This window comes from Actinomadura madurae, assembly GCF_047130825.1.
In the GTDB taxonomy this organism is placed as follows: domain Bacteria; phylum Actinomycetota; class Actinomycetes; order Streptosporangiales; family Streptosporangiaceae; genus Spirillospora; species Spirillospora madurae.
In genome coordinates this window covers 8,538,406-8,761,985 of the sequence record NZ_CP083237.1, presented here as the reverse complement: position 1 = coordinate 8,761,985, position 223,580 = coordinate 8,538,406, and the positions used below count along the sequence as shown (strand labels likewise).

Sequence of the window (223,580 nt, the reverse complement as noted above, 5' to 3'; positions counted from 1 at the left end):
GAGCAGCTCGTCTACCTGGTCGACCACAAGCTCGCCCCGCTCGGCGTGACGACCTACAGCGACGGCACCCCGCCTCCCGTCGTCAAGGCCGACCCGTTCCTCGGGCTGAAGTTCAAGGTCGCCGTCTTCCCGGAGTCGGTCACCTGGTTCGTCGCCGGGCTGTTCGGCTGGCTGTTCAAGCCGCTGATCGTGGCCGTCGCGGTGGCCGGCGTCATCGCCGGCGAGGTGTGGGTGCTGACCACGCGGTCGATCGCCGAGGCGCTCCAGCAGACCCTGCTCGCCCCGGTGAGCATCCTGCTGATCATGGCGCTGGGGGTGCTGTCGTGCGCCTTCCACGAGGTCGGGCACGCGGCCGCCTGCCGCTACGGCGGCGTCCGCCCGGGGGTCATGGGGTGCGGCATCTACCTGGTGTGGCCCGCGTTCTACACCGACATCACCGAGTCGTACCGGCTCGGCCGCGCCGGACGGCTCCGCGCCGACCTGGCCGGCGTCTACTTCAACGGGCTCTTCGTCGCCGGGCTGATCCTGCTCTACCTGGCGACGGGGTACGAGCCGCTGCTCGTCGCCGTGCTCTACGTCAACATCGAGATCATCCAGCAGCTGCTGCCGACGCTGCGGTTCGACGGGTACTACATCATGTCGGACCTGATCGGCATCCCCGACCTGTTCAAGTACATCGGCCCCATCCTGCGCCGGACGCTCCTGCGCCGCCCGGCCGACGAGCGGCTCCGCGACCTCAAGCGCTGGCCGCAGGTCTTCGTCACGGCCTGGGTGCTGACCATCGTCCCGCTCCTGGCCGTCCAGATCGGCCTCATCGTCACGCAGATCCCGAACCTGGTGATGAAGGACTGGTGGATGATGCGCCGGCTCGCCGCCTCCGCGTCCGCCGGGGCGAGCCCGCTCGAACTGCTCACCTCCGGGCTCCAGATCCTGCTGCTGGCGCTCCCGCTGGCGGGCGTGCTGCTGATCCTCTACATGATGGCGAGCTGGCTGGTGCGGCGGGCCGTCCGCTTCGTCAACGCGCCCGTCCAGGAGACCGCCTCCCGGGCCTGAGCGGACCGCCGGGCGCGCACCGACCGGCCGGGAAATGCATTTTATACAATTTTGACGAAATGCTTGGGGCGGCCGGCCCGCGGGAATCCATTCCGGTGAGGAGAGAAAAGCGCTGACCGCGCCTCTCCTTTTTCCTGCAAAGGCCGGCCCATCCCCCGCCGGTGTTTCCGGAAGGCCCCGCATTGCTCCGCCGCAGTACCCCCGCCGTATGGCTGGGGGCCTTCGCCCTGCTCGCTCCCGGCGCCGTCGTGGATCGGTCCACGGCCTCCGCCGCGCCCCGCGCCGAGGTCGTCGCCGAGACGGCGGTCGCGCCCCGCACCGTGGACCTGACCATCGGGTCCCCCGCCATGGACCGCCGCGAGAAGGTCCGGCTCCTCCTGCCCCGCGGCTGGTCGAGGGACGCCGGACGCACCTGGCCCGTCCTGTGGCTGCTGCACGGCGGCGTCGACGACCACACCGCCTGGACGCGCGACACCGACGTCGCCGACCTCACCGCCCGGAGCGAGCTGATCGTCGTCATGCCGAACGGCGGCCGGTGCGGCAATTACTCCGACTGGTGGAACTACGGCCGCGGCGGATCCCCGCGTTGGGAGACGTTCCACATGACCGAGCTGCGGCACATTCTCGAACGGGACTACGGCGCCGGACGGGAACGCGCGGTCGCCGGCAATTCCATGGGCGGCCTCGGCGCCATGCTGTACGCGGCCCGCTTCCCAGGGATGTTCCGGGCCGCGGCGGCGTTCAGCGGGTACGTCGACACCCTGCACGGCCACGAGCCCGGCGACGGTTCGACCGGCTGGGGGCCGTCCTTCTCCTGCCCCGGCACCGACTGGCGGCGGGTGTGGGGCCACCCCGACCACCAGGCCGCGATCTGGCACGCGCACAACCCGGCCGACCTCGCGGGGCGGCTGCGCGGCGTCCGGCTGTGGGTGGCCAGCGGCAACGGGAAGGCCGGCTCCCTCGGCGGGATGCCGTTCACGGACCCGGTGGAGGCCGCCGCCCACGCCAACGCGCACGCGTTCGTGAAGCGGCTCCGCGACGAGGGCGTCCCGGTGACCACGCGCTTCTTCGACGGGCAGCACGACTGGCCGTACTGGCAGCGCGACCTGCACGAGGCGTACCCGGCGCTGATGAGGTCCCTCGGTCTCCCCGGCTGATCAGGTCGCGACCACGGGCGCGCCCGCGTCCTCGCGCCCGGACGTGCCGTGCCATTCGAGGACGAGGACGGTCGCGTCGTCGTCCAGGCGTCCGGCATGGTGCCTCAGGATGCTGTGGGTGAGGCGCCGGAGCGTCTCGGGGACGCCCAGCCCGCCGGCGTTGTGGCGGATGATGAAGTCGATGAACCGGGCGAGGCCGAACTCGTCCTTGTTCGGGTCGCGGGCCTCGACGATGCCGTCGGTGTAGAGCAGAACGCGGTCCCCCGGTTCGAGCTGCTCCTCGCAGACCTCGGCGCTCACCCCGAGATCGGTGCCGAGGGGGTGGCCCGGCTCGCAGCGCAGCGAGGTGACCCACCGGCCGCCCCGGATGATCACGGGCGCCGGGTGCCCGTGCAGGATCCACGAGAGCATGCCCGTCCGCAGGTCCAGGTCCGCCAGCGCCGCGGTCACGAACCGGCCGGAGGAGTCCTGTTCGAGCAGGATCTCCTCGATGGCGCGCCCGACGTCCCGCAGGGGCACGCCCTGCAGCCGGAGGTTGCGTCCCGCCGCCACCGCCAGGTTCGACGTCAGGCCGGACGCGGTGTCGTGGCCCATGGCGTCGAACACGCTGAGGTGCACGATGTCGCCGGCCAGGGCGTAGTCGAAGGCGTCGCCGCCGAGCTTGTAGGCCGGCTCCAGGGCGGCGCCGATCACCATCTGGTCGTTGGCGAAGCTCAGCGGCGCCATCATCCGCCACTGCATCTCGGCCGACACCGTCATCTCGCGGGTCCGGACCAGCCGGGCGTAGGTGTCGCTGTACGGCCCCTTGCTGACGATCATCAGGGCGACCAGGCCGGCGAGGTACTCGACGTCCTGCCGGGCCCGCTCGTCGTCCTGCGGCAGCGTGGCCCGCAGGACGCCGATGCGCTCGGTGCCGTCGAGGATCGGCGCCCAGTACCGGGCCGTCCCGTCCGGGAACGCCTGTCCCGCCACCGTCTGCACCGTCTGGAACGCCCGCCCCGCCACCGTCCTGTCGATCTGGAGGTCGGTCTCGGTACCGGCGTCCGGCCCCACGGCGGACGGCGTGCCGGGCAGCCGGCGCAGCACCGTCTGCTGGAGATCGACGACATAGATCTCCACGTCGTGCAGGCCCACCTTCGCGGCGTGCTCGGACACCGCGCCCGGTAGCTGCTCCATCGACATCAGATGGCTGGCCGCCAGCAACTCCCTCAGCATGGGCTCGCCGCCCCACATCCTCGCTCGCGGACGGTTCCGTATCCTGACCCTCTACCCACCTGCGGGTTTCCCATGTGGCCGCCGGTCCGAGGCGGGCCAGACGTAGGGCAGGTCGTCCGGCACGTCCGGGAAACGGGAGCGGTAGAAGACCGGATCCTTGCGGACGAGCGCCGAACGGTGGCTGCGGTGGAACGCCGGGTCGCCGAGCCAGGGAGGCAGGTCTCCCGCCACGGCGAGCCCGTCCTGGTCCCGCGGGCGCCGCACCCCCGTTCTCTCGGACAGGTCCGCCACCAGCGTCCCGGCGCAGGTGTCGCCGTGGCCGAGCCCGCACCAGCGGTCGCAGATCTCCAGGCCGTACCGGACGAGCGCCTCCTCGTAGCCCGTCCACATCCGCGCCGCCGGGTGGTGCCGCCAGCCGTACCCCGGCACCGTCAGCGCCCGCAGCACCTGGATGGTCTCGACGCGCTGCTTACCGAGCCTGCGCGGGTCGAGAACGTCCGCCGTGGCGGTGAAGTCCGCATACGGCAAGAAGGTCTGCATGACCGCCCCCTCGGTGCTCCAGCCCGCTACATACCCGCAGGTGAGCACCGGAACGTGCGGCGGCCGGCGACCGTCAGGACCGCGCCGGCGACGGGTTCTCGGGCAGCATCGCGACGATCTCGGGCTTCAGCATGGACCGGACGCCGGCGTAGGAGCCGCCGAAGCTCAGGTCGCCGCAGCCGTCGCTGCCACCGGCCAGGTAGGCGAGCTGGAACTCGGCGGGTGTGAAGAACGCGCTCAGGCGGGGCGGCGTGGGTTCGGGACCGCCCTCGGTCGGGGAGAACTCGGCGAGCTTGAACCGGCCGTCGGCAGAGCAGTCCGACCACTTGCGCTCGAACCTCTTGTACGAACGCTGCCGCACGAGCGACTGGAGCCGGGCGACGCCCGCGCCGGTCAGCGTCGCGGGCGTGAAGACGTCCCGGGCGGTGAGCCTGCGGCCGGTGCGCAGGTCCACGGTGACGACCTCGCCGCCGGGCGACCCGTCGGCCTGCAGGCAGTTGTCGGTGACCTGGAAGTAGCGTACGGAGACCAGCCGCGGCCCGCGCAGCCCGAGCCGGGCCTCGGTCCGTATCTTCACCGGGTTCCCCTTGCAGCCGAAGGTGGTCGAGATCCGCCGCGACATGGCGATGAGGCGGTCCAGCGGGCCGCGCAGCTCGGCGTTGATCCGGCGCTGCAGCGCGGCGTCCTTCAGGCCGCTGACCGTCGCGAACTGCGCGTTCTGGATCTGGATCTCCGGATTGCTGAGCGTGCGGTTGTCGGCGGCCATCCGGACGACCGCGACGGGCCGGGGCGGCGGCTCCTTGCGGTCCTGCACCGCGTACACGGCGCCGCCCGCCGTCGCGGTGACCACGGCGACGCCCGCGGCGGCCATCGTGCCCTTGCCGGCCGCGGTGGCGAGGAACCCCTTGCTCACGGCGGCCCCGGCGCCCGTCCCGCCGCCGGCCGTCCCGCCGGCTCCGGAGGCGGACGCCGCGCCCGCCGTGGTCGCGCCCGCCGTGGTGGCGGCGGCCCCCGGGGCGACGGCGAGCGCGCCCAGCGGGAACAGGGCGGCCAGGGCGACCGCGGCGGCGGCCAGGGAGCGGACGCCGCGCTGCTCCCAGTCGCTCCCGTACGCGGCGGCGGCGGTGTTCTCAAGCCAGGTCACGAACGCCGCGGCGCCGGGCGGCCGCTCCCCCGGGTTCTTGGCCAGCCCCTGCAGCACGAGGGGCCGCAGCGGGTCGGGGACGTCCTTCACGTCGACCGGCACGTTGAGGTGCTGGTTCATCAGCGCCGCCGGCTCGGACGCCACGAAGGGCCGGTGCCCGGTGACGCACTCCATGAACACGCACGTCGCGGCGTACACGTCGGTGGCGGGGGTGGCGGGGTCGCCGCGCCACTGCTCGGGCGCCATGTACACGGGCGTCCCCGAGCGCGAGCCCTCCCCGGCGAGGACGGCGACGCCGAAGTCGACCAGCTTGCTCAGGCCGTCGGACCGGACGACGACGTTGGCCGGCTTGTAGTCGCGGTGGACGACCCCGACGGCGTGGGCGGCCGCGAGCCCCAGCAGCGAGCCCTTCAGGACCAGCAGCGCCGCCTCCGGGGCCAGGGTCCCGTGCTCGCGCAGCACCTCCTTGAGGGACACGCCGTCGACCGCCTCCATCACGATCGCCGCGCCCTGGTCGCTCTCCACGAACTGGAAGAGGCGCGCCACGTACGGGCTGGTCAGCCGGCCGAGCATCTGCGCCTCGGCCCGCAGCGCGGTGATCGCCGCGGCGTCCCCCTCAGCGAGGTACTTGATGGCGACCGGCGTCCCGGACTCCGCGTGCCGGGCGAGGACGACCCGTCCCTGCGCCCCGCGTCCCAGTTCACGGTCCTCGGTGAACCCCGTCAGCCGCCAGTCCATCCCGTGCTCCGCCCTTCTTCGATCAAGCTCCACTGGACGGTGACGCCGCCACGTGCCGAAAGGTTCGCGGAAAGCCACGACGAGCGCCACCCCCGCCGGGCGCCGTCCGCCCGGAGGCGGGCGGTGAGATGGGACACACCTCCCCCGGACGGCGCGCGAGCCCGGGAACGGTCGAAGGCACAGGTCACGCCCCTCACTTATAGTTTTCTGACAAACCGCACCGGAAAAGCACAGCCATGAATTCACGGAAGGAATGTGCTAAAACGCGTCTGAGATCGGCCGACGCGGAAGGATCGTTCATGGGCGCAGCGGAGGCTCTCGGACGGGTGGTCGACACGGAGCGCTATCCGCTGGCCGCGCCGGGGAGCGCCGGGTGGGACGCGGTCGTTTCCCTGACCCGGAAGGACCTGGCGAAAACGGGGTGCTGCGTGCTGCCCGACTTCATTCGCCCGGCATTGCAGGACGCACTCCGCGCGGAATGCGCGGAGATCGCGCCGCGCGCGCATTACGACGTCGAAACGGTGAACGCCTACAACATCGACGTCGCCACCCCATTGCCGGAAGATCATCCCGGGCGTATCACCGTCGAGCGGGGCAACGCGTTCGTGGCCCGCGACCACATCCCCGGCGGCTTCATCGTCCACCGGCTCTATTCGAGCGAGCTCTTCCAGCGGTTCGTGGCGAGCTGCTTCGGACTGCCGCGGGTGCACGAGCTCGCCGACCCGCTGTCGGGGCTGTGCGTCAACGTGGTCAACCCGGGGATGGAGCATCCCTGGCATTTCGACACCAACGAGTTCACCGTCAGCCTGCTGACGCAGGAGCCGGAGGACGGGGGCGTCTTCGAGTACTGCCCGAACATCAGGTCGGCGGAGGCCGAGAACTTCGCCGACGTGCGCCGGGTGCTGACCGGGAACGGCGGCGACCTCGTCCGCGGCCTCACCCTCCGCCCCGGCGACCTGCAGCTGTTCAAGGGGCGGTACTCGCTGCACAGGGTCGGCAGGGTCCGGGGGAACACGGCGCGGCACACGGCGATCTTCGCCTACAGCGAGCGCCCGGGGGTGATCGGCAGCGTCGCGCGCACGAGGCAGCTCTTCGGCCGCGTCCTGCCCGAGCACCGGGCGGCGGCGGGCGGCGCCGTCCGGGTCGACCGGCTGCTCGACTAGGAGGGCGTGCGTGCGCACGGACACCACAGGGAAGATCTCGCTCGACCACATCTACACCCGGCCCGATCCCCGCGACTACTTCGGCACGCTGCGCGGACTCGAGTACGACATCCCGCAGCAGGCCAAACCGCACTTCCAGCGGCTCATCGGCGAAATCCGGGAGGCACGGGAGCTCCCGTCCGCGACCGTTCTGGACATCGGCTGCTCCTACGGCATCAACGCGGCCCTGGTGAAATACGACGTGACGATGGGTGAGCTGTACGATCGCTATGCCGGTCCCGACGCGGGCCGGCACACCCGCGGCACGCTGCTGGCCCGCGACCGGGAGCTGCTCCGTTCCCGGGAACAGGCCGACCGGCTGCGTTTCCTCGGGCTGGACGCCTCGGAGAACGCCCTTTCCTATGCCCTCGAAGCCGGTTTCCTCGACGGAGCGGTCCACGCCGATCTGGAGAACGGCGACCCGACCGAAGAGCAGCGCGCGCAGCTGGCCGGAACGGACCTGGTCATCTCGACGGGCTGCCTCGGCTACATCACCGAGCGCACCATTTCCCGCGTCATCGACGCCGACCCTGGCCGCCGGCCGTGGATGGCGCACTTCGTGCTGCGCATGTTCCCCTTCGACCCGGTCGCCGAGACCCTCGCCGCCGCGGGATACGAGACCGTCCGCGCTGACGGCGTGTTCCAGCAGCGGAAGTTCGCGACCCGGGAGGAGCAGGCGCTCGTCCTGGACCGCCTCTCGCACGTCGGCGTCGATCCGAGCGGCCTGGAGACCGAGGGCCGGCTCTACGCGCAGCTGTACATCTCCCGTCCGCCCGGCTGACGCCGCGCGGTCCACCCTGGAACAAGCCGCCCACCCTGGAACAAGCGGTCCACCTGGAACAACAAGAGGAACGCATTGAACGCCGGTGAAGAACTGTCGCCCCGCACCTTCGGCAACGAGGAGCGCCTGCCGCGGGTGCCGCTGCCCACGCTCGACGCGACATGCGAGCGGTTCATGGAGTGGTGCGGTCCGCTGCTGACCGACGACGAGCGGGCCCGGACGGAGTCCGCGCTGGCCTCGTTCGCACGCCCGGACGGGCCGGGCCGGGCGCTGCACGCGGCGCTCGAACGCTACGACGCGAGCGAGGGCGTGCACAGCTGGCTGGACACGTTCTGGCCGTACCGCTACCTGGGCCGCCGCGACCGGATCGCGTTGAACGCCAACTTCTTCTTCCTGTTCAAGGAGTCGCCCGAGGGGCAGGTCGAGCGGGCGGCCGGTCTCGTCGCCGGGGCGCTGGACTACAAGTTGCGGCTGGACGAGGAGGACGTCCCGCCGGTCGTCCAGCGCGGCCGCCCGCTGTCGATGGTGCAGAACAGGTTCCTGTTCTCCACCACGCGCATCCCCGGGGCCGAGCAGGACACCGTCCGCGCCCCCTACACCGACGAGTGGCCCGGCCCGTCCGGCGCCCGGCACATCGTGGTGTTCTTCCGCGGCACCATGGCCCGGATGGACGTGCTCGGCCCCGACGGGCGCCCGCACACGCTGGACGAGCTGACGGCGGGCCTCGCCGCCATCATGAAGGCGGAGGCCCCGCCGGAGCCGTCCGCCGGGCACCTCACCACCAAGGCCCGCGCCGAATGGGCGGCGAGCCGCGAGGCGCTCATCGCGCTCGGCAACGACGACGCGCTCGACACCGTCGAGACCGCGCTGTTCTGCGTCTGCCTGGAGGACTTCGCCCCCGCGAGCACCGTGGAGGCCTGCGACCACCTGCTCCACGGCGACAGCGGCAACCGCTGGTTCGACAAGGCCGTGTCCTTCGTCGTGTTCGGCGACGGCACCGCCGGGATCAACGTCGAGCACTGCGGCCTGGACGGCACCACGATCCTCAGCTTCGTCGACGCGCTGCTCGGCACGCCCGCCGAGGAGCTCTCCCGGCGGTCGGGCGCCAGGTCGCAGGGCCTGCCGGTCATCGAGCCGATCGAGTTCGTCCTCGACGACGTCCTGCGGCGCGACATCCAGGACGCCGCGGCCGCCTTCGCCGCCTACGGCGCCGCGACCGCCACGGCGACCGTGTCGTTCGACGACTTCGGAGCCGACCACGCCAAGCGGCTGAAGACGTCGCCGGACGCGTTCGTCCAGATGGCCTACCAGCTGGCCCACAAGCGCGCGAAGGGCCACGTCGGCGCCACCTACGAGTCGATCGCCACCCGCCAGTACCGGCACGGGCGCACCGAGGCGATGCGCGTCGTCACCCCCGAGGTGCTCCGCTTCACCGAGGTCATGGACGACCCGGCGGCCGGCGCCGCGCTCCGCCGGGACGCGTTCCGCGCCGCCGCCGGCGCCCACGTCCGCCGGGCCAAGGAGTGCCAGGCGGGGCAGGCGCCCGAGCAGCACCTCTGGGAGCTCCAGCTGATCCAGAAGCGGCGCGGCGCCGAGCTGGGCGTCACCGAGCCGCTGCCGCTGTTCGACTCGCCGGGGTGGCTGACGATGCGGGACGACTACCTGAGCACCAGCTCGGCGCCGTCGGTCAACATCCGGTACTTCGGCTTCGGCTCGACCAGCGAGCAGTGCATCGGCGTCGCCTACGTCCTGCTCCCGGACCGCTTCAACGTCTACCTGAGCACCCCGCGCCCGGTCGCGGCGGCGATGGAGGTGTTCGCGGAGAAGCTCCGCGAGGCCGTGGCCGAGCTGCGGGAGCTGCTCGCCTGATCACCGGCCGGGCCGCGCCGGCCGGTGCGCCCGCTCGATCGGGTACAGCCAGCGCCGGAGCGCCCGGCTCAGCGCCGGCATGATCACCAGGGTCAGCAGCGGGATCACGATGACGGGGAAGACCAGGGCCTTCAGCGGCAGCGGCCACGACGTCGCCGACGGTGTCACGAACGCCTGCAGCAGGAGGCTGAGCGGGTAGACCGCGCAGAACGTCACGACGATCATCTTCGCCTTGGACGGCGCCGGGACCGACTCGCCGGGCAGGTTGAACCATGTCTCCAGCCCGGTGGTGTCCTGCGTGTGCTCGTCGGCGACGTCGCGGACCCGGGCGATCCACTCCCTGCGCTCGCCGGAGCCCATCCAGCCGTCGAGGCTCGCCTGGTCGGCGAAGTTCACCACGGTGTAGTACCGGGGCCTCGACCCGTCGGCGCGCAGCCATGTCGCGCCCAGGTGCCCGGGGAACCGGGTCGCGACCGCGTGCAGCCCGTCGGCCCACTCCTCGAAGTCGCGCTCCCGGCCGGGCTTGACGTCCCAGGTGATCACGACCGTGACGGGCTCGGCCTCCGCTGTCCCCATACACGCACTCTCACCGCCGTGTGCCGTTCCATGCCGCCGGGCCCGCGGGGCGCCGGCCCGCGGCACGCCCCCGCGGTCCGCGGCCGGCGCGCCCCCGGCCGGTGCCCCGCCGCGGGCCGTGCCCCGTCAGGTGGTGGCGAGCGCCTCGGTGGGGCTGAGGCGGGACGCCCTGATCGCCGGGTACAGGCCGGCCATCGCGCCGATGAGCAGCGTCGCCGCCACACCGCCCGCCAGCGCCCACGCCGGGATGACGACCGGCCAGCCCTGGTAGAGGGCGTAGATGGCGGTGACGATCGTCCCGATGAGCGCGCCGCCGACGCCGCCGAGGGCCGACAGCAGCAGCGACTCGGCGAGGAACTGGGTGCGGATCTGGCCGCGCGTCGCGCCGAGGGAGCGGCGCAGCCCGATCTCCGACCGGCGCTCCAGCACCGAGATGACCATGGTGTTGGCCACCCCGACGCCGCCGACGAGCAGCGCGACCGCGCCGAGGCCGAGCAGCAGCCCGGTGAACGCCTCGCCGGCCGCCTTCTTGGCGGCCAGCGCGTCCGACGGGCGCGACACCTGCACCTCGTTCGGCGCCTCCGGGTTCGCGGTCGCGCCCAGCACGTCCCGGACGTCCTCGACGCTCGCGTCCTGCGACCGGGTGTAGATCGTCGTGGCGTGCCCGTCGAAGCCCAGCGCGGACCGGGCGGCGGGCCACCCGACCAGCGCGGCGGTGTCCAGCTCGGGGGCCAGCGGCGCCGCCTTCAGGATGCCGATGACGGTGAACTTCCGGCCGCCGATGAGCACCTGGACGTCCGGGGCCGCGTGGCCGATCCCGAGCCGTTCCGCGGCGGTCGACCCGAGCACCACCGCCGGGAAGCTGCCGGTCGCGGCGTTCAGCCAGACGCCGTTGCCGAGCTCGGCGCCCGTCGCGGCCCGCAGGTCGGTGCGGGCCGCGTAGGTGGCGATGCCCTTGGTCTCGCTCTCGGGCATCTTGCCGGTCCGGTAGACCTTCGCCTCGTTCATCAGGCCGATCGCCGACACCTGCCGGACCGGGGCGATCCGGGACACCATCGCCTCGGCTTCGAGGGGCAGCTGCGCCTCCTCGCCGGTCATGGTGCTGCCCGGCGACACGGTCAGCAGGTTCGTGCCGAGGGCGGCGAGCGCGCGGTCGAGGTCGGCGCGCGACGACGACGAGACGCCGACGACCGCGACCATCGCCGCGATGCCGATCGCGATGCCGAGCGCCGACAGGAACGCGCGCATCGGGCGGGTTCGCAGGCCGACCGCGCCGACCCGCACCACGTCCCCCGGCCACAGCCGCGCAGGTTGCAACGTCCCGGGCATCATCGCGCCGCCTCCGCGAACGCCTCGGCCCCGGAGTCGCCGGCCGCGGTGTCGTGGACGATGCGACCGTCGCGCATCCGGACCTGGCGCGGCAGTTCGGCCGCGATCTCCCGGTCGTGCGTGATGACCAGGACGGTGGTCCCGGCCGCGTGCAGCTCGCGGAGCAGCGCCATCACCCCGTCCCCCGACGCCGAGTCGAGCGCGCCCGTCGGCTCGTCCGCGAGGAGCAGCGCGGGCTCGCCCGCCACCGCCCGCGCGATCGCGACGCGCTGCCGCTCGCCGCCCGACAGCTCGTGCGGCTCGTGGTCCAGCCGGTGGCCGAGGCCGACCCGCTCCAGCGCCGCCGCGGCCCGCCGGCGCCGCGCCGCCGGGCGGAGCCCCGTGTACAGCAGGCCGTCCGCCACGTTGTCGATCGCCCGGGTGCCCGCGGCCAGGTGGAAGTGCTGGAAGACGAACCCGATGCCGCTCGCCCGGAGCGCCGACAGCTTCGCGTCCGGCAGCCGCCCCACTTCGTGCCCGGCGATGTGGACGCTGCCCGAGGTGGGGCGGTCCAGCGTGCCGAGGATGTTCAGCATGGTCGACTTCCCCGAGCCGGACGGGCCGACGATCGCGGCCATCTCGCCCGCGCCGATGTGCAGCGTCACGCCGTCGAGCGCGCGGACGCCGCCGGCGTACAGCTTGGTCACCTCCCGCAACGTGATCATTTCGGTACCCCCACCACAGTGCCCTCGGCGATCCCCGGCCCGGAGACCTCCACCTTCCCGTCCGCGAACAGGCCGGTCTCGACCGGGACGAAGGAGGACGTGCCGCCGTTGACGACCTCGACGCCGAACCCGCCCTCGCTCAGCGCCACCAGCGCGGCCACCGGCACGGTGAGCACGTCCTTGCGCTCGCCGGCGGTGAACGTGACGTCGACGGCGGCCAGCGCGTACCCGGCGGCGGCCTTCTTCGCCTTGCCGGAGTCGAGCCAGATGGTCACCTCCACCTTCGTCGTCGGGTCCTCGCCCTGCTCGCCCGGATCGATCACGGTGGTGACCTCGTCGATCTTCGCGGCGACCTCCTCGTTCTCCGGCAGCGTCACCTCGACGGCGGCGCCCTTCTTCGCCATCCGCTGGTCGGCGGTGTCCAGCTCGACGGTCACCGCCTTGGCGGTGCCGGTGTAGGTGAGCACCTTCTTGCCGGGCGCCGCGGGCTCGCCGGGGTTCGCCTGGACGCCGTCCACCCGGACGGCCCCGGACGCGTACGCGACGCGTCCGAGCTCCACGATCCCGGTCTCCTCCACTCCGATGTCGTCCTGCCATTCCTGGACGGCGGCGGCGGTCTCGGACGAGTACTCGTCGTCGACGGTGAACCCGTCGTAGCCGAGCGCGCTGAGGTTGGCCTCGAACCGCTTGACGTCCGAACCCTCGTCACCGGTCTTCAACGGGCGGTAGGAGGGCTTCGAGCCGTACATCAGCACGACCGGGTCGCCGTCCACCTCGTACAGCTCGTGGCCGCGGGTGATCTCGTCGCCGCTCGCGGGCAGCTTGGTCAGCGTGCCCTTCACCTGGCTCGTCGCGGTGTACACCGGGCCGTAGCCGAGCTGCCCCTCCTCGCTCAGGGTGTCGCGGAGCGTCTGCTTGGCCACCTTCGTGGTGTTCGGCGGCAGCGCGGACGCCGCCCCGCCGCCGGAGTCCCCGCCGGTCCCGAGCGCCGCGACGGTGGCGACGCCGCCGATCGCGACCAGAGCGCCGACGGCAAGGGCGATCTTCAGGCGCGGCCGGCCGCGCCGGCGGCGCGGCGGACGCCCCTCCTCCTTCGGCTGGGTGCGCTCCACGGTGGTCTCGCCCATCACTTCTGCTGTCCGCCCTGGAGGATCTTCTGGCAGGCCTGCTGCGCCTTCTCGAACGTGGCGTCGTCGTCGCCCTTCTTCCGCTGGATCCGGATGCCCGGCTCGTTCGGGTCGGGGTCCGGGAAGTCCTTCACGCCGTTCTCGCGCATGCACTCGGCGAACTCCTGGGCGCGCTGCTGCGCCTTCGGGTCCGGCGCCCCGGTCCGGTTCGCCTGCGGGCTGTACTGCCGGCACGCCTCCATGGCCTTCTTCATGGCCTCCTGCTTCTCCGGGCCGCCCTTGACCTTGAGCTGGACGCCCTCGTCGGGCTTCGGGTCCTCCATGTCCACGCCGTGGTCGCGCATGCACTGGGCGAACTTCAGGCCCATCTCCTCCTTGCTGAGCTGCTCGCCGCCGGCCGCGCCCTTCTTCGCGCCGCCCGCCGAGGCCACCTGCGAGCCGCCGTCGTCCCCGCCGCATCCGGTCAGGGTCAACGCCAGGGCCAGGGGCAGTATCGCCAGTACTCGCTTGCGCATCGGGTCTCCTCGTCTCCGCGGCCGAAGCGATTCCGGCCGTTGACGAGTGATGAAACCGGGCCGCGCGTTTCCCCCTCGTTTCCGCTTCCGGAACCCGTCCACTAACAGAAACGAAACAGCGCCTAGGGCACCATTCGGTCGGGACCGTCGAGGGAGGAACGGATGCGGGTGCTGGTGGTGGAGGACGAACGGCTGCTGGCCGACGCGATCGCCGAATGGCTGCGGGACGCGACGCACGCGGTCGATCTCGCCTACGACGGGGCGGCCGCCCTGGAACGCGTGGGCGTGAACGACTACGACGTGGTCGTCCTGGACCGCGACCTCCCCCTCGTCCACGGCGACGACGTCTGCCGGGAGATGGTGCGGAGCGAGACCACGGCGCGGGTCCTGATGCTCACCGCCGCGGCCGAGATCACCGACCGCGTCGACGGCCTCGGGCTCGGAGCCGACGACTACCTGACCAAGCCGTTCGCGTTCCCCGAGCTGGCCGCCCGCGTCCTCGCGCTCGGCCGCCGCGCCCGCCCCGCCGCGCCGCCCACGCTGCACCGCGCGGGCATCACCCTCGACCCGGCGCGCCGCGAGGTGTTCCGGGACGGCCGCTACGTCCCGCTCGCGCGCAAGGAGTTCGCCGTCCTCGCCGAGCTGCTCCGCGCCGACGGCGCCGTCGTGTCCGCCGAGCAGCTCCTGGAGAAGGTCTGGGACGAGCACGCCGACCCGTTCACCGGCGCCGTCCGGCTCACCGTCCTCAAGCTGCGCCGCAAGCTCGCCGACCCGCCCGTCGTCGAGACCGTCAAGGGAGCGGGGTACCGGATCCCATGAGGCTGTCGCTCCGCGCCCGGCTGACCATCACCTACGCCGGCCTGTTCCTCGTCGCCGGCGTGGTCCTGCTCGGCGCCACCTACGCCCTGTTCAACCAGCAGCTCTCCCGCTCGGGCACCACCAAGGTCGTCGCGACCCGGCTGAACCCCCGCCCCGCGCCCTCCGCCGTCCCGCAGAACACCCAGCCCGTGCAGCGGGAGGAGCCGTTCCCGGACGCCGAGCGGTGGATGAAGAAGCAGCACGACGAGCTGCGGGACGCCGCGGTCACGTCCCTGATCACGCAGGGCTCCATCGCCCTGCTGGTCGTCGGCGGCGCCGCCGCCGGCTTCGGCTGGCTCATCGCGGGCCGGGTCCTCACCCCGCTGCACCGCGTCACCGAGACCGCCCGCCGCATCGCCGGCTCCCCCGCCGCCGACCGCAGCCTGCACGAGCGCATCGCCCTTCCCGGCCCGCACGACGAGGTCAAGGAGCTCGCCGACACCTTCGACTCGATGATCGAACGCCTCGACCGGTCCTTCGACGGCCAGCGCCGCTTCGTCGCCAACGCCTCCCACGAGCTGCGCACCCCGCTCACCCTGGGCCGCGCCCTGGTCGAGGTCGCGATGCACCGCGACTCGGCGTCCCCGGACGTCCGGCAGCTCGGCGAGACCCTGCTGCAGATCAACATGCGCCACGAACGCCTCATCACCGGCCTCCTGCTGCTGGCCCGCTCCGAGAACGAGATCACCACCCGCGCCCCCGTCGACCTGGCGGACGTCGTCGGGCACGTCGCGTCCCAGACCGCCCTCGAAGCCAGGGACACCGGCATCACCGTCGAGACCAGCGCCGCCGAGGCCATGACCACCGGCGACGCCCTCCTGCTGGAACGCGTCGTGCAGAACCTCCTGGAGAACGGCCTGCGCCACAACACCGAAGCCGGGTGGGTCAGCGTCGCGTGCCGCACCGAGAACGGGCACGCCGTCCTGGAGGTGACCAACTCGGGCCCGCCCATCCCGCCCTACGAGATCCCGGCCCTCTTCGAACCGTTCCGCCGCATGGACTCCGACCGCATCGTCACCGCGAAGGGCGCCGGGCTGGGCCTCTCGATCGTCCACTCCATCGTCCGGGCCCACGACGGCACGGTGACCGCCGCCCCGCGCAAGACCGGCGGCCTCCACGTGACCGTCACCCTCCCGGGCGAAGAAGGGCGTCCACGAACGCGTTACGGAACTTCCCGCCGGGATCAAATTTCCTCGCCAGCCGAGCAAAATCATCGCCACGCTCGTAACCCGCTATGACCTCCTCCCCCGGCGTGGTGCTGAGCTTGCCCCAGTGCGGGCGCGCCCCCAGCGGAACGAGCCGCTCCTGAAGCTCCGCGACCACGGGCAGCACCCCCGCCGGGTCGTCGTGCCAGGTGAAGTGGAGCGTCACCGAGTCCCGCCCGTACGCCGGACTCAGCCAGAGATCGTCACCACGCACCGTCCGCACCTCAGAAATGTGCAGCACCGGTGCGACCGCATCCGCGATGTCCCGCACCGCCCCGAACGCCTCCGCCGCCGCGTCCCTGGGCAGGAACCACTCGGACTGGAGCTCCCGCCCGGCACTCGGCGTCACCTCCGGCCGGAAGTGCGGAAGGCGCTCATGCCACGGCCCCGGCACCCCCATCTGGACGGTGCACGCCGCCGGAACCATCCCCGGCACGGGATGCACCGGCTCCGAAGCCGCACTCCCACCCGCCCAAACAGGCGCCGGCACGTCCGTCCGGCACTTCAGCCAAACCCTCGCAACCCCACTCCGCCAGTCGGTGAACGCACTGACGCTATAGGCCGCCCCGAAGACCTCGTCGAACCCCGCCCCTAGCTCATCCAGCGGCACCTCGACCCGCACACGCTGCGCCACCTCGAACGCGGGCTCCACGTCCAACGTCACCCGCGTGACAACCCCCAGAGCCCCCAGCGCCACAACCACACCGGAGAACACGTCAGCCCCGCCCTCCCGGCGAAGTTCGACAAGGTCACCCTCCGGCCCGACGAGTTCGAGCGCGCTGACGGACGCGGACAGGCAGCGCAGGCCGTCCCCTGACCCATGGGTACCGGTGGCGCACGACCCGGCCACCGAGATGTGCGGCAGCGACGCCATGTTCGGCAGCGCGACCCCGTTCCGAGACAGCTCCGCGGCCACATCCGCGTACCGCATCCCGGCCGCCACGGTCACGCTGGACCGCCCCGAGTCGATCTCGACCATGGGCGGCAACCCGTCCAGCCGGACAAGCTCCCCATCGCTGTCCGCGACAAGACTGAACGAGTGCCCGCTCCCCAGCGCCCGCACCCGCCGCCCCCCGAGCAACGATCCGCCGCAACTCGTCCACAGACTCCGGCCGATGCACCCGCCCGGCCCCGAAAACAACGTTCCCCGCCCAGTTACGAAGCCGCCCCTCAACCACCCGCCCAAACCTCCAAGCACCAAACCACAACACCCCACCAACCGCCGCCAGCGTAACCCCGCAACCCCCCACGCCCCGCCGCCCAACTCCGCACCAGCAGCGCAGGCCCCATAACCGCTCGCCCCCCGCCCCCCTTGCAGCCTCCCGAAGCACTCCCCACCGCATCTCCACCCCAACGAGAGCAACCCCGCACACGAGGACACGATTCATGATGAAGAACGACCCGCACACCACAACGCTGCCCCAGACCCACACCAAGACCAGCACAGACGGCCGCACACCCCAACCCACCCGGCCCCAAGCGCGGCAAGCACCTCCACACAGCGCCCGGCCAACCAACATGCGCACGAGGACACGGGTTCAACTACAGCGCAAAGCGCACGCCACCACGCCCACCGGAAGACCAGCCCGAATGGCCACCCGCGCCTCGGCCCACCCGGCGGCTAACTCGGCCAGCGCCAGCACGCCGCACCCGGGAAGCTCGGCATCGCAGCCATGGACGCTGTTCATCGTGAAGCGCCGCGCGCACATCACCACGCTGACCAATCCGACCTGCGAAGACCGGCGCGAACGGCCGCGTACCTGGGCCCGCCCAGCGGCGCCCGCGGCCGACACCACCACGCCGCGCCCGGCCAACGCGGTGCCGCGCACGAGGACGCGGTGCATCATGCGGCCCAACGCGCGCATCACCGCGCTGACCGAGACCCCGGGAAGATCAGCGCGGACGGTCGGCCGCGCCTCGGCCCGCCCGGTTGAGGGTGCGGCCGGCGCGTCCGCGGCGCGGTCGGCGGTGAGTGGGTGGGCGCCGGGTCGGCGGTGGCTGGGCCGGGCGGGTCGGCGGCCGGGGTTCGCGGCGAGCCGCGCGTCGGCCGGCCTCGGGGGGCGGGTGGTGGTCTCACGCTCGGGCGGCGGCCGGGAGCCGCGTCGCCGAGCTTCGCGATCAGCGCGACTGAGGTTGGGAGGATTTGCAGCACGGCGGCGGGTTGTCGTGGAGCGCGACTTGTGGTTTCCGTGCTGGCCGAGTTCGGCGTGGACGTTGCGGGGGCGGCGGTGCTCGACCTGGTCGACCTGGTCGCACGGGGTACGCCACGAACGCCTCGACCCGGTCTCCTTCGCCGGGGGTGGGCTTATCAGTCGCCGTAGTACTCCTCCTCGGCGGTGGTCCACGGGTTTGTTCCTACGCCGCCTAGGAAGTCGTCGAACCTGCTGGCCGCCTTGTTCTCGGCGGCGCGGTCTTCGGGGGTCGGTTGGTACCAGCGTCGTCCGGTGCGGAGGGTTAGCAGGGCGGTCATGTAGGGGCTGATGTCCACCCGGTCCTGTTCGTATCGGGCGTTGCCGTCTGGGGTGCGGAGGAAATCGCCGGTGGCCAGCTGCGACGTCAGTTTGATGACCTTCTTGCCACCTATGCCTGCTCTGCCTACCAGCACGAGCTTGAGTCCGAAGGCGTATGCGAGCTGTGCGTACCAGCCGAGGTGCTCACCTTCGGTGAAGGTGCAATCCAGTGCTTGCCCGACCTGTGCGGCCACTTGTCCCGGGTGCTCATCGGTGTCTGCGCGTACGTCGAAGTGGATTATTTGTCTTTTCAAGTGACGCGGCTCCCTAGTGCTTGTGGATGATTTTGTTGCCTAAAACCAGGTCGCCCTTCACGTGGACGTCGCTGCTGAAGACGGTGGTGCCTTCGGGGTGGGGGTGAGGGGACCGGGCGGCCGGGGTGTTCGTGCCTGTCAGGTACATCCAGGCTTCGGTGGTGGTCTCCTTGACCGTGAGGGTGACGCGTTCGAAGGCGCGGGGGTCCAGTGGGCCCTTCAGGTGGGACACGAACGCGTCGTAGACGAACGGCGAGACGATGAAGCCCAGGTCGGCGCCGGTATCGGCCAGGGCGGTCTTGAGGACGGGGGCCTCCAGGAGGCGGGCCGTCTGGATGATGACCTGACCGTTGACGCCCTCGGCGTCGGGCGCGACGGGGCCGACGTGCAGGGCGACGCGGAGCTGGACGCGGACGGCGGCGCTCGCGCGGTGGTTGTGCCGGCGGAGCGCGAGGGCCAGGTGCCCGGCGAGCGGGTCGACCAGGGACGCGGTCGGGACGCGGGGCGAGACGATGACGAGGGCGCCGTCGCCGCGGTCCTCGCGGTAGAGGTCCGAGGGCGGGACGCCCGACGCGTCCAGCGCCTGGAGCAGGATGGTGTAGGTGACGTCGCGGACGACCTGGCGGTCGTCGTCGTCGCGGGACGGGTCGCCGAACCCGGCGATGTCGCAGAAGAGGACGGAGCAGTTCAGGCCCGCCCAGGTCGCGAGGGCGCCGGCGCGCTCCAAGGGTGCTTCCACGGAACGAGTGAACGCTTCGGGCGAGCGGATGTCCATGTCGTCCGACACAGTCACCGGGACCGCAGCTCGCGGGGGCTCACGCCGAAGCGGCGGCGGAAGGCGTGGCTGAGGGCGCTGGCGGAGGAGAAGCCGGTCGCGTGCGCGATGTCGGTGATGGTGACGTGCCGGTCGCGGGGGTTGCGCAGGCGGTCGCGGACGAGGCGGAGCCGCTCCTCGCGGATCAGCGCGCGCGGCGTGGTCCCGGCGCGCTGCAGGGCGAGCTGGATCTGGCGCAGCGACCAGCCGAGGTCCTGCGCCATCGCGGCGCCGGTGAGGCCGGGGTCGGTGGCGTGCTCGCGGACGTAGCGGCGCACGACCGCCTCCACCTCGGCGAGGTGGCCGGGCGCGGGCGGGTGCTCCTGCCCGGTGACGAGGAGGCAGAGCAGCTCGGTGATGCGCTCGCAGGCGGCGTCGAACTGCGGAGCGGTGAGCGCGCCGCGTTCGGCGCCGACCGCGCGGACCATGTCGGCGACGACGCGGCCGAGGCCGGTGGACAGGTCGAGGCCGGTCAGCGGCAGGGACGGGCCGGGCAGCCGGCCGTCCATCTCCTGCGCGGGGATGGTCATGACGAGCGCGCGGGCGGGCCGGGGCTGGACGACGCGGAACGGCGCCGCCGGTGCGATGAGTCCGCCGGTCCCGGGGCGCAGGCGCGCCTCGCGGCCGTCCTGCTCCATCAGCAGCTCGCCGTGCAGCGGCAGCAGGAAGCGGTAGCCGCGGTCGCGGTGGGCCTGCCCGGCGGTGCGGACGTAGTCGGCCCGGTCCGCGAGGTAGAGGACGAGCCGGTAGGCGGCGCCCTGCCGGACCGCCCCGCCGAGCACGTCGTCCACAGGTCCTCCGCCGATCCGTCCCGCGCCGCCGCCGGACGCGTCACCGGCCCGGACGTGAAGATCGCTTCGGCGTGAGAGTAGTACGGCCGCCACCCCTGAATCTGGAAATTCCACCGGAAAGTGACGCGTTTCAGACGGTACGTGATCATGCGATGCGCCCGGCGGCAACTTCTCTGCGCGCGAGCACAAGCGCGCACCCCAGGACCCGTCCTACGGTGCCGAAACTGCGGCGTATCCGCGCCGTCCGAAACCCCCACCAGCCAAGAGGCGGTCGACCGGGTGCCGTGAAACCGGCCGGTCCCCTCGCCCGGACCCCTGCACGAGGATCTGATGGAGCCCTTCCTCCTTGCTGCGGCGTTCGTCGTCGTGGCGGGCGCCGGCATCGCCGCCGCCGTCCTGCTCGTCCGCGAACGGCAGGCGGCGGCCGAGCTCCGCGAGCAGAACGCCGTCCTGGCCCGCGGCCTGGACCTGCGCGAGAAGGAGCTGCGGCACCTGGCGGACGTCCGGCTGCCCGAGCTCATGGAGTCCCTGCACAACCCGGGGCTGCACGTCGCCGGGCCGCTGCACGACCTCGGCCGCGAGGCCCCCGCCTACGGGCAGGCGCTGCAGACGGTGATCGACCTGTTCGCCGGGTCCGCCGCGCGCGTCCGGGAACGGGCCGACCTGTCGGCGAAGTCGACGCTGCGGGCGATGATGCGCGCCGTGCAGAGCCTCGCCAACGAGCAGCAGCTCGCCATCTCCCACATGCAGGAACGCCACGACGACCCGGACGTCCTCGAGGGCCTGCTCCGCATCGACCACATGAACGCCCAGCTCGGGCGGCGCGCCCAGGCCACCGCCGTGCTGTGCGGGTCGTGGCCCGGCCAGCAGCGCTCGGCGTCGTCGCTGACCGACGTGGTGCGCGGCGCGACCTCCCGCATCCGCGACTACCTGCGCGTCAACCTGCAGGGGCCGGTGAACTCCGCGGTGACCAGCCGGGCCGTGGAGCCGATCGTGCTGACGCTCGCCGAGCTGCTGGACAACGCGGCCCGGCACTCGCGGCCCGACACCACCGTCGAGGTCAACTTCCAGCCCACGCACAACGGCGTCGCGATCATGATCGACGACGCGGGCGTGGCGATGGACGCCGACGAGCTGCAGCGCGCCACCGAGCTGCTGTCCGGCGACGCGTCGGTCGACATCCACCGGCTCGGCGACCCGCCCCGCGTCGGGTTCGCGGTCGCGGGCGTCCTCGCCGCCCGGTACGGGTTCCGCGTGTCGGTCGACACGCGCTCGCCCTACGGCGGCGTGCGGGCGGTCGTGTTCGTGCCGTCCGCGCTGCTGGCCCCCGTCCAGGACCGGGCGCCGGAGCCGTCCGCCGCGTCCCTGCACGCGGAGGAGAAACCGCCCGGCACCGCGGCGGACGAGCCGGCCACGCCCGGCGGCCTGCCCAAGCGGAGCCGCGTCGCGGTCGCCGAACGGCCCGCCGTGCCCGCCGGCGAGGACGAGCCCGCCGGCCCGCCGGACACCGGAGAGCGGCCCCCCGCCAGGCCGGCCAGGGAGACCGCCGCGGGCCTCGGCGCCTGGCAGCGCGGGACCCGGTCCGGCCGTGCCGCCGCGTCGCCCGGCGCGGACGGCCCGAGCATCGAGAGCAAGGACCTGCGGCCATGAACGAGGGGTGGAACGGCGCGATGGACGACGGTACGAACCGGCTCGGCTGGATGCTGGACGACGCGCTGCGGATGCCGGAGACCCGCTACGCGATCCTGCTGTCGGCCGACGGGCTGCTCATGGCGCACTCCGAGCGGATCAGCCGGGACGAGGCGGAGCGGCAGGCCGCGGGGATGGCCGGGCTCCAGTCGCTCGCCCGCAGCACCGCCGAGTTCTGCGGGGATCCGGGCACCACGTGGCGGCAGACCGTGAACGAGTTCGACGACGGGTACGTGTTCCTCGTCGCCGCCGGTCCCGGCGCGTACCTGGCGGTGTCGGCGACGCAGCACGTGGACATGGAGACCGTGTCGTTCCGGCTCCAGGAACTGGTGCAGCGGCTGGGCAAGGAGATGACCAGTCCGCCTCGCCCCGGCGCGGGCCGTCCCGCATGACCCCCCGCAGGAACGAGCGCGCGCTCGTCCGCCCGCACGTCGTCACCGGCGGGCGGGCGCACCCCACCCGCAACGTGTTCGACCTCGTCACGCTCGTGATCGCCACCGGCGACCTGCCGCGCACCGGGCTGTCCCCCGAGAAGCTGCGGATCATCGAGCTGTGCCGGGGCGGGGCGCTGTCGGTGGTCGAGATCGCCGGGCATCTGCGCCTGCCCGTCGGGGTCACCAAGGTGCTGCTCTCCGACCTCGTCGACAGCGGGCACCTCACCACCCGGGCCACCCCGCCCACCGCCCAGCAGTCGAAGGCCCGGCTCCTTCAGGAGGTGCTCGATGGACTCCGCGCTCGCCTCTGACACGCCCTATCTGCGGGAGAGCGTCAGAACCGCCGTCAAGATCCTTATCGTGGGGCATTTCGCCGTCGGGAAGACCACCTACGTCGGGACGCTGTCGGAGATCCGCCCGCTGCGCACCGAGGAGCGGATGACGCAGGCCGGCGCCATGGTGGACGACCTCGCCGGCATCAAGGACAAGACGACCACGACGGTCGCGATGGACTTCGGCCGCCTCACCCTCAGCGACGACCTCGTCCTGTACCTGTTCGGGGCGCCGGGGCAGCAGCGCTTCACCCGGCTGTGGGACGACCTGGCGCGCGGCGCGCTCGGCGCGCTGATCCTGGTGGACACCGCACGGCTCAAGGAGTCGTTCGCCGTCATGGACATCGTGGAGAAGCAGGGCCTGCCGTACGCGGTCGCCGTCAACCGCTTCGAGGGCGCGCCGGTGTTCCCGGACGCCGAGGTGCGCGAGGCCCTCGACCTCGCGCCGGACACGCCGCTCGTCACCTGCGACGCCCGCGACCGCCGCTCCTCCACCGAGGCGCTGATCTCCCTCGTCGACCACCTGCTGACCCTCGGAAAGACCTCATGACCACGCAGCACACCGAAACCGAGCGCACCCCGATCTACGGGCCGGAGTTCGCCCGGGACCCCGCCGCGGCCTACGCCCGGATGCGCGCCGAGCACGGCGACCTCGCGCCCGTCGAGCTGTCGCCGGGCGTCCCGGCGACGCTCGTCCTCGGCTACGACGCCGCGCTGGAGATCCTGCGCGACCCCGGCACCTTCCCGCGCTGCAGCGAGGTGTGGGAGGAGGCCGTCGGCCCCGAGTGCCCGGTGCTGCCGATGATGATGACGCGGCCCAGCGCCCTGTTCACCAACGGCGCCGTGCACGCGCGGCTCCGGTCGGTGATCGTCGAGAGCCTGGAGCGGGTCGACCCGGTGTCGCTGCGCGGGTACGTCGCGAGCAACGCCGACTCCCTCATCGACCGGTTCGCGGCCGACGGCAAGGCCGACCTCATCGGGCAGTACGCCCGCGCCCTGCCGCTGCTGGTGTTCAACGAGATGTTCGGCTGCCCCGAGGACATCGGCGCCAAGCTCGTCCGGGGCATGAGCGCCATCTTCGACACCGTCTCCGCCGAGGAGGGCAACGCGCTGCTCATGGAGGCCACCGCCGAGCTCGTCGCGGCCAAGCGGCGGCGGCCGGGCGCGGACATGACGTCCTGGATGATGGCCCACCCCGCCGGCCTCGACGACACCGAGATGGCCCACCAGATCATCCTGCTGGTCGGGGCCGGCACGGAGCCGGAGCAGAACCTCATCGCCAACGGCATCGGGCTGCTGCTGTCCGACGACCGGTTCGGCGGCGACCTGTCCGGCGGCAGCCTGCCGGTCGAGGACGCGCTCGACGAGATCCTGTGGACCGACCCGCCGATGGCCAACTACGGGACGACGTTCCCCCGCCAGGACGTCGACTTCCACGGGCACCGGCTGCCCGCGCACCAGCCCGTGCTGGTCAGCTACGCCGCCGCGAACACCGACCCGTCACGGGCGACCGCCGACCGGAAGGGCAACCGCGCCCACCTGTCGTACGCCGGCGGGCCGCACAACTGCCCGGCCAAGAGCCACTCCCGGCTCATCGCGTCCGTCGCGATCGAGCAGCTCCTCGACCGCCTCCCGGACGTGGAGCTGGCCGTCCCGGCGGACCGGCTCGAATGGCGGCCCGGCCCGTTCCACCGCGCGATGACGGCCCTGCCCGTGGTCTTCCCCCCGGCCGGGCAGGACGCCTTCTGAGACGGGACCCCTTCTGAGACGGATGCCCGCCCGGCCTGACCGGGCGGGCGTCCGGTCAGGCTCCGGCCTTCGGCCCCCCGTCCGCGGTCGCGGCGCGGAGGGCGCCGACGACGGCGGTCAGCTGCGTGATGAGGCCGGCCACGCTGGTCTGGTCGGCGCCGTTGACGGTGACGGTGCGCAGCTCGTCCGGCTTGGGCAGCTTGGCCATGATCTCCGGCAGTGAGGCGATGAGCCGCGTCTGGACGGCCGCGGGCGAGCGGTCGTTCTCCAGCGCGGCGCGGGCGCCCTCCCGCTCCAGGTCGAGCAGCGCCTGCTCGTGCCGGGACCGGGCGCGCATGTCGGCGAGCGCCAGCTCGCCCTCGGCGCGGAGCCGGGCCAGGTCGTGGTCGCGCTCGATGCGCAGCCGCCCCGTCTCGGCCTCCTCCTCGTGCCGCTCGCGCTCCATCCGCAGCGCGTGCCGCGTCGTCTCGGTCTGCAGCTCGGCGACCTCGCGGGAGTCGTCGTGCTCGCGGCGGGTGCGGCGGAGCTTCTCGGCCGCCTCGGTGTCGAACAGCTGCGACTCGTTGCGGGCGCGCAGCTCGGCGATCTCCCGCTCGTGCTCCAGCCGCTGCGTCTCCTTGACCCGGGCGGCGGCCATCTCCCGCTGCGCGACCGCCTCCTCCGCCTCCAGCTCGGCGAGCCGCGCGATCTGCCCCTGCTCGGACCGGTACGGCTTCTGCAGGTTCTCCCAGAGCCGGGACGAGCTGACCACGGCCTCCTTGATCTGCACCGTGACGATGCGCAGCCCGAGGCCCTGGTCGCCGCTCTCCTCGCCCTCGGCGACCGCGCGGAGCCGGGCGGTCAGCTCCTCGATGATCGGCTGCTTGTCGCTGAGGACGTCCCGCACCCCCATCGTGGCGACCTTGTCCTTGATCGCCGCCTCGGCCTGCTCGCGGAGCTGGAGGTTCACCACCCGCATCGGGTCGTCGGAGTCGCCGAAGTCGAGCTTGCGGTACGCGGTGCCGAAGTCCTGGATGATCCACTGCACGTAGCCCTGGACGAGGACGCCCTGCAGCTCCCGGCAGATGCAGTACGCGTTGATCAGGATCGTCTGCGTCGCGCCCGGCACGACCAGGAACGAGTCGGTGGACGGGTTGAACCGGAACGACACCCCGAGCCCGATGTGCAGCGGCTCGGTCCGCCCGCGCCGGGTGTGCACGACGAACGCGTTCGGCGGGACGAGCACGTTCTTCCACCGCCAGAACCCGCTGATCCGCACGTCCACCGGGCCGGGCCCGGACCGGTCCGCGCCGGGCCCGGCGCCGAGGGCCCGTTCGCGCTTGGCCAGCGGGCCCGCCGGCGGGGCCGCGGCGGGCATCCCGGGCACGGCCGGAGGGGAGCGCCTGGCCCGCAGGTCGTCCTCCAGAACCGCCTGCTGCGCGACGACCTTCTCCAGATAGGTGTTTCCCTGGTCGGGGGCGCTCATCTCGCTCCTCGGGGCTCGGTTTGGCCGATACCTTAATGAACCCTTCACCCGCGTGTGTGCGTATTTCTGCGCGTGACGACACGTGAGGCGACCCCGGGGTCGGAGGCGGCTCGGGTGCCCCGGGCCGACGGGCCGATGCTCGTCATCGGCGCCGCGGCGATCGCGCTGGTCGTCCTCGCACTCGTGATCAGGCTGGGCGGCGCGCTGAGCGCCACCGCCGCGCCGGGACTGTCGCAGGCCGGGGCCCTGAGCAAGGTGGGCCTGTCGGTGGCCAAGCTCGGCGGCGACGTCGCCGCGGTCCTCACGGTCGGCTGGCTGCTCGTCGCCGCCGTGTTCGTCCCGGCGGCCTCCCCCGCCGGGCGCCGCTGCCTGCGCGCCGCGGCGCTGGCGGCGATGGCGTGGGCGGCGTGCACGCTGGCGCTGATCGTGTTCACCGTCCTGGACCTGTTCGGCATCGGCGTCACCGGGGTCACCGGCGACATGATGCGGACGCTCCTGCTCGATCTGCCGCAGGGGCGGGCGCTGCTGCTCGTCCTCGGCGCCGCGGTCGCGGTGGCGGTCGCGGCGAGCCTGCCCCGCGCCGCCGGCGGCGCCGGGTACCTGCTCGCGGGCGCGCTCGCCGGGCTCCTCCCGCCGCTGTTCACCGGGCACGCGGCGAGCGCCTCGAACCACGCGCTCGCCGTCTACAGCCTGGCCTTCCACGTGCTCGGCGTCTCGCTGTGGGTCGGCGGGCTGGTCGCGCTCGTCACCGCCGCGCCGCACGTCCGCGACCGGCTTCCCGAGATCGTCGGACGGTACAGCGGGCTGGCGCTCGCGTCGTTCGCCGTCGTCGGGCTCAGCGGCGCGGTGAACGCCTGGGTGCGGCTCGGCGGCCTCCACCTCGGGTCGAGGTACGGGGCGCTCGTCGTCGCGAAGTGCGCGGCGCTCGCCGCCCTCGGCGCGATGGGCTGGTGGCACCGCCGCGCCACCATCCCCGCCCTGCGGGACGGGACGGGCGCGCGGCCGTTCCTCCGCCTCGGCACGGTCGAGCTCCTCATCATGACGGCGACGATGGCGCTCGCCACCGGGCTGTCCCGCACGCCCCCGCCGGAGAATCCGCCGGACACCCTCGACGTCGTCGCGCTGAACCTCGGCTTCCCGCTGCCGGGCCCCGCCGGGCCGGGCCCCTACCTGCTCGACTGGTGGATCGACCCGCTGTTCTTCGTGCTGGTCCTGGCCGGGGCCGCCCTGTACGGGCTGGGCGTCGCGCGGGTACGTGACTGGCCGTGGTGGCGGAGCGCGTCGTGGGCCGCCGGCCTCCTGGTCGTGCTGCTCGCCACCGCGAGCGGGATCTCCCGGTACAGCATGGTCCTGTTCAGCGCGCACGCCCTCCAGCACGTCCTCGTCGGGGTGCTGGCACCGGTCCTGCTGCTCTACGGGGCGCCGCTCCGGCTGGCGCTCAGGGCGATGCGCGGGGAGGGGCGGTCGCTCCTCGCCGCCGCCGCTGAGAGCCGGGCGCTGGGACTGCTCGCCCATCCGGCCGTCTCGTCCCCGCTGCTCCTGCTCGCCCTCTACGCGTGGTACGTGTCACCGCTGTTCGCGCCGTCCCTCAGCAACCACGCCCTGCACTCGCTCGCGATGGCCGCCTTCCTCGTCATCGGCCTGGCGTACTTCCACGGGACGACGGGGACGCCGATGCCGTTCGCCGTCCTGCCGCTGCACGCCATCGCCGGGACCGCGCTGATGCGGAACGGGACCGTCCTCGGCGGCTGGTACGAGCACCTCGGCCGCCGCTGGGGGGCGTCGCCGCTGGACGACCAGCGCCTCGGCGCGCTGCTCCTGTGGACGCTCACCGCCGCGATCACCCTCGCGGTCGCGGCGGCGCACGAGGCCTACTGGCGCAGGCGGCGGTCCACGACCCGGCTGAGCGCCTCCACGACGGTCGGGTCGTACTCGGCGGCCGAGTCCAGCCGCAGCCGCTCCAGCACGGCGGCGCCCCGGTCGCGGTCGGAGGAGTCGCCGACCAGGTCGTCGTAGGCGTTGGCGACCTTGATGATGCGGCCGGCGAGCGGCGGCGGGATGGGCCGCTCCCCGGAGTCGCCGGACGGCTCGCGGCCCGTCCGGTAGGGGTGCGAGGACAGCTGGACGATGTGCGCGACGCGGTCCAGGACCCCGGTCTGCTTGATCACCTCGGCGCCCAGCTCGGCGATCCGGCGCTGCTCGGCGGGGGACGCCAGCACGGTCGCGCCGCCGGGGATCGGGTCGCCGAGCGAGAGCTGCCCGATGTCGTGCATCAGCGCCGCGTACTCCAGTTCGAGCAGCTCCTCCTCGGACATGCCGAGTTCGCGTCCCATCCGCACCGCGAGCCGGGACACGCGCCGCGAGTGCCCCGTCTCCACGTAGCCGCCGACCTCGGTGACGCGGGACAGCGCCCGGACGGTCTGCAGGTACGTGGCGCGGATGCCGGCGTACCGGCGGAACGCGAACTGCGTCACCAGGATCGGCACCGTGAAGATCAGCAGCGCGGCCTCGCCCATCGCGGTCGTGGCCACGGCGATCAGCACCGCGGTGGCGCTGGTCGCCGCGCACAGCGCCGCCTTGGCGTCGATCTCGTCCCGCAGCGCGATGCCGAACCGGGCCCGGACGGCCTCGGCCCGGATCATCGCGGCGATCAGCACGTCGGTGAAGCACGACAGGACCACCACGGCGCACATCACGGCCAGCAGCAGCGGCCAGGGCAGGCCGAGGTCGAGCAGCGGCCGGAAGCACAGCGCGACGACCGCGACGGTGAACAGCCGGCGCGCCATCGCGTCCGGCCGCGGGGTCCGGCCGACGGCGATGTGCGGCAGCGAGCCGATCAGCATGGCGACCGCGGTGACGGCGACCACCTGCAGCGCGGAGTGCTCGGCCGCGACCACGCCGAGCGGCGCGCCCGGCGGGGCGCCCTCGGGGCCGACGCCGACGAGCAGCGCGTAGCCGGTGGCGCCCGCGCCGGCGACGGGCGCGACCTCCCGGTTCCCGGGCATCACCATGCGGAACAGCTCGCCGAGCGCGATCAGCACGCCGAAGATGATCGCGATGTCGGGCTGCCGCAGGCCCGCGGCGGCGACCTGGGTGATCGCGATGATGACGAACAGCCCGGCCGTGGCGATCAGCAGCAGCTGGCCGGAGTCGATGGTCTGCCAGGCCGCCCGCTCGCGGGCGCGGGTCTGGCCGCTCATGGGCGTCCCGTCACCGGCGCACCTCGCCGCCGTCGGCGATCCGCAGGGGGGTGCTCGGGTCGTCGTGGTCCTGCTGGGTGGTCTCGACGACGTCGTCGTCCGGCAGGACGACCGGGTCGGGCGGCTCCCAGCCGTCGCGGTCGAGCGCCCGCAGGAACGCCTCGACCATCGCCGGGTCGAAGTGGTCGCCCATCCCCCGGCGCAGCTCCTGCACGGCCTCGTCGATGCTGCGGGCCGCCCGGTAGGAGCGGGTCGAGGTCATCGAGTCGAACGCGTCCGCGACGGAGATGACCCGGGCGAACTCCGGGATCTCGTCGCCGGCGAGGCCCATCGGGTAGCCGCGGCCGTTCATCTTCTCGTGGTGGTGCATGATGCCGGCGAGCGCCTCGTCCAGGAAGCCGATCTCCCGGACGATCTCCAGCCCGCGCATCGGGTGCAGCTGGATCGCGGCGAACTCCTCCTCGGTCATCGGCCCGTTCTTCTGCAGCACCTTCGTGGGGACGCCGAGCTTGCCGACGTCGTGCAGCATGCCCGCGTAGCGGATCGCCTCGACCCGGTCGGCGCGCATCCCGATCTCCTGCGCGATCATCACCGAGCCGCGGGACACGCGCTCGGAGTGGCCGCGGGTGTAGAAGTCCTTGGTCTCGACCGCCTGGCAGAGCGCGGCGAGGGTCGCGGCGTGCGCCTGCTGCTGCGCGTACGCCTGGTCCATGGCCCAGCGGGCGATGAACAGCGGGAGCAGGACGAGCACGGCGGCGAACGGCCCGACGCGCGGCCACAGTCCGGCGATCAGCAGCCCGACCATGCCGTAGCCGAGGCAGCCGACAGCGAGCTGGCCGCTCTCGTGCAGCAGCTCGCGCGGCGCGGCCTGCCGGCTGAGCAGCAGCACCCCGGCCATCAGCGCCAGGTTCACCAGGACGAAGGTGAACAGCGCGCCGAGGAAGGGCCCGATGACGTTCTCCACCCAGCGGGACTGCTCGGGGTGGAAGCGGTCGCCGCCGAGGAGCTCGAAGACCGTCCCGGCGATGAACCCGCTGAGCGCGAACTGGGCGCCGTTGAAGATCCGCTTGACGGGGGCGAAGAACCGCTGGCCCGTGACGACGGCGCACAGCCCGAGCAGCGCGGCGCCGACCGGGCCGAGCAGCACGACCGAGGCCAGGCTCGCGGCGAAGCTGAGCGACACCCTGGCCCGCGTGATGTTCAGCCGCGCGGGCGCCGAGTCGCAGACGAGGAACAGCAGGGCCAGGACGGCCAGCTGGCCCCAGTCGAGCTCCGCGAAGGACGACGTCGCGATGAGGCCCGCCGCCAGGGCGACCACACCACAGACGTACGCCCAGGCAGCGAGAGGTAGTCCACGCATTGCCGCCCCTCGTGGAGTGACGAATGGCGGGCGCCGCCGGGCTCAGACGTGCCTGCCGGCACCTAGACCCAGGACACGCCCCTGGTCATCATCAGCGACGACGCCGAGGCGCTCGGTCGCCGGTCGTTCCCCACCGGCATCACGCGCTTGAGCATGGCTCCTTGCCTCCCCCCGCCGAACCGGGCCGCCCGGCCGTGGCGGCCGGCCGCCGGGACCAGTGCGGTCCAGGTTTCCCGGGCGAGCACATACCCCCGAATTGACCGGTGCGCACATGCTCCCGTCGCTGATTTCGGCACAAGCCTAACGCGAACTGCCCAGGTCACACAGGCATGCGAGAAAATGTGAGCTAAGCGTGAACGAATCGTCACCTGTTGTGATCAATTGTCCCCTGCAGAATGGGCCCGCGGTGGCGGGCACAAACACTCTGCACAACCAGAATGCACGTGCATCCTGGAATGCTCCGCAATAACCCCAGGAAAGAGCCGCAAAAGGTCATCTCCGGGGATTAGTACAAGCGGACCATTGGACGCATCCCGGTCCGGGCGCGGTCAGCCGGAGGCCGCCGCGCCGCGCCCGCGCGCCCAGGCGACCGTCTCGGCGATGCCGTCCCGCAGGGCGACCTCCGGCTCCCAGCCGAGGACCTCACGCGTCTCGCGCGGGTCGACGGCGATCGCGGGCAGGTCGCCGAGCCGCGCCGGCGCGAACTCCGGGTCGTCCGGCGCGCCCGCCGCCTCGGCGACGAGCGCGTGCAGGTCGCGGTCGGTGGTCTGCACCCCGGTGCCCACGTTGAAGCGGCGCCCGCCGCCGGCGTCCCCCGCCGCGCGGGCGAACGCGTCCACGACGTCCAGCACGTAGACGTAGTCGCGCGTCTGGCCGCCGTCGCCGAACACCTTGGTCGGACGGCCGGACAGCAGCGCGTCCGTGAAGATCGAGATGACCCCGGCCTCGCCGTCGGGCGTCTGCCGCGGCCCGTAGACGTTCGCCAGCGTCAGGGTCGTGAAGTCGATGCCGTGCAGCCGCCGGTACATCCCGGCGTAGACCTCGCCGGAGACCTTCGAGGCCGCGTACGGGGAGGCGGGCCGCAGCTCGGCGTCCGCCGGGACGGGCAGCGCGTCCGGCACCCCGTAGACCGCGCAGCTGGAGGTGAAGACGACCTTGCGCCCGCCGGCCGCCCGCGCCGCCTCCAGCACGTTGGCCGTCCCGGTCACGTTGACGCGGGCGTCGGCCACGGGGTCGGCGACGCTGTGCCGGACGCTGACCTGCGCGGCGAGATGGCAGATCACCTCGGGGCGGCGGGCCGCCGCCCGCTCGGCGAGCGCCGGGTCGCCGACGTCCATCTCCCACATCTCGACGTCCGGGCGGACGTTCGCGCCCGTCGCCATGTTGTCCACGCCGACGACCTCGTGGCCGTCCGCGACGAGCCGGTCGACGAGATGGGATCCGATGAATCCGGCCGCGCCGGTGACGAGTGCGAGCACCCGAGCAAGATACCGGGGTTCAGGCGCTCTCGGTCGTGCCGGCGTCGGCGGAGGTCTTGATCTCGCCGCAGATCTCCTCGATGCGGCCGAGCACCTTCGCGCGCAGGTCCGTCGGGGCCTGCTCGGAGCCGCAGGACTTGTTCACGATCTTCTTGACGGCCTCTTCCAGCCCGTACTCGCGCAGGCAGGGGCCGCACTCGTCGAGGTGCTGGCGTACCTCGCCGCAGCCGCCCTGGTCGAGCTCGCCGTCGAGATAGGTGTAGACCCGGGCGAGGACCTCGTCGCATGGCGTCTCGTGATGGTTGCCGCAGCTCATGATGACCCCCTGCTCGCACGGGTGAGCCCGCGCTCTTCAGCGTAGTCCTCCAGCATGCCGCGCAACTGCCGCCGGCCGCGGTGCAAACGGGACATCACCGTGCCGATGGGCGTGCCCATGATCTCGGCGATCTCCTTGTACGCGAAGCCCTCCACGTCGGCGAGGTAGACGGCGATGCGGAACTCCTCCGGCAGGTCCTGCAGCGCCCGCTTGACGTCGGAGTCGGGGAGGTGCTCCAGCGCCTCGGCCTCCGCGGACTTCAGCCCGCTGGAGGTGTGCGACTCGGCGCGGGCGATCTGCCAGTCCTCGATGTCCTCGGTCGCGGCCTGCTGCGGCTGGCGCTGCTTCTTGCGGTAGGAGTTGATGAACGTGTTGGTCAGGATGCGGTAGAGCCACGCCTTGAGGTTGGTGCCTTCCTTGAACTGGTGGAAGGACGCGAACGCCTTGGCGAAGGTCTCCTGGACGAGGTCCTCTGCGTCCGCCGGGTTGCGCGTCATGCGCAGTGCGGCTGAGTACAGCTGGTCCAAGAAGGGGAGCACGTCGCGCTGGAAGCGCTCCTGGCGCTGCTCCACGGTCTCCGTGGTGCCCGGTACCTGAACCACCTCCTCGGCTGTGGCGCGCATGGCCGCGACTGGGCCGGCGGCGCCTTGTCCACCAGACGATATCGGTCCGCGCGGCCTGCTCACGCGGGCGGGCTCCCGCGCGGCCCCGCGGGACGCCGCCGTGCCGGCGCTCCGCTGCTGATCGGCGACGGCCGTCGTCATCGGGTTCGCACCTCCGTGTGCTGGGATGTGAGGCTCTTACCGGGCTTGTGAGACGGTGCAACACCGGAACGCCCGCGGCGATTCCCGGCCGCGGCCGGACGTATCGGGCAAAGACTCGTCCGCCCCGTCCTTCACTCAGGGTGATGGGGGCTGCAGACGGGGAAGAACTGACATAACGGAGAGAACAGGAGCAATTGGTGCACTCGGTGCCTTCGGCGCGATCGTCCGAGCCCACCATCGCGAGCCTGCGCGAGACGTCCGAAGGCGGCCCAGGAGACTCCCTGGCGCACTACTGGACGTTCTACAGGGCGGTGGCGGAGGCCCAGCTCATCCGGTGGCTGCCGCGCAGGCCGTCCCGCGTCCTGGACGTCTCGGGCGGCCACGGCCTCAGCGCGGCCCAGGCCGCCGCCGCCGGACACGCCGTCCTGGAGATCCGCGACCCCGAACGGCCCGGACGCCCGAGCCCCGCCCGCCCCGCCCATGGGGAACGCACCACCCCGCTCATCGGCGACTCCGGCACCCTCCCCTACCTCGCCGACGCCTCCCTCGACGCCGTCATCGCCGAGAACCGCGCGCTGTCCCGCCACCTCGCCACCGAGACCACCATCGCGGAGATCGCCCGCGTCCTGCGCCCCGGCGGACGCGTCCTGCTCTGCGTCGACTCCCTCACCCTCGGCATGGCGCTCCTGGCCGAGCGGAACTACTGGGCCCACCTATCGGACGTACCGAGCGCCGAAGTCGTCCTCGTCCCCTGGCCCGACGGCACGATCACCCGCTCCTTCTCCTCCCACCAGCTCCGCGAACTGCTCGCCGACGCCGGCCTGGAAGTCGAGTGGATCCGCCCCCGCACCGTGCTCTCCCCCTCAACGGTCGAACACGTCCTCACCGAATCCCCCCGCGCCCTCCCCCGCCTCGTCCGCACAGAACTCAGCGCCCAACAACCCGACGAATCCCTGGGCATCCACCTCCTGGCGAGCGCTGTGCTCACCCAGGGGTAGCGACCCCCCTGGAACCCCCCGTTACGAGCCGGTCGATCCTCACGCCACGGTGCGGGTGCGCCGTGACCGTGCGGGCTCGCGACGTGTCGCTGCGGTCGCCCGGCTCGACGGGCATGCGCCCTCCGCTCGCTGCACTCGCTCCACGCGCCTGCCCGTGATCCCGGCTGAGCTTCGAACCCAAGAGGGGTGGGGCGGGGGTACCCCCAAGAGGGGGCGGGTGCGGGAACCCCACCGGGGTCGGGTGGGGTTAGCGGCGGTCGTGTTTGGTCTGGCAGGGGATGCAGCGGGCGGCGTCCGGGCGGGCTTCCAGGCGGCCCTCGGGGACAGGGTGGCCGCAGCCGACGCACCGGCCGTAGGTGCCGGCGCCTATCCGGTCCAGGGCCGCGGCCACGCCGCCGCGGTGGCGTTGGAGCGACTCCAGCGCGGCCTCCACGCGGTGGTGGTCGGTGAGGCCGGACCCGGCGTCGGCGGCGGAATTGTCGCGCTCGGGGGCCTCCCCGCGCAGAATGGCGATGGAACGGTCCAGGTCTTCGAGCATGGCCTCAAGGCGGGCACGGGCGACGGCGGTGTCCACGGTGCTGCGAACTCCTCCCGGTGAGCCCCCGTGTCAGAACAAACTGTCGGAATGGTTGCCGGAACTATCCCCAGAATTCGCCGGTTCTATGAGTTCGGGTCCGTTGTTTCGCACGCTGTTGACGGCCTTTGACACCGGGTAGGCCTCCATTGTCCCGGCCATCGCCGGGACCAGCAGGCCGCGCACCTGCTCGGTCTCGGTGAGCGCGGGGTCCAGCCACGCGTCCCAGCGTTCCCGTTCGACGATCATCGGCATCCGGTCGTGGATCCGGCCGAGGTCGTCGGGCGCGTTGGTGGTGATCACGGTGCACGTCCACAGCCACTCGTCCTCGGGCGACTTCCACAGCTCGTAGAGCCCCGCCATGGCCATGACCGCGCCGTCGTTCGGGTGGATGAAGTAGGGCTGCTTCCGCGGCTTCTTCTTGGCCTTCTTCTCGCCCTCGGCCGGATCGCCCTGGTCCTGGAGCGTGTACCACTCGAAGTACCCGTCGGCGGGCAGCAGGCAGCGCCGCCTGGCGAACGCGCGGCGGAACGACGGCTTCTCGTGCACCGTCTCGAACCGCGCGTTGATCATCCGGGAGCCGATCGAGACGTCCTTGGCCCAGGACGGGACGAGGCCCCACCGGACCGTGCGGAGCTGGCGCACGGCGGGCGCCTCGTCGGGCTCGTCCCTGGGCCGCCGGTTCAGGACGACCGGGACCTGCTTGGTCGGAGCGACGTTGTAGTCGGGCTGGATGTCCCCGTCGACCGCGTCGAGCTGCACCTGGAACTCGTCCAGCAGCTCCTGACGCGCGCGGGTGGTGGCATAGCGTCCGCACATGGGTCCCATCCTGCCGCGCTTGAGGCGCGGCGCGCTGGGCATGAAGCGGGTCATGCGACCCTTCACGACCCTGGCCCGCCCGTTCGTGGCGGCGCCCTTCATCATGACCGGCCTGGAGGCCGTCCGGGATCCGCGGGAACGCGCCGAGCGGGTCGGACCCGCGGTCAAGCCGGTCACCGACCGGATCGACTGGCTGCCGAAGGACCCGGAGACCCTCGTCCGCATGCAGGGTGCGCTGAGCCTCGGCACCGGCGCTCTGCTGCTGACCGGCAGGTTCCGGCGGCTGACGACACTGCTGCTCGCGGCGCAGATGGTCCCGGCGCTCGCCACCGAGCACCGCTTCTGGACCGAGGAGGACCCCGAGCGCCGCGCCGGTGAACGCTCGCACCTGCTGAAGAACGCCGGCATGTTCGGCGCGCTGCTCATGGTGGCGACCGAGCCGCGCCGCAGGCCGCGCACGGCCGAACTGCGCCGCGCGGCCCGCGAGACGCAGATCAAGGGCGGCGCCGAGGCCAAGGCACTGCGCCGGGAGGCCGCCGCCACGCTGCGGGAGGCGCGCCGGGAGGCGGCCCGGCAGGTGCGCGCCGCCCGCGCCGAGGGCGCGCGGACGGCGGCCAGGCAGTCCGCGAAGGCGACGAAGCGCGCGAAGAGCGCCAAGGCCGGTGGGGCACTCCAGTTCGGCAAGGCGGCCGGTGCGCTGAAGGGCGCCAAGGCGGGCAGGTCCCGCAAGAAGGGCGGCGTGTTCAAGCTCGGGCGGGCGTCCAAGCCGGGGAAGGCGGCGCGGGCCGGGCAGGCCGTGAAGGCGGGCACGACGGCGCAGGCCGGCAAGGTACTGCACGCGGCGAAGCGCTGACTTCCCGAAGAGAACCTTAAAAGAGGCTCAAGAGGATTGAACCGCGGGCCGGGGTGGTTCCGTACTGCCTGGTGACCGCCCTTCGATTCCCCGACGGAGACGCCCCGGCCATGGCACTTCCCGGATCGACCGGTCGCCAGAGCGGCGGGTTGCGGAGCCTTCTCCGCCGCCCCGGCACGGCGCGGCCCGTCCAGCCCCATGACGCGCCCGTGCGCGACGAGGACATGGTGGCCGCGCTGTATCGCGAGTACCATCGGCCACTCCTCGCGTTCGTCCTGCGGCTGACCGGCGGTGACCGCCAGTGGGCCGAGGACGTGGTGCAGGAGACCATGATCCGGGCATGGCGCAGCGCGGACCGGCTCGACGACCGGACGTCCTCGCTGATGCCGTGGCTGGCCACGGTCTCCCGGCGTATCGTGATCGACAACCGGCGGCAGCGCGAGGTGAGGCCGCCGGAGGTCGGCGACGGCCCCCTGGAGAACCTGCCGATGGCGGACGAGATGGACGGCCTGCTGCGCAAGGTCGTCGTGACCGAGGCGCTCGAATCGCTGTCGCCGGCGCACCGGCAGGCGCTGACGGAGACGGTGCTGCGCGATCGGACGGTGAACCAGGCCGCCGAGTACCTCGGCATCCCGGTGGGGACGGTCAAGTCCCGCGTGTACTACGCCCTGCGCGCCCTGCGCGTCGCCTTGGAGGAGAGGGGGGTGACCTCATGAGTTCCCAGGTGGAGCACACCGACGTCGGCGCGTACGCGCTCGGCCTCCTCGAACCCGGCGACCGGCGGGCGTTCGAGGCGCACCTGCGCGGCTGCGGAGCGTGCCAGGCCGAGCTGAGGGCGCTGTCGGGGACGGCGGGCGCCCTCTTCGAGCTCGGCGGCGGGCCCGGCGCGGCCGGACCGGAGGCGGGTGAGGACGAGCCGTCCGCACCTCCGGCGCCGGTGATCGACATGATGCGCCGCAAGCGCCGGCACGACCGGCGACTGCGGCGCGGCGCGTACGTCATCGGCGCCGCCGCGGCGGGCGTGGCCCTGGCCGCCGGAGTCGGGCTCGGGACGGTGCTCGACGACGAGGGGACCCCCGCCAAGCAACCGCCCGTGCAGGCCCTCACCGGCGAGCGTTTCCAGGCGACGAACGCGGGCACGGGCGCGTCCGGCACCGTCGGCCTGGTCGACAAGGGGTGGGGGACGCAGGTCAGCCTGGAGCTGCGCGGCATCAAGGGGCCGCTGCGGTGCCACCTGGAGGCCGTGGCGCGGGACGGCGAGCGCAGCGTCGTCGCCGGCTGGCGCGTCCCGGACAAGGGGTACGGGGTGCCGGGGCAGCCGAAGCCGCTGACCATGCAGGGCGGGACGGGGCTGACCCGCCAGGAGATCAGCCGGTTCGAGGTCCGGCTCGACGGCGGCGGGACGCTGCTGACGATTCCGCTCTGACGGGTCCCGGCCCGATAGCCTGGGGGCATGTCCGCTCCGCACTGGTCCGCCCCGGTCGCCCGCGCCCCGGTGGACGCCACCGTGCCGCTGCCCGGCTCGAAGTCGATGACGAACCGGGCGCTCGTCCTCGCCGCGCTGGCCGAGGCGCCGGTCTGCGTCACCCGGCCGCTGCACAGCCGCGACACCGAGCTGATGGCGGACGCGCTCCGCGACCTCGGCACGAGCATCGGGGAGGACGCCGCCGACTGGCAGGTGATGCCGGAGCCGCTCAAGGGCCCGGCCCGCGTCGACGTCGGCCTCGCGGGGACGGTGATGAGGTTCCTGCCGCCGGTCGCCGCGCTGGCGAGCGGCGAGGTGTTCGTGGACGGCGACCCGCGCGCCCGCGAGCGGCCGATGGGCCCGATCGTCACGGCGCTGCGGGCCCTCGGCGCGGACATCGACGACGGCGGCCGGGGGGCGCTGCCGTTCACGGTCCGCGGGACGGGCTCGGTGGCCGGCGGGCGCGTGACGATCGACGCGTCGGCGTCGTCCCAGCTGGTGTCGGGGCTGCTGCTGGCCGCGCCGCGGTTCGCGAAGGGCGTGGAGGTCAGGCACGAGGGGCCGCCGGTGCCGTCCGCGCCGCACCTGGCGATGACCGTCCGGATGCTGCGGGACGCGGGCGCGGAGGTCGAGACCGAGCACGACGTCTGGCGGGTCGCGCCGGGCCCGCTGCGGGGCGGCGACCGGGTGATCGAGCCCGACCTGTCGAACGCGGCGCAGTTCCTCGGCGCCGCGCTGGTCACCGGCGGGCGCGTCACGGTGCCGGACTGGCCGGCGGACACGACGCAGCCCGGCGACGCGCTGCGCGGGCTGCTCGCCGCGATGGGCGCCGAGGTGACCCGCGGCCCGGACGGCCTGACCGTGCGCGGCCCCGGCGGTCTCGCCGGGCTGGACGCCGACCTGCACGAGGTCGGCGAGCTGACGCCGGTGCTCGCGGCCCTCTGCGCGCTCGCGGACTCGCCGTCCAGGCTCACCGGCATCGCCCACCTGCGCGGCCACGAGACCGACCGGCTCGCCGCGCTCGCCGCCGAGATCAACGGGCTGGGCGGCGACGTCGCCGAGCTGCCGGACGGCCTGGCGATCCGGCCGCGGCCACTGCGCGGCGGCGTGTTCCGCACCTACGACGACCACCGGATGGTGATGGCGGCGGCCGTTCTCGGACTGGCCGTTCCCGGCATCGAAGTGGAGAATCCGGGCACCGTGGGCAAGACTCTTCCGGACTTCACCCGGCAGTGGGCGTCCATGCTGGCGCCCGCCTGACAGCAGGGACCGGACCACTGGCACGACGAGCGCACGACTACGACGAGGACGACGTCCGGGTGCGGCCCGGCCGCCGCGGGTCGCGCCCGCGCACCCGCCGCCGCCCCGCGCACGAGGACGCCTCCCCCGGGTTCGTGACCGCGGTGGACCGGGGCCGGTACCGCTGCCTCGCCGACCCCGGCACCGACCGCGAGCGCGCCGTCACCGCGATGCGGGCCCGCGAGCTGGGCCGCAAGGGCGTCGTCGTGGGCGACCGCGTGGCGCTGGTCGGGGACGTCTCCGGCGACCAGGACACCCTGGCCCGGATCGTCCGGGTCGAGCCGCGCACGTCGGCGCTGCGCCGCACCGCCGACGACACCGACCCGTTCGAGCGGATCATCGTCGCGAACGCCGACCGGCTCGTCATCGTGACGGCGCTCGCCCATCCCGAGCCGCGCCCCCGGATGATCGACCGGCAGCTCGTCGCCGCCTACGACGCCGGGATGGACCCGCTGCTCTGCCTCACCAAGGCCGACCTCGCCGATCCGGACGGGCTGATCGCCGAGTACGCGCCGCTCGGCGTCCCGTACGTGGTGACGCGGCGCGGCGGCGACCTCGGCGGGCTGCGCGAGCACCTGTCCGGCCGGACGAGCGTCCTGGTCGGCCATTCGGGCGTCGGCAAGTCGACGCTGGTGAACGCGCTCGTCCCGGACGCCGAGCGGGCGGTCAGCCACGTCAACGCGGTCACCGGGCGCGGCCGGCACACCTCCTCGTCGGCGATCGCGCTGGAGCTGCCCGGCGGGGACGGCTGGATCATCGACACCCCCGGCGTGCGGAGCTTCGGCCTGGCGCACGTCGATCCGGAGCATGTGCTCAACGCGTTCGAGGACCTCGCCGAGGGCGCCGCCGAACGCTGCCCGCCGCACTGCGACCACCTCCAGGAGGACTGCGGCCTGGACGGCTGGGTCGAGGACGGCCACGCGTCCCGCGCCCGCCTCGACTCCCTCCGCCGGCTGCTGCTGGCCCTCGGGGGCGCCCTGTCCCCGGGGGACGAGCCCGTGGAACCCGAGTCGCGCCCCGGTCGGTCCTCGCGGCACGGTCCCGCCTGACCGTGCGGGGTGCCGCCATGCCGCTGCGGGCGCCCGGTTCGCGTCGGTAAGGTGCGCCTCATGCCGGGGACGATCGCAGGGCGTTACGAGCTCGTGGAGGTGCTGGGGCGCGGCGGGATGGGGGCCGTGTGGCGGGCGCTCGACCGCACGCTCGACCGCGAGGTGGCGATCAAGGAGATGTCGCCGCCGCAGGGCCTGGACGACGAGCAGGTCGAGCGCATCCACGCGCGGACGTTCCGGGAGGCGCGGTCGGCGGCGCGGCTCGACCATCCCCGCATCGTGACGGTCTACGACGTGGTCGAGGAGGACGGGCGGCCGTGGATCGTGATGCAGCTCGTCCGCGCGGAGGGGCTCGACAGGGCCATCGCGCGCGAGGGGCGGCTGCCGCCGGACCGGGTCGCGTCGATCGGGCTGGACCTGCTGGACGCGCTCGGCGCCGCGCACTCCGCCGGGGTGGTGCACCGGGACGTCAAGCCCGGCAACGTGCTGCTGCCGGACGGCCGGGCCGTCCTCACCGACTTCGGGATCGCGACGGTCGCGGGCGACGAGACGCTCACCCAGGCGGGCGCCATCGTCGGGTCGCCCGCGTATCTGGCACCCGAGCAGGCGCGGTACCAGAAGGCCACGCCGGCGTCCGACCTGTGGTCGCTGGGCGGCACCCTGTACGCGGCGGTGGAGGGCCGCCCCCCGTACCAGCGCCCGGACGTGTGGGGGGTGATGGCGGCCGTCCTCGCGGACGACCCCGACCCGCTCCAGCACGCCGGGCCGCTCACCCCGGTCCTGCACGGGCTGCTGCGCAAGGACGCCGGGCAGCGGATGGGGCCCGACGAGGCCGGCCGGCTGCTCCGCCAGATCGCGCAGGGCGGCCAGCGGTGGGCGCCCCCGCCGGCGGCTCCGTCGGCGGCTCCGTCCTCCGCGCCGCCGCATGACGTGACGTTGCAGTCTCCGGCCGCGCCCACCGTCGCGACGCCCGTGACTCCGCCGCGCCGCAAGCGGCGCGTGCCGTGGTGGCTGGTGGTGCCCGGGAGTATCTTCACGGCCGCGCTCGTCGCCGCCGTCCTCGCGATCGTGGTGTTCGTCGACAACGGGAGCGACGCGCCGAGCGGCGGCCAGTCGCCCTCGTCGCGCCCGCGGGCGTGGGTGCCCGGAGGGTACGAGCCGTACCGGGGGTCGGCCTTCGAGGCGGCCGTCCCCAAGGGCTGGAAGACGGAGCCGTCCGGTGACGACGTGACGTTCACCGATCCCGCCCGGGGCGTGCGGCGGGGGATCGGGGTCCAGCGCGTCGCGGCGGCCGGGTCGGGCGACCCCGGGGACGGCCTCGCCTCCGCGATCGACGACATGAAGAACGAGCCCGGTCAGTTCCCCGGCTTCAAGCAGGAGAGCTTCACCCGGAACATCCCCTACCAGGGCGGGCAGGCGGCCGAGGTCCAGTTCACCTTCACGAAGGGGGGCACGCCGGGACGCGCCCGGGTCCGCGCCTTCGAGTTCGGCGGCGGGTTCTACCAGGCCATCCTGATCACCGCGCAGAAGGACTGGCAGGCCGGCGTCGCGCACTTCGAGACGTTCCTCCGGACGTGGCGGGCGCCGTCCTGAAAAGGCGGACTTCCACACGCGTGCGAGTGATCGCCGCGACAATGGCGGCATGGAGCGGCGCGCGGTGCTCAAGGCGACCGTCCTCGGCACGCTGGCGGCCGCGGGATGCTCGGAGGAGAGACCGGCCTCGCGCGGGCGTCCGCCCTCGCCGTCCCGCGCCCGCCCGACCGGCCCGGCCGACTGGGGCGCGCTGGAGCGCGGTCTCGACGGGAAGCTGATCCGGCCGTCCGACGCCGCCTATCCGGAGGCCCGGCACCTCTACATCCCGCGCTTCGACCGGGTCCGCCCGGCGGGGATCGCCTACTGCGAGACCCCGCAGGACGTCTCGGAGTGCCTGGCGTTCGCGACGCTGAGGCGGATGCCGGTCGCGGTGCGCTGCGGCGGGCACAGCTACGCGGGCTGGTCGACGGGCTCGGGCCTCGTGATCGACGTGTCCCCCATGGACGGCGTGCGGCGCGACGGGGAGCACGCCGTCGTGGGCGCCGGCACCCGTCTGATCGACCTGTACGGCAGGCTCGCCGAGGACGGGGTGAGCGTCCCCTCGGGAAGCTGCCCGACCGTGGGCGTGGCGGGTCTGACGCTCGGCGGCGGGCTGGGCGTGACGTCCCGCGCGTACGGGCTGTCGTGCGACGTCCTGGAGTCGGTCCAGGTCGTCACGGCCGGCGGGCGCGTCCTGACCTGCGACCCGCACCAGAACGCGGACCTGTTCTGGGCGTGCCGGGGTGGAGGCGGCGGCAACTTCGGCGTCGCGGTGTCGTTCACCTTCCGGACGCACGAGACGAGCGACGTCACGCCGTTCAGCCTGCGCTGGCCGTGGTCGAAGGCCCCCGACGTGATCCGCGGCTGGCAGCGCTGGGCGCCCGCGGCCGACGCCGAGGTCTGGACGAGCCTGCACCTCGACACCGAACCCGACCAGGGCACCCCCACCGTCGAGGTCACCGGGCTGGCGCTCGCCGGCGCGGACGGCCACATGAGCCGGCTGACGGCCGCGACGGGGGCGGACCCGGTCTCGTCCACCGCCCAGAGCCGCCCCTACCTGGACGCGATGAAGTTCATGGGCGGCTGCGCGGGGCAGAGCACGGACCAGTGCCACGCGCAGGGCACGCTTCCCGGCCAGCGCGCCGAGGGCTCCTTCCCCCGGACCGACTACTCCGGGAAGTCGCACATCGCCTACAAGACCCTCACCGACGACGCGATCCGCGCCCTCACCAGCCGCTTCGAGGAGGGCAACGACGTCCGGAACAGGTCGGTGCTGATGGACGCGATGGGCGCCGCGATCACCCGCCTCTCGCCCGGCGCCACCGCCTTCCCGCACCGGAAGGCGCTCTTCTGCGTCCAGTACCTCGCGCCCGACGACGCGTGGCTGTCCGCCACCCATGGCGCCATGGAGCCCTACCTGGGCGGCGCCGCCTACGTGAACTACATCGACGCGGGACTCAAGGACTGGGCGAACGCCTACTACGGCCCCAACCTCGACCGTCTCAGGAAGGTAAAGGCGTCCCACGACCCCGGGCGGCTGTTCCGCTTCCCGCAGGCCGTCTAGCCCCGCGCCCTAGCCGTGCGCCCTAGCCCCGCGCCTCCTCGAACAGGCTGCGCGCCTTGGCCTCGGCCTCGTTCAGCGCCTGGACGTGCCGGGGCGCGAGCTCCTCCACGCAGCGGGTCATCTCCTCGGTGACCTGGCTGAACGCGCTCTCCTCCGCGCCCCGTAGCGCCGCCCGGACGGTCGCGGAGCGGGCGCCGAGCGCGGCCCACTCCAGCTCCAGCCGCGCGACGGCCTCGTCGAACGCCCGGGACGTCTCGGCTCCCGCGTCCTTCAGCTCGTCCGGGACCGGGCCGCGCCCGGTCTTGCGCGCGTGGCCGGACAGGGTCGAGATGCGGCTGGCCAGGGCCAGGCCCTCGCGCGCCAGCGGCAGCACGTCGTGGATCAGGTCGGTGACGGCCTTGGCCAGCTCCTCCACCCGCGTCAGCAGCTTCTGCGTCGCGGCCTCCAGGGCCGTGGAAGTGCGCTCGGCGACCCGCGCGGCGACCTCCTGCTGCTGCCGGGACAGGACCGGCACGATCTCGCGGTCGAGGACGCGCCGGAGTTCGCGCTCCTGCGGACCGCGCCCGCCGGGGCCCGCCTGCCCGGCCCATTCGGCCCAGACCCGTTCGATGCGCTCCTCCCCCGACGCGGCGATCTCGGAGGTGATCTCCTCCAGGGCCTCGCCGGCGCGCGCCTTCAGGCGCTCCACGCGCCCGTACAGCGCCTCGCGCTTGAACGGGTCGTTGAGCTCGTTGAGCTGCGCCTGCAGCCGGCGGGAGACGTCGATGGCGTGCTCGGCGAGGGGGACGAGGCGGTCGGCGAGCTCGTCGAGCGTCTCGGCCCGGCGCGGGTCGGTCAGCTCGGCCACCCACGCGGGAAGGTCGTGCGGCATGGCCCCATGCTGCCACCACACGGCCCGGGAAACCGGTGTTCGCGGCCCGGCGCGCCCCGGCGCGGGACCGAAAAGCCGGATCGGGCCGGGTAAGTGTGTCTGGACGCGCGGTGATCAGGGTAGCGTGGCACGCCGTGGCGGGCTATTCCGATGACCTGCGTCTCGCACATGTGCTGGCGGACGGGGCCGACGACATCACGACCAAGCGTTTCCGCGCCCTCGATCTCGCCATCGAGACCAAGCCGGACCTGACCCCGGTCAGCGACGCCGACCGCAGCGTCGAGGAGCAGATCCGCGGGACGCTGAAGCGGGCCCGGCCGCGGGACGCGGTGCTCGGCGAGGAGTACGGCAAGACCGGCTACGGCAACCGCTGCTGGATCATCGACCCGATCGACGCGACGAAGAACTTCGTCCGCGGCGTGCCGGTGTGGGCGACGCTGATCGCGCTGATGGAGAACGACGAGATCGTCGTCGGCGTGGTGTCGGCGCCCGCGCTGAACCGCCGCTGGTGGGGCGCCCGGGGCGGCGGCGCGTGGACCGGCCGCAGCCTGACCCGGGCGACCCGGATGACCGTGTCGTCCGTGACCGACCTGTCCGACGCCTCCCTGTCGTTCTCCAGCCTGAGCGGCTGGGAGGAGCAGGGCCGCCTCCCCCGCTTCCTCGACCTGACGCGGTCGGTGTGGCGGACGCGCGCGTTCGGCGACTTCTGGTCGCACATGATGGTCGCCGAGGGCGCCGTCGACATCTCCGCCGAGCCCGAGGTGTCGCTGTGGGACCTCGCCGCGCTCCAGGTCATCGTGGAGGAGGCCGGCGGGATGTTCACCGACCTGTCCGGCGTGCCCGGGCCGGACGGCGGCAGCGTCGTGTGCACGAACGGCAAGCTGCACGCCGACGTCCTGCGCACCCTGGGCGGCGGGCAGCTCTCGCTGCGCATCTGACCGCGGCGGACGGGGAATACCCTCCGCGAGGCCAGATCATCATGGCCTTCCGCCAGACTCGCGACATATCGTGGAACAGCGGTCGCGGGACGGCCGTTGACATGATGGGCGGCCCGTAAACGGAGGTACCAGATGTCGACCCAGACCAAGCTCGTGATCGGCGGCGTCGTCGTCGGCTTCCTCACCCTGTTCGTGTTCCCCTGGTGGCTCAGCGCGCTGATCATCCTCGGGGTCCTCGGCGCACCGGTCGTCGGGTACATGATGCTCGACCCGTCCCAGCGCAAGCGGGTCCGCGCGCAGGGCCGCAAGCGGCTGGGCAGCTGAGCGCCGCCGGAGACGCGTTCCGCCCCGCGGAGTGCCGCGGGGCGGAAGTCTCCGGCGTCTAGTCCCAGAGCTCGCGGTCCTCGGCGTGCGGATCGTGGACGACCTTGTCCGCCGGGTCGTCGAACGTCCGCACCGCCCGCGTGGACGGGTCGAACCGCTCCCAGCCGGGGTCGCCGCCGGCGGCGAAGTCCACCCACGCGCGGTGCATCCGGTCGGCGAGCGCCTGCGGCGGGTTCGGGCCGGTCATGGGCTCGCCCGCGGCGCCCAGGTTGTCGAAGACGAAGCCCAGCTCAAGCGCGTGGCAGGCGCCCAGGTCGTGGTTGGGCGACCGCCACGCGAACTCGTACATCCACGTCGCGCCGCCCGACAAGGCGTGCCCGGCGGCCGTGCGGTGGGCCGGGATGCGGAACTGGCTGTCGGTGGTGATCGTCGCCAGCAGCTCCCCGGGCGTCAGGTCCGGGTGGTGGTCGCGGTAGGCGGCGGGCAGGCCCCGGGGGATGCCCATGCCGGCCGTCGTGGCGGCGACCAGTTCCTCGGTGAGGCTCGGGGCGAGCCCGGTCGGCATCAGGAAGAACCGGAACTCCTCGGACGTGTAGCCGAGGAGCAGGTCCACGTCCCGCCCGGCGCCGGCGGCGATCGCGACCTCGGGGCGGCGGGCGAGCAGCTCGCCGTCCAGCACCGGCATCAGGGACATCCCGCCCGCGGCCGTGGTGGCGCCCCAGCGCCCGGGGTCGGGCACCATGGACACCTCGGCGGCGACGGCGCTCTGCACCGGGATGATCTCGGCCGGATCGAGCGCCGCGAACGCCTCGGCGGTCGGCTCGACGCCGAGCCGCGCGGCCATCTCCTTGGTGACGAGCAGGGCGTCCTCGGGGTCCTGGGCGATGTTGCCGGCGCCGCTCTGCGCGATCGCGCGGTGGAAGAGCCCGAGGTCGAGGGAGAGCAGGGTGGTGACGCTCATGGCGCCGGCCGACTCGCCGAAGACGGTGACCCGGGACGGGTCGCCGCCGAAGCCCGCGATGTTGTCGCGGACCCACTCCAGCGCGGCGATCTGGTCGAGCAGCCCCCGGTTGGACGGCGCCCCGGGCAGCTCGGCGAACCCCTCCACCCCGAGCCGGTAGTTGATCGTCACGCAGACGACGCCGTCGCGCGCGAAGGTGTGCCCGCTGTAGACGGGGATCGCGCCCGACCCGTTCCGGAAGGCGCCGCCGTGGATCCACACCATGACCGGCAGGCCCGAGCCTCCGGGCGTCCAGACGTTGAGGTTCAGGCAGTCGTCGCCCGGGATCACCGGCTCGTCCAGGAGCATGTCGAAAGGCCGCGGGTAGACGGGCTTGGGGACGGTCGGGCCGTACTCGACGGTGTCGCGGACGCCGTCCCACGGTTCGGGCGGGCGCGGCGGCCGGAAGCGGTCCGGCCCGAACGGGGGCGCGGCGTAGGGGATGCCGAGGAACGCGGTGACGCCGTCCCGAGCCGTGCCGCGCACCTTGCCCGAGGACGTCCGAACGACCGCCATCATGCCGCCGCCTCCCATTTTAGAACGATGTTCGATAAATTTGAGGGTACGGGACGGGCGGACGCGGCGGAACGGCCCGTCAGCCGTTGCCGGGACGCAGCATCCGGGTGAGGTAGTCGCGGGCGAACCGGCGGATCGCGTCCTCGCCGTCCAGCGCGAGACCGCCGCCCGGGACGAGCAGCAGCGAGACCGCGACCCGCAGCAGCACCTCGGCCACGGTGTCGTGGTCCTCGGCGTCGCCGGGGCGGGCGCGGCGCAGCCGGTCGGCGAGGATGTCGCGGGCGGCGAGCATCACCGCGCCGCCGTTCATGCTGAGCTGCGGCAGGAACGCCTCCGGCTCGCTCTCCAGGACGCGCGCCAGCAGCGGGTGCGCGCGGGCGCTGCGCAGCCCCACCACGAACCCCTCGACGACGGCGTCCTCTGGAGAGGGCAGGCCCTCCGTGGCCTCGGCGATCGCGGTGAGGAACCGGCGGCACTCGCGCAGGATCACGGCCTGGAGCAGCTGGTCCTTCCCGGCGAAGCGCCGGTAGATGGTGGTGCGCGCGACCCCGGCCCGTTTGGCGACGTCCTCCACGCTGACGCGGCGCAGCCCGTAGCTCTCGAACTCGGCGAGCGCGGCGTCCAGGATGCGCGCGTCGAGGCCGCCGGCGTCCGCCTCCGGCGCCGCCAGCCGCTCCCGCAGTGTCGCGTCCAAGGTCATAGCCGCACCCTAACCGGCTCGGGGCCCGGTCTCCGCCCACCGGGCGCTACACAGTTACAATAATCGTCGTTCTGTAGTTCTGTTGCATTCTCCCGGCGGTGCACATGACAGGCTTGTCTCCTGTGGGGGGACGACCCCCCACACCCCCCGGCGGCCCCCTCGGGCCCGGCTCGCTGACCTGGCGATACTTCGGCGACACCCGGATGCTGCTGGTCGGGCCGCGGGCTGCCGTCCTGCAGAACATGCTCCCCGAGCTGGGTCAGGGCGTCCTCGACCACTCGGTGTTCTTCAGCGAGACGTTCGCGCGGGTGAAGCGGTCCGCCGGGCCGATCCTGAACACCGTGTACGGCGGGGAGCGGTCCGCCGAGACGGGCCGGAAGGTGCGCGACTACCACCGCGACATCAAGGGGACGATGCCGGACGGCTCCCGCTACCACGCGCTCGATCCCGAGACCTACTACTGGGCGCACGCGACCTTCCTCGACACCATGCTGTACTGCGTCGAGACGTTCATCCGGCCGCTGACCGAGGCCGAGAAGCGCCGCGTCTACGAGGAGTCCAAGACCTGGTTCCGGATGTACGGGGTCAGCGACCGGGCCATGCCGGACGACCGGGAGGCGTTCCAGGCGTACTGGAAGCGGATGCTGGACGAGGTGATCGTCCCGCACCGGACCGCCCGGTACGGCGTCGGCTACGTCACCAAGGGCCTGCCCGCGCCGCCGAGGGTCCCGGCGCCGCTGTGGCGGGCGGTGTCGCCGCCGCTCGGCGCGGTGGCCCGGTTCATCACGGTCGGCGGGCTCCATCCGCGCATGCGGGAGCTGCTGGACCTGCCGTGGAGCACCGCCGACGAGCGCCGCTACCGGCGGTTCGCGGCGGCCGTCCGGGCGGGGAACCGGGTGTGGCCGCTGCTGCCCGAGGCCGTCCGCTACCTGCCGCAGGCCCGCCGCGCCTTCCGCCGGGCCCGCCGCGACCGCCGCGCCCGCTAGCGCTCCGCCCCGGGAGCCGATCGGATCCGGGCGTCGTAGGCCTTGCGGGCGCCGGGGTCGTACTCCAGGAAGATCGTGTCGAGGCCGAGGCGGCGGGAGATCGCCCGCCTGGCCCGGTCGGGGAGCAGCGCGCTCAGCCTGAGCTGCCGGCCGAGCTTCGCGGGGACGACGACCTGCGGGCGGGGGCGGGCGATCAGCCCGGCGACGGCGGCGGCGACGTCCTCGGGCTCGCAGTTGCGCTGCCCCTTCGGGCTGCGCGTCCCGGCGACCAGCTCGGTGTTGGTGAACGTGGGCAGGACGGCGCTGACGTGCACGCCCCGGTCCCGCACCTCCAGCCGGGTGGCCTCCGTGAACGCCAGGACGGCCGCCTTGCCGGCGTTGTAGAGCGCGAGGCCGGGGGTGAACATGACGCCGGCGACCGAGGCCATGTTGATGACGTGGCCCGAGCCGCGCGGCAGCATCCGGCCGAGGGCGAGCTTGGTGCCGAGCATCACGCCGTGCAGGTTGATGTCGACGCACCGGCGGGCGTCGGCGTCGCTCTCGCCCGTGACCGGCCCGATCGGCATGATCCCCGCATTGTTGATCAGGACGTCGGCGGGCCCGGCGGCCTCCTCGGCGGCGTCGAGGAACGCGGTGAACGACTCGCGGGACGTGACGTCCACGGTCAGCCCGGTGACGCCGAGCGACTCCGCGGCCTCCTTGACGGCGGTCCCGTCGATGTCGCCGATGACGACGGTGGCGCCCCTGGCCTTGAGGGCGCGGGCGGTGGCGAGGCCGATCCCGCGGGCGGCCCCGGTGATCACGACGACCTTGCTCATGCGGACTCCAGGCTCATCGGGACTCCAGGCGGTCGAGGCGGACGGGCAGCCCGTCCTTGGGCGAAGGGAGCGACGTGGTGTCAAGCGGCCACTCGTAGCGCGTGGGGACGCTCCAGCGGTACCTCCGCAGCACCTGGTGCATGATCGTCTTCACCTGCATCCCGGCGAAGTACAGCCCGATGCACTTGTGCGCGCCGCCGCCGAACGGCGCCCACGCGTACTTGTGCGCCTTGTCCTCGCGGCGTTCCGGGGAGAACCGGCCGGGGTCGAACCGGTCGGGGTCCGTCCACCACTCGGCCATGTGGTGGTTGCTGAGCATCGGCACGACGACGGTCGTGCCGGCGGGGACGTGGAAGCCGAGGATGGAGGTGTCCTTGACGACCTTGCGCGGCAGCGCCGGGACGGGCGTGACCATCCGCAGCGACTCCTTCATCACCATGTCGATGCCGGTGAAGGCGTCCAGGTCGTCGTAGCCGGGCGGGGCCGCGCCGAGCGCCAGCGACTCCTCGCGGAGGCGCTCCTGCCATTCGGGGTACTTGGCCAGGTAGTACGCCATCGTCGTCAGCGTGATGGTGGTGGTGTCGTGCGCGGCCATCAGCGCGAAGATCATGTGGTTGACGACGTCCTCGTCGGTGAACCGCTCGCCGTCGTCGGTCTCGGCCTGGCAGAGCGCCGCGAACAGGTCGTCTCCCCCGTCGCGGCGCTTGGCGGGCAGGTGCCGGCGGAAGAAGTCCTCCAGCACCCGCCGGGCCCGCAGGCCGCGGTGCCAGCGCAGCCCGGGGACGGCGAACCGGACGTAGGCGGTCCCCGCCCGGACGGCGTCGATGAACGCGCCGTTGACCCGTGCGCGTTCGGCGTCGTCCAGCTCGACGCCCATGAAGACGTCCGCGGCGAGGTCGAGGGTGAGCTTCTTGAAGTGGTCGTAGATCTTGAAGCCCTGGCCGGGCTCCCACGACTCGACGCCCGTGACGATGCCGGGCGCCATCGCGTCCATGTAGGCGCGCAGCCGGGGCCGGGTGAAGGCCTGCTGCATGATGCGCCGGTGGTGCAGGTGCTCCTCGAAGTCCAGCAGCATGATGCCGCGGTTGAAGAACGGGCCGATGAAGTAGCTCCACGCAGGCCCGTTGGCGAAGGCCTTGTCCCGGTTGACCAGGACGGTCTCGGCGGCCTCGGGGCCGTGCACGGTGACCGTCCGCTGGCCGAGCAGCCATCCCCACGCGACGGGGCCGTACTCGTCGTACCGCTTCCTGGCGATGCCGATGGGGTCGCGCATGACGGCGAGCGTGCTGCCGATGTACGGGACGCCGGGCACGCCGGGGACCGGTTTCAGGTCGCTGCCCTCCGGCGGCGGTGCGAGGACGCTGGCCATGGATCCCTCCGGACGCGTGCAACAAAAACGCAGATTCTGTTGCTTTGTTCTAACGTAGCGGACGCCGGTAAGTCCAGGCTTACGGCACGTGATCCGGGCGTCAGCGGGCCTCCCGGGCGGGCGGCGCCTTCAAGAGGCGCCGCCGGGCCGCCTCCGTCAGCGGCCGGTACGCGCCCGCCCTGTCGCGGTAGTAGGCGCGCCCGTCGCCCGCGGGCGGGACGCCCTCGTCGCGCAACGGCGCCGTCCGCAGCCGCCGTCCCGCCGTGACCGGCACCTCGTCCACGATCCGGACGATCGCGGGCCGCAGCGCCGGCTCCACCCGCAGCAGCGCCTCGGACAGGTCGAGCGGCCTCAGCTCGGCCGGGTCCCGCAGGCTGACGGCCGCCGCGGCCAGTTCCGCGTCCCCCACCGGGATCCCGTAGACCGCGACGGTGTCGATGCAGGGGATGTCGCCGAGCGCGTCCCGGATCGGGCCGGGCGGGACGATGCCGTCGGCCGTGCGGATCAGCTCCGTCTCCCGGCCGACCAGCCAGAAGTCGCCCGCGGCGTCCCGGCGGAACAGGTCCCCGGTGATCGTCCAGGCGTCCTCGGGCCGGAAGACGCCGCGCACGGGGCGCGCCGCCGAGCCGATGGCGGCGAGCCGGACGCGGGCGAGCAGCATGCCGATCTCGCCGGGCTCGCACTCGATCGCGAACCCGTCCGGCCCCTCGGCCAGGCGACCCTTCTCCAGGTCGTAGCGCGCCGGCCGCACCTCGGCGCTGCCCGGCAGCGGGCGTCCCAGCGAGCCGGGCTTCTTGCCGCTCAGGTTCACCAGGACGGACTCGCCCTCGGTCGAGGCGTAGAACTCCAGCACGCGCGCCGGGGCGAACCGCTCCTCGACGCGCCGCCAGAGGTTGCGCGGCATGCCGGAGCCGATGAACAGCCGGACGGCGTGGTGCCGCTCCGCCGGGTTGGGCGGCGCGTTCACGAGGTCGCCCAGCGAGGTCCAGGTGTAGGACGCGACGGTCACGCCGTAGCGGCGCGCCTCGTCCCAGAACGTCTCGGGATCGTAGGAGCTGGCGAGCGCGAGCCGGGCGCCGCCCGCGACGGCGCCGCCGAGGCTCATCAGCAGCGCGGACGGGTGCTGGAGCGGCGTGATGCTGTAGACGGTGTCGGACGGCGACAGCGCCGCCGACGACGCGGTCCCGAACGCCGACAGCGCCCACCGCCGGTTGGTGATCCGGCTGGCCCGCAGCTGCTCGCCGTCGCCCCGGAACACCACGAACGCCAGGTCGCCGGCCCGTCCGGGGTTCGGCCGGTACCAGCCGGGCGGCTCGACCCGCTCCGGGTCGATGGCCTCCATGTCCGTCAGCGGGCCGCGGTCGCCGCGCCCGGTGCCGCCGAGCAGGTACGCCTGGACGCCGTCCAGCTTCGCGGCCCGCGCGGCGTGCTCGGGGTCGGCGATCACCCGGGTCACCCGGCCGAGGCGCGCCTCCGCCGCCGGGTCGCCGTCGGGGCGCAGCAGCACCGCGACCGCGCCGAGCCGGCTGAGCGCGGCGACCAGCGCGAGCGCGGTGGGCCGGGTGCCCATCAGCACGCCGACCGGGTCGCCGCGCCGCACCCCGATGTGGATCAGCCCGCGGACGACGGCGTCGATGCGGTGCTTGGCCGCCGCGTGCGTGTACGGCCGTCCCCGGTAGAGGAAGAACACCTCGCCGGGCCTGCGGGCGGCCTGCTCGTCCAGCAGCAGTCCCATCGACATGCGGGTGTCGGACTGGATGCGCTCCAGGCGGGCGAGCCGCGGCAGGTTCTGCGCGGCCTCTCCGGAGAGCTGCCGTGTCCCATGCACCGCCCGGGACGCGGTCCGGTAGGCCGACCGGGCGGCGCTCGTCCCGATGCCGCCCGCGAGCTGGAGCGCGTACCCGGCGGGTCCGCCGGGCAGGCCGGCCGGTTCGGCCTCCTCATCGCCGGTGACGGGCGCGACGATCTCCGGCAGGTCGCCCTCGCCCTCGCGCCAGCGCGCCCACGCGGCGACGGCCGGCCACGTCCGCGCGATCGCGAGGCCGCCGACGACGAGCCCGAAGTGCCCGGCGCGCAGGGCCGCCTCGTACACCTGGGCGCGCGGCGCGGCCCGCCGGATGCCGCGCACCATCGGCGGCGGCGCGATCTCGTCGACCTCGCCGACGAACGTCAGGACGGGGCAGGTGATGTCGGCGAGCGTGACGAGCCGGTCGCCGATGACGAAGCCGCCGGTCAGCATCCGGTTGTGCTGGATGAACTGGCGGATGAACTCGGCGAGCGCCGGGCCGGGCCACGACACCCAGCCCTCCCGTTCCAGGAACCGCCGCTGCCGCTCGCGCTGCGCGAGCCGCTCCCGGTCGTGCAGCTGCAGGATGAAGTCGACGCGGGAGCGGACCGACTTGACCGGGCTGAGCAGCTGGAACCCGAGCCGCGTCACCCAGCCGGGCACGGCGAACCCGCCGAGCAGCCAGTCGGGGACGCGCTCCACGCCCTCGGAGGCGAGCCAGCCGGGCAGCCCGAACGGCAGGCCGACGCTCGTGTCGGCCGGGCTGCCGAACGTCACCACCGACGCGACGCCCTCGCTGCGCCGGTACGCGGCGGCCTGGTAGACGAACATGCCGCCCTGCGAGTACCCGGCGAGGTGGACGTCCCGCCCGGTGGCCTTGCGGATCCGGTCGATCGCGTCGCTGACGGCGAGGACGTGGTCGGTGACGGTGCGCTCCAGCCCGCCGGGCTCGCGCTCGGGCGCGCCGAAGTCCACCACCCACGGGTCGACGCCGCGGTCGCGCAGCACCTTCACCGCGCTGACCCGCGAGGAGATGTCGTACACCTCGGCGGTGATCATCAGCGGCGGGACGAGCAGCATCACGGGCCCGTCGCCGGACGGCGCGTCCGGGAAGTAGTGCCGCAGCCGGTACACCCGCTGCTCGGTCACCACCTCGCACGGGGAGGCGTCCTCCTCGGTGTCGAAGCCCCCGAACCGGGCGACCTCCAAGGCGTTCTGGGCGGTTGAGCCCAGGCGGGCACCTAGGCGGAACAGGGTTTTGGCAACAGGCATCGTCGACCTCTCGCAGCGTCAACGCCATGTTGTCCTGTTATCACTGGCTTTAGCAATTACGCCGGTGCGGTGCTCAGCCGACGACGCGTGCGCCGTCCATGTGGCCCGCCTGGAGGCGCTCCCACATGTAGCGGCGGCGGGGCTTGCCGCTGGACGTCCGCTGGATCAGCCCGGTGCCGACGACGATCGTCAGCTCGACGTCGTCGCCGACGCGGCGGCGCAGCGTCTCGCGGACGGCGGCGACCCACGACTCGTCCTGCGTCTCGGCGAACAGGGCGAGCCCCTTCCGCCCGGCGCCGGGGACGCCGACGACGACGATCCGGCCCTTCCCGAGTCCGCTCACCTCGGCGATCTTGGCTTCGAGGTCCTCGACGTACACCGAGCGGCCGCGCACCTTGATGCTGTCGCCCATCCGGCCGAGGACGAACAGCTGCCCCTCGTGGAAGAAGCCGGCGTCGCCGGTGTAGACCTTCCCGTCCATGAACCGCGTCGACTTGGCCTCGGCGCCGGCGAAGTACCCGGGGCAGGCGGAAGGACCGCCCACCACGATCTCGCCGAGGAGCCCGTCGGCGAGCTCGTCGCCGTCATCGTCCACGATGGTCACGGGCACGTCGTCCTCGGGCGTCCCGCACCCGACGATCCAGCCGGCCTTGGCGCCGAGCGACCGCGGCCCCAGCGTGTGCTGTTCGAGGATCCGGACCGGCTGCCCGAACGACAGCGTCTCCGGATCGGGGCGGACGGCCAGCGGGTCGCGCGGCGCGTTGTCCATGGTGACCAGCAGCGTGGTCTCGGCCATGCCGTAGGCGGGCTTGAACATCGTCCGGGAGAACCCGAACGGCTCGGTGAGCTGCGCGAACACCTCCAGGGCGTGCGGGTCGATGGGCTCGGCGCCGATCAGCGCCATCTTCCAGCCGGACACGTCGAGGCCCTCCAGCTGCTCCGGCTTGACCCGCCGCGCGCAGTACGCGTAGGCGAACGGCGGCGCGGCCGTGTGCGCGGCCTCGGCGAAGCAGCGGATCCACCGCGCGGGGTCGCGGATGAAGTGGTCGGGCCGCATCAGCTTGAGGGTGCCCTGCCGGGTGATCGGGGTGAGGAAGCAGCCGATCAGCCCCATGTCGTGGTAGAGCGGCAGCCAGGACGCCACGACGTCGCCGTCCTCGTACCCGGCCATCCGCCCGATCAGCTCGCTGTTGGCCTCCAGGTTCGCCCAGGTGACCATGACGCCGCGCGGCGCGCCGCTGGACCCGGACGTGAACTGCAGCAGCGCCAGCTCGCCGACCGGTCGCACCTCGGCCTCCTCGGCGGCCTGCCGGGGCCGCCACGGCTCGCCGTCCAGCCCCGCGTCGGCCATGGCCCGGCCCGCGTACTCCGCCAGGCCGTCGGACGCCACGACCAGCGCCGGGGACGCCTGCCGCAGGATCGCCGCGACGTGCGCGACGTAGTCGTCCCCGTCCTGGAACAGCGGCGGTGTGATCAAGCACACGGTCGCGCCCGCGGCCCAGACCGCGAAGTAGGTCTCGATGCAGGTGAAGTCCGTGGGCAGCACCAGGCACACCACGTCGCCCGGCCGGACGCCCTCCGCGATCAGCGCCCCGGCGGTGCGTCGCGCGCCGGAGGCCAGCTCACCGTAGTCGCGGTAGTCCCAGCCGCCGTCGTCGGCCGCCAGGTGGACGCCGCGTGAAGTGTTCGGCTTCTCCAGCCATCCGCGCAGCGCAGATGCCATCGTCTCCCCTTCGGCGTCGGTCCCGGTCACCCACGTGACTCGCCGGTAACTTCACCAGGGCGGCGCGTTCCCGTCAACCGTCGCGATCATCGAACGGACCGGCCGGTCATTCGGCGGGCGCGTCACGTCGTACCGTGACCGTCCGGACGAGCCGCCACCCGACCAGTGCCGCCCCCAGGAACACCGAGGCGACGATCACGAAGGCGGCGGCCGTCCCCTGGCCGGAGACGGCGCGCAGCGCCATTCCCACGGCCACGGTCGTCACCCAGACACCGACCCCCGAGGGCACCAGCGCCTCCGGCCCGCGCCAGACCCGCCACAGGACCCACCCGGCGGCGAGCCCGCCGAGAAACGGCCACGCGGTGCCCGCGAACCCCGCCAGGCTCGCGGCCTCATCATGCGAAGCCCGCCCGATCGCCACGAAGACCAGCACACAACAGACATCGACCAGGCCGGCCAGGGAGTTCCGCATGCTCCCAGGTTAAGGGCGGCGCGGACAGCGTGGGCTCGATCGCGGCCGGGCGCCGCACCCCCGCGAGCTGTGGGAGTGGCCGGTCACGCCGTCTCCAGCGCGGCGAGCAGCCGATCAGGCACCGGCAACGTCGCCAGCGGCACGTGCTGCTGGCCGCAGTGCAGGTCGCGGTCGAGCAGTCCCCCCGCCGGGACCTTGCGGGGAAACGAGATCTTCACGACGTTCAGCGACGGGATGCGGAACAGCAGCACATCGCCGGCGTCGACGTCGTACAGTTCGGCGATCACCGCCTCGTTGAGGAAGTCGGGGTCCGCGGCGATCGCGTACCCGGTCGCGTCGAGCATGAAGGCCTCGAACGTCGTCCAGAACGGCCCGGCGTTCTTCGACCGGATCTCGTGCGCGAAGTCGGACAGGACGGGTGCAGGAGTGGTCATGACGCTCCTTCAGGCGACAGTGCGGAACAGGGACGTGGAGTCGTCGACATCGACGACGTGGTTGAGCACGAACTCGTACGTCGCGCCCCGTTCCATCTCTGCCGGCGACGTCGCGAACGCGAAGCTCGGCAGGTACGACATGTCGGGCAATGGCAGGTGGAGCATCAGCGGGTTGGCGACCTTCGCGACCGCCGTTGCGGTGGCCTGGTCGGAGGCTCTCACGCGCAGCATCACGGCGACCTCGTGGGTGGCCGACCGCTCCGTCTCCAATGCCCCGAGTACCGCGTCGTGGCCGTAGAGGCGCAGGTCGAAGGCGTACTCGTCCGGCCGCAGACCGAGGGTCTCCTCGACACGTCCGGTCAGGATCCGCCGCATGAAGCCGGCCCACTCGTCGATGCGCGCCACGATCAGAGGGTCACGGATCGCGACGAACGAGATCGTCTCGTAGCCGGCCGGCCGGGCCCCTTCGAGCTTGATCGTGATCTGGTCGGCCACGTGGAACCGCGAACCTTCGACCCGGACGCGCCGGTCGTCGACGGGCACGTAGGTCGCCGCCGACACGTCGAGCGTGCCGCGCGGCTCTCGCAGCTCGAACGGATCGGCGGTCTCGTAGAGCATGTGCGCCGCGACCGACGTGGGTGTGCAGGCGTTGTCCTCGTCGAGCGGCTCGATCTCGAAGCCGTCTTCGTCGACCCAGGCGATCACCCCGCCCGACTTCGGGTTGGTGGTGCACTGCCCGCCGCACTCCACGATCTTGGCCGCGTGCCACGCCGGGCCGTCGGGCATGCCCCGCATGATCGGCACGCACGCCGCGACCGCGGTGTCGGTGGCCCGCCCGCCGAGCACCACCTGGGCGCCGGCCTCGAGCGCGGCCGCGAACGGTTCGTGACCCATGACCCCCACGATGTGGGAGCACGACTCCAGCGTCCCGGCGTCGAGATCGCCCAGGGGCGGCAACGGATGAATCCGCCCGGCGTCCAGCCGCTCCTTGAGCGTTGCGGCGGACTGCTCGCTGTAGATACGGGTGACCTTGAGCGACAGTCCCTCCTCCGCCATGACCTCGTCGACCATGCCGGCGACCCAGTCGACCCCCGAGTCGGTGCCCGAGGTCCCGCAGGACCCGATCAGCAGAGGGATGCCCGCCGCCGCCGACGCCCTCAGCAGAATGCGAAGGTCGCGGCGGACCGCCGCCGGCGCCGTCTTCGCCGTTCCGGATCCCAGGTAGTACGGGCCGGAGTCGGTGGAGCCGCCGTCGACCGTGATCACGTCGGCACCGAGGGCCAGGCCGCGCCGCACGGCCTCCTCGTGGATCCCCGCGCCGAGCATCCCGCTCGGTGTCAGCACGCCCACACGGGTCTCACGCATCGTCGTCCTCCACCTGGTCGAGTCGGTCGGCGGGCTCGAAGAGCCGCAGGTCGTCGGGCGCCAGCCCCACCGTGAGCTCGGCGGTGTCGACCGAGCGGGTCGTGGTGACGGTCAGCCGCGCCGCGCCCACCTGCAGCACGTAGCGGTAGTGATCACCGAGGTACGAAGAGCTCGTGACCTTGGCCGTGACCGAGTTCGGGCGGCCGGTCTCGCCTTCGCGCTGGATGTGCACCGCCTCGGGGCGGATGGTCAGGCTCACGCGACCCGTGCGGCGGCCCGCATAGGGAACACGCAGAGGGTCGGCGAGCCCGTCGAGACGGACCATCGCGTGGGTGCCGTCGGCCGTGACCACCGTCGCGTCGAGGATGTTGGCGGTGCCCACGAAGTCGGCCACGAACAGGTCGGCCGGGTTCTCGTACACCTCGCGGGGGGTACCGATCTGCCGGATGACCCCGTGCTCCATCACGACCACCTGGTCGCTCATCGACAGCGCCTCGTCCTGGTCGTGGGTCACGAACACGGTCGTGACGGCGACCCGCCGCTGCAACGACCGCAGCCAGTCACGGGAACGGTCGCGCAGCTTGGCGTCGAGGTTCGAGAACGGCTCGTCCAGCAGCAACATGTCCGGCGGGTGCGCCAGCGCGCGAGCCAGGGCGACCCTCTGCTGCTGGCCACCCGACAACTGGTGCGGGTAGCGATCGACCTGCCCCGCCAGCTCCACCAGGTCGAGCACCTCCATGACCCGTTCCTTGCGCTCGCGCCCCCTCACCTTGCGGAGCTTGAGCGGGTACGCGACGTTGTCGAACACCGTCATGTGAGGCCACACCGCGTAGGACTGGAACACGACGCCGCAGTTCCGTCGCTCCGGCGGGACATCGATCCGGTCGCCGTCGAACACCACGCGGCCACCGAAGCTGATCCGGCCGGAGTCCGGCCGGTGCAGGCCCGCGATCGACCACAGGGTCGTGGACTTGCCGCACCCGCTCGGTCCCAGCAGCGTGGTGATCTGGGCGTCCGGGACGGTCAGCGACATGTCGCGCAGGACCGCGTGGTCGCCGAACGACTTGTGCAGGTTCCGGATCTCGAGTTCAGGCACGGGGACGCACCCCGAACAGGCCGCGGCCGATGCCGAGGACGGCGAGCGTGATCACCATCTGGATGACTCCTAGCGCGGCGACACTGCCGCCGATGTTGGTCGCCGCGAGTTGCAGCATGGTCAGACCGAGCACGGGCGTGCCGTCGGTGACGAGGAAGACGGCCGGCTCGGCGTCGTTGAGCATCGCGACGAAGAGCAGGATGAAGCTGGCCGCCATCGCCGGCATGACGAGGCGCAGCACGATCGTGCGCATCGCGGTCCACCAGGTCGCACCCGAGGTCCGGGCCGCCAGGTCGAGATCCCGGCCGACGGCCGCGAGGGCCGGGTAGAACGCGCTGTAGCCGAGCGCGAGGCTGCGGACCGCGAACGCCAGGCCCATTCCCCACAGTGTGGAGCGGATCGAGCCGCTCGGATCGAGGATCACGAGCGACCAGAAGAAGGCCATGCCGGTCACGAGCCCGGGGATCATCCGGGGCCACATCATCGCCTGCTGCAGCGACCCGCGCAGCCGGAAGTCCGACCGGTGCGCGATGACCGAGAGCATGGCGATCGCGAGCGTGGTCAGCAGGCCGCCGACCGAGGCGATCAGCAGGCTGTTGACGAGGGCCTTGGTGAAGACCGGATTGGCGAAGACGTTCTCGAAGTTGATCGTCGACAGCGACTCCCACGGTGAGACGAACGGCGTGAACACGGTCGTGAACGCCGACATGACGACACCGGCCAGCGGGACGAGCACGAGCACCAGCAGAACGATCAGCATGCCCGCCGAAGCGAGCCACCGGACGGGGCCGAGTTCGAGCGCCCGGCTCCCCGTCGGCTTGCCCGTTACCGCGGCGAACCGCCCGACGTCTCCCACCAGCTTGTTGCGCAGCACGAGCAGGGCCGAGACGGTCACCAGCATCAGCACGGCGCCGGCCGAGACCAGTCCGTGCCGCGGCGGCGAGACGTTGGTCCAGTTGTTGTACAGGTACGTCGAGATCATGTCGATGTCGCTGGAGTAGCCGAGCACCAGCGGCAGGCCGAGGACCTCCAGGGCGATCGCGAACACCAGCAGCGTGGAGTTCAGGATCGCGGGACGCAGCAACCGCACACTCACCGTCGCGAGGACGCGAACCGGCCCGGCACCCGCCATGCGAGCCGCGTCCTCGAGCGCGGGGTCGATCGCGGCCAGGGTGTTGCGGCAGAACAGGAAGATGACCGGGGCCGCCACGCTGATGCCCACCAGCGCCATCCCGGGGATGCTGTACAGATCGATCGGCATGCCGAGGAAGGTGTTCGTCCGCAGCCACGTCGTGGCGAATCCGGCCTGCGACCACATCAGGCCCCAGCCGAGCACCAGCACGATGCCCGGCAGCATCACCGGCAGCAGGAAGATCGTCGCGAGGATCCCCCGGCCCGGCAGGTTGGTCCGGGTGAACAGCACCGCCGCCCCGACGCCGAGCACGACCGATCCGGCCGTCATGATCGTCGCGAAGACCACGCTGTTGGACACCGCGCTCCACCACGCGTCGTCGGTGAGCAGGTCGCGATAGTTCTGCAGCGTCGGCTCGCCACCGGACTCGTACAGCGGCGTCGTCCACAAGGAGGCAACGGCCACCGGCACGATCGGCCCGACGATCACTAGGACCGCGAGCGCCCAGATCACATAGTGGGACACGGTCGTGGAGTCGAGCCGTCGACGGCGGCGCCCGCGCGCCCCGCGCGCCCCCTCGACGGGGGGCCGCGCGGGCGTGGTGAGGCCGGTCATCGGCCGAAGACCTCATTCCACCGCTTGACGGTCGCGGCCTGGCCGGTCACGAACTCCGGGGCCCAGCCGTCGATGATCACGTTGTCCTTTCCGACGGCGTCCTCGATCGCGGCCAGGCCGTACGGGCACTTGACGCCGGCGCGGTACGGCGAGAAGCCGCCCTTGCAGGCCTCCTGCTGCCCCTCGACCGACAGGGCGTAGTTCAGGAACACCTTCGCCGCGTTGGGGTGCTGGGCCTTGGCCGTGATGCCGATCGCCCGCGGCACCAGCGGTGTGCCGTCGGTCAGGTAGGCGTAGTTGAGCACCTTCGCCGCGTCCCCGGTGATCAGCGGACGGACCGACCCGAGGACGAAGAAGGAGGCGCTGTACCCGCCCTGGAGCATCTTCTGCGCGATGTTGCCCGCACCGTTCTCCACGCCGGACGACGGTCCGAGTGCCTCCAGGTTCTTCCAGCCGTCCTCACCCGCGCGCTTGATGTACGACGCGGTCGCGTAGTAACCGATCGCATTGGTGATGTCGACGACACCGATCTTGCCCTTGAGCTTGGGCGCCATCTCGGCGAACTCGCCCATCGAGGTGGGCTGCTCGTCCTTCGGCAGGAGGGACTTGTTGAACAGCGCGACGACCGGGTCCTGCGACATCGCCACGACTCCCGGCGCCAACCGCGCGTGGGCGGGCAGGTTCGCGACGTTCGGGTCCTTGTAGTCGGTGATGTGGCCGTCGCCGGCGAACCTCGACATGACCGGTTGGTTCGACATCATCACCAGGTCCGCGGTGCGCGCACCGGTCGCCGCCTCGCTCTTGTAGCGCTCGACGATCTGGGTGTCCTCCAGGTCGAGGTTCTTGATCTGGATCTTCGGATACTTCTTCATGAACGCCGTGGCGAGCGGTTTCATGATTTCGGAGTTGGCGTTGGAGTACATCAGCACCGACCCCTCCTTCTCCGCCGCCGCGATGATGTCATCGCTGACCGGGGTGACCGCCGAAGCCTTACCGGGGTCGGCCGTGGACGTCGGCCCGGCCGCCGCGGGCTCGTCGGACGAGCCGCCGCAGGCTGCGAGGGTGAGGACGCTGAGCGCCGCGACGGCGGCGGACAGGCGCTGGGGAAACCGCATGAGAACTCCTTGCTTCGTGCTGTCGGGTGGGCTGTGGCGAGGTGATCCGGGGCTCATGCGACGGCCTGCGCCACGCGACCGGCCACTCGGCCGGAGAGGCGTCCCCCGGGGGAAGGTCCCTCAAGCGCGCTGTAAGTCCGTCATCCGCCGCTCCGGAACCCGCCGGCGGAGGTCGGGAGGGACGCGACGGCGGCTCCCTGCCCGGCCCCGGTGATCACCTCCGACAGCGCTGCCTGTGACGCGGTGCCGCGGAACCCGTCGACGATGACGACTCGCACGTCAGGCCGCCCGCCCGGGGCCGTTGACCTGGAAGGCCGGCCGCCCGGAGAGTGCCGCGACGAGTTCGGCGGCCCCTTCACGCCCGGCGGCTTCGCGAGCCTCGGCGGTCTGTCCCGCCATGTGCGAGTAGACGGTTATCCCCTCGACGCCCCTCAGGACGCTGTCCGCCGGGAGCGGCTCGACCTCGGTGACGTCGAGCGCGGCTCCGGCGATCATGCCTGAGCGGACCGCCGTCGCGAGCGCCTGCTCGTCGACCATCTGGCCCCGGGCGGTGTTGACCAGCAGAGCGTTCGGCTTCATCAGCCCGAGCGCCCGGTCGCCGATGAGCCCGCGCGTCGCGGGTGTCGAGGCGGCGTGGATCGACACGACGTCGGAGCGCCCGAGGAGGTCGTCGAGGGTGACGAACTCCACGTCGGGGAACCGCGAGCGCAGGTCCGCGCCGACGTTGGTGTGACTCAGCACGGTCATGCCGAACGCCCGTGCCAGCGGGACGACCGCCCGCGCGGAGGCCCCGAACCCGACCAGGCCGAGGGTGGATCCCCGCAGCTCGTGACCGTCCGTCCGGGGCCAGCGCCCTTCGGACACGCCGACCGCGAGGTCGACGAGGTGGCGCGACGCGTCGAGCATCAGGCCGATCGTGTACTCGGCGACCGCGTTGGCGTTGATCCCCGGCAGGTTGCTGACGCTGATGCCCAGGCGGGACGCGGCCTCGACGTCGACCGAGTCGTATCCGACACCGGTCCGGACGACGGCCTTCAGGGCCGGCGCCCGCTCCAGCACCTGGGCCGTCATGGGCTCGTTGGCGATCAAGGCCCCCTCGACCCCGTCGAGGAGGCGCACCAGCTCGTCCACGGAGCGGTGCCCCTCCAGAGGTTCGTGCACCGTCGTGTGCCCGTGGTCACGCAGGTACCCGTCCACCGCGTCGCCGGGCCGCAGGTAGTCGGTCGTGATCAGGATGCGGGCCATCGCCGGGTCCTCCGTGGTCGTCATGTGGCGGCAGCCACATAACGTAGGCGACGACGCAGGTCACGTTAACCGGGCTTCGCGAAAGGTCACCTTTCGCGCAGAGAAACTCGGCCCAGGCGGCGCGGAAGCTCTTCGGCCAGGTAATCGATCACCGCCGTGATCCGTACCGGCACGTGGTGGACGTCGGCATGCAATGCGTAGACGTCCGCACCCGGGGTCGGCACGTCCTCCAGCACACGGACCAGCGATCCCTCCGCCAGGAGGCTTGCGACCTGCCACATCGATCGCATGATGAGTCCTCGCCCCTCGATCGCCCACTGCGTCACGACGTCGCCGTCATTGCTCGACAACGAGCCGTCCACCCGCATGCGGAACTCGTCGGGTCCGTCGCCGAACCGCCAGAGCGCGTAGTCGCTGTAGTTCTCCCGCAGCACGATGCAGTTGTGGTCGACGAGCTCGTCGACCGACGACGGTCGTCCGTGCTCGGCCAGGTACCGCGGCGACGCGCAGACCACGCGGCGGTTCTCCGCCAGACGACGCATGCGCAGCGTCGAGTCGTGCGGTGCCCCGACGTGGATCGCCACGTCGAACTCACGACGGTGCGGGCTCAGCGGCAGGGGGGTCGTCGTCAGCTGGACGTCGAGCCGCGGGTGCAGAGCACCGAACTCGCCCAGCAGCGGGCCGATGTGCGCCCGCCCCAGACCGAGGGTCGACTCGACCACGAGCGAGCCCCGCAGCTCGGCCGACTGGCCCGTGATCTCGTCCTCAAGCGCCTGGACGTCGACCAGGATCGGGGTGATCCCCTTGGCCAGGACGGCTCCCTCAGGGGTGAGGACCAGCTTGCGGGTGCCGCGGTGGACCAGGTGCACGCCGAGCCGTCGCTCCATCGCTGCGAGGCGCTTGCTGACGACGGGCAACGAGCAGCCGAGCTCGCGCGACGCCGCCGTCAACGTCTCGCTCGCGGCGACCACCGCGAAGAACCGCAGCTCGTCGACCGATCCGGCGACATGGACCACGCCGCACCTCCACCTTTCTTGGGGCGAAAGCCTATCTTGCCGCGAATCGACTAGGCCCCCGGTGCGTCTCTCCGTACGGTGAGGCCGTTCCGGTCGGACCATCCGCTCCGGCCGCCCCGGTCAGCGAAGGTGGGCTACAGGTGACAGGCACATACCGCGTCGCGGTGATCCCCGGCGACGGCATCGGCGTCGAGGTCGTACCCGAGGGTCTGCGTGCCCTGCACCGGGCCGCCGATCTCTTCGGCTTCACGGTCGAGACCGAGACGTTCGGGTTCGCCAGCGCCGACTACTACCTCGCCCACAGCGACATGCTCCCCCCGGACTGGAAGGAGACGTTGAGCGGATTCGACGCCATCTTCTTCGGTGCCGTCGGCTGGCCTGACGTCGTGCCCGACCACGTCTCACTGTGGGGAAGCCTGCTGAAGTTCCGCCGCGAGTTCGACCAGTACATCAACCTTCGCCCGGTCCGCCTGCTCGAAGGCGTCGTCAGCCCGCTACGCGACCGCCTCCCGGCCGACATCGACTTCTACGTCGTGCGCGAGAACACCGAAGGCGAGTACTCCAGCATCGGCGGCCGCATCTTCGACGGCACCGATCGCGAGACCGTGCTCCAGGAGACCGTGATGACCCGCACCGGGGTGGACCGCGTGCTGCGGTACGCGTTCGACCTCGCCCGCCGTCGGGACAAGAAGCACCTGACGTGGGCGACCAAGAGCAACGGCATCTCGATCTCGATGCCGTACTGGGACGAGCGCGCCGAGGCGATGGCCGCCCAGTACCCCGACATCCGCGCGGACAAGTACCACATCGACATCCTGACCGCGAACTTCGTGCTCAAGCCCGACTTGTTCGACGTGGTGGTAGCCAGCAACCTGTTCGGCGACATCCTGTCGGACCTGGGCCCGGCCTGCGCCGGCACGATCGGCATAGCGCCGAGCGCCAACATCAATCCAGACAGGACGTTCCCCAGCCTGTTCGAGCCGGTCCACGGGTCCGCGCCGGACATCGCGGGCCAGGGCATCGCCAACCCGGTCGGCCAGATCTGGAGCGCCGCCATGATGCTCGACCACTTCGGCGAGCACCCGGCCGCGGAGTCGCTCGTCCGCGCCATGGAGTCGGCGCTCGTCGACGACACGGTGGCGAAGACTCCCGACCTCGGTGGCGACGCGACCACCGTCCAGCTCGGCCGCGCGATCACCGACCGCATCACGGCCCCGGCGGTCGTGGCGTGACCGCGGCGGCGGCACCTTCCCTCGATCCCGTCCGGCTGGAGGTGCAGTGGGACCGGCTGTCGGCGGCGACCGACGAGGCGGCGTACGCGATGCTGCGGTCGGCGTTCTCGACCATCATCCGCGAGTCGAACGACTACACCGTCGTCGTCATGGACCGGCGCGGCCGCACGATGGCCGAGACCCGGGCGGGCATCCCCGCCTTCGCGGGACTCGTCGGATCGTTGACCCGGTTGCTGCTCGAACGGATGCCCGCCGAGACCTGGCGGGACGGCGACTGCGTGATCACCAACGACCCGTGGATCGCGACCGGCCACCTGCCCGACGTCTCGATGATCGCGCCGTTGTTCCACCGCGGCCGGCTGGTCGGGTTCACCGGCAGCGCCGCCCATCTGCCCGACATCGGCGGCACCGGAGGCCTGAGCACCGACCTGATCGGCGAGGGCGTGCTCATCCCGCCGCTCCACCTCTACCGGGCCGGAGAGGTGCAGAGCGGGGTCAAGGACCTGCTGCTCGCCAACGTCAGAATGCCCGACCAGGTGTGGGGCGACCTGCAGGCCCAGGCGACGGCGCATGCCGTGTGCCGTCGTCGCGCGCTGGAGTTCCTGGAGGAGTTCGGCGAGCCCGACTTCGAGCGGTTCGCGGCCGCGGTGCACACGCTGACGGACGACGCCATGCGCGCCGCGGTGCGGGCGATCCCCGACGGCAGGTACACGTCGACGGTCGATGCCGACGGCCTGCCGGGCCGGCCGACGCACATCGCGTGTGCGGTGACCGTGGCCGGCGACTCGATCACGATCGACTACACCGGTACCTCGGCTCAGGTCGACTTCCCGACCAACTGCACGCTCAACTACACGCGCGCCTATTCGATGTACCCGCTGAAGCTGGTTCTCGATCCCGCCACCCGCACCAACCACGGCTCGTATCTGGCGATGTCGCTCGTCGCCCCGGAGGGCACGATCGTCAACCCGCGCTTTCCCGTCCCGGTGATCGCCCGGCATCTGACCGGGCACCTGCTGTCGTGCGCGATCTACCGCGCCCTGGCCCCCGTGCTGCCGGACCAGGTCATCGCCGACAGCGGCGGCGCACCGGCCCTTCGCGTCAGGTTCACCGGCCAGGACGACGACGGCCGCCCGTGGGCGCTGATGCTGTTCGCGAACGCCGGCATGGGCGCCTCGGCGCACACCGACGGCCTGTCGACCACGGCTTTCCCCACCAACTCCGGCACCGGGAGCATCGAGGCGATGGAGGCCGCGGCTCCCTTGCGGATCGTCCGCAAGGGGTTGCGCCGCGACTCCGGCGGTCCCGGGATGTACCGGGGCGGACTCGGGCAGGTGGTCGAGGTCGCCAACCCCACGTCACGTCCGGTGCAGGTCGGTCTGCTCGGCGACCGGCAGACCCAGGCGGCCCGCGGTGTGCTGGGCGGCGGTGATGGCGCGACCGCGTCCGCCGTGCTCGGCTCCGGCGAGATCGTGCCGTTGAAGACCGTGACGACGCTGCCGCCGGGCGAGAGCATCACGATCTCCTTCCCCGGGGGAGGCGGCTATGGCGACCCGGCGTTGCGCGACCCCGCGGCCCACGCGCATGACGTGGCGATGGGCTACGTCAGCGGGGTGAGCCGATGAGCACCCGCATCGGCGTGGACGTGGGCGGAACGTTCACCGACCTGTTCCTGCACGATCCCGACCGTGACATCACCTGGACCGGCAAGCTGCCCACCACTCCGCACGCGCCCCACGAGGCGATCGCCGAGGGCATCGCCCGGATCCTGCGCGAGACGGGAACGCGGCCCGAGGAGGTGACCGGCGTCGTGCACGGCACGACGCTGGTCACCAACACCGTGATCGAGCGAACCGGCGCCCGCGTGGGCTTCCTGACCACCCGCGGTTTCCGCGACGTGCTGGAGATGGGACAGGAGATCCGGTTCGACACGACAGACCTGTTCGCGCGGCCCGCGCTCCCGCTGGTCCCGCGCGATATGCGGCTCGAGATCGGCGGCCGGCTGGCGGCCGACGGCTCAGAGATAGAGCCGATCGACGACGCCGAGGTGCTGGCCCGGGCCAGGGAGCTGAACGATCTCGGCGCGGAGACGCTCGCCGTGTGCCTGATGCACGCCTACGTCGACCCCTCGCACGAACTGCGGGTCCGCGACCTGGTCACCAAGGTACTGCCGGACCTGCCGGTGACCCTGTCATCGGAGGTCGCGCCCGTCATGCGCGAGTACGAACGAGGCAACACCGCGTGCTTGAACGCGTACGTGCGGCCGCTGATGGCGGCCTACCTGGACGCCCTGCGGATCGAGCTCACGCGGATGGGCGTGACGGCACCGCTGCGCATCATGCTGTCGGGCGGTGGCATCACGACACTCGAACAGGCCAAGGCCTTCCCGATCAGGCTGCTGGAGTCGGGGCCCGCCGCGGGCGCGATCGCGGCCTCGGCCGTCGCCCGCGCGGTCGGCCTTGAGCGCGTCATCTCGTTCGACATGGGCGGAACGACGGCGAAGATGGCGGTGGTCCACGGCGGCAAGGCGCGGGTCAAGCACGAGTTCGAAGCGGGGCGGGTCGACAGGTTCAAGCCGGGGTCCGGCCTGCCGGTGCGGTTGACGGTCGTCGACATGATCGAGATCGGCTCCGGCGGCGGCTCCATCGCCCGGCGCGACCCGCTCGGCCTGCTGAAGGTCGGGCCCCGGAGCGCCGGTTCGGTCCCCGGTCCCGTCGCCTACGGTCGCGGCGGCACCGAAGCGACGGTCACCGATGCGGACACCCGTCTCGGGCTGCTCGACCCGGGCGGGTTCCTCGGCGGTGAGATGCAGCTCGACCTCGACGGCGTCGACGCGTGCCTGCGCGACGACCTGGGTGCCCGGCTCGGCCTGGACGCCGTCGCCACGGCCACGGGCATCGAGCGGGTCGTCACCGCGAGCATGGCGGCGGCGACCCGCATGCATCTCGCCGAGAAGGGGCTCGATCCGGGCGACCATGCTCTGATCGCCTTCGGCGGCGCGGGCCCGGTCCACGCGTACGCGCTCGCCAAGTCACTCAAGATCTCACAGCTGGTCGTCCCGATGCGAGCCGGAGTGATGTCCGCCTACGGCTTCCTCGTCGCCCCGCCGATGGTCAACGAGGTGCGCAGCCACCACGCGGCCCTGTCCGACGTCGACTGGGACCATGTCGGTGCGCTGTACGCCGAGATGGAGGATCAAGCCCGGCGCGTCCTGGAGCCGGACGCCGAGATCACGTTCGCCCGGACGGCCGACATGCGCTACGTCGGTCAGGGCTTCGAGATAGAGGTACCCGTCCCCGCATGGCACGTGCCATCGATCCAGCAGTCGTTCACCGGCACGTACGCCTCGATCTTCGGCCGCGTCGTCGAGAACGGCCAGGCAGAGGTGGTGCGCTGGCGGCTGACTGCGACATCGCCGAGCCACGACGTCCGTCTCGGAGCGGAGCCGTCCGGTGACGATCCCGTGCGTGGCACGCGAACCGTCCACCTGCCGGATCTCGGTGCGGTCGAAGCGACCGTCTACGACCGGTACGCGCTGACCCCGCGCACCGTGATCACAGGACCGGCCGTATTCGAGGAACGGGAGTCGTCGTGTGCCGTAGGCCCCGATGCCACGACGCGGGTGGACGACGACCTCACCCTGATCGTCACGCTGCCCTAGGCAAGGCCCGAGGGAGTCAGGGGGTTCAGGCGCGAAGCCCCAACGGGACCCAGGCAAAGCGAAGGGTCCGCGGGGAAGCCGCAAGCGGCGACCACACGGACCCCAGACCAGTAGCGGGGGGCAGGATTTGAACCTGCGACCTCTGGGTCAGGCGGCCGGGCGCAGCGCCCGCGCCATGACGGACGGGCGCATCAGCGCGGGCGGCGGGTCGAGCAGTCCGATGACGCGGAAGAACCGCTCGGCGACGTCGGCGTCCCGCGCGGCCGCCGCCTGGACGCGGTCGACGTAGGCGTTCATGACGCGGATCGCGGGGGTGCGCCGCCCCTCGACCTCCGGCATGGACAGGTCGGCGGCGACGGCCATGCGCCACGGGTCGTTCAGCGCCTTGCCGACGGCCCGGAAGTACCGCCTGGTCAGCCCGCGCGGTCCGTCCTCCAGGCAGCGGCGCAGCACCAGCGCCTCCAGGCAGGCCACGGTCATGCCCTGCGCGTAGATGGGGTTGAAGCTGCACAGGGCGTCCCCGACGGCGACCAGGCCGGCGGGCAGTCGCCGCACGCGTTCGTAGCGGTTGCGCAGGTCGGACGGGTACCGGTGCGCGGCGATCCCGCCGAGCGGCTCCGCGGCGCGGATCGCCTCGAACACCTCCGGCGGCGCGAGGGTCCGCACGAAGGCCAGGAAGCCCTCCTCGTCCGTGGGCGGCCGGTTCGCGCCGTCCAGCCCCGCGACGGTGAGCAGGTGCCGGTCGCCCTCGACGGCGACCATCGCCATGCCGCGCGGCCGGCCGGGCCGCGGGCCGACGACGACGGCCTTGCCCGCGGCGACGGTGTCCAGCGGGAGCCGGACGGGCCGGGTGGCGTAGGCGACCCCGACCTTGATCTCCTCCCGCGGGACGGGCCCGTGCCCGAGCCGCTCCAGCCAGTGCCGAGCGCGCCCGGCCCGTCCCATCGCGTCGACGACCAGGTCGGCGCGGATCTCCTCGGCGGCGGCGCCGGGCGTCCGCGGCATCACCTGGACGCCGGTGACGCGGCCCGGCGGCGCGGTGAGCAGCCCGACGACGTCGCGCCCCTCGGCGACCCGGACGCCGGGCAGCGCCTCGACCCGCTCGCGGACGACGCCCTCCAGCAGCGGCCGGCTCGCCTGGACCGCCCGCTCCGCGCCGGGGCGCCGGGTGAGGGCGTGCCCGCCGAGGGTGAAGCGGTGGTCGACGCCGGGGTCGGCGACGACGGCGCCGCGGCCGATGAGCTCCGCCTCGACGCCGGGCAGGAGGTCCTCCAGGACCCGCTGCCCGCGCGGCAGCAGGATGTGGGCGTGCCTGCCCTGCGGGACTCCCCTGCGGCAGGCTCCCGCCGCGCTCTGGTCGCGTTCCACCAGCGTGACCCGTTCATAGGCCCCGGCCAGGACGCGGGCCGCGAGCAGCCCCGCCATTCCGGCTCCGAGCACCACCGCGTGTTCTCCGATGCTTCGCATCTCGTGCCTCCCGTTGTCCGATGAGGCGACGATGCGGCGGCCCGCTGTTCACTCACCAGGCCGGCTGCTGTCCACCTGGTGGCCGGTTCCGTAGACCTCCCGCTCCCACAGGACCGCGACGATCCGTTCGACGGCCCGGTTGCGGTGCCTCCGGTAGGTGCTGAACGGCAGCCCGAGCATCTCGGCGGCCCGTTCCTGGGTGGCGGCCGGCCGCAGGAACGTGCGGTCGACGACCCGGTACAGCGACTCCTCCCGCGGATCCTCCCGCAGCACCCCGGCCGCCTCTTCGATCAGCCTCCGCAGCGACGCGGCGGGATCGTCGTCCGACCGGACGAGCCTCGACCGGGCCAGCGGGTTGTCCAGCAGCCGGTCGGGGCGGTGCAGGTCGCGGAGCGCGCCGCGGACGGCGTCGGCGAACTCCTGCTGCGACAGCACGAGTTCGGGCGCGGCGACCGTGGCGGCGGTGACGGGCGCGCCCAACTCCCGCTCGGCGGTGAGCGCGAGCCAGTCGTCGACGCCGAGCACGCGCCAGTCGTGCGCGTACACGTCGTAGAGCCGTCCGCCCACCCGGTAGGACGCCTCGGGCGCGTGGTGGAAGTCGAAGAAGGACAGCAGCGGGTCCCAGTAGTCCCGCTCGGACGGGACGGTGACGAGGTCCCACGCCTGGCCGGAGCGGGTGATGATCTCCTGCCCGTGCCAGAGCCGGATCATGGTCTCCGACCGGGAGGGCCGCTGCTCAGGCTCGGCGTCCACGAAGAACCGCCAGGCCAGCACGCCCTCTCCGGGCCGGGGCGGCGCGTGCCGGTGGACGTGGCCCCACATCGCCGCGGTCCCCGGGTCGGCCCGGAGGTCCTCCTCGTCGGCCTCGTGCAGGGCCAGGTAGGCGGCATACCCGAAGGCTTCGCCCGCCTCGTCGCGGAACACCCCGAACGCCCCCGGCTGCCGCTCGGCCCACCGCGCCGCGTACGCGGCCTGCTCCTCCCCCTGCTCCTTGCGGGTCATGGCGACGACGGTTCCGACGTCCCCCTCCCGGAGCCTGGAGACGGACACGTGCCCGAGCCCGGCGAGCCGCCAGTAGCCCAGGACGACCGGATGGTGGCGGCTGAGGAACATGATGTCGGCGACGGCCTGGTGCCGGACCTGCTCGTCGTCCCGGACCGTCCGCGCACGCTCGACGAAGCGGGCCCGCAGCCCCCGGTGCAGCTCCGCGTACCGTTCGGGATCGCGCCAGCGGAGGTCGGCGTCGAGGATGTCGCGGACGACGTCGTGAGGGAAGACCCCGAACTCGCGTTCCTCGACGAACGACAGGGTCCGCAGCCACCGGAACAGCGGCCCGGCGTCCTCACCCACCATCTCCCGCAGCAGATCCTCGGTGGTGAACCGGGCGTGCGCGCAGATCTGCAGCGCCTCCCGGTGCCGCGCTCCCGGCACGTCCTCGACCAGCCGCCCGAGCAGCGCGCGCACGACGTCCGGCACACCGCTCAGCGCCCCCGGCACGTCCTGCCGCCGCCGGATGAGGTCGACGAGCAGCGAGAGCGTGAGCGGATGCCCGTGCGCCAGCCGCAGGACGCGCTCGTGCAGCTCGGCGGGGACACCCTCGACCCGCAGGTAGGAGCGGGTGTCGTCGGGGCTGAGGTTGCGCAGCGACACGACCCGGAGCAGCTCGTGCCACCCCGCGTCGGCGACCCACCGGGCGGGCGGCGCGTCCCGTCCGGCGATGACGACGACGGTGTCGGCGGGCAGCCCCGGGATGAAGCGCTCCCGCACCCAGTCGTCCAGCGGGGCGAGCAGCTCGTAGGTGTCGATGAGGATCGCGTGCCGTTCCCGGGGCGCCTCGACGGCCCGTAGGAACGCCGCGGGCTCGGGCGTCAGGGTCCGCGCGTCCACCGTCACGGGCACGACACCGGCCTCCCGAGCGGCCTCCGCCATCTCCCCCAGCAGCGCGCTCTTCCCGACACCACCGGGCCCGTGCAGGAACAGGACGGAGAAGTCCCCGTCAGCGAGCGCCGTCCGGAACAGCTCGATCTCCCCGCCCCGCCCAACGAACCGCCGCCGCCGAGCCCGCCGAAGCCGATCCCCGACCGTCCGCTCCAATGGAATCTCCCAAAAGAACCCGATGCCCCAACGTAACCGGCAAGAGAACCCCCCACCACCCGAGGGCCAGGGGACGAAGCCCCGGCGGGGCCAGGGGACGAAGCCCCGGGGGGCCAGGGGCGAAGCCCGGGGGGACAGGGGGCTCCGGGGGATCGTCCCCCGGGCGAAATGCGAAGGGCCCGCGGGGAAGCCGCAAAGCGGCGACCACACGGACCCCAGGACCGGTAGCGGGGGCAGGATTTGAACCTGCGACCTCTGGGTTATGAGCCCAGCGAGCTACCGAACTGCTCCACCCCGCGGTGATGTCTTAACTGTATTGGGCGGGGGTGGCTTAGGCAAACCGGTTTCGGGCGGGGCGGCGTGGAGGGCCGCGGTGAGCATGGCGGTGAGGTCGGTGACGAAGGTGTCGTGGGTGAGGAGGGTGTGGTCGTGGCCGGTCGGGTCGATGCGTCCGGTGCGGTCGGCGAGGGCGGCGGTGAGGAAGGCGATGAAGAGGGAGATGCGTTCGAGGGCGAGGGGTTCGGGGAGGGTGGCGCGGCAGGCGGTTTCGAGGAGGTGGAGTTGTTCGCGGAGGGCGGTGCCTTCGATGAGGGGCGGGGTGCGGTGGTCGCGGATTCCGGCGCGTCCGGCGAGTTGTGCGGTGATGCGGAGGAAGTCGCGGCCGTGTTCGGTGCGGAGTTCGTCGGCGGTGGGGTGGACGATGGCGGCGACGATGGCGTGGAGGTCGCGGGTGTGGAGGCCGGGGAGGGTGGCGGCGCGGGCGGGTTCCATGCGGGTGATGCCGGCGTGGAGGATGGCGTCGAGGAGGCCGGCGCGGGAGCCGAAGTGGTAGGTGATGGCGGAGTCGTTGCCCTGTCCGGCTTGGGCGACGATGTCTCGGGTGCGGGCCGCGTCGATGCCGTGGGCGGCGAAGAGCCGGGCTCCGGCGCGGATGAGGGCGTCGCGGGTGGCTCTTGCGTCTTTCGGCATGCCGATGATACTAACGGAATGCGTTAATAACGCTTCCCGTTAGTACGGAGGCCGCGCCATGGCGGACGTCTACGACCCGTTCGATCCCGGCTTCCAGGCCGACCCGTATCCCGCGTACCGGCGGCTCCGGGACGACGACCCGGTCCATCACCACGACGATCCGCCGTTCTGGGCGTTGTCCCGGTTCGAGGACATCTGGGCGGCGACGCGAGACGCGGACGCGTTCTCGTCCGCGCAGGGTCTGACGTTCTATCCGGACGAGATCGGCACGCTGGGCCTCGCCCCCACGATCGTGATGCTGGATCCGCCGCGGCACACCGTCCTGCGGCGCCTGATCAGCCACGGTTTCACCCCGCGCCGGATCGCCGCCCTGGAGGACCTTCTCCGCGAGTTCGCCCGCTCCAGGATCAGGCTGATGGAGAGCAAGGCGGCCGAGGGCGATACCCCTGACCTGCACCGTGACTTCTCGTCGCCCGTCCCGACCTTCGCACTGGCCCACCTGCTGGGCGTCCCCGAGGCGGACCGCGCGCGATTCGATCCGTGGGTGAGCGCGCTGACGACCCTGCAGGACGACGGGTTCGGCCTCACGGCGCTGAGGGACGACGCGACGGCGGCCGTGGCGGAGATGTTCGCCTACTTCTCCGACGTGATCGCCGCGCGCCGCGCCGATCCGTCCGACGATCTGATCAGCGCGCTGACGACCGCGGAGGTGGACGGGGAGCGCCTGACCGACTGGGACGTCCTCGGGTTCTGCTTCGTCATGGTCGCGGGCGGCAACGACACGACCGGCAACCTGATCTCGCACGGCGTGGCGCTTCTCGACGGCGACCACGTCCAGCGCGAGCGGCTGGCGGCCGACCCGTCCCTGATCCCGAACGCGCTGGTGGAGTTCCTCCGCCTGGAGGCATCGGTGCAGGCGCTCGCCCGCACCACGACGCGTCCCGTGACGCTCCACGGCAGGGAGATCCCGGAGGGCGAGAAGGTGATGATGCTGTTCGGGTCGGCGAACAGGGACGAGCGCGAGTTCGGCCCGTCCGCCGGCGAGCTGGACATCACCCGGGAGATCCCGCGTCACCTGGGCTTCTCCAGCGGCGTGCACTTCTGCATCGGCTCGCACCTGGCGAAGCTCCAGGCCCGCGTCGCGCTCGAAGAACTGCTGGGCGCGCATCCGCGCGCGGGCGTCGACCTGGAGAACGCGCGGCGGATCTCCTCCCCCTTCACCCGCGGCTGGGTCTCGCTCCCGGCCACGGGCATCGGGGCTTGACGGGCGCCTACCCCATGTGGGGGTACCGGTAGTCGGTCGGCGGGACGAACGTCTCCTTGATCGAGCGCGGCGACGTCCAGCGGAGCAGGTTGAACACCGATCCGGCCTTGTCGTTGGTGCCGGACGCCCGCGCGCCGCCGAACGGCTGCTGCCCGACGACGGCGCCGGTGGGCTTGTCGTTGATGTAGAAGTTGCCGGCCGCGAATCGGAGCGCCTCGGCCGTGCGTGCGGCGGCGGCCCGGTCGGTGGCGATGACGGCGCCGGTCAGCGCGTACGCGGCGACGGACTCCATCTGCGCGAGCATCTCCTCGTACCGGTCGTCCTCGTAGACGTGCACGCCGAGGATGGGCCCGAAGTACTCGTCCCTGAACATCTCGTTCTCGGGGTCGCCGGAGACGAGCACGGTCGGCCGGACGAAGTATCCGACGGAGTCGTCGTAGGTCCCGCCCGCGACGACCTCGACGTCCGGGTCGGCGTGGGCCCGGTCGATCGCCGCCTTGCTCTTGGCGAACGCCCGCTCGTCGATCACGGCACCCATGAAGTTGGACAGGTCGGCGACGTCCCCCATGCTGAGCGCGTCGACCTCGGCAGCCAGTTCCTCCCTCAACCCACCGTCCCAGATGGACCGCGGGACGTAGGCCCGGGACGCGGCGGAGCACTTCTGCCCCTGGTATTCGAACGCGCCCCGCACGAGCGCGGTCTTGAGGACGGCCCGGTCCGCGGACGGGTGCGCGACGACGAAGTCCTTGCCGCCCGTCTCCCCCACGATCCGCGGGTAGCCCCGGAACTTCTCGATGTTGTTCCCGACCGTCTTCCACAGGTGCCGGAACGTCGCGGTGGAGCCCGTGAAGTGGATCCCCGCCAGATCGGGGTGCTGGAGCGCCACGTCCGACACCGCGAGCCCGTCACCGGTCACGAGGTTGATGACGCCGTCCGGCAGCCCGGCCTCCTCCAGCAGCCTCATCAGCAGGACGGCCGAGTAGGTCTGGGTGGGCGACGGCTTCCACACCACCACGTTGCCCATCAGCGCGGGCGCCGTCGGCAGGTTCCCGGCGATCGCGGTGAAGTTGAACGGGGTGATCGCGTAGACGAACCCCTCCAGCGGCCGGTGGTCGGACCGGTTCCAGACGCCGTCGCCGCTGATCGGCTGCTCGGCGAGGATCCGGCGGGCGAAGTGCACGTTGAACCGCCAGAAGTCGACCAGCTCGCACGGGCTGTCGATCTCCGCCTGCTGGACGGTCTTGGACTGCCCGAGCATCGTCGCGGCGAGCAGCGTCTCCCGCCACGGCCCGGCCAGCAGGTCGGCGGCCCGCAGGAAGATCGCGGCCCGGTCGTCGAACGACAGCGCCCGCCAGGCCGGTGCGGCCTGGAGCGCCGCGGCGATGGCGTCCCGCGCGTCGTCCCGCGTGGCGGTGCCGAACGTCCCGAGGACGGACGCGTGCCGGTGCGGCCGCACGACGGCGACCTTGGTCCCGCCGCCGAGCCGCCGCTCGCCCCCGATCGTCATGGGCAGGTCGATCGGCGCCTCGGCGGTCAGCTCGGCAAGCCGGGCCTCCAGCCGGGCCCGCTCGGCGCTGCCGGGCGCATATCCGCGCACCGGCTCGTTCACCGGCGTGGGCACGTTGGTCACGGCGTCCATGAAAGGAAACCCTCCTTAGCGGGAGACGAACGAACGGAGAAAGAAGGCGAGGTTGGCGGGCCGTTCGGCGAGCCGCCGCATGAAGTACCCGTACCAGTCGGCCCCGTACGGGACGTAGACGCGCATCCGGTGGTCCTGGGCCAGCCGCCGCTGCTCGGCGGCCCGGATCCCATAGAGCATCTGGAACTCGTAAGAAGAGGGCGACCTCCCGGCCGCGAGCACCTGGGCGATCTCGATGATCCGCGGGTCGTGGCTCCCGACCATCGGGTATCCGTTCCCCCGCATCAGAACCCGGAGCGCCCGCACGTAAGCGCGGTCGATCTCCCGCCGGCTCTGGAAGGCCACCGAGGAGGGCTCCGCGTAGGCGCCTTTCACGAGCCGCACACGCGAGCCCTCGCCCGCCAGTTCCCGCAGGTCCCCCTCGGTGCGCCGCAGCATCGCCTGGATGGCGACCCCCACCCACGGGAAGTCGCCGCGGAGCTTGCCGAGGATCTCCAGCGTCGAGTCGACGGTCGTGTGGTCCTCCATGTCCAGCGTGACGGTCATGCCGACACGTCCCGCCGCGGCGCAGATCTCCCGCGCGTGGTCGAGAGCGAGATCTCCCGGCAGCGCCTGCCCCAGCGCCGAGAGCTTCACCGACGCGTCCGCGCCCGCCGCGAGCCCCTGCTCCTCGAACGCCGAGAACAGCCGCAGGTAGGCGTCCCGCGTGGCAACGGCCTGGGCGGCCTCCCGGGTGTGCTCCCCCAGATGATCAAGGGTCACGGCGAGACCATCGCCCGAAAGCCCCCGCACCACCTCCAGCGCGGCGCCCAGATCATCGCCCGCGACGAACCGGTCGACGACCCCCCTGGTCAGGGGCACCGAGGTGACGAGATCGCGCATCCGCTCGCTGCGCGCCGCGACCAGAAGCACAGAACCGAGCATGAAGGCCTCCAACGCCGAGGAACACCTCGCACGTTAGGAGCAGCACCCCCAACCCCCTATAGTCAAATGCCACTTTCATCAGCCACCATCTTCATACAAACGTAAGAAGGAACCGATGGCACCCGACCTTCAGGAGATCGTGGAACAGGCGGCCGACCTCCTCCGCGCACCCGCGACCCTGGAGGACCGCGACTTCCACCTGGTCGCCTACGCCGCCCACGGCGACACGATCGACCCCGTCCGGACGGCCTCGATCCTGCACCGCCGCGCCACCGAGGCCGTCCGCGCCCGCTTCGAACGCCACGGCATCGCCCGCGCGACGGGCCCGGTCCGCATCCCGGCCGACACGTCCCTCGGCCAGCTCGGCCGCCTGTGCCTGCCCGCCCGCTGGAACAACGTCACCTACGGCTACCTCTGGCTCCTGGACGACGAGGAGCGCATCACCGGCGACCAGGCGGCGGAGGCCATGCCCCTCTGCGAGCGCGCCGGCCTCCTCATGGCCCGCCAGGTCCGGGAGCGCGACGACCTCGGCTACAAGGTGGCGGACCTGCTCTCCGCCCATGCCGACGTCCGCACCCAGGCGGCCGACGACCTCACCGACGCGAAGGCGGCGGACCCGCCCCTCACGGTGGCCGTCCTGCGAACCCCGAGCCCCGAGCCCCTCAACCCGTGGCTGCTCCCCCACTCGGTCCTGACCACGGTCTGGCAGCGCGACCACGTCCTGCTCATCCCGGCCTCGACGAACACCGCGACCACCCTCACCAGGGCCCGCCGCCTCCTGGAGGAGCGCCACGCCCCCGTCCAGGCGGGCCTGTACTCCCCCTGCCCCACCTTGGACGACGTCAACGAGGGCTGGCTCCGGGCCCGCGTGGCCGCCCGCACCGCCGCCCCGGGCGAGACCCGCGACTGGACGTCCCTAGGCGTCCTCCGCCTCCTCCGAACCGCAGGCGACGAGGCCCTGAGCCAAACCACCCAAACCGAAGGCACAAAACGCCTTCTCCACAACCAGGACCTCACCAAAACGGCCCGCACGTACCTGGACCTAGCAGGCAACGTCCAGCAAACAGCCACAGCCCTGAACATCCACCGCCAAACCCTCTACCACCGCCTACGCCGCATAGAAGCCCTGACGAGCCTCACCCTCACCAACGGCCAAGACCGCCTGACCCTCCACCTGGCCCTAACCCTCTCCCCCCACATCGACTGACCGGAAAGCACCAACGCCATAGATCAGGTCTCGGCAAGCCCCGCATGCCGCGTGCGGAGGTCGCGCTTGAGGATTTTGCCGCTGGGGTTCTTCGGGAGGGAGTCGGCGAGCACGACGTACTTGGGCCGCTTGTACGGCGCCAGCCGCTCGCGCGTGTGCGCGTGGACGTCATCAACGCTCAACAACACACCGGCCTTCGGGACGACCACGGCGGTGACGGCCTCGATCCAGTGCGGGTGGCTGATGCCGAAGACGGCGACCTCGGCCACGCCGTCCAGCTCATAGATAGCCTCTTCGACCTCGCGGCTGGCGACGTTCTCGCCACCGGTCTTGATCATGTCCTTCTTCCGGTCGACCACCGAAAGGTGGCCGTCCTCGGTCATGACGCCGAGGTCGCCGGAATGGAACCATCCGCCGCGGAACGCCTCGGCGGTCTTCTCCTCGTCGCGGTAGTACCCCAGGGCGGCGTGCGGGCTCCGGTGGACGATCTCGCCGACCTGACCCGCCGGAACGGGCTCGCCGGAGTCGTCCACGAGCATGGTCTCGACGTTGATCGCGGCGCGTCCCGCGCTGCCCGCCCGCTCCAGTTGCTCGTGCGGGCGCAGGATCGTCGCGAGCGGCGCCATCTCCGTCTGCCCGTAGAAGTTCCACAGCCGCACGTCCGGCAGGCGCCGCATCATCTCCCGCAGCACCTCGACGGGCATGGGCGAGGCCCCGTAGTACCCCTTCCGCAGGCTCGACAGATCCCGCTTGTCGAAGTCGGGATGCCGCAGCAGCGAGATCCAGACGGTGGGCGGGCAGAAGAGCTTGGTCACCTTCTCCCGCTCGATCGTCTCCAGCAGCACCGCGGGGTCGGGCCCGGGCAGGATGATGCTGGTCGCCCCCAGGTACACGTCGACCGAGAAGAAGCAGTCGAGCTGCGCGCAGTGGTACATCGGCAGGGTGTGCACCTCGATGTCGTCCGGGCTCATCTCCCCGTCGATCACGCAGCTCACGTACTGGCTGATCAGCGACCGGCTCGACAGCATCACGCCCTTGGGCCGCGACTCGGTGCCGGACGTGTACATGAGCCGCAGCGGATCATCGTCCCCGACGAGGACGTCCGGAGCCGCGTCAGCTCCTTCGGACCACCAGGCGTCAACGTCCTCCCACCCCCGAGCAGGTGCCGCCCCCGACAACGAGATCCATCCACGCGCACCACCTTCGATCCCCGCGATGGCCAGCGCCTTCTCCGCTGTCGAGGCGAGCGCGTCCTCCGCGACGATCCCGGACGCTCCGGAGTGCCCGAGGATGTAGGCGATCTCGTCGGCGTTCAGCATGAAGTTCACGGGGACGAGCACCACGCCGAGCCGGGCGGTGGCGAAGGTGAGCACCGCGTACTGCCAGCAGTTGTGGCCGAGCAGCGCGAGCCGGTCCCCTTTCCGCAGCCCCCGCGCCGCCAGCGCGTGCGCGGCCCGGTTCACGGCGACGTCGAACTCGGCGTAGGTGACCCGGAGGTCCCCGCTGACAACGGCCAACCTTCCCCGGATACCGCCGCGCCGTCCGATGCAGCAGATCCCCCACCGAGTGCTGCCGAGCACGCCCGACCGCGTCCGCCATAAAGACCCGCCTTCCCCACAAACCCCCAGGTGAGGGGCCAAGAGGGTTGATCCTAACCACACCCCCGACCTTCGAGACACCCCCGAAAAGGGGGACCCCGACCGGCGAGAGAAGGCGGCGAAGCCCCAAGGGGACAGGGGGCGGGCCCCCGGGGGGACAGGAGGCGAAGCCCCGGGGGGACAGGGGGCGGGGCCCCCGGGGGCGGGCGGGTGGGGGATGGCGGAGGCACAGGGGGCTCCGGGGGATCGTCCCCCGGGCGAAATGCGAAGGGCCCGCGGGGAAGCCGCAAAGCGGCGACCACACGGACCCCAGGACCAGTAGCGGGGGCAGGATTTGAACCTGCGACCTCTGGGTTATGAGCCCAGCGAGCTACCGAACTGCTCCACCCCGCGGTGATGGCTCAAGTCTATGGCATGGGGCGGAGTGGTCGGGACGGGTGCGGGTCATTTGGTGCAGGCGGGGACGGCGCCTTGGCCGGTGTTGAGGGCGTCGATGGCCTTGAGGGTGGTGTCGAGGGTGTCGGCGCGGACGAGGCGGAGGCCGTCGGGGCGGGCGTTCATGGCGTCGGCGCAGTTGTCCTTGGGGGTGAGGAAGACGGTGGCGCCGGCCTGGCGGGCGGCGATCATCTTCTGCTGGATGCCGCCGATGGGGCCGACCTGGCCTTCGGGGGTGATGGTTCCGGTGCCGGCGATGAAGGCGCCGCGGGTGAGGGGGCCTTCGGTGAGTTTGTCGACGATGGCGAGGGAGAACATGAGGCCGGCGGAGGGGCCGCCGATGTCGCCGATGCTGATGTCGATCTTGAAGGGGAACTTGTACTGGTCGGACAGGACGATGCCGACGACGGCGCGCTTGCCGGTGGGGTCGGCGGCGGTCTTGATGGTGGCCTTCTGCTCCGTGCCGGCGCGCTTGTAGGTGACCTGGACGCTGTCGCCGATCTTGTGCTTGGCCATGGCGCCGGTGATCTGGGAGACGCTGGTGACCTTGGCCCCGTCGAGTGCGGTGATCTCGTCGCCGGGTTTGAGGACGCCGTCGGCGGGGCGTCCCTTCTGGACGCCGTCGACGACGGCGCGGGTGGTGACGGGGATGCGGAGCTGGTGGAGGGCGGCGGCCTCGGCGCTCTGCTGGGAGTCCTGCATCGCCTGGGTGTTCTCCTGGTCGACCTGCTTGGGCGACTCGTCCTTGGGGAAGATCGTCTCTTCGGGGACGATGGCGGTGTCGCCGGCGATCCAGCCGCGGAGGGCGGTGAACAGGTCGATGCGGCCGCCGGGGCCGCCGCGGTAGGTGACGGTGGTGAAGTTGAGGTTCCCCTCGACCGGGTAGGTCCGCCGGCCTTCGATCCTGATGAGGGGCTGTCCCTTGTCGTCGGTGCCGAGGGTGTTGCGCGTCGGTCCGGGCATCAGCGCGACGTAGGGGACGCGCATGACGGAGCCGATGACGGCGAGGAGAAGGACGAGCACGCTCGCGACGCTGAGCGTGGTGGCACGACGAGACATGCCGGAAACTCTATGCGGTTCGGGCGCTCAGCAGGCTCCGACCCACTCGTCGCCGCCGTCGGCGAAGGTCTGGTGCTTCCAGATGGGGACGGTCGCCTTGAGGTCGTCGATGAGGCGCCGGCAGGCGGCGAACGCCTCGCCCCGGTGGGGGCAGGACGCGGCGACGACGACGGCGATGTCGCCGATGTCCAGGTCGCCGACGCGGTGGAGGGCGGCGAGCCCGAGGACGGGGAAGTCGGCGGCGACCTTCTCCATGACGGCGCGGAGTTCGCGTTCGACGGTGGGGTGGGCGCTGTAGGAAAGGGCGGTGACGGCGCGGGCGTGGTCGGTGTCGCGGACGGTGCCGACGAACACGGCGGTGCCGCCGGCGCCGGAGGCGCCGACGGCGGCGTAGACCTCGTCGACGGACAGCGGGGTGTCCCGGACGCCGATCAGCTTGATGACGTCTCCGCCGGTCTGCGGGGCGCTGTGGCTCACGTCCCGCAGGCTACCTCCCGGCGGGGCTACTCCTGCGGGTGCGTGCCGGGTTCGTCGGGTTCGAGGGTGGCGGCGAGGGCTTCGGCGAGGGCCGGGACGAGGTCGGGGCCGGTGAGGACCTCGTCGTCGGTGTCGTGGCGGCGGAGCCGGAGGGCGGAGTGCCGGGCGCCGCCGCGCAGGACGCCGACGACCATGCGCACGTCCTCGCGCCCGGGGTGGGACGCGGCGTAGGCGGCGGCCTCGTCCTCGTCCTCGGGGATCTCGTCCTCGGCGCCGGGCGGCAGGACGACGCGTTCCATGACGAGGGCGCAGCCTTCGACGGCGTCGGGCCAGGCGATGGTGGCGAGGGCGTCCTCGACGGTGTCCCGGTCGGGGAGGGCGGGTTGTTCGAGCGCGGCGAGCGTGTCAGCGTCGGGGTGCAGGCCGAGCTGGTCGGCGAGGTCGGGTTCGGCGCGGCGCAGTTCGGTGCTGCGGACGAGGGCGTAGAGGCGGGGGGCGGTGTCCCAGCCCTCCTGAGCCGAATGACGTTCCAGGTCCAGCACGACTTCTTCCAGAAGACTCACGGGCCCATCTTTCCCCCTTCCGGGCGGGAGGAATGCGGGAACCCCCGTGCCAGTCGGTAAGTTGCATCTACAGCACCGGCGGGCGGCCGGTGGGCGAGATCTCGATCGGAGGGGCCTCTTGACCTTCCGGACTCCCGGTTTCGGGCGCCGGCTCGGTTCCGGACGTACCCGGCTCGCGCTGCCGGTTCTGGTGGCGCTTGCCGTGCTGCTGGTCGCTTTCATGGTCCTCACGGCCATGTACACGGATCTGCTCTGGTATCGGTCGATCGGTTTCTCGTCGGTCTACACGACGCAGTTGCAGGCCAAACTCGTCCTCTTCTTCGGCGCCGGGCTGCTGATGACGGTGGTGGTGGGCGCGAACGTGCTGGTCGCGTACCGGCTGCGCCCGGCGTACCGGCCGCTGTCGGTCGAGCAGCAGGGCCTGGAGCGGTACCGGGCCGTGATCGATCCGCGGCGGCGCCTGATCTCGGGCGCGCTCCTCGGCCTGCTCGGGGTGCTGACCGGCTCGTCGGTGGCGGGCCAGTGGCCGGTGTGGCTGGCGTTCCTGAACCGGACGCCGTTCGGCGTGGAGGATCCGCAGTTCCACAAGGACGTGTCGTTCTACGTCTTCACGTACCCGTTCCTGCGCCTCGTCCTCGGGGTGGTCTTCGCGACGGTGATCTTGTCGATCATCGCCGCGGTGATGGTGCACTACCTGTACGGGGGGCTGCGGCTGCAGGGGCCGGGCGACAAGGCGAGCCCGCCCGCGCGGGCGCATCTGTCGGTGCTGTTCGGCGTGTTCATCCTGCTGAAGGCGGTCGCGTACTGGTTCGACCGGTACGGGCTGGTGCATTCCGAGCGGGGCGTGGCGACGGGCGCGGCCTACACCGACGTGAACGCGCTGCTGCCGGCGAAGACGATCCTGTTCGTGATCGCGCTGCTGTGCGCGGCGATGTTCTTCGGCAACCTGCTGCGGCGCGGCATGATGCTGCCCGGGGTCGGGTTCACGCTGCTGGTCCTGTCGGCGATCCTGCTGGGCGGGGTGTACCCGCTGCTGATCGAGCAGTTCCAGGTGAAGCCGGACCAGCTGGCCAAGGAGCGCCGGTACATCGAGCGGAACATCAAGTACACCCGGATGGCCTACGGGGTGGACGGGGCGCGGGTCGTCCCGTACGGGTCGCAGCCGGTGACCGACAAGACGAAGCTGCAGAAGGAGGCCGACAGCCTGGGCGGCGTGCGCGTCCTCGACCCGAACGTCGTGGGCGAGACGTTCCAGCAGCTGCAGCGGATCCGCCCGTTCTACCGGTTCCCCGACACGCTGGACGTGGACCGCTACCAGGTGGACGGCAAGCCGGTCGACACGGTGGTGGCGCTGCGCGAGCTGTCCGGTGCTCCGGCGGGGCAGCGCAGCTGGGTGAAGGACCACATGGTCTACACGCACGGCTACGGGTTCGTGTCCGCCTTCGGGGACCGGTTCGCGTCCCGGGAGCCGAGCTTCATCACGCGGGACATGCCCGCGTCCCCGAACCAGGGGATCAGGGTGGCGCAGCCGGAGATCTACTTCGGGGAGCGGTCGCCGCGGTACTCGGTGGTCGGCGGGCGCGGACAGCAGGAGCTGAACTACCCGGACAACAGCCAGTCGGGGCAGCAGAGCAACACCTATGACGGGCAGGGCGGCGTCCCCATCGACTCGTTCATGCACAAGCTGCTGTACTCGGCGAAGTTCGGGGACAAGAACCTGCTGCTGTCGGGGGCGATCAACAAGAACGCCAAGATCCTCTACGACCGGTCGCCGCGGGAGATGGTGCAGAAGGCCGCGCCGTGGCTGACGCTGGACGGCGACCCGTACCCGGCGGTGGTGAACGGCCGCATCCTGTGGATCGTGGACGGCTACACGACGTCCAACAGCTACCCGTACTCGGAGGAGATGAGCCTCGGCGAGGCCACCCGCGACACGATCACCGACACGCGGTCGGCGGTGGCGCGGCAGGCCGACGACCACATCAACTACCTGCGGAACTCGGTGAAGGCCACGGTGGACGCCTACGACGGCACCGTCCACCTGTACCAGTGGGACGAGAACGACCCGATCACCAAGACGTGGATGAAGGTGTTCGACGGGACGGTGCAGCCGCGCTCGTCGATCCCGCCGGAGCTGGAGTCGCACTTCCGCTACCCGCAGGACCAGTTCAAGGTGCAGCGGAAGATCCTCACGAAGTACCACGTGACGGACCCGTCGGCGTTCTACAACGGCGAGGGCTTCTGGGAGGTCCCGCAGGACCCGAGCGCCAAGGGCAAGCGGCAGCCGCCCTACTACCAGAGCCTCCGGATGCCGGGCCAGGACGCCGCGGCGTTCTCGCTGACGACGGTGTTCAACCCGCGGGGCAACCCCCAGCTGGCGGCCTTCATGGCGGTCGGGTCGACGCCGGGGAGCGACTACGGGCAGATCGAGATCCTGCAGATGCCGCGGAACGCGCAGCCGGCGGGCCCGGGGCAGGTGCAGAACTCGTTCGAGACGGACTCGAAGGTGAAGAACGACCTGTTCTACCTGAGACAGGGCGGGACGAAGACCGTCCCGGGCAACCTGCTGACGATCCCCTTCGGGGGGAGCCTGCTGTACGTCGAGCCGATGTACACGAAGGCGGCGGGCGGTTCCGAGCAGCAGCCGTACCCGATCCTCGGCAAGATCCTGGTGCGCTACGGGGAGAGCATCGCCGCGGCCGACACGCTGGAGGACGCGCTGAAGCAGGTCCTCGGCGGGGCGAGCGCGGCGCCGGCCAACCCGACGGCGCCGCCGTCCGGGCAGCAGCTGAGCGCGGAGGCGCAGAAGGCGATCGGCGATCTGCAGAAGGCCGTGACGGACTACGAGAACGCCCAGAAGAAGGGCGACTATCCCGGCATGGGCGACGCCTGGAAGCGGATCAAGGAGGCGCAGGCGGCGCTGGCGGCCGCGGGCAAGGCCGCGCCCAGCCCGTCGCCGAGCCCGTCCGGTTCGCCGTCCCCGTCGGGTTCGCCGTCCCCGTCAGGTTCGCCGAGCGCGACGCCGCCGTCGGACTGAGCGGGCAGGCCGGGCCCGACCGGCCCGGCCTACCGGCGGCGCTTGCGGGCGCGCCGGATCGCGGCGGCGGCGCCGATCGCGGCGACGGTCGCGCCCGCGGCGGTCGCCATGGTGGCCTCCTTGCCGCCGACGCGGCGCCCGACGACGGCGTGCCGTCCGGCGGTCTCCTCCATCACGGCGCGGAGCGCGGCGGCGTTGTCGTACATCGGCTTCCAGCCGGCGGCCCGCAGCCGCGCGCAGTCCACGGCCCACGGGTAGGCGACATAGTGCAGGTCGGTGGCGGGGGCGGGGGTCATGCCGAGCCGGTGCAGCCGCTGCGCCATCCCGAACGTCAGCGCCGCGGGCAGCTCGATGGGCCGTTTGCCGGTGATCTCGCCGACCTCCTCGGGGCCGAGCCAGCCCTCGCAACCGACCGCGACCGGCCCGGTCACCTCGCCGGTGACGACGACGTCGAGGGCGGACGCGAGGTCCTCGACGTGGCAGAACTGCCAGCCGGGCGTGCTGCCCTTGACCGACAGCAGCCGGGGCGACTCGAAGTGCCGGGTGATGACGGTGTCGACGCCGGGCCCGGCGAGCGCGGCGGGGCGCACGACGGTGACGTCCAGCCCCGGGTGGGTGAGCGGCGCGGCGGCGGCCAGCTCCTCGATCTCCAGGTGGTCGCCGGCGATGGAGGTGCTGGCCTCGGCGAGCAGCGGCGCGTCCTCGTCGAGCGGCACCTCGTTTGCGGGACCCGCCCCGTACACCATCGCGGAGGTCACGAGCACGACCCGGCGGACGCGGGCGGCGGCCGCGGCGGTGACGACGGTCTGCGCGCCGCGGACGTTGTGGGTGCGGCGCTCCTTGGGGTCCACGTCCGGAGAGTGCTCGATGTCGAGGTTGACGATCACGTCCACGTCGGAGAGCCGTCCCGACAGCAGCGGGTCGCGGATGTCGACGACACGCCATGTGACTCCGGGCACGTCGCCGCGGTGCCCGTCGATGGCGACGACCTTGCGGATCTCTTCCCGTTCGGCGAGCCGGGCGGCCAGCAGCCGCCCCGCGCCGGTGGCCGCGCCGGTGACGGCGACGACCGGGCCCTTGCTACGCCGAGGGCGAACCTTGCCCGTTGCCACGGAGGTGCCCCCTTCCTTGTGTACGCGACCTTGCCGGGACCGGCTAACGTTGCGGATATGAGCCCATCATGCATCCCAGGGGCAAACCGATGAGTGACACTCCGTTCGGCTTCAACCGTCCCGGCAACGGTGACGACGACGACCGGCCCCAGGATCCATTCAAGGGCATGGGCGGCGACATGGCGCAGTTCGCCGACATGCTGCACCGGTTCGCCGACATGATCGGCGCGCAGGGTGCGGGCGGCGCGGGTGGCGGCCCCCTGAACTGGGATCTGGCCAAGAACATCGCCCGGCACTCGGTGGTGGAGCAGGGCGACCCCTCGGTGGTGGACACCGAGCGCCGCCAGGTCGAGGAGGCGCTGCGCCTGGCCGAGCTGTGGCTGGACGAGCGCACGACGCTGCCGGCCGGCATCCGGACGCCGCAGGCGTGGAGCCGGTCGGAGTGGATCGAGCAGACGCTGCCGGTGTGGGCGAAGGTGTGCGACCCGATCGCGTCCCGCATGGTCGAGTCGATGGGCGGCGCGCTCGGCGGCGGCGAGATCCCCGCCGACGTGCAGGCGATGGCGGGCCCGCTGATCGGGATGGTCAAGCAGATGGCCGGGGCGATGGTCGGCGGCCAGGCCGGGCAGGCGCTCGGCGCGCTGGCCCGCGAGGTGACCGGCTCCGCCGACGTGGGGCTGCCGCTCGCGCCGGACGGCGTCGGCGCGCTGCTGCCCGCCGGCGTCGAGGCGTTCGGCGAGGGGCTGGAGGTCTCCGGCGACGAGGTGCGGCTGTACCTGGCGCTGCGCGAGGCGGCGCACCAGCGGCTGTTCGCCCACGTCCCGTGGCTGCGCTCGCACCTGCTGGGCGCGGTCGAGGAGTACGCGCGGGGCATCACCGTCGACCTGTCGGGCATCGAGCAGGCCGTCCAGGGGCTCGACCTCAGCAACCCGGAGGCGATCCAGGAGGCGCTCGGCGGCGAGATCCAGCTGCAGCCGGAGGAGACGCCGCGGCAGAAGGCGGCGCTGGCGCGCCTGGAGACCACGCTCGCGCTGGTCGAGGGCTGGGTCGACACGGTCGTGAACGAGGCCGCGGAGGGCCGGCTGCCCGGATCGGTGAAGCTGGCGGAGGCGGTGCGGCGGCGCCGCGCGACCGGCGGCCCGGCGGAGCGGACGTTCGCGACGCTGGTCGGCCTGGAGTTGCGGCCGCGCCGGCTGCGGGAGGCGGCGGCGCTGTGGCGGTCGCTGACCGAGGCGCGCGGCACCCAGGGCCGGGACGCGGTCTGGGACCATCCCGACCTGCTCCCGACGGCGTCCGACCTCGACGATCCCGAGGGGTTCGTCCACGGGCACGACGAGATCGAGGGCCTGTCGGACCTCGACCTGTCCAAGCTGACCAAGGAGCCGGGCGACGACGCGAAGCCCGCTGACGACGCCGAGCCGGCTGACGACGCGAAGCCTGACGACGGCGCCAAGCCCGACGACGACGCCGGGGGCCCGGACGGCGACGGCGGGCCGCGCGCATGAGCAGGTCCCGTCCGTCGCACGTGAACGGCTGCCGGTACGAGCCGGGCTCGTCCACGAACGTGATCAGGCGGCGGATCACGCGCGCGAGCCTGTGCTGGCAGCGGCCGATCGACCAGGAGCGCCGCCGCCGCCGTCCCGACAACTCCCGCTACCCGCGTATCGGCCGCGCATGAGGCGCGTGTCGCGGAGGGGCCGCAAGCGATCGGACGCGCGGCCGCCGGACCCGCAGCCTCCGGCCTCCGGGCTGCCCGGCGCCGGTTCGCCGGCCGCGGGCCCCGTCCGCCGCACTCCGGACGCGGAGCCGCCCGCGGCGGCGCCCGGTGCCCGGCGGCAACCGGGCGAGCCGTCCGCGGAGCCCGACGCGGGCGCCGTGCTCCGGTCGCCGGACGCGTCCGGCTCGTGGTCGCTGACGCCGGGGTTCCTGTACAGGGACGCCGTGCGGGTGCTGTCGTCCTGGGAGGCGCCGGACGACCCGCAGGAGCGGCTGCGGCTCCGGTTCCTGCGCCACCTGGAGGAGCATCCCGCGGACGGCCTGTGGCGCGAGTGCGCGGACGGGCACATCACGGCCAGCACCGCCGTCCTCGACGCGTCCCGCACCCGGGTGCTGCTGACCCTGCACTCGAAGGTCAGGGCGTGGCTCCAGCTCGGCGGGCACTGCGAGCCCGGCGACCTGTCGCTCGCGGGCGCGGCGCTGCGGGAGGCCACCGAGGAGTCCGGCATCCCGGGCCTGCGGCTCCTGCCCGAGCCCGTCCAGCTGGACCGGCACGAGGTGCGCTGCCATCCGCAGGGCACCTGGCACCTGGACGTCCAGTACGTCGCGGTCGCCCCGCCCGGGGCCCGGCACGCGCTGTCGGACGAGTCGGACGATCTTCGCTGGTTCCCGGTGGACGAGCTGCCCGAGTCCGCCGACGAGGCCGTCCGGCGGCTGGTGGCGAGAGCGGTGCCGCAGAGCGGCTGAGGCGTTCGCCCCGTCCGTCGAGGGCCGTCGTCAGCGGCCGAGCGGATGCCCTTCCAGGAGGGCGCGGGTGTTCTCCCACCCTTCCAGCCCGGGATCGAGAAGCCGCAGGTCGTCGAGGGTGCGGAGGCGATGCCAGGCGGGCCCCTGCGGCACCAGGCCGGGGCGGGGGGCGGCGGCGCGGAGCCGGGTGAGCGCGTCGGGGGTGTCGAGGTCGACGTCCCGCAGGGCGGTGGCCAGCCATCCGGGCAGCGGGAGGCGAGCGGCGAGGGCGACCAGGCCGTGTCCCCCCGGGAGGGCGCCTTCGGCCCGGCAGGCGGCGGCCGGGGCGGAGCCGAGCGCGCGGAAGAGCTTGCCGATCAGCAGCGGCGGCAGGTCGGGGGCGTCCGGCGCGACCAGCGCGGCGGCGCCGGCGCCGAGGGCGTGCAGGGCCGCGAACGCTCCGGCCGGGGAGGGCTCGCGGAGGATCGGCGTACCGGGCCAGGTGACCGCCTCGGCGTCCGGCTGGTCGGGCGGGTCCAGGACGAGGGCGGACGTCACCAGTTCGAGCCCGGCGACGACCTCGTAGGTGTCCTCCAGCAGCGCGAGCCGGAACTCCTCCGGGTCGATCCCGGGCGGCACCGGGCGGGCCCCTTCCGGGGCGGGCCGGGCGAACACCGCGGCGAAACGCGCCGTGGGGCCGGGGGCCTCGGTCACCCGGCGGCCTCGTGCGGGAACTCGTCGCCGGGGTGCAGGCCGTCGCCGTGGTGGATGCCGGTGACGTCGTCCTCGTGGCTGTCGGCTTCGAGGGGCAGGTGCGCGGCGGCGGCGACGCCCTCCAGGTAGCCGCGGGCGCGGTCGGCCTTCGGGTAGTTGCCGACCAGCTCCCAGAAGTCGGCGCCGTGCCCGGGGATGAGCAGGTGCGCCAGCTCGTGGACCAGGACGTAGTCGACGACCCAGCCGGGCATGCCGCGCAGCCGGGTGGACAGCCGGATGGTGCCGTCGTCGGGCGTGCACGATCCCCAGCGGGCGCGCTGGTTGGCGACCCAGCGGACGCTGACCGGGTCGGCGCGGCCGTCCAGGTAGCGGCGGGACAGCTCGCGGGCACGGGCCTCAAGGTCGGCGTCGGACGGCCGCCGGCGGCGTTCCCGCTCTTCCAGCCGGTTCAGGATGGTCGCGATCCACTGTTCCTCTTCGGCCTTGCTCAGCCTGGACGGAACCATCACCACCACCTTGTCACCGTCACGGTAGGCGGACACGGTTCGCCGCCGTCTGGCGCTGCGGCGGACCTCAACGTTTGGGGGCACGCCAGAACCGTACTCGAAAATTTGCGTCCTCCACAGGGGGTGTTTGACGTTACCGCAGGTCAACCCCTATGTTTTTGACAGTTCTTCGAGGGTTTCCACAAACCCGGCAGAGGACGTGATCGGCATGCCCGGCTTTAGTCGCCGGTGAAATTCGGGCTGCGCTTCTCGCGCTGCGCGGCGAGCCCCTCCAACATGTCCCGGGACGACATGGTGACCGGCTGCGCGAGCGACTCCCAGCGCAGCGCCGACTCCATGTCGGGGTGGCCGCCGTTCGACAGCGCGACCTTGGTGAGCCGGGTCGCGATCGGCGCCTGCCCGGCGATCCGCTCGGCGACGCCGATCGTCTCGGCGAGCACGCCGGCGCGCGGGAAGGCCCGGTTGACCAGGCCCTGCTCGGCCGCCTCGGCGCCGGTGAGGACGCGTCCGGCCAGCAGCATCTCGCGGGCCAGCGGCAGCCCGGCGACCTCGGGGAACAGCCAGGTCGCGGCCATGCCGGGGTGCAGGCCGAGCGCGGTGAACGGGGCGAGCAGCTTGGCGTCGTCCGCCGCGTACCGCAGGTCGCAGGCCAGCGCGAGGCACAGGCCGGCGCCGACGGCGTGCCCGTTGACGGCGGCGATCGTCGGAACCTCAAGGTCGCGGATCGCCAGCCACGTCCGGTAGAACCCCAGCATCCGGTCGCGCAGCGGCGGAACGGCGACGGCCCCGGTGTCGGCGAGCCAGGACAGGTCGCCCCCGGAGCTGAACGCGCTCCCCGCGCCGGTCACCACGACGCACCGCAGCCCGGTGTCGGCGCGCAACTCCGCGATGGTCCGCTTCCACGCGGCGGTCAGCTCGTCCGACATCGCGTTGCGGCGATCGGGATCGTTGAGCGTGAGGACGGCGACCCCGTCGGACCGGCGCTCGACCAGCAGCGCGTCGGCAGGCGTTTCGGACATGGCTGGCACCGTATCGTGCCCGCCCCGCCCCGCGCCGCCCGCCCCCGGCCGCGTGAGAAAGCGCACACTTACAGCGTTCGTCCAGGTCACAGCGGTTCGCACGGTTTGACAACGGCGATACTTGCGCTTGGTTGTGGCGTGAACGACAGTGCATCACCGACAATGGTCGGCGTGAGCGATCTTCCCCGCCGCGCGGTGACGCGGTCAGCAAAGCTGGCGTCCCTCCCCATCGGCTTCGCGGGGCGCACCGCCCTCGGCATGGGGAAGCGCACCTTCGGGCGATCGGCCGAGGCCGTGGCGATGGAGATCCAGACCCGGACCGCCGAGCAGCTGTTCACGGTGCTCGGCGAGCTCAAGGGCGGGGCGATGAAGCTCGGCCAGATGCTCTCGATCTTCGAGGCGGCGCTGCCGCCGGAGATCGCCGGGCCGTACCGCGCCACGCTGACCAGGCTGCAGGAGGCCGCTCCCCCGCTGCCCGCGGCGACCGTCCACACGGTGCTGGAGCGGTTCCTCGGCGAGGACTGGCGCGACTACTTCGAGTCGTTCGACGACCAGCCGGCCGCGGCGGCGTCCATCGGGCAGGTGCACCGCGCCGTCTGGCACGACGGCCGGGCCGTCGCGGTGAAGGTGCAGTACCCGGGCGCCGGCAAGGCGCTGATCAGCGACTTCAACCAGCTCGCCCGGCTCGGCCGGCTCTTCGGCGTGCTGATGCCCGGCCTGGACGTCAAGGCGATGCTCGCCGAACTCAAGGAGCGGGTGGCCGAGGAGCTCGACTACACGATCGAGGCCGAGTCCCAGAGGCTCTTCCGGGACGCCTACCTGGACGACCCCGACTTCTACGTCCCCGAGGTCATCGCGCAGTCCGGCGACATCCTGATCAGCGAGTGGATGGACGGCACCGCCCTCTCCAAGATCATCAGTGCGGGCGACCAGGAGACCCGCGACCACGCGGCCCTGCTGTACTGCCGGTTCCTGCTCTCCGGGCCGAAGCGCTCCGGGATGCTGCACGGCGACCCGCATCCCGGCAACTTCCGGCTGCTGGACGACGGCCGGCTCGGCGTCCTCGACTTCGGCGCCGTCGACCGCATCCCCGGCGGCTTCCAGCGGCGGCTCGGGCTGCTGCTGCGCATCGGCACGATGGCCGACATCGACGAGGTCGAGGAGGCCCTGCGCCGGGAGGACTTCATCCGTGAGGGCGTGCAGATCGACGCCGAGTCGCTGCAGGCGTTCCTCGCCCCGATCACCGAGCCGTTCATCAACGAGACCTTCAAGTTCAACCGGGAGTGGCTGCGCGACATGGCCGCGCGGGTCACCGACCTCCGCCCCTCCAACGTCGTCCGGCAGCTGAACCTGCCACCCGAGTACGTGATCATCCACCGCGTCCTGTCTGCGGGCACCGGCGTCCTGTGCCAGCTGGAATGCGAGATCCCCGCCCGCGCCGAGTCCCTGAAGTGGGTCCCGGGCTTCGCCGACGACGAAGACGGCGAACTGATAACCAGTTAGGCGGCCTCCGCTCGCTCCGCTCGCTACGTCCGCCGCAGGAAACCGCCTCTCACCGCAGCGCAGGCGCCCATCCCAGCACGCACACCGCAGGACACGCACCTCCCACGCGCACGCCGTAGCGCACGCGCCCGCCTCACCGCGCACGCCGCAGGACACGCGCCGCCCCGCCGCGCACGCTGTAGCGAGGCCCCGCGCACTGGTGGGGTGCGCGGGGCCTCGGCTTTCGCGCGACCGGTGAGTGGGCCACCGGACGCGCTCCATGTGCCCGCCGGGAGGCGTGCCGTCCGCCAAACCATCCAAGAAAGGACGGACGGCGGCCTGCGACCGGGCGGGCCGTCGGCTTCAGTGGCGGTGCCGCGGCGCCGGCACCTGCGCGTACGCCTCCCCCGTGGTCGGCGCGAGCAGGACGCGGGTCACGCGCGACGCCCTCGTGCGGGCCTGCCGGCGGGCCCGCCGCAGCGCGCGGACGCGGGCGGCCAGCTCGTCGGGCACGGTCGCCGGTATTCGCTCCCGGGACAGGTCCTGGCTGAGCAATGTCATCTCGTTCTCCCTGGCGGCCCGGAGGCGCGGTCCCCGCACGGGGGCCGCGCCTCCGGGGTCGGTCCGGTCGAGTGTCGTGGCGGGCATCAGGTGCCTCACACCGCCACTTCGTCCGGGCGCGGGTGCTTGCGCGGGCGGCCGCGCGGCCGCTTGCGCGGGACGATCACTCCGCGGACGAAGAGCTCGCCGCCCCAGACGCCCCAGGGCTCCTTGCGCTCGAGCGCGCCGGCGAGGCACTCCTTGCGGAGCGGGCACTCCAGGCACAGCGCCTTGGCGAGCTCGACGTCGGCGGGAGCCTCGGCGAAGAACAGCTCCGGGTCGGTCCGGCACGGAAGCGTGAGGTCCTCCTCGCTCACTGCGAGAGCCCCCTGCATCACAGTCACCCTTGTTCCTCTCGTTGGATCTCAACGGGCGTGTCGGTGGGTTGTCTGGGCAAAGAAGAAGGCCGCGGATCCGGTCTGGATCCGCGGCCTGGGGGCTTGCCGGTCGTCGTGCTAAACCGGTCGCCTCCAGGGGTACGGACCCGACACGCCACCCTTGGCGGTGACGCCCACGTGGGCCGTGGCCGGAGCCGGGACGCTCATGTCCTCGAGAAGGTGTTCGAAGACACTCCGCCCCAGGTCATCCTGGATTCGCTGCTCAAAGCGCTGCTCGCGCCAATTCGTGCCGCGCTGGTCACGCAGTCGCGTGCCGTACGCCGCGCCGTAGGCGGGCAGGCCGGGCTCCGAGACGCGCGTCATCAGGGCGCGGGAGATCGAGGCACCAGGGCATGCGGCGGTCCAGGAAGACCCGAGTTTCATCAACGTGTTGCTCACCGGACTGCACACCACCTCTCTGGTACCTCGGGCCGGGCCGGCGGATCCAAGATCCACACCGGTCGGCCGGTTGATTGCTCGCGACGAGCGTACGGGGATCCCGCGAAATCAACAAGATATTTTTGACCTGCGGTTTTGTGGGTCAGTTCACCCTCGTTCCGCAGAACCGGAGGCGCCCGCCGAGCGTCGAACCCTCCCGGGAGCCCCATATGGAGCGATCATCTCACGGGCGGGTGTCGGAGACCCGGATCAGGCCCTCCTGCATGACCGAGACGACCAGCTCCCCGGAGTGGGTGAACACCTGGCCGCGGGCGAGGCCCCGCGCGCCTCCGGCGAACGGCGTGTCCTGGTAGTACAGCAGCCAGTCGTCGGCGCGGAACGGCCGGTGGAACCACATGGCGTGGTCGAGGCTGGCCCCCATCGTCCGCTGGTCGCCCCAGGCCAGGCCGTGGTTGAGCAGGACGGTGTCGAGCAGCGTCATGTCCGAGGCGTAGGTCATGAGGCACACGTGCAGCAGCGGGTCGTCCGGCAGCTCGCCGTCCACCTTCAGCCACACCTTGGACTCGGGGGTGGCGAGGGACGGGTCCTTCGCCGCCTCCCACGTCAGCGGCGTCGCGTGCCGGATGTCGAACGGGCGGCGGTTGACGAACTCGCGGGCGCCGACCTCGCCGAACAGCGGGGTGAGGCGCGTCAGCCCGTCCGGCAGCGTCCCGGGCTCGGGCGCGTCCGGCATCGGCGCCTGGTGGGACGGCCCGTCCTCGGTGATCTGGAACGAGGCGGACAGCGTGAAGATCGCCTTGCCGTGCTGGACGGCGGTGACGCGGCGGGTGGTGAAGGACCGCCCGTCCCGGACCCGGTCGACGGTGTAGACGAGCGGGACCAGCGGGTCGCCGGGCCGGATGAAGTAGGCGTGCAGGGAGTGCACGGGCCGGTTCGCCGGGACGGTGCGCCCAGCGGCGACGAGCGCCTGCCCCGCCACCTGCCCGCCGAAGACGCGCTGCCGACGCTCCTCGGGGCTGCGGCCGCGGAAGATGTCGTTCTCGATCTGCTCCAGGTCGAGCAGGTCCAGCAGTTCCTTCAGCGATTGCTTCACGGCCGCCAGTCTTCCCTATCGCCTCCAGTGAGCCGGATCTCACCCCAGAACGCGCGAAACGGCGTCAATGGCCACAAAGGGTCAGAACGGCGTCGCCGTAGCGGTCGAGCTTGACCTTGCCCACGCCGGGGATGCGGGCCAGCTCGTCCATCGACTCGGGGCAGCGCTCGGCGATCGCCTGGAGCGTCGCGTCCGTGAAGACGACGTAGGCGGGGATCTTCTGGTCGGCGGAGACCTGGGCGCGCCAGTCCTTGAGGGCGAGGAGGAGTTCCTCGTTGAGCTCGGAGGGGCAGTCTTCGCAGCGGCCGAGCTTGCGTTCGACGGCGGCGGTGAGCGGCCGGCCGCACACCCGGCACGGTTGCGGCCCCTTGGTCGGACGCCGTTTCGACCGGTCGACGCGGGCGGGCACGTGCGTGGTGGTCTTGCCCGTGAGGCCGTCCAGGAACCGGGACGGGCGGCGCATCTGCGTGCCGCCGGGAGAGCGCGACAGCGCCCAGGACAGGTTGAGGTGCACGCGGGCGCGGGTCACACCTACATAGAGCAGACGCCGCTCCTCCTCGATCTGCTCGGGTGTCTTGGCGTAGACGATGGGCAGCGTGCCTTCGGCGAGCCCCACGAGGAACACCGCGTCCCATTCAAGGCCCTTGGCGGCGTGCAGGGACGCGAGCGTGACGCCCTCCAGGGGCGGCGCGTGCTGCGCGGCGGCGCGCTCCTCCAGTTCGCCGACGAAGTCGGGAAGGCCGGCCTTGGGGTTGTCCGCGGCCATGTCCTCGGCGAGCTGGGCCAGGGCCGCGAGGGACTCCCAGCGTGCGCGGGCCGCGCCCGCGCCCTCGGGCGGCCGGTCGGAGAACCCGGCCCCGGACAGGACGTGCCGGACGGTCTGGATCAGTCCCATGCCGTCGGTCTCGGCGTCGCCGCCCGCCCGCGCCGCGCCGCGCAGGCGCACCACGGCCTCGCGAACCTCGGGCCGCTCGAAGAACCGCTCCGCACCGCGCAGCACGTACGGGACGCCCACCGCGGCCAGCGCCGACTCGTACGTCTCGGACTGCGCGTTGATCCGGTACAGGACCGCGATCTCCCGCGCGGGGACGCCCTCCTCGATCAGCTTGCGGGCACGGCGCGCCGCGTCGTCGGCCTCGGCGACCTCGTCGTCGTACTCGTTGAACACCGGCTCGGGCCCGTTGTCGCGCTGGGCGCGCAGCTCCAGCCGGTGCCGGACGCCCTTCGCCTGCCCGATCACCCCGTTCGCCAGCCGGACGACCTGCGGCGTCGAGCGGTAGTCGCGGACGAGCCGGACGACCTTCGCGCCCGGGTGCTCGCGGGTGAAGTCGAGCAGGTGGGACGGGGACGCGCCGGTGAACGAGTAGATCGTCTGGTTGGGGTCGCCGACGACGCACAGGTCGTCGCGGTCGCCGAGCCAGGTGTCGAGCAGCATCTTCTGCAGCGGGTTGACGTCCTGGAACTCGTCCACGACGAAGTACCGGTACTGCTCGCGGACCTGCCCGGCGACCTCCCGGTGCTCGGTGAGGACGGCCGCGGTCAGCTCCAGCATCCCCTCGAAGTCGAGCAGGTTGCGCTCGCGCCTGAGCTGCTCGTACATGGCGTAGACCCGGGCGACGTCGACGACCTCGGCGGGCGGCCTGCGCCCCGCCTCGGCGACCGCGGCGGGGTAGTCCTCGGGGCGGTTCTGGGTGACCTTCGCCCATTCGATCTCGCTCGCGACGTCGCGCAGCTCCGTCCGCCCGAGGGAGAGCCGGCAGGCCCGCGCCGCGTCCGCGACGAGGCCGATCTTCGAGTCGATGATCTTCGGGGGCTCGCCGCCGACGACGCGCGGCCAGAAGTAGGTGAGCTGCCGCAGCGCCGCCGCGTGGAAGGTGCGGGCCTGCACGCCGGGCGCGCCGAGCTGCCGCAGCCGGCTGCGCAGCTCCCCGGCCGCGCGTGTGGTGAACGTCACGGCGAGCACCCGCTGCGGCGTCACGACACCGGTCAGGGTGGCGTAGGCGATCCGGTGGGTGATGGCCCTGGTCTTGCCCGTCCCGGCGCCCGCGAGCACGCACACCGGGCCCTTGACCGCTTCGGCGACCGCCCGCTGCTCGGGGTCGAGTCCCTCCAGCACCGACTCTGCTGACATCCCTCCATACTCGCAGCCCGCCCCACCCGTATCACCCGGCACGCCGCCTGTGGACAACCGCGGAATGCGCGCCCCTGGTTCACTGTTCATGCGAGGGCACGGATCGTCCGAACGAACGAGGGAGACGCGGAAGCGATGGCGACGCCGACGACCGACCAGCCCATGGGCGCGGCCGGCCAGCTCACCATGTACACGACGTCCTGGTGCGGATTCTGCCGCCGCCTGAAGAACCAGCTGGCCCGCGACGGGATCGAGATGGTCGAGATCGACATCGAGCGCGATCCGAAGGCCGCCGAGTTCGTGATGAGCGTCAACGGCGGAAACCAGACGGTTCCGACGATCGTCTTCCCCGACGGCACGGCCGCGACCAACCCCAGCGCCAAGGCGGTCAAGGTGAAGCTCGCCTCCCTCGCCTGACCTCGCGACGAGCCCGGCGTCCGCCGCGGACGCCGGGCTCGCGCATGTCAGAACGGCTGCATCTTCGGCAGGTCGCCGCCGTACCAGCGCATGATGAGCTGGGCGGCGATGGACAGCGGGCCCGGGGCGACGATCTCGCCGCCGTCGATGGCGGCGCGCAGCTCGTCGCGGGTGTACCAGGCGGCGTCCAGGATCTCCTCGGGGTCGGGACGCAGCGGGAGGCCGCCGTCCGTGCGGGCGGTGAAGCCGAGCATGAGGCTCTGCGGCAGCGGCCACGGCTGGCTCCCGAGGTAGCGGACGTCCCGGACGGGCAGCCCGACCTCCTCGTTCACCTCCCGCGCGACGGCCTGCTCCAGCGACTCGCCCGGTTCGACGAACCCGGCGAGGATCGAGCGGCGGTCGGCGGGCCACTGCGGGCCGCGGGCGAGCAGGATCCGGTCGGCCTCGTCCGTCACGAGCATGATCACCGCGGGGTCGACGCGCGGGAAGTGCTGCGACCCGTCCTCGGGGCAGACGCGCACGTGCCCGGCGGACGTCACCCGCGTCTCGGCGCCGCAGCGGGGGCAGTGCCGGTTGGTGCCGTGCCAGTGCTCCAACGCGACGGCGTGGGTGAGCAGCCCGGAGTCCTGGTCGCCGAGGAGGGCGCCGACGCGGCGCAGCCCGGCGGGCTCGGTCCCCTCGATGGCGGGCAGCGGGCCGGACACGCCGAAGTAGGCGGCGCCGCCGTCGTCCACGCCGAGGAGCCAGCGCTCCCCGTCCGGTGCCTGCTCCGGCGGGACGAGGACCAGCGCGGCGCTGGGCTCGTAGGTGACGAGCGACCGTCCGTCGTGGACGACCAGCACGCGCGTCTTCGGCTCGGCCCAGGCGTTCTCCAGCCACGCGTCGTCGCGGCGGTTGAGCGCGACGCGGTCGAGCGTCCCGCGCGCGAGCGCCAGCCACTCCAGTGGGGCGTTGGTCACGTGTGCTCCCTTCCAGGCGGTTTCAGCGCAGCGCGGCGGCGAGTTCTTCCCACAGGTACGCGGCTGCCTCGGCGCCCTTGAGGAGCAGCGGGATCTCGACCTTCTCGTTGGGGGCGTGGATGCGGTCGCCGTCCAGCCCGACCGCGACGAAGATCAGCGGGGCCTCCAGGATGTCGGCGAGGTCGGCCTCGGGGCCGCTGCCGCCTTCGCGGGTGAACAGCACCTCGGTGCCGAAGGCCCGTTCCATGGCGCGCCGCGCCGCCTTGACGCCGGGCGAGCCGATCGGGGAGAAGCAGGGGCGGACGCCGCCGCCGGGGATGCGGACCTCGGCCTCGACCCCGTGCGGGGTCCGTTCGGCGACCCACCTGCGGAACTGGTCCTGGACCGTGCCCGGGTCCTGCCCGGCGGCGAGCCGGAACGAGATCTTGGCGTGCGCCTCGCGGGGGACGATCGTCTTGCCGCCCGGCCCGGTGTGCCCGCCCCACATGCCGTTGATCTCGGCGGTCGGCCGCGCCCAGACGCGTTCGAGGGTCGTGTAGCCCTTCTCGCCGTGGGCGGCGCGGCTGTTGCCGGCGGTGCGCAGCCACTCGTCCTCGTCGAACGGGAGCCGCGCGAACAGCTCGCGCTCCTCGTCGGTCAGCGGGACGACGTCGTCGTAGAAGCCGGGGAGGGTGACGCGGCCGTCCGCGTCGTGCAGCGAGGCGAGCAGCTCGGCCATCGCGTGCAGCGGGTTGGGGACGGCGCCGCCGAACGAGCCGGAGTGCAGGTCGCCGTCCGGGCCGCGCAGGGTGACCTCGGCCTCGGTGAGGCCGCGCATGCCGGTGCACATGGACGGGACGTCCTCCGCCCACATCGTGGTGTCGCTGATGACGACGGCGTCGCACGCGAGCCGGTCGCGGTGGGTGCGGAGCAGGTCGGCGAAGTGCACCGACCCCGACTCCTCCTCGCCCTCGACCAGGAGCTTGACGGTGACCGGCGGGGCCTGCCGCCCGGACGCGGCCAGCAGCGCGCGGATGCCGAGGGTGTGGAAGAAGACCTGCCCCTTGTCGTCGGACGCGCCCCGCCCGATGAGCCGGTCGCCCTTCTCGACGGGCGTGAAGGGGTCGGTGTCCCATTCGTCCAGCGGCTCGACCGGCTGGACGTCGTGGTGGCCGTACACGACGACGGCGGGGGCGTCCGGGTCGTCGGCGGGCCATTCGGCGTAGACGGCGGGGTGCCCGCCGGTCTCCCAGACCTCGACGATCGGGAACCCCTGGTCGCGCAGGTACCGGGTCAGCCACTTCGCGGACCTGTGCACGTCGTCGGTGTGCGCGGGGTCACCCGAGACGGACGGGATCGCCAGCCACTCCTTGAGGTCGGCGACGAACCGGTCCCGGTCGGCCCGGATGTAGGCGGCTATGTCGTTCACCTGCATGCCCCTCCGTACGTTGTGATGACAGCGCATGCCGTGATGTCAGCGCATGTCGTAATGTCAGGCTGAGTCTCTTCCGTCCCGGCTTTCCGTCCGCCCCCCGCGTCACGGGATTCCCGAAGACAGGAAACTCACAGTAAGGGATCCCGTTGCCTGGTTCCTGGGAGTGGCTTTGATCCTCATCGACCCGCCCCTGTGGCCCGCCCGCGGCCGCGTGTGGTCCCACATGGTGAGCGACGTGTCGTACGAGGAGCTGCACGCGTTCGCGGCGGAGCTGGGGATGCCGGTGCGGGCGTTCGACCGCGACCATTACGACGTCCCGTCCGAGCTGTACGAGGCGGCGGTGCGTCAGGGGGCGGAGGCGGTGGGGTGCCAGGAGTTGCTCCTGCGGCTGACGAAGGCCGGTCTGCGTCGCCGCAAGGTTCGCCAGCCGCGGGTCTAAGCGCCGAGCAGCATCAGTTCCGTGCGGATGTTGGTGCGCGCCCGTTCCTCGAAGCGGTCGTGCGCGGCCGGCGTGTGGAAGAGCCTGGGCAGCGCGAGCAGCCCGTTGAGGACTTCGGCTCGTCCCGCCTTGAAGAGCTCGTCGGGGACGAACGCGTACTCCTCGCGTACCGCGGCGGCGTAGGCGGCGTACCTGTCGGGCTCGGCCCCGAGGATCGCGAGGTCGGCGTCGCAGAGGACCTGCCCGTCCGCGTCGTCCTCGTCCGGCGCGTGCGTGGTGGTCAGCTCGACGAGCCGGACGACCTGGTCCACGTCCCGCCGCCCGAGGTCGGTGTCGGCCAGCATGCGGGCCGCGAGGCGGGCGCTGCGCTCCTCGTTGTCGGCGCGCTCGGGGTCGTAGACGGCGTCGTGGAACCAGGCGGCGAGCCGGACGAGGTCGGGATCGGCCGCGTGCCCGGCCAGCTCGTCCACGAGGTCGAGGACGGCGGCGAGGTGCTCGCGGGTGTGGTACCGGCGGTGCGGCTCCCCGTAGCGCTCGTCCAGTTCCGTCCCGATATGTCTGGTGTGAGGTCCCGCCAGTGCGACCCACCGGTCGACAAGGTCCATGGCCCCATCGTGGCGGATCGCCGGGCGGCCGGGACACGCGATGTCACCGTTCTTGCGTGCGACCGGCCCCCCGGCCACTATGGTGATCACCGCGAGTTAGGCAAGGCTTACCTCACCACGAGGCCGTCGCGCTCGCGTCATCACCCACGGGCTTGCACACTCATTGGCGGATTGGAAAGGCCGGTCGTGGCCGCCTCTCTCTACCTGGTCGCCGGCAAGGCGACCGACTCGGTGACGCACGGGTTCCTGCCCGCCGCCGCGCGCCTCGGCCTCGATGTGACGCTTCTCACCGACCGGCCCGGCGCCCATCCGTTCGGCGGACCGGTCGTCGAGTGCGACGTCTCCGACTTCCGGGACATCATCGCCCGCATCGACGGGGAGCCCGCGGCCGTCTTCTCCAACAGCGACTTCCTCCAGGCGCCCGCCGCCCTGGCCGCCGCGTACTTCGGGCTGCCCGCCAAGGACTGGCGCGCCGCGACCCGCGCGAAGAACAAGGCACTCCTGCGGCGGCATCTCGCGTCCATCGACCCGGTCTTCTCCGCGGACGCCTTCCAGGTACCGGCCGACGCGCCCTTTCCGCTGGTGGTCAAGCCTCGGGAAGGGGTGGCCAGCGAGGACGTGTTCCTCGTCCAGGACGCAGGAGAACTCGCGGCGCGCGTGGAGGAGATCGCCGCGCGCCGGAGCGACCCCCTTGTCGCGGAGGAGTACCTGCCGGGGCACCTCCACACTCTGGAGACGCTCGGGGACGGGCGGGAACTACGCGTACTGGGGTCGTTCCGTACGACGCTCTCCCCGCCACCCTTCTTCGTCGAAGAGCGCCTTGAGTGGACGGCCCCTCCCCCGGAGACGCCACAGGTACTGCGCCAACTGGAAGCTCTGGGAATCGGGTTCGGGGCCTGTCACACCGAGTTCGTCGTGCACGAGGGCCGCGCCCGCATCATCGAGGTCAACTACAGGCTCATCGGGGACCACTGCGACTTCCTGCTGGCCGATCTCCTGGGCGTCCCGCTCTTCGAGCACATCCTTCAGGTCCACCTGGGCGCGAGGTTGCCGGGCCGCCGGGTTCCCCGGCCGAGGCACGCAATCGCGGAGCCGGTCATCGCGGACCGGTCGGGCACGCTCACCGCGGCGCCGGGGCCCCTGACCCTGGACGACGGCCCGGTGCGGCTCGCCTACCGTCCGCAGCGCGCGGTGGGCGACTCCGTCGCGGTGACCCGCACCAACCGCGACTACCTGGGCACGGTCCGCGCGATCGGTCCCGGACCGGACGAGGTCAACGCGGCCCTGGCGCGGTTCCGTGCATCGCACGACTGGACGATCGCGTGACCGCCGACGACGAAGACCTGCTCGCCACCCGTGTACTCGACGCGCTGCTACGGGAGGACTACGCGGGCCTGCGACGGTTCGTCCGGAACGGTGTGCTGGAGCTTCCCGGCCGCCGGGTGCGCTTGGTCGAGGCACGCCCCGCCTTCCTCTCCGACCTCGTCGTGGAGCCCGGGCAGGGCCTGACGCTCCGGGACGCCTTCCACGCCGTCCGCACGGTGGCCGACCCGCGCGACGACACGGCGGCCTTCGAACGCGAGTGCCTGGACGCTCTGGCGACCGCCAAGCTGCACGGCGACGCGCGTCCTGCCGTCCACCGGCGGCTCGGCCGCCTCCCGGACGAGCTGCGGACGGGTCCCGGCGCGTTCTACGAGACGCTGGCGGCCTACAACGACCACCCGGTACATCCGACAGGCCGGAGCCGCGCCGGGCTGTCCCTGGCCGATCTGAGCCGCTACGCACCCGAGTTCGCGCCGTCGTTCCCGCTGCGCTGGGCGGCGGTGCGGAACCCCGCCCTCGCCGGGACGCTTCCCGGCTGGTGGCCGGCCCCCGCCGACGTGGGCCTGACCTCGGCCGAGGCGCTCTTCCCCGTCCACCCGCTGGCGGCCCGGCAGGTGCGCGACCGGCCCGGCGCGGTTCTCGCGCCCGACGCGTTCCTCCAGGTCACGCCCACACTGTCCATGCGGACCGTGGCCGCGGCGCCGCTCGCCCACGTGAAGGCGCCGCTCCCGACCAGCACCCTCGGGCTCCGCAACACGCGCACCATCAAGCCCGGCACGCTGGCGGACGGCGCCCTGGTCGAACGCATCCTGCGCCAGGTGCTCCTCCACGAACCGGTGCTACCGGTCGTGCTCGCGGACGAGCAGACCTACGGCCACGCCGCCGATCCCCTTCTCGCCTATCTGGTGCGGCGCTTCCCACCCGATATCGCGCGCTCGCACATCGTCCCGGTGGCGGCGCTGCTCGCCGAAGCACCGGACGAGGGCCATGTGATCGAACGCTGGGACGTCGAAGCCCTGTTCGACGCCTACCTGGCGGCGCTGTTCTCCTGGAACGTCACGCTGTTCCGCTACGGCATCGCGCTGGAGGCGCATCAGCAGAACGTCGCCCTCGTCTTGGACGAGGCACCGCTCCGCCTCCTCGTCAAGGACAACGACGGCGCGCTGATCGACCCGTCCCGGCTCCGTGAACGTCTGGGGCCGCCGTCCCCCGGCACCGACCCCCGCGACCTGGTCGACCACCGCATGGCGACGTCGGATCCGGAGGCGCTCGCCCGCGTCTTCGTCACCATCACGCTGCACCTGTGCGCGGCCGCGCCCGCCCTGGGGCTGTCCAAGCTGGGCCTGCTCCCGTGGGGCACCGGCCTGCGGATGATCCGGGAGCGGCTCGACGAGGCGCTCGGGCGGGACGAGGCGTTCCTGCGCTCCCGCACGCTGGACGCCGACACGCTGCCGGGCAAGGCCATGGTCACCGCCGGAACCCTTGTCGACAAGGCGCGGACCGGCGCGGCGGACATCAACAAGCATTACGGCCCACCGGGGCCCAACTACCTACGGGACTCGACGTGCTGCTGACAGAACCGGTCCTCTCGGCTGACGACGCCACCGCGACCGCGCTCCTCAACTGCCTGGTCCGGGAGGTGTGCGCGCCCGAGCAGCAGGTCTGGCCGGACGGCGTGCACCCCGGCGGTGCTCACCTCCTCGTCCGGCTGCCCCGCGCCGGGGTCGTGCTGCGCATGGGCCTGGCCCGTCCCCCGGCCGGCGCCGCCTACCGGCTCGTTCCGCCGTACGAGGAGCGCCGGGGGGACGAATGGGCACCGGCGCCCTGGGACAGGCTGGCGAACCTGGTCGCCGGTGAACTGGAGCTCGCGACGGGCCGTCCGAACCCCGAGTTCCTCGCGCAGGCGGCCGACAGTCACAGAGCGCTCACCGCCATCATCGCCGCCCGTGGCGAGCCCTCGGGGGACGCCTACATCGACTCCGAGCAGTCCCTCGTCGCGGGGCATCGTTTCCACCCGTCCCCCAAGGCCCGGCAGGGGTCCCCGTCCGACTGGCTGCGCTACGCGCCGGAGACGCGGGCGCGTTTCCGTCCGCTCTGGCTGGCCGTCCCGGAACACCTCATCGCCGAAGAAGGCACACCGGAGGCCTTCGAAACCCTGGAGACCTACGGCCCTCCGGCGCCACCGGGCCGGCGGCTTCTCCCCGTCCATCCCTGGCAGTTCTCGCTGCTGGCGGGTAACCCCCTCCTGCAGAAGGCCCTGGCGGACGGCTTGCTGCTCAACCTCGGCCCATCGGACACCGAAGCGGTGCCCACATCGTCCGTCCGCACCGCGTACCTGCCGGACGCCGACGTGTTCTGCAAGTTCAGCCTGGACGTGCGCATCACCAACTGCGTCCGCAAGAACGCCTGGTACGAGCTGACCGGAGCGATCGCCCTCAACGACCTTCTGCCGCCCATTCTCGAAAAGCTGGACGCCACGTTCCTCGCAGAGCCCGCCTACCGCAGCATCGCTCTCCCGGACCGCCGCCTGTACGAGGGCCTCGGCGTGATCCTGCGCCAAGGCGTCAAGTCCCTCCCCGGAACGCCTTTACTGGCAGGCGCCCTGGCCGACCCGTACAACAGGTGGCTTGCAGATCTGCCCGTCCTTTCGACCCCGGACGGCGCCGAAGCCTGGTGGGACGCCTACGTCGCCCAGGTGGCACCACCCGTACTCGCCGCGTACCTCGACCACGGCGTTGTGCTGGAGCCGCACCTGCAGAACGTCCTCATCTGCGTCGACTCCACGGGTATGCCGGTCCATGCCGCGTTCCGAGACCTGGAGGGGACGAAACTGACCGCGGGGCGCTGGGACCTGACGCACCTCCCCTCCCGCGTGGCCGAAGGCCTTACCTACGAGCCCGACTGGGGCTGGAACCGCGTCGTCTATTGCCTCCTCGTCAACCATCTGACGGAGATGGCCGCCGCGGTGGCCGACCTTCACCCGTCCCTGGAACGAACCCTCTGGCGGACGGCCAGGAAGCATTTCCACGCCCACGACGACCACCCTCAGATAAGGGCCCTCCTCGCCGGAGTGCCGCTGCCCGCAAAGGCGAACCTTCGCGCCCGCTGGTCTCGCACTGCCGACCGCGGAGCGACCTATGTCCCCGTCCCCAACCCGCTGGCCGCACCTCGACCGCTATGAACACCGATTTCGCCCGGAACCTCGACGGTTATCCGGCCTATCTCTACAACCTGACCGGCTTGGAAACCCACGTCCGCGACATCCGCGCGAGCCTGCCGGGCACGGAACTCTTCTACGCCGCCAAGGCCAATCCGGACGCCGAGATCCTCCGCACGCTCGCCCCTCACGTCGACGGCATGGAAGTCTCCTCCGGAGGGGAACTGACCCACGTCCGGGAGACGGTGCCCGGCATATCCCTGGCCTTCGGCGGCCCAGGCAAGACAGACGAAGAGCTACATCTGGCCCGCACGTTCAAGGCGGACAGGATTCACGTGGAGAGCCCCACCGAGCTCGCCCGCTTGGCCGCCCAGGGGCCTGCCGACGTCCTTCTTCGCGCGAACCTCCCCGTGCACATTCCGAACGCCGTCCTCACCATGAGCGGCCCCTTCGGCATGGACGAGGACGCCCTCGACGACTGCGCCCGCCTTCTGGCCGAGAACCCCCACCTCAACCTTCGGGGCATCCACGCTCACCTGGCCTCCGGCCTGGACGCCCCTACCCTTCTCGATGTGGCCTACGAAATAGCCGAATGGGCGCTCCCCTGGCTGAAGGCCCGTGGAGTGGAGGAACCCGAACTCAACGTGGGCGGCGGTATGGGCGTCGACTACACGTCACCGGAAAGCCGCTTCGACTGGGGAACCTACGGAAACGGCCTGAGCACCATCCCGGCAAAAGTCCGCGTAGAGCCCGGCCGATCCATGACCGCCTATCACGGCTGGTACGTCACCGACGTCCTGGACGTGAAAACCACGCGAGGCGAGACCTACGTCATCCTCAGAGGCGGCACCCACCACCTGAGAACTCCGGCGGCGAAAGGCCATGACCATCCCTTCAAGGTCCTCACCGCGAACGGTCCGGAAAGCCCCGCCACCCTGGTCGGCCAGCTGTGCACGCCGAAGGACGTCTTCGCCCGCGACTGCCTGGTCCCGCCTTTGATCCCCGGCGACATCATCGCCTTCACCATGGCCGGCGCCTACGCGTGGAACATCTCCCACCACGATTTCCTCATGCACCCGAAACCGGCCTTCCACTACCTGCGCTGACCCGTCAGGCGCTTATGGGCGGGGGCTCCCGTACCAGCGCCACGACGTGAGGCGCGGACGGCCGGGAAGCTCTCCACGTCCCGTGGCCCAGAGCAGCGTCGGCCAGGGCTCGGTGTCGGTCGGCGCCTCCGGGAACAGGCGGCCCAGGACGCGTGCGCAGAGGTCGGCGGGCGGCTCCCAGAGCAGCCCGAGGCCGTCCGCCAAGTCGCAGGTGTGGACGACGGTCTCCAGGATCCCCATCGCCGCGAAGCCCTCGCCGTCCGCTGCGCCGAAGACGTGGTGGGCGCGGACGTCGGGAGCGACCGTCCGAACCATTGCGGAGAGCATCCCGCCGCACGCTTCCAGCACCTGGAGCAGGCCCGCGGGCCCCGCGTCCCGGTCGGCGTGGATCGCGTTCGCGGGACCGCCGGGCCGGCGGCTCTCCCAGACGAACGGCACCTCGCCGTCCATGGGCGGCGTGGACGGTGCCAGTTGCGCCGCGTAGGCGAAGAGATCGTCGCTGAGGTGCTCGACCGTCTCCCAGCACGTCCATTCGAGCGACCCGGCCTTGGCGTCCCAGGCGTCCGCGGGAGCCTCCCGCAACGCGGCGACGGCGAGCCTGACGGCCAGGTCGAGGTCATCGGCGGTCACCGCGGCGATCGAGTCGGGCATGGCACGACGTTACTCGACACGCCATGAGCGGCCCGGCGGCCTAGCGGCCCTTGGTCTACTGTCCGGGTGGATTCCAGCGACGCGATCCCTGACACAGGCCCCGGCGGCACGGTCATCCTGCTCAACGGCCCGTCCAGTTCCGGCAAGAGCAGCATCGCCCTGGAACTGCTCGACCTCCTCGACGGCAGCTGGTTCCACATGCCGATCGACGCCTTCCACGCGATGCGCAACGCGCGTCCCCTCGCCGGCGACGCCCTCCAGGCCGAGATCGACCGCACGGCGAAGGGCTTCCACCGCGCCGTCGCCGGGATGGCCGCGGCCGGGAACAACCTGGTCGCCGACTATCCGCTGAGCCGGCGCTGGCGGCTGCTCGACCTCCTCGACCTGCTCGTCCCCGACGACACCCTCCTGGTCGGCGTCCGCTGCCCCCTCCCGGTGCTGGAACGCCGCGAGGCCGAACGCGGCGACCGCGAGCCCGGCCTGGCGGCCCGGCAGTTCCCCGAGGTCCACTCCCACGAGCTGCACGACCTGGACGTCGACACGGACACTCTCAGCGCACGCCGATGCGCCGTCCAGATCCGCGAAGCACTGGAAGCCCGCCCCCGCCCGGCCGCCTTCACCACCCTCCGCGACACCCTTCTCCGCCCCTGAATCCCGGGACAGATATCTCGTCCTGACCCGGGTATGCCTGACTCGTCCACCCCTGCCCCCAGAATCCCGGACAGGAGATGCGTGCAGGTGCTTGACCGGGTGCGCCACGTCGTGAGCCTTGGTGTCAGAGCGACGCGTGCCGTGCGGGACGCCGGCGCGTTGCGGCCCGTCCGGCCCGACCGGGCCGTGCGGATGCTGTTCCCCTACGCGCGGTTCGGTCCGGTTCCGGCGACGATCGGGGCGTTGTCCGCGCTGCGCTTCCCCGATCGGACGGCCCTGATCGACGAACGCGGCGCGCTGTCCTGCGCGGACCTCGAAGGGCGGGCGTCGGCGCTGGCCACCGCCATGAAGAACCGCGTGGACGACGGCAAGGTCGGCGTTCTGTGCCGGAACCACCGCGGCTTCGTCGAGACGGTTCTCGCCGCGTCCCGCCTGGGCAACGACGTCGTGCTGCTGAACACCGACTTCTCCGGCACGCAACTCGGCCAGGTCGCCGAACGGGAAGGCATCGAGCTCCTCGTCCACGACGACGAGTTCGGCGCGGCCGTCGACGAATCGGGCTTCTCTGGAAAGAGGCTGCTCGCCTGGACGGAGGACGGCGACGGCGAGACGATCGACACGCTGGTCGCCACCACCGAACCCGAGACCATACGGCCGGAGCGAACCAGCCACATCGTCGTGATGACGTCGGGGACGACCGGCACGCCGAAGGGCGCCCGCCACGACCTGTCGCTCTCGTCGGTCCTGCCGGCGGCGCTCACCCATCTGATGCGGGTCCCGGTCCGGTCGGGGGCGCCGGTCGTCGTCGCGCCGCCGCTCTTCCACATCCTCGGCTTCGCCTACATGACGGTCGGGCTCGGGATGGGCATGCCGCTCGTCCTGTCCCGCCGCTTCGACGCGCGGGCAACGCTGGAGACCATCGCGGACTGCCGGGCGGAGGCGCTGGTCGCGGTCCCGGTCATGCTCCAGCGCGTCCTGGAGGTGGAGGGCGCGCCGCGGACTCCGTCCCTGCGAGCGGTCGTGTGCGGCGGCTCCGCGCTGCATCCGCACCTGTCGGACGCGTTCATGGACGCGTTCGGCGACGTGCTCGTCAACGTCTACGGCGCCACGGAGACCGGCTGGGCGACGATCGCGACCCCGCGGGATCTGCGGGAGGCCCCGGGCACGGTGGGCAGGCCGTCGCTCGGGATCACGATCAGGATCCTCGGCACGGACGGGCGGGAACTGCCCGCCGGCCAGACCGGCGAGATCCACACCGGCGGGGGCCTGCGGTTCGCCGGGTACACCGGGGGCGGCGGCGCGAGCGTGCGGGACGGCCTGACGAGCACCGGCGACCTCGGGCACGTCGACGAGGCGGGACGGCTGTTCATCGACGGCCGCGCCGACGACATGATCGTCTCGGGCGGGGAGAACGTGTTCCCCGGCGAGGTGGAAAGCCTGCTCGGCGAGCATCCGGACATCGCGGAGGCGTCGGTGGTCGGGGTGGACGACGAGCGGTTCGGCCAGCGGCTCGCCGCCTACGTCGTGCGCGCCGCGGACGCCGACCTCACCGAGGACGACGTCAGGGAATACGTGAAGAAGCACCTGGCCCGCTTCAAGGTGCCGCGGGACGTCCGGTTCGTCCGCGAACTCCCGCGCACCAGCACCGGCAAGGTCAAGAGCGCGGCCCTGACGGCCCGCTGAGGGCAGCGCCCGGGCCCAAGGCCGCGGGGCCCCGGGCGTGCCCGGCCCGGGGTCAGGCGGCGCCGCGGTTCTTGGCGGCCATGCAGATGCGGGCGAGGTCGTTGAGGGCGTCCGCGCGGCGCTCGTCCAGGCTCCGCCGGTCGCCGGGGCCCGCCTCCGCGAGCGTGTCGATGACCAGGGAGAACACGGGCCACTCGGCGGGCCCGATGGCGCCCTGGAAGTCGACGCCGTCCTCGAGGTCGTCCAGGTCGAGGTGGCGGGCGAAGGTGGCGAGGGCGGCCTCGGCCGCGACGACGCCGATGCGCATCGCCAGCGCGGCCGGCTCGCGATCGAGGGAGCGCACGTTACTAGAACCCATGTTCGACAACATAGAACACACGAGCGACACGCGTCGAACACTTGGTCGAAAACGTTACCCGGCGATCGCCTGCTGGAAGAGATACGAGTGCGTGAAGTGCAGGACGCCGTCGACGGAGCTCGGGCGCATGCCGGTGGCCGGCCCGCCCGCCAGCTCGTCCCGCAGCGCGTCCCTGATCTGCTCCGCGACGTCGGCCGGGGTGTGGGAGAACTCCAGCCACGGGTCGAGCGGGCGCGAGACGTCGAAGGTTTCCGCGCGCTTCACCTCGGCCCCCGCCGCCGTGAGGAGATCCGCGATCCGCGCCTCGGTGAGCGTCACCCCGTGGGAGGGGTCGCGGAGCCGCTCGACGCGGTCGAGGTCCCCCTCCAGGTCCGCCGGCCGGACGAGGTCGGCGATGATCAGCGCGGCGCCGGGCCGGCTGACGCGGACCATCTCCTTCACCACCGCCTCCGGGTCGGCGACCTGGTGGAGCGAGAAGCGGGTGACGACCAGCGTGAACGACCGGTCGAGGTAGGGCAGGGCGGTGGCGTCGCCGTGCGCGAAGGTGACGTTCATGAGGCCGGTGTGGTCGGCGGCCCGCTTCCCCTCGGCGAGCATCGCGGGCGTGAGGTCGAGCGCGGTGACGTGCCGGACGCGGCGGGCGATCGCGCGGGACACCAGCCCGGTGCCGGCCGCGACCTCCAGCACGACGTCGTCCTGGTCGATCTCGGGGTCCATGAAGCGCACGAGCCGGTCCAGATGGCGGGTGAACGCGACGTTCAGCTCCGGGTCGGCGAACCCCGCCGCCTGCTTGGAGAACTCCCGTACGACCTTCTCTTCATGGGTCACCGTCACGTCGCCTCCTCGGGATGGTTGCACGGATCATCCCCGAAACCACCCATTGTGAACAGGGGGCGGTGAGACTCCTCACGCGGCGGGGACGTCCTCCAGGAGAGCGGCGAGGCCGCGGGCGTCCAGCAGGTCCGCAGGCCGGACGGTCACGTTGGCGGCGACGTAGTGGAACGCCGCGCTGACCCGCGCGACGTCCACCCCGGCCAGCTCCGCCCAGGCCAGCCGGTAGGCGGCGAGCTGGACCGCGGCGAACCGGGCCTCGTCCCCGGACGGCGGCGCGCCGGTCTTCCAGTCGACCACCTCGTAGCCGCCGTCCCGGGACCGGAACACCGCGTCCATCCGGCCCCGGACCAGCCGGTCGCCGATGATCGTCTCGAACGGCACCTCGATGTCGAGCGGTTCCCGCGCCGCCCACTCCGACTCCTCGAAGCGGTCGCGCAGCCGCGCGAGGTGCGCGTCGTCGGCGGCGCCCTCGTCGGCCGCGCCGGGCAGCTCGTCGGGGTCGAGGAGGCGCTGCTGCCCCCAGCGGCTCTCCAGCCAGGCGTGGAACGCGGTGCCGCGGCGCGCGTACGGGGCGGGCGGGCGCGGCATGGGGCGGCGGATCTGGCGGGCCAGCGCGGCCGGGTCGCGGGCCAGCGACACCAGCGACGACACCGACAGGTGGGCGGGCAGCTCGACCAGGAGCCCGTCGCCGCCGCGCCCCCGGTCGCGTTCGGCGAGGAGCAGCTCGACGTCGCGCGCCCACGCGGTCATGCGCGCCCGGTCGGCGGCGGACAGCCCGGCGTCCCCCGCCCAGTGGCGCGTCCGCCCGGCGATCTCGTCCCCGACCATGCGAGCGGCCTCCACGACCGCCTCGTACCGGGCGCGGGCGGAGAGGTCGGACCGGCCGCGCTCGCCGGGGGCGACGGGCCACTGCGCCTCGTCGGGGTCGGCGAGCAGCGGGTTCTCGGCGCCCTCTTCCGGCGGCTCGGCCCACACCGGCACCGTCCCGGCCCCGGCGCCGCACACCGACCGCACCTCTTCCAGGAACGGCGACGGGCCGAGCGGGCGGCCGGACGCGCCCCACCAGTAGCCGGTGGTGATGAGCAGGCTGGAGGCGCGCGTGACCGCGACGTAGGCGAGCCGCCGCTCCTCCCGCAGGTCACGTTCGGAGCAGGCCTGGTCGAACGCGGCGAGGTCGTCCTTCTCCAGGCCGGTGAGCGCGGGCAGGTCGGCGCGGTCGCCGCGCAGCATGAACGGCAGGACGCGCGGGTTCGCCGTCCAGCGGGTCGCGTTCTGCGGCGGCGACGGGAAGATCGATCCCTTGGCCGGGCCGCCGTTCTTCTGCGGGACGAACGACAGGCCGGGCACGACGACCACCGGCCACTCCAGCCCCTTGGACGCGTGGACGGTGAGGAGCTTCACGCTGTTGGTCTCGCCGACCCGCCCGGCCTCCAGCCCGAACTCCTCGGTCTCGGCGGCCTTGAGGTAGGCGAGGAAGGCGCCGAGCGTCGGGTCCTCGGCGTCGCCGGCGAACGTGGCGGCGGCGTCGATGAAGGCGTCCAGGTCGGCGCGCGCGGTCACCGGGTCGAGCCCCGACCGGGCGGCGACCTCGATGTCGAGGCCGAGGGCGCGCTCCACCTCGCTGACGAGGTCGGGAAGCGGCAGGCCGACCTGGGAGCGCAGCGACCGCAGCTCGTCGCGGAGCCGCCGGAGCCGCCGGTACCCCTCCGGCGAGTACGCCTCCGGGTCGCCGAGGTCGTCGAGCGCGTCGACGAGGCTGCCGGTCTCCTGGTTCAGCTCGCTGACGAGCTGCCGGAGCGGATCCTCCCCGGCGGACTCCCCCGCGCCGCTTTCCCTCCGACCCGCGTCCCCCCGGTCGCCGGCGCCGAATTCCCCCGCAGCGCCGGACTCTTCCGCAGCGCGGGACTTCCCCGCGGCGCCAGGTTCACTCACGGCACCAGGTTCGCTCGCGGCGCCGGATTCGCTCACGGCGCCGGGCTCCCCCGCGGCGCCGGTTTTCCCCGCGGCGCCGGTTTTCCCCGCGGCGCCGGATCCACCCCCGGCACCAGAAACACCCCCGGCACCAGAAACACCCGCGGCACCGGGCTCCCCCGCGGCACCGGAACCACCCGCGGCGCCGGTTTTCTCCGCGGCGCCGGGTTCACCCGCGGTGCCGGAGTTGAGGGCGGGTGGGTTGGCTGGGGGTGGGGTGACGTCGCGGGCGGCCTCCTGGGCGAGCGCGCGGGCCCGGCGCCCGAGCGCGACGAGGTCGCGGGGGCCGAGGCGCCAGCGCGGGCCGGTGAGGAGGCGGGCGAGGGACGCGCCGGCGGTGGGGTCGTGGACGGCGCGCAGGGTGGCGACGACGTCCTGCACCTCCGGGACGGTGAGGAGCCCGCCGAGGCCGACCACCTCGACCGGGATCCCGCGCGCCTCCAGTGCCCGCCGGACCAGCGGGAACTGCGACCGCTTCCGGGCGAGCACGGCGACGTCGGAGTACTGGAGGGGCTCGGGCTGGGGCCCGCCGTCGGGCGCGGTGCCGGGGTCGGCGGCCATGAGGCCGGCGATGCGCGCGGCGATGCGGTCGGCCTCGTCCTCGACGGTGGGGAAGAGCGCGCACTCGACGCGTCCGCGCCCCTCGCGCCCGGCGCCGGGGACGAGGCGCGGGACGGCCTTCGTCTCGGCCCGCAGCTCCTCCTGGATCTTGGCCGCGGCCTCCAGGATCTGCTCCCCGTTCCGGAACGACCGGCTGAGCTGGACGACCGGCGCCGGCACCGGGCGCCCCCCGCCGACCGCCGGCCGCAGCGGGAAGTCGTGGGCGAACCGCAGCAGGTTCCCGGCGCTCGCGCCGCGCCACCCGTAGATCGACTGGCACGGGTCGCCGACCGCGGTCACCGGATGCCCGCCGGCGAACAGCGACCGCAGCAGGACGAGCTGCGCCTGGCTGGTGTCCTGGTACTCGTCGAGCAGGACGACGGAGAACCGGGACCGCTCGATCATCCCGACCTCGGGATGCCGGTGGGCGATGCGGGCGGCGAGGGCCATCTGGTCGCCGTGGTCGATGACCTCCCGGTCGGCCTTGGCGCGCGCGTACGCGTCGATCAGCGGCATGAGCTGCTCGCGGACGGCGTGCTTGGCGAGGATGTCGCGCTGCGCCTTGAGCGGCTTCCTCACGGCGGCGAACCGCTCGTCCAGCCAGGCCCCGACCCTGCGGACGTCCTCGGCCGTCCGCAGGTGCTCCGACAGGTCGCCGGCCAGTTCCATGACGGCCTTCGTGACCGTGTCGGGCTGCCAGTCGATGTGGTCCATGGGGCCGTTGTAGGCGTCGACGACCCGCGAGCAGATCTGCCAGGCGACGGCCGGCGAGATCAGCCGCATCGTCGGTTCGAGCGCCTCGCGCAGGGCGTGGTCGCCGAAGAGCCGCGCCGCGTACGAGTGGTACGTGGAGACCATCGGCTCGCCGTCGAACAGGGCCTCGCCGCCGAGGCGCTCCAGCTCGTCGCCCGGCAGGACCTCGCGCAGCGTGTCGAGGCGCTTGCGCACGCGCACGCCGAGCTCCGCCGCGGCCTTGCGGGTGAACGTCAGGCCGAGGACGCGCTCCGGGCGCACGAAGCCGTTCGCGACCAGCCACACGACCCGTGCGGCCATCGTCTCGCTCTTGCCCGACCCGGCACCGGCGATCACCGCCATCGGCGCCATGGGCGCCTCGATCACCCGGGCCTGCTCGTCCGTCGGCTCCGGGATCTCCAGCAGCCGGGCGAGCTCTCCCGGCGTGATCACCCCACTCCCCCCGAGCTAGTTCAGTCGCCGACCTGCCCGCCTTCGTCGTGCACGGGACAGCAGGAGCGTACGGGACAGGTGCGACACTTGTCGTTCGCCCGCGCCTGGAAGACGTCGCCGGCCATCCCGGTCGCGACGATCTCGATGAGCTTCTTCGGCCACTCGGGGTCGGCGTCCTCGGCGGGCGGCGGCTGCTCCTGCTCCCGCGCCTTCGCCGTGAACGCGGCCTTCCCGACCTGGACGAGCTTGGCGCCGCCCGGCTCGATCAGCCCGTGCCGCTCGAACGCGCCGAGCATCACCGCGTACTGGTACACGCCGAGCTGCGGATGCCGGGCGAGGTCGTCCTTCGGGACGGCGGTGGAGGACGTCTTGATGTCGATGATGACCGCGCGGCCCTGCTCGTCGCGTTCGGCGCGGTCGATGCGGCCCTTGATGACGACGCGGCCGAGGTCGACCTTGAACGACTCCTCCAGGGCGACGACCTCGTTGGGGTTGTCGCGGTGCCAGGCGAGGAACCTGTCGACCATCCGCGCGGCCTGGTCGCGCTGCTTGTCGGAGTACCAGGAGCTGCGGAACTCCAGGTCGTTCCAGATCTCGTCGAGCCGCTCGGCGACGTGGACCTCGTCGATGCCGTCGTCGGCGCCGGCCATCTCGGCGACCGCGTGGACGACCTTGCCCATCGTGCTGTACTCGTTCGGCCCGCCCTCCTGGGCGCCGACCGCGGAGGCGAGCAGCCAGCGCAGCCCGCACGTGGTGAACGCCTCGACCTGGGACGGCGAGATCGTGATGGGCTCGTCCTCGGCGAACGCGGGCCCCTCGTCGGACAGCGCGGTGATGGCGTACCAGTTCTCGGGTTTCGCGCCGCGCACGCCCGCGCGCGCCAGGCGGGCGAGGTGGGCGGCGGCGGCGCGGCGCAGCGGCTCGGGACGGGACGGGTCCGCGACCGCCGAACGCAGGTCGGCCACCAGCGCGGACAGGGACAGCCACCGGGTCTTCTCGTCCAGTTGCGACTGCTCGATCGCGCCCGGGAGCAGCTCGTTCAGGAACCGGGACGGCCGCTCCTCCGTGTCGTCGCCGCCGACCGCGGTCACGACGAGGCGCTTGCGCGCCCGCGTCACCGCCACGTAGAACAGGCGGCGTTCCTCGTCCAGCATCTTGGCGGCCAGGGAGGCGCCGGCCGCGGCGTCCCCGTCCGGTTCGGCCCCGGCCGCGTGCTCCATCAGCTCCTCGACGCCGAGCAGGGAGCCGCGCAGGCGCACGTCCGGCCAGACGCCCTCCTGGACGCCCGCGACGACGACCACGTCCCACTCCAGCCCCTTGGAGCGGTGCGCGGTGAGGATCCGGACGGCCTCGCCCGCGGGCGCCTGCTCGGCCAGCGTGTCGCCCGCGATCTCCTGCGCGGCGATGTTGTCGACGAACAGCTCGGGGCCCGCCTGGGGGAGCCGGTCGACGAACCGCGCGGCATGGTCGAACAGCGCGACGACGGCGTCGAGGTCGCGGTCGGCCGCCGCGCCTCGCGTCCCGCCCTTGACGCTCTGCTCCAGCAGCACGTCGCCCTGCCCGCTCTCCTGCCACACGGCCCACAGGACGTCCTCGGCGGTGCCGCCCTCGTGGACGCTGCGCCGCGCCACCTCGATCAGGTGCGCGATCCGCTCGGCCGGCGCGCGGACCCTCTCGTGGACGAGGATCAGCTCGCGCGGGTCGTTCACCGCCGCCACCAGGAGCTCGCCCAGGGGCCGCTGCCCGCCCGACAGCTCCTCCAGGTCGCGCAGGGCGCGCTTGAGGCGGCGCATGGCCAGCGCGTCGGCGCCGCCCAGCGGCCCCGTGAGCAGGTCTTCCGCGACGACCTCGTCCAGGAAGCCCTTCTTCAGCGCCGCGCGCAGCAGGACGAGGAACGGGCGGACGGCGGGCTCGGCGATCAGCGGGACCTCGTCGCCCGCGACGACGACCGGCACGCCCGCCTGGGCGAGGGCGCGGCGCAGCACCGGAACCTGCCGGACGGCGCTGCGCACGAGGACCGCCATGCGCGACCACGGCACGCCGTCGAGCAGGTGGGCCCGCCGCAGCTCGTCGGCGACCAGGGCGGACTCCTGGCTCTCGGAGTCGGCGATCACCGCGCGCACCTCGCCCTCGTCCAGGTTCTCCACGGGCCGCAGCGCGCGGTGCTCGGCGGCCCCGGCCGACCCGGCGGGCAGGCGGCGCGCGATCCGGCGCGACGCGGCGAGGATCTCGGGGCCCATCCGGCGGCACGTCCGGAGCGCGACCACGGGCGCGGGGTCGCCGTCCAGCGTCGGGAACCGGTTCGGGAACTCCTGGATGCCGCGCACGTCGGCGCCCCGGAACCCGTAGATGGACTGGTCCGGGTCGCCGACGACGACGAGGTCGCGCCCCTCCCCCGCCAGGTGGTGCAGCAGCGCCTCCTGCGCGGGGTCGGTGTCCTGGTACTCGTCCACGAAGACGACGTCGTAGGCGTCGCGTTCGCGGATCCGCACCTCCTCGTCCGCCAGCATGCCGGCGGCCATGTGGATCAGCTCGCCGTAGTCGTAGGTGGGGACGGGGTCGAGCAGGAAGCGGTCCACGTACCGCTCCATGAACCCGCCGATGGCGGCCCAGTCGTCACGGCCCCTCATCCGCCCGAGGGCAACGAGGTCTTCCGCGACGTACTGCCGCTCGACCGCGCGCAGGGTGAAGTCGCGCAGTTCCTCGGCGAACCCGCGCGTGGCCAGGGCCGCCCGGAGCCGCTCCGGCCAGTCGCGCGCGCCGTCCGCCAGCTCCCCCTCCAGCAGCCGCCGCACTTCGAGCAGCTGCTCCGGCCCGGACAGCAGGCGCGGTGCCGGCTCCTCGTGCAGCACCGCGTCCCGCCGGATCAGCGCGTAGGCGTAGCTGTGGAACGTGAGCGCGAGCGGCGTCCGCGTGGTCCGGTGGAGGCGGCCGGTGATGCGCTCCCGCAGCTCGCCCGCCGCCTTCCGGCTGAACGTCAGGACGAGGACGCGCTCCGGGTCGGCGCCGCGGTTCTCGATGCGGTCGACGACCGCCTCCACGATCGTCGTCGTCTTGCCCGTGCCCGGCCCCGCCAGCACCAGCATCGGCCCGCCGGCATGCTCGACCACCCGCCGCTGCTGCTCGTCGAGCACGGGCGGGACGGTCCGCGCGGGGCCCGCGCGGCGCACGAGACGGTAGGAGGCAGATGGCACAACAGTTCATTGGAACAGATCGCCGGGGCTGTTCTGACCACAACGCACGCATGTCGCGCAGGAGAAAACCAACGCCGCGGCGTCAGGTCGCGGGACCCGTCCACCGGGCGCGGCCCATGTCGACGCGGCGCCCGTCCGGGCGCAGGGGCGTCCCCTCGGCGCGGTAGTTCTCGCGGGCCTCGATCTCCAGGCCGCTCGGCGGGTTGCCGTCCGCCCGGATCACCCGCCACCACGGGACGGCGCCCCCGTACAGCGACATCACCCGCCCGACCTGCCGCGGCCCGCCCCGCCCCACCAGCTCGGCCACGTCGCCGTAGGACAGGACGCGGCCCGGCGGGATCCGCTCCACCGCGTCCAGCACGGCCTCGGCGTACTCGTCAGGTTCGGACCACATCCGATCATTCTCCCGAACCCGGCGCACCGCGCAGGTACACCGCGGCGCCCGCCGGCGGAGCCCACCCTGGGTCAGGACGGGGGGCCCGGCGGCCCGTCCGGCCGGGAGCCGCCCGCCAGGGGTCCGCCCATCGGCGGCCTGCCCGCGGGAGGCCCCGCCGGGTGCCCGCCCAGCGGCGGCCCGGCCGGGGCGGGAGCGCCCATCGGCGGCCCGCCGGGACCCGGTCCCGCCGGGTGCTTGGGGTGGCGGCGGCGGAACGTGATCGCGATCCCGGCCGCGGCGATCGTCCCGCCGATGCCGAGCAGCAGCAGCACGGTGATCACCGGGCGGACCCACATCGGCCGCTCGATGACCTCCACCGGGCCGGGGTCCTCCTCGCCGAACCGCTTCTCGGCGGGCTTGGCCTGCGCCGGGCCCGGCCGCGCCGAGGCCAGCGAGTCCGCCGCCGACAGCGCGCGGGCCGCGTGCACCTCGCCGAACCCGATCTCCGGGTCGTAGCCGCCCGAGGGGCCGCTCCGGGCGCTCTGCAGCAGCGCCTGCGACACCAGCGCGGGCGCCATCTTCGGGTGCTTCGAGCGGATCAGCGCGGCGACGCCGGAGACGAGCGCGCTGGAGTCGCTGGTGCCGCTGCTGACGAAGTACTGCCCGTTCGGGCCGGCGACGGGCAGGCCCGCGCCCGGCGCGGACAGCACCACCGAGTAGTTCCGGTTGGAGAACGACGCGCGGGTGTGGCCCGGCTCCGTCGCCGCCACCGCGATGACGCCCGGGTAGGACGCCGGGTAGGAGTACGGCGCGAACCCGTCGCCGTCCAGGGCGCCCGCGTCCTCGCCGTCGTTGCCGACCGCCGAGACCACCACGACGCCCTTGCCGATGGCGTAGCCGATGGCCGCGCGCTCCGCCGGCACCTCCTCGTTCTTGCCCAGCGAGAGGTTGATGACGTCGGCGCCGTGGTCGGCGGCGTAGCGGATGCCGCGGGCGACCGCCTCGTCGGCCTTCTCCGACGTCCGGTAGCGGATGTAGCTGGCGTCCTCCTTCTCGCCGATCGCGCGGATCGCGAGAATGCGGGCCTGCGGCGCCATCCCCATGACGCCGGAGCCGCCGCCGGGGCCGTGGCCCTGGCCGGCGATCAGCGAGGCCATCCCCGTGCCGTGCAGCCGCTTGGGCTGCGTCCCGGCGTCGACCTCGGCGAGCATGTTGGGGCCGGTGGTGACCTTGCCGCGCAGGTCCGCCTGCTCCGGGTCGACGCCGGAGTCGACGACCGCGACGGTCACGCCGGCGCCCCTGGTGACCTTCCAGGCGGCCTCCATGCCGAGGATGCCGAAGATCGGCTGCTGCCGGTCCCTGACCTCGTCGGCGTGCGCATGGACGGGCATGAGCCAGCTCCCGGCCAGCATCGCCGCGCCCACGCCCGCCGCCAGGCCGCGCCGCCGCGCCCGCTCCCCCGTCAGCATCGCCACTCCGGCTGGTCGCAGTCGGGCAGCGCCTTGGCCGCCATGGTCCGCGCGATGGCGTGGCCGATCTGCGGGGCCGGCGCGAACGGCTCGCCCGGCCGGCGCTTGGTGACGGCGGACGCGGGGCGCCCGTCGGCCTGGCCTGACGTCGTCAGCACCACGTACGGGCCGCCGCGGTCGATCGTGCGGTCCTGCCTGGCCTTGTCGGTGAACCGGGCGGACGCCGTGCCCGGGAAGGCGGCGGCGTGCAGCGCGGGCCGCACCGTGCCGGACCCGTCCGGGCCCTGCGAGCCGGGCAGTTCCTTGTACGCCTTGTCGGCCTTCCACACGTCGGGGAACGCCACCACGCCCACGGTGACGACGATGCCCTGGAGCTGGTCGACGTAGGTGGCGCGCAGGACGGCACGGCAGCCGTGCTTCCCGACCGTCCTCGCGATCTCCTCGTCGACCGCCTGGGCGCAGCCGGTGTCGGGGACGATGCCGGTCCTGGTGGCGTACTCGACGCGGTTGCCCGGCGGCCGGTAGCTGATCTTCTGCGGGAAGACGCGCCGCGCGGGCCAGGCCTGCCAGCGGCGCGCGACCTCCTTGTCGGCGGCGATGCGCAGCTCGGCGGCCGTGGGCTCGCGGTTGAGGGTCGTCCACGCGCCGGTGAGGGAGATCCCGGTGGTGACCAGGTAGCAGCAGCCGATGACCAGTGCCACGACCATCCACTGGCGCCCGGTCAGGCCCAGCACCATCGGCCGGCCGGCCGTGCCCGGCGGGCGCGGCGGCGGACCCATCGGCCGTGGCGGGCCGCCGTAGGGGCCGCCGTGGGGGCCGCCGTGGGGGCCGCCGTGGGGGCCGCCGTGCGGGCCGCCCGGCGGAGGGCCGGCGCCGGGCGCGCCCGGACCGCCGGGCGCGCCGGGATTCGCGGGCATGCCGGGCCGATGCGGGGGCCGCGGCGGGGGCGGCTGCTGAGAAGGGGGCAGGAATGCCACAACAGTCAAGATTAACGGCGCTTCGCGATATTCCGCCTGTCATCCAGGTAACGGCCCCGTCCGGCACGTCGTGACATGGGCTTTCCCGGCGGGGCGGGCGACCGGGAATGCGGCGGCACATGGCAGGGTTGTGCGGGTGAGGACGACGTAGTCCCGCCCTCCGTAACGCCAGCGTCAGCACAGGAGCATCCACCGTGTCGTTGCCACCTCTGGTCGAGCCCGCCCCGGAGCTCACCCGCGACGAGGTCAACCGCTACTCGCGGCACCTGATCATCCCCGACGTGGGCATGGCCGGGCAGAAGCGCCTCAAGAACGCCAAGGTCCTGGTCGTCGGCGCGGGCGGCCTCGGCTCCCCCGCCCTGCTCTACCTGGCCGCGGCCGGCGTGGGCACGCTCGGCGTCATCGACTTCGACGTCGTGGACGAGTCCAACCTGCAGCGCCAGATCATCCACCGGCAGTCCTCCCTCGGGAAGCCCAAGGTGGAGTCGGCCGCCGAGACCGTCCGCGAGATCAACCCGCTGATCGACGTGGTCGTGCACGACACCGCGCTCGACCGCGACAACATCATGGACATCTTCGCCGGCTACGACCTCATCGTGGACGGCACCGACAACTTCGCGACGCGCTACATGGTGAACGACGCGGCCGTGCTGCTCGGCAAGCCGTACGTGTGGGGGTCGATCTACCGGTTCGACGGGCAGGCGTCCGTCTTCTGGGCCGAGCACGGCCCCTGCTACCGCTGCCTCTACCCCGAGCCGCCGCCGCCCGGCATGGTGCCGTCCTGCGCGGAGGGCGGGGTGCTCGGCGTCCTGTGCGCGTCCATCGGCTCCATCCAGGTGAACGAGGCCATCAAGCTGCTGACCGGCATCGGCGAGCCGCTCGTCGGCCGCCTGATGATCTACGACGCGCTGGAGATGGCGTACCGGTCGGTCAAGGTCCGCAAGGACCCCGAGTGCCCGCTGTGCGGCAAGAACCCGACGCAGACCGAGCTGCTGGAGGACTACGAGGCCTTCTGCGGCGCGGTCTCCGAGGAGGCCAGCGAGGCGGCGAAGGACTCCACGATCTCCGTCCAGGACCTCAAGGGCATGCAGGACCGCGGCGACGACATCTTCCTCGTGGACGTCCGCGAGCCCAACGAGTACGAGATCGTCTCGATCCCGGGCGCGACGCTGATCCCGAAGGGCGAGTTCCTGAACGGCTCCGCGCTGGAGCGCCTCCCGCAGGACAAGAAGATCGTCCTGCACTGCAAGTCGGGCGTCCGCTCCGCCGAGGCGCTCGCCGTCGTGAAGAGCGCCGGCTTCGGCGACGCCGTCCACGTCGGCGGCGGCATCCTGGCGTGGGTCAACCAGATCGACCCCAGCCAGCCCAGCTACTGATCCCGCTCCACCTCCGAAGGGCCCCGGTCTCCGGGGCCCTTCGCCGTCCCGGTCACCGGCCGCGCAGGATCAGCCGGGCCAGGCGGCGGGGGCGCTTGCGGTGCCATTCCGCGCGCTCGTTGGACCGCGGGAACGGCTCGTCCGGCACGGGGACGCCGAGGAACGCGCACAGCGGCTTCCAGCCGTCGGCGACGTCGAAGACCAGGAGGCGCTCGGGCGGGAGCGCGTTCCGCACCTCGGCGATGTGCCGCTCGTAGACGCCGAGGACGTGGTCGCGGTCGCCGATGCGCCCGCCGAAGACGCGGTCGTGGACGGTCGCGCGAGCCATCCGCGGGTAGAGCGCGAAGTCCGGCGACCGCCGCGCCACCAGCCACCGGACGATCCGCCGGCGGAGGGGCAGGCGGCGCTCCTCCAGGGCGCGGGCGAAGATGGTCGTGCTGACGCTCTCGTACCAGCGCTCCGGGTCGCGGACGGTCAGGACCACCTTCGCCTCGGGATAGTGCTCGGCGAGTTCCCGCCAGTAGGACGCGGCGGGCCAGTCGAGCGCGGACTCGAAACCGGCGAACACCTCGTCCCAGCCGGTGGAGCGGCCCTCGCCGATGTCGAGCCACTGCCGGACGCGCCGCGGCTCGGCGATGACCACCGACATGTGGTAGCAGGGGCCGAGGCCGAGCTCCTCCAGCGCGGCCTTCAGCGAGGCCGTGCCCGTCCTGCCGAATCCCGCGCCGATCACCTTCATGGCGACTCCGTCCTCTGATCGGATTCTGATGCGCGCCGCCTACGTTCACGGGTGAACGCATTGTCCGCGGAACCGGGGAGCCGAGCAATGAGCCTTTTTCCGGGATCCCTTCTCGCCGCGCTGCGGGAGTCGCCGCGCACCCCGGCGTTCGAGCACGCCGGCCGGGTCGTCTCCCGGGGCGAGCTGCTGGGGCTCATCGGCACGGCGGCGGCCGGGCTGCGGGACGCGGGGTTCCGCCCGGGGACGGGCCTCGCCGTCCGCGCCGAGGTCTCGCCGGAGGCGTTCGCCGCGCAGATCGCCGCGCACGTGGTCGGCTGCCGGGTCGTCGGCGTGCGGCCCGGGTATCCGGCCGGGCAGCTCGCGCACGTGCTGGGCATGGGCGTGGACGCCGTCCTCGTGGACGCGCCGGGCGCGACGCCGGAGATGCTCGCGGCGGCCGGGACGCTCCGGGTCCTGCCGCTCGGGACCCTGCTGGACGGCCGGCGGCAGGCGCTCGACATCACGGCCCGCCCGGACGACGTGGCGCTGCTGGCGTTCACCAGCGGCAGCACCGGGCGGCCGAAGGGCTGCGCGATCACCTACCGGGCGCTGAGCGAGCACTGGGCGTGGCAGCCGCGCGCCTGGGGGCCGGTCGCGGCGGAGTTCGCCGCGGCGTTCGAGCGATACCTGCTGTTCGGCACGCTGGCCAGCATGGTCGTCTTCGAGTTCCTCGCGCCGTGCCTGCTCGGCGGCGGCACCGCGGTGATCCCCGAGGACGACGGCCGGCCCCTGTTCCCGTACGCGATCGAGCGGTACGAAATCACCGGCTCCATCGTGACCGTCCCGCGGCTCGGCCGGATGCTCGGCCTCCTGCGGGACGATCCGGGCGCGGCCCGGAGCCTGCGGGCGCTGATGGTGTCGGGGTCGCCGCTCGGGCCGCACCGGCTCGCGGAGGCCGTGGAGCGGCTCGGCCCGGTCGTCTACAACGGGTACGGGCAGACGGAGGCGGGTTCCATCTCGATGCTGACGCCCGCCGGCATCGCGGCGGGCGACCTGGCCTCGGTCGGCCGCCCGCATCCGGGCGTCGAGATCGACGTCGAGGCCGGGACGGGCGAGATCCTCGTGCGCAGCCCGTCCATGATGGCGGGCTACTGGGACGACCCCGGCGAGACACGGGACGTCCTGCGGGACGGCCGGCTGCGCACCCGCGACCTCGGCCGCCTGGACGAGCACGGCCGCCTGCACCTGTCGGGCCGCGCCCGCGACGTGATCATGGTGAACGCCATGGTGGTGTACGCCGGCCCGATCGAGCGGGTCCTGGCCGGGCATCCGGACGTCGCCGAGGCGTACGTGGCCGGCGCCCCCGACGAGGAGACGGGCGAGGCCGTGCACGCGTTCGTCGTCCCGGCGCACGGGCGCCGTCCGGGCGGCGGGGCGCTGCGCGACCTCGTCCGGGACGAGCTCGGCGCGGACAGCGTCCCGCGGACGATCACCGTCGTGCCCGCCGTCCCCACCTCCGCCGGGGGGAAGCCCGACAAGCGCGCCCTGTTGGACGGCCGCTTCTGATCAAGCTCTGAGATTCGCCGCGTTGACTGGGATTGACCGTTCAATCACCTCGTCGTGGCGGAGGGTGTCGTGCCGAACCGAGCTCTGGACTACCTGGTGATCGGCGCCGGGCCGGCGGGCCTGCAACTGGGCCAGCTGATGGCGAAGGCGGGGCGGAGGTACCTGATCCTGGAGGCCGGCCCCGCGCCGGGCATGTTCTTCAGGACGTTCCCCAGGCACCGCACGCTCATCTCCACCAACAAGAAGCACACCGGGACGGACGACCCGGAGCTCAACCTCCGGATGGACTGGAACTCGTTACTGTCCGACGACCCCGACCTGCTGTTCACCCGCTACAGCGACCGCTACTTCCCCGCCGCGGACGACCTGGTGCGGTACCTCGGCGACTTCGCCGAGCGCCACGAGCTGAACATCGCCTACGGCACCCGCGCCGTCCGGGTCGCCCGTGACGGCCACGGCCGCTTCCTGGTCACGGACGACCACGGGGAGACCCGCGCGGCGGAGCGGGTGGTCGTCGCGACCGGTTTCACCCGGCCGAACGTCCCGCCGATCCCGGGCGTGGAGACGGCCGAGCTCTACGGCGAGCACCCGACCGACCCGCGCGAGTACGTGGACAAGCGCGTCCTCATCATCGGCAAGGGGAACTCGGCGTTCGAGACGGCGGAGAACCTGACCGAGACGGCCGCGGTGATCCACGTCGCCGGGCCGCGCTCGCTCCGGCTGGCGTGGCGCACGCACTTCGTCGGGCACGTGCGCGCCGTCAACAACAACTTCCTCGACACCTACCAGCTCAAGTCGCAGAACGCGGTGCTGGACGGGGAGGTCCGGCGCATCGAGCGGCGCCCGGACGGGCGCTACCTGGTGACGGTCGCGTTCGTCCGCGCAGACGAGATCACCAAGGACATCCCCTACGACCGGGTGATCGTCTGCACGGGGTTCCGGCTGGACGCGTCGATCTTCGACGCGGGCTGCCGCCCGGAGCTGACGATCGCGGACCGGTTCCCCGCGCTGACCCCCGCCTACGAGTCGGTCAACGTGCCCGGCCTGTTCTTCGCCGGGACGCTGACGCAGTCGCGCGACTTCAAGCACGGCACGAGCGGCTTCATCCACGGGTTCCGGTACGGGGCGCGGGCGCTGCACCGCATCCTGGAGCACCGGTACCACGGCGCCGCGTGGCCCGGCCGCGCGCTCGCGGCGGACCCCGGGGAGCTGGCGGCGGCGGTGCTGGCCAGGGTGAACCGCAGCTCGGCGCTGTGGCAGCAGTTCGGCGTGCTCGCCGACGTGATCGTCCTGGACGGCGACGGCGGGGCCCGCTACCTGGAGGAGCTCCCGGCCGGCTTCCAGGAGCCGCCGGTCGCCGGCGCCGGGCCTGGCGGCCACTTCACCGTCACGCTCGACTACGGCCCCGGCCACGACGAGGCCGACCCGTTCGACGTCTCGGTCACGCGGATCGCGCAGAGCGACGCGGCGGGCGCGCACGAGGGCCACTACCTGCACCCGATCGTCCGGCACCACCTGGACGGCGAGGTCGCGGCCGTCCACCACGTCACCGAGAACCTGGAGAACGACTGGACCTCGGAGGAGGTCCACGCCGCGCCGCTGCGGGAGTTCTTCGCCCGGCGGACCGCCTCCGCGCCGGTGTGACGATGCGGTCACCGGCCACGCTGCGCGAGTTCGAGGCGGCGGCCCGCGAGCGCCTCGCCCCTGCGCACCGCGACTACTTCGCGGGCGGCGCGGGCGACGAGGCCGCCCTGCGCGCCAACGAGGCCGCGTTCGGACGTCTCTCGCTGGTCCCCCGCGTGTTCGCCGGGGTCGAGAAGCCCGAGCCGGGCGTCACGCTGCTCGGCGACCGCGCGTCGATGCCCGTCCTCATCGCGCCGACCGCGTTCCACCGGCTCGCCGCCCCCGAGGGCGAGCGGGCCACGGCGCGGGCGGCGGCCCGCGCCGAGACGATCATGATGGTGAGCATGGCCGCGACCGTCGCGGTCGGGGACGTCGCGGCGGCGGCGCCCGAGGCCCGGCTGTGGTTCCAGCTCTTCGTCCAGCCGGACATGGCCTTCACCGAGACGCTCGTGCGGCGGGCGGAGGCGGCCGGGTGCGGCGCGCTGGTCGTCACGGCCGACGCGCCGGTGCTCGCCCGCCGCCCGCGGGACGAGCGCAACGGCTTCCACGACCTGCCCCCGGGCCTGTGCTGCGAGAACATGCGGGACGGCGGGCGGGTGCGCCCGATCGAGTTCTCCCCCGCGGTCTCCTGGGAGCACCTCGACCGGCTCCGGGACATGACGTCCCTGCCGATCGTGCTGAAGGGCGTCCTGCATCCGGCGGACGCGCGCGAGGCCCTCGGGCACGGCGTGTCGGCGCTGATCGTCTCCAACCACGGCGGGCGGCAGCTCGACGCGGCCCCGGCCACCGTCGACGTCCTGCCGGACATCGTGGCCGCGGTCGGCGGGGCCGTGCCGGTCCTGCTGGACGGCGGGATCCGGCGCGGCACCGACGTGCTGAAGGCGCTCGCGCTCGGCGCCGCGGCGGTGGCGGTCGGCCGGCCCGTCGTGTGGGGCCTGGCCGTCGCCGGGGAGCAGGGCGCGTGCGACGTGCTCGGGCTGCTGCGCGCGGAGGTCGAGGAGGCGCTGGCGCTGTGCGGCGCGGCGTCCGTCCGCGACCTGCGACCGGACATGGTGCGGCGCGCATGGTGACGGCCCTGGCGATCTCCGCGGCGGCGCTCGCCCTGCTGGCGAGCCTGCCGTGGTGGCTGCCCGGCAGGATCGTGGCGCTGCGCGGGTGGGTGTTCGCCCGCGTCAACGGGGACGAGGGCATCGCCGTCCCGGGCGACCTGATCGGCGTCGAGCACTTCAGGGACGTCTACTCGCACCCGGCCGCCGGAGGCCGGAGCAGGGGCGCCGCCCTGTCGGACCTGTTCTGGTACTGGCTGTCGCCGGGCGCGCACGTCCACCAGGAACACCTGGAGGCCGGCGAGCGGTACGAGGAGGTCGCCCGCGCCACCCGTCGGTTCCTCGCCGTCCCCCGGGCGGAGGCCGAGGAGCTGACGCGCCGCTGCGCGGCCCGGGTCCTGGACGAGGAGGCCCCGCCGGGCGGCGGGGCGCGGACCGTCCGGCTGCGCGACCTGATGATGCCGGTCTGGGCCGAGTTCTACTACGAGCTGGTGTTCGGCGAGCCGTGCCCGCGGGCGGCGCGGGACCTGATCGTCGGCAACGCCGACGACGTCGTCACCGCGCTCAAGTGCTGCGGCCTCCGCCACATGGACCGGCGGCACCGCCTCACCCGCTACCTCGCCGGCCGGCTGGCCGACGTCCGGCACCCCCTCCCGGCCGGCCTGTCGGACGAGGAGCGCGCCTACTACCTCCAGGGGACGTTCTTCAACACGGCGGTCGTGCAGATGTCGGAGGCCGCGGCGCACCTGCTCATGGTCCTGGCGCGGCACCCGGACGCCGCCGCGACCGCGCTGGCCGGCGACGACCGCGCGCTCGACCGGGTGGTGCAGGAGACGTTCCGGCTCTACCCGCTGTTCGGCGTCGCGCACCGCATCACCACGGGCGCCATCGACGTGGCCGGGACGACGATCCCCGCCGGCTCGGTGCTGTGCTTCGGCTACCCCGAGTTCCACCGCGCCGGCTTCGACCATCCCGACCGCTTCGACCCGGACCGGTTCCGGGACGGCCCGGCGGCCAAGGACATGAACCACATCCCGTTCGGCGTCGCCGCCAACCGGCCCTGCCCGGCCTGGCGGCTCGCGCCCCTCACCCTGCGGGTCGCGGCGCGGGAGGTCCTGCGCCGCCACGCGCTCACCTCGTCCGCCTCGCACACCCGGTCCCTGCCCAACCGGGGGCCGTGCCTGCTCGTCCCCCGGGAGGCCCCGCCCCGGAGCCGCGCCGCCGCGCTGCTGCGGATGCGCGCCCGCGACCGCGCGGAGGACGTGGGACGCGGCCTCGTCCAGCTCGTCCTCGGCACCTACATGGTGTGTGACGCGCGCCGGCAGCGGCTGTGCGAACGCCACTTCGCCCGAGCGGAGGAAACCCATGCCCACGCTGGACCACATCGCCGCGGCCACTGAGGACCCGAACCTCCAGCTCACCCTCAAGGTGCTGCCCGCGCTCGTCGTCGTCCTGCTCGCCGCGGGAGTGTGCGGCCGTCTCGCGCTGATGGTGGGGCAGCCGCGCGTCCTCGGCGAGATGGTCGCCGGCGTCCTGCTCGGCCCGACGCTGTTCGGGCAGGTCTGGCCGGACGCCCAGGGGGCCGTGTTCCCCGCCGAGGTCAGGCCCGTCCTGTACGTGCTGAGCAACATCGGGCTGACGCTCTACATGTTCCTCGTCGGCGCGGGCCTGGACCACGGCGCGCGGACGCCGGGCGAGGGCCGCCGGGCGCCGCTGCTGGCGGCGTCGGGGATGCTGCCGTCGGTCCTCCTCGGGTTCGCGGCCGGCCTCGCGCTGTGGGGGACGCTGTCGCGGCCGGACGTCGGCCGGTGGGAGTTCGCCCTGTTCGTCGGCGGGGCGCTGTCGCTCACCGCGTTCCCGATGCTCGCCCGGATCCTGTACGAGCGGGGGCTGGAGAACTCGCCGCTCGGCCGGCTGTCGCTGCTGGCCGCGTCCATCGACGACGCGGCCGCGTGGTGCCTGCTCGCCGTCCTGTCCGCGCTCCACCTGGGCACGGGACTGGACGGCGCGCTGCGCACGATCGCGCTCGCGGGCCTGTTCGCGGCGGTGATGCTCCTGGTGGTGGGGCGGCTGCTGCGCCCCCTCGGCCGGGACGTCGTCCGGCGCGGCGGGTTCGGCGCCACCGCGACGTACGTGGTCGTCCTCGTGCCGCTCACGGCCGGGTACATCACCGACCTGATCGGCGTGTACTCCGTCTTCGGCGGGTTCGTCGCCGGGCTGGCCATGCCCCGGGACGCGAAGTTCCGGGAGGCGCTGCACGCGCGGATGATGGGCGTCGTCTCCACGCTGCTGCTGCCGGTGTTCTTCGCCTTCTCCGGCCTCAACACCGAGCTGGGCGGCCTGGCCGGCGGCACCCTGCTGCTCGCCTTCCTGGTGATCATGGCGGCGGGCTTCTGCGGGAAGTACTTCGGCTGCGCGCTGGCGATGCGCGGCCTCGGGTTCGGGTGGCGGGAGTCGTACGCGGTGGGCGCCCTGATGAACGCGCGCGGCCTGATGATCCTCATCTTCATCAACATCGGGCTGGCCCAGGGCATGATCACCCGGGAGCTGTTCGCCATGCTGGTGCTGGTCGCCGTGATCACCACCGCGAGCGCCGTGCCGCTCTACCGGCTGGCGCTGCCGGAGCGGCTGGAGCCCGACCGCGAGGCCGATCCCGAGCCCGTCCCGAACGCCGCCGCGTGACGGCCGCCGACGCCGGCGCCGAAACCCCTAGACGGGTCCCGGGCGCCACCGGTTCAAAGATCATGCATATCTGTCCACTATTGCCCGGATCTCTGGCCGCCCGGCGGCACCGGTGGGAGCGTGGGCCCGTGGCCGAGACAACGGGACCGGGCGACGCTCGCGCCCACCGGCTGCTGCTCGTCGAGGACGACCGCGAGCTCGCCCGGATGCTCGCCGGGCTGTTCGCCGAGGAGGGCTACGCGGTCGACCTCGCGGCGGAGGGCCAGCGCGGGCTGCACCTCGGGCTGCGCGGCGACTACGACGTGCTGATCATCGACCGCCGGCTGCCGGCGCTGGACGGCGTCGAGCTGCTCCGCCGGCTTCGCCGGCAGGCCGTCACGGTGCCCGCGCTGGTGCTCACCGCCGCCGGCACGGTCGCCGACCGGGTCGCCGGGCTCGACGCGGGCGCCGACGACTACCTCGTCAAGCCGTTCGAGGTGGACGAGCTGCTGGCCCGGGTGCGGGCGCTGCACCGCAGGCACCTCGACCTGGCCTGGGTGCTGCCGCTCGGCGCGGGACGGCTGGATCCGCGGTCGCGGCTCGTCCGGCTGCCGACGGGCGAGCACGTGGCGCTGTCCGGCCGGGAGGCGCGGCTGCTGATGGCGCTCGCGACCCGGCCCCGGCACGTGCACACCCGCGCCTCGCTGCTGCGGCGGGTGTTCGACGGGGCCCGGACGGAGTCGATCGTGGACACCTACGTCTACTACCTGCGCGCCAAGCTCGGGGCGGGCGTCGTCCGCACCGTGCGGGGCGTCGGGTACCGCGTGGGCGAGCTGTGACCGGGCTCGTGCGGGAGGCCGGCGCCCCGCGGGAGCCCGGCCCGGTGCCGGACGCGGAGCGGCTCATGCTCGCCCGCGCCCGGCGCCGCGTCACCGCCGAGGCCGCGGGGACCATCGCGGTGCTGGTCGGGGCCGCCGCCTGGGACGTGCGCCGCACGGCCGCGCCCGACTTGGACGCCGCCGCGCGCAGGCGGCTGCTGTGGACGTTCGCCGCCGCGGAGGCCGGCGGCGCGCTGGCCGCCCTGCTGATCGGCCGGGCCACCGCCCGCCGCGCGCTGGCGCCAGCGCACGCGGCGCTCGCCCGCCGGGAGCGGTTCGCGGCCGAGGTCACCCACGAGCTGCGCGCCCCGCTCGCCCGGCTGCACACCCGGGCGCAGCTCGCCGCCCGCCGGCTGCGGAACGGCACGGACGTCGCCGGGGAGATGGACCGGCTCGTCGCCGACACCGGGCGGCTCGGCGAGGTGGTGGACGACGTGCTGCGCTCGACCCGGCCCGGACGGCGCCCCACCGGGCCGGTCGACCTCGCCGGGCTGGCGGCGGAGCTGGCCGCGTCCGAGCGGGCCCGCGCGCGGGAGCGGGGCGTGGCGATCGAGGTGTCGCGGAAGGGCCGGCGGCATGTCGTCCAGGGCGCGGAGCCCGCGCTGCGGCGGGTGCTGTCGTCCCTCGTCGACAACGCGCTCGGCCACGCGGCGCCGGGCGGCCACGTGTGGGTGACGCTCGCCGGGACGGCGGCGGCGGTCGAGGTCAGCGTCCGCGACGACGGCCCGGGGCTCGATCCGGACGACGCCGGGCGGCTCTTCGGCCGGCACGGCGGGCTGGGTCTCGCGCTCGCCCGCGAGGTGGTGGACGGGCACGGCGGCACCCTCACCGCGGACGGCCGGCCGGGCGCCGGGGCGGTGTTCACCGTCCGGCTGCCCGCCGCCCCGGCTCACGTCGGGGGCGGCTTGTAGGTCAGGCCGATCTCGGGGCTGATCTCGGCGAGCATGCCCTCGAACATGGGCTCGGCGTCGTCCAGGGCGAACTCCAGATGCCCGAAGACCTCCAGGCTGACGCTCCCCTGAAGCCTGATCCAGCACTTGAGGAACTGCCGGATCACGCCGAGCGGCAGGTCCACGCCGAGGACGTCGTCGCGGTAGCGGCGGAGCTGGTCGCGCAGGGCGGGGTCGATCTCCTCGTCGGCCGGGACCGGGAACGGGCACTTGTTCCACAGCTCCAGGAACAGGGCCATGAACGTCCAGCCGAAGCGGCGGGCGCACTCCTCGGCGAAGTCGTCCTCCTCCGGATGGCCGGCGCCGCGCACGGGCGCCCCGAAGAGCAGCGCGTACTCGCGGGGATGAGCCAGGGACCAGGTGCGGAACCGGCGGGACACCGTCAGGACCTTGAGGCTCATGTCGTCGTGCGGCACCTTCTTCATCGCCGCGTGCAGCTCGCCGGTCAACTCGCTGAACAGGTCGCCGACCAGGTGCCGGAGCAGCTCGCCGTGGCTGCCGAAGTAGCGATAGAGGGCCGGCGCGGTCATGCCCATCTCGCGGGCGATGGCCCGCAGCGTCACCGCCTCGGCGCCCTCCTCGACGAGGATCCGCCGGGCGGTCTCGGAGATCTCCCTGACCGTCGCCGCGCGCATCCGGTCCCGTCGCGATTCCACTGGGCCGCCTCTTTCCCTGGTCCGCGGCCGCGTCCGGCCGCCTTCGCATGATTCCTCAGAAACACCCTTGACGGAAGCTAACACTGTATGCGAAGTTAACGTCGTTCGCAGTTTACAACGTTCACGAATATTAGTGGATGTAACACGGCAGGGGAACGGGTCATGTTCGAACGATGGGGAAGGTGGGTCCACCGGCGCCGCCGCTGGGTCCTCGCGGTCGCGGCGGCGGCCCTGGTGTTCGCGGGAGTGTGGGGGACGGGGGTCTTCGGCGCGCTGTCCTCGTCCGGCGGCTTCGACACGCCCGGCAGCGAGAGCGCGAAGGCGGCCCAGATCGCCGAACGCGACCTCGGCCGGGACGCGGCGGACGTCGTGATCCTCTACCAGGGGAAGACGACGGTGGACGACCCGGCGTACCGGGCCGCGGTCGAGAAGGCGCTCGCCGCCCTGCCGGCGGACAAGGTCGCCCGCGCCAGCACCTACTGGACGACCGGGGCGCCGCAGTTCGTCAGCGGCGACCGCACCGCCACCTACGCCGTCCTGCAGCTCGCCGGCCCCGACCCGGCCGCAAGGCAGGACTCCTACGACGCGGTCGAGGACGACCTGGACCGGGCCGGCGGCGGCCTGACCGCCAAGGTCGGCGGGGCGATCGGCACCGAGGTCGCGATCAACGAGCGCGTCTCGGCCGACATCGGCCGGGCCGAGGGCATGGCCATGCCGGTCCTGCTGGTGCTGCTGGTGCTGATCTTCGGCGGGCTGGTGTCGGCGAGCCTGCCGCTGCTGGTCGGCGGGCTGGCCATCCTCGGCTCGTTCACCGCCCTGCACGCGCTCACCTACGTGACGGACGTGTCGATCTTCGCGGTGAACATCACCACCTTCCTCGGCCTCGGCCTCGCGATCGACTACGGGCTGTTCATGGTGAGCCGGTTCCGCGAGGAGATCGACCGGGACGGCGCCACCGGCCCGGACGCGCTGGCCGCCACCATGGCCACCGCCGGGCGCACCGTCGCCGTCTCCGGCGTCACGGTCGCGGTGTCGCTGTCCGGGCTGCTGCTGTTCGACCAGAACTTCCTGGTCTCGATGGGCTACGGCGGCATCGCCACCGTGTTCGTCTGCATGCTCGGCGCGCTGACCGTCCTGCCCGCCCTGCTGGCCGTCCTCGGCCCGAAGGTGAACGCGCTGCCCGTGCGGCGCCGCCGCCGGGGAGCCGAGAGCCGGTTCGACGGCTGGTGGGGACGCGTCGCCCGCAGCGTGATGCGCCGCCCGGTGATCTACGTGGTCGCGACCGTCGCGCTGCTGCTCGCGCTCGGCGCCCCGTTCCTGCGCATCAACTGGGGCGGCGTGGACGCCAAGGTGCTGCCGGACGGCACCGAGGCGCGGGTCGTCTCCGAGACGCTGGAGACCGGCTTCGCCCGCAACTCCACCAGCCCGATCGAGGCCGTGGTGACCGGGACGTCCGACCAGGCGGCGATCCAGGCCTACGGCGCCCGCCTGGACGCGGTGCCCGGCGTCACCGGCGCGACGGTGACCGGCTCGGAGGGGACGACGACGCGGATCGCGCTGCGCTACGACGCCGACCCCAACTCCGGCGCCGCGCGCGACCTCGTCCGGCAGGTGCGGGAGGTGCCCCCGCCGGACGGCGCGCAGGCCCACGTCGGAGGCGTCACCGCGGACGTGGTCGACCAGCTCGACAGCCTCGGCTCGACGCTGCCGTGGCTCGCGGTGGTCGTCGGCGGCGCCACGTTCATCCTGCTCTTCCTGGCGTTCGGGTCGGTGCTGCTGCCGCTGAAGGCCATCGTGATGAACATGCTGTCGCTGTCGGCGACGTTCGGCGCGATCGTGCTGATCTTCCAGGACGGCCACCTGTCCGACGTCCTCGGCTTCACCGCCACCGGCTCGATCGCCCCCGCGATGCCGATCCTGATGCTGGCCATGCTGTTCGGGATCTCGATGGACTACGAGGTGTTCCTGCTGTCGCGGGTCCGCGAGCAGTACGACCTGACCGGGTCCAACACCACGGCCGTCGCGTCCGGGGTGCAGCGCACCGGCGCCATCATCACCAGCGCGGCGCTGCTGTTCATCGTCGTGATCGGCGCGTTCGCGACGTCCGGCATCACGTTCATCAAGATGACCGGCGTCGGGATGGCCATCGCGATCCTGATGGACGCGACGATCGTCCGGGCACTGCTCGTCCCGGCGACCATGCGGCTGCTCGGCCGCGCGAACTGGTGGGCGCCCGGCCCGCTCGCCCGCCTCTACGGCCGGTACGGGATCAAGGAGGGCGACTCCCCGGCCCCTGCCCGCTCACAGCTGGAGCCCGTGGGCTGACCTCCCGGGATACCCAGGCATTGGTGGCCGGCACGGAAAGTGCCGGCCACCAATGCGTCCAAACCGCTTGTGGTCCCCGTCACCCGGAGGAAGACTGAATCCCGTTCCACCGGCCGCGCCCTCGCGTGACGACTACCGCGACGGCCCCCGCCCGGCGGACCCCACACCACCCGCCATGGGATGTTCCTTGGAGGCACCATGTCCGCACAGGTGATCACCGATGCCGAGACGGCGCTCGGGCACCTGGAACGCCTGACCGACGTCCTGCGCGCCGACGGCTGGACCGTCGAGGTCGCCGCTCCCGAGGACCGCCGGCCCACGGCCATCGTCGTCAACCCGCGGATGCGGGCCCTGCACGAGCACGTCATCGCCGTCCGGGAAGAGTCCGGGGACGGCTGGGCCTACTTCTACGGCTGGGGCGAGAAGATCGCGCCGTGCACCGACCCGTTCGGGGCCGCCGCCGCGCTGGAACGCGTCCTCGCGTCCCGCGACAATTGACGGGGCGTCCCGCGACAACTGACAGGCGTCCCGTGACAACTGACGCCGCCCCCGCCCCGGCGGTGGGTCAGGCCGACTTGCGGCCGCGGGGCTTCGCCGGCTCCTTCTTCGTGCCGGACTTCGACGCCGGCTTGCGCGCCGCGGGCTTCTTCGCGGACGTCCCCTTGCCGGACGCCGCCTTGCCGTCCTTCTCGCCGCGGCTCTTCTTGGCCGCCTCGACGCTGGCGCGCAGCGCGCTGAGCAGGTCGGCGGCGGGCTCCTCCTCGCCCTCCTCGGCGGGCCGGGCGACCTCCTTGCCCTCGATCTTCGCGTCGATCACGGCCTGGAGGGCCTCCCGGTAGGCGTCCTTGTACTCCGACGGGTCGAACTCCCCCTCCATCGACTCGATCAGCGACGTCGCCATCGACAGCTCCTGCTTGCGGACCTCGATGTCCTCGTCCAGGAAGGGGAAGTCGGGCGCGCGGACCTCGTCCGGCCACAGCATGGTCTCCAGCACGAAGACGCCCTCGCGGACCCGCAGCGTGGCGAGCGACTCCCGCTGCCGCAGCGCGACCTTGACGATCGCGACCTGGCCGGAGCTCTCCAGCGCGTCCCGCAGCAGCACGTACGGCTTGGCGCCCTGCTGGTCCGGCTCCAGGTAGTACGACTTCGCGAAGTAGATCGGGTCGACCTCGTCGTCCTCCACGAACTGCAGGACGTCGATCCGGCGGCTCGACGACAGCGGCAGGTCGGCGAAGTCCTCGTCGGTGAGGATGACCATCTCGCCGCTCGGCAGCTCGTAGCCCTTGGCGATGTCGGAGTACGGGACCTCCTCGCCGTCGACCGTGCACACCCGCTTGTACTTGATGCGCCCCCCGTCCTCCCGGTGCACCTGGTGGAAGGCGACGTCCCGCTGCTCGGTCGCCGAATAGAGCTTCACCGGTATGGTCACCAGACCGAAGGAGATCGCGCCCTTCCAGATACTGCGCATGATCCGTCCTTACCCAGCACGTTCCCGCCCCTAGCGTCGCAACCCCGTTCGATTTGCGCCACAACGAGCCCTTGATCCTTTTCTGCGGGACGGGACCGGGTAAGACGCCGGTATGACCATGCCGTGGCCCGTTGAGCCGATGATGGCCTCCACCGGTGACCTCCCCTCCGACGGCGGGCGGTGGGGTCTGGAGTTGAAATGGGACGGCGTCCGCGTCCTGGCGCACGTGTCCGCCGACGGCGTCCGGGCCACCGGGCGGCGCGGGACGGAGGTGACCGGCCGCTACCCCGAGCTGTCCGCCCTCGCCGACCTGCTGCCGGACCACGACGTGGTGCTGGACGGCGAGGTCGTCGCCTTCGAGCAGGGACGGCCCAGCTTCGAGCGGCTGCAGCGCCGGATGCACGTGACCCGGCCCGACCCGCGGCTGATCCGCGAGGTGCCCGTCCGCTACGTGGTCTTCGACCTCCTGTACCTGGACGGCAACCTGCTGTTCGACGTGCCCTACGCCGACCGCCGCTCGCTTCTGGCCGCGCTCGACCTGGCCGGCAGCGGGCCGGTGGAGGTGCCCCCGTACCTGCACGGCGGCGACCGGACGCAGGTCGGCGAGCTGCTCGCCTTCACCCGCGAGCAGGAGCTGGAGGGCGTGCTCGCCAAGCGCCTCGACTCCCTGTACCGTCCGGGCCGCCGCGTCGACTTCTGGCGCAAGGTGAAGAACTTCATGACGCGTGAGGTCATCGTCTGCGGCTGGAAGCCCGGCAAGGGGCGGCGCGAAGGCGGCGTCGGCTCGCTGCTGCTCGGCGAGTACGACCTCAAGGGCCTGCTCGGCTTCGTCGGTCACGTCGGCACGGGCTTCACCGACCGCGCGCTGGACGAGCTGTACGAGACGCTGTGGCCGCTGCGCCGCCCGACCAGCCCCTACGACGAGCCCGTACCGCGCGAGTTCGCCAAGGACGCCCAATGGGTTGAACCGCACCTCGTCGGGGAGGTCGCGTACAGCGCCCGCACCAGGGACGGCCGCCTCCGCTTCCCGTCCTGGCGGGGCCTGCGTGACGACAAGGACCCCCTGGAGGTCACGAGTGAGCAGTAAGAGGACCGCCGTCGAGGTCGACGGGCGGCAGCTCTCCCTGTCCAACCTCGACAAGAACCTCTACCCCGAGTTCACCAAGGGCGAGGTCATCGACTACTACGTCCGGGTGGCGCCGGCGATGCTGCCGCACCTGAAGGACCGGGCCGCCACCCGGATCCGGTGGCCGGACGGCGTCGACGGCGGCAGGTTCTTCGAGAAGAACGCCCCCTCCCACACCCCGGACTGGGTGCGGACGGCCACGATCCCGACGCCCGGCAGCTCGACGGGCCGCGACACGCTCGACTTCGTCGTCGTCGACGACCTGCCCACGCTCGTGTGGTGCGCGAACCTCGCCGCGCTGGAGCTGCACGTCCCGCAGTGGAAGGTCGGCCCGCGCGGCAAGGTGCACGCCCCCGACCTCGTCGTCTTCGACCTGGACCCCGGCCCGCCCGCCACGATCGTGGAGGCCTGCGAGGTCGCCGGCCTGCTCCGGGACGTGCTCGCCGGGGACGGCCTGGACTCCTACCCGAAGACGAGCGGGAAGAAGGGCCTGCACCTCTACGTGCCGGTCGAGGAGCCCAAGGAGGCGGAGCGGACGTCGGAGTACGCCAAGGCCGCCGCGCAGCGGCTCGCCGAGGAGCATCCGAGGCTCGTCGTCGCGAAGATGGAGAAGCGGCTGCGCAAGGGCAAGGTCTTCGTCGACTGGAGCCAGAACAACCCGGCGAAGACGACCGTCGCCCCCTACTCGCTGCGCGCGGCGAGCCGCCCGTCGGTCTCCACGCCGATCACCTGGGACGAGCTGGAGTCGTGCGAGGACGCGGCCGACCTGGTGTTCGGTCCCGACGACGTCCTGTCCCGGCTGGAGAAGCACGGCGACCTCCTCGAACCGCTCCTGGAGGACCACCGGCCACTGCCCTGATCCGGGATTTCGCGTGCCCTATGTGTTCGAACCGGCACGCTCCGGGACCGGGATCCGCCACCATGGTCCGGGGACACCACGCGGGGCGGAAGGAAGAGCAGTTGTCGCAGAACCACCATTACGACGCCGTGGTGCTGGGCGGAGGGACCGCCGGAGAGCTGGTCGCGAGCGGTCTCGCGCGCGCGGGCCGGGACGTCGCGCTGGTCGAGAGCCGCCTCGTCGGCGGGGAGTCGCCGTACTTCGCGTGCGTCCCGTCCAAGTCGCTGCTGAAGTCGGCGCGGCGCGGCGAGACCTGGGAGATGGCCGTCGCCCGCCGGGACGTGCTGACCGGGCGCCGCCGCGACGACCCGGCCGTGGCGCGGATGGCCGAGGACGGCGTGACCGTGCTGCGCGGCCGGGGCCAGGTCCTCGAACCCGGCCGGGTCGAGGTGGAGGGGAGCGTGCACGGCTTCGGCGACCTCGTCGTCTGCACCGGCAGCGAGCCGGTGATCCCGCCCGTCGAGGGCCTCGCCGACGTGCCGCTGTGGACGAGCGGCGAGGCGCTGTCGGTCCCCGACCTCCCGCGCCGGCTGGTGATCCTCGGCGGCGGCCCGGTCGGCTGCGAGCTGGCGCAGGTGTACGCGGCGTTCGGGTCGCAGGTCGCGCTCGTCGAGGCGTCCGGCCGGCTGCTCACCGCGGAGGCGCCGTTCGCCGGGGAGGTGCTGGCCGACGCGCTGCGCCGGATGGGCGTCGACCTGCGCCTCGGCGCCGACATCGGCAACGTGGAGCGCAAGGACGTCGGGCTCCGGCTGTGGCTGTCGGACGGCGGGACGCTCGACGCCGACCGCATCCTCGTCGCCGCCGGCCGCCGCCCGCGCGTGGAGGGTCTCGGGCTGGAGAACCTCGGCGTCGCCATCACGCCCGGCGAGGGCGTCCCGGTGGACGAGACGTGCCAGGTGACGTCCGGCTCCGGGGGTCTGTGGGCGGCCGGCGACGTCACCGGCATCGCGCGCACCGCGCACGCCGCCCGCTACCAGGCGCAGGTGGCGCTGTCGAACCTGCTCGGGCACCGCCGCGAGGCCGACTACCGGGCGATCCCCCGCGTCGTCTACACCACCCCCACCGTCTACTCGGTGGGAATCTCTCCGAGGCAGGCGGACGAACTCGGCATAGACCTCCTCACCGCCGGGTACGACCTCGCCGCGACGGCACGGGCGGCGGTCGAGGCCGACGAGCGCGGCCGGGTCGAGCTGTACGCCGACCGCTCGCGCGGGCTGCTGGTCGGCGCCGCCGCGGCCGGACTCTACGCCGAGGAGTGGATGAGCGAGATCGCGCTGGCCATCCGCGCGGAGACGCCGCTGAGCCTGCTCGCCGACGTCGTACACGCGTTCCCGACGTACGGCGAGTCGGTCGAGGCGCCGCTGCGGGAGCTGGCCGGCCGGTTGTGAGCCACCGAGGAGGAGGCCCGATGAGCGAGATCGACGACCTGGAGCAGCCGCCCGACGAGGCGAACGAGGCCGACGCCTTCGAGCAGCGGGCGGTGCTGGACGAGGACGACCGCGCCGAACCCGGGCCGCTGCCCGCCGACGCGAACGAGGCCGACGCGGCGGAGCAGCGGCTCGAGGTGCGGCTGGACGAGGACGACTACCGGTGACCCGCGTCGGCCCGGGTCAGCGGCGGCACGGTACGCGCGGAGGGCCGGGGCGGCACCGTCCCGGGCCTCCGCGGGAATACACTGACCTGCGCGAAGGAACGACGGCGGGCTTCGCCCGTGACCAACGGAGTTACCCGCGCGTAGGATGTTGAGATTGTCTACCCGCGGCGGACGACCCCCGATCCGCCGCGATGATCGGTGATCGGAGAGTGTGGTGACCGCGACCCCGGACGCCCGCCCCCGTGGCACAAGGCTGCCGCGACTGGCGCGCCGCAAGCAGCTGCTCGGCGCGGCGCAGGAGGTGTTCGTCGCGCAGGGGTACCACGCTGCGGCGATGGATGAGATCGCCGAGCGTGCGGGCGTCAGCAAACCCGTGCTCTACCAGCACTTCCCGGGCAAGCTGGAGCTGTACCTGGCCCTGCTGGACGAGCACGCCGAGGCCCTGGTGAAGATCGTCCGTGAGGCGCTGGAGGCCACCACGGACAACAAGCTCCGCGTGCAGGCGAGCATGCAGGCGTTCTACGACTTCGTGGCCGGCGACGGCGAGGCGTACCGGCTGGTCTTCGAGTCCGACCTGCGCAACGTGGCGCCCGTCCGGGCCCGCGTCGACCGCGCCAACCAGCAGTGCGCCGAGATGATCGCCCAGGTCATCGCCGAGGACACCAACGCCCCGGCCGAGGAGGCGCACCTGCTCGGCATGGGCCTGGTCGGCATGGCCGAGGTCAGCGCGCGCTTCTGGCTGTCCCAGCACCGGGCGATCCCCAAGGACACCGCCGAGAAGATCATCGCCCGGCTGGCCTGGCGCGGGATCTCCGGCTTCCCCCGCACGTCCGACCAGGGCTGACCCGCCGCCCGCGCACCGCGCCCCGCGGGGCGCGGGCCTCCGCATGACCGCGGCCGCCGGGGTCCGCCCGCCCGCGCACGGGCGTTCACCCTCGGCACAACGGACCTGACGGCGCGTCCGGCGATCTCCGTGCGACCATCGGAGACGGGTCCGCCGGCGGTCGGCGGGACGTCCGGACGACGGGAGCATCGCGTGCAGGTTCGCATCGGGGTCCAGAACGTGCCCAAGGAACTCGTGGTCGACACCGCGCTGTCGGCCGACGAGGTGCAGGACGCGCTCCGGGAGGCTCTCTCCGGCCCGGACGGCGTGCTCGTGCTGAAGGACCGCCGCGCCGGGCGGATCGTCATCCCCGCCGGGCGGGTCGGCTACCTGGAGATCTCCGAAGACGAGCAGCGCAGCGTGGGTTTCGGCACCCAGTACACCTGACGCGTTGACCCGGTCTCGAACGGACTTGACCGGGATTTTGTTTCAATCCGGCATGACGGGCATACCGATCTGCGACCACGGGCCGCCCGGCCCACGGAAACAGAATGGATGATCGACATGCTCACGACGATCCTCTGGTTCATCGTCGTCGGTGCCGTGATCGGGGCCCTCGCCCGGCTGATCGTGCCGGGCCGCAACCCGATCGGCATCCTGCTGACGATCCTGGTCGGGATCGCCGGCTCCATCCTCGGCGGGGTCATCGCGGACGCGCTCGGCGCCGGCACGATCGTCGCGATCGTGTTCGCGGTGCTCATCGCCGCGGCCGGCGTCGCCGCGCTCACCACGCTGAACGACCGCGGCCGCGGCGGCCGGCGGTCCGGCTGGCGCACCCGCCGCCGCTCCTTCTGACCCAGGGGCACCCCGGCGCGGAAGCCCTCGCCCACCTGTGGGCGGGGGCTTTCGCGTGCCGGGACGGGCGGTCCGGACGCCGAGATGTGTCCGGATGTGGCCGCCCGGCCGGGCCGGCGGCCGGGGACCGGAGCCGCGCCGGGCCGCGGCGGATAAGCCCTGGCGGAACGGGGAGGGAATACACGAAACCGTGGAAACGTTAGGTGCAATGATCGGCTATTGGTGTATGCAATCAACGGTCGGTACACTGCGTGGCGGAGTGTGACCGCACGCAGCCACAGCGAGTGACTGCTCTCAACCCCTGACTGCGGTCGCCGAGACATTTTGATCAACGGCTGGTCCCTCCCGCGCGAGCGCGCGGCCACTGGAACGGCGGACACGCCAGCGATGGCGCAGTCCCGCCGGCGGGCCGCGCCGCACCCGGGAGCGGAGACCCCGCATATTGGAGGCTGAAAGCCCTGACTACCTTTCGTGAACTCGGGGTCGTCCCCGAGATAGCAGACGCCCTCGAAGCCGAAGGCATCGTGGAGGCGTTCCCCATCCAGGAGCTCGCCCTGCCGATCGCGCTCGGCGGGCACGACATCATCGGCCAGGCCCGCACGGGTACCGGCAAGACCCTCGCGTTCGGCGTCTCGCTGCTACAGCGCATCGAGCACGGCCGCCGCGAGCCGCAGGCGCTCGTGGTCGCGCCGACCCGCGAGCTGGCCCTCCAGGTCACCGACGACCTGCTCGTCGCCGGCGGCAAGCTCGGCACCCGCGTCCTGTCCGTCTACGGCGGGCGGGCGTACGAGCCGCAGATCGACGCGCTCCGCGAGGGCGTCGACGTCGTCGTCGGCACCCCGGGCCGGCTGCTCGACCTCGTCAAGCAGAAGCACCTCGACCTGTCCAAGATCGGCATCCTGGTGCTGGACGAGGCGGACCGCATGCTCGACCTCGGGTTCCTGCCCGACATCGAGCGGATCATCGAGCGGATCCCGGCCCGGCGCCAGACGATGCTGTTCTCGGCGACGATGCCGGGCGAGATCGTCTCGCTGTCGCGCCGGTACCTGACCCGCCCGACCAACGTCCGGGCCGAGTCGCACCAGGAGTCCGACGCGACGCCGCAGGTCGTCCAGCACGTCTTCCAGGCCCACCAGATGGACAAGCCGGAGATGCTGGCGCGCCTCCTGCAGGCGGAGGGCCGCGGGCTGACCATGGTCTTCTGCCAGACCAAGCGGGCCTGCGACCGGGTGGCCGCCGACCTCGCGCAGCGCGGCTTCGACGCCGCCGCCGTGCACGGCGACCTCGGGCAGAGCCAGCGGGAGCGGGCGCTGCGCGCGTTCCGCAACGGCAAGATCGGCGTGCTGGTGGCCACCGACGTGGCGGCCCGCGGCCTCGACGTCGACGACGTCACCCACGTCGTCAACTACGAGTGCCCCGACAGCGCCGACACCTACGTGCACCGCATCGGCCGGACGGCCCGCGCGGGCAAGAAGGGCGTCGCCGTCACGCTGGTCGACTGGTCCGACCTCACCCGGTGGAAGCTGATCAACGGCACGCTGGACCTGCCGTTCGCCGCCCCGGAGGAGACCTACTCCACGTCCCCGCACTTCTTCGCCGCGCTCGGCATCCCCGAGGGCACGAAGGGGACGCTGCCCACCGACAAGCGGCACGGCCGCGCCGGGCTGGACGCCGAGGAGCTGGAGGACATCGGCGAGACCGGCAAGGTCCGCAGCAACGTCCGCGAACCCGACCGCGACCGGGAACGTCCCCGGCCGCGCCGCCGCAAGCGCAGCCGGACCCGCACCCGCGCGGGCAAGCCGGTCGAGACGGCCGCCGCCGAGGGCGAGACCGCCGCCGACGGCACCGTCGTCGACGCGGTCGCCACCGAGCGCAAGCGCAGCCGCACCCGCCGCCGCACCCGCGCCGGCAAGTCGGCGGCGCCCGCCGCGGAGGCCGCCGAGGCGTCCCAGAGCGCCTGACCGGGCCTCCTGCCCGGGCCGGGCCTGACCCGACCGCGAACGAGCAGCCGCGAGACTCCCGCTCAGTCTCGCGGTTGCGGTGTTCTCTGGTCCCGCAGCCGCAGGGCGGTCCGCGGACGGTCGGTGATGAGCACGGCGACGCGGGGGTCGCGCAGGAAGCGCCTCATCACCGGCTCGGCGTTCACCGTCCAGATCATGGCCGGGATCCCGGCGCGACCGCACTGGCGCAGCACGCCCACGCGGGCGAGCCGGTGGTTCAGCGCGACCATGTCCGCGCCCGCCCGGCGGACCAGGCGCAGCGGCGCGAAGTCGTGCGCGGCGCCGCGCTCCCACAGGTTCCGCCCCACCGACAGGGCCGTCCGGACCCCGGGGAAGCTCTTCCTGATCTCCATCAGCGACGTCACCTCGCCGGTGGTCACCACGAAGTTCTCCGTCCCGAAGGCCTCCAGGGCGAGCGCCACGGTCTCGTGCTCGCAGCCGCGCTCCTTGAGGTCGAGATGCCCCCGCGCCCGGCCCGCGATGATCTTGATGGCGTCGCCGACCAGCGGCACGGGCCGGACCGCGAGCTCCTGCACCCGGTCGTAGGTGAGCCGGTTCAGCCGGATGCCGCCGACCTCGGCGTCGTGGTGGACGACCAGCCGGCCGTCGCCCGTCCGCCGGATGTCGATCTCGACGTACTCGGCACCGGACGCCGCGGCCTCGCCGAGACCCGTCAGGCCCGCCTCGTCACGGCGGTGCGCGGAGATGGCAGGCGTGGGTCGCACGCAGGTGACGCTACCACCGGAGATTTTTCACCGAAGCCCGCCCACGACCATTGACTATGGTGGACACCCGTGAGTACGCCCCGGTTCGTGAGCCTGCCCCCCGGTGTTCGCCGGACGACCGCCGAAACCTCCCGCGGCCCCTTCGCCGCCTTGGAGGCGCTCCCCGGCTCGGGCGTCGCCGAACGCTGGCCCGCCCTCCTCGTCCCGGGGCTGACGGGCAGCAAGGAGGACTTCCTCGCGGTCCTGCAGACGCTCGCCGCGTCCGGCCGCCGCGTCGTGGCGATCGACATGCGCGGCCAGTACGAGTCGATCGGGCCCGACGACGCGTCCGCCTACACCCGCGCGGCCCTCGGCGCCGACATCGCGGCCGTCCTGGAGGCCCTCGGCCCCGATCCGGTCCACCTGGTGGGCCACTCGTTCGGCGGGCTGGTATGCCGGGAGGCCGTCCTCGCCGGGGCGTCCCCCGCGTCGTTCACGCTGATGAGCTCGGGCCCGTCCGCCGTCTCCGGGCAGGCCGCCGCCAAGGCCCTCGCCCTGCGCGACGCCCTCCCCGACCTCGGCCTGGAGCAGATCTGGGCGCTCACCCTCGAACCCGGCTACGTGGGACGCGGCGTCCAGCGCGAGATCCTCGCCTTCCTCAAGGCCCGCACGCTCGGGAACTCCCCGAGGGGCCTCGCCGGCATGGCCCACGAGATCCTCACCGCCCCCGACCGCGTCGACGAGCTGGCCAAGCACTGCGCCGACACGGGCCTGCGCACCCTCGTCCTCTACGGGGAGGACGACGACGTCTGGGATCCGCGCGTGCAGGCGGCGATGGCGGAGCGGCTGAACACGTCCAAGGTCGTCATCCCCAGCGCCTCCCATTCCCCCGCCTGGGAGGCCCCCGAGACGACGGCCGCGGCCCTGCGGGACCTGTGGGCCGACATCGAGCGCACCCAGAAGTAGCCGCCGCGACCGCGCTTTGACCTGAAGTGCGGTTGAGGTCCTAGGGTCCTGCCCATGAGCGAGTTCCTGGTGACCGGAGCGACGGGACGCGTGGGACGGCATGTCGCCGCCTCCCTGGCGGGGGCGGGGCATGGCGTCCGGGCGCTGGTCCGCTCCGCCGGCGCCGCGCTGCCGGACGGGGTGGAGGCCGTCCAGGGCGATCTGACCTCCCCGGAGGCGGTCGAGCGCGCGGCCCAGGGCGTGGACGGCGTCTACCTGATGTGGCCCGGGCTGCCGGTCGACGCCCGCATCGTGGACGCTCTGGCGCGGCACGTCCGGCATGTGGTGTACCTGTCCACGGACGTGGCCGACCTCGCGGACGGGGAGACCGCCACGTCCTTCCACCAGGGGGTCGAGCGCCTGCTCAGGAAGTCGGGCCTGGACTGGACGTTCGTCCGGGCGATCGACTTCGCCGCGAACGCGCTCGCCTGGGCCGGGCAGATCCGGCAGGGCGTCGTCCGCTGGCCGTACGGGGACGCCGCCCGGTCGCTGATCCACGAGCGCGACATCGCCGACGTCGCCGTCCTCGCCCTGACCGCGCCGGGCCACCGCGGCTCCGCCTACGTGATCACCGGCCCGGAGGCGATCACCCACCGGGAGCAGGTCCGGGTCATCGGCGAGGTCATCGGGCGCGACGTGCGCTGGGAGGACCTGCCGCCGGACATCGCCCGCGAGCGGCTGACGGCCGCGTGGGGCGACGCGGCGTTCGTCCAGTCCCGGTTGCAGGCGTGGGAGCGGTTCGCCGAGGAGCCGGAGCGCGTCACCGACACCGTGGCACGGCTGCTCGGCCGCCCCGCCCGCACGTTCCGCCAGTGGGCCGAGGACCACGCCTCCGACTTCCGCTGACCTCCGGCGACCGCGCCGCCCGCGCGGGGCGGGCGGCGCGGTGACCGGTCAGGCGGCCTGGAAGTAGTGCCCCTTGTCGAGGTCGTCGAGGAGTCCGGGCTGGGTCGGCCGCCATCCGAGCAGCTCGCGGGTCAGCGTGCTCGACGCCGAGGCGTCCGCGCGGGCGAAGACGGCCATCCAGCCGAAGTGGCCCGCGGCGTCCTCGTCGGCGATGGAGGCCACCGGGACGCCGAGGTGGCGGCCGATCACCTCGGCGATCGAGCGGAACGGCACCCCCTCCTCGTCGTTCGCGTGCAGCGCCGACCCCGCCGGGGCCTGCTCCAGCGCCAGCCGGAACAGGTGCGCGGCGTCGATCACGTGCCCGGCGGGCCAGCGGTTGGCCCCGTCCCCGAGGTAGCCGGACAGGCCCTTCTCCCGGGCGATGCCGACCAGGGCCGCGACGAAGCCCTTGTCCCCGTCGCCGTGGACCGTCGGGGGCAGCCGGACGACGGACGAGCGGACGCCGCGTTCGGCGAGGGAGAGCGCCAGCCGGGCGGTGCCCTGCCGGGCTTGCGGACCTTCCAGCTCGGCGGGCACGCCGGAGCCTGGCAGCCCGTCCCGCTCGGTGGCGACGCGTCCGGAGACCACGCCGACCACCCCGGACGCGAGGACGAACGGCCGGCCGGAGCCCGCCAGCGCGTCCCCGAACGTCTCGACCGCGCGGCGGTCCGCGTCCACGGCCTCCTCGAACCGTCCCGCGAACATGATGTCGTGCTTGTAGGCCAGGTGGATGACGCCGTCGGCGTCGGCGGCGGCGCCGCCCAGGACGTCGAGGTCGTCGAGGGTGCCGCGAAGCACCTCGGCCCCGGCCGCGGCCAGGGCGGCGGCCGAGCCGTCCGAGCGCGCGAGCCCGATGACCTGGTGGCCGGCGCCGATGAGTTCGGGGACGACGGCCGAGCCGATCCAGCCGGACGCCCCGGTGACGAGAACGCGCATGGGAAACCTCCGAGAGCAGGCGATGTCAGTCAATGACATCACCATAGCACGACCGATGTCAGTGACTGTCATCGACTAGGATGACCGGGCATGGGGCGATGGGAGCCGAACGCGCGCGGCCGGCTCGAAGAGGCGGCACTCGACCTCTACGGCGAGCGCGGATTCGAGAAGACGACGGTGGCGGAGATCGCCGGCCGCGCCGGGCTCACCGAGCGCACGTTCTTCCGGTACTTCGCCGACAAGCGCGAGGTCCTGTTCGGGGGCTCGGCGCTGCTGGAGGATTCGATCACGACGGCGGTGACCGAGGCACCCGCCTCCGCGGCGCCGATCGACGCGACGGCCCGCGCCCTGGAGAGCATCGGCGCCTTCTTCGAGGGACGCCACGCCCACTCCCGGCGGCGCCAGGCCGTCATCGACGCGAACGCGGAACTGCGCGAGCGCGAGCTGATCAAACTGGCCGCCCTGGCCTCGGTGCTGGCCGCGGCCCTGCGCCGCCGCGGCGTCCCGGACCCGGCCGCGGCCCTGACCGCCGAGGCCGGCCTCGCCGTCTTCAAGGTCGCCTTCGAACGCTGGCTCGCCGACCCCGGCCGGGGCGACCTGCCCCACCACATCCGGGAGTCCCTGGACGAGCTCAAGGCCGTGACCGCGGGCGGATGACCCTCGGCGTCAGGCGTCCTTCGCGGACAGCCGCGCCCTCTCCGACTCGCGCCGGGTGAGCACCAGGGGGCCGTCCTCGGTGATCGCCACCGTGTGCTCGGAGTGGGCCGTGCGCGAGCCGTCGGCCGACCGGATGGTCCAGCCGTCGGGGTCGTAGACGATCCGGTCGGTCGTCCGGGCGAGCCAGGGTTCGAGGGCGAGGGTCAGGCCCGGCCGGAGCGTGAGGCCGCGCCCCGCCCGGCCCTTGTTCGACACGTGCGGCCCCTCGTGCATGGTGCGGCCGAGACCGTGGCCGCCGAACTCGTCGTTGACCTGGTAGCCGTGGCCGCGGGCCACCCCCTCGATCGCCGCCGAGATGTCGCCCAGGCGGTTCCCCGGGCGCGCCTTCTCGATCGCCGCCTCCAGCGCCTCCTCGGTGGCGCGGATGAGCCGCAGGTCCTCCTCGGCGGCGTTCCCGACGACGACCGTGCACGCCGAGTCGGCCACCCAGCCGTCGATGCCGAGCGCGAGGTCCGCGCTGAGGACGTCCCCGTCCCGCAGCACGTAGTCGTGGGGCAGGCCGTGCAGGACGGCGTCGTTGACCGACAGGCAGATGACGTTGCGGAACGGGCCGTTGCCGAAGGACGGCGCGTAGTCCCAGTAGCACGACTCGGCACCGCGACGCTTGATCATGGCGCGCGCGTGATGCTCCAGGTCCAGCAGGTTGACGCCCACCGCGGCGAGCCCGCAGACCTCGGAGAGCACCTCGGCGACGAAACGCCCGGCGACGTGCATCCGCTGGATCTCCGCGGGCGTCTTCAGTTCGATCACGAGTACCTCACGTACGAGTGCTGGTATTTCTATACCGTCACCCTAGTGCTTGACGGTATAGAAATACCAGCCCTACCCTGGGGCCATGGTCCGCCAACCGCTCACGCCCGAGCAGATCGAGGCCGGCAGGCGCCTCGGCGCCCTGCTGCGCCACGCGCGGGCGGACCGCGACCTGGCGGAGGTCGCGGGCGCGGCCGGCATCTCGCCGGAGACCCTGCGCAAGATCGAGACCGGCCGGCTGCCCTCCCCCGGGTTCGGCACGATCGTCCGCCTCGGCGAGGCGCTCGACGTGCCGGTGCAGGAACTGGCGGCCACCTGGCTCGGCAGCGACCTGCCCCTGGAAGCCCTCTCCTGACCGTCAGTTCACCAGCACGATCCTGCCCCTGGCGTGGCGGGTCTCGCTCAGTTCGTGCGCGGCCACGACCTCCTCCAGCGGGAACGCCGCCGCGACCGGGATCCGCAGCCGGCCCTTCCCGGCCAGCTCGACCGCGATCCCGAGACCGTGCAGCGCCTGCGGGTCGGCCGCGGCCCCGATCGCGTCGCCGGTCTCCTCGGCCGGTGCTCCGTGCGACATGTGCACGCCGAGGGACGCCGCGGAGAAGTCGGGCGCGATCGTCACCACCCGCGCCGGGTCCCCGGCGATCGCGATCAGGTCGGGCAGCGCCCCTCCGGCGCAGTCGAACACCGCGTCCACCCCCCGGGCCATCGCGCGGACCCGTTCGACCAGGCCCGACCCGTACGTCGTGGGCTCGGCACCGAGAGACCGCAGGAAGTCGTGGTTGCGCTCGCTCGCCGTCCCGATCACGGTGGCGCCGCGGGCGACCGCCATCTGCACGGCGACCGTCCCCACGGCACCGGCCGCGCCCTGCACCAGCACGGTGTGCCCGGCACCGACCCGGAGCCGGTCGAGGACGCGGGTGGACGTCTCGACCGAGCCCGCGGCACCGCCCGCCTCCTCCCAGCTCCACACGTCCGGCTTCGGCGCCCAGAAGACCAGGACCGCGTGGTCGGCGTTGGCGCCCCGCGCGGTCGTCGCGGTCACGCCGAACACCTCGTCACCGATCGCGACGCCGGTCACACCGTCGCCGACCTCGTCCACCACGCCCGCGGCGTCGAACCCCGTCCGGCACGGGAACGCCGTGGGCACGGCATCGCGCATCCGCCCGGAGCGGATCTGGACCTCACCCGGCGCTACCCCGGACGCCCTGACGGCGATGCGGACCTCCCCCGCCCCCGCATGCGGCGCCTCGACCTCGGCCACCCGCATGACGCCGGGCGGCCCGTACTCGGAAAACTGAACGGCTCTCATGCCGCCGGACCGTAACGGAACACCCCGTCCGTTTGACTAAAGTGAGAGCGGTGACGGCCCAAGTGAGTGAGCTGCGCTCGGACGCCCGAGACAACCGCGCCCGCATCCTCGCGGTCGCCCGCATGGCCTTCGCCACCGAGGGCCTCGACGTGCCGATCCGCGAGATCGCCCGGCGCGCGGACGTGGGCCCCGCGACCGTCTACCGGCACTTCCCGACCAAGGAAGCCCTGTTCACCGCCGCTTTCGCCGAGCAGATGGCCCTGTGCTCGGCGGTCGTCGAGGAGGGCCTGGCGGCGCCCGACCCCTGGCACGGCTTCTGCCTGGTCATCGACAGGCTCATGGAGATGCACGCCCTCGACCGGGGCTTCTCCCGCGCCTTCACCTCACGGTTCCCGAGAACGGTCGACTACTTCACGGCCGAACGCGACCGCGCGCTGAGCGCGATACTCGAACTCGTCCGGCGCGCCAAACGATCGGGCGCCCTCCGGCAGGACTTCGTCCTGGAGGACATCGTCCTCACCCTGATGGCGAACGAGGGCATCCGCGCCGACACCCCCGAGGCAAGGGTGGCGGCATCCCGCCGCCTGGCGGCCCTCATGCTCCAGTCGTTCCGCGCGAACCCCGCCCCGGCCCCGCTCCCCCCGCCGGCCCGCCTACCGCTCTCAGCCCGTTAACGAGAGGCCCGATCCGGACTCCCGGCAGTAGAGTGCCGCAATGGCATGCCGCATCACCGAGTTGATCCTTGACTGCCGGGACCCCGAAACCCTGGCGGACTTCTGGTGTCAGGTACTCGACTACGTCGTCCTGGAAACGGACGAGGACGGCGGCATCGAGATCGGCCCCGCCGGCAACGACCCGGCCGATCCCGGGCTCACCATCGTCCTCAGCCCCAGCACCGACCCCAGGCAGGCCAAGCTCCCCCTGCACTTCGACGTCAACGCGGTCGACCGCGACCAGGACGAGGAACTCCAGCGCCTCTTCGCCCTCGGCGCCCGCACGGCCGACGTGGGCCAAACCGGCGAGGAGCCCTGGCACGTCCTGGCCGACCCCGAAGGCAACGAGTTCTGTCTCCTCCGCAGAACCGTGAAACCGGCCCCCCACCAGACCGCGCCCTAAAGCCCCAGACCGGGATGGCCGGTTGTGCGTCCATGGCGGGGGCCGGGGCACCGTCCCGTATCGGTGCCCTCACCCCGTCGCCCGCTCAGGCGGTGAAGGTATGGCTCTTGCAGCTGCCCCGCTTATGCACCCACACCTTCATGTACACCTTCCGCCCGTCCTTGATCGACAGGTTCCGGAACTTGTACGCGTCGTCCTTGGTCAGCTTGAGGGTCTTCTTTTTCTTCCACTTGCTCCCGTACTTGACGTACAGGGTGCCGCCGACCGACGTCTTGGTCCCGTTGTAGACACCGAACTTCTCGCCCTTGGCCGCGAACCTCGCCTCGGCGAAGTTGCTGTCGCTGAACTTCCACCGTCTGCGGGTCCAGCCCGACGAGCCGCCGGGATCGCCGTCGTCGGTGTCCTTGTCCGCCTTGCAGTTCCAGCCGACCGGCGGCCGAGCAGCCGTCCCAGGCGCCGCCGAAGCCCCGGCACCTGTGGCCGGGGCCGCCTTGGCACCCGCGGCCTGCGCTGGCGTGATAGCGAATGCGGCCGTCGGCAAGGCCAGAACGCCCGCCACTCCTACGCTGGTCATCGCGGTCTTGGTCTTGAAGCTCATGCGCTCCCTTTCCGATGCGCGCCCCCGGAGCGTCCGGGGGTGAACTGCGAAGCTACGAAAAGGCGTTATCGATCCCCTATCCACCCGTTAAATCGGGTCTGGGCGGTGCCGGCCCGGAACGGAAACCGGCCGCGCCGCCGGCAGCCGTCAATGGTCGGCGCCGTGCACCGCGACGGGCGACGGGGCGGGAGCCGCGGCGCGGGTTCCGTCGTCGCGGGACGGGGACCGGAGGGGCGCGGGGCGACCGGTGCACGGAACCTCGAACCACACCCGCAGCCGACCGCCGTCGAGCTGCTCGAACCCTCAAGGACCGGGCCGGCATCGCCAGGCGGAGGCCGCTCATCGTCGCGCTTGTCGACCGTGCCCATGACCCCGCCCCAGCTTTCGATGCGGGATGGCTGGCCAGGTGAACCTGGGCGATCGGGAGGAGGATGCCACGCCGAGTCTTTGACCGACGGCTTCTCGACCCCGTCGTCGCCATTGCCGGGGTGGTCGACGCCCACGCGTGGTCAGCCCTTTCGATTGCCGGGCAGGACTGCGCCGGTGCCGTGAGCGGTGCCCAGTGTGGACGAAGCAGTTGTGACTCCGGGCACTCCACCTCCCGTCCGCCTTTCGCCTGCCGCGGACGAGGTATGTGTGGGGCTGGGTTTGCGCACGGCTGAGCCGCAGGTCGTGGAGGGTGGGCTGGTGCGTGGGGACTAGGGGGCGGGTTTCTCTGGTTCGGGTGCACCAGGGGAAGACGGGGGCTGGGGACGATGCCGCGGTGCGGGGGCGGGAGGGAGTGTTGGTGGCGCGCGAGATCCGCGCTTTTCCCTCGTGGTGTCTGGAGTGATCGACAGGTGGCGAAATATCTTTACCGGGTCGGGCGGTGGGCGTTCCGGCGGCGCAGGCTCGTGGGGGCTCTGTGGCTGGGCGCCCTGCTGCTGGCGGTGGTCGCCGCCGCCACGGCGCCGGCCGCGGAGGAAGAGGACCTCTCCATGCCCGGCACCGAATCGCAGCAGGCGTTCGACCTGCTGGACGAGCGGTTCCCGCAGAACAACGCCCAGGGTGCCGAGGCCCGGCTCGTGTTCCAGGCCCCGGACGGGCAGCGGGTGACGGCCGGGGAGAACAAGGCGATCGTCGGGAGCACGCTCGGCGCGCTGGACGGGGGCGATCAGGTCGCGTCGACCACCGACCCCTACAAGACCGGTGCGGTCAGCGAGGACGGCACCATCGCCTACTCCACGATCACCTACACCGTGGACGGCGTCGACCTGGCGGAGTCGACGAAGAGCGCATTGGAGGACGCCGCCGAGAAGGCCCGGGACGCGGGGCTGACCGTGGAGATCGGCGGTTCGGCCCTGGACTCGGAGGAGGCGCCGGGCGGGACGACGGAGATCATCGGCGTGGTGGTCGCGGCGGTGGTGCTGATCCTCGCCCTCGGGTCGCTGGTCGCGGCCGGGCTGTCGCTGCTGACCGCCTTCTGGGGCGTGGCCATCGCGTTCGGCGTGGTGTCCGCGCTGGCCGCTCCGCTGGGACTGACGTCCACCGTCGCGATCCTGGTGCTGATGCTGGGGCTGGCGGTCGGCATCGACTACGCGCTCTTCATCACCTCCCGGTTCCGCGACGAGCTCGCGCAGGGCACGGAGGCGGAGGAGGCCGCCGGCCGGGCGGTGGGCACGGCCGGGTCCGCCGTGGTGTTCGCCGGCGCGACCGTCTTCATCGCCCTGGTCGGGCTGGGGGTCGTCGGGATCCCCGAACTCACCAAGATGGGCGTGGGCGGTGCGGGGGCCGTGGCTCTCGCCGTCCTCGTCGCGCTGACCCTGGTCCCCGCGCTGTTCGGCTTCTTCCGCCGGCGGATCCTGCCCCGGGCCGCCCGCACGTCCGCCCCGCGGCCGGTCCGGGCCGGGCTCGGCACCCGGTGGGCGCGGTTCGTGCTGCGCCGGCCGCTGACCGTGCTGCTGGCCGCCGGGCTCGGTCTCGGCGCCGTCGCCGTGCCCGCGCTGAGCCTCGAACTCGGCCTGCCCGGGGACGAGTCCAAGTCGGTGGAGACCACCCAGCGCCGTGCCTACGACCTGCTGTCGGAAGGCTTCGGTCCCGGATTCAACGGCCCGCTCACCGTGGTCGTCGACATGGCGGACGCCGCGAACCCGCGCGCCGCCACCGACCTGGTCGCCCAGACCCTGCGGGACGTGGACGGGGTCGAGTCGGTCGGTGATCCAGTCCTGAGCGAGAAGAAGGACACGGCCATCCTCACCGCGGTTCCGCAGACGGCGCCGAACAGCGCCGAGACCAAGGACCTGGTTCAGGCGATCCGCGGTGCGGCCTCCGACGTGGAGGCCGACACGGGCGCCGTGGTCCTGGTGACCGGTACTACGGCGTTGAACATCGACATCTCCGAGGCGATGTCCGATGCCCTGATCCCCTATCTGATCGTGGTCATCGGCCTGGCGGTGCTGCTGCTGACGGTGGTCTTCCGCTCGATCCTGGTGCCGGTGAAGGCCGCGCTCGGCTTCCTGCTGTCGGTCGGGGCCGCCTTCGGCGTCGTCGTCGCCGTCTTCCAGTGGGGCTGGGCGGCGGAGCTGATCGGCATCGAGCAGACCGGGCCGGTCATGTCGCTGATGCCGATCCTGATCATCGGGATCGTCTTCGGCCTCGCCATGGACTACGAGGTCTTCCTCGTCAGCCGGATGCGGGAGGCCCACGTCCACGGCGCGTCCCCCGGGGAGGCGATCGTCAGCGGTTTCCGGCACAGCGGACGCGTGGTGGCCGCGGCGGCGATCATCATGACCAGCGTGTTCGCCGGGTTCATCGGGATGAACAACCCGACCATCCAGACGATGGGCGTCGGCCTGGCCTCCGCCGTCGCCTTCGACGCCTTCGTGGTCCGGATGGCGATCGCGCCCGCGGTCCTGGCCCTGCTCGGCCGCCGGGCCTGGTGGCTGCCCCGTACCCTGAACCGTGTGCTGCCGAATGTGGACATCGAAGGTGAGGCGCTGAGCCGGCATGCCCCGGCCTCCGCGACCCGGCCGGACGTGGTGGGGCCGCCGTCCCCCGTCGGCAGGCGCTGAGCCGGCCATGACGAACACGGGTGGCGGTGACCCGCGACCACGCGTCACGTGGGTGCGGGAGGGAGCGATCACGGCGACGGCGTTCGCGCTCTGCCTGCTCGGCGGCATCCTGCAGGTCGACGACGAGTCGGTGTCGCCGCCACCCGCCGCCGCCTACCTCGTCGCCGTGCTGTCCTGTGCCGTGCTGCCGGCGCGGCACAGGGCGCCGCTGGCCGTCATGGCGGCCACGACCGCGATCGGCATGCTGGTGCCGTCCCTGGGCCTCCTGCTGAGCCCGCTCATCGTGGCCCCCGCCGTGATCACCGCTTACACGCTCGCCGTGCGCACCGAACGGCGCCCGGCGAGCGCGGTGCTGCTCTCCTCCGCGGCGCTGCTGTTCGCCGCCAACCTCGTGTCCGCGTTCGGGAACCTCTCGTGGCAGGACGTGAGCAGGGCGGCGCTGGTGGCGGCGTTCCCGCTGGTGGCCGGAATCCTCGGCCACTCGACGCAGAACCGGCGGGCCTACCTGGCGGCCGTGGAGGAGCGGGCGCTGCGAGCCGAGCAGAGCCGGGACAGCGAGGCGCGCCGGAGGGTGGCCGAGGAACGGGTGCGCATCGCCCGGGAACTGCACGACCTCGTCGCCCATCAGATCACCCTGGCCAACGCGCAGGCCACGGTCGCCGCGCACTTCTTCGACGTCCGCCCGGAGCAGACCCGCGAGAGCCTGGACGAGCTCGTCGAGACGACCGGCCACGCGCTCGACGAACTGCGCGCCACGGTCGGGCTGCTGCGCCAGTCCGGGGACGCGGCCGGGCCCGACGAACCGGCGCCCGGACTGTCCCGGCTTCCCACGCTCCTCGAATCCTTCCGCCGCGCGGGTCTGGAGGTGTCGGTGCACCATGAGGGCACGGCGAGGCCGCTGCCTCCGGGGGTGGACCTCACCGCCTACCGCATCGTCCAGGAGGCCCTGACCAACGTGACCAAACACGCCGGTACCGGCAGCGCCCAGGTGCACCTCGCCTGGAACCGCGATCGCGTGACCATCACCGTCGCCGACGACGGAGGCGGCGCCCATGCGGCGCCGGCGGTGACCGCGGTGTCGGACCGTTCGCCCGGTTACGGTCTGATCGGGATGCGTGAACGTGCCACGGCGGTCGGTGGGCAGCTGTCCGCGGGCAGGCGCCCGGAGGGCGGCTTCCTCGTCTCCGCACAGCTGCCCCTCCCGCCCGCCAAGAACACGGCGCGAAGGACCGACGGACGAACGGACGGCGGAGAGGCCGGGGAGGCGCCGTGACGCGCCGGGTCCTGCTCGCCGACGATCAGGCCCTGCTGCGCGGCGCCTTCCGGTTGCTGCTCGACAGTGCCGACGACATCATCGTGGTCGGCGAGGCCGCCGACGGCCGGGAGGCGGTGCGGCTCACCCGGGAGCTGCGCCCGGACGTGGTGGTCATGGACATCCGCATGCCGGAGATGGACGGCATCACCGCGACGGCACGGATCTGCGCGGACCCGGAGCTGCGGGACAGCCGCGTCCTGATCCTCACCACGTACGAGACCGACGAGTACGTCGCCCAGGCGCTGCGCGCGGGCGCCGGCGGGTTCATCGGCAAGGGCATCGGGGCCGAGGACCTGGCGGACGCCGTGCGCACGATCGCCGACGGCGACACCCTCCTGTCCCCCGCCGCGACCCGCTCCCTCGTCGCCCGTTTCCTGGCCACGCCGGACGGCGTCCCGCACGACCCCGAACGGCTCGCCGTGCTCACCCCGCGCGAACGCGAGATGGTGGCCCTCGTCGCGACCGGCCTGTCCAACCAGGAGATCGCCGAGCGGATGTTCCTCAGCCCGTTCACCGTCCGCGCCCACGTCCAGCGCGCCATGACGAAGCTGGAGGCCCGCGACCGGGCGCAGCTCGTCGTCATCGCCTACCGGACGGGCCTCGTCCACGCCGCCCCCGACGGCGGCACCGGCCGCCTCCCCTAGCGGACGTCCGGCACCTTCACTCTGACGTGGGCATATGTCACGATTGATAGCGGAGTTGCCATCGGTGTGGCGGTGCGACGGGAACAGGGCTGGACGTCCGGCGCCGCCGTGCACCTCTCGCGGGGCCGGGTCCGGGCCGGCGAGGGGGGAACCATGCGCAAGACGGCCGACTGCAGGGACATGCCGAGCGAGTCGGGCTGCACGCTCACGATCAGCGGCGAGGAGGACGAGGTCGTCCGCGCCGCCGCCGAGCACGCGGTCTCGGTGCACGGGCACGCGGACACGCCGGAGCTGCGGGACGAGATCCGCGCCCACCTCAAGGACGAGCAGGCGATGGCCCAGGGGTGAGACACATGACCTTCGTTCAGATCATCGAGTACGAGACCGACCGCCAGGACGAGATGGACCCGCTGTTCGACCAGTGGGCCGCCGCGACCGAGGGCAAGCGCACGGCGACGCACGAGATGCACACCCGGGATCGCGACAACCCGGCCCACTTCGTGGACATCGTCGAGTTCCCCTCCTACGAGGAGGCGATGCGCAACAGCGACCTGCCCGAGACGCAGCGGCTCTCCGGGGAGATGCAGGCGCTGTGCACCGGCGGGCCGCGCTTCATGAACCTGGAGGTCGTGCGGGACGAACCGCTGTGACCAGGTAATCCGTCGGGAGCCGGGCGCCGGGTACGGCGCCCGGCTCCCCGAAGCGTCCGGGCCTCCTGTTCGGCGAGGCGGAACAGGAGGCCCGCGGCGATGAGTTCCGGGCGTCCCGGAGGTCGTAGTCAGCAGCACCCGACCAGACCGGGAGGTCCCATGACGTCTGTTTCGTCCCAGCCCATCGTCCGAAGCCTCCGGGTGCCCGACGGGCGCCTGCACTACGAGGTCCGCGGGCACGGGCCGCTCGTGGCGCTCGTCGGCGCCCCCATGGACGCCGCCGCGTTCGCACCGCTCGCCGACCTGCTCGCGGCCGGCCACACCGTCCTCACCACCGACCCGCGCGGCATCAACCGCAGCCCGCTCGACGACCCGGGGCGGGAGTCGACGCCGGAACTGCGCGCCGGCGACCTGTCCCGGCTGATCGACGAGCTGGACGCCGGTCCGGCCATCGTCCTCGGGTCGAGCGGCGGCGCGTGCACCGTGCTCGCGCTCGCGCAGGCCCACCCCGGGCAGATCCGCGCCGCCATCGCCCATGAGCCCCCGCTGCAGCGGCTGCTGGACGACCGGGACGAGCTCCACGCCGCGACCGAGGACATGATCGACACCTACCTCGCCGGCGACGTCATCGGCGCCTGGGGCAAGTTCATGGCCGCGGCCGGCATCGTGATGCCGCAGTGCGCCCTCGAGGAGATGTTCGGCGGCGACCGCGATCCGCGGGTGGTCGCCGACGAGCGCCGCTGGTTCACCCACGAGCTGCGGAAGACGTCCCGCTGGGAGCCCGACCTCGCGGCGCTCCGCGCGGCCGGGGACAGGATCGTGGTCGGCATCGGCCGGGACTCCGCCGGGCAGCTCTGCGACCGCGCCTCCCGGGTCCTCGCCGACGCCCTCGACCTGGAGCCGGTCCTCTTCCCCGGCGGTCACGTCGGCTTCGCCGACGACCCGGACACGTTCGCCGCCCACCTCCGCACGGTCATGGCCGGAATGCACTGACAGGGTGTCGCGTCCCGCGGAACCTGACGCAGGTGAACCGGCGTGCGTCAGGTTCCACGGGACGGATCTCGTCACGCTCCCCACGGCCCGTCAGGACACCGTCACGACGGGCCGGCCGCCCGCGGCCCTGACGGCCCGGCCGGCCAGCTTGTTGTAGGCGGCAAGCCTCTCAGGGTCTGCGATCGGAGACGGCGTCGAAGCCGGACGGCTTCGATCAACCGGCTGGGGCTGCCATCGGATCGGTCTCGGGTGAGCGTCGGCGGGCGAGGACGAGGCTGGTCATCGTCGTGATCGCCATCGCGGCGACGCCGATCAGCGCGGCGGTGGTGTAGGCGCCGTCGTCCGGGAAGAGGCGGCCGGTGTCGGTGCCGGCGGCCAGGGCCAGACCACCGATGGCGCTGCCCAGGGAGTACCCGACGCTGCGGACGACGTAGTTGAAGCTCATGGCGCTCGACGTCTCGCTCTTGGGCGTGACGGCCAGGATGACGCCGGGCATGGCGGCCGAGAAGCCGCCGACGCCGAAGCCCAGCACGCCCATGGCCACGAGCAGTTCGGCCAGGTTGGACCGGGCCGCCGCGAACAGGACGAACCCGCCGCCGACGATGGCGGCGCTGCCGGCCAGGAGCAGGGGGGCGTCGATCCGTTCACGGACCCGGGGCGTGAGCTTGCCGGCGACGAACCCCAGCACGGAGAACGGGATGAGGACCAGCCCCGCCACGAAGGTGGTCAGCCCGAAGCCGTAGCCGGCGCTGTGCGGCGTCTGCGCGTAGCGGGTGATGAGCGTGAGCAGGAGGTACATGCCGCTCCCGCCGACGAACATGGCGATGTTCGCCCCGGCGACCGCCGGGTGCCGTACCGCCCGGACGCCGACCAGAGGCGTCGTGCTGCGCAGCTCGGAGGCGGTCCAGACGCACAGCAGAAGCACGGCGGCGACGGCAAGGGTCACCGCCACGGCGAGGTGTCGGCTCCACAGGCTCGTCTCGCCGGCCAGGAACAGGACGAGGAGCAGTCCACCCGCCAGGACGAGCGCACCGGCCACGTTCACGTGAGCGGAGCGGCCCTCGGGAGCTGCGGGCATGGAGCGCCACGCGGTCACGAAGGCGAGGGCGGTGACGAGCAGGCCGAGGCCGTAGGCGGCCCGCAGCCCGCCGAACTCGGCGAGCAGCGCGGCCAGCGGGTAGCCGACGCCGGCTCCGATGATGGAGACCACCGAGATCAGGGCGATCGCGGCCGCGCCGCGCTCCTCGGGAAGATGGTCGCGGGCCACGCCCATCATCAGTGCCGTGAGACCGAGTCCGACGCCTTGGGCCGCTCTGCCCGCGAGCAGCCAGGCGAACGGCAGCGGCAGCACGGTGAGCGCGCTGCCGACGACGGCGATCGCCAGCGTGGCGAGAATCGTGGCCCGCCGGTGCGGACCGGCTCCGAGCCGGCCGAGGACGGGTGTGGCGACGGCACCGCTGAGCAGGGCGATGGTCAGCGTCCACTGCGCGCTGTCGAGGGAGACGTGGAACGTGGTCGCCACGCTGGTGATGAGCGGCGTCCCGAGGCTGGCGACCGCCGCCACGACCAGGGCGATGAACATCAGGGCGGGGACCAGCAGACGTGCCTCGGAACTGCTCATGGGCTGGTCATGCCCCTGGGCCGCGGTCACCGGTCCGGCTCCTCTCGGGCGTGGCTTTCGAGCTCCGCCAGATGCAGCAGCGCCGGAAGGGCTGCTGCCAAGGCCTCGACCTCGTCATCGGTGAGTTCGTCGATCAACCGCGCGTACGCGTCGACGCCCGCCTGGCGTCGCGTCCGGACGTACGACGCGCCGGCCTCGGTCAGGCACACCAGCGTGACCCGCTTGTCGGACGGATCGCCCTTCCGCTCGACCAGCCCGGATTCCTCCATCACCCGGACCAGGACGGTCATCGCGGGCTGCGTGACGCCCTCGGCCACCGCCAGGTCGGTGATCCGCCGCGGGCCGGTCTTGTCCAGGGTGGCCAAGGTGGCGGCGGACGTCAGGCTCATGTCGCGGGGAAGCCGTCTCACCGCCCTGGTGGCCAGACCATAGAGGGCTGCCCCGATGGCATCGGAAGCGCCGTGCGCGGCGTCTCGGCGACTCATGTCTGAAGCATAGCAGTTTTATATGAATCCTTTATGCATCTACCGCGACACAGAGAGGGGGCGGTGTCGCGGACGGCGCGGGGTAATGACACACTTACCTCAGTTTGTCTCACGGAGGTGTGTGCATGCCCGCGACCGTCCAGCCACCCGAGAGCGTCACGTGGCGCGTGCACCTCGACCGGTCCATGTGGGTCGGCGGGGTGCGCAGCCTCATGCTGCAGGCACTGCACCCCATGGCGATGTGGGGGGTCTGGCAGAACTCCAACTTCCGCGAGGACCCGTTCGGCCGCCTCCAGCGCACCTCCGACTTCGTCGGCCTCGGCACGTTCGGCAGCCCCGAGGAGGTCGAGAAGGCCGCCTTCCGGGTCCGGGAGATCCACCGAAGCCTGCGGATCCTCAACCACGACACCGGCAAGCGGGAGAGGCTCGACCAGCCCGAGCTGCTCCTGTGGGTGCACTGCGCCGAGGTGTACTCCTACCTGGAGGTGGCGCGCCGCGCCGGGCTCCCGCTGACCGACGCCATGGCCGACCGGTATCTGGACGAGCAGCGCGCGTCGGCGACGCTCGTCGGGCTGCACGCCGAGGACGTCCCCGGCAGCGTCGCCGAGATGGAGGCGTTCTTCGCCGAGATGCGCCCGCGGCTGAGGGTCACCGAGGAGGCGGCGGAGACCGTCCGGTTCCTGATGTGGCCCGCCATCCCGGAGAACCTCAAGTTCCTCGCGCCGGGCAAGCCGGGCTACTTCCCGTTCGGGGCGCTCTGCTACTACACGCTGCCCGACTGGGCGCGCGAGATGTACGGGGCGCTGCCCGAGATCCCGCGGCCCGCCGTGACCGCGGCGCTGAAGTCGTTCCGCCTCGCGATGAACTCGGTGCCGGAACGTCTGCACGACTACGCCTTCGCCAAGAACACCCGCGACATGCTCGAACGGACCCGGCGCCGGCTCGCGGCCGAAGGCTACGACCTCGGCAAGGGGCTGTACGGGCTGCGCGACCCGCGCCGCTGGCCCGGGGGGCGCGCCCTCGAACCGGCCTAGGAGACGTCCACGGGAAGCGCCGCCCACGGGTCCTTGCGCGGGGCGGCCTCCCGGCCCTCCGGGCAGTGGCGGGCGAAGTCGCACCACGAGCACAGGTTGCCCGGACGGGGCGGGAACAGCTCGTCGTACGGGCCGTGCTCGACCTCCCCCTCGCGCGGCCTCGGCACCCGGGCATTCCCCGCGTCCCCTGCGGGGGGACGACCCCCCACACCCCCCGGAAGAGCCTTGTACGCCTCGTCCGCCGTGGCGGCCTCCTCGGCGATCTGCTCCGCGCGGCGCATGTGCCGGGCCAGCGACTCGTCGGTGTGCTCCCACACCGCCACCTCGCCGGACGGCAGATGGTGCAGCTCGACGCGGTGGCACGGGCGGCGCAGGACGCGGGACGCCGCCACCGCGTAGATCGCCAGCGCCAGCGAACCGCGGGCGTCGTCGCTGGTGAGGATGTGCCGTCCCGTCTTGTAGTCGACGACGACGAGTTCGGAGCCGCGCGCGTCCAGCCGGTCGATGCGCCCGGACACCGCGATCCGGTCGGTGCGGGTCGCGACGGTGCGTTCGACGCCGAGCGGCTCGTCGTGGGGGTCGAGGCCGGCCGCGTACCGCTCGGTCATCTCGCGGGCGCGCTCGCGCCACTCGGCGGACTGCGCCTCGTCCCGGAAACCGTCCGTCAGCCAGCCCCGGACCAGCAGCGACCCGGCGGCCTCGGGCGTCCGTTCATGGACGGGCAACCGCCACCAGCCGGCCAGCGCGTTGTGCACGCTGGCGCCGACGCTGTTGTGCGCCCACGGCGGTCCCTTCGGCGGCATCGGACGGTCCAGATAGGTCATCCGGTACCGGCGCGGGCAGTCGAGCCACGTGTTCAACCGCGACGGCGTGCACGTGTACAGCCGCCGGGGCATCCCCTCGAACCCCAGCTGCTCCACCTGTTAGTCGTCCTGAGCGAGGCTGCCCCAGGTCTCCCAGCGGGCGTCCTCGTCGCCGACCGTGGTCTCCTCGCCCTGGGCGGGCAGGATCCGCAGGTCCTTGGGCAGCGGGGTCAGCAGAGCGCCGATCGAGTTGAGCTGCTTGCGCAGGTCCTCGTAGACCTGGCCGATCGAGCCGGGCCGGCCGCGGTGGAGGGTGTCGCCGGAGAACAGCAGGCCGAGCTGCTCGCTGATCACGCACACGCTGCCGGGGGTGTGGCCCGGGGTGTGCACGATCTCCAGCTGGGCGTCGGCGATCTCGAAGACGCCGCCGTCCTCCAGCCAGATGTCGGGTTCGAGGGAGCGCAGCGCCTTGGCGTCGTCCTCGTCCTCCTCCTCTTTGGCGAGGCGGCCGAAGTAGTCGCGCCACAGCAGCCGGTCGGCGCGGTGCAGCGCGATCGGCGCCCAGTTCTCCTCGTCCTCCTCGCCGGCGGCGGCGACCTCCAGGACGACGTTGAGACGGTGCTCGTTGCCGTCGGTCAGGAGCACGGCCATGACCTCGCGGTCGCCGACCTCCTTGAGGATGGCCTCGGCGTCGTACGCCGGGTCGATCACGATGACCTCGTCGTCGTCGCCGACGATGTAGGTGTTGTTCTCGACGTCGTACTCGGTGTCGTCGAGGGTCAGCGTCCCCGACGTCACCACCTGTTCGATGCGCGCGTCCACGCTTGGCACCCTACCGCGATTCGGCGCCCCCATCGGGCACTCGGAGATCACCGCCGGTGGCGGCGGCGAGCAGCGCCTCGAAGGCGTCCGGCGCGGTGGTCTCGGCGCCGAGCCGGTCGCCGGTCGGGGCGCCGTGGTCGTCGCTGGACCCGGTCACGGCGAGGCCCAGGCCGGCGGCCAGGTCGCGCAGCCGGGCGCGGTCCCCGGGGGCGTGCTCGGGGTGGTCGGCCTCGACGCCCGCGAGCCCCGCGGCGGCCAGTTTCCCGATCACCTCGTCCGGGACGACGTGGCCGCGCCGCGCCCGCGGATGCGCGAGGACGCACACGCCCCCGGCGGCCCGGACGAGCCCGACGGCCCGTTCCGGGTCGAGCGCGTACCGCTCGACGTAGGCGCGGCCGTCCTGCGCGATCCACCGGGACGTGAACGCCCGCTCCTCGGTCTCGATCGCCCCCGCCTCGACCATGGCCCGGGCGATGTGCGGGCGCCCGACCGCCTCGCCCTTGGCGAGCGCGCGGACCATGGCCCAGGTGACGTCCACGCCCAGGCCGCGGAGGCGGTCCACCATGCCCCGCGCCCTGATCACCCGGTCGTCGCGGATCCGCGTCAGCTCGGCGGCCAGCTCCGGCTCGTCCGGGTCGAACAGGTAGCCGAGAAGGTGCAGGCTGCGGCCGTCCTGGTTGCAGGACAGCTCGATGCCCGGGACGAGCGTCAGGCCGCCGGGCAGGGCGCGCGTCGCCTCGTCCCAGCCGGAGACGGTGTCGTGGTCGGTGAGCGCGAGAACGTCCAGGCCCTTCTCCCGCGCCCGCCGGACGACCTCGGCGGGCGGGCGCGTGCCGTCGGAGGCGTCGCTGTGGCTGTGCAGATCGATCCGCATGGGACCCATCCCACCAGGCCCGGTCACTCGTCGACGCGGGGGCTGTGGGCGCCGTAGGGGAGGTCGAGCTCCATCCCCGGCTCGCGCAGGTCGAGGAGCGTCTGGTGCTCCAGCATGAGGACCCCGGCGTCGGCGGGCCACAGCACCGCCCACAGCCAGTGGCCCATCGCCTCGCCGACGAAGACGGCGCGGTCGGGCCGGTCGCCGACCGCCCACATCGGCACCGAGTGGCCGCAGGTCGCCGCGGGCCCGCTGACGTCGAGCTTCACGTGCGGCGGCCCGCCGTTGAAGGCCTCGCCCGGGTCGCCGCCCTCCAGCCCCGCGTAGTGGGCGCCGAGCCCGATCCCGGGCTCCTCGGCGATCAGCACCATGTCGGCGGGGCCGCGCAGCAGCCCCGGCCCGGACACGGCGACCGCCGTCGCCCGCGCTCCCGACCGGTCGTCCCCGACCGTGGTGAACCCCGTGACGAGCCAGGCCGGCGGAAGGGGCCAGGGCGTCCAGACGGGGACCTTCGCGTCGCGCAGCACGGCCGCCAGCCCCTCGGGGCCGGGACGTCGCGACGGCTGCCTCGGCAGTACGGCGCCGTGCACGCCGCAGGTCCAGTCGCTGGACCAGAGACTCGGCGCGCTGAGAGGGCCCGCGCAGCGCGGGCAGGTGGGCTCGGCCCTCATGATTAACCACCCTGCGCGGCGACATCACGGCCCGTCAAGCGCGGGCCGGTCCCCGGCTGGAAAAGGGGCGGGAAAATAGGGCCATGCGGGTGCGTTGCGTGGGCGGGATCGTGCGGGACGGCGACGGGCGGCTGCTCCTGGTCCAGCGTGGCCGCCCGCCGGGCGTGGGCCAGTGGACCATCCCCGGCGGACGGGTCGAGCCGGGCGAGGACGATCATGCGGCGGTCGTCCGCGAGTTGCGGGAGGAGACGGGCCTGGACGTCGCCGTCGGCGCCCTGGCCGGCTCGGTGCAGCGCCCAGGGCCGGGCGGCGTCACCTATGACATCCACGACTACATGGCGACCGTCGTCGGCGGGACGCTCCGGGCCGGAGACGACGCGTCCGACGTGCGCTGGACGTCCGCGGACGACCTGCGCGACCTTCCGATCACCCCGGGGCTGCTCGACGCGCTCGCGCTCTGGGGCGTCCTATGACGCGTGCGCCGGTTCCGTGGCCGCCGTCACCGGAGGGTCGTCCGCGTCCGGGCCGCCCGTGACGGTCCGCACCTTCATCCGCCGAGCCAGCCACACGACGGCCGCCGCGAACAGGACCATCGGCACGATGTCCGCGACGACGACCTGCCAGGGGACGCTTCCCTGCTCGATGTCCAGCTCGCCGACCGCCGCCGGGAAGAGGAACGCCATCAGGTTGTTGAACACGTGCAGGGCGATGCCCGCCTCCAGGCCGCCCGTCCGCACCACGAGCCATGCCGCGATCGCGCCGAAGGCGAAGATGTCGAGGATGCCCCAGCCGGTGTAGCCGTGCCCGGCCGTGAACAGCGCCGAGCCGACGACGATCCCCGGCCACGGCGTGCGGAACACGGTGCTGAAGGCGCGTCCGGCTCGTCCGCGGGCGGTCTCCAGGGTGCAGGCGCCGACGGCCTGGAGCATCCAGCCGCGGAACGCGTACTCTTCCGCCGCCGCCTGGAACGGCACCAGCAGGACGATGACGATCGCCGGCCCGAGGAAGCGGCCCCACCCGACCCAGTGCTCGTCGCCGCCCGACTGGTCGTCGAGGCCGGTCGCGGCGATGATCGACGTCCCGTAGGACACGGCGCAGAACAGGATCGCGAGGCCGCAGCAGGCCAGCAGCCAGCGCCACCGCAGCCGCCCCGCGACCGACGACAGCGTGCCGGGCCGCCGCCGCTGGACGACCCAGGCCGCGGCCAGCGCCACCGGCAGGAACATGGCCAGCGCGCCCAGGTTGAACGCCAGGTCGGCGGTGTCGTTCTCGAAGACCGACTCGTTTCCGGACGGTTCCGGCGCGTCGCCGGTGACCGCCACGGTGACGATGATCCCGATGATCATCAGCCCGAGCGCCAGGGCCATCCCGACCGCGGCGATGCCCACGGTGCCGACCAGGGGGCGCCACCACCGGTGTACCTCGGTGCGCGCCATCCGGTGGAAGGGAACGCCCTCCGGCGTCTCGACCGTCCAGGGCCGCTTGACCGGCGGCATCCCGTACCCGCCGCCGTACGGCCCCGGCCCGTACTGCCCCGGCCCGTACTGCCCCGGCCCGTACTGGCCCTGCGTGTACTGGCCCTCCGTGTACTGGCCTTGGGCGTATTGGCCTTGGGCGTATTGGCCTTGGGCGTATTGGCCTTGGGCGTATTGGCCTGTCGCGTACTCACCTGTCGCGTACTGGCCCTGCGCGTACGGTGCCGGGCGGTACTCGCCCGTGCCGTAGGCGCCCGGCGGCTGGGCGGGGGCGCCCTGCCAGTACGGCGACCCGGCCGGATGCCCCTGGTCCTGCTCTGGCCCGTACGGCTGCCCGTACGGCTGCCCGTACGGCTGCCCGTACGGCTGCGGTGCGGCCTGGGGCCATGCCGAGTGGGACTGCTGGGGCGGCTGGGAGGCGGGCTCGGGACCTGCCGGCTGCGGATTCCCCTGCGTCTCGCGGTCGAGTTCGGGGTCCAGCGGGGCCCAGCCGTCGGCGTCCCCTGGTCGTGACACGTGAGACCCCTTCTGAAGACCGTCGCGTACGTGGGACGAATCGTACGGGGCGTTCAGTTCCCGGGCGGCTCGAAGCGCTTCGTGCGCGCCATCCCGGCCGCGCGGCCCTTCACCGCGACGACGAGGGCCATCTTGCGGGACGCCTCGTCGATCATCTCGTCGCCGAGCCGGGCGGCGCCGCGCCCCTCGCCGAGCGAGTGTTCGTAGGCGTCCAGGATCAGCTCGGCGCGGTCGTAGTCGTCCTGCGACGGCGAGAAGACGGCGTTGCCCGCCTCGATCTGGGACGGGTGCAGCACCCACTTGCCGTCGTAGCCGAGGGCGGCGGAGCGCCGCGCGGCCCGCGTGAACGCGTCCACGTCCCGGACGTTGAAGTAGGGCCCGTCGACGGCCTGGAGGCCGTGGGCGCGGGCGGCCATCAGGATGCGCATGAGGATGTAGTGGTAGGCGTCGCCCTCGGTGTAGCCGGGCGGCTGCTCGCCGACGACGAGCGTCCGCATGTTGATCGAGGCCATCAGGTCGCCGGGACCGAGGACGAGGGCCTCCAGCCGGGGCGAGGACGCCGCGATCGCGTCGACGTTGACCATGCCGCGGGCGTCCTCGATCTGCGCCTCGATGCCGATCCGGCCGGCGGGCAGGCCCGTCGCCCGCTCGATCTGGGTGAGGAGCCGGTCGAGCCACTGGACGTGGGCGGCGTCCGGCACCTTCGGCAGCATGATCGCGTCCAGGTTCGCGCCGGCGCCCTCCACGACCTCGATCACGTCCCGGTACGCCCAGGGGGTGTCGAGGTCGTTGACGCGCACCACCCGGGTCCGGCCCGCCCAGTCCCCCTCGTTCAGGGCGGCGACGACGGTCCCGCGGGCGTCCTCCTTCGCCGACGGCGCCACGGCGTCCTCCAGGTCGAGGAAGACCTCGTCGGCGGGGAGCCCCTGGGCCTTCTCGATGAAGCGGGGGTTGCTGCCCGGAACCGCGAGGGTGGTACGTCGAGAGCGCATGGCCCCGGATGCTATCGACGGATGTGAGACGCTTCTGAGCATGGGTCAGCTGAACAGGGCGCTGGTGGAGGAGGCGGCCAAGAAGTCGGGGCTGCTGTGGCTGGAACTGCCCGGCCTGCCGCAGCCGCGCGCCGCCTGGCACGTGTGGCACGACGGCTCGGCCTACGTCCTGACCGGCGGGGAGGGCGAGCAGCCGCTCCCGGGGCTGCCGGAGTCCGCGCAGGTGACGGTGATCCTGCGCAGCAAGGACAAGGGCGGGCGGCTGGTGTCCTTCGTCGCCGACGCCGAGCAGGTCGAGCCCGGATCCGAGCTGTGGGACGAGGTGGCGCCGATCCTGGCGAAGGCGCGCCTGAACGCCGCCGACCACGGGGGCCAGGCCGAGGCCTGGGCCACCGGGTCGTGGATCGTCCGGCTCACCCCGTCCGGCGAGACCGTGGAGGCGTCGGACGACTACGCCGCCGTCCGCCCGGCGCCGTCCCCGGCGACCACGGCCGGGCCGCCGCCGCGCATGTACGGCGGCAAGCGCCGCCGGGTCGACCGGTAGCCGCCCGGCCTCACATCGGGGGTCCGTCTCACATCGGGAGTTCGCGTCCGGCGGCGACGGACGCGAGCTTGTCGGGGTTGGCCACCATGTGGATGGCGGCGATGCGGCCGGTGCCGTCGAGGTCCACGGTGACCGTGCTGATCGGGCCGTCGGGACCGTCCACCACCAGGGCCGGCTCGCCGTTGATGTCGACGCGCCGGATCCGCATGTCCTCGGGTTCCACGCCCGCGTAGCGCTGGCCCGTGATCGCGGTGAGCCAGCGGCCGACCTTGGCGGCGCCGTTGATCGAGCGCAGTGCCGCGCGGACCTTGCCGCCGCCGTCCGTCCACAGCGCGACGTCGGGGGCGAGGACCTCCATCAGCCGGTTGATGTCGCCGCCGAGGACCGCGTCCAGGAACCGCTCGGTGGCCTCGCGCCTCTCGGCGCCGCCCGCCTCGAAGCGGGGCCGGCGCGCCTCCACGTGCTTGCGGGCGCGGGTGCCGAGCTGCCGCACGGACTGCTCCGACCGGTCCAGCGCCGTCGCGATCTCGGCGTACGGGTACCCGAACACCTCCTTGAGGACGAACACCGCCCGTTCGAGCGGGCTCAGCGTCTCCAGCACGACCAGCATCGCCATCGACACCGACTCCGACAGCTCGGCGTCCTCGGCGACGTCCGGGGAGGTCAGCATCGGCTCGGGCAGCCACGGCCCCACGTAGGTCTCGCGGCGCACCTGCGCCGAGCGGAGCCGGTCCAGCGCCACGTTGGTGGTGATCCGGACGAGGTAGGCCTTCGGGTCGGCGACCCCGGACCGGTCGGCGGCCGACCAGCGCAACCACGCGTCCTGCACGGCGTCCTCGGCGTCGGCCGCCGTGCCCAGCATCCGGTAGGCCACCGCGAACAGCAGGTTCCGGTGCCGCTCGAAGGGCTCCTCCAAGGCGTCGCTCACGGTCATCAACCCTTTCATCCCTCGCCGACCAGGACGGGACGGGGGCGCGGGATGTGACATACCCGTCCGGATCAGCCGGGAGATCATGGGTAGTGTCCAGGCCATGAGCGGAGCTCCGACACGGGTGTTCATCGCCCGGCTCGCGGGCATCGCGGTGTTCGACCCGGCCGGCGACCAGGTCGGCCGGGTCCGCGATGTCGTGGTCGCGCTGCGCCTGGCGCCGCGGCCCCCGCGGGTGCTCGGGCTGGTGGTGGAGGTCGCCTCCCGCCGCGCGGTGTTCCTGCCGATCACCCGGGTGACGGTGATCGAGGCGGACGCGGTCATCTTCGACGGGCGGCTGAACGTGCGCCGGTTCCAGAAGCGCGAGTCCGAGACGCTGGTCATCGCGGAGATGCTGGACCGGACCGTCCGGCTCCGCGACGGCGGCGAGCCGGTGTCGGTGGTGGACGTGGCGATGGAACCGACCCGGACCCGCGACTGGCACGTCACCAAGGTCGCCGTCCGCCGCCGCACCGGCCGCGGCCTGCGCAAGCGCGGCGAGAGCATGGTGGTGGACTGGGACGCCGCGGAGGGCTTCTCCGCCGTCGAGCACGGCCAGGGGGCGGCCGGGCTGATCGCCGCGTTCGAGCGGATGAAGCCCGCCGACCTCGCCAACATCGTGCACGAGCTGCCGGAGAAGCGCCGCGCCGAGGTCGCCGTGGCGCTGGACGACGAGCGGCTCGCCGACGTCCTGGAGGAGCTGCCCGAGGACGACCAGATCGAGATCCTCGGCAAGCTGGAGGTCGACCGGGCCGCCGACGTCCTGGAGGCGATGGGCCCCGACGACGCCGCCGACCTGCTCGGGGAGCTGCCGACCGAGCAGCGCGAACGGCTGCTGACGCTGATGGAGCCGCAGGAAGCGGCGCCGGTGCGGCGGCTGCTCACCTACGCCGACCACTCGGCGGGCGGGCTGATGACCACCGACCCGGTGATCGTCCCGCCGGACGCGACGGTCGCCGAGGCGCTCGCGCTGATCCGCAACCCCGACCTGAACCCGGCGCTGGCGGCGCAGGTGTACGTGTGCCGGCCGCCGACCGCGACGCCGACCGGCCGCTACCTCGGCACCGTGCACTTCCAGAAGCTGCTGCGGGAGCCGCCGCCGACGCTGGTCAGCGGCATCGTGGACGCCGAGCTCGACCCGCTGCGGCCGACCATGTCGCTGGAGTCCGTCGCGATGTTCCTGGCCACTTACAACCTGGTCGCGGGCGCCGTCGTGGACGAGAACGGGCACCTGCTCGGCTCGGTGACGATCGACGACGTGCTGGACCACCTGCTGCCCGAGGACTGGCGGGAGTCCGCGATGGACGCGAGCGCCGAGGGGTCCGCGGATCCCGAGGAAGAGGCTCTCCGGGGGACGACATGATGACCACACGCCAGATGACCGCACGCCTGGACCAGCCGAGGGAGCTCCGCCGGACGCTGCTGCCGCGCCCGCACTACGATCCCGAGTCGTTCGGCCGGCTCTCGGAGCGGATCGCGCGGTTCCTGGGAACGGCCAGGTTCCTCGTCTACATGACCGTGTTCGTCTCCGTGTGGATCGTGTGGAACCTGCTCGCGCCGTCCGCGCTGAAGTTCGACCCGTACCCGTTCATCTTCTTGACGCTGATGCTGTCGCTCCAGGCGTCCTACGCGGCCCCGCTGATCCTGCTGGCCCAGAACCGGCAGGACGACCGGGACCGCGTCCAGTACGAGCAGGACCGGGCCCGCAACGAGCGCACCATCGCCGACACCGAGTACCTGACGCGGGAGATCGCCGGGCTGCGGGTCGCGCTGAGCGAGGTCGTCACCCGCGACTTCCTGCGCTCGGAGCTCCAGCAGGTCCTCAAGGACCTGGACGCCAAGGAGCACGTCCGCTAGGCGGGGATCTCCTCGTCGGCGAGCTTGTCCAGGATGGCGCCGAGGGCGCGCAGGTCGGGCTCGTCCAGCCGGCTCAGCACGTGGTCGCGGACCCCCTGCCGGTAGGTGGGGGTGGCCTCGGCGAGCCGGTCCCGGCCGGCGGAGGTGAGGGCGGCGTACATGCCGCGGGCGTCGTACGGGCAGGGGCGCCTGTTCACCAGGCCGTCCCGCTGCATCCGGTCGACGAGCCTGGTCAGCCCGCTGCGCGACAGCAGGACGCGGTCGGCGAGGTCGTTCATCCGCAGCCGCCCTCCGGGCGCCTCGCCGAGGTGCATGAGCACCTCGTAGGAGCCGAGCGGCAGGTCGTGCCGGGCCAGCAGGTCGGCCTGGAGCCGGCGGGAGATCTGCGCCTCGGCTCGCAGCAGGGTCCGCCAGACGACCAGTTCGGCGGCGGTGAGGGTACCGCGTGTCACGGACCGATCGTACGGCCGGCGGCCCCGCCGCGCGATAGGTGTGACGAGCCGCACCCTGATTGGCAGGTATCGCCGTCGGGTCCATACCATGGGCGTATGGCCTCCCTGTTGACGACCGAGCGGGTGACCGCGGCCCTCGCCACGGTGAACGATCCTGAGATCCGCAAGCCGATCACCGAGCTCGACATGGTCAAGAGCGTCGACATCGACGCGGACGGCACCGTCCGCGTCGGCGTCTACCTGACCGTGGCCGGATGTCCGATGAAGGACACCATCACCAAGAACGTCACCGAGGCCGTCTCCAAGCTCGACGGTGTGTCCTCGGTGCGCGTCGAGCTGGACGTGATGAGCGAGGAGCAGCGCAAGGACCTGCAGACCAAGCTGCGCGGCGGGGAGCCCGCCAAGGAGATCCCCTTCGCCAGGCCGAACTCGCTGACCAAGGTGTACGCGGTGGCGAGCGGCAAGGGCGGCGTCGGCAAGTCGTCGGTGACGGTGAACATCGCCGCCGCGCTCGCCGCGCAGGGCCGCAAGGTCGGGGTGGTGGACGCCGACATCTACGGCCACTCGGTGCCGCGGATGCTGGGCGTGCGGAACCCGCCCACCAAGGTCGAAGACATGATCATGCCGCCGTCCGCGCACGACGTGAAGGTGATCTCGGTCGGCATGTTCACCGCCGGGAACCAGCCGGTCGTGTGGCGCGGGCCGATGCTGCACCGCGCGCTGCAGCAGTTCCTCTCGGACGTCTACTGGGGCGACCTCGACATCCTGCTGATGGACCTGCCGCCCGGCACCGGCGACATCGCGATCTCCGTCGCGCAGCTGCTGCCGTCCGCGGAGATCCTCGTCGTCACCACGCCGCAGCAGGCCGCCGCCGAGGTGGCCGAGCGGGCGGGCGCGATCGCCGCGCAGACCCACCAGCAGGTCGTCGGCGTGATCGAGAACATGTCGTACCTGACGTGCCCGCACTGCGGGGAGCGGCAGCACATCTTCGGCGAGGGCGGCGGCCAGACGGTCGCGGACGCGCTGACCAAGAGCCTCGGGACCCGCGTCCCGCTGCTCGGCCAGGTGGAGATCGACCCGCGCCTGCGCGAGGGCGGCGACAGCGGCACGCCCCTGGTCCTCGCCGACCCCGACGCCGGCGCCGCGAAGGAGCTCCGCACCATCGCCGACACCCTGGGCGGCCGCACCCGCGGCCTCGCCGGCATGTCCCTCGGCATCAGCCCCAAGCGCCGCTAGCAACCCATCGAAAAGCCCCCCGGCCGGACGTTCCGGCGGGGGGCTTTCGCATGGCGTCGGTCAGGTCGCCTCGTTGTCGAAGGGGGGCTTCTCGCCGTGGGGGAGGTCGCCGGCGGTGGTGGCGTAGGTGGGCTCGTCGTCGAAGAGGCCGGAGTCGCCCTTGGTCAGGTAGGTGTCGTCGTCCTCCAGGAGGTGCTTGCGGACGAACGTCTTCGGGTTGAGGTCGTTGATGTCGAAGTCCTTGAACTCCGGCCCGAGCCCTTCCTGCAGGTCGGCCTTGGCGCTGTTGGCCATCTCGCGGAACTGCCGCAGCATCCGGCCCGCCTGCCCGGCGACCTGGGGCAGCTTGTCCCCGAAGATGACCAGGGCGAGGACGACGAGCACCGCCATCTCACCGAGTCCGACGTCGAACAACCCGTCCTCCACAAGCCAAGGGGACCGGCCCTGCCGCGGGCCGGTCCCCCAAGCGTATCTCCAGCGCGAATGAACCAGAACTGGACGTTCCCGTCGGGTCAGTCGGAGCCCAGCGTCACCTCGACGTTGCTCTCCCTGCCCTCCCGCTGGTAGGTGATCTTGATGCGGTCGCCCGGGGCGCGGCTGCGGATCTGGGCGATCAGGTCGGTGGCGTCCTCGATCGGCTTGTCGTCGACCTTGGTGATCACGTCGCCGGGCTTGAGGCCGGCCTTGTCGGCCGGGCCGCCCTTGGTCACCGGATCCTGCCCGTTGACCGGCTGGGGCATGATCCGGGCGCCGCCCTCCTGGTAGCGCGGGTCGGGCAGCACGCCGAGCTTGGCCTGCTTGACGGTCCCCGTGCGGATGATCTCCTCGGCGACCCGCTTGCCCTGGTTGATCGGGATGGCGAAGCCGAGGCCGATGTTGCCGCTCTGCTGCTCGCCGCCGAGCGACTGGCCGCCGACGGTGAGGATCGCGGTGTTGATGCCGATCACGCGGCCCTTCGCGTCCACCAGCGGCCCGCCCGAGTTGCCCGGGTTGATCGCGGCGTCGGTCTGGATCGCGTTGAGGTAGGACGCGTCCGCGCCGCCCTCGCCCTGCGTCGGCACGGCCCGGTTCAGCGAGCTGACGATGCCGGTGGTGACCGAGCCCTGCAGGCCGAGCGGCGAGCCGATCGCGATCACCGGGTCGCCGACGGCGATGGCGCTGGAGTCGCCGACCGCCAGCGCGGGCAGCGAGTGCTGGCCCTCGGGCTTCAGCACGGCGACGTCCGAGCTCGGGTCGGCGCCCTTGACGGTGGCGGGCAGCGTCTTCTTGTCGTTGAAGACGATCTTGATCTGCCCGGACCCGCCGCCGGCGCCGGCGACGACGTGGTTGTTGGTGATGACGTAGCCGCCGTTGACGATGAAGCCGGTGCCGCCGATCTCGCCCTGGGCGGACTCCGTCCGGATCATCACGACGCTCGGCAGCACCCGCTGCGCGACGCCGGCGACGGAGTCCGGCGGGCGGCTCTGCACCTTGGTGTCGCCGCCGGTGCCGCCGCCGAGGCTGACCGAGCCGCCGTCGTCGTCATCGGTCGCGATCACGCCGATCCCGGCGCCGAGGGCGCCGGCCACCAGCGCCACGATCAGCGCGACCACGGCGAGCAGCCCGAGGCCCGGCCCGCCGCGCGACGACGGCGGGAGCGCCCCCGGGATCGGCGCCCAGTTGGGCCCGGTGCCGCCGGGCGGCACGCCGTAGCCGGCCATCGGCCGGGGACCGCCGGGCGGCGGTCCGGGCGGCGCGGGCGGCGGCGGGCCCATCGGCGGGCGGCCGGGCGCCGGCGGCGGCGGCCCCTGGTGGGACTGCTGCGGCCAGCCCCCGTACGGGCCGCCCTGCGCGGCGCGCGGGTCCTGGTTGTGCGGGACGAAGCCGGGCCGCGGACGGTCGTCGGGCATGTCCACCGGGGGCTTGTCGAGGTGGACGGGCGGTGGCGGCTGCGGCATGTCGCGCGGCGACGCGTCCTGCAGCGGCACCTCCTGCGGGCCCATGTCGGCGCGGGAGAGCACGTCCTCGCTGGTGTCGGGCGGGCCGCCGAGCGAGTCGGGCGGCGCGAACCCGCCGGCGACCAGCCGGTCCCCGTCCCCGGGCGCCTCCGGGCCGGGCTCCGGCGCCAGCTCGTCGGGACCGAGCTCGCCGGGCCCCGGCTCGTCCGGCTCGGGGTCGTCGGCCTCGTCCGCCGGCCCGGGCTCCGGGTCGTCGGCGGGCTGGTCCAGGGGGAGCTCCTGGTCGGTCACCGTCTCGGGAGGGGCCGCGGCCTCCCGCAGCTCAGGCTCCTGGCCGGGGACGACGTCGTCGTCCTCCGAAGGCGCCCTGACCGGGCCGCGGTTGTCTTCCGTCATCCCCATCTCTCCTACCGAGCATGGTCCTCGTCATCCGTGCTCATGCTGCCCTCCGAAGGATGTGGCGAGCGTAAACCACGTTCCCGCGGCGGAACGGCACGGCCGGATCCGGCCGTCGGGCAAGGCTACCGAGCCCCGAACGCGCCAGCGTACGGACAAGAGCCTCCATACCGCATATCGACCCGTCGAACCCCGACAGAAAGCACAACCATGACATTCCCCAGCCTTCAGTCGAACGGGTTCGCGCTGGACACCAGACGCCGGGCACCGCGCGACAGCCGCGTCCAGAACGGAGCCGGGTCGCGCGGCATGTGCGCCGCCACCACCGTCGCCGTGCTCTGCGGCGCGTCGGTGACGACCGTGTAGACGTAGCCGCCCCCGCCGGTCACCGCCCAGCGCCGCAGGGCCTCGCGGCGGAACACCGTCCGGCCGCGGCGGACGGTCCGCTGCCACCCCGCCATGCCGCGCTCGTCCACCGTGCCGCGCTGCACGAACACCGACACGGCGGCGAGGCCGTCGGAGTAGCTGAGGTGCACGGCGCCGCCGCCGCTCTCGCGGCGGGCGTCGTAGAGGGCGAGCCGGCCGGGCAGGTCGTCCGGGACGGGCCAGCCGCGGGCGCGGAGCACCGCCGGATCGAGCCGGTCGCTCCACCCGCGCGCGGCGTCGGCGGCGTCCACGGCGTCGCCCGCGCCGGATCCGGGGAACCGGGACAGGCCGCCGCGCCGCCCGCCGTGCGTGACCGGCTCCGCCGCCGGCACGCTGAAGCTGATCTCGGTGAAGCCGGTCATGACCACGGGGCGGCCGGTCGCGTCGATCAGCTCCCGGTGCAGCATCAGCCCGGTCTCGGAGTCGATCCAGAAGCGCCCGGCGGGGCTGCCGTCCGCGCGGCGCGCCTCCACGACGCGCGCGCGCCGGCCGCAGATCGACGCGTCCGCCGCGCGGACCACCGCGTAGTTGCGGGTCAGCAGCGCCAGCGTCGCGGGGGTGAATCCCGTGGTGTCCCCGGCGGCGGACTCGGGGCGGTAGCCCTCCCCGGCCGTCCCCGACCGGTACCTGATGCCCGCGCCCGGGATGTGCGAGACGGCGACGCGGGACGTCACGTCCCGGCCGCGGCCCCGGGTGGTGAGGAACCGCCGGCCCTCGTAGGGGACGCGGCGGGCGGCGTCGGCGGCGGCGCGCAGCAGGGCCACGGCCCCGGGATCGCTGCGGACGCGCCGGACCGCGCCGGGGTCGCCGGCGAGCGAGCCCACCAGGGCGAGGGCGGCCGCGAGCCCGCCGGCCAGAACAGCACCGCGCCGCCCGCAACGCTCCCGGCGCGGGCGGCGGCCGGTCACGAAGGGCGCACTCACGGCCCCGGTGAGACCTGGAGCTCGTTCGCCGGGTCGGTGAGCGGGTCGGTCACCGGGGCGTCACCGGACGTCAGCGCGTGCTCGACGGCGAACCGGTCGAACGCGGGGGTGACGGCGGGCGCGTCCTGGCGCCCGCCCGCGACGTAGGAGGCGGCGCCGAGGCCGAGGAACAGGGTGGCGGCGCCCACCACCAGGTAGCGGCGGGGATGGGCGTGCACGGCGGCGGCGCGTGCGGCCGGGCGGCCGTCGCGCGGCCGGGTGTCGCGCGGGCGTCCGGCGGACGGCCGCGCGGGACGGTTCGATGATCGCGACGCCCGGGACGGGTGCCGGGTCGCGGCGGCGGCCGGTGCGGCGGGCTCCGCCGTGGCGCCGCCCCCGGGCGGGGCGCCGGACTCGGGCAGCGAGCCCGGCAGGGAACGCAGCCGGCTCAGGAAGTCGCCGGTCGGGAGGTCGCCGGTGCCGTCCGACGGCGGCAGGTCCGACAGCCCGCGCAGCCGGCCCTTGAGCCTGCGCATGAGGTCGGCCTCGCGCCGGCAGCGGTCGCATCCCGCGAGGTGGGCGAGGGCGCGCTCGCGCTCATCGTCCCCCAGCTCACCGTCGACCAGAGCGGTCAGGCGCTCCCCCAGACAACTCACGCCGCCTCCGTCGGTTCCGTTCGGTCGGGCGCGCGGTTCCGCCCGCGCGCGGTAAGTACAGCTTTACACGCCCTCCGGCTGCGGCCGGACACCGCCCGCCGCGGGCGCCGGGCCGGCCTCGCCGTGGAGGGCCCCGCCGTCCTCGGCGAGGGCGGCCTGGTAGTCGTTGCGGGTCCCCGGCCGGCGCCGGGTGGGCGCACGGTGCTCCAGCGCCGCCCGCAGCTGCGCCCTCCCCCGGTGGATGCGGCTGCGCACGGTGCCGAGCTTGACGCCGAGCGTGGCCGAGATCTCCTCGTACGACAGGCCCTCGATGTCGCACAGCACGACGGCGGCGCGGTACTCGGGGGCCAGCGCGTCGAGCGCGGCCTGGACGTCGGCGTCGAAGTTGGTGTCGTCGAACGCCTGCGCCGGCGTCGGCTCGCGGCCCTGGAGACGCTCGGCGGCGTCGTCGGCCAGCCCCTCGAACCGGATCCGCTGGCGGCGCCGCGCCATGTCGAGGAACAGGTTGGTGGTGATCCGGTGCAGCCAGCCTTCGAACGTGCCCGGCGTGTAGTTCGAGAGCGAACGGAACACGCGGACGAAGACCTCCTGCGTGAGGTCCTCGGCGTCGTGCTGGTTGCCGGTCAGTCGGTAGGCGAGCCGGTAGACGCGGGCGGAGTGCTCGCGCACGACCTCGTCCCAGGACGGCGGCGCCCATTCGGCCTCGGGGGCGTTCTCGCGGGTGCGAGCGGCGCTCCCGACCCCCTGCCTGGGGCCGACCCCCACAGCGCTTCTGAAACTCAGTGCTGCGACTCCCATGGTGCCGGGCTGTTCCTCTCTCGTGAGCCAAGGATCTCGCCTTGGAACGGCACGGTCTCGCCTGGGCTGGGGCGGTGCTGAACCGGTTGTTTGCTTTCCGGACCGAATACGTGCTTGCGCTTGCGCTGGTTACAACGCGCTGAAACTCCAGTTGGTTCCCTGTCAGCGATAAGGTCTTTCCCAGCATGAGCCATGCGGGGGTCCCGCGAGGAGGCAGCCATCGACGCACGAGAGGCCACCCGGGCCTATGCGGAGGATTTCCTCCCCGAAGACGAGCCGCTCCTGAACGCCAGGCGCCGCGGCGAAGAGGTCGGCGCCATGCCGATCGGCCCGGCCGGGGGCGCGGCGCTGCGCTTCCTCGCGACGCTGATCGGCGCCCGGACCGTGGTCGAGGTCGGCTCCGGCTGCGGCGTGTCCGGCGTCTGGCTGATGCGCGGGATGCCGAAGGACGGCGTGCTGACCAGCGTCGACATCGAGCCGGAGAACCAGCGGCTGGCCAAGCAGGCCTACCGGGAGGCGGGCCTGTCCGGCTTCCGCGTCCGGATGATCAGCGGCCCGGCGCTGGAGGTGCTGCCGCGGCTCACCGACGGCGCCTACGACATGGTGTTCTGCGACGCGGCGAAGCGGGAGTACCCCGAGTACCTCGTGGACGCGCTGCGGCTGCTGCGTCCCGGCGGCGTGGTCGCGTTCGACAACGCCCTCTGGCACGACCGGGTCGCCGACTCCGTTCGGCGCGACCCCGAGACCGAGGCGATCCGCGAGGTGCACCGGATGATCCGCGACGACGACCGGCTCGTCTCGCTGCTGATCCCGGTCGGCGACGGCCTGCTCTGCGCCGTGAAGCGCGACTAGCCGATGAGCGTGGACGCCGGCGCCGCCGAGGCCGAGACCGGCGAGCCGTTCGCGGTGCGGAACCGGGTGACCTGGCGCGGCGCGGGGCAGCTGACCGCGTTCGCGATCCTGTTCCTCGCGTCGGCGGGGTTCGTCACGAGCGGGGTGGTCCGCGGCGCCGGGGTGGGCAGCGTGGCGTTCATGGTCCTCGGGGTGGCCGGGCTCGCCCTGTTCGGGGCGGGCCTGCTGGCGTCGGCCGGCGCGACGCTGGCCCGCCGTCCCGTCCTGGAGCTGGACGGCGACGGGGTGCGGCGGCCCGCGCGCTGGCCGCTGCCCCGCCGGTCCGGCCGGGCCCTGGCCTGGGACGAGGTGGCCGCGATCACGGCGCTGCGGCGCGGTGTCGGCGGCACCCGCCGCGGCGAGCAGGACTACCTGGTGTTCCTGCCGGCGCCGGAGCTGGCCGAGCTGGCCCGCACGTGGGAGCGGCCGCGGCTGGTGGCGCTCACGATGCGGGACGTGCCGGCGACCGCCGCGGCCGTCCCGTGGTGCTTCGCGGTGGAGCCGGGCTGGGACGCGACGCTCCCGGAGATCGTCAAGGAGGCCCGGCGGCGGCGCCGCGTCCCGGTGATCGACCGCCGGACGAAGTGACGGGCGCGGGGCCGGTCCGCGCGGTCAGGCCGTCAGCCAGTCGAGCAGGAGGCGGACGCCGAAGCCGGTCGCGCCGCGGGTGATCTCGGCGTCCTCGGACGTGGCGCGGCCGGGGCCCGCGATGTCCAGGTGCGCCCACGGCCGGTCGCCGGCGAACTCGCGCAGGAACAGCGCCGCGGTGATGGTGCCGGCGCCGTACCCGCCGCGCCCGATGTTGTTGATGTCGGCCACGTCGGAGTCGATCGCGGCGCGGTAGTCGGCCACGAGCGGGAGCCGCCACACCGGCTCGCCCGCCGCCGTCCCGGACCGGGTGAGCGCCTCGGCGAGGGCGTCGTCGCTCGCGAGCAGCGCCGCGTGCCGCAGCCCGAGCGCGACCTTCGCGGCGCCGGTCAGCGTGGCGATGTCCACGACCGCGTCGGGGTCGAGCCGGGCGGCGGCGTAGGCGAGCGCGTCGGCGAGGACGAGCCGCCCCTCGGCGTCGGTGTTCAGCACCTCCGACGTCGTCCCGCCGTAGTGGGTGATCACGTCGCCGGGGCGCATCGACGACCCGGACGGCATGTTCTCCGCCGCGGCGACCAGCCCGGTGACGCGGGCGCGCACGCCGAGGCCGCGCAGCGCGCTCATCACCGCGATGACCACGGCGCCGCCCGCCATGTCGGTCTTCATCGTCTTCATGTTGTCGTTCGGCTTCAGCGAGAGGCCGCCGCTGTCGAACGTGATGCCCTTGCCGACCAGCACCACATGCCGCTCGGCCGGCTCCTCGGGCTCGTACAGCAGCTCGATCAGCCGGGGCGGTCGGGATGAACCGCCCCCGACGGCCAGCAGGCCGCCGAACCCCTCGTCGAGCAGCTCCTTCTCGCCGCGCACCCGCACGGTGAGGCCGTTCTCGGCGGCGACCCGCTCGGCCTCCGCGGCGAGCCAGGACGGGTCCTTCTCGCGGGACGGGGTGTTGGCGAGGTCGCGGGCCAGCGCGGTGGCGCGCGCCCGCGCCGTGCCGAGCTCGATCGCCGGGGCATCGGCCTCGGGCCCCGCCTCGGTCAGCACGGCGAGGGTGCCGAGCGGGGCGCGGGAGGGAGGCGCACCGATCTTGAAACCGTAGGAGGCGAGCAGCGCGCCCTCGGTGAAGGCGGCCAGATCGCCGTCCGGGACGCCCGCGACGAGCCCGGTCCGCCCCCTGCCGCGGCGGGCCAGCGCGGCGCCGGCCTTGCGCAGGTCGGCCGGCGCCGCCTCGCCCACCCCGTACAGCAGCAGTTCCCGCAGCCGGTCGCCGATGCGGACCTGCGCGGCGGTGATCTCGCCGGGCTCGCCCTTCGCCCGGTGCAGCGCCAGCAGCTCGTCCAGCGTGAAGGGCAGCGACGCCGCCACCTCGGCGGCCGGCGCCACCGGCCCGGACCGGACCGGCACCGCCACGGCCTCGGCCCCGAGGTCGAGGGCCGTCTGCGACACGGTGCCACCGGCACCGTGCACGCGGGTCTCGATGGGCATGGCGGCAGATCCCCCCTGATCGTGACTGGTTACGGAACGGCAAGGGCCCCGGCGTTGCGCCGGGACCGTCACCGGTGAGCGGGAGTGGCGGGGGCGTTCAGCCCACGACCTCCTTGAGGGCCTCGCCGAGCTCCTTCGCCTCGTCCGCGGAGAGTTCGACCACGAGGCGGCCGCCGCCTTCGAGCGGGACCCGCATGACGATTCCGCGGCCCTCCTTGGTCACTTCGAGCGGACCGTCTCCCGTCCGCGGCTTCATAGCCGCCATGCGTGCATCCCCTTCCTGCGTAGGGCCGCGGCCTCGCACACCTCTGGCCGCGTGGCCGCGTGTCGCATCCGCGTCATCAGTAGTGGTCCATTATCTCGTCTTCCGAGCGCGAAGTGGTAACGATCAGCCTCCAGATCGGCAGCCGGGAGGCTTGCCCGCCCCGCACGGGTTCGCCGAAGGTTGCCTGGGAAGATCTACGCAGGACCGAGAGGACGACGATGTCTGAGACCGTGCTGTACGACGTGACCGGCGGTGTGGGGACGATCACACTGAACCGTCCCGACGGGATGAACTCGCTGACCGTCGAGATGAAGGAGGCGCTGCGCGCGGCGGTGGTGCGCGCCGCCGCCGACCCGGCCGTCCGCGCGGTGGTCCTCACCGGGGCCGGGCGGGCGTTCTGCGCCGGGCAGGACCTGCGGGAGCACGCCGACAACCTCGCCGCGGGCCGGGGCCTCGACGGCACGGTGCGCGAGCACTACAACCCGATCGTGCTGGCGATCACGGGCATGCGCAAGCCGGTGGTGGCGGCGGTGAACGGCGTCGCGGCGGGCGCGGGCGCGTCGCTGGCGTTCGCCTGCGACCTGATCGTCGCCTCCGACAAGGCCCGGTTCGCGACCGCGTTCACCGGCATCGGGCTGGCCCCCGACAGCGGCATGTCCTGGACGCTGCAGCGCCTGGTCGGCCGCGCCAAGGCCGCCGAGCTGCTGCTGCTCGGCGAGCCGGTCGGGGCACCGGAGGCCCTGGAGATGGGGCTGGTGACCCGGGTCGTCCCGGCGGACGAGCTGGCCCCGGCGTCGATGGAGCTGGCGCGGCGCCTCGCGTCCGGCCCGACGGTCTCCTACGGCGCGGTCAAGGCGGCGCTCGACCACGCCGCGACGCACGACCTGGCGTCCGCCCTCGAACGGGAGGCGGAGCTGCAGGACGAGTGCGAGAAGACCGCCGACCACCACAACGCGACGGAGGCGTTCCTGAAGAAGCAGCAGCCGGAGTTCGAGGGCCGCTGACCCGACCCGGAGGGTAGGGCGTCCCCCAGCATCAAGTGGGGAGTCCGCGTCACTGCGGGCGACGGGTGTGCGCCGGTTTCCTGGACGGCATGACACAGACGGCCACCCCACCCCCTGCCGGGCAGGTCCACGACCACGTCGCCGTCGCGCGCGACGTGGTGAAGTCGTACGGGACGGGCGACGGCGCGGTGACCGCGCTGCGCGGCGTCTCGGCCGCGTTCCCCCGGGGCCGGTTCACCGCGATCATGGGGCCGTCCGGGTCCGGGAAGTCGACGTTCCTGCACTGCATGGCCGGGCTCGACACCGTCACGTCCGGCTCCGTGCTGATCGGGGACGTGGACATCACCGGGCTGTCGCGGACCCGGCTGACCAAGCTGCGCCGCGACCGGCTCGGGTTCGTGTTCCAGTCGTTCAACCTGCTGCCGATGCTGACGGCGGAGGAGAACATCCGGCTGACCGGCCGGCTCGGGAACCGCCGCGCCGACCGGGCCTGGTTCGACACCATCGTGGACGCCCTCGGCCTGCGCGAGCGGCTGTCGCACCGCCCCAGCGAACTGTCGGGCGGCCAGCAGCAGCGGGTCGCGGTGGCACGCGCGCTGCTGACCCGGCCCGAGGTGCTGTTCGCCGACGAGCCGACCGGCAACCTCGACTCCCGCTCCGGCGCCGAGGTACTGGGATTCCTGCGCCGCGCCGTCGACGCCTACCGGCAGACCGTGATCATGGTGACGCACGACCCCGGCGCCGCCGCGCACGCCGACCGGGTGCTGTTCCTCGCCGACGGGACGATCGTGCACGAGCTGCTCTCCCCGACGAGCGACCAGGTCCACGCCGTGATGCGCCGGATGGAGGGCTGAGCGCCATGTGGCTGATCGCGCGCCGTTCCTTCGCCGAGGGCTGGATGCGGCTGGCCGCCACGATGCTGGCGGCCCTGTTCTCGATCGGGCTGATCTCGGGCTCGCTGCAGTTCGGGCTGCGGGCGCAGGAGGCGGTGTCGGGCAGCGACGCCAGCGAGTACTCCCGTGCGGACGTGCTCGTCCAGGGCGGCCAGGCCGACCCCGACGACCCGTACGCGACGCCGGACGGCCGGGTCGCGCTGGGCGAGGTCGCGGGACGTCCGGGAGTGGCCGCGGCGGCGGGCGACGCGATGGTCCCCGCCACCGCGTACGGCTCGGACCGCACGCCGATCGTGCCGCCCGCGGGGGCCGGGACGGCGCTGCGGCCGTGGACGTCCGACGGCCGCCTCAACCCCTACCGCCTGGAGTCGGGCCGCGCGCCCGCCGCCGACGGCGAGGTCGCCGTCACCCGGCACGTCGCCCGCGCGGGCGGGCTGGACGTCGGCGACCCGGTGAAGGTGATGCTCCCGCAGCGGACGCGGGACATGAGGGTCGTCGGGATCGTCACCGTGCAGGGGCGCAGCGCCGTGGCGAGCGGCGACCTGCTGCTGGCGCCGCCCGCGACCGTCCAGCGGGCGGCCGGGCTCCCCGCGGGCACCTGGCAGGCCGTCTGGGTGAAGGCGGCGGGCGGCGTGCCTCCCGCGAAGCTGCGCGGCGCCCTGGCCCGCGCCCTCGGCGCGGACGTCACCGTCCGGACGGCGGCGAGCGTCCGCGACGCCCAGTCGGCCGGCCTGCGGGACTCCGGCGCCTCGATCGGCGGCGCCATCGGCATGCTGTCGTCCGTCGCGGTGTTCGTCGGGCTGTTCGTCGTCGCCAACACGTTCGGCACGCTCGTCCGGCAGCGGACCCGGCGGCTCGCGCTGCTCAGCGCGATCGGGGCGACGCCCCGCCAGATCAGGCGGCTGATCCGGCTGGAGGCCCTCGCGCTCGGCGCCGTCGCGTCGGCCGGCGGCGTGCTGGCCGGCTACCCGGTGTCGGCCCTGCTCACCCGCCTGTTCGCCGAGGACGGCTTCGACATCTCCGCCGCCGACGCGCAGTACGGCTGGATCGCGCTCGCCGTGCCCGCCGCGGCGGGCATCCTCGTCACCCAGCTCGCCGCGCGGCGGGCCGCCCGCCGCGCCGCCCGGATCTCCCCCATGCAGGCGCTGCGCGCCGCCGGCACCGACTCGGCCGGCCGCCGCTGGCCCCGCCTCCTCGGCGCGTTCGCGGTGTTCGCCCTCGCCTGGGTGTTCTTCGGCTCGGTGTTCGCGATCCGCGCCGAGGAGCCGCCCGGCCCCGACCGCACCATCGGGACGTGCGTGCTGATCCTGATGGGCTGCATGACGACGGTGGCCGCGCTCGCCGTCCTCGCCCCGTTCTTCGTCGGCCCCCTCGGCGGCCTTGTCGGGCGCGTCGGGACGGCCGTCAGCGGCGAGGCCGGCCGGCTCGCCCGCGCCACGATCACCCGCAGCCCGCGCCGGGTGTCGTCGGCCGCGTCCTCGCTCATGCTGGGCGTGGCGCTGGTCGGCGCGACCGCCCTGATCGTCCTGTCGGTGGACGCGCGGTTCGCCGCCGTCGGGCCGGAGGTGATGCGGGCCGAGCACGCGGTCGCCGCGACCGGCGTGACCTCGAACGGCCCGGTCCCCCTCCCGCGCGACACGGCGGGCAGGGCGGCGGCCGTTCCCGGGGTGTCCGCGGCGGCGGCCCTCACGGTGTCGGACATCAAGCTCGTCTCCCCCGCACCCGAGCGGCCGTCGCCCGAGGAGGACCCCGTGCCGCTCTATCTCACCGTGACGGGCGCCGACCAGGACGCGCTGCCGTCCGTCCTCAAACTCGGTGGGCGGCTCCCCCGCCTCGGCGACGGCGAGATCGCCCTCACGTCCGCCGTCATGAAGGCGCAGAAGATCAAGAAGGGGCGGCGGATCGTCGTCCGCGGGGCCCGGGGCAGGGTCGCGCTGAGGGTGGCCGCCGCCTACCACGACCCGTCCCACCTGTTCGCCGACCAGGCCGTCGTCTCCGCGGCGACGATGGACCGCCTCGACCCGGACGCGTCCACGCGGGTCGTCCTGGTCCGCGGCGGCTCCGAGCAGGCCCTCTCCCGGGCGTTCGCGGACGTGCCCGGCGTGAGGGTGCTCGGCAAGGCCGCCTACGTGAAGTCGGCGGCCGACGCGATGCGGACGGGGATGCGCGTCATCTACGGCTTCATCGGCATGTCGCTCGTCCTCGCGCTGTTCGGCATGGCGACCACGGTCTCGATGAGCGTCGCCGAGCGGACCCGGGAGTTCGGGCTGCTCGGCGCGGTCGGCGCGACGGTGACGCAGATCCGCTCGATCGTCCGCTGGGAGGCGGCGACGGTGGTCCTGCTCGGCAGCCTCCTCGGCATCGGCACGGCCCTCGGCACCGTCCTGCTGATGCACCTGGCCACGGGCAGCTCGTTCCTCGCGCCGCACCCGCCGTGGTGGCTGTTCGTCGCGGTCGTCGGCGGTGCCGCCGCCGTCACCCTGGCGACGTCGGCCCTCCCGTCCCGCCGGGCCGCCGCCGTCCCTGTTCTCGAAGCCACCCGGGCCGAGTAGTCACCGGTAGGCGCGATGGCGGTGGCAGTCCTTGAGGTGGTCGTCGACGAGGCCGCAGGCCTGCATGAGGGCGTAGGCGGTGGTGGGTCCGACGAAGCGGAAGCCGTTCTTCTTCAGCTCCTTGGCGAGGGCCTTGGAGGCGTCGGTGTAGGCGGGGACGTCGGCCGTGTCGGTGTAGACCGGGGAGTCGTGGTCGGCGTACCGCCACGCCGTCGCGGCCAGGCCGCCGGGCAGGTCGAGGGCCGCGCGGGCGTTGGCGATCGCGGCGTCGATCTTGGCGCGGTTCCGGACGATCGACGCGTCGGCCATCAGCCGGGCGACGTCGTCCGGGCCGAACGCGGCGACCTTCTCCAGGTCGAAGCCGCGGAAGGCGGCCCGGAACCCCGCGCGCTTGCGCAGGATCGTCAGCCACGACAGGCCGGACTGGAACGCCTCCAGGCACAGCCGCTCGTACAGGCCCTGGTCGTCGCGGACGGGACGGCCCCACTCGTCGTCGTGGTAGGCGACATAGTCGGGCGCCGACAGCCCCCACGGGCAGCGGGCCAGCCCGTCCTCGCCGAGAATCGCGGTGCTCACCCCGCCGTTTCTACCTCATGCCTGCGACAGTGCGGCCCTACGCCTGCGACAGTGCGGCCCTACGCCTGCGCCAAGGCGGCGAGGCGCCGCAGCCCGAGGCCCATGAACGCCTTCACGGCCGGGCCGGCGACCAGCCAGCCGGCCCGGCCGAGGGGGCCGAGGGGCAGGTCGACGCGCTCCGCCCAGATGATCCGGCTGCCCGCCCCCTCGGGGACGACCTTGAACCAGGCCTCGCCGCGCACCACCCGGCCGGTGTGCCGGACGGCGACGCGCCGGCCCGGCCGCCAGTCGGTGATGACCATGGTGTCGAGGAAGCCGACCGGGCCGACGCCCGTCCACGCCCTCAGCTCGTCGCCGACCCGGTCGCCGCCCTCGGCGCGGGTGAACGGCATCCAGTCGGCGTGCCTCGGCCAGTCGGTGAGGACCTCGAAGACCCGGTCGGGCGGGGCCGCCGAGACGGCCTCCGCGTGGACGGCGACCTCGCTCACGCGTGCTCTTCCTTGGCGCCGTCCGGTTCCGCGGACTCCTTGCGGAGCGGCACCCCGTTGCCGGTGTCCTCGATGCCGTGCAGGGCCCCGATGGGAGTGGACGGCTCCGCCTCGCCCAGGCGGCGCCGGAGGTCGCGGAGCTGCCGCTCCAGTTCGGCGACGCGGGCGTCGCGCTCGTGCAGGGCCTCGGTGAGGCGCCCGACGGCCTCGTCGGTCACCTGCATCTGGTAGCCCCAGAAGGTCGCGGGGAACCGGAGCGGCGAGGACCTCGGCCCGACGACGGGCCGGCCCTCGGCGTCCACCCGGAGCGGCGGGTAGTCGGGATGGGTCTCGGCCAGCTCGCCGCCCCTGCCCATGGCGAGGGCGACGACGGCGCCCAGCACGGCCACGCCGGCCAGGACGAGAACCACGACCACGATCACGCTCCGATCTGACGGCACCCCATCTGGAGGACGAATCCCCGCCCCCGATCGTGCCACGCTTGGGGGCATGGGGTTGCAAGAGCGGAAGGTCCTCCCACCGGACGCGCCGGTTCCCGCCGGCGCCGCGGACGCCGGCACGGCGCCCCCGGCGGACCGCGTCGAACGGCTCGCGGGGTCGGGGGGCGCCGTGCTCGTCACCCTGGAGACGGACGCGCGGGAGCCCGATCCCGGGCTGCTCGCCGCGGCGTCCGTCTACGCGTGGCTCGGGGCGACGCTGTTCCGGGTGCCGGAGTCGCAGGCGGACGGGACGCGCCAGGTGCTCGACATGGTCGCGTCCATCCAGGGCACCCGCCCTCCCGCGGTCGCCCGCCGCGGCCTCGCCTAGCGGCCGGGTCAGCCGCGCAGGCGGTGCCAGGGCCCGGTGATCGCGAACGTCGCGCCCGGGTCCGACTGGCGGTTGGCGAACAGGATCCGCCCGTCCGGGGAGAACGTCACGCCGGTGAACTCGCTGCCGTTGAGGGCGTTGCGGGCCATCGCGAACGGCCGGTCCTTGCGGGTGGTGCCGACGAGGTACTGCTCGCCGTCGCCGTCCTCGGCCAGGATCACGCCGCCGCCGAACGGGGACACGGTGATGTTGTCGGGGCCGTCGAAGCGCCCGCCCGCCGCGAAGATCAGTTGCAGCTCGATCTCGTTCCGGTGCGGGTCGTAGGTCCAGACCTGCCCGGCGTGGTCGGCGGCGCCGCCGTCGGCGGTCTTGGAGAAGCTGCAGACGAAGTACGCCTTGCCGTGCCCCCACCAGGCGCCTTCGAGCTTCTGGCTCCGCGTGATCTTGTCGAACTGCTCGCGGACGGACGTCCGCTTCGCCGCCGGGTCCGGGACGTCCACCCACTGGGCGCGCAGCCGCGTCCCCGGCTCCTGGACGGCCGACAGGTCCGGCACGCCGCGCACGTACAGCGCCTCCAGCCTCCCGCCCGACCGGTAGGCGTGGTAGCCGCCGCGGTGGGCGCGCGGCCGGAACCGGTAGAGCAGCCCGAACGGCTTGGAGGCGTCCTCGGTCAGGTAGGCGGTGAGCGTGTGCGGGTCGACGGCGACGGCCTCGTGGGCGAACCGGCCGAGCCCCTTCAGCGGGACGGGCTCGGTGCGCCGGCCGCGCGGGTCGACCTCGAAGACCCAGCCGTGGCTCTTGGTCTCGCCGCCGAAGCCCTCGGTCTCCTCGCAGGTCAGCCAGGTGCCCCACGGTGTGCGGCCGCCCGCGCAGTTCACCGCGGTCCCGGCGAGGCTGACGTACTGCGACAGCAGGTTGCCGCGGCTGTCGACCTCCAGGGTGGTGGTGCCGCCGTTGGCCGCCGGGTCGTAGGTCAGCTCGGGGGGCGCCACGGCGCGGGTGCCGTTGTCGCTCTGCTCGTGGTTGCGCACCAGGCGGGTCCGGCCGTGCCCGCTTCCGGGGAACGTGGCCATCCCGTCGTGGTGCCCGGGGACGACGACGCCGTCGGAGATGGGGTCGCCTTCGACCGACAGCGTCTTGTAGGAGAAGCCTTTGGGCAGGTCGAGGACGCCCTTGGGGTCGGGGATCAGCGGACCGTAGCCGTAGGCCTCCCCGGTCTCCGCGCCCGCGGAGGTCTGGAAGATTCCGTCCAGGCTTCCGGCGAGGGCGATGGACAGGGCGCCGGCCGCGCCGCCCTTGACGACTCCGCGACGGGTCACGGACATGGGCACTCCTTCACGTGAGGGGATCACGCGGGAGCCTGGTCGCCGCCCCTGAACCGGCGGTGAACGATCATCGTCCGGAGGGCAAACCCCCAGGACAATCTTGCCTTTCCGGGCACGGCGGCTCCGGTCAGCGGGTGCCCGCGCCCTTCAGGTCCGCGATCTCGGCGAGGACGGAGCCACCGAGATCGAACCCGCCCACGCACGCCAGGTATCCGGGGGCGTCCCAGTCGTCGCCGCCGGGCTCGCCGCCGATCGGCACGTACGTCCCGCCGGCCTGCCTGACCAGCAGCAGGCCCGCGGCGATGTCGTAGGCGTTGATGGAGGAGTCGTAGGCGACGTCCGCCCAGCCTGCGGCGACGTGCGCGAGGGTCAGCGCGGCGCTGCCGGGGCGGCGCACGGTGGCGAAGGCGTCCACGATCCGGCCGTAGCGCCGAAGCACCTCCTCGCGCCCGCCGCGCAGGTCGTGCGGGCTCGGGTAGGACGTCGCGACGACGGCGCCCCGGTCACGGGAGGCCCCGCGGCTCTCGATCGGCTCGCCGTTGCAGGTGGCGCCGCCGAGGGACGCGGTGAACATGTCGTCCCGCACCGGGTCGTACACCACGCCCGCCACCAGCTCGCCGCCGCTGACCGCGCCGATGGACACACAGAAGAACGGCAGGCCGACGGCGAAGTTGGCGGTGCCGTCGATGGGGTCCACGTACCAGCGGACGCCGCCGGACCCGTCACCCTGCACGCCGCCCTCCTCCCCCACGACGACGCTGCCGGGCGTGTGCTCGTCGAGGACGGCCCGGATGGTCTCCTCCGCCGCGCGGTCGTGCTCGGTGACCGGGTCGTGGAAGTCCCTCTTGTGGTCGACCTGCGGACGCGAGCGGAACGCCGTCCGCAGCCGGTCGCCGGTGGCGCGGGCGGCGAGCTCGGCGATTCCGGCCAGTTCCCGCGAGGCGGGGACGTCGGCGTTCATTCGGCTCCTTCTGTCGGTGCGTACGGCGGGGCACCCGCAGGCCACGGGCGCGCACACCGTCGACGGTAGTCGAGGGCCGGGCGTGGCCCGCGTTACAGGGACTTCACCACGGGCAGTGGGGTCCTAGTGCCGGATGCAGCGTCGCCGCCGTGGGGATGAGATGAAGCACAAGATCGGCCAGGACACCGTCGTCGTGGTGACGGGCGCCACGGGCGGAATCGGCCGCGCCGCCGCGCGGGCGTTCGCGGAGCGCGGCGCCGGCGTCGCCCTGCTCGCCCGTGGTGCGGAGGGACTGGACGGCGCCGCCGCCGACGTCGAGGCCGCCGGTGGGCGCGCCCTCTCGATCGGCGTGGACATGGCGGACGCCGCCCGCGTGGACGAGGCCGCGCGGCGGACCGAGGACGAGCTCGGCCCCATCGACGTGTGGGTCAACGTGGCGTTCTCCTCGGTGTTCGCGCCGTTCTGGGAGATCGGACCGGACGAGTTCGAGCGCACCACCGAGGTCACCTACCTCGGCTACGCCAACGGCACCCGGGCCGCGCTGAAGCGGATGATGCCGCGCGACCGCGGCGTGATCGTCCAGTGCGGGTCGGCGCTGGCCTACCGGGGGATCCCCTTGCAGAGCGCCTACTGCGGCGCCAAGCACGCCGTCCAGGGGCTGCACGACTCGCTGCGGGCCGAGCTGATGCACGAGGGCAGCGGCGTGAAGGTGACGATGGTGCAGATGCCGGCGGTCAACACGCCCCAGTTCGACTGGGTGCTGAACCGGCTGCCGCGCCGGCCTCAGCCCGTCCCGCCCATCTTCCAGCCGGAGATCGCGGCGGACGCGCTCGTCCACGCCGCCGAGCACCCGGGGCGGCGGGAGTACTGGATCGGCGCAAGCACGGTCGCGACGATCCTCGCCGACCGGGTCGCGGCCGGGCTGCTGGACCGCTACCTGGCCCGGACGGGGTTCTCGTCCCAGCAGACGGACAAGCGCGCCCGCGACGACCGGCCGGAGAACCTCTGGGAGCCGGCCGACGAGAACACCGATCACGGCGGACACGGCCGGTTCGACGCGCAGGCCCACGCCCGGAGCCCGCAGATGTGGGCGGGGCGGCACAAGTACCTGGTCGGCGCGGCGACCGCCGGCGCCGCCGCGGGCGCCGCGGTGGGCGCGGCCAGGCTGCTGCGGCGCTGACGGCTCGATGACCTGACGAAGAGGAGAGAGCGATGGCTCAGCAAGTGGCCGACTACGTGCTCGGGCGGCTGACCGAGTGGGGCGTGGACCGGGTCTACGGCTACCCCGGCGACGGCATCAACGGGCTGCTCGGCGCGTTCGACCGGGCCGACGGCAGGCCCGAGTTCATCCAGGCGCGGCACGAGGAGATGGCCGCTTTCATGGCCTGCGGGCACGCCAAGTTCACCGGCGAGGCGGGCGTCTGCGTCGCCACGTCCGGGCCCGGCGCGATCCACCTGCTGAACGGCCTCTACGACGCGAAGCTGGACCACCAGCCCGTGGTCGCGATCGTCGGGCAGCAGAAGCGCCTCGCCCAGGGCACGCACTACCAGCAGGAGGTCAACCTGGAGAACCTGTTCTCGGACGTCTCGGAGTACTGCCAGATCGTGATGCATCCCGGCCAGATGCGGCACGTCATCGACCGGGCGTTCAAGACGGCGCTGACCACCCGCGGCGTCGCGACGATCGTCGTCCCGGAGGACGTCCAGGAGGCGGACGCGGTGCCCTCGCCGCCGAAGGAGCACGGTTCGGTCTACTCCAGCGTGGGGTGGAGCCGGCCCCGGGTGCTGCCGGACAGGGAGGAACTGCGGAAGGCCGCGGACATCCTCAACGAGGGCGGCAGGGTCGCCATGCTGGTCGGCCAGGGCGCCGCGGACGCCGAGGCCGAGGTGATCGAGACCGCCGAGCTGCTCGGCGCCGGGGTGGCCAAGGCGCTGCTCGGCCGCGCGGTCCTGCCCGACGACCTGCCGTTCGTCACCGGCCCGATCGGCCTGCTCGGCTCCAAGGCCAGCGACGAGATGATGATGAACTGCGACACGCTGTTCATGATCGGCACGAGCTTCCCGTACGCCGAGTGGCTGCCGGACGAGGGAAGCTGCCGGGGCGTGGAGATCGACATCGACGGCCGCATGATCGGCATCCGCTACCCGATGGACGCGCACGTCGTCGGGGACGCGAAGGAGACTCTGCGCGAGCTGATCCCGCTGCTGCGGCGCAAGGAGGACCGGTCCTGGCGCGAGGAGATCGAGGAGAACGTCCGCGCCTGGGACGCGGTGATGGACAAGCGGGCGGGCCAGAGCTTCGAGGGCAAGATCAATCCGCAGGCGGTCGCGCACGAGTTGTCGCCGCTGCTGCCCGACGGCGCGATCCTCACCGCGGACTCCGGGTCGGCCACCAACTGGTGGGCCCGGCACCTCAAGCTCCGCGACGGGATGCGCGCGTCGCTGTCGGGGACGCTCGCCACGATGGGCCCGGGCGTCCCCTACGCGATCGCGGCCCGGTTCGCCTTCCCGGACCGGCCGGTGATCTGCTTCGTCGGCGACGGCGCGTTCCAGATGAACGGCATGAACGAGATGATCACCGTGAAGCGGTACGCCGGGCGGATGGCCGGTTCAGCGCCGCTGGTCTTCGCGGTGTTCAACAACCAGGACCTCAACCAGGTGACCTGGGAGCAGCGGGCGATGGGAGGCGACCCCAAGTTCGAGGGCTCGCAGTCGATCCCCGACTTCCCGTACGCCGAGTACGCCGAGCTGGCGGGGCTGAAGGGCATCTACTGCGACGAGCCCGGGAAGGTCACCGAGGCGTGGCGGGAGGCCCTCGCCAGTGACCGTCCGGTCGTGCTGGAGTTCGTGGTCGACAGCGAGATCGCCCCGATCCCGCCGCACATCATGAAGGACCAGGCCAAGAAGGCGATCAAGGCCGGGATGAAGGACCCGCAGAAGATCGGCATCGCGGCCCGCGGCTTCCGCCAGAAGCTCACCGACATGTACGAGAACATGCCGGGGCGCGGGCACTAGAGCTCGGCCTCCGCGTAGTCCTCCGGGGAGAAGTCGATGCGGGGCTGCGACCGCTCCAGCAGGTCGAAGGCCTCGGGGACGGAGTCCGTCCAGCCGACGGCGTCCCAGATCTTGGGGCGGGCGAAGCCCTGGTCGGTGAGGCCGCTCATCAGCTCGCGGAGCGGCTCGTAGACGCCGGTCGGGTCGAGGATGACGACGGGCTTGGTGTGCATGGCGAGGACGCGGGCGGTCCACACCTCGAACAGCTCCTCCAGCGTCCCGATGCCGCCGGGGAGGATGAGGAAGGCGTCGCTGCGCCGGTCCATCTCGCCCTTGCGGGAGCGCATGTCACCGGTGACGATCAGCTCGTCGTTGTCCTCGTCGGAGATCTCGACGCTGACGAGCCCCTCGGGGATCACGCCGACCGTCCGGGCGCCGCCGGCCCGCGCGGCGCGCGCGACGGCGCCCATGCACGAGACCTGGGCGCCGCCGCTGACGAGGCTGTGGCCGCGCCGGGCCAGCTCGGCGCCGGCCTCCGCGGCGAGATCGACGTAGCGGCGGTCGATCTTGCCGCTGGAGGAGCAGAACACGCAGATGGCGAGGGATTTCCGAGAGGTCACCCGGCCAATCTAACGGCTCGGGGCGGTCAGCTCGACGCGATATCGCGGCGGCGGAAGGCCGCCAGGCCGACCGCCGAGAGCGCGGCCGCGAGCACGACCAGCCAGATCATCGGCGCGGCCGTGAACGACCGGCCCGGCAGCTTCGGAATGTGGGTGAACGGCGAGACGTCGAGCGCCCACCGGTCCAGGTTCAGCCCGGCGCCGAAGAGGGTGACGACCGCGAACACCGCGACCGCGGCCCAGGCCCCGCCGGTGAACCGGGGCGCGAGGCCGAACAGCGCGAGCCCGATCGCCCCGACCAGCCAGACGGCGGGCAGTTGCGCGAGCGCGGCGCCGAGGACGCGCGGCACCTCGCGGCCGGGGTCGCCGGTGTCCAGGCCGTGCGCCAGCCCCGCGGCCAGGCCGGCGACGCCGAGCGCCGCGACCGGCCCGAGCAGGGCGAACGCCAGGTGGCTCGACGCCCACCGCAGCCGTCCCGCCGGGGTGGCGAGCAGCGGCTCGGCGCGCTGCGCGGCCTCCTCCGCGCGCAGCCGCAGCGTGGCCGAGACCGCGTAGGCGGCGGCGATCAGGCCGAGCGTGCTCATCACCGAGGCGAAGTAGGCGTCGATGATCCCACCGTCCTCCAGCCCCCACCCACCGCCTTCAATGGAAGAAGACCCCCTCTCACCACCGATGCGAGTGAAGATCTCCTCCAGGTCGGGGTTGTCCTTCATCATGTCCCCGACGCCGCCCGCCACCGCGCCGTACACGACGCCGAGCACGGCGAACCCCGCGAGCCATCCGTACAGGGGACGGCTCTGCAACCGCCACCCGAGGCCGAACGGCCCCGACAGCCGGCGGGGCCCGTCGGCGGGGCCGAGCTTCGGCGGCAGCACGCCCGCGCCCACGTCCCGCCGGGCCGACAGCACACCGGCCGCGGCGACCAGGACGGCGACGAGGGTTGCGACGAGCGCGAGCGTCCACCAGCGCTCCCCGCCGTAGGCGCGGACGCGGGTGCCCCAGCCGAGCGGGGAGAGCCAGCCCAGCCACGACAGGCCGTTGCCGGCGCCGCCGACGTCGGCGGCCATCCGGACCGTGAACGCGGCGCCGAGCGCGGCGACGGCCGTCCCGCGGGCGGCGCCGGCCCCCTCGCTGAGCTGGGCGGTGACGCCCGCGACGGCGGCGAACACGCATCCGGCCGCGGCCAGTTGCAGGCCGAACGCCAGCGAGCCCGCGAGGGGCAGGCCCTGCGCGGCCATGCCCGCGGTGAGCAGCGCGGCGAGCACGAGGTTCGCCGCCATGGTCACCAGAAGCGCGGCGGCCAGGCCGGCGCCGCGGCCGGTGACGGTGGCGCCGAGCAGCTCGCGGCGGCCCGCCTCCTCCTCGGCCCGGGTGTGCCGGACGACCGTGAGCGCGCTGATCAGCCCGATGATCACGGGGATGAAGCCGCACCGCTGGGCGATGATCCCGCCGAGGTCGGGGCTGTACAACGGCCCGTACAGCGCGAGGAACGTCGGGTTCGTCCCGGAGGTGTGCGCGTACTGGAGGCGGTCCGCGGCGGTCGGGTAGAGGCTCTCGGTGGCCTCGACGAAGTTGACGGGGATGAGGGTCAGCACCACGATCCAGGCCGGGAGGACGAACCGGTCGCGCCGCAGGATCAGCCGGACGAGGCCGCCGGTCCCGGTGAGCGCGGTCATCGCACGGCCTCCGCGGGGAGCTCGTCCTTGTAGTGGCGCAGGAACAGCTCCTCCAGCGTCGGCGGCCGGCTGACCAGGCTCCGCACGCCCGCCTCGGTGAGCTGCCGCAGGGCGGCGTCCAGCGCGGTGGTCTCCACCTCGAACCGGATCTTGTTGCCGTCGATGCGGACGTCGTGCGCGCCCGGCAGCGGGAGCCCGTCCGGCGGGGACGCCAGCTCGGCGTCGATGGACGTGCGGGTCAGGTGCCGCAGCTCGGCGAGCGTCCCGCTCTCCACCGCGACGCCCTTGCGGATGATCGTCACCCGGTCGCAGAGCGCCTCGACCTCGGACAGGATGTGGCTGGACAGCAGGATCGTCCGGCCGTCGCGCCGCTCCTCCCTGACGCACTCCTGGAACACCTCCTCCATGAGGGGGTCCAGGCCGGAGGTGGGCTCGTCCAGGAGCAGCAGCTCAGCCTCGGACGCCAGCGCGGCGACCAGCCCGACCTTCTGCCGGTTGCCCTTGGAGTAGGCGCGGCCCTTCTTGCGCGGGTCGAGCTCGAACCGGTCGAGCAACTCGGCCTTGCGGCGCGGGTTCACGCCGCCGCGCATCCGGCCGAGCAGGTCGATCACCTCGCCGCCGGACAGGTTCGGCCACAGCGTCACGTCGCCGGGGACGTAGGCGAGGCGGCGGTGCAGCTCGGTCGCGTCCCGCCATGGGTCGCCGCCGAGCAGCCGGACGGCGCCGGCGTCGCCGCGCAGCAGGCCGAGCAGGACGCGGATGGTGGTCGACTTCCCCGCGCCGTTCGGGCCGAGGAAGCCGTGCACCTCGCCGGACCGGACGGTCAGGTCGAGGCCGTCGAGCGCGCGCGTCCGGCCGAAGCTCTTGACCAGGCCGGAGACGGATACGGGGGGCGTGTCGGTGGTCACCGGTCCTCCTCGCGGGGGGACTGCCCGCCGGCCGCGGGCAGGGCTTTCAGGGCGGCGCGCGTCTGCGCCGCCAGTTCGGGCGATATGAGGCTGTCCGTGAGGACGTCCAGCATCGCGAGCGCCATCCGGGGGTAGCCGTCGCCCGTGAGGATGTCGGCGCCGAGCGCCCTGGACATGTGCTCGTGCAGGACGATCAGGCCGAAGTTCATGCCGGTCATGACGGTCGCGTAGCCGTGCACGTCGTCGGTCCGCGGTTTGTCGATCCTGGGGGCCCCGCGTTCGAGGACCTCCTCGCTGTACTCCACCGCGTCGTCGAACAGCGCCGCCGCGGCCGCCGAACCGTCGGTCAGGGCGCGGGCCACGTAGCGCTGGATGGGCAGGGCCGTCCGCATCGCGATCGACAGGAAGTTCGGGCTGGCCATGCCGCCGCGGAGCGCCTCGCTCTTGGTCTCGCGGATGACCTCGATCACGTGGGCGTCGCAGGCTTCGCGGAGCGCCTCCTTGGTCCCGTAGTGGTGCTGGACGAGGGCGGGCGACACCCCGGCGGCCTTCGCGATGCCGCGGATCGTCGCGCCCTTCACCCCGTGCTCGGCGAACTCCGCCAGGGCCGCGTCCCGGATGCGGGCGCGCCCGGTCAAATCCTCGGCCCGCTCGCTCGGCGCCATGCTCCACCCCTGTACCGACGTTCAGTAACCTGTACGCTTGTACACTGTACATCGGTACAGGCTCCTGTCAACGGGGCGGGGGGCCGCGGGGTCAGCCGCCGGGCAGCTCGCCGAGCTTCACCTGGACCTGCTTCCTCGAACCGTCCGCCTTCTGGACCTCGACCTGCGCCGTGCCACCGGGCTTGAGGGTCGCGAGGACGGACGACAGCGCGGTCTGGTCGGGCGTCGGCGTGCCGTTCACCGACAGGATCAGGTCCCCGGCCTGGATGCCCGCCGCCGCGGCGCCGCCGCCCTGCTGGACCTCGGCCACGGCGACCGCGGTCCGCTGCCCGCTCTGCGGGTCGACGATCGTGCGCACCACCACGCCGAGCGCGGCCCGGCCGGAGTTGGACACCTTCCCCGTCCGGACGAGCTGCGGGACGATCCGCTTCACCGTGTCGCTCGGCGTCGCGAAGCCGATGCCCGCCGCCGCGGCGCCGATCTGCGGGTCGGACGCCGCCGCCGTCGGGATGCCGATGACCTGCCCCTCCAGCGTCACCAGCGCGCCGCCGCTGTTGCCCGGGTTGATCGCCGCGCTCGTCTGGATGGCGTCGGCGATCGTCGACCCCTGGAAGGCGCCCTCCCCCTTCGTGGACACCGTCCGGTGCAGCGCGGAGACGATCCCGTTGGTCACGCTCCCGGCCAGCCCGAGCGGGTTGCCCATCGCGAGGACGATCTGGCCGACCTTGGCCTTGCCCGACTCGCCCCACGACGCCGGCCTCAGCGAGCCGCCGTCCACCTTGACGACGGCCAGGTCGTCGGCGGCGAACGCGCCCACCGGCGAGGCCGCCAGCGGGGAGCCGCCGCCGGACGAGGTGACCTCGATCTTCTTCGCTCCGGCGACCACGTGCGCGTTCGTGACGATGTCCCCCTGGTCGTCGAAGACGACGCCGGAGCCCTGCCCCTGGTCGGTCTGGATCTTCACCACCGACGGCAGGACGGCGTCCACGACCTTCTCGTACTGCTGCTGCAGGTCCGCCGCCGCCCCCGAGACGGGCGCCGTCGTCCGCGCGGTCGCCGAGCCGGCCTCCTCACCGTTCCCGCTGCATCCGGCGAGTGCCAGAGTCCCCGCCGCCGCCAGCGCGCACGCCCTCACTTTCGCGTCCATGTCCACCTCCTGGGTGAACACTTCCCCCGCTCCGGGGAACAGGCGCGGGTGAGGTCACGTTTTCGCCGCCTTGTCGCAAGACTTCTGCGCCGGCCCGCCGGTCGGGACAGGGCCGGTTGGACAGGACGGTGCCCGCCGAGGCCGCGGACACGCACCCGACGGCGAGCCAGGACGCCCAGGACAGGTGCTCGCCCAGCAGGACGAGACCGGCCAGGGCCCCGGCGGCGGGCTCCAGGCTGACCATCACGGCGACCACGTGGTCGGGCAGCCGGCGCAGCGCCGCCACGTCCAGAGACCACGGGACGACGGCCGAGAGCAGCGCGACGCCGAGCCCCGCGAGCAATACCTCCGGCCGCAGCAGCGCGTCAGGGGCCGACGGCGCGAGGGGCAGGACGAGGACCGCCGCGAACGCCACGGCCCACGTGAGCGGGGCCCCGTCCAGCATGCCGGCGCGCTTGTTCAGGACGAGGTAGGCGGCCATGCAGGCGCCGGAGGCCAGCGCGAACGCGGCCCCCGCGAGCGGGACCGGCGAGCCCGACGGCCCGTAGAGCAGGAACACCCCGGTCCCCGCGAGCGCGGCCCACACCAGGTCGGCCGGGCGCCGCGCCCTCACCAGCGCGAGCGTCAGCGGGCCGAGGAACTGCAGCGTGGAGGCCACCCCGACCGGGAGCCGCTCGATCGCCGGATAGATCAGCTGCATCCCGGCGATGGCCGTCCCCAGGGCGGCGATCAGGCCGAGCGAGCCCCGGCGCGGCAGCGGGGGACGGCGGGCGAGCAAGACGAGCGCCGCGAACACCAGCCGCAGCACCACCACCCCCGGCGCGCCCGCGAGCCCGAACATCGCCTTGCCGCAGGCCTGGCCCGCCTGGATCGAGACCACGCTGCCAAGGATCAGCAGTGGAGCGGGAACGCGCCGGCTCGCGTCCTTTCCGATGGCCATACGACCACCCTGCGAGGCGGCGACCGTTCGCGTCCATCGAAAGAATCCGCACACCATCGTGTTGAATGGCCGCATGATCGACCACCGCCTGCAGACGCTGCGGGTCCTGCGGGAGCGCGGCACGGTGACCGCGACCGCGGAGGCGCTGCACCTGACGCCCTCCACGGTGTCGCAGCAGCTCCGCCAGCTCGCCCGCGACCTCGGCGTCGAGCTGCTGGAGGCGCAGGGGCGGAGGGTGCGGCTCACCGCCGCGGCGCACACGGTGCTGCGGCACGCCGACGTCCTGTCCGCGCAGTGGGAGCGCGCCCGCGCCGACCTCGCCGGGCACCGCGCCGGGACGTCCGGCCAGGTGCGGTTCTGCAGCGTCTCCAGCGCCCTCGCCGCGCTCGTGGCCCCGGCCGCCGCCCGGCTCCGCGAGCGACACCCCGGCGTCGCCGTCCACATGAGCGAGCGGGAGAGCGAGGACGCCGCCCACCTGCTCCTCGCCCGGCACTTCGACGTCGCCGTGGTCATCCCCGGCGGGCACACCCCCGCGCCGGACGACGCCCGGTTCGCGCAGTGGCCGGTGCTCGACGAGCCGCAGGACCTCCTCGTCGCGCGGGGGCACCCGCTCGCCGCCGGCGGGACGGCCCGGCTCGCCGACGCCGCCGCCGAGCCCTGGATCGGCTCGCCGGCCCGGATCGACCAGCACCGGCTCATGCTCGCCGCCTGCGGCGCCGCCGGCTACACGCCCCGCATCGCCCACGAGGCCAACGAGTGGTTCGCCGTCTCGGCGCTGGTCGCCGCCGGCTTCGGCGTCGGCCTGGTGCCCCGGCTCGCCCCGCTGCCGCCGGCGGACGCGGTCGTGCGGGTGCCGCTGCGGGGCGAGGTGGTCCCGTCGCGGCGCGTCATCGCGATCGTCCGGCGCGGCAGCGACCGCCAGCCGCCGATCGCGCGGGCCCTGGAGGCGCTGCACGAGGCGGCGGAGCGGCACCGCGCCGGCTGAGCCGGATCAGCGCGCGGGCGGCGCGGTGGAGGCCCGGACGACGAGGTCCGGGACGACCGTGACGACGTCGCGGCCCGGCCCGGTGAGCAGCTTAGCTCCCAGGCCCGACGGCCGAGGTCCTGCTTGCGGACGCGGACGGTCGTCAGCCGCGGGGTGACCAGCCGGCTGAGCGAGGTGTCGTCGAACCCGGTCAGGGAGACCTCGGCGGGCACGCCGACGCCCAGCTCGTCCAGCCGGGCCAGCACCCCCAGCGCCACGTGGTCGCTGAAGGCGACGACGGCGGTCGCGCCCGCACCTCCGCGAAGCAGGGGTTGCTCAGGTCGGGGACGACCATCCCGATCGTGTGCGTGGCGCCGCGGAGCAGGCCCTGCGCCGCCGGGTTGGGCCGGTACCCGAGCCGCTCGACGGCCGCGCGGACCCGCCGCTCCAGGTCGGCGGAGACCGCCTTGGCGCCCGACAGCACCCGGGACACGGTCGCCGGCGACACGGCGGCCTCCCGCGCCACGTCGTTGATCGTCGCCCGGGCCGGCCGACTCCCCGCGCGCTCGCTCCCCATGGCCGCATTGAACCCCATGGGCCGTCCCGCCGACCCGGGGCGGGACGGCCGACTATCCGGGACGGCACATTCACGGGACGCCGTGACTGGTTTCTGTGCTGACCGGTCCACTTCCGCGCACGGAACGTCACCGTTAGCTTTCGTGCCGTAACTCAGCGCAGGAACCGCGGACGAAGGAGATCACATATGACGGCCATCGCCAGCGTCTACCAGAGCGACGTCGCCGACTACTGGAACTCCGAACGCAACCCGGTCAACCTCCGGCTGGGCGACGTGTCCGGGATCTACCACCACCACTACGGGGTCGGCGAGGTCGACTGGTCCGTGCTGGAGACGGCGGAGGCCGGCCGCGAGAAGGCGATCATCGCCGAGATGCACCGGCTGGAGAACGCCCAGGCGCGGCTGCTGCTGTCCCACCTCGGCGACATCGCGCCCGGGCACCGCCTGCTGGACGCCGGGTCGGGCCGCGGCGGCACCAGCATCATGGCCAACGCCGCCTTCGGCTGCCGGGTCGACGGCGTCTCCATCTCCCGGACCCAGGTGGACTTCGCCAACGCCGAGGCCGAGCGGCACGGCGTCGCCGGCAAGGTCCGGTTCCACTTCAAGAACATGCTCGACACCGGTTTCGAGGCGGGCGCGTTCCAGGCGATCTGGAACAACGAGTCGACGATGTACACCGTCCTGGACGACCTCTTCGCGGCGCACTCCCGGCTCCTCGCCCGCGGCGGACGGTACGTCACCATCACCGGCTGCTACAACGACGTGTACGGGCTGCCGTCCAAGGCGGTCTCCACGATCAACGCCCACTACGTCTGCGACATCCATCCGCGCAGCGCCTACTTCCGCGCCATGGCCGCCAACCGGCTCGTGCCCGCCGCCGTCGTCGACCTGACCGCCGACACGATCCCGTACTGGGAGCTGCGCCGGCAGTCGTCGGTCGCCACCGGCATCGAGGACGCCTTCCTGGACGCCTACCGCGACGGCAGCTTCCAGTACCTGCTCATCGCCGCCGACCGCATCTGACCCCGTCCCGGGCCCCGTCCAGGCAGGAGCAAGGCATGGAAGCGACACACCACGGCTGCGGCGGTCCGCAGCGGCCGTCCGCACCGCCCGCGGGCGTCCTGCCCGCGGGGCCCGCCGGCCTCGGGACCGTCGCGGCGGTCCTGCCGTCGCTGATCGCCGCGGCGCGTCCCAGCCGCGAGGTGCCCTACGGCGACCTCCTCTCGGGGGCGGCCCCCGCGCCCGGTCCCGGCTACGTCGCACGCTCGTGGGGGGACGGGACGCACTCGCCGCTCTACTGCCCCGTCCCCGAGCGCACCGACGACGCCCTCGCCGGCGAGGTCGACTCCCGCCTGGTCTCCTGGGCGCGCGACCGCGGATTCGAGGACCACGAACTCGACGCGCTGGCGAAGGCGGCGTTCGGACGGCTGGTGACGCTCGCCCACCCGGGCACCGACGATCCCGACGCGCTCCTCGTCGCCGCGCAGCTCAACGCCTCGTGGTGGGCGGCCGACGACTACTACGCCGACGACACCGCCCTCGGCGCCGTGCCCGCCCGGCTACCGGAGCGCCTGACTCTGGTGATGTCGGCCATGGACCCCGTCCCGCCCCTGGGCGAGTTCACCCCGCCGCTGCGCGAGGCGCTCCAGGACGACCTCGTCCTGCGCATGTTCGAGTCGGCCGTCGACCATCTCGCGCGCCACGCCACGCCGGTGCAGGTCCAGCGGATCTGCTACTCGACCTTCGCGATGTTCGTGAGCTGGACGGCCTACGCGGCCTGGCGCGAGACCGGTGAGCATCCGCACGCCTGGGAGTACCTGGCGGCACGCCAGCACGACAGCTTCTACACCTCGATGACGCTCATCGACGTCGTCGGCGGCTACGAGGTCCCCGCCCACCTGTACTACGACCCGCGCGTCCGCCGTGCCGCCTTCCAGGCGGGGACCGCGAGCGTCATCGTCAACGACCTGCACTCGGTCGCCAAGGACGCCGCCGACGCGAACCCGGTCTGCAACGTCGTCCTGCTGATCGCCGCCGACCGGGACTGCACCGTCGAGGAGGCGACCGAGATCACCGTGGCCCTCCACAACGACCTCGTGCGCGACTTCGAGGCGGGCCACCGCGACCTCGCGCCGGTGGCCTCCCCCGAACTCCAGCGCTTCCTGCGGGGGCTGCGGGCGTGGATGGGCGGCGGCTTCGAGTGGCACGCCACCAACCCCCGCTACGCCGGGCCCCCGTGACCCCTCACTCGCCGGCGCTCTCCGCGGCCTCCGCCTGGGCGCGGGCCTCGATGATCTCCTGCTCGGCCCGGGTGTGGCCCTCGCGGATGATCTGGACGACCTCGTCCGGGTCGTCGGTGAGGTGGATCAGGTCGATGTCCCGCGGCGAGATCTTGCCGCTGGTCAGCATGGTCTTCTTCACCCAGTCGAGCAGCCCGCCCCAGAACTCGGTGCCGACCAGCACGATCGGGAAGCGGGTGATCTTCCCGGTCTGGACGAGGGTGATCGCCTCGAACAGCTCGTCCAGCGTCCCGAAGCCGCCCGGCAGCACCACGAACGCCTGCGAGTACTTCACGAACATCGTCTTGCGGACGAAGAAGTAGCGGAACTCCAGCCCGATGTCGAGGTGGTCGTTGAGCTTCTGCTCGAACGGCAGCTCGATGCCGAGGCCGACCGACAGCCCGCCGCGCTCGTCGCAGCCCCTGTTCGCCGCCTCCATGATCCCCGGACCGCCGCCGGTGATCACTGCGTAGCCGGCGTCGTGCAGCCGGGCGCCGATGTCGACGGCGAGCCCGTACTCCGGCGAGTCGGGCTTGGTGCGGGCGCTGCCGAAGACGCTGACGGCCTTCGGCAGCTCGGCGAGGAGCCCGAAGCCCTCGACGAACTCCGCCTGGATCCGCAGCACCCGCCACGGGTCGGCGTGCACCCAGTCGGCCGGGCCGCGGCTGTCGAGGAGACGCTGGTCGGTCGTCGTCGCCGGAACGGCCCGTCCCCGCAGCATGGCCGGGCCCTGCCGGCGCGAGGGGGAATCAGGATTCAAAGTCATGAGCCCACGTTAGTGGGGCCCTCCAGCCACGTGCGCATACGTTGCTCGCACTCGGCGATGAGGGGGATCTCGACGAACTCGTCCTTGGTGTGGGCGAGGGTGGGTTCGCCGGGGCCGTAGTTGACGGCCGGGACACCGAGCTCGGAGAAGCGGGCCACGTCCGTCCAGCCGAGCTTCGCGCGGACCTCGGCCCCGCTGGCGGAGACGAACGCCGCCGCGGCCGGGTGCGTCAGCCCCGGCCTGGCCCCGGGCGAGCTGTCGGTGACGGTCACCTCGAAGCCGGCGAAGATTTCCCGAAGGTACGCCTCCGCGTCGGCCGGCGACTTGTCGGGCGCGAACCGGTAGTTCACCTCGACGACGCACTCGTCCGGGATGACGTTCCCGGCGACGCCGCCCGAGATGCGCACCGCGTTCAGGCCCTCGTGGTATTCGAGGCCGTCCACAACCGGACGGGTCGGCTCGTAGGCGCGGAGCACGTCCAGGATGCGCCCGGCGGTGTGGATGGCGTTGGAGCCCATCCAGGCCCGCGCGCTGTGCGCCCGCTCCCCCCGCGCGGTCACCTCGACCCGCATCGTGCCCTGGCAGCCGCCCTCGATCAGCGCGCCCGTCGGCTCCATCAGCACGGCGAAGTCGCCCGCGAGCAGCTCGGGACGCGCCTCCGCGAGCGTGCGGAGCCCGTTGAGCTCGGCCTCGACCTCCTCGCACTCGTAGAAGACGAACGTGACGTCCCGCGTCGGCTCGGTGACCGTGGCCGCGAGCCGCAGCGCGACCGCGACGCCGCTCTTCATGTCCGTGGTGCCGCAGCCGTAGAGCCGGTCGCCCTCCACCCGGGACGGAAGGTTGCCGTTCAGCGGGACGGTGTCGAGATGCCCGGCCAGCACGACCCGCTCGGCACGTCCGAGATCGGTGCGCGCGACGACGTTGTTGCGGTCGCGCTCCACACTGAGGTGCGGGAGCGCCCGCAGCGCCTCCTCGACCGCGTCGGCGAGGGGCCCCTCGGCACCGCTCACCGACTCGATGTCGACGATCGCCGCCGTGAGGTCCGCAACGTCCGCGAACAGATCGAGCCCCATGCTCAAGTCCTATCATCACGATCGTGGATATGCCTGTGCTGGAATGCGCCGTCCACTGGGCGCGTCCCGTCGACGACCCCGAGATGCGCGCCCTCCTCGACGACGGGGAGCGCGTCCGCTACGACCGCTTCCTGCGCGCCGAGGACAAGGCCCGCTTCGTCACCGGCCGCCATCTGGCCCGCACCGTCCTCGCCGAGGCGGCCGGCCTGGCCCCGGAGAGCATCCGCTTCACCACCGGCTGCCCGCACTGCGGCGGCACGCACGGCAAGCCCCGCCTGCCGGGCAGCGACCTGGACTTCTCCCTCTCCCACTCCGGCGACCGCGTCGTCCTCGTCCTCGCCGAGGGCGCCGAGGTCGGCGTGGACGTGGAACGCGAGAGCAACCGCGACATCGACCGGCTCGCCGAGATGGTCCTGACCGCCGCCGAGCGCGACGCCCTCACCGCGATGGCCGACCGCAGGCGCGGCTTCCACACCTACTGGAGCCGCAAGGAGGCCCTGCTGAAGGCGACGGGCCACGGCCTGGCCGCCCCGATGACGTCCATCCACGTCTCGGCGCCCGACGAGCCCGCCGCGGTCGTCGCTTGGGACGGCGAGGCGGCGGTCTCCCCCGTCCGTCTCACCGACCTCACCCCGGGCCCCGGCTACGCCGCCGCGGCGGCCGTCCTCACCGACCGGCCCCTGAAGGTCACCGAGGTCACGTATTGATGCCGTGGTCGCGCAGGATGTCGTTCAGGGACGCCTTGTCGTGGCGCTGCCCCTCCTCCAGGCGCTTGAGGATCAGCACCGCGGGCAGGCCGAACGTGCCGCCCTTGAACTCCTTGTAGCGGGTGCCGCCGACGGCGACGCACCAGTCGGGGATGCGGCCGCGGCTGATCTCCTCGCCCGTCTCCACGTCGATGACCGGCATGGACGCCGACAGGTTCGTGCCCGACCCGACGACCGCGCCGCGCCCGACCCGGGCCCCCTCGACGATCATCGAGCGGCTGCCGATCATCGCCTCGTCCTCGATGACCACCGGCTTGGCGTTCGGCGGCTCCAGCACCCCGCCGATGCCGACCCCGCCGGACAGGTGGACGTTCTTGCCGACCTGCGCGCACGACCCGACGGTCGCCCACGTGTCGACCATCGTCCCGGAGTCGACGTAGGCGCCGATGTTGGTGAACGACGGCATCAGCACCACGCCGGGCGCCAGGAAGGCCCCCCAGCGGGCGATGGCGCCGGGGACGACGCGGACGCCGTCCAGCCGCGTCTTCAGCGGGATGCGGTCGTGGTACCGGAAGTCGCCCACCTGGGACCGCGCCATGCCGAGGACCTTGAAGCTCAGCAGGATCGCCCGCTTGGCCCGCTCGTCGACGAGCACCTCGTCGGTCGCGGGGTCGATGCGGGCGACGCGGGCCTCGCCGGAGTCGAGCTGGTCGACGGCGGCCACGATGGCCGCGCGCGCCCCGGCGTCGTCCGGCGTCAGGTCGGCGCGCCGCTCCCACAGCTCGTCGATGTCGCCGGAGATCGGGCTGGTGAACGTTTCGGTCATGTGTCCTGAGCTTAGTGGGGCCGTTCTCCCGGTACCTTCTTCGCGTGGCTGTTTGGTCGAGGTTGAGGTCGCGTCCCGAGGAGGGGACGGACGGTGGCGAGCGCCACCGCGGCCGGTGGTGGGCGGTGGGCGCGGTCGTCACCGTCCTGCTGGTCCTGGGCGTCGGCACCTACATCGCGTTCGACCGCGCGCGCCCCTACTTGCACGGCTCGGGCTGCGAGGTGCGGACGAGCCAGGGCAAGATGCCCCTCGACATCGAACAGGGCGCGAACGCCGCGACGATCGCCGCCGTCGCGTTCCGCAAGCAGCTCCCCGAACGGGCCGCGGTGATCGCCTACGCGACCGCGATCCAGGAGTCGCACATCCGCAACCTGCCGGGCGGCGACCGCGACTCGGTGGGCATGTTCCAGCAGCGCCCGTCCCAGGGCTGGGGCACCCCCGACAAGCTCCGCGACCCCGTCCAGTCGACCAGCAAGTTCTTCGACGCGCTCGTCAAGGTGAAGGGCTACCTCGACCGCGACCTGCACGACGCGGCCCAGCTCGTCCAGCGCAGCGCCGACGGCGACGCCTACGCGCAGCACGAACCGGACGGCAAGCTCCTCGCGACGGCCTTCACCGGCCGCGAGCCCGCCACGGCCCGCTGCTGGTACCCGCCCGACAAGAAGACCGCGTCCCGCCGCCCGGAAGCCCTCCGCGAGATGCGCCGCGCCTTCGGCAGCCGCCTGCGCGTCGCCGGCCCCGGCCCCCTCACCGCGAACGCCCCGTCCCGCCCGGACTCCTGGAACGCCGTCAAAGTGACGAACCCCCGCGTGGGCTGGGCCGTCGCCACCTGGGCCGTCACCCACGCCCAGCCCTACGGCCTAACCGAAGTCCGCTACGCCGGCAAGCACTGGCAGTCCAAGGCCGGCCACGACGGCTGGACCGAAGACAAAGACGCCCCCAAAGACAACGTCATCATCAAGTGACCCCGCGCCGCGAGAACCCGTCCACCAGAGGGCTACCTCTGGGACGCCTGACGCACGCGCCTCACCAAGCCACGAGCCGCCGCGAGGTCAAGACAGATGACCGGACCGTCCGGATCCTTGGAGTCCCGGAACAGGACGTGTCCAGGCACGGCAGCAAGCTCCACACACTCGCCACCCGTCCCATCGCTGTAGCTGCTCTTACGCCAACAGAGACACTCCAGGTCCGGCCGACCCACAGCTACCCCCCTCGCAGTCGCCTCACCAGGTCACGCGCCGCCCCTGGGGTGAGCTCAAGCTGAGGACCACCCGGGTCCTTGGAGTCTCGGACAAAGATCTGCGCGTGCAGGGCAGCTATCTCGACACACACTCGCCACCCACACCGTTGCTGTAGCTGCTCTTACGCCACCCAAAAGCAGCCAGACCCGGGCGACTCACAATCACTCTTCGCGCAAGCGGATCATCAGCTCACATGCCGCCGCCCGGTTCAGCTCCAGGCGTGGCCCGTCAGGGTCCTTAGAGTCACGGACCAGCAGCCCTTCCGGGGTTGCGGCAACCTCAACGCACTCGCCACCCATGCCGTTGCTGTAGCTGCTCTTGCGCCACCGCAGAACCACTGGGCCTGTCGTGCTCATAGATAAGCCTCCCTAGCTCGACGCATGAACTCTACGGATTCTGCCTGATTGAGGGCTTCCCCCATCATCCTGTTGAAATATACGCCAGCCATGAAGAGATCATCTGTGTCACCGATCAGCTGGCCGATGTTGCCAGACTCGATGTAGAGCAAATCTGGCTCCTTCCCGAAGGTCAGCAGGATCAGGCCACCGGACAACGCTTCAGGCGTGATCCGCTCGAAGGGCATGACCAGCAGTTGAACGTGTAGCGCCCCTGCCACGCTGATGAGGTGGTCAATCTGCTCGACCATCACGTCGCATCCACCAACCGGTCGTCGAAGGACCGACTCGTCCAGGATGAACGTGGCCATCGCGGGTTTCTCTCGGGTGAGAAGGATCTGTCGTTCCAAGCGACTTTCGATGCGGGCGTCCAGCGCCTCCTTTGGGTCGCTCGGGTCCATGATGGCGCGGGCATACGCCTCCGTTTGGAGAAGGCCCGGCACGATCTGAGCCGCGAAGCACCGCACGCCGATGGCCTTGGTTTCGTGCTCAAGGTAAGCCTTGAAACCGGGGCGTAGGACGCGGTGGCGGCCGGCGCGGCGGATCGTGGTGTAGATGCGGAGGAAGTGTCCCTCCTCGTGCTCCCAACCGTCCGTCTTGAAGTAAGTGTCCAGGTCGAGAGCGGTCTGCTCAGAGACAGTCTTGTCGGCTTTCTCCAGCTGGCATATCCACTGCGGGGTGCAGCCGAGGGCGGCTGCGAGCTGGTTCTGGGACAGCTTCGCGCGCTGTCGCAACCGGCGTAGCTCCTCACCGAAGTGGACGCGCAGGGCGTCGGGGTCGCGCTGATCGCTGGCCATGGCGGTGGCCTCCGGCACTCGGTTGACGGGGGGACGTCGGGGGTGGACATCTAGTTAACGCAGCTTCGTAGCCGACAGTAATCAATCGCCTGCACTCTGTCCCGTGAAACAAGAAGAAAGCCGACAGCGCTCGGCCGCGAAGAGGCAGGTCAATCGATGAAGAACGCGAGAACGGCCGGGATCGAACAGGACTTCCCCGCGTGGATGGCATGGGTGTCCCGCCAGGGCACATACTGGGGCGCCGTCCGGCGCGACCCGGGGTCGGCACTGCCCCCGACCGTCATCGCGGACTCCGAGGACGAGCTGCGCGCGGCGCTGGCCGTCCAGCCGAACGGCGGGGTACTGCCCCGATGAACCCGGCTGCTGGCCTGAAGTGCTGGATCCCCGGCTTGAAAGTCTGGTACGGGCTCTACACCCGGTCCTGGTGGGCCTACGTCCCCGGCCGCCCGGACCGCCTGATCGAAGCCCCGTCCCCGGAACTCCTCGCCCAGAGACTCACGTCCCTGGCCACAACGGCGGGGGTACGCGACCGCACGCCATCAAGGCGACAGAGGACCGGGGCGTGACACAAGAGGCTCAATGCACTGGGTGCCCTATTCGACCCGCGCGAACACGGCCCCCAGCCTATTCCCTCCAGCTTTCACGACACGGTCGAATCGCCATGTCTGCTCGCCGATGGGGAACGTATCCCCTGGGTGCAGGGTCACGTCACGTTCGCCGTCGTCCTTGATGAAAAGGACGATCTCTGGAGGTACGTCATCACGTGCTTCGCGTGCATAAACCAAGCCTATCTTCATGTCCGAGTCAAGTTCAGCCAGGGTTCCCTGCTGTACACCAATCTCTTCTAGTGCCACAGTTACTCCAGTGTGGTGTAGCGAGGCCGTATTGCAGTCTTGAACTCCTGGAGAGTCAACGGCGCAGGATGCCTCTCGTTCCAAGGATTACGCAGGTGCAGCCGCCCTTGATCGTCGATCCTGGTCACCTCGTAGGCATGGTTCGCAACGAGCTTTGCGGGAAGCGCTGATTCACCTTTAAGCAACTCTCGGCTTCCGACCAGTATCGGCTTGTTCTGGGAGAGTTGCCCCGCGATCTCATCCCGGAGCCGACGGTCCGCGCTACGGCCTTGGTTGTCGTATCCGCTAGGGAATCGTACCGTCTTGGCGGGACGTCCAGTAAGTTGCGTGAGCAGTTCGGCGCGCTCGCCAGGGTTAGTGCCCTGATTCAGTCGCACATAGCCTGTCGGCGCATCCCCGGGATGACCCTGGACGTTCCAGAGTTCGGTCGCCCGTGCCTGGCGCCGGGCGCTCCAGGTCTGGTCCGCCCCCGCGATCGCCTTCTCCAGCACCGGCGCCCAAGCCACACCTGCCGAAGTCGTCCTGGCGAAAGAAGGCGTATCGGGTTCCTGATCTTTGATCGGGAGTTCAGGGGTGACCGTCAATGTGATCGGGCGTCCGGTCGGCACATAGCACTGCTTCGAAGGCGAGTACTTCGCCTCGTGCAAGCTCACCTCATAGTTGCCGTCGTCGGTTTCCCGAACGCGGTCGCGGATCGCCTCGGGACTGTGTCCGGCGACGGCTCCCAACGTGGAAATGATGCCGCAGTCACCGAGCGTCCCCTGCTGCGTCTGTTCACGCGTGGGCTCTCCCTTGAAGAGCGGTGTGCGAGTACCATCGGCACGCTCCAGCGGCGCGCCGTAACGATCGGGAGTCAGAAGTGGATCCCCCTTGGGATCCTGAAAGTCTGGCCGGTCGACCGTACCTGCCAACTCTTTGTGTTTATCACTCAATTCCAACTTGGCGGCGATCTGCTTCAGCCGATCCGATATACCGCGTTCGAGAGCGACTTCGTCGGACTCGGCCATGCGCCCGTCGTCGTCGGCAGGTCCATCGCCCGAGATCCTCCTGTCAAAGTCGTCCGAAGTGTCGGCGGCGATGCCGCCGCCCTCAGCAGGCGCCATGACCTCATCAGGCTCCTGCGACCCGCCTTCTTGTCGGGCGGGCTCCCGGGCTCGGGCAAGGCTCTCCAACCGCGACTCCCTGCTGGGAGAGCCAGGGGTGTCGGCCCGTGACGTGGACGGCTGCTCATCTGATGCGTCCTCGCCGCCCGCATCGGGTTTTTTTCCGGCGCCGCGCTCACCTTCGTTTGTCAGCGATTTGACGGCGTCTTGCTTCTCACCCTCGGACGCGGGCCCTGGCTCACCTGAACCGTCCGTCTTCACCTCGCCACTCCCGGCCTGTGCCGGTTTGCAGCGACGTTCACCGGCGGGCCCGGCGCTGCTGTCATTGTCCTCGGTCTTTTGCGTCCCGTCCTCTTGCTGGACGGGTTGGCGGGCACGAGCGAGGCTCTCCAGGCGGGACGGCTGACCGGGCGACCCGGGTTTATCAGGCGGAGGCGCGGGCGGCTTGCCAGGCGGTTCGGGCTGGTCGGCGTTCTCAACCTTGGTGTCGGTCCCGGTGGGACGGTCCATGCCTACGCTTCGCCCCTTCCGCAGTTGATCCCCGGCGACGGCCGGCCTCGCCTCGTTCTCACGAACCGGCAGTGCCCGGTGAAGCGCGGGGCGGGCATCCGGCCACATCGCCGTCCATGAAAGCGTGAAAGCTTGGAAATTGCACGTTTCGATCTCGCACCCGCACCCGCTCTGCCATAGGCGGACAACCTGGCGGCAACGGGCGGGCAAGGACAGGACAGTCGCGGTGTGTCACCCGACGCGGCGCCGCCTCAACCCTTCGAGCCACCCCCGCACCTGCTCGTCGTCATGCAGGTAAGGCCCTCCGGGCCCCGCCCTCAGATCAATTCCGCAGAGGAGATCAAGCGCCCAGCGGGACAGTTCGTCCCATTCGAGTTCGTCATCGAGGAGCCAGCGCCCGGCCCACAAGTCAGCCGCACCGCGGCTCACCCGCCCACCGGCCACGGCGGCGAGCCAAGCCTCGATCTCATCCAGGTCCGGCTGGTCACCGCCACTCACGGACGCACCGTATCCAGGACGGGGTCATCGCATGAGCGACTCACCGCACTCGACCTCAGAAGAGGGACGGGGTCGGCGGAGTCACGTCGTCGAGGAACGCGGTCACCATCGGCGCCAGTACCGCCGACTGCCCGAAGACGCCGATGTGCGATGTCGCCGGCAGAATCACCAATCGCGCGGCCGGAGCATCCTGCAACGTCCCCGACGCTGCGGCCTCCTCGTCTCCGCCGCCGAGCAGCTTGAACATCGCCAGAGCGTGCTCCGGCTTCACGGCATCCGCGTCACCAACGACGACCAGCGCCTTCGCGGATATCGAACGCATCTCGGCGTCGCTGATGTTCTGGTCTTCGATGCCCAGGACCTTCATCTTCTCCACATAGGCATCGAACGCCGCAGGGTCCGGCGTGTGTCGCATGAACGCCTCCTCGACGGGCGTACCGGCGAACGCCGTGGCATCGAGATCCGCGATGGCCTCCATCACCGACGGGTACCAGCCGTCCTGACGGTAGGCGGCGGACAGCGAGACCAGCTTATTGACGAGCGACGGGTGACGAAGTGCGAGCTGTAGCGCGACCCCGCCGCCTTGCGAGTAGCCCATCACGTCCGCGCGCTCCACGTTCAACGCGCGGAGCAGCGCAGCGGCATCGTCACCGAACTGCTCGTAGGACATCCTGCGGGAAGTATCCGGAGTGCGCCCGTGCCCTTGCTGATCGAAGACGATCACAACACGCTCGCCCACGAAGGCAGACACCCACGGGCTCATCGGGTCGGTGGCCATGAACGAGCCCGGAATGAGCAGCAACGGAGTACTTCCCGCCTCCCCGAGGTCGCCATACACCTCGTAGTAGAGGCTCAACCCATTGATCGGCAGATGACCACTCCGCGAAGGCGCCGCTGCTGCTGTCATCTCGACCCCCCAATCCACACCAGCAGGATCAGCGGAGGGCAATGATTCGGACAATTTCTAGAGTGCCCGCTGGTGCCAGTGGTCTTCCATAATGGCGCCAAGCCCGAGGTCGTGTCCTGGCGCGGTGCAAGGCGGCCGTCCGAGCGCTGCTGCGGCTGGGGGCCAACGCCACACGGATGCAGGCGGCCTGGGCCGACATCATGCCAAGACGACTCGGCATGCACGTGCAGACTCCACAGTGGAGAACGTTTTCGGACTCAGGCCGACATCACGATCGATGCCACGTACCCCCTGCAGGAATCGAACCTGCGGCCTCCCGGTCCGGAGCCGGGCGCTCTGTCCCCTGAGCTAAGAGGGTGTGCGCAATAGCGGATCCAGGTGAGTGCGGCTCCGGTGGCAGGATTCGAACCTGCGCCTGACGGGTTAACAGCCCGCTGCCCTGCCGGACTGGGCGACACCGGATCGGCGATGACCCGCCGGGTCGGCGAGTTCAGTAGCGGAGGCGGGAGTCGAACCCGCGTCGCAGGGCTTATGAGGCCCGGCTGGAACCACCTCCAGTCCACTCCGCACCGCGCGCCCGTCCCGTCTCGCGACGGGCGCGGCTGGTAGCCCCGGCGGGACTCGAACCCGCTCCGCGAGGGTGAAAACCTCGCAACCTAACCCATGGTCGACGGGGCCATCGGCGATCGACGCACGCTTTCTTGTAGCCCGTGTCGGATTCGAACCGACGTCCTTCCGGCTGAGAACCGGACGTCCTTACCTGGCTAGACCAACGGGCCGTGCCGCCCAGAGGATTCGAACCCCTTCACCCCGGCGTAAGAGACCGGTGCCCCGTCCCAACAGGCGCGAGCGGCGAGAACGCGGAGGAGAGGGGAGTCGAACCCATAAGGCGGCCTTCACCGCTCACTCGTTTTCGAGACGAGCGCCGTCACCGATCGGCTTGCTCCTCCTTGGCGGAAAGCCGGGGATTCGAACCCCGCCGCGACGTGTCACCGCGTACGCCGCTTCCAACGGCGCTCCTCGACCAACCGGACGCTTTCCCTGAATGGTGCTGCGTACCGTCCCAGGGATTCGAACCCTGAACCTCCTGGACCTGACCCAGGCGCCTCTACCAGATTGGGCTAGGACGGCTTGGAGTGGGTGACGGGAATCGAACCCGCCCTCCCGGCATGGCAAGCCGGGGTGCCACCGACAACACTTCACCCACATGCGAGCCCCCGGCGGGAGTCGAACCCGCCGTCTCCTCCATACCAAGGAGGTGCCCCCACCTCGGGGACGTCGAGGGCCTGACGCGCTCCGGGAGCAGGACTCGAACCTGCGAACACGTGATCCAAAGTCACGCTGCCGACTCCGTCGCGGCTTCCCGGACCGTGGAGCCGCCCCCCGGTGTCGAACCGGACCGCCCGCCGTACGAAGGCGGGGCCGCAAGCCGTGCACGGCGGCATGGTGCTGAGCTGCCGGAGCAGGATTCGAACCTGCAACTGCCCGCTCCAGAGGCGGGTGTCCTACCAATTAGACGATCCGGCATCGCGATGGGCCAGTTCGGCACCGACAAACGTCCGGCCCGATGGGGAACCTGGCCTGGCTCATGGAATACCAGCCGGGCTCCCCCTGGTAGCCAAGTACGGGAGACAGGAGTCGAACCTGCATGAGCTGCTGCTCGCCGGGGTTTGAGCCCGGTGCGTCTCGCCATTTCGCCACTCCCGCGCGCCTCCGGTAGGGCTCGAACCAACACCATCCCGGTTAAGAGCCGGGTGCTCTTCACTCCGGTGCTCTACTACATGAGCTAAAGGACCGTGCCGGCCGGCCAGTGACCATCCGCCTCCTCGTGGCTGCTCCGTCGGGACGCACGGACTCGAACCGCGTGTCTCCTGCTCCCAAGGCAGGCGGGGCACCTCATCCCCTTCATCCCGTTGCAGGTCTCGCTGCGCCGAGCCCGGGTCCACCCGACCCAACGCGATCCCCTGACGTGGACCAACCGGGATTCGAACCCGGAATTCCTGTGTGCAAAACAGGCGTGATCCCATTGTCACTACCGGCCCATGGCGCCTCTCGCAAGGCGAGAGGCGCAAGGTTTCTCAACGTCGGCGGCACCCCGAGGTGCAGCCGACATCGAACTGGGAACGGAAGTGTTCCCAGCTTTGCGTTCTCCACTGTGGAGTTATCAATGCGAACGAGTTCGCTACAAGTCCACCGCTCGTAAGCGGGGGTCGCATGGGTGGCAGGACTCGAACCTGCATCCCGCCGGTTTTGGAGACCGGCCGCCTAACCATTGGCTCACCCACATGCAAGAGGCCGCCCCGGGAACGTCTCCCGGGGCGGCCTCTGAAGGAACCTTGAATGTCCCTATCCAGAAGCGACTCCGGAGATGACGCAACCGCCACGCCGTGGGAACGCGCAGTTCCACGGCTTCGGTTCGGCGGTCAACCTGATCACCTTGCTTCATCCCTTCCTGGTCTCTTCTCAACGTCTATATACATGAAAGGGCACATAGCCCCGACCCGTCAACGACTTTTTCCCTACCCTTGTGACCTGCGCATTCGCCGAAGCCTTGCCTGTGTCGTCGGCTCGCCAGGACCACTCGCCCCTGTTAGACCCTCCGAGGTGGCACTCGGTTCCAAGCCGCCCGAAGCCCGTTGGTGGGCAAGCTGAGCGTCCACACCCCGCGCCCACCACCACGATCGGCTGAGGCGAGTCGCGTAGGGCGATCGCCCGCGTCGTTGTCGGGGACGTCGCACGCAGTAATCAGTTTTGTGCGTCACCACACCTACCTGTAAGCATGAAGCTCATGCGCCACCCTTTTGACTCGCTGGACTGGCCGATTGCCACCGACCGACTGCTGTTGCGCCGGACTACCCCGGACGACCTGGACGCGACCTGGGCCTTCCGGCAACTGCCGGAGGTCCACGAATGGGTCACGGCCGCCACGACGACGTACGACGACTACCGTGAGCGCTTTCTCCGCGAGGAGCGGCTCGCAGACCTGCTCGTCATCGAGCTGGACGGCCGGGTGATCGGCGACCTGACGCTGCAGGTCCAGGACGCCTGGGCCCAGGAGGAGGTCGCTGACCAGGCGAAAAGCGTCCAAGGAGAGCTCGGGTGGACGTTGGACCCCTCTTACGGCGGCAAGGGCTACGCCACGGAAGCGGTACGCGCCCTCATCGACGTCTCCTTCCGCCGTCTTGGCCTGCGCCGCCTGCACGCGGAGTGTTTCTACGACAACGAGGCTTCGTGGCGGCTGATGGAGCGGGTTGGGATGCGCCGCGAACAGCACACGGTGAAAGACTCCCTCCACCGCGCCAAGGGATGGCTCGACGGTCTCTCGTACGCGCTCCTGGCCGAGGAATGGCCCACTCCCGAGCGATAGTTCTGGGGCTGCTGTTGGACGGGTTTTTGGGAGCGGGATCGGCTCTCTGTGCGGGACGGTTGGCCGGGGAACCGGGGTTGTGCCGGGGGCTTGGGGTGGTCCGGCTTCGCGGGCCTGGTGTCGGTTCCGGTGGGATGCTCCACGCCCACGCTTCGGCCTTTCGCAGATGACCCCGGCAACTGGCCCGTCTCCCGGCGCGGGCCGGACGTGCCCGGTGGCGTCAGGGGGCCGTCGTCCATGACAGCGTGATCCTCGCGGACTGGACGTCTTGTTGATCAGTCCGTGGGTGTGGGGGGAACGGCGGGGCACTTCCAGGGGCCGTTCGGCTAGATCGTCACCAATGGGGCGGCCTCTTTCTGAAAGTGCCGGTCAGGGGCGGGTAAATGGCGTATGCCGGGGGTTCGCGGGGCGGGCAAGGGGTTGGTTGGGACGCGTTCTGCTGGGAAATCGTGTCGGCATGGAGATCCCGCGGACGTTGGTCGTGAGCGGGCACTTTCCGCCGGAGCCCGGAGGGGTGCAGACGTTCACGTGGGAGCTGGTGCGGCGGCTGCCCGCCGACCGGCTCGTCGTCGTGGCGCCCGCGTGGCCGGGGGCCGCGGAGTTCGACGCGGGGCTGGGGTTTCCCGTCGTGCGGCGGCACGGGTACCTGCTGTTCCGGGGGCTGCGGGGGCTCGTCGTCCGGCATCGGCTGGAGGCCGGGTGGATCACGGCGGTGGCGCCGTTCGGGCTGTACGGGCCGCTGGTGCGGGCGGCCGGGGTGCGGCGGCTGGTCGGGTCGGCGCACGGGCAGGAGCTGGGGTGGCTGCGGGCGCCGCCGACGCGGGCGGCGCTGCGGGGGGTGGCGCGGTCGTTCGACGTTCTCACGCATCTCAGCGCGACGACGCTGCCGGAGCTGGCGGACGCCGTGGGCGACAGGGTGCGGCTGGTGCGGCTCGCCGGCGCGGTGGACACGCTGCGGTTCCGGCCTGACCTGGACGGGTCGTCGGTCCGCCGGAGGCACGGCCTCGGGCAGGGGCCGGTGGTGCTGAGCGTCGCCCGGCTCGTCCGGCGCAAGGGGCACGACGTGCTCATCCGGGCGTGGGCCGACGTGGTCCGCAGGCGCCCGGACGCGCGGCTGGTGATCGTCGGGGACGGTCCGATGCGCAGGAGGCTGGCCGAGCTGGCGGACCGGGAGGCGCCCGGGACGGTCACGCTGACCGGGCCCGTGTCCGCCGCCGACCTGCCCCGCTACTACGCCGCCGCGGACGTGTTCGCGCTGCCGTGCCGTGACGACCGGCGCGGGTTGCAGACCGAGGGGCTCGGCCTGTCGGTGCTGGAGGCGTCGGCGGCGGGGCTGCCGGTGGTGGTCGGGCGGTCCGGCGGCAGCCCCGAGTCCCTGGTCGACGGCCGGACGGGCGTGCTGCTCGACGCGTCCGGCCCGGACGAGCTGGCGCTCACCCTGCACCGGCTGCTCGCGTCCCCCCGCCGCGCCGCCGCGATGGGCGCCGCCGGGCGGCGCTGGACGTGCGAGCGCTGGAGCTGGGACGCCGCCGCGGCCCGGCTCGCCGCCCTGCTGAACGGCTCCGCCCTCGCCGCGCCGCACGACACCCCGGGGATGGAGCCCGCATGGGACTCAAGGAGCAGCTGAACAGGCGCGACTTCCGGCGGCTCATCATCGGCCAGACGGTCTCCTCGTTCGGCGACTGGATGGGCACGCTGGCGCTGATGTACTTCGTCCTGGAGCTGAGCGGCTCCACGACGGCGGTCGGTGGAGTGCTGGTTCTGCGGCTGCTCCCGTCGGCGCTGGGCGCGCCGGTCGCGGCCCGGGTGGTGACGCGGTGGCGGCGGCGCAGCGTGATGCTGTGGTCGGACCTGATCAGGACGGGCATGGCGCTGGCGCTGCCGGTCGTGCCGTGGCTGGTGTGGGTGTACTTCTGGGCGTTCCTGATCGAGGTGGTCGGCCTGGTGTTCCTGCCGGCCCGGGACGCGGCGGTGCCGTTCCTCATCGAGGACGACGAGGAGGAGCACGACACCGGCACGCTGGAGATCGCCAACGGCATCACGATGGCGACGTCGTACGGGATGATCCCGGTGGGCGCGGGGGCGTTCGGGCTGCTGCTGTGGCTGTCGAACTCCGCGGGCTGGGAGGGCAACTGGCGGTACGTGCTGGTGTTCTGGCTGAACGCCGCCACGTATCTGGTGTCGTACGCCGCCATCCGGTCCATCCCCGATCTCGGGCCGGGTCCGCGCGAGCGGCGGGAGACCGCGCGGGAGGCGCCGCACGCCGGGTTCCTCGCGGCGCTGCGGCTTCCGGTGGTGCGGGGGGTGCTGCCGGGCGTCGCGGTCGTGGCGCTGGGGCTGGGCGCGCTGTTCTCGCTGGGCGTGGTGTTCGTGCGGAACGTCCTGGGCGCGGGGGCGGTCGGTTTCGGTGCCCTGGTGGTGCTGTTCGGGGTGGGCGCCATCGCCGGGCTGCTGCTGATCCACCGCAAGGCGGGAAACCTCATGACGCAGGTCCGGGCGGGGACGGCGGCGCAGGGCATCGTGATCGCCCTGATGGGGGGCCTCGGGTCGCCCGTGTGGTCGTTCGTCGGGGCGGTGGTGTTCGGTGCCGCGGCGACGAGCGCCCTGGTCGGCGGGATCACGTTCTTCCAGGAGTCGCTCGGCGGGGTGGAGCGGAACCTGGCGCTCACGGCGTTCCACGCCGTGCTGCGGTTCGGGCTGGCGCTGGCGGCGCTGCTGGCGGGGGGCGCGGCCGACCTCCTGCGGCAGGCCGGCGCGTCCCCGCTCGGCATGGCCCCGGGCCAGTTCGTGCTGGCGGCGTCCGGGCTGATCGTCCTGCTGGGGACGTTCCTGATCCGCACCCCGGACGCCGCGCGGGTGTCGCCTACCTGACCGGTACGGGGCCGGGCTCCGCCGCCGCCTGCGCGGCGGACGCCTCTCCCCTGCTGTTGGCGGCCCACAGGGCGACGACCGCGGCGCCGACCAGGAAGAGGGAGCCGGCCAGCAGGGCCCGCGAGAAGCCCGCGGTGAGCGCCTCGGGCATCGGCGTCCGGCCGGCGACCAAGTCGTCGGTGCGGGCGGTGGCGAGCGCGGAGAAGATCGCCAGGCCGAGCGCGCCGCCGATCTGCTGCGAGGCGTTGAGGAGCGCCGCGGCGAGGCCGGCCTTGTCCGGCGGGACGTTGGCGTTGGCCGCGGTGGTGACGGCCACGAACGTGAAGCCGAGCCCGAAGGAGGTGACCATCAGGCCGGGCAGCAGGTCGGGGAGGTAGTGGCCGTCGACGGGGATGCGCGACAGCCAGTAGAGGCCGGCCGCCGCGATGAGCAGCCCGGCGATCATCAGCGGCCGGGTGCCGATGCGCGGGATGAGCTGGGAGGATCCGCCCGCGGCGATGCCGACGCCGAGGCAGAGCGGGAGGTAGGCCGAGCCGGTCTCCAGCGGCGAGTAGCCGAGGACGTTCACCATGTAGAGGCTGAGGAAGAAGAACATCGACAGGAACCCGGCGAGCGCGACGAGCTGGGTGACGTCCGCCGCCGCGAGGCCCTTGATTCGGAAGATCGACAGCGGCAGCAGCGGGTTGCGGGAGCGCTGCTCGTTGAGCACGAACGCCAGCAGGACGGACGGCGGCGCCGGCCAGGCCGCCGATCGTGCGGGCCGCGTCCCAGCCGACCTCCGGCGCCTTGACCAGGGTGAAGACGAGCAGCAGCATGCCGCCGGTGACCAGCGCCGTGCCGAGGACGTCGAAGTTCGCCAGGCGGGCGCTGCGCCGGTCGCCCTCGACCAGCAGGAACAGCCCGGCGATCACCAGCGCGCAGACGGGGGCGTTCACCAGCATCACCCAGCGCCAGCCGGGCCCGTCGGTGAGGAGACCGCCGAGCAGCACGCCCGCGGCGGAGGCGGCGGCGCCCACCCCGCCCCAGACGCCGAGCGCCTTGTTGCGGTCGCCGCCCTCCTTGAACATGGTCGTCAGGATCGACAGGGCGCCCGGCAGCATCAGCGCCGCCCCGGCCCCCTGGGCGAGCCGCGCGCCGATCAGCATCCCGGACGTGGTGGCGAGGCCGCCGGCGATCGAGGAGAGCGTGACCAGCAGGGTGCCGGTCACCACGACGCGGCGGCGGCCGAGCAGATCGGCGAGCCGGCCGCCGAGCAGCATGAACCCGCCGTAGGTGAGCAGGTACCCGGACGGCACCCATTGCAGGTCCTGGACGGAGAAGTCCAGGTCGCTGCGGATGGCGGGCAGCGCCACGTTGACGATCGAGGCGTCGATGAAGTCCAGGAACGCGATGGCGCACAGCAGCGTCAGGGTCAGCTTGCCGCGCCCGGTCGCGAGGAAGGACGGTTGCGAGTCCGTCATGGGTGGGTCTCCGTTCAGTGGGCCCGCGCCGGCGACTGCCAGCGGGGGGTGCGCAGGTAGCGGGGGCGCCACACCGCGCGGTAGAGGAACCGGACGGGCGGCGGGACGACGCCGAGGACCTTGCGGCGGGTGTCCTCTCCAGCGCCGTCGAGCAGCCAGGGGAAGAACGAGGCCGCGCCGCTCACACCGAGCCGGCGGCGCTGCTCGCCGCCGAACGCGTCCCATTCGGCCTTGGTGAGCAGGTCCTGGACGAGGGGAAGCGCCAGTTCCTCCTCGTGTTCGCAGTGCGCGCCGAGCCCGTCGGCGAGGCGTTCGGCCTGGACGGCCAGCCGGGCCGCGTCCCCCGCCCGGACGGCCGCGTCGACGGCGTCGAGCAGGCCGTCGAGGCGCTCGTGCTCGGCCTCCATCTGGTCCAGGACGGCCGGGTCCGCGGCCTTGGCCCGCAGGACGGGCCACAGGTGGGTGTCCTCGGCGGTGTGGTGGATGTGCAGAAACCTCTTGAACCGGTCCCAGCCGGCCTGGACGGCCGGTCCGGCGGCGTCCCCGGCGTCCGCCATGGCGGCGAGGCGGCCGAGGTCGCGCTGGAACGCGTCGTGGACGGCGTACATGAACGTCACGTCGACGCGGTCGCGCTCTTCGCTCATTTCCGTTCCTTCGTGCCGGTGCTGTGTCGCGACCAATGAGCGGATCGGAGCGCCCGAGTGTGACGTGGCGGCCCGCCAGTGAGGCCCACATCACATTTCAGGCGGCGATGTCACACTCTGGGGGTCGGCCGCGCTCTGAGGGGGCGAGCGCAAAGGAGGTCGGGCCATGCCCGAAGGCACCGCCGGGAACACCGCAGAGGACACCGCGACCAGGGTGTTCGCCGACCATCGGGAGCTGCTGTTCTCGGTCGTCTACAACATGCTCGGGAGTGTCGCCGACACCGAGGACGTCCTGCAGGACGCGTGGCTGGCGTGGGCGGCCCGCAGCGGCGGCGCCGGGGGGATCGAGAATCCGCGCGCCTACCTGGTGCGGATCGCGGTGAACACCGCGCTGTCCCGGCAGGCGGCGATCAGCCGGCGCCGCGAGACGTACGTGGGGCCGTGGCTGCCCGAGCCGCTGGTCGAGCACGCCGACGCGGGCGACGCGGGCGACGCCGCCGAGCGCACGGAGGCGGTCTCGCTGGCGCTGCTGGTCGTCCTGGAGTCGCTCACGCCGCTGGAGCGGGCGGTGTTCGTCCTGCACGAGGTGTTCGGCTACGCGCACACCGAGATCGCGGCGATCCTGGACCGCAGCCCGTCCGCGGTCCGGCAGCTCGCGCACCGCGCCCGGGGGCACGTCCACGCCCGCCGCCCCCGCTACCAGGCGGACCCGAAGGTGCAGCGGCAGGCGACGGAGCGCTTCCTCCAGGCCGCCCTCGGCGGCGACCTGGAGGCGCTGATGGAGATCCTCGCGCCGGACGTGACGCTCTGGACGGACGGCGGCGGGAAGTCCCGGGGACGGGCGGCCCTGCGTCCCGTCCACGGCAGCGACCGGGTGGCCCGCGTCATCGTCGGGACCACCGCCCGCCGGCCGAAGGACCTGGCGATCCGGTACCGGACCGTCAACGGCGACCCGTCGGCGGTGCTGTTCGACGAGGACGCGCCGTTCGCCGTCATGGTCCTCGACCTGGCCCCGGACGGCGACCGCGTCCGCGGCGTCTACGCCGTCACCAACCCGGACAAGCTCGCCCACATCGACGAGGAGTGAGCGTCAGTTCACGTTGATCGTGATGTGGCCGGCCGGTCCCCCGGTCTCGCGCGCCAGGTCCGCCAGCGCCCGCACGTGGGCGGGCAGGCGGCCGTGGGTGAGGTCCTCCAGGGTGGTCTCGTCGAGGACCCAGCGCAGGGCGGTGTCCGCGGCGTGCCAGAGCTCCTCCAGGTGCGCGGCGGCCTCCGGCGGGGCCGGCCGCTCGCGCTCCTCCCCGAACGGCGCGAAGGCGGTGTCCATGGCGCGGACGACCTCGCCGACCGTGATCTGGATCGCCGGCCGCGCGAGCCGGTAGCCGCCGTCGTTGCCGCGCTGGCTGACCACCAGCCGGGCCCGCCGCAGCTCCCCGAGGATGGTCTGCAGGAAAGTGAACGGCATCTTCTCGGCCTCCGCCAGCGCGGGCGCGCTGATCGTGGCCGGCCGGGCGTGGGCCATGGCGACGAGGGCGCGCATCGCGTAGGTGGTGCGGGCGGTGACGTACATCAGGTCGCGGGGACGGTGGCGGCCTGGCCGGCGGCCCGCACGTGGATCTCGGTGCCCGCCTCGGCGCCCAGCCGTCCCGCGGACTCCCGGGTCATCTGCGCCCAGGCGGGATCCCCGCCCTCGGCCCCCCGGACCTCGAACTCGACCCGCACCTCGAACCCGAGCCGCACCACGCGGGTGACGACCGCCGGGACGGTGCCCGGTCCCGGCTCGGCCGAGACCTCCACGTCGTGCGGCCGCAGCAGCCGGCCGCCGATCTCGGTCACCGGCCCGAGGAACCGCATCACGAACGGGGTGGCCGGGTTGTCGTAGATGTCGCCGGGCGTGCCGACCTGCCGGACGGCGCCGTCGGCCAGCACGACGATCGAGTCGGCGACCTCGATCGCCTCCTCCTGGTCGTGGGTGACGAAGACGGTGGTGACGTGCACCTCGTCGTGCAGGCGCCGCAGCCAGGCCCGCAACTCCTTGCGGACCTGGGCGTCCAGCGCGCCGAACGGCTCGTCCAGCAGCAGCACCTCGGGGTCGACGGCGAGGGCGCGGGCGAGGGCCATGCGCTGCCGCTGCCCGCCCGACAGCTGCGCCGGGTACCGCTTGGCGAACCGGTCGAGGTGGACGAGTTCCAGCAGCTCGCCGACCCGCCTGCGGATCTCGTCCTTGGGCCGCTTGCGGATCTTCAGGCCGAAGGCGACGTTCTCGAACACCGTCAGGTGCTTGAACGCGGCGTAGTGCTGGAAGACGAACCCGACGCCGCGGCGCTGCGGCGGCGTCCGCGTCGCGTCCCGCCCGGAGATCAGCACCTGGCCCGAGTCGGGGCGCTCCAGCCCGGCGATCACGCGGAGCAGGGTCGACTTGCCGCCGCCGCTCGGGCCGAGCAGCGCGGTCAGCGAGCCGGACGCGATGTCGACCGAGACGTCCCGCAGGACGGGCGCCTCCCCGAACGACTTGTTCACATCACGGATCTCGATCGCCATCAGATGCCGTCCTCGGGTCGCAGGAGCCTGGTCGCCAGCAGGCTGGCGACCGCGAGCGCCGCGAGCGCGAGCGCGGCGGAGTACGAGGCGTGCACGTCGAAGTTCTCGAAGCGCTCCTCGACGAACAGGGTCAGGGTCTGGGTCTCGTCGACGGTCCGGCCGGAGACGACGGCGACCGCGCCGAACTCGCCGAGCGCGCGGGCCAGGGACAGGACGATGCCGTAGCCGAGGGCGGCCCGGATCCCGGGCAGGGTGATGCGGCGGAAGGTCTGCCAGCCGCCCGCGCCGAGGGTCCGCGCGGCCTGCTCCTGCTCGTCCCCCAGCTCCTCCAGGACGGGGACGATCGCCCGCACCACGAGCGGCAGGCAGACGAACACCGTCGCCAGCACCATTCCCGGGGTGGAGAAGATGATCTGGATGCCGTTGCCCTCCAGCCAGCCGCCGAACGGGGAGAAGGCGCCGTAGACCAGGACCAGGGCGAGCCCGACCACGACCGGGGAGACCGCGAGCGGCAGGTCGATCAGCGCGTCGAACAGCCGCCTGCCCGGGAACCGGTGCCGGACGAGCAGCAGCGCGGCCAGCACGCCGAACAGCGTGTTGAGCACGACGGCCCAGCCCGCGACGATCAGGGTGACCTTGAACGCGTGCAGTGCGGAGTGGGTCGTGAGGGCGTCCGCGAAGGCGCCGAACC

The 223,580-nt window shown here is 72.7% G+C and carries 212 protein-coding genes, 19 tRNA genes and 5 pseudogenes (2 of these 236 only partly in view); 96 read left to right on the top strand and 140 right to left on the bottom strand.

What is annotated here, in order from left to right:
- Positions 1-1,053, top strand: partial view of a hypothetical protein gene (locus K8Z49_RS40930; protein WP_075022172.1) — the 3' portion only. It extends 297 nt beyond the left edge of the window; only the last 1,053 of its 1,350 coding nucleotides appear in the window; its start codon lies off the left edge, out of view; it ends in the stop codon at positions 1,051-1,053.
- A 182-nt stretch (positions 1,054-1,235) separates the two neighbouring features.
- The gene (locus tag K8Z49_RS40925; protein ID WP_244938696.1) at positions 1,236-2,210 is read left to right on the top strand and encodes an alpha/beta hydrolase; all 975 of its coding nucleotides are present in this window, start codon (positions 1,236-1,238) and stop codon (positions 2,208-2,210) included.
- On the opposite strand, the gene K8Z49_RS40920 is transcribed toward K8Z49_RS40925, so the two are convergent.
- From K8Z49_RS40920 to K8Z49_RS40910, 3 genes are all read right to left on the bottom strand, one after another.
- On the bottom strand, positions 2,211-3,425 hold the full coding sequence (locus tag K8Z49_RS40920; protein ID WP_412516711.1) for a PP2C family protein-serine/threonine phosphatase: 1,215 nt from the start codon (positions 3,423-3,425) through the stop codon (positions 2,211-2,213). It abuts the gene before it with no gap.
- A 51-nt stretch (positions 3,426-3,476) separates the two neighbouring features.
- Entirely contained in the window at positions 3,477-3,965 is a 489-nt protein-coding gene (locus tag K8Z49_RS40915; protein ID WP_021598736.1) for an MSMEG_6728 family protein, read from the bottom strand.
- 73 nt (positions 3,966-4,038) lie between these two features.
- On the bottom strand, positions 4,039-5,847 hold the full coding sequence (locus K8Z49_RS40910) for a serine/threonine-protein kinase (protein ID WP_412516710.1): 1,809 nt from the start codon (positions 5,845-5,847) through the stop codon (positions 4,039-4,041).
- 299 nt (positions 5,848-6,146) lie between these two features.
- On the opposite strand from K8Z49_RS40910, the gene K8Z49_RS40905 reads away from it, so the two are divergent.
- The 3 genes from K8Z49_RS40905 to K8Z49_RS40895 all read left to right on the top strand — a co-directional run bounded on the left by K8Z49_RS40905 (position 6,147) and on the right by K8Z49_RS40895 (position 9,699).
- On the top strand, positions 6,147-7,010 hold the full coding sequence (locus tag K8Z49_RS40905) for a HalD/BesD family halogenase (protein ID WP_024935395.1): 864 nt from the start codon (positions 6,147-6,149) through the stop codon (positions 7,008-7,010).
- 10 nt (positions 7,011-7,020) lie between these two features.
- Positions 7,021-7,830, top strand: a complete 810-nt coding sequence (locus K8Z49_RS40900; protein WP_021599597.1) for a hypothetical protein — start codon at positions 7,021-7,023, stop codon at positions 7,828-7,830.
- A gap of 75 nt (positions 7,831-7,905) precedes the next feature.
- Positions 7,906-9,699: a choline/carnitine O-acyltransferase gene (locus K8Z49_RS40895; RefSeq protein WP_412516709.1), complete on the top strand. Its 1,794-nt coding sequence runs from the start codon at positions 7,906-7,908 to the stop codon at positions 9,697-9,699.
- Here K8Z49_RS40895 and K8Z49_RS40890 read toward each other — a convergent pair whose 3' ends face one another.
- The 5 genes from K8Z49_RS40890 to K8Z49_RS40870 form a co-directional block, all read right to left on the bottom strand.
- Complete coding sequence (locus K8Z49_RS40890) at positions 9,700-10,275, bottom strand: antibiotic biosynthesis monooxygenase (protein WP_111831890.1); 576 nt, start codon at positions 10,273-10,275, stop codon at positions 9,700-9,702.
- A 126-nt stretch (positions 10,276-10,401) separates the two neighbouring features.
- A complete protein-coding gene (locus K8Z49_RS40885) occupies positions 10,402-11,607 on the bottom strand; it encodes an ABC transporter permease (protein ID WP_024935394.1) in 1,206 nt (401 codons plus the stop codon).
- The gene (locus K8Z49_RS40880; RefSeq protein ID WP_412516708.1) at positions 11,604-12,308 is read right to left on the bottom strand and encodes an ABC transporter ATP-binding protein; all 705 of its coding nucleotides are present in this window, start codon (positions 12,306-12,308) and stop codon (positions 11,604-11,606) included. The genes K8Z49_RS40885 and K8Z49_RS40880 overlap by 4 nt, the downstream gene beginning before the upstream one ends.
- Positions 12,305-13,435 (bottom strand): peptidoglycan-binding protein, encoded by a 1,131-nt coding sequence (locus tag K8Z49_RS40875; RefSeq protein ID WP_083597842.1) that lies wholly within the window; start codon positions 13,433-13,435, stop codon positions 12,305-12,307. Before K8Z49_RS40875 ends, K8Z49_RS40880 begins: the two co-directional genes overlap by 4 nt.
- On the bottom strand, positions 13,435-13,950 hold the full coding sequence (locus K8Z49_RS40870) for a hypothetical protein (protein ID WP_412516707.1): 516 nt from the start codon (positions 13,948-13,950) through the stop codon (positions 13,435-13,437). The genes K8Z49_RS40875 and K8Z49_RS40870 overlap by 1 nt, the downstream gene beginning before the upstream one ends.
- Before the next feature lie 162 nt (positions 13,951-14,112).
- Here K8Z49_RS40870 and K8Z49_RS40865 point away from each other — a divergent pair, with 162 nt between their 5' ends.
- Both K8Z49_RS40865 and K8Z49_RS40860 read left to right on the top strand, forming a co-directional pair.
- Entirely contained in the window at positions 14,113-14,769 is a 657-nt protein-coding gene (locus K8Z49_RS40865) for a response regulator transcription factor (RefSeq protein WP_075022176.1), read from the top strand.
- Positions 14,766-16,046: a sensor histidine kinase gene (locus K8Z49_RS40860; RefSeq protein ID WP_021598969.1), complete on the top strand. Its 1,281-nt coding sequence runs from the start codon at positions 14,766-14,768 to the stop codon at positions 16,044-16,046. The genes K8Z49_RS40865 and K8Z49_RS40860 overlap by 4 nt, the downstream gene beginning before the upstream one ends.
- Here K8Z49_RS40860 and K8Z49_RS40855 read toward each other — a convergent pair.
- From K8Z49_RS40855 to K8Z49_RS40835, 5 genes and pseudogenes are all read right to left on the bottom strand, one after another.
- Positions 15,934-17,191 (bottom strand): annotated as a pseudogene (locus tag K8Z49_RS40855) (FAD-binding protein). The gene K8Z49_RS40860 and the pseudogene K8Z49_RS40855 sit on opposite strands and share 113 nt — an antisense overlap.
- A gap of 360 nt (positions 17,192-17,551) precedes the next feature.
- Positions 17,552-17,881, bottom strand: coding sequence for a hypothetical protein (locus K8Z49_RS40850; protein WP_412516706.1), 330 nt, complete (start codon positions 17,879-17,881; stop codon positions 17,552-17,554).
- A gap of 440 nt (positions 17,882-18,321) precedes the next feature.
- Positions 18,322-18,717, bottom strand: a complete 396-nt coding sequence (locus tag K8Z49_RS40845) for a hypothetical protein (RefSeq protein WP_021597391.1) — start codon at positions 18,715-18,717, stop codon at positions 18,322-18,324.
- Positions 18,718-18,790: 73 nt separating this feature from the next.
- Entirely contained in the window at positions 18,791-19,516 is a 726-nt protein-coding gene (locus K8Z49_RS40840; protein ID WP_412516705.1) for a hypothetical protein, read from the bottom strand.
- Between the two features lie 50 nt (positions 19,517-19,566).
- Positions 19,567-20,382: a helix-turn-helix domain-containing protein gene (locus tag K8Z49_RS40835; RefSeq protein WP_021597393.1), complete on the bottom strand. Its 816-nt coding sequence runs from the start codon at positions 20,380-20,382 to the stop codon at positions 19,567-19,569.
- 330 nt (positions 20,383-20,712) lie between these two features.
- On the opposite strand from K8Z49_RS40835, the gene K8Z49_RS40830 reads away from it, so the two are divergent.
- The 5 genes from K8Z49_RS40830 to K8Z49_RS40810 are packed head-to-tail and all read left to right on the top strand — an operon-like array spanning position 20,713 to position 24,586.
- Positions 20,713-22,032, top strand: a complete 1,320-nt coding sequence (locus K8Z49_RS40830) for an ATP-binding protein (protein WP_021597394.1) — start codon at positions 20,713-20,715, stop codon at positions 22,030-22,032.
- Positions 22,029-22,463 carry a roadblock/LC7 domain-containing protein gene (locus K8Z49_RS40825; protein WP_021597395.1) on the top strand — a complete coding sequence of 145 codons (435 nt, stop codon included), beginning with the start codon at positions 22,029-22,031 and terminating at the stop codon, positions 22,461-22,463. The genes K8Z49_RS40830 and K8Z49_RS40825 overlap by 4 nt, the downstream gene beginning before the upstream one ends.
- Complete coding sequence (locus K8Z49_RS40820; RefSeq protein WP_021597396.1) at positions 22,460-22,816, top strand: DUF742 domain-containing protein; 357 nt, start codon at positions 22,460-22,462, stop codon at positions 22,814-22,816. Before K8Z49_RS40825 ends, K8Z49_RS40820 begins: the two co-directional genes overlap by 4 nt.
- The gene (locus K8Z49_RS40815) at positions 22,794-23,387 is read left to right on the top strand and encodes a GTP-binding protein (RefSeq protein WP_021597397.1); all 594 of its coding nucleotides are present in this window, start codon (positions 22,794-22,796) and stop codon (positions 23,385-23,387) included. The genes K8Z49_RS40820 and K8Z49_RS40815 overlap by 23 nt, the downstream gene beginning before the upstream one ends.
- Positions 23,384-24,586, top strand: a complete 1,203-nt coding sequence (locus tag K8Z49_RS40810; protein ID WP_021597398.1) for a cytochrome P450 — start codon at positions 23,384-23,386, stop codon at positions 24,584-24,586. Before K8Z49_RS40815 ends, K8Z49_RS40810 begins: the two co-directional genes overlap by 4 nt.
- Before the next feature lie 55 nt (positions 24,587-24,641).
- On the opposite strand, the gene K8Z49_RS40805 is transcribed toward K8Z49_RS40810, so the two are convergent.
- Positions 24,642-26,051: an SPFH domain-containing protein gene (locus K8Z49_RS40805; RefSeq protein WP_024935790.1), complete on the bottom strand. Its 1,410-nt coding sequence runs from the start codon at positions 26,049-26,051 to the stop codon at positions 24,642-24,644.
- A 135-nt stretch (positions 26,052-26,186) separates the two neighbouring features.
- Here K8Z49_RS40805 and K8Z49_RS40800 point away from each other — a divergent pair.
- Positions 26,187-27,875 (top strand): annotated as a pseudogene (locus K8Z49_RS40800) (cytochrome c oxidase assembly protein); the annotation flags it as partial.
- 47 nt (positions 27,876-27,922) lie between these two features.
- On the opposite strand, the gene K8Z49_RS40795 reads toward K8Z49_RS40800, so the two are convergent.
- The 5 genes from K8Z49_RS40795 to K8Z49_RS40775 all read right to left on the bottom strand — a co-directional run bounded on the left by K8Z49_RS40795 (position 27,923) and on the right by K8Z49_RS40775 (position 33,028).
- The gene (locus K8Z49_RS40795) at positions 27,923-29,251 is read right to left on the bottom strand and encodes an HD-GYP domain-containing protein (protein WP_024935789.1); all 1,329 of its coding nucleotides are present in this window, start codon (positions 29,249-29,251) and stop codon (positions 27,923-27,925) included.
- Positions 29,252-29,261: 10 nt separating this feature from the next.
- Positions 29,262-30,611: an HD-GYP domain-containing protein gene (locus tag K8Z49_RS40790; protein ID WP_024935788.1), complete on the bottom strand. Its 1,350-nt coding sequence runs from the start codon at positions 30,609-30,611 to the stop codon at positions 29,262-29,264.
- 548 nt (positions 30,612-31,159) lie between these two features.
- Entirely contained in the window at positions 31,160-32,089 is a 930-nt protein-coding gene (locus K8Z49_RS40785) for an NAD-dependent epimerase/dehydratase family protein (RefSeq protein WP_412516704.1), read from the bottom strand.
- Positions 32,090-32,108: 19 nt separating this feature from the next.
- Positions 32,109-32,405 (bottom strand): mycothiol system anti-sigma-R factor, encoded by a 297-nt coding sequence (rsrA, locus tag K8Z49_RS40780; protein ID WP_075022185.1) that lies wholly within the window; start codon positions 32,403-32,405, stop codon positions 32,109-32,111.
- A complete protein-coding gene (locus tag K8Z49_RS40775; protein ID WP_021599861.1) occupies positions 32,402-33,028 on the bottom strand; it encodes a sigma-70 family RNA polymerase sigma factor in 627 nt (208 codons plus the stop codon). The genes rsrA and K8Z49_RS40775 overlap by 4 nt, the downstream gene beginning before the upstream one ends.
- 338 nt (positions 33,029-33,366) lie before the next feature.
- Between K8Z49_RS40775 and K8Z49_RS40770 the strand changes: the two genes are divergently transcribed.
- The gene (locus K8Z49_RS40770; RefSeq protein ID WP_021599860.1) at positions 33,367-34,167 is read left to right on the top strand and encodes a class I SAM-dependent methyltransferase; all 801 of its coding nucleotides are present in this window, start codon (positions 33,367-33,369) and stop codon (positions 34,165-34,167) included.
- A gap of 247 nt (positions 34,168-34,414) precedes the next feature.
- Here K8Z49_RS40770 and K8Z49_RS40765 read toward each other — a convergent pair whose 3' ends face one another.
- Positions 34,415-34,741: a TraR/DksA family transcriptional regulator gene (locus K8Z49_RS40765; RefSeq protein WP_021599859.1), complete on the bottom strand. Its 327-nt coding sequence runs from the start codon at positions 34,739-34,741 to the stop codon at positions 34,415-34,417.
- A gap of 33 nt (positions 34,742-34,774) precedes the next feature.
- Entirely contained in the window at positions 34,775-35,560 is a 786-nt protein-coding gene (locus K8Z49_RS40760) for an SOS response-associated peptidase (RefSeq protein ID WP_412516703.1), read from the bottom strand.
- On the opposite strand from K8Z49_RS40760, the gene K8Z49_RS40755 reads away from it, so the two are divergent.
- From K8Z49_RS40755 to K8Z49_RS40725, 7 genes are all read left to right on the top strand, one after another.
- Complete coding sequence (locus K8Z49_RS40755; protein ID WP_235206467.1) at positions 35,559-36,413, top strand: DoxX family protein; 855 nt, start codon at positions 35,559-35,561, stop codon at positions 36,411-36,413. The two genes, K8Z49_RS40760 and K8Z49_RS40755, sit on opposite strands and share 2 nt — an antisense overlap.
- Positions 36,414-36,640: 227 nt before the next feature.
- Positions 36,641-37,129: a sigma-70 family RNA polymerase sigma factor gene (locus K8Z49_RS40750; protein ID WP_235206469.1), complete on the top strand. Its 489-nt coding sequence runs from the start codon at positions 36,641-36,643 to the stop codon at positions 37,127-37,129.
- Positions 37,126-37,839 carry an anti-sigma factor family protein gene (locus K8Z49_RS40745; RefSeq protein WP_021600279.1) on the top strand — a complete coding sequence of 238 codons (714 nt, stop codon included), beginning with the start codon at positions 37,126-37,128 and terminating at the stop codon, positions 37,837-37,839. The genes K8Z49_RS40750 and K8Z49_RS40745 overlap by 4 nt, the downstream gene beginning before the upstream one ends.
- A gap of 27 nt (positions 37,840-37,866) precedes the next feature.
- Positions 37,867-39,138, top strand: coding sequence for a 3-phosphoshikimate 1-carboxyvinyltransferase (aroA, locus tag K8Z49_RS40740; RefSeq protein WP_412516702.1), 1,272 nt, complete (start codon positions 37,867-37,869; stop codon positions 39,136-39,138).
- A 17-nt stretch (positions 39,139-39,155) separates the two neighbouring features.
- Positions 39,156-40,226, top strand: a complete 1,071-nt coding sequence (gene rsgA / locus K8Z49_RS40735; RefSeq protein WP_024935783.1) for a ribosome small subunit-dependent GTPase A — start codon at positions 39,156-39,158, stop codon at positions 40,224-40,226.
- 60 nt (positions 40,227-40,286) lie between these two features.
- Positions 40,287-41,819 (top strand): serine/threonine-protein kinase, encoded by a 1,533-nt coding sequence (locus tag K8Z49_RS40730; protein WP_021597460.1) that lies wholly within the window; start codon positions 40,287-40,289, stop codon positions 41,817-41,819.
- A 49-nt stretch (positions 41,820-41,868) separates the two neighbouring features.
- Positions 41,869-43,362: an FAD-binding oxidoreductase gene (locus K8Z49_RS40725; protein ID WP_412516701.1), complete on the top strand. Its 1,494-nt coding sequence runs from the start codon at positions 41,869-41,871 to the stop codon at positions 43,360-43,362.
- A 22-nt stretch (positions 43,363-43,384) separates the two neighbouring features.
- On the opposite strand, the gene K8Z49_RS40720 is transcribed toward K8Z49_RS40725, so the two are convergent.
- Positions 43,385-44,233, bottom strand: a complete 849-nt coding sequence (locus K8Z49_RS40720; protein WP_021597462.1) for a hypothetical protein — start codon at positions 44,231-44,233, stop codon at positions 43,385-43,387.
- Positions 44,234-44,367: 134 nt separating this feature from the next.
- On the opposite strand from K8Z49_RS40720, the gene hisN reads away from it, so the two are divergent.
- Complete coding sequence (hisN, locus tag K8Z49_RS40715; RefSeq protein ID WP_024935782.1) at positions 44,368-45,171, top strand: histidinol-phosphatase; 804 nt, start codon at positions 44,368-44,370, stop codon at positions 45,169-45,171.
- 132 nt (positions 45,172-45,303) lie between these two features.
- Positions 45,304-45,495 carry a hypothetical protein gene (locus K8Z49_RS40710; protein ID WP_021597464.1) on the top strand — a complete coding sequence of 64 codons (192 nt, stop codon included), beginning with the start codon at positions 45,304-45,306 and terminating at the stop codon, positions 45,493-45,495.
- Positions 45,496-45,553: 58 nt separating this feature from the next.
- Here the strand turns inward: K8Z49_RS40710 and K8Z49_RS40705 are convergent, their stop codons facing one another.
- Together K8Z49_RS40705 and K8Z49_RS40700 are read right to left on the bottom strand one after the other, a co-directional pair.
- The gene (locus tag K8Z49_RS40705) at positions 45,554-47,014 is read right to left on the bottom strand and encodes a carboxylesterase/lipase family protein (protein WP_412516700.1); all 1,461 of its coding nucleotides are present in this window, start codon (positions 47,012-47,014) and stop codon (positions 45,554-45,556) included.
- A 76-nt stretch (positions 47,015-47,090) separates the two neighbouring features.
- Entirely contained in the window at positions 47,091-47,711 is a 621-nt protein-coding gene (locus K8Z49_RS40700; RefSeq protein WP_021597466.1) for a TetR/AcrR family transcriptional regulator, read from the bottom strand.
- A 122-nt stretch (positions 47,712-47,833) separates the two neighbouring features.
- Between K8Z49_RS40700 and K8Z49_RS40695 the strand changes: the two genes are divergently transcribed.
- Positions 47,834-48,697, top strand: a complete 864-nt coding sequence (locus tag K8Z49_RS40695) for an oxygenase MpaB family protein (RefSeq protein WP_412516699.1) — start codon at positions 47,834-47,836, stop codon at positions 48,695-48,697.
- On the opposite strand, the gene K8Z49_RS40690 is transcribed toward K8Z49_RS40695, so the two are convergent.
- The 13 genes from K8Z49_RS40690 to K8Z49_RS40630 all read right to left on the bottom strand — a co-directional run bounded on the left by K8Z49_RS40690 (position 48,694) and on the right by K8Z49_RS40630 (position 64,155).
- Positions 48,694-49,515 carry an SDR family oxidoreductase gene (locus K8Z49_RS40690; protein ID WP_075022192.1) on the bottom strand — a complete coding sequence of 274 codons (822 nt, stop codon included), beginning with the start codon at positions 49,513-49,515 and terminating at the stop codon, positions 48,694-48,696. The genes K8Z49_RS40695 and K8Z49_RS40690 overlap by 4 nt on opposite strands.
- 13 nt (positions 49,516-49,528) lie before the next feature.
- Positions 49,529-50,884: a cytochrome P450 gene (locus K8Z49_RS40685; protein ID WP_412516698.1), complete on the bottom strand. Its 1,356-nt coding sequence runs from the start codon at positions 50,882-50,884 to the stop codon at positions 49,529-49,531.
- Positions 50,885-50,984: 100 nt separating this feature from the next.
- A complete protein-coding gene (locus K8Z49_RS40680; protein ID WP_412516697.1) occupies positions 50,985-53,942 on the bottom strand; it encodes an AMP-binding protein in 2,958 nt (985 codons plus the stop codon).
- Between the two features lie 73 nt (positions 53,943-54,015).
- On the bottom strand, positions 54,016-55,665 hold the full coding sequence (locus tag K8Z49_RS40675) for an AMP-binding protein (protein WP_024935778.1): 1,650 nt from the start codon (positions 55,663-55,665) through the stop codon (positions 54,016-54,018).
- Positions 55,666-55,771: 106 nt separating this feature from the next.
- Positions 55,772-56,137: a DUF3054 domain-containing protein gene (locus tag K8Z49_RS40670; RefSeq protein WP_024935777.1), complete on the bottom strand. Its 366-nt coding sequence runs from the start codon at positions 56,135-56,137 to the stop codon at positions 55,772-55,774.
- A gap of 83 nt (positions 56,138-56,220) precedes the next feature.
- Positions 56,221-56,571, bottom strand: a complete 351-nt coding sequence (locus K8Z49_RS40665) for a DUF4387 domain-containing protein (RefSeq protein WP_075022196.1) — start codon at positions 56,569-56,571, stop codon at positions 56,221-56,223.
- 9 nt (positions 56,572-56,580) lie between these two features.
- Complete coding sequence (locus K8Z49_RS40660) at positions 56,581-57,936, bottom strand: acyclic terpene utilization AtuA family protein (RefSeq protein ID WP_021593909.1); 1,356 nt, start codon at positions 57,934-57,936, stop codon at positions 56,581-56,583.
- Positions 57,929-59,032: an ABC transporter ATP-binding protein gene (locus K8Z49_RS40655; protein WP_412516696.1), complete on the bottom strand. Its 1,104-nt coding sequence runs from the start codon at positions 59,030-59,032 to the stop codon at positions 57,929-57,931. Before K8Z49_RS40655 ends, K8Z49_RS40660 begins: the two co-directional genes overlap by 8 nt.
- Complete coding sequence (locus K8Z49_RS40650; protein WP_021593911.1) at positions 59,025-60,779, bottom strand: ABC transporter permease; 1,755 nt, start codon at positions 60,777-60,779, stop codon at positions 59,025-59,027. Before K8Z49_RS40650 ends, K8Z49_RS40655 begins: the two co-directional genes overlap by 8 nt.
- Positions 60,776-61,894, bottom strand: a complete 1,119-nt coding sequence (locus K8Z49_RS40645) for an ABC transporter substrate-binding protein (RefSeq protein ID WP_021593912.1) — start codon at positions 61,892-61,894, stop codon at positions 60,776-60,778. The genes K8Z49_RS40650 and K8Z49_RS40645 overlap by 4 nt, the downstream gene beginning before the upstream one ends.
- Before the next feature lie 140 nt (positions 61,895-62,034).
- On the bottom strand, positions 62,035-62,172 hold the full coding sequence (locus tag K8Z49_RS40640) for a hypothetical protein (protein ID WP_021593913.1): 138 nt from the start codon (positions 62,170-62,172) through the stop codon (positions 62,035-62,037).
- Between the two features lies 1 nt (position 62,173).
- Positions 62,174-63,163 (bottom strand): phosphoglycerate dehydrogenase, encoded by a 990-nt coding sequence (locus K8Z49_RS40635; RefSeq protein WP_200871896.1) that lies wholly within the window; start codon positions 63,161-63,163, stop codon positions 62,174-62,176.
- A gap of 62 nt (positions 63,164-63,225) precedes the next feature.
- Entirely contained in the window at positions 63,226-64,155 is a 930-nt protein-coding gene (locus tag K8Z49_RS40630) for a LysR family transcriptional regulator (RefSeq protein ID WP_021593915.1), read from the bottom strand.
- Positions 64,156-64,295: 140 nt separating this feature from the next.
- On the opposite strand from K8Z49_RS40630, the gene K8Z49_RS40625 reads away from it, so the two are divergent.
- The 3 genes from K8Z49_RS40625 to K8Z49_RS40615 are packed head-to-tail and all read left to right on the top strand — an operon-like array spanning position 64,296 to position 69,048.
- Positions 64,296-65,387 (top strand): tartrate dehydrogenase, encoded by a 1,092-nt coding sequence (locus K8Z49_RS40625; RefSeq protein ID WP_024935776.1) that lies wholly within the window; start codon positions 64,296-64,298, stop codon positions 65,385-65,387.
- Positions 65,384-67,012 (top strand): hydantoinase B/oxoprolinase family protein, encoded by a 1,629-nt coding sequence (locus K8Z49_RS40620; RefSeq protein ID WP_021593917.1) that lies wholly within the window; start codon positions 65,384-65,386, stop codon positions 67,010-67,012. The genes K8Z49_RS40625 and K8Z49_RS40620 overlap by 4 nt, the downstream gene beginning before the upstream one ends.
- Positions 67,009-69,048, top strand: coding sequence for a hydantoinase/oxoprolinase family protein (locus K8Z49_RS40615; protein ID WP_412516695.1), 2,040 nt, complete (start codon positions 67,009-67,011; stop codon positions 69,046-69,048). The genes K8Z49_RS40620 and K8Z49_RS40615 overlap by 4 nt, the downstream gene beginning before the upstream one ends.
- A gap of 147 nt (positions 69,049-69,195) precedes the next feature.
- Here K8Z49_RS40615 and K8Z49_RS40610 read toward each other — a convergent pair whose 3' ends face one another.
- The 4 genes from K8Z49_RS40610 to K8Z49_RS40595 form a co-directional block, all read right to left on the bottom strand.
- Positions 69,196-70,515, bottom strand: a complete 1,320-nt coding sequence (locus tag K8Z49_RS40610) for an FAD-dependent oxidoreductase (protein WP_075022200.1) — start codon at positions 70,513-70,515, stop codon at positions 69,196-69,198.
- Positions 70,516-70,563: 48 nt separating this feature from the next.
- On the bottom strand, positions 70,564-72,609 hold the full coding sequence (locus K8Z49_RS40605; protein ID WP_412516694.1) for an AAA family ATPase: 2,046 nt from the start codon (positions 72,607-72,609) through the stop codon (positions 70,564-70,566).
- 225 nt (positions 72,610-72,834) lie between these two features.
- A tRNA-Met gene (locus K8Z49_RS40600) sits at positions 72,835-72,908 on the bottom strand.
- Positions 72,886-73,578, bottom strand: a complete 693-nt coding sequence (locus tag K8Z49_RS40595) for a TetR/AcrR family transcriptional regulator (RefSeq protein WP_412516693.1) — start codon at positions 73,576-73,578, stop codon at positions 72,886-72,888. Before K8Z49_RS40595 ends, K8Z49_RS40600 begins: the two co-directional genes overlap by 23 nt.
- A gap of 58 nt (positions 73,579-73,636) precedes the next feature.
- Here K8Z49_RS40595 and K8Z49_RS40590 point away from each other — a divergent pair, with 58 nt between their 5' ends.
- Positions 73,637-74,842 (top strand): cytochrome P450, encoded by a 1,206-nt coding sequence (locus tag K8Z49_RS40590; protein WP_021593921.1) that lies wholly within the window; start codon positions 73,637-73,639, stop codon positions 74,840-74,842.
- A 7-nt stretch (positions 74,843-74,849) separates the two neighbouring features.
- Here K8Z49_RS40590 and pruA read toward each other — a convergent pair whose 3' ends face one another.
- Complete coding sequence (gene pruA / locus K8Z49_RS40585) at positions 74,850-76,481, bottom strand: L-glutamate gamma-semialdehyde dehydrogenase (protein ID WP_075022204.1); 1,632 nt, start codon at positions 76,479-76,481, stop codon at positions 74,850-74,852.
- Between the two features lie 15 nt (positions 76,482-76,496).
- Positions 76,497-77,405, bottom strand: a complete 909-nt coding sequence (locus K8Z49_RS40580; RefSeq protein WP_024935772.1) for a proline dehydrogenase family protein — start codon at positions 77,403-77,405, stop codon at positions 76,497-76,499.
- Positions 77,406-77,520: 115 nt separating this feature from the next.
- Between K8Z49_RS40580 and K8Z49_RS40575 the strand changes: the two genes are divergently transcribed.
- Positions 77,521-78,612, top strand: a complete 1,092-nt coding sequence (locus K8Z49_RS40575; protein WP_412516692.1) for a PucR family transcriptional regulator — start codon at positions 77,521-77,523, stop codon at positions 78,610-78,612.
- Between the two features lie 23 nt (positions 78,613-78,635).
- On the opposite strand, the gene K8Z49_RS40570 is transcribed toward K8Z49_RS40575, so the two are convergent.
- From K8Z49_RS40570 to K8Z49_RS40550, 5 genes are all read right to left on the bottom strand, one after another.
- A complete protein-coding gene (locus tag K8Z49_RS40570; RefSeq protein ID WP_412516691.1) occupies positions 78,636-80,129 on the bottom strand; it encodes an acyl-CoA synthetase in 1,494 nt (497 codons plus the stop codon).
- Between the two features lie 400 nt (positions 80,130-80,529).
- Positions 80,530-80,603: transfer RNA gene (locus K8Z49_RS40565), tRNA-Met, on the bottom strand.
- A 51-nt stretch (positions 80,604-80,654) separates the two neighbouring features.
- A complete protein-coding gene (locus K8Z49_RS40560) occupies positions 80,655-81,704 on the bottom strand; it encodes a YlbL family protein (RefSeq protein WP_024935771.1) in 1,050 nt (349 codons plus the stop codon).
- Between the two features lie 27 nt (positions 81,705-81,731).
- Positions 81,732-82,181, bottom strand: a complete 450-nt coding sequence (locus tag K8Z49_RS40555) for a molybdenum cofactor biosynthesis protein MoaE (RefSeq protein ID WP_412516690.1) — start codon at positions 82,179-82,181, stop codon at positions 81,732-81,734.
- Between the two features lie 26 nt (positions 82,182-82,207).
- The gene (locus K8Z49_RS40550; protein WP_024935770.1) at positions 82,208-82,744 is read right to left on the bottom strand and encodes a PPA1309 family protein; all 537 of its coding nucleotides are present in this window, start codon (positions 82,742-82,744) and stop codon (positions 82,208-82,210) included.
- 118 nt (positions 82,745-82,862) lie between these two features.
- On the opposite strand from K8Z49_RS40550, the gene K8Z49_RS40545 reads away from it, so the two are divergent.
- Positions 82,863-85,781 carry a UPF0182 family protein gene (locus tag K8Z49_RS40545; protein ID WP_075022209.1) on the top strand — a complete coding sequence of 973 codons (2,919 nt, stop codon included), beginning with the start codon at positions 82,863-82,865 and terminating at the stop codon, positions 85,779-85,781.
- A 29-nt stretch (positions 85,782-85,810) separates the two neighbouring features.
- Here K8Z49_RS40545 and K8Z49_RS40540 read toward each other — a convergent pair whose 3' ends face one another.
- A complete protein-coding gene (locus tag K8Z49_RS40540; RefSeq protein WP_021593930.1) occupies positions 85,811-86,893 on the bottom strand; it encodes an NAD-dependent epimerase/dehydratase family protein in 1,083 nt (360 codons plus the stop codon).
- 89 nt (positions 86,894-86,982) lie between these two features.
- Here K8Z49_RS40540 and K8Z49_RS40535 point away from each other — a divergent pair, with 89 nt between their 5' ends.
- The 3 genes from K8Z49_RS40535 (at position 86,983) to K8Z49_RS40525 (ending at position 89,356) form a co-directional block, all read left to right on the top strand.
- Positions 86,983-88,398, top strand: coding sequence for a zinc-dependent metalloprotease (locus tag K8Z49_RS40535; RefSeq protein WP_024935769.1), 1,416 nt, complete (start codon positions 86,983-86,985; stop codon positions 88,396-88,398).
- Entirely contained in the window at positions 88,395-88,571 is a 177-nt protein-coding gene (locus K8Z49_RS40530; RefSeq protein ID WP_412516689.1) for a hypothetical protein, read from the top strand. The genes K8Z49_RS40535 and K8Z49_RS40530 overlap by 4 nt, the downstream gene beginning before the upstream one ends.
- A gap of 233 nt (positions 88,572-88,804) precedes the next feature.
- Positions 88,805-89,356 carry an NUDIX hydrolase gene (locus K8Z49_RS40525; RefSeq protein ID WP_052357685.1) on the top strand — a complete coding sequence of 184 codons (552 nt, stop codon included), beginning with the start codon at positions 88,805-88,807 and terminating at the stop codon, positions 89,354-89,356.
- 30 nt (positions 89,357-89,386) lie between these two features.
- Here K8Z49_RS40525 and K8Z49_RS40520 read toward each other — a convergent pair whose 3' ends face one another.
- The 3 genes from K8Z49_RS40520 to K8Z49_RS40510 all read right to left on the bottom strand — a co-directional run bounded on the left by K8Z49_RS40520 (position 89,387) and on the right by K8Z49_RS40510 (position 91,574).
- Positions 89,387-90,049, bottom strand: coding sequence for a hypothetical protein (locus tag K8Z49_RS40520; protein ID WP_412516688.1), 663 nt, complete (start codon positions 90,047-90,049; stop codon positions 89,387-89,389).
- Positions 90,046-90,591 carry a M48 family metallopeptidase gene (locus tag K8Z49_RS40515; RefSeq protein ID WP_021600290.1) on the bottom strand — a complete coding sequence of 182 codons (546 nt, stop codon included), beginning with the start codon at positions 90,589-90,591 and terminating at the stop codon, positions 90,046-90,048. The genes K8Z49_RS40520 and K8Z49_RS40515 overlap by 4 nt, the downstream gene beginning before the upstream one ends.
- A gap of 182 nt (positions 90,592-90,773) precedes the next feature.
- Positions 90,774-91,574: an enoyl-CoA hydratase/isomerase family protein gene (locus K8Z49_RS40510; RefSeq protein WP_021600291.1), complete on the bottom strand. Its 801-nt coding sequence runs from the start codon at positions 91,572-91,574 to the stop codon at positions 90,774-90,776.
- A gap of 171 nt (positions 91,575-91,745) precedes the next feature.
- Between K8Z49_RS40510 and K8Z49_RS40505 the strand changes: the two genes are divergently transcribed.
- A complete protein-coding gene (locus K8Z49_RS40505) occupies positions 91,746-93,077 on the top strand; it encodes an ABC1 kinase family protein (RefSeq protein WP_412516687.1) in 1,332 nt (443 codons plus the stop codon).
- 342 nt (positions 93,078-93,419) lie between these two features.
- Here the strand turns inward: K8Z49_RS40505 and K8Z49_RS40500 are convergent, their stop codons facing one another.
- From K8Z49_RS40500 to K8Z49_RS40480, 5 genes are all read right to left on the bottom strand, one after another.
- A complete protein-coding gene (locus K8Z49_RS40500; RefSeq protein WP_143118566.1) occupies positions 93,420-93,617 on the bottom strand; it encodes a hypothetical protein in 198 nt (65 codons plus the stop codon).
- A gap of 95 nt (positions 93,618-93,712) precedes the next feature.
- Entirely contained in the window at positions 93,713-93,991 is a 279-nt protein-coding gene (locus K8Z49_RS40495) for a WhiB family transcriptional regulator (protein WP_052357680.1), read from the bottom strand.
- 120 nt (positions 93,992-94,111) lie between these two features.
- Complete coding sequence (locus tag K8Z49_RS40490) at positions 94,112-94,432, bottom strand: hypothetical protein (protein WP_143118567.1); 321 nt, start codon at positions 94,430-94,432, stop codon at positions 94,112-94,114.
- Between the two features lie 223 nt (positions 94,433-94,655).
- On the bottom strand, positions 94,656-95,525 hold the full coding sequence (gene tesB, locus K8Z49_RS40485) for an acyl-CoA thioesterase II (protein ID WP_021595738.1): 870 nt from the start codon (positions 95,523-95,525) through the stop codon (positions 94,656-94,658).
- Positions 95,526-95,589: 64 nt separating this feature from the next.
- Complete coding sequence (locus tag K8Z49_RS40480; RefSeq protein WP_024935763.1) at positions 95,590-97,656, bottom strand: ATP-dependent DNA helicase UvrD2; 2,067 nt, start codon at positions 97,654-97,656, stop codon at positions 95,590-95,592.
- 135 nt (positions 97,657-97,791) lie between these two features.
- On the opposite strand from K8Z49_RS40480, the gene K8Z49_RS40475 reads away from it, so the two are divergent.
- On the top strand, positions 97,792-98,073 hold the full coding sequence (locus K8Z49_RS40475; RefSeq protein ID WP_412516686.1) for a mycoredoxin: 282 nt from the start codon (positions 97,792-97,794) through the stop codon (positions 98,071-98,073).
- A 47-nt stretch (positions 98,074-98,120) separates the two neighbouring features.
- Here the strand turns inward: K8Z49_RS40475 and nudC are convergent, their stop codons facing one another.
- Together nudC and K8Z49_RS40465 are read right to left on the bottom strand one after the other, a co-directional pair.
- Positions 98,121-99,032 carry an NAD(+) diphosphatase gene (nudC, locus tag K8Z49_RS40470; protein ID WP_412516685.1) on the bottom strand — a complete coding sequence of 304 codons (912 nt, stop codon included), beginning with the start codon at positions 99,030-99,032 and terminating at the stop codon, positions 98,121-98,123.
- A 22-nt stretch (positions 99,033-99,054) separates the two neighbouring features.
- A complete protein-coding gene (locus tag K8Z49_RS40465; protein WP_021595742.1) occupies positions 99,055-100,446 on the bottom strand; it encodes a dipeptidase in 1,392 nt (463 codons plus the stop codon).
- Between the two features lie 169 nt (positions 100,447-100,615).
- Here K8Z49_RS40465 and K8Z49_RS40460 point away from each other — a divergent pair, with 169 nt between their 5' ends.
- Positions 100,616-100,885 (top strand): DUF4031 domain-containing protein, encoded by a 270-nt coding sequence (locus tag K8Z49_RS40460; RefSeq protein ID WP_024935761.1) that lies wholly within the window; start codon positions 100,616-100,618, stop codon positions 100,883-100,885.
- Here the strand turns inward: K8Z49_RS40460 and K8Z49_RS40455 are convergent.
- The gene (locus K8Z49_RS40455; RefSeq protein WP_021595744.1) at positions 100,882-101,490 is read right to left on the bottom strand and encodes an HD domain-containing protein; all 609 of its coding nucleotides are present in this window, start codon (positions 101,488-101,490) and stop codon (positions 100,882-100,884) included. The genes K8Z49_RS40460 and K8Z49_RS40455 overlap by 4 nt on opposite strands.
- 186 nt (positions 101,491-101,676) lie before the next feature.
- On the opposite strand from K8Z49_RS40455, the gene K8Z49_RS40450 reads away from it, so the two are divergent.
- From K8Z49_RS40450 to K8Z49_RS40435, 4 genes are read left to right on the top strand one after another with little or no spacing between them, the layout of a single operon-like run.
- Positions 101,677-102,816 (top strand): siderophore biosynthesis protein, encoded by a 1,140-nt coding sequence (locus tag K8Z49_RS40450; RefSeq protein ID WP_412516684.1) that lies wholly within the window; start codon positions 101,677-101,679, stop codon positions 102,814-102,816.
- A complete protein-coding gene (locus K8Z49_RS40445; protein ID WP_412516683.1) occupies positions 102,813-104,387 on the top strand; it encodes an IucA/IucC family protein in 1,575 nt (524 codons plus the stop codon). Before K8Z49_RS40450 ends, K8Z49_RS40445 begins: the two co-directional genes overlap by 4 nt.
- The gene (locus K8Z49_RS40440) at positions 104,378-105,994 is read left to right on the top strand and encodes an IucA/IucC family protein (RefSeq protein WP_075022215.1); all 1,617 of its coding nucleotides are present in this window, start codon (positions 104,378-104,380) and stop codon (positions 105,992-105,994) included. Before K8Z49_RS40445 ends, K8Z49_RS40440 begins: the two co-directional genes overlap by 10 nt.
- Positions 105,991-107,076 carry an alanine racemase gene (locus K8Z49_RS40435; protein WP_075022216.1) on the top strand — a complete coding sequence of 362 codons (1,086 nt, stop codon included), beginning with the start codon at positions 105,991-105,993 and terminating at the stop codon, positions 107,074-107,076. The genes K8Z49_RS40440 and K8Z49_RS40435 overlap by 4 nt, the downstream gene beginning before the upstream one ends.
- 12 nt (positions 107,077-107,088) lie before the next feature.
- Here the strand turns inward: K8Z49_RS40435 and K8Z49_RS40430 are convergent, their stop codons facing one another.
- Positions 107,089-107,727 (bottom strand): maleylpyruvate isomerase N-terminal domain-containing protein, encoded by a 639-nt coding sequence (locus K8Z49_RS40430; RefSeq protein ID WP_412516682.1) that lies wholly within the window; start codon positions 107,725-107,727, stop codon positions 107,089-107,091.
- Positions 107,728-107,793: 66 nt separating this feature from the next.
- Between K8Z49_RS40430 and K8Z49_RS40425 the strand changes: the two genes are divergently transcribed.
- Both K8Z49_RS40425 and K8Z49_RS40420 read left to right on the top strand, forming a co-directional pair.
- The gene (locus K8Z49_RS40425) at positions 107,794-108,378 is read left to right on the top strand and encodes a chloramphenicol phosphotransferase CPT family protein (RefSeq protein WP_412516681.1); all 585 of its coding nucleotides are present in this window, start codon (positions 107,794-107,796) and stop codon (positions 108,376-108,378) included.
- Between the two features lie 81 nt (positions 108,379-108,459).
- Positions 108,460-110,061: an AMP-binding protein gene (locus tag K8Z49_RS40420; protein WP_412516680.1), complete on the top strand. Its 1,602-nt coding sequence runs from the start codon at positions 108,460-108,462 to the stop codon at positions 110,059-110,061.
- Between the two features lie 52 nt (positions 110,062-110,113).
- Here K8Z49_RS40420 and K8Z49_RS40415 read toward each other — a convergent pair whose 3' ends face one another.
- The 7 genes from K8Z49_RS40415 to K8Z49_RS40385 form a co-directional block, all read right to left on the bottom strand.
- The gene (locus tag K8Z49_RS40415; protein ID WP_024935758.1) at positions 110,114-110,419 is read right to left on the bottom strand and encodes a hypothetical protein; all 306 of its coding nucleotides are present in this window, start codon (positions 110,417-110,419) and stop codon (positions 110,114-110,116) included.
- 54 nt (positions 110,420-110,473) lie between these two features.
- Positions 110,474-111,253 (bottom strand): class I SAM-dependent methyltransferase, encoded by a 780-nt coding sequence (locus tag K8Z49_RS40410; RefSeq protein ID WP_412516679.1) that lies wholly within the window; start codon positions 111,251-111,253, stop codon positions 110,474-110,476.
- Positions 111,254-111,325: 72 nt separating this feature from the next.
- Complete coding sequence (locus K8Z49_RS40405) at positions 111,326-115,009, bottom strand: ATP-dependent helicase (protein WP_412516678.1); 3,684 nt, start codon at positions 115,007-115,009, stop codon at positions 111,326-111,328.
- A gap of 20 nt (positions 115,010-115,029) precedes the next feature.
- Entirely contained in the window at positions 115,030-118,203 is a 3,174-nt protein-coding gene (locus tag K8Z49_RS40400) for an ATP-dependent helicase (protein ID WP_412516677.1), read from the bottom strand.
- 82 nt (positions 118,204-118,285) lie between these two features.
- A complete protein-coding gene (locus tag K8Z49_RS40395; RefSeq protein ID WP_021599197.1) occupies positions 118,286-118,597 on the bottom strand; it encodes an MGMT family protein in 312 nt (103 codons plus the stop codon).
- A 71-nt stretch (positions 118,598-118,668) separates the two neighbouring features.
- The gene (locus K8Z49_RS40390; protein WP_412516676.1) at positions 118,669-120,048 is read right to left on the bottom strand and encodes a S8 family serine peptidase; all 1,380 of its coding nucleotides are present in this window, start codon (positions 120,046-120,048) and stop codon (positions 118,669-118,671) included.
- Positions 120,042-120,965: a hypothetical protein gene (locus K8Z49_RS40385; RefSeq protein ID WP_412516675.1), complete on the bottom strand. Its 924-nt coding sequence runs from the start codon at positions 120,963-120,965 to the stop codon at positions 120,042-120,044. Before K8Z49_RS40385 ends, K8Z49_RS40390 begins: the two co-directional genes overlap by 7 nt.
- A gap of 254 nt (positions 120,966-121,219) precedes the next feature.
- On the opposite strand from K8Z49_RS40385, the gene moeZ reads away from it, so the two are divergent.
- Positions 121,220-122,401 (top strand): adenylyltransferase/sulfurtransferase MoeZ, encoded by a 1,182-nt coding sequence (moeZ, locus tag K8Z49_RS40380; protein ID WP_021598297.1) that lies wholly within the window; start codon positions 121,220-121,222, stop codon positions 122,399-122,401.
- 52 nt (positions 122,402-122,453) lie between these two features.
- Here moeZ and K8Z49_RS40375 read toward each other — a convergent pair whose 3' ends face one another.
- Positions 122,454-123,140 carry a sulfotransferase family protein gene (locus K8Z49_RS40375; protein WP_021598298.1) on the bottom strand — a complete coding sequence of 229 codons (687 nt, stop codon included), beginning with the start codon at positions 123,138-123,140 and terminating at the stop codon, positions 122,454-122,456.
- An 87-nt stretch (positions 123,141-123,227) separates the two neighbouring features.
- Between K8Z49_RS40375 and K8Z49_RS40370 the strand changes: the two genes are divergently transcribed.
- From K8Z49_RS40370 to K8Z49_RS40340, 7 genes are all read left to right on the top strand, one after another.
- Positions 123,228-124,685, top strand: a complete 1,458-nt coding sequence (locus K8Z49_RS40370) for a class I adenylate-forming enzyme family protein (protein ID WP_412516674.1) — start codon at positions 123,228-123,230, stop codon at positions 124,683-124,685.
- A gap of 69 nt (positions 124,686-124,754) precedes the next feature.
- Positions 124,755-126,329, top strand: coding sequence for an NAD(P)-binding domain-containing protein (locus tag K8Z49_RS40365; RefSeq protein WP_412516673.1), 1,575 nt, complete (start codon positions 124,755-124,757; stop codon positions 126,327-126,329).
- Positions 126,330-126,331: 2 nt separating this feature from the next.
- Positions 126,332-127,378: an alpha-hydroxy acid oxidase gene (locus tag K8Z49_RS40360; protein ID WP_412516672.1), complete on the top strand. Its 1,047-nt coding sequence runs from the start codon at positions 126,332-126,334 to the stop codon at positions 127,376-127,378.
- Complete coding sequence (locus tag K8Z49_RS40355) at positions 127,372-128,754, top strand: cytochrome P450 (protein WP_111831921.1); 1,383 nt, start codon at positions 127,372-127,374, stop codon at positions 128,752-128,754. The genes K8Z49_RS40360 and K8Z49_RS40355 overlap by 7 nt, the downstream gene beginning before the upstream one ends.
- Positions 128,720-130,036 carry a cation:proton antiporter gene (locus tag K8Z49_RS40350; RefSeq protein WP_412516671.1) on the top strand — a complete coding sequence of 439 codons (1,317 nt, stop codon included), beginning with the start codon at positions 128,720-128,722 and terminating at the stop codon, positions 130,034-130,036. Before K8Z49_RS40355 ends, K8Z49_RS40350 begins: the two co-directional genes overlap by 35 nt.
- 128 nt (positions 130,037-130,164) lie before the next feature.
- Positions 130,165-130,854 (top strand): response regulator transcription factor, encoded by a 690-nt coding sequence (locus K8Z49_RS40345; RefSeq protein WP_218163732.1) that lies wholly within the window; start codon positions 130,165-130,167, stop codon positions 130,852-130,854.
- Positions 130,851-131,804, top strand: a complete 954-nt coding sequence (locus K8Z49_RS40340; RefSeq protein WP_412516670.1) for a sensor histidine kinase — start codon at positions 130,851-130,853, stop codon at positions 131,802-131,804. Before K8Z49_RS40345 ends, K8Z49_RS40340 begins: the two co-directional genes overlap by 4 nt.
- Here K8Z49_RS40340 and K8Z49_RS40335 read toward each other — a convergent pair.
- Positions 131,783-132,499: a TetR/AcrR family transcriptional regulator gene (locus tag K8Z49_RS40335; RefSeq protein ID WP_024936168.1), complete on the bottom strand. Its 717-nt coding sequence runs from the start codon at positions 132,497-132,499 to the stop codon at positions 131,783-131,785. The genes K8Z49_RS40340 and K8Z49_RS40335 overlap by 22 nt on opposite strands.
- 162 nt (positions 132,500-132,661) lie before the next feature.
- Between K8Z49_RS40335 and K8Z49_RS40330 the strand changes: the two genes are divergently transcribed.
- A complete protein-coding gene (locus tag K8Z49_RS40330; RefSeq protein ID WP_021597917.1) occupies positions 132,662-134,824 on the top strand; it encodes an MMPL family transporter in 2,163 nt (720 codons plus the stop codon).
- A gap of 198 nt (positions 134,825-135,022) precedes the next feature.
- On the top strand, positions 135,023-135,322 hold the full coding sequence (locus K8Z49_RS40325; RefSeq protein WP_021597918.1) for a hypothetical protein: 300 nt from the start codon (positions 135,023-135,025) through the stop codon (positions 135,320-135,322).
- Between the two features lie 67 nt (positions 135,323-135,389).
- On the opposite strand, the gene K8Z49_RS40320 is transcribed toward K8Z49_RS40325, so the two are convergent.
- A complete protein-coding gene (locus K8Z49_RS40320) occupies positions 135,390-136,292 on the bottom strand; it encodes a Ku protein (protein ID WP_412516669.1) in 903 nt (300 codons plus the stop codon).
- 112 nt (positions 136,293-136,404) lie between these two features.
- On the opposite strand from K8Z49_RS40320, the gene ligD (K8Z49_RS40315) reads away from it, so the two are divergent.
- The 8 genes from ligD (K8Z49_RS40315) to K8Z49_RS40280 all read left to right on the top strand — a co-directional run bounded on the left by ligD (K8Z49_RS40315) (position 136,405) and on the right by K8Z49_RS40280 (position 143,549).
- The gene (ligD, locus tag K8Z49_RS40315) at positions 136,405-137,379 is read left to right on the top strand and encodes a non-homologous end-joining DNA ligase (RefSeq protein WP_021597920.1); all 975 of its coding nucleotides are present in this window, start codon (positions 136,405-136,407) and stop codon (positions 137,377-137,379) included.
- The gene (ligD, locus tag K8Z49_RS40310) at positions 137,369-138,277 is read left to right on the top strand and encodes a non-homologous end-joining DNA ligase (protein WP_021597921.1); all 909 of its coding nucleotides are present in this window, start codon (positions 137,369-137,371) and stop codon (positions 138,275-138,277) included. The genes ligD (K8Z49_RS40315) and ligD (K8Z49_RS40310) overlap by 11 nt, the downstream gene beginning before the upstream one ends.
- 101 nt (positions 138,278-138,378) lie before the next feature.
- A complete protein-coding gene (locus K8Z49_RS40305) occupies positions 138,379-139,704 on the top strand; it encodes a dihydrolipoyl dehydrogenase family protein (protein ID WP_021597922.1) in 1,326 nt (441 codons plus the stop codon).
- A gap of 20 nt (positions 139,705-139,724) precedes the next feature.
- Positions 139,725-139,910 carry a hypothetical protein gene (locus tag K8Z49_RS40300; protein WP_021597923.1) on the top strand — a complete coding sequence of 62 codons (186 nt, stop codon included), beginning with the start codon at positions 139,725-139,727 and terminating at the stop codon, positions 139,908-139,910.
- A 214-nt stretch (positions 139,911-140,124) separates the two neighbouring features.
- Positions 140,125-140,754 carry a TetR/AcrR family transcriptional regulator gene (locus K8Z49_RS40295; protein WP_021597924.1) on the top strand — a complete coding sequence of 210 codons (630 nt, stop codon included), beginning with the start codon at positions 140,125-140,127 and terminating at the stop codon, positions 140,752-140,754.
- Between the two features lie 192 nt (positions 140,755-140,946).
- The gene (locus K8Z49_RS40290; protein WP_021597925.1) at positions 140,947-141,180 is read left to right on the top strand and encodes a DUF3107 domain-containing protein; all 234 of its coding nucleotides are present in this window, start codon (positions 140,947-140,949) and stop codon (positions 141,178-141,180) included.
- A gap of 117 nt (positions 141,181-141,297) precedes the next feature.
- Positions 141,298-141,588, top strand: a complete 291-nt coding sequence (locus K8Z49_RS40285; RefSeq protein WP_024936169.1) for a GlsB/YeaQ/YmgE family stress response membrane protein — start codon at positions 141,298-141,300, stop codon at positions 141,586-141,588.
- A gap of 524 nt (positions 141,589-142,112) precedes the next feature.
- The gene (locus tag K8Z49_RS40280; protein ID WP_024936170.1) at positions 142,113-143,549 is read left to right on the top strand and encodes a DEAD/DEAH box helicase; all 1,437 of its coding nucleotides are present in this window, start codon (positions 142,113-142,115) and stop codon (positions 143,547-143,549) included.
- Positions 143,550-143,611: 62 nt separating this feature from the next.
- On the opposite strand, the gene K8Z49_RS40275 is transcribed toward K8Z49_RS40280, so the two are convergent.
- A complete protein-coding gene (locus tag K8Z49_RS40275; RefSeq protein WP_021594507.1) occupies positions 143,612-144,313 on the bottom strand; it encodes a glycerophosphodiester phosphodiesterase in 702 nt (233 codons plus the stop codon).
- Positions 144,314-144,382: 69 nt separating this feature from the next.
- Between K8Z49_RS40275 and K8Z49_RS40270 the strand changes: the two genes are divergently transcribed.
- Positions 144,383-145,258, top strand: coding sequence for an alpha/beta fold hydrolase (locus K8Z49_RS40270; protein ID WP_024936171.1), 876 nt, complete (start codon positions 144,383-144,385; stop codon positions 145,256-145,258).
- A 54-nt stretch (positions 145,259-145,312) separates the two neighbouring features.
- Positions 145,313-146,143 (top strand): NmrA family NAD(P)-binding protein, encoded by an 831-nt coding sequence (locus K8Z49_RS40265; RefSeq protein ID WP_412516668.1) that lies wholly within the window; start codon positions 145,313-145,315, stop codon positions 146,141-146,143.
- A gap of 48 nt (positions 146,144-146,191) precedes the next feature.
- Here the strand turns inward: K8Z49_RS40265 and K8Z49_RS40260 are convergent, their stop codons facing one another.
- Complete coding sequence (locus K8Z49_RS40260) at positions 146,192-147,118, bottom strand: SDR family oxidoreductase (RefSeq protein ID WP_412516667.1); 927 nt, start codon at positions 147,116-147,118, stop codon at positions 146,192-146,194.
- A 90-nt stretch (positions 147,119-147,208) separates the two neighbouring features.
- On the opposite strand from K8Z49_RS40260, the gene K8Z49_RS40255 reads away from it, so the two are divergent.
- Positions 147,209-147,775, top strand: coding sequence for a TetR family transcriptional regulator (locus K8Z49_RS40255; RefSeq protein WP_412516666.1), 567 nt, complete (start codon positions 147,209-147,211; stop codon positions 147,773-147,775).
- A 9-nt stretch (positions 147,776-147,784) separates the two neighbouring features.
- Here K8Z49_RS40255 and map read toward each other — a convergent pair whose 3' ends face one another.
- A complete protein-coding gene (gene map, locus K8Z49_RS40250) occupies positions 147,785-148,585 on the bottom strand; it encodes a type I methionyl aminopeptidase (RefSeq protein WP_412516665.1) in 801 nt (266 codons plus the stop codon).
- 85 nt (positions 148,586-148,670) lie between these two features.
- Here map and K8Z49_RS40245 point away from each other — a divergent pair, with 85 nt between their 5' ends.
- Positions 148,671-148,940 carry a helix-turn-helix domain-containing protein gene (locus K8Z49_RS40245; protein ID WP_021594513.1) on the top strand — a complete coding sequence of 90 codons (270 nt, stop codon included), beginning with the start codon at positions 148,671-148,673 and terminating at the stop codon, positions 148,938-148,940.
- A 3-nt stretch (positions 148,941-148,943) separates the two neighbouring features.
- Here K8Z49_RS40245 and K8Z49_RS40240 read toward each other — a convergent pair whose 3' ends face one another.
- Entirely contained in the window at positions 148,944-149,894 is a 951-nt protein-coding gene (locus tag K8Z49_RS40240; RefSeq protein WP_412516664.1) for an NADP-dependent oxidoreductase, read from the bottom strand.
- A gap of 50 nt (positions 149,895-149,944) precedes the next feature.
- On the opposite strand from K8Z49_RS40240, the gene K8Z49_RS40235 reads away from it, so the two are divergent.
- Both K8Z49_RS40235 and K8Z49_RS40230 read left to right on the top strand, forming a co-directional pair.
- Positions 149,945-150,568 carry a TetR/AcrR family transcriptional regulator gene (locus K8Z49_RS40235; RefSeq protein WP_024936173.1) on the top strand — a complete coding sequence of 208 codons (624 nt, stop codon included), beginning with the start codon at positions 149,945-149,947 and terminating at the stop codon, positions 150,566-150,568.
- Between the two features lie 40 nt (positions 150,569-150,608).
- Entirely contained in the window at positions 150,609-151,010 is a 402-nt protein-coding gene (locus tag K8Z49_RS40230; RefSeq protein WP_250360817.1) for a VOC family protein, read from the top strand.
- An 85-nt stretch (positions 151,011-151,095) separates the two neighbouring features.
- On the opposite strand, the gene K8Z49_RS40225 is transcribed toward K8Z49_RS40230, so the two are convergent.
- Positions 151,096-151,608 carry a hypothetical protein gene (locus K8Z49_RS40225; protein WP_412516663.1) on the bottom strand — a complete coding sequence of 171 codons (513 nt, stop codon included), beginning with the start codon at positions 151,606-151,608 and terminating at the stop codon, positions 151,096-151,098.
- Positions 151,609-152,447: 839 nt separating this feature from the next.
- On the opposite strand from K8Z49_RS40225, the gene K8Z49_RS40220 reads away from it, so the two are divergent.
- From K8Z49_RS40220 to K8Z49_RS40195, 6 genes are all read left to right on the top strand, one after another.
- Positions 152,448-154,658, top strand: a complete 2,211-nt coding sequence (locus tag K8Z49_RS40220) for an MMPL family transporter (protein WP_412516662.1) — start codon at positions 152,448-152,450, stop codon at positions 154,656-154,658.
- A 7-nt stretch (positions 154,659-154,665) separates the two neighbouring features.
- A complete protein-coding gene (locus tag K8Z49_RS40215) occupies positions 154,666-155,931 on the top strand; it encodes a sensor histidine kinase (RefSeq protein WP_024936174.1) in 1,266 nt (421 codons plus the stop codon).
- Entirely contained in the window at positions 155,928-156,617 is a 690-nt protein-coding gene (locus K8Z49_RS40210) for a response regulator transcription factor (RefSeq protein WP_021594520.1), read from the top strand. The genes K8Z49_RS40215 and K8Z49_RS40210 overlap by 4 nt, the downstream gene beginning before the upstream one ends.
- A 72-nt stretch (positions 156,618-156,689) precedes the next feature.
- On the top strand, positions 156,690-156,965 hold the full coding sequence (locus K8Z49_RS40205) for a DUF1059 domain-containing protein (RefSeq protein WP_235206528.1): 276 nt from the start codon (positions 156,690-156,692) through the stop codon (positions 156,963-156,965).
- Between the two features lie 5 nt (positions 156,966-156,970).
- Positions 156,971-157,267, top strand: a complete 297-nt coding sequence (locus K8Z49_RS40200) for a hypothetical protein (RefSeq protein ID WP_021594522.1) — start codon at positions 156,971-156,973, stop codon at positions 157,265-157,267.
- 159 nt (positions 157,268-157,426) lie between these two features.
- Positions 157,427-158,260, top strand: a complete 834-nt coding sequence (locus K8Z49_RS40195) for an alpha/beta fold hydrolase (RefSeq protein WP_412516661.1) — start codon at positions 157,427-157,429, stop codon at positions 158,258-158,260.
- Between the two features lie 214 nt (positions 158,261-158,474).
- On the opposite strand, the gene K8Z49_RS40190 is transcribed toward K8Z49_RS40195, so the two are convergent.
- Together K8Z49_RS40190 and K8Z49_RS40185 are read right to left on the bottom strand one after the other, a co-directional pair.
- Positions 158,475-159,881 (bottom strand): MFS transporter, encoded by a 1,407-nt coding sequence (locus K8Z49_RS40190; RefSeq protein ID WP_412516660.1) that lies wholly within the window; start codon positions 159,879-159,881, stop codon positions 158,475-158,477.
- 26 nt (positions 159,882-159,907) lie between these two features.
- Positions 159,908-160,366, bottom strand: coding sequence for a MarR family winged helix-turn-helix transcriptional regulator (locus K8Z49_RS40185; RefSeq protein WP_235206529.1), 459 nt, complete (start codon positions 160,364-160,366; stop codon positions 159,908-159,910).
- A gap of 125 nt (positions 160,367-160,491) precedes the next feature.
- Here K8Z49_RS40185 and K8Z49_RS40180 point away from each other — a divergent pair, with 125 nt between their 5' ends.
- Complete coding sequence (locus tag K8Z49_RS40180) at positions 160,492-161,400, top strand: oxygenase MpaB family protein (RefSeq protein WP_021594526.1); 909 nt, start codon at positions 160,492-160,494, stop codon at positions 161,398-161,400.
- Here K8Z49_RS40180 and K8Z49_RS40175 read toward each other — a convergent pair.
- Genes K8Z49_RS40175 through K8Z49_RS40160 form a run of 4 tightly spaced genes read right to left on the bottom strand, consistent with a single transcriptional unit; the run spans position 161,397 to position 164,570 of the window.
- The gene (locus K8Z49_RS40175; protein ID WP_075022240.1) at positions 161,397-162,320 is read right to left on the bottom strand and encodes a RecB family exonuclease; all 924 of its coding nucleotides are present in this window, start codon (positions 162,318-162,320) and stop codon (positions 161,397-161,399) included. The genes K8Z49_RS40180 and K8Z49_RS40175 overlap by 4 nt on opposite strands.
- A 3-nt stretch (positions 162,321-162,323) precedes the next feature.
- Complete coding sequence (locus K8Z49_RS40170) at positions 162,324-163,025, bottom strand: MBL fold metallo-hydrolase (protein WP_021594528.1); 702 nt, start codon at positions 163,023-163,025, stop codon at positions 162,324-162,326.
- 10 nt (positions 163,026-163,035) lie between these two features.
- The gene (locus tag K8Z49_RS40165) at positions 163,036-163,899 is read right to left on the bottom strand and encodes a PHP domain-containing protein (RefSeq protein WP_412516659.1); all 864 of its coding nucleotides are present in this window, start codon (positions 163,897-163,899) and stop codon (positions 163,036-163,038) included.
- Between the two features lie 23 nt (positions 163,900-163,922).
- Positions 163,923-164,570 (bottom strand): DUF6758 family protein, encoded by a 648-nt coding sequence (locus K8Z49_RS40160; protein WP_024936178.1) that lies wholly within the window; start codon positions 164,568-164,570, stop codon positions 163,923-163,925.
- Positions 164,571-164,653: 83 nt separating this feature from the next.
- On the opposite strand from K8Z49_RS40160, the gene K8Z49_RS40155 reads away from it, so the two are divergent.
- Positions 164,654-165,043: an NUDIX hydrolase gene (locus K8Z49_RS40155; protein ID WP_024936179.1), complete on the top strand. Its 390-nt coding sequence runs from the start codon at positions 164,654-164,656 to the stop codon at positions 165,041-165,043.
- Here K8Z49_RS40155 and K8Z49_RS40150 read toward each other — a convergent pair.
- The gene (locus K8Z49_RS40150) at positions 165,038-166,561 is read right to left on the bottom strand and encodes a type II CAAX prenyl endopeptidase Rce1 family protein (protein ID WP_412516658.1); all 1,524 of its coding nucleotides are present in this window, start codon (positions 166,559-166,561) and stop codon (positions 165,038-165,040) included. The two genes, K8Z49_RS40155 and K8Z49_RS40150, sit on opposite strands and share 6 nt — an antisense overlap.
- Positions 166,562-166,614: 53 nt before the next feature.
- A complete protein-coding gene (locus K8Z49_RS40145; protein WP_021594533.1) occupies positions 166,615-167,553 on the bottom strand; it encodes an HpcH/HpaI aldolase/citrate lyase family protein in 939 nt (312 codons plus the stop codon).
- Positions 167,554-167,593: 40 nt separating this feature from the next.
- Here K8Z49_RS40145 and K8Z49_RS40140 point away from each other — a divergent pair, with 40 nt between their 5' ends.
- The gene (locus K8Z49_RS40140; protein WP_412516657.1) at positions 167,594-168,097 is read left to right on the top strand and encodes a hypothetical protein; all 504 of its coding nucleotides are present in this window, start codon (positions 167,594-167,596) and stop codon (positions 168,095-168,097) included.
- A gap of 28 nt (positions 168,098-168,125) precedes the next feature.
- On the opposite strand, the gene K8Z49_RS40135 is transcribed toward K8Z49_RS40140, so the two are convergent.
- Complete coding sequence (locus K8Z49_RS40135) at positions 168,126-169,031, bottom strand: RNA polymerase sigma-70 factor (protein ID WP_021594535.1); 906 nt, start codon at positions 169,029-169,031, stop codon at positions 168,126-168,128.
- Between the two features lie 97 nt (positions 169,032-169,128).
- On the opposite strand from K8Z49_RS40135, the gene K8Z49_RS40130 reads away from it, so the two are divergent.
- Complete coding sequence (locus K8Z49_RS40130) at positions 169,129-170,427, top strand: magnesium transporter MgtE N-terminal domain-containing protein (protein ID WP_024936183.1); 1,299 nt, start codon at positions 169,129-169,131, stop codon at positions 170,425-170,427.
- A 14-nt stretch (positions 170,428-170,441) separates the two neighbouring features.
- On the top strand, positions 170,442-170,921 hold the full coding sequence (locus tag K8Z49_RS40125) for a DUF1003 domain-containing protein (RefSeq protein ID WP_033333379.1): 480 nt from the start codon (positions 170,442-170,444) through the stop codon (positions 170,919-170,921).
- Here K8Z49_RS40125 and K8Z49_RS40120 read toward each other — a convergent pair.
- A complete protein-coding gene (locus K8Z49_RS40120; RefSeq protein WP_024936184.1) occupies positions 170,918-171,373 on the bottom strand; it encodes a MarR family winged helix-turn-helix transcriptional regulator in 456 nt (151 codons plus the stop codon). The two genes, K8Z49_RS40125 and K8Z49_RS40120, sit on opposite strands and share 4 nt — an antisense overlap.
- 96 nt (positions 171,374-171,469) lie before the next feature.
- Between K8Z49_RS40120 and K8Z49_RS40115 the strand changes: the two genes are divergently transcribed.
- Positions 171,470-172,609, top strand: coding sequence for an Mrp/NBP35 family ATP-binding protein (locus tag K8Z49_RS40115; RefSeq protein ID WP_075022244.1), 1,140 nt, complete (start codon positions 171,470-171,472; stop codon positions 172,607-172,609).
- Positions 172,610-172,669: 60 nt separating this feature from the next.
- Here K8Z49_RS40115 and K8Z49_RS40110 read toward each other — a convergent pair whose 3' ends face one another.
- From K8Z49_RS40110 to sigE, 5 genes are all read right to left on the bottom strand, one after another.
- The gene (locus K8Z49_RS40110) at positions 172,670-173,023 is read right to left on the bottom strand and encodes a sec-independent translocase (RefSeq protein WP_021594540.1); all 354 of its coding nucleotides are present in this window, start codon (positions 173,021-173,023) and stop codon (positions 172,670-172,672) included.
- A gap of 98 nt (positions 173,024-173,121) precedes the next feature.
- A complete protein-coding gene (locus tag K8Z49_RS40105) occupies positions 173,122-174,942 on the bottom strand; it encodes a S1C family serine protease (RefSeq protein WP_075022245.1) in 1,821 nt (606 codons plus the stop codon).
- Positions 174,943-175,169: 227 nt separating this feature from the next.
- Positions 175,170-176,291, bottom strand: a complete 1,122-nt coding sequence (locus K8Z49_RS40100) for a sigma-E factor regulatory protein RseB domain-containing protein (protein ID WP_412516656.1) — start codon at positions 176,289-176,291, stop codon at positions 175,170-175,172.
- Positions 176,288-176,926 (bottom strand): anti-sigma factor family protein, encoded by a 639-nt coding sequence (locus K8Z49_RS40095; RefSeq protein WP_075022246.1) that lies wholly within the window; start codon positions 176,924-176,926, stop codon positions 176,288-176,290. Before K8Z49_RS40095 ends, K8Z49_RS40100 begins: the two co-directional genes overlap by 4 nt.
- Before the next feature lie 63 nt (positions 176,927-176,989).
- The gene (gene sigE, locus K8Z49_RS40090) at positions 176,990-177,724 is read right to left on the bottom strand and encodes an RNA polymerase sigma factor SigE (protein ID WP_235206530.1); all 735 of its coding nucleotides are present in this window, start codon (positions 177,722-177,724) and stop codon (positions 176,990-176,992) included.
- Between the two features lie 192 nt (positions 177,725-177,916).
- Between sigE and K8Z49_RS40085 the strand changes: the two genes are divergently transcribed.
- Together K8Z49_RS40085 and K8Z49_RS40080 are read left to right on the top strand one after the other, a co-directional pair.
- The gene (locus tag K8Z49_RS40085) at positions 177,917-178,576 is read left to right on the top strand and encodes an O-methyltransferase (protein ID WP_412516655.1); all 660 of its coding nucleotides are present in this window, start codon (positions 177,917-177,919) and stop codon (positions 178,574-178,576) included.
- Between the two features lie 3 nt (positions 178,577-178,579).
- The gene (locus K8Z49_RS40080; RefSeq protein ID WP_024936188.1) at positions 178,580-179,203 is read left to right on the top strand and encodes a hypothetical protein; all 624 of its coding nucleotides are present in this window, start codon (positions 178,580-178,582) and stop codon (positions 179,201-179,203) included.
- Between the two features lie 24 nt (positions 179,204-179,227).
- Here the strand turns inward: K8Z49_RS40080 and K8Z49_RS40075 are convergent, their stop codons facing one another.
- Together K8Z49_RS40075 and K8Z49_RS40070 are read right to left on the bottom strand one after the other, a co-directional pair.
- A complete protein-coding gene (locus K8Z49_RS40075) occupies positions 179,228-180,688 on the bottom strand; it encodes a leucyl aminopeptidase family protein (protein WP_412516654.1) in 1,461 nt (486 codons plus the stop codon).
- Between the two features lie 97 nt (positions 180,689-180,785).
- Positions 180,786-180,953: a DUF3117 domain-containing protein gene (locus K8Z49_RS40070; protein WP_075022250.1), complete on the bottom strand. Its 168-nt coding sequence runs from the start codon at positions 180,951-180,953 to the stop codon at positions 180,786-180,788.
- Between the two features lie 218 nt (positions 180,954-181,171).
- Here K8Z49_RS40070 and K8Z49_RS40065 point away from each other — a divergent pair, with 218 nt between their 5' ends.
- The 3 genes from K8Z49_RS40065 to K8Z49_RS40055 all read left to right on the top strand — a co-directional run bounded on the left by K8Z49_RS40065 (position 181,172) and on the right by K8Z49_RS40055 (position 185,402).
- Positions 181,172-181,957 carry an enoyl-CoA hydratase-related protein gene (locus tag K8Z49_RS40065; protein WP_412516653.1) on the top strand — a complete coding sequence of 262 codons (786 nt, stop codon included), beginning with the start codon at positions 181,172-181,174 and terminating at the stop codon, positions 181,955-181,957.
- A gap of 89 nt (positions 181,958-182,046) precedes the next feature.
- Complete coding sequence (locus tag K8Z49_RS40060; RefSeq protein ID WP_111832311.1) at positions 182,047-182,811, top strand: ABC transporter ATP-binding protein; 765 nt, start codon at positions 182,047-182,049, stop codon at positions 182,809-182,811.
- Positions 182,812-182,816: 5 nt separating this feature from the next.
- Positions 182,817-185,402, top strand: a complete 2,586-nt coding sequence (locus K8Z49_RS40055; protein ID WP_412516652.1) for an FtsX-like permease family protein — start codon at positions 182,817-182,819, stop codon at positions 185,400-185,402.
- Here K8Z49_RS40055 and K8Z49_RS40050 read toward each other — a convergent pair whose 3' ends face one another.
- From K8Z49_RS40050 to K8Z49_RS40040, 3 genes are read right to left on the bottom strand one after another with little or no spacing between them, the layout of a single operon-like run.
- Entirely contained in the window at positions 185,403-185,978 is a 576-nt protein-coding gene (locus K8Z49_RS40050) for a DNA-3-methyladenine glycosylase I (protein WP_111831932.1), read from the bottom strand.
- Positions 185,979-186,037: 59 nt separating this feature from the next.
- Positions 186,038-186,466: an SRPBCC family protein gene (locus K8Z49_RS40045; protein WP_021598555.1), complete on the bottom strand. Its 429-nt coding sequence runs from the start codon at positions 186,464-186,466 to the stop codon at positions 186,038-186,040.
- Complete coding sequence (locus tag K8Z49_RS40040) at positions 186,463-186,888, bottom strand: hypothetical protein (protein ID WP_021598556.1); 426 nt, start codon at positions 186,886-186,888, stop codon at positions 186,463-186,465. Before K8Z49_RS40040 ends, K8Z49_RS40045 begins: the two co-directional genes overlap by 4 nt.
- Before the next feature lie 67 nt (positions 186,889-186,955).
- Between K8Z49_RS40040 and K8Z49_RS40035 the strand changes: the two genes are divergently transcribed.
- Positions 186,956-187,273: a hypothetical protein gene (locus K8Z49_RS40035; protein WP_024935356.1), complete on the top strand. Its 318-nt coding sequence runs from the start codon at positions 186,956-186,958 to the stop codon at positions 187,271-187,273.
- Positions 187,274-187,281: 8 nt separating this feature from the next.
- Here K8Z49_RS40035 and K8Z49_RS40030 read toward each other — a convergent pair whose 3' ends face one another.
- Together K8Z49_RS40030 and K8Z49_RS40025 are read right to left on the bottom strand one after the other, a co-directional pair.
- On the bottom strand, positions 187,282-188,598 hold the full coding sequence (locus K8Z49_RS40030) for an alkaline phosphatase PhoX (RefSeq protein ID WP_412516651.1): 1,317 nt from the start codon (positions 188,596-188,598) through the stop codon (positions 187,282-187,284).
- 127 nt (positions 188,599-188,725) lie between these two features.
- Positions 188,726-189,559, bottom strand: coding sequence for an inositol monophosphatase family protein (locus K8Z49_RS40025; protein ID WP_021598559.1), 834 nt, complete (start codon positions 189,557-189,559; stop codon positions 188,726-188,728).
- Between the two features lie 160 nt (positions 189,560-189,719).
- On the opposite strand from K8Z49_RS40025, the gene K8Z49_RS40020 reads away from it, so the two are divergent.
- A complete protein-coding gene (locus tag K8Z49_RS40020) occupies positions 189,720-190,739 on the top strand; it encodes an SDR family oxidoreductase (RefSeq protein ID WP_412516650.1) in 1,020 nt (339 codons plus the stop codon).
- Positions 190,740-190,771: 32 nt separating this feature from the next.
- Positions 190,772-192,574, top strand: coding sequence for a thiamine pyrophosphate-requiring protein (locus tag K8Z49_RS40015; protein ID WP_412516649.1), 1,803 nt, complete (start codon positions 190,772-190,774; stop codon positions 192,572-192,574).
- On the opposite strand, the gene K8Z49_RS40010 is transcribed toward K8Z49_RS40015, so the two are convergent.
- From K8Z49_RS40010 to K8Z49_RS39985, 6 genes are all read right to left on the bottom strand, one after another.
- Positions 192,571-193,173, bottom strand: coding sequence for a TIGR00730 family Rossman fold protein (locus K8Z49_RS40010; RefSeq protein WP_235206421.1), 603 nt, complete (start codon positions 193,171-193,173; stop codon positions 192,571-192,573). The two genes, K8Z49_RS40015 and K8Z49_RS40010, sit on opposite strands and share 4 nt — an antisense overlap.
- Positions 193,174-193,199: 26 nt before the next feature.
- Positions 193,200-194,849: an ABC transporter permease gene (locus tag K8Z49_RS40005; RefSeq protein ID WP_412516648.1), complete on the bottom strand. Its 1,650-nt coding sequence runs from the start codon at positions 194,847-194,849 to the stop codon at positions 193,200-193,202.
- Positions 194,846-195,757, bottom strand: a complete 912-nt coding sequence (locus tag K8Z49_RS40000; protein ID WP_021595169.1) for an ABC transporter ATP-binding protein — start codon at positions 195,755-195,757, stop codon at positions 194,846-194,848. Before K8Z49_RS40000 ends, K8Z49_RS40005 begins: the two co-directional genes overlap by 4 nt.
- A complete protein-coding gene (locus tag K8Z49_RS39995; protein WP_412516647.1) occupies positions 195,754-196,422 on the bottom strand; it encodes a TetR/AcrR family transcriptional regulator in 669 nt (222 codons plus the stop codon). Before K8Z49_RS39995 ends, K8Z49_RS40000 begins: the two co-directional genes overlap by 4 nt.
- 91 nt (positions 196,423-196,513) lie before the next feature.
- Positions 196,514-197,569 (bottom strand): S1C family serine protease, encoded by a 1,056-nt coding sequence (locus K8Z49_RS39990; RefSeq protein ID WP_412516646.1) that lies wholly within the window; start codon positions 197,567-197,569, stop codon positions 196,514-196,516.
- Positions 197,493-198,509 (bottom strand): EamA family transporter, encoded by a 1,017-nt coding sequence (locus tag K8Z49_RS39985; protein ID WP_412516645.1) that lies wholly within the window; start codon positions 198,507-198,509, stop codon positions 197,493-197,495. The genes K8Z49_RS39990 and K8Z49_RS39985 overlap by 77 nt, the downstream gene beginning before the upstream one ends.
- 73 nt (positions 198,510-198,582) lie before the next feature.
- Between K8Z49_RS39985 and K8Z49_RS39980 the strand changes: the two genes are divergently transcribed.
- Complete coding sequence (locus K8Z49_RS39980) at positions 198,583-199,494, top strand: LysR family transcriptional regulator (RefSeq protein ID WP_021595173.1); 912 nt, start codon at positions 198,583-198,585, stop codon at positions 199,492-199,494.
- 152 nt (positions 199,495-199,646) lie between these two features.
- Here K8Z49_RS39980 and K8Z49_RS39975 read toward each other — a convergent pair.
- A pseudogene (locus K8Z49_RS39975) lies at positions 199,647-199,751 on the bottom strand (substrate-binding domain-containing protein); the annotation flags it as partial.
- A 134-nt stretch (positions 199,752-199,885) separates the two neighbouring features.
- Positions 199,886-200,050, bottom strand: a pseudogene (locus K8Z49_RS39970) (LacI family DNA-binding transcriptional regulator); the annotation flags it as partial.
- Between the two features lie 186 nt (positions 200,051-200,236).
- Here K8Z49_RS39970 and K8Z49_RS39965 point away from each other — a divergent pair.
- Complete coding sequence (locus K8Z49_RS39965) at positions 200,237-201,073, top strand: geranyl diphosphate 2-C-methyltransferase (RefSeq protein ID WP_021595175.1); 837 nt, start codon at positions 200,237-200,239, stop codon at positions 201,071-201,073.
- Between the two features lie 35 nt (positions 201,074-201,108).
- Positions 201,109-202,290, top strand: a complete 1,182-nt coding sequence (locus K8Z49_RS39960) for a family 2 encapsulin nanocompartment cargo protein terpene cyclase (RefSeq protein WP_021595176.1) — start codon at positions 201,109-201,111, stop codon at positions 202,288-202,290.
- Positions 202,291-202,294: 4 nt separating this feature from the next.
- Here the strand turns inward: K8Z49_RS39960 and K8Z49_RS39955 are convergent, their stop codons facing one another.
- Positions 202,295-203,095 carry a TIGR00730 family Rossman fold protein gene (locus K8Z49_RS39955; RefSeq protein ID WP_024935363.1) on the bottom strand — a complete coding sequence of 267 codons (801 nt, stop codon included), beginning with the start codon at positions 203,093-203,095 and terminating at the stop codon, positions 202,295-202,297.
- Positions 203,092-204,168 (bottom strand): succinyl-diaminopimelate desuccinylase, encoded by a 1,077-nt coding sequence (dapE, locus tag K8Z49_RS39950; RefSeq protein WP_412516644.1) that lies wholly within the window; start codon positions 204,166-204,168, stop codon positions 203,092-203,094. Before dapE ends, K8Z49_RS39955 begins: the two co-directional genes overlap by 4 nt.
- A 29-nt stretch (positions 204,169-204,197) precedes the next feature.
- Between dapE and K8Z49_RS39945 the strand changes: the two genes are divergently transcribed.
- The gene (locus K8Z49_RS39945; RefSeq protein WP_412521262.1) at positions 204,198-204,875 is read left to right on the top strand and encodes a 4'-phosphopantetheinyl transferase family protein; all 678 of its coding nucleotides are present in this window, start codon (positions 204,198-204,200) and stop codon (positions 204,873-204,875) included.
- Here the strand turns inward: K8Z49_RS39945 and K8Z49_RS39940 are convergent.
- The gene (locus K8Z49_RS39940) at positions 204,865-205,701 is read right to left on the bottom strand and encodes a 2,3,4,5-tetrahydropyridine-2,6-dicarboxylate N-succinyltransferase (protein WP_021595180.1); all 837 of its coding nucleotides are present in this window, start codon (positions 205,699-205,701) and stop codon (positions 204,865-204,867) included. The genes K8Z49_RS39945 and K8Z49_RS39940 overlap by 11 nt on opposite strands.
- Before the next feature lie 44 nt (positions 205,702-205,745).
- Between K8Z49_RS39940 and K8Z49_RS39935 the strand changes: the two genes are divergently transcribed.
- A complete protein-coding gene (locus K8Z49_RS39935; protein WP_244938701.1) occupies positions 205,746-206,666 on the top strand; it encodes a hypothetical protein in 921 nt (306 codons plus the stop codon).
- Between the two features lie 32 nt (positions 206,667-206,698).
- Here the strand turns inward: K8Z49_RS39935 and K8Z49_RS39930 are convergent, their stop codons facing one another.
- From K8Z49_RS39930 to K8Z49_RS39915, 4 genes are all read right to left on the bottom strand, one after another.
- On the bottom strand, positions 206,699-206,902 hold the full coding sequence (locus tag K8Z49_RS39930) for a DUF397 domain-containing protein (protein WP_412516643.1): 204 nt from the start codon (positions 206,900-206,902) through the stop codon (positions 206,699-206,701).
- A gap of 2 nt (positions 206,903-206,904) precedes the next feature.
- Positions 206,905-207,033: a DUF397 domain-containing protein gene (locus tag K8Z49_RS39925; RefSeq protein WP_412516642.1), complete on the bottom strand. Its 129-nt coding sequence runs from the start codon at positions 207,031-207,033 to the stop codon at positions 206,905-206,907.
- A 70-nt stretch (positions 207,034-207,103) separates the two neighbouring features.
- Positions 207,104-207,298 carry a DUF397 domain-containing protein gene (locus tag K8Z49_RS39920; protein ID WP_412516641.1) on the bottom strand — a complete coding sequence of 65 codons (195 nt, stop codon included), beginning with the start codon at positions 207,296-207,298 and terminating at the stop codon, positions 207,104-207,106.
- A complete protein-coding gene (locus K8Z49_RS39915; RefSeq protein WP_412516640.1) occupies positions 207,295-208,134 on the bottom strand; it encodes a helix-turn-helix domain-containing protein in 840 nt (279 codons plus the stop codon). The genes K8Z49_RS39920 and K8Z49_RS39915 overlap by 4 nt, the downstream gene beginning before the upstream one ends.
- Positions 208,135-208,290: 156 nt before the next feature.
- Here K8Z49_RS39915 and K8Z49_RS39910 point away from each other — a divergent pair, with 156 nt between their 5' ends.
- Entirely contained in the window at positions 208,291-208,488 is a 198-nt protein-coding gene (locus K8Z49_RS39910; RefSeq protein WP_412516639.1) for a hypothetical protein, read from the top strand.
- 239 nt (positions 208,489-208,727) lie between these two features.
- Here K8Z49_RS39910 and K8Z49_RS39905 read toward each other — a convergent pair whose 3' ends face one another.
- The 21 genes from K8Z49_RS39905 to K8Z49_RS39805 all read right to left on the bottom strand — a co-directional run bounded on the left by K8Z49_RS39905 (position 208,728) and on the right by K8Z49_RS39805 (position 214,291).
- Positions 208,728-208,988 carry a DUF6406 domain-containing protein gene (locus K8Z49_RS39905; protein ID WP_152563988.1) on the bottom strand — a complete coding sequence of 87 codons (261 nt, stop codon included), beginning with the start codon at positions 208,986-208,988 and terminating at the stop codon, positions 208,728-208,730.
- Between the two features lie 2 nt (positions 208,989-208,990).
- Complete coding sequence (locus tag K8Z49_RS39900; RefSeq protein ID WP_412516638.1) at positions 208,991-210,601, bottom strand: hypothetical protein; 1,611 nt, start codon at positions 210,599-210,601, stop codon at positions 208,991-208,993.
- Positions 210,602-210,832: 231 nt separating this feature from the next.
- On the bottom strand, positions 210,833-211,099 hold the full coding sequence (locus K8Z49_RS39895) for a hypothetical protein (RefSeq protein WP_075023463.1): 267 nt from the start codon (positions 211,097-211,099) through the stop codon (positions 210,833-210,835).
- Between the two features lie 55 nt (positions 211,100-211,154).
- Positions 211,155-212,006 (bottom strand): alpha/beta fold hydrolase, encoded by an 852-nt coding sequence (locus tag K8Z49_RS39890; protein WP_412516637.1) that lies wholly within the window; start codon positions 212,004-212,006, stop codon positions 211,155-211,157.
- A 285-nt stretch (positions 212,007-212,291) separates the two neighbouring features.
- Positions 212,292-212,364, bottom strand: a tRNA-Arg gene (locus K8Z49_RS39885).
- A 30-nt stretch (positions 212,365-212,394) separates the two neighbouring features.
- A tRNA-Asn gene (locus tag K8Z49_RS39880) sits at positions 212,395-212,468 on the bottom strand.
- Between the two features lie 32 nt (positions 212,469-212,500).
- Positions 212,501-212,574: transfer RNA gene (locus tag K8Z49_RS39875), tRNA-Met, on the bottom strand.
- Between the two features lie 35 nt (positions 212,575-212,609).
- A tRNA-Glu gene (locus K8Z49_RS39870) sits at positions 212,610-212,684 on the bottom strand.
- A 26-nt stretch (positions 212,685-212,710) separates the two neighbouring features.
- Positions 212,711-212,785, bottom strand: a tRNA-Glu gene (locus K8Z49_RS39865).
- A gap of 1 nt (position 212,786) precedes the next feature.
- Positions 212,787-212,860: transfer RNA gene (locus tag K8Z49_RS39860), tRNA-Lys, on the bottom strand.
- 7 nt (positions 212,861-212,867) lie between these two features.
- Positions 212,868-212,956, bottom strand: a tRNA-Ser gene (locus tag K8Z49_RS39855).
- 1 nt (position 212,957) lies between these two features.
- Positions 212,958-213,047: transfer RNA gene (locus tag K8Z49_RS39850), tRNA-Ser, on the bottom strand.
- Between the two features lie 15 nt (positions 213,048-213,062).
- Positions 213,063-213,137: transfer RNA gene (locus tag K8Z49_RS39845), tRNA-Leu, on the bottom strand.
- Position 213,138: 1 nt separating this feature from the next.
- A tRNA-Gly gene (locus K8Z49_RS39840) sits at positions 213,139-213,213 on the bottom strand.
- A gap of 5 nt (positions 213,214-213,218) precedes the next feature.
- Positions 213,219-213,292: transfer RNA gene (locus K8Z49_RS39835), tRNA-Thr, on the bottom strand.
- A gap of 8 nt (positions 213,293-213,300) precedes the next feature.
- Positions 213,301-213,374 (bottom strand) — tRNA-OTHER (locus tag K8Z49_RS39830).
- 86 nt (positions 213,375-213,460) lie between these two features.
- Positions 213,461-213,533 (bottom strand) — tRNA-Gln (locus tag K8Z49_RS39825).
- A 96-nt stretch (positions 213,534-213,629) separates the two neighbouring features.
- Positions 213,630-213,713, bottom strand: a tRNA-Leu gene (locus K8Z49_RS39820).
- 133 nt (positions 213,714-213,846) lie between these two features.
- A tRNA-Pro gene (locus K8Z49_RS39815) sits at positions 213,847-213,919 on the bottom strand.
- Positions 213,920-213,976: 57 nt separating this feature from the next.
- Positions 213,977-214,048: transfer RNA gene (locus K8Z49_RS39810), tRNA-Ala, on the bottom strand.
- A 171-nt stretch (positions 214,049-214,219) separates the two neighbouring features.
- Positions 214,220-214,291 (bottom strand) — tRNA-Trp (locus K8Z49_RS39805).
- Between the two features lie 494 nt (positions 214,292-214,785).
- On the opposite strand from K8Z49_RS39805, the gene K8Z49_RS39800 reads away from it, so the two are divergent.
- The 3 genes from K8Z49_RS39800 (at position 214,786) to K8Z49_RS39790 (ending at position 218,244) form a co-directional block, all read left to right on the top strand.
- Positions 214,786-215,373: a GNAT family N-acetyltransferase gene (locus K8Z49_RS39800; protein ID WP_200871848.1), complete on the top strand. Its 588-nt coding sequence runs from the start codon at positions 214,786-214,788 to the stop codon at positions 215,371-215,373.
- 457 nt (positions 215,374-215,830) lie between these two features.
- Positions 215,831-217,000: a glycosyltransferase family 4 protein gene (locus K8Z49_RS39795; RefSeq protein WP_412516636.1), complete on the top strand. Its 1,170-nt coding sequence runs from the start codon at positions 215,831-215,833 to the stop codon at positions 216,998-217,000.
- Positions 216,979-218,244, top strand: coding sequence for an MFS transporter (locus K8Z49_RS39790; protein WP_024935367.1), 1,266 nt, complete (start codon positions 216,979-216,981; stop codon positions 218,242-218,244). Before K8Z49_RS39795 ends, K8Z49_RS39790 begins: the two co-directional genes overlap by 22 nt.
- Here K8Z49_RS39790 and K8Z49_RS39785 read toward each other — a convergent pair.
- The 3 genes and pseudogenes from K8Z49_RS39785 to K8Z49_RS39775 form a co-directional block, all read right to left on the bottom strand.
- Positions 218,237-218,953 (bottom strand): MFS transporter, encoded by a 717-nt coding sequence (locus K8Z49_RS39785; protein WP_412516635.1) that lies wholly within the window; start codon positions 218,951-218,953, stop codon positions 218,237-218,239. The genes K8Z49_RS39790 and K8Z49_RS39785 overlap by 8 nt on opposite strands.
- 196 nt (positions 218,954-219,149) lie before the next feature.
- Positions 219,150-219,704: pseudogene (locus K8Z49_RS39780) on the bottom strand (MFS transporter); the annotation flags it as partial.
- 14 nt (positions 219,705-219,718) lie between these two features.
- Entirely contained in the window at positions 219,719-220,348 is a 630-nt protein-coding gene (locus K8Z49_RS39775; protein ID WP_075023460.1) for a hemerythrin domain-containing protein, read from the bottom strand.
- Between the two features lie 166 nt (positions 220,349-220,514).
- Here K8Z49_RS39775 and sigJ point away from each other — a divergent pair, with 166 nt between their 5' ends.
- The gene (sigJ, locus tag K8Z49_RS39770) at positions 220,515-221,435 is read left to right on the top strand and encodes an RNA polymerase sigma factor SigJ (protein ID WP_412516634.1); all 921 of its coding nucleotides are present in this window, start codon (positions 220,515-220,517) and stop codon (positions 221,433-221,435) included.
- Between the two features lie 3 nt (positions 221,436-221,438).
- Here sigJ and K8Z49_RS39765 read toward each other — a convergent pair whose 3' ends face one another.
- The 3 genes in view from K8Z49_RS39765 to K8Z49_RS39755 are tightly spaced (each overlapping or abutting the next) and all read right to left on the bottom strand, a layout consistent with a single transcriptional unit that may run on beyond the window.
- On the bottom strand, positions 221,439-221,918 hold the full coding sequence (locus K8Z49_RS39765; protein ID WP_075023458.1) for an RrF2 family transcriptional regulator: 480 nt from the start codon (positions 221,916-221,918) through the stop codon (positions 221,439-221,441).
- Positions 221,918-222,889, bottom strand: a complete 972-nt coding sequence (locus tag K8Z49_RS39760) for a sulfate/molybdate ABC transporter ATP-binding protein (RefSeq protein ID WP_412516633.1) — start codon at positions 222,887-222,889, stop codon at positions 221,918-221,920. Before K8Z49_RS39760 ends, K8Z49_RS39765 begins: the two co-directional genes overlap by 1 nt.
- Positions 222,889-223,580, bottom strand: the 3' portion of a protein-coding gene (locus K8Z49_RS39755) for a sulfate ABC transporter permease (protein WP_412516632.1). Its footprint extends 97 nt past the window's final position; the window shows 692 of its 789 coding nt (coding positions 98-789); its start codon lies off the right edge, out of view — the gene reads right to left on this strand; the stop codon is at positions 222,889-222,891. Before K8Z49_RS39755 ends, K8Z49_RS39760 begins: the two co-directional genes overlap by 1 nt.

Bases quoted from the DNA above. Each gene is read 5' to 3' on its own strand.
- K8Z49_RS40920 (WP_412516711.1), bottom strand. From the start codon at position 3,425: ATGCTGAGGGAGTTGCTGGCGGCCAGCCATCTGATGTCGATGGAGCAG.
- K8Z49_RS40915 (WP_021598736.1), bottom strand. From the start codon at position 3,965: ATGCAGACCTTCTTGCCGTATGCGGACTTCACCGCCACGGCGGACGTT.
- K8Z49_RS40910 (WP_412516710.1), bottom strand. From the start codon at position 5,847: ATGGACTGGCGGCTGACGGGGTTCACCGAGGACCGTGAACTGGGACGC.
- K8Z49_RS40905 (WP_024935395.1), top strand. From the start codon at position 6,147: ATGGGCGCAGCGGAGGCTCTCGGACGGGTGGTCGACACGGAGCGCTAT.
- K8Z49_RS40890 (WP_111831890.1), bottom strand. From the start codon at position 10,275: ATGGGGACAGCGGAGGCCGAGCCCGTCACGGTCGTGATCACCTGGGAC.
- K8Z49_RS40885 (WP_024935394.1), bottom strand. From the start codon at position 11,607: ATGATGCCCGGGACGTTGCAACCTGCGCGGCTGTGGCCGGGGGACGTG.
- K8Z49_RS40880 (WP_412516708.1), bottom strand. From the start codon at position 12,308: ATGATCACGTTGCGGGAGGTGACCAAGCTGTACGCCGGCGGCGTCCGC.
- K8Z49_RS40875 (WP_083597842.1), bottom strand. From the start codon at position 13,435: ATGGGCGAGACCACCGTGGAGCGCACCCAGCCGAAGGAGGAGGGGCGT.
- K8Z49_RS40870 (WP_412516707.1), bottom strand. From the start codon at position 13,950: ATGCGCAAGCGAGTACTGGCGATACTGCCCCTGGCCCTGGCGTTGACC.
- K8Z49_RS40865 (WP_075022176.1), top strand. From the start codon at position 14,113: ATGCGGGTGCTGGTGGTGGAGGACGAACGGCTGCTGGCCGACGCGATC.
- K8Z49_RS40860 (WP_021598969.1), top strand. From the start codon at position 14,766: ATGAGGCTGTCGCTCCGCGCCCGGCTGACCATCACCTACGCCGGCCTG.
- K8Z49_RS40830 (WP_021597394.1), top strand. From the start codon at position 20,713: ATGGAGCCCTTCCTCCTTGCTGCGGCGTTCGTCGTCGTGGCGGGCGCC.
- K8Z49_RS40825 (WP_021597395.1), top strand. From the start codon at position 22,029: ATGAACGAGGGGTGGAACGGCGCGATGGACGACGGTACGAACCGGCTC.
- K8Z49_RS40820 (WP_021597396.1), top strand. From the start codon at position 22,460: ATGACCCCCCGCAGGAACGAGCGCGCGCTCGTCCGCCCGCACGTCGTC.
- K8Z49_RS40815 (WP_021597397.1), top strand. From the start codon at position 22,794: ATGGACTCCGCGCTCGCCTCTGACACGCCCTATCTGCGGGAGAGCGTC.
- K8Z49_RS40810 (WP_021597398.1), top strand. From the start codon at position 23,384: ATGACCACGCAGCACACCGAAACCGAGCGCACCCCGATCTACGGGCCG.
- K8Z49_RS40805 (WP_024935790.1), bottom strand. From the start codon at position 26,051: ATGAGCGCCCCCGACCAGGGAAACACCTATCTGGAGAAGGTCGTCGCG.
- K8Z49_RS40795 (WP_024935789.1), bottom strand. From the start codon at position 29,251: ATGAGCGGCCAGACCCGCGCCCGCGAGCGGGCGGCCTGGCAGACCATC.
- K8Z49_RS40790 (WP_024935788.1), bottom strand. From the start codon at position 30,611: ATGCGTGGACTACCTCTCGCTGCCTGGGCGTACGTCTGTGGTGTGGTC.
- rsrA (WP_075022185.1), bottom strand. From the start codon at position 32,405: ATGAGCTGCGGCAACCATCACGAGACGCCATGCGACGAGGTCCTCGCC.
- K8Z49_RS40775 (WP_021599861.1), bottom strand. From the start codon at position 33,028: ATGCGCGCCACAGCCGAGGAGGTGGTTCAGGTACCGGGCACCACGGAG.
- K8Z49_RS40755 (WP_235206467.1), top strand. From the start codon at position 35,559: ATGGGTCCCATCCTGCCGCGCTTGAGGCGCGGCGCGCTGGGCATGAAG.
- K8Z49_RS40760 (WP_412516703.1), bottom strand. From the start codon at position 35,560: ATGTGCGGACGCTATGCCACCACCCGCGCGCGTCAGGAGCTGCTGGAC.
- K8Z49_RS40745 (WP_021600279.1), top strand. From the start codon at position 37,126: ATGAGTTCCCAGGTGGAGCACACCGACGTCGGCGCGTACGCGCTCGGC.
- aroA (WP_412516702.1), top strand. From the start codon at position 37,867: ATGTCCGCTCCGCACTGGTCCGCCCCGGTCGCCCGCGCCCCGGTGGAC.
- K8Z49_RS40730 (WP_021597460.1), top strand. From the start codon at position 40,287: ATGCCGGGGACGATCGCAGGGCGTTACGAGCTCGTGGAGGTGCTGGGG.
- K8Z49_RS40725 (WP_412516701.1), top strand. From the start codon at position 41,869: ATGGAGCGGCGCGCGGTGCTCAAGGCGACCGTCCTCGGCACGCTGGCG.
- K8Z49_RS40720 (WP_021597462.1), bottom strand. From the start codon at position 44,233: ATGCCGCACGACCTTCCCGCGTGGGTGGCCGAGCTGACCGACCCGCGC.
- K8Z49_RS40710 (WP_021597464.1), top strand. From the start codon at position 45,304: ATGTCGACCCAGACCAAGCTCGTGATCGGCGGCGTCGTCGTCGGCTTC.
- K8Z49_RS40705 (WP_412516700.1), bottom strand. From the start codon at position 47,014: ATGATGGCGGTCGTTCGGACGTCCTCGGGCAAGGTGCGCGGCACGGCT.
- K8Z49_RS40700 (WP_021597466.1), bottom strand. From the start codon at position 47,711: ATGACCTTGGACGCGACACTGCGGGAGCGGCTGGCGGCGCCGGAGGCG.
- K8Z49_RS40690 (WP_075022192.1), bottom strand. From the start codon at position 49,515: ATGAGCAAGGTCGTCGTGATCACCGGGGCCGCCCGCGGGATCGGCCTC.
- K8Z49_RS40685 (WP_412516698.1), bottom strand. From the start codon at position 50,884: ATGGCCAGCGTCCTCGCACCGCCGCCGGAGGGCAGCGACCTGAAACCG.
- K8Z49_RS40680 (WP_412516697.1), bottom strand. From the start codon at position 53,942: ATGCCTGTTGCCAAAACCCTGTTCCGCCTAGGTGCCCGCCTGGGCTCA.
- K8Z49_RS40675 (WP_024935778.1), bottom strand. From the start codon at position 55,665: ATGGCATCTGCGCTGCGCGGATGGCTGGAGAAGCCGAACACTTCACGC.
- K8Z49_RS40670 (WP_024935777.1), bottom strand. From the start codon at position 56,137: ATGCGGAACTCCCTGGCCGGCCTGGTCGATGTCTGTTGTGTGCTGGTC.
- K8Z49_RS40665 (WP_075022196.1), bottom strand. From the start codon at position 56,571: ATGACCACTCCTGCACCCGTCCTGTCCGACTTCGCGCACGAGATCCGG.
- K8Z49_RS40660 (WP_021593909.1), bottom strand. From the start codon at position 57,936: ATGCGTGAGACCCGTGTGGGCGTGCTGACACCGAGCGGGATGCTCGGC.
- K8Z49_RS40650 (WP_021593911.1), bottom strand. From the start codon at position 60,779: ATGACCGGCCTCACCACGCCCGCGCGGCCCCCCGTCGAGGGGGCGCGC.
- K8Z49_RS40645 (WP_021593912.1), bottom strand. From the start codon at position 61,894: ATGCGGTTTCCCCAGCGCCTGTCCGCCGCCGTCGCGGCGCTCAGCGTC.
- K8Z49_RS40635 (WP_200871896.1), bottom strand. From the start codon at position 63,163: ATGACGACCACGGAGGACCCGGCGATGGCCCGCATCCTGATCACGACC.
- K8Z49_RS40615 (WP_412516695.1), top strand. From the start codon at position 67,009: ATGAGCACCCGCATCGGCGTGGACGTGGGCGGAACGTTCACCGACCTG.
- K8Z49_RS40610 (WP_075022200.1), bottom strand. From the start codon at position 70,515: ATGCGAAGCATCGGAGAACACGCGGTGGTGCTCGGAGCCGGAATGGCG.
- K8Z49_RS40595 (WP_412516693.1), bottom strand. From the start codon at position 73,578: ATGCCGAAAGACGCAAGAGCCACCCGCGACGCCCTCATCCGCGCCGGA.
- K8Z49_RS40590 (WP_021593921.1), top strand. From the start codon at position 73,637: ATGGCGGACGTCTACGACCCGTTCGATCCCGGCTTCCAGGCCGACCCG.
- pruA (WP_075022204.1), bottom strand. From the start codon at position 76,481: ATGGACGCCGTGACCAACGTGCCCACGCCGGTGAACGAGCCGGTGCGC.
- K8Z49_RS40580 (WP_024935772.1), bottom strand. From the start codon at position 77,405: ATGCTCGGTTCTGTGCTTCTGGTCGCGGCGCGCAGCGAGCGGATGCGC.
- K8Z49_RS40575 (WP_412516692.1), top strand. From the start codon at position 77,521: ATGGCACCCGACCTTCAGGAGATCGTGGAACAGGCGGCCGACCTCCTC.
- K8Z49_RS40560 (WP_024935771.1), bottom strand. From the start codon at position 81,704: ATGTCTCGTCGTGCCACCACGCTCAGCGTCGCGAGCGTGCTCGTCCTT.
- K8Z49_RS40535 (WP_024935769.1), top strand. From the start codon at position 86,983: ATGAGTGACACTCCGTTCGGCTTCAACCGTCCCGGCAACGGTGACGAC.
- K8Z49_RS40530 (WP_412516689.1), top strand. From the start codon at position 88,395: ATGAGCAGGTCCCGTCCGTCGCACGTGAACGGCTGCCGGTACGAGCCG.
- K8Z49_RS40510 (WP_021600291.1), bottom strand. From the start codon at position 91,574: ATGTCCGAAACGCCTGCCGACGCGCTGCTGGTCGAGCGCCGGTCCGAC.
- K8Z49_RS40500 (WP_143118566.1), bottom strand. From the start codon at position 93,617: ATGACATTGCTCAGCCAGGACCTGTCCCGGGAGCGAATACCGGCGACC.
- K8Z49_RS40495 (WP_052357680.1), bottom strand. From the start codon at position 93,991: ATGCAGGGGGCTCTCGCAGTGAGCGAGGAGGACCTCACGCTTCCGTGC.
- K8Z49_RS40480 (WP_024935763.1), bottom strand. From the start codon at position 97,656: ATGTCAGCAGAGTCGGTGCTGGAGGGACTCGACCCCGAGCAGCGGGCG.
- K8Z49_RS40475 (WP_412516686.1), top strand. From the start codon at position 97,792: ATGGCGACGCCGACGACCGACCAGCCCATGGGCGCGGCCGGCCAGCTC.
- K8Z49_RS40465 (WP_021595742.1), bottom strand. From the start codon at position 100,446: ATGCAGGTGAACGACATAGCCGCCTACATCCGGGCCGACCGGGACCGG.
- K8Z49_RS40455 (WP_021595744.1), bottom strand. From the start codon at position 101,490: ATGGACCTTGTCGACCGGTGGGTCGCACTGGCGGGACCTCACACCAGA.
- K8Z49_RS40435 (WP_075022216.1), top strand. From the start codon at position 105,991: ATGAACACCGATTTCGCCCGGAACCTCGACGGTTATCCGGCCTATCTC.
- K8Z49_RS40430 (WP_412516682.1), bottom strand. From the start codon at position 107,727: ATGCCCGACTCGATCGCCGCGGTGACCGCCGATGACCTCGACCTGGCC.
- K8Z49_RS40415 (WP_024935758.1), bottom strand. From the start codon at position 110,419: ATGGGTTCTAGTAACGTGCGCTCCCTCGATCGCGAGCCGGCCGCGCTG.
- K8Z49_RS40395 (WP_021599197.1), bottom strand. From the start codon at position 118,597: ATGTGGTCCGAACCTGACGAGTACGCCGAGGCCGTGCTGGACGCGGTG.
- K8Z49_RS40390 (WP_412516676.1), bottom strand. From the start codon at position 120,048: ATGCTGACGGGGGAGCGGGCGCGGCGGCGCGGCCTGGCGGCGGGCGTG.
- K8Z49_RS40385 (WP_412516675.1), bottom strand. From the start codon at position 120,965: ATGCCCGCGAATCCCGGCGCGCCCGGCGGTCCGGGCGCGCCCGGCGCC.
- K8Z49_RS40375 (WP_021598298.1), bottom strand. From the start codon at position 123,140: ATGAAGGTGATCGGCGCGGGATTCGGCAGGACGGGCACGGCCTCGCTG.
- K8Z49_RS40370 (WP_412516674.1), top strand. From the start codon at position 123,228: ATGAGCCTTTTTCCGGGATCCCTTCTCGCCGCGCTGCGGGAGTCGCCG.
- K8Z49_RS40360 (WP_412516672.1), top strand. From the start codon at position 126,332: ATGCGGTCACCGGCCACGCTGCGCGAGTTCGAGGCGGCGGCCCGCGAG.
- K8Z49_RS40355 (WP_111831921.1), top strand. From the start codon at position 127,372: ATGGTGACGGCCCTGGCGATCTCCGCGGCGGCGCTCGCCCTGCTGGCG.
- K8Z49_RS40350 (WP_412516671.1), top strand. From the start codon at position 128,720: ATGCCCACGCTGGACCACATCGCCGCGGCCACTGAGGACCCGAACCTC.
- K8Z49_RS40330 (WP_021597917.1), top strand. From the start codon at position 132,662: ATGTTCGAACGATGGGGAAGGTGGGTCCACCGGCGCCGCCGCTGGGTC.
- K8Z49_RS40325 (WP_021597918.1), top strand. From the start codon at position 135,023: ATGTCCGCACAGGTGATCACCGATGCCGAGACGGCGCTCGGGCACCTG.
- K8Z49_RS40320 (WP_412516669.1), bottom strand. From the start codon at position 136,292: ATGCGCAGTATCTGGAAGGGCGCGATCTCCTTCGGTCTGGTGACCATA.
- ligD (WP_021597920.1), top strand. From the start codon at position 136,405: ATGACCATGCCGTGGCCCGTTGAGCCGATGATGGCCTCCACCGGTGAC.
- K8Z49_RS40300 (WP_021597923.1), top strand. From the start codon at position 139,725: ATGAGCGAGATCGACGACCTGGAGCAGCCGCCCGACGAGGCGAACGAG.
- K8Z49_RS40285 (WP_024936169.1), top strand. From the start codon at position 141,298: ATGCTCACGACGATCCTCTGGTTCATCGTCGTCGGTGCCGTGATCGGG.
- K8Z49_RS40265 (WP_412516668.1), top strand. From the start codon at position 145,313: ATGAGCGAGTTCCTGGTGACCGGAGCGACGGGACGCGTGGGACGGCAT.
- K8Z49_RS40260 (WP_412516667.1), bottom strand. From the start codon at position 147,118: ATGCGCGTTCTCGTCACCGGGGCGTCCGGCTGGATCGGCTCGGCCGTC.
- K8Z49_RS40255 (WP_412516666.1), top strand. From the start codon at position 147,209: ATGGGGCGATGGGAGCCGAACGCGCGCGGCCGGCTCGAAGAGGCGGCA.
- K8Z49_RS40245 (WP_021594513.1), top strand. From the start codon at position 148,671: ATGGTCCGCCAACCGCTCACGCCCGAGCAGATCGAGGCCGGCAGGCGC.
- K8Z49_RS40240 (WP_412516664.1), bottom strand. From the start codon at position 149,894: ATGAGAGCCGTTCAGTTTTCCGAGTACGGGCCGCCCGGCGTCATGCGG.
- K8Z49_RS40230 (WP_250360817.1), top strand. From the start codon at position 150,609: ATGGCATGCCGCATCACCGAGTTGATCCTTGACTGCCGGGACCCCGAA.
- K8Z49_RS40225 (WP_412516663.1), bottom strand. From the start codon at position 151,608: ATGAGCTTCAAGACCAAGACCGCGATGACCAGCGTAGGAGTGGCGGGC.
- K8Z49_RS40215 (WP_024936174.1), top strand. From the start codon at position 154,666: ATGACGAACACGGGTGGCGGTGACCCGCGACCACGCGTCACGTGGGTG.
- K8Z49_RS40200 (WP_021594522.1), top strand. From the start codon at position 156,971: ATGACCTTCGTTCAGATCATCGAGTACGAGACCGACCGCCAGGACGAG.
- K8Z49_RS40195 (WP_412516661.1), top strand. From the start codon at position 157,427: ATGACGTCTGTTTCGTCCCAGCCCATCGTCCGAAGCCTCCGGGTGCCC.
- K8Z49_RS40190 (WP_412516660.1), bottom strand. From the start codon at position 159,881: ATGAGCAGTTCCGAGGCACGTCTGCTGGTCCCCGCCCTGATGTTCATC.
- K8Z49_RS40185 (WP_235206529.1), bottom strand. From the start codon at position 160,366: ATGAGTCGCCGAGACGCCGCGCACGGCGCTTCCGATGCCATCGGGGCA.
- K8Z49_RS40180 (WP_021594526.1), top strand. From the start codon at position 160,492: ATGCCCGCGACCGTCCAGCCACCCGAGAGCGTCACGTGGCGCGTGCAC.
- K8Z49_RS40165 (WP_412516659.1), bottom strand. From the start codon at position 163,899: ATGCGGATCGATCTGCACAGCCACAGCGACGCCTCCGACGGCACGCGC.
- K8Z49_RS40160 (WP_024936178.1), bottom strand. From the start codon at position 164,570: ATGAGGGCCGAGCCCACCTGCCCGCGCTGCGCGGGCCCTCTCAGCGCG.
- K8Z49_RS40155 (WP_024936179.1), top strand. From the start codon at position 164,654: ATGCGGGTGCGTTGCGTGGGCGGGATCGTGCGGGACGGCGACGGGCGG.
- K8Z49_RS40145 (WP_021594533.1), bottom strand. From the start codon at position 167,553: ATGCGCTCTCGACGTACCACCCTCGCGGTTCCGGGCAGCAACCCCCGC.
- K8Z49_RS40140 (WP_412516657.1), top strand. From the start codon at position 167,594: ATGGGTCAGCTGAACAGGGCGCTGGTGGAGGAGGCGGCCAAGAAGTCG.
- K8Z49_RS40135 (WP_021594535.1), bottom strand. From the start codon at position 169,031: ATGACCGTGAGCGACGCCTTGGAGGAGCCCTTCGAGCGGCACCGGAAC.
- K8Z49_RS40130 (WP_024936183.1), top strand. From the start codon at position 169,129: ATGAGCGGAGCTCCGACACGGGTGTTCATCGCCCGGCTCGCGGGCATC.
- K8Z49_RS40125 (WP_033333379.1), top strand. From the start codon at position 170,442: ATGACCGCACGCCTGGACCAGCCGAGGGAGCTCCGCCGGACGCTGCTG.
- K8Z49_RS40115 (WP_075022244.1), top strand. From the start codon at position 171,470: ATGGCCTCCCTGTTGACGACCGAGCGGGTGACCGCGGCCCTCGCCACG.
- K8Z49_RS40105 (WP_075022245.1), bottom strand. From the start codon at position 174,942: ATGACGGAAGACAACCGCGGCCCGGTCAGGGCGCCTTCGGAGGACGAC.
- sigE (WP_235206530.1), bottom strand. From the start codon at position 177,724: ATGGGAGTCGCAGCACTGAGTTTCAGAAGCGCTGTGGGGGTCGGCCCC.
- K8Z49_RS40085 (WP_412516655.1), top strand. From the start codon at position 177,917: ATGCGGGGGTCCCGCGAGGAGGCAGCCATCGACGCACGAGAGGCCACC.
- K8Z49_RS40080 (WP_024936188.1), top strand. From the start codon at position 178,580: ATGAGCGTGGACGCCGGCGCCGCCGAGGCCGAGACCGGCGAGCCGTTC.
- K8Z49_RS40075 (WP_412516654.1), bottom strand. From the start codon at position 180,688: ATGCCCATCGAGACCCGCGTGCACGGTGCCGGTGGCACCGTGTCGCAG.
- K8Z49_RS40070 (WP_075022250.1), bottom strand. From the start codon at position 180,953: ATGGCGGCTATGAAGCCGCGGACGGGAGACGGTCCGCTCGAAGTGACC.
- K8Z49_RS40065 (WP_412516653.1), top strand. From the start codon at position 181,172: ATGTCTGAGACCGTGCTGTACGACGTGACCGGCGGTGTGGGGACGATC.
- K8Z49_RS40060 (WP_111832311.1), top strand. From the start codon at position 182,047: ATGACACAGACGGCCACCCCACCCCCTGCCGGGCAGGTCCACGACCAC.
- K8Z49_RS40055 (WP_412516652.1), top strand. From the start codon at position 182,817: ATGTGGCTGATCGCGCGCCGTTCCTTCGCCGAGGGCTGGATGCGGCTG.
- K8Z49_RS40035 (WP_024935356.1), top strand. From the start codon at position 186,956: ATGGGGTTGCAAGAGCGGAAGGTCCTCCCACCGGACGCGCCGGTTCCC.
- K8Z49_RS40030 (WP_412516651.1), bottom strand. From the start codon at position 188,598: ATGTCCGTGACCCGTCGCGGAGTCGTCAAGGGCGGCGCGGCCGGCGCC.
- K8Z49_RS40025 (WP_021598559.1), bottom strand. From the start codon at position 189,559: ATGAACGCCGACGTCCCCGCCTCGCGGGAACTGGCCGGAATCGCCGAG.
- K8Z49_RS40020 (WP_412516650.1), top strand. From the start codon at position 189,720: ATGAAGCACAAGATCGGCCAGGACACCGTCGTCGTGGTGACGGGCGCC.
- K8Z49_RS40015 (WP_412516649.1), top strand. From the start codon at position 190,772: ATGGCTCAGCAAGTGGCCGACTACGTGCTCGGGCGGCTGACCGAGTGG.
- K8Z49_RS40005 (WP_412516648.1), bottom strand. From the start codon at position 194,849: ATGACCGCGCTCACCGGGACCGGCGGCCTCGTCCGGCTGATCCTGCGG.
- K8Z49_RS39995 (WP_412516647.1), bottom strand. From the start codon at position 196,422: ATGGCGCCGAGCGAGCGGGCCGAGGATTTGACCGGGCGCGCCCGCATC.
- K8Z49_RS39990 (WP_412516646.1), bottom strand. From the start codon at position 197,569: ATGGACGCGAAAGTGAGGGCGTGCGCGCTGGCGGCGGCGGGGACTCTG.
- K8Z49_RS39985 (WP_412516645.1), bottom strand. From the start codon at position 198,509: ATGGCCATCGGAAAGGACGCGAGCCGGCGCGTTCCCGCTCCACTGCTG.
- K8Z49_RS39980 (WP_021595173.1), top strand. From the start codon at position 198,583: ATGATCGACCACCGCCTGCAGACGCTGCGGGTCCTGCGGGAGCGCGGC.
- K8Z49_RS39965 (WP_021595175.1), top strand. From the start codon at position 200,237: ATGACGGCCATCGCCAGCGTCTACCAGAGCGACGTCGCCGACTACTGG.
- K8Z49_RS39960 (WP_021595176.1), top strand. From the start codon at position 201,109: ATGGAAGCGACACACCACGGCTGCGGCGGTCCGCAGCGGCCGTCCGCA.
- K8Z49_RS39955 (WP_024935363.1), bottom strand. From the start codon at position 203,095: ATGACTTTGAATCCTGATTCCCCCTCGCGCCGGCAGGGCCCGGCCATG.
- dapE (WP_412516644.1), bottom strand. From the start codon at position 204,168: ATGGGGCTCGATCTGTTCGCGGACGTTGCGGACCTCACGGCGGCGATC.
- K8Z49_RS39945 (WP_412521262.1), top strand. From the start codon at position 204,198: ATGCCTGTGCTGGAATGCGCCGTCCACTGGGCGCGTCCCGTCGACGAC.
- K8Z49_RS39940 (WP_021595180.1), bottom strand. From the start codon at position 205,701: ATGACCGAAACGTTCACCAGCCCGATCTCCGGCGACATCGACGAGCTG.
- K8Z49_RS39920 (WP_412516641.1), bottom strand. From the start codon at position 207,298: ATGAGCACGACAGGCCCAGTGGTTCTGCGGTGGCGCAAGAGCAGCTAC.
- K8Z49_RS39915 (WP_412516640.1), bottom strand. From the start codon at position 208,134: ATGGCCAGCGATCAGCGCGACCCCGACGCCCTGCGCGTCCACTTCGGT.
- K8Z49_RS39910 (WP_412516639.1), top strand. From the start codon at position 208,291: ATGAAGAACGCGAGAACGGCCGGGATCGAACAGGACTTCCCCGCGTGG.
- K8Z49_RS39900 (WP_412516638.1), bottom strand. From the start codon at position 210,601: ATGGACCGTCCCACCGGGACCGACACCAAGGTTGAGAACGCCGACCAG.
- K8Z49_RS39890 (WP_412516637.1), bottom strand. From the start codon at position 212,006: ATGACAGCAGCAGCGGCGCCTTCGCGGAGTGGTCATCTGCCGATCAAT.
- K8Z49_RS39800 (WP_200871848.1), top strand. From the start codon at position 214,786: ATGAAGCTCATGCGCCACCCTTTTGACTCGCTGGACTGGCCGATTGCC.
- K8Z49_RS39795 (WP_412516636.1), top strand. From the start codon at position 215,831: ATGGAGATCCCGCGGACGTTGGTCGTGAGCGGGCACTTTCCGCCGGAG.
- K8Z49_RS39790 (WP_024935367.1), top strand. From the start codon at position 216,979: ATGGGACTCAAGGAGCAGCTGAACAGGCGCGACTTCCGGCGGCTCATC.
- K8Z49_RS39775 (WP_075023460.1), bottom strand. From the start codon at position 220,348: ATGAGCGAAGAGCGCGACCGCGTCGACGTGACGTTCATGTACGCCGTC.
- sigJ (WP_412516634.1), top strand. From the start codon at position 220,515: ATGCCCGAAGGCACCGCCGGGAACACCGCAGAGGACACCGCGACCAGG.
- K8Z49_RS39765 (WP_075023458.1), bottom strand. From the start codon at position 221,918: ATGTACGTCACCGCCCGCACCACCTACGCGATGCGCGCCCTCGTCGCC.
- K8Z49_RS39760 (WP_412516633.1), bottom strand. From the start codon at position 222,889: ATGGCGATCGAGATCCGTGATGTGAACAAGTCGTTCGGGGAGGCGCCC.